Source organism: Bombiscardovia apis (genome assembly GCF_033095945.1).
Lineage (GTDB): Bacteria > Actinomycetota > Actinomycetes > Actinomycetales > Bifidobacteriaceae > Bombiscardovia > Bombiscardovia apis.
Genome location: NZ_AP026800.1, coordinates 1,268,774 through 1,499,459 on the forward strand (window position 1 = coordinate 1,268,774; position 230,686 = coordinate 1,499,459).

Below are 230,686 nucleotides of genomic sequence, written 5' to 3' on the forward strand. Positions count from 1 at the left end.
TAGAGCCAGTTACGGCACCGCCACCGGTGCGAGCGCGTTCAAAAGCCGCGAGAGCCTGGGCCATCATCTCGGAAATGGCGGAGTCTTGCTGAGCTTGGGCTTCTTCCAAACCCAAAGAGTCAATATGCAAAGAAACTTGCGAGACAGAGTCGTCTACGCCAAAAGCCAGGGCTGCCATCATCATGCCCACGCGCAGATTGTAGTCAGCACTCATCTGGGAGCGCTCAGATTCACTCAAGTCCACCCAACCGTTGCGGCTGCTTTCAAAACGAGAAGAAGGCATCATAGAGCGTCCGGCACTGGTAAAGGCGATAGCCACTTGGCCTTCACTCACATGAGATCGGAAATCCACATCGAAGCGGAAGGGCAGCCGCAAGCTGCGTAAAAGCGTAGAGAACGTCTTGCGGTAGAGCCATTCTGAACTGCCTTGGTTCTTGCTGGCAAAGCGACTCTGCGACTCTTCTACCGGATTGGGGTTCTCTGAGGCTACGGAAGTAGCCATTGTACGCGCTTTGTCGACGAGTAGCACGGCAGCTTGGCGGCCATCTCCTTCTACTGGATCAAAGTCGAGTGGGAAGTCCTCTTCCATCTGCAAAGCACTAATGGCAGGATTGTCGAGCAGGGCTTGGTCTAGCTGGGCGGCCTGCACACGGTTTACCGTATCTTCGGTTGGGTATGCGCCGAGGCGAGCGTTGCGCTCAAGCCAGCTGGAAACGGAGGCAAAGCGGTTGAGGTTGCCTTCAATGCGTAGGGCTCGCAGGGCTGCCGACATATCCATGCCGCTGTCCCAAGAAAAGACGTAAGCCCCTGAATAGGAGGAGGCGTACAAGTGCATGGGTTCGGCTCCGTGAACGGCTTCCAGCCCCGGAATAGGATCGAGCGCACCGGCCTCGCGCATAAGGTCGCCAAAGTAATCTTCGAGGCCAGAAGTGCGCATGCCCTCGGCGTGAGCTTGCAAACTGTCGCTAACCGAGCGGCGTATAGCACCCATAGGTGCTTCTCGGTTGAGACGCCGGAAGATGTTGCCAGCACCAAAGCCCATGAGCCTGCCCGCAATTCGGGGCAACATGTAAGCGCTAAAGAAAGCTATAGATATGGCATCTCGGTATTCCAAGTCATAACGCATATCTGATGGCAAATGAGGACGCATTTGCTCAAGCGTGTAGCGGTTGTCTCGTTTAAGCCAAGAAGCCAACCAAGACATGTGACCGGTATCGTCTTTCCCAATGATGCCGCCCTGGATAGCGTCAACTGCCGACGCCGCCTGCCCGTCGCTCTCCTTACCGAAGCGCCGACCATAGGGAATGTGAACGGTGCGTTCTTTGCCAAACATGAAAACCGGCTCAAGCCCCAAGGTGTCCATATCGGCTTTCTCACCTACGAATACTCGGCCTCGATCATCAGCCAAAGCAATCTGAGCAAAATGAGTTTTACTAGTAAAAATGCCCAGAGAGAAACAAGCTCCTCGCGAATCTGGATATTGAACCCAGCCGAGTTCTAAATCTTGAGGTACGCCCTCCATGTGATGCAAGACACGCCGTTTATCGAAGGGATGTAAGGGGCGAGCGCGCTGGGATAAGAAGGCGTGCACCTGCTCGGGACTGAGCATCTGACCGCTAGCGTTCATAGCCCGAGCAATGTCTTGGATCGCGCCTGCTAAAGGCTGCTCTTCACTGGGGTCGGGCCGCCCCTTAAAACCGGTTTGCACCGCGCCGCGCAACTCCCGGGCCAACTTGCGCCCGAAGTTCGCCATTCCGTCTGAAATCGACTTGCTACTCGCCATATTTTCATTCTCCCCGGTCTTCCAGACATCCAGCTTATAGAATAAAGATGTGCACATAGCTTTATCTCACCCCCGATCGGCGCCAAGCTGGGCCCGCAAGGCACTCCTTGCGCTGTTGATTATTCTCACTATCGAATGCGCGGTTTTCAACCTGCCCCACTGGCGTTCCTTGGCCTCTGCCAATGCCAATGCTTCGGCCAACTCAACTTCGGCCAGCCAGTCTCAAATAGCTTTGGGCAAGGGCTTGGTCCGTCTCAAAGATGGGGCCTTGCTCGTTTCCGACCCCACTCAGGCTTATATAGAGGCTCCGGGCGCTCAATCTTTGAACTATGTGCAAGTAGTTCCAGCCCAAACAGCAGACGGAGGTAGGCTCAAACTCACCGCAGACGAAAACAAACACGCCGTTTGGAAGGTCCATATTCGCCTCGATGTACAACCCAAGTCTTCTCAGCAATGGGAGCCAGCCGGTTCGAGCATGGTCAATCCCACCGTGCCCGGCTCGCTCTATGTAAAGAACCGCAGCCAGATTGACCAGGCTCAGCGGGTGCGTTTATGGATTAGTGAAGAATATAAGGCTGTGGTAGCCCTTGACTCACTCGAAGTCAACCCGCGCATTCCTTTCTCTTTCAATCTGGCTCGGGTAGTGCTTATGGCCTTGTTTGCAGCGCTTATCATTGCCCTGTCACCACGTTCCAAGCTCTGGCGGGTGCGTCTCAACACCGGCAGCCGAACCCAACGCTGGGCACTGTGGGTGCCGCTCCTAGCTATGGTTCTATGGTGCGCTTCCACCGTTGCCACTCAAGTAAACGGCTTTACGGTCAGGACCTACCATGATCCGGGCGCATACACTTACGATTTCAACCAGTATGGTCACTTGGCAGACGCTTTTATTTCCGGCCAATCTTGGCTCAACCTGCCCGTGCCCGACCATCTTTCCTCTATCAACCCTTACGACGTGTACGCCCGCGAACGCCTACTCGCAACTGGCGAAGAGCCCATTTTTTGGGATCACGTATTCTACGAAGGCCATTGGTATTCCTACTTTGGCCCCCTGCCAGCCCTGCTCATTTTCGCCCCCTACCGGCTAGTCACATCCCTCTTCGTGCCCGGTGGCCTCATGCTACCCACGCCCGCCGCCTGCGCCTTACTTATAGCTGGCTTCACAATCTTTTCTTCCCTGCTGGTGGTGCGACTGATTCGCCGCTTCCTACCCGAAGCCAGCCTAGCTGCCACTATTATGGCCCTGCTCACCTTTACTGCCGGCTCGCAAGTGGTCTACCTGTGGTTCCGCAACAACTTTTACACGGTTCCCTTCGACGCCTCCCTCCTGCTGGTAAGCTTGGGCCTCTGGTTCTGGCTGGGTGCCCGCCGAGTGCGCATCGCCAACTCGAAAACTTCCCGGGCCTGGACCGCTTCAGATTTGGACCACCAGCACCACAGCGCTTATGCCAATGCGCAGGTCTATCTTTCCTTGCCCCGCCTTGCTGCAGGCGCTGTAGCCATTAGTGCCACCCTAGGCTGCCGGCAGACTTTTATTCTTAGCGGTTTGCTCGCCTTCCCTATCTTCGCCGACGAGTTCAAAGCCATGTGGGCAGGCGTGCGTCCAGCCCGGCGTAAGGCCGCCAGCCAGCAGATTCGCCCTGCTTTTAGCCGCTCTCGTTCGGCAGCCATACTCACCACCGCTCTCCTGCCCGTAATGGCAGTCATAGCTCCGCTCTTGGCTTACAACGCCTGGCGTTTCGGTTCGGCATTCAACTTTGGTAACACCTACCAAATTACGGTCGTAGACCTAAACACATACAAACCGCCCATGCGCAATTTGGCTTGGCTCGTGGTCTACTATCTCGCTCTGCCGCTCACACCAACCTCAAGCTTCCCCTACTTGCAGCGCTCCCCTGCCCCGCTATCGGTTTGGCAATATACTGAGCCCGGCCTAGGTGGTCTCTTCGTCTTGGCACCCATCGTGGCCCTAGCCCTCCTCCTTCTGCTCCTACCTGCGGTACGGCGCAAGCTCAAAGCTGCGCAGAGTCTGCCCTTGATTGCCAGCATGCTCCTACTGGCCATCGGCCTCATGCTCTTCACTGCCTATATCGCAGGATACGATGCCCGCTACATGCTCGATTTCTCCTGGTTGCTCGCCTTGGTCGCTGCCCTGCCCATTGCGGCGAGCACCGGCAGCAGCTTCCAGCCCAGCAGCAAGGGAGTCTACATCATTCGAACCGTCCTCTTGCTGTGCTTACTAGCTACAGTCGTGTTGGCATGCGCGGCAGGTCTGGTCGAGCTGAAATCTAATCCACTCTTCGCGCAAGTGCAAGCCTGGTTCACTGCCCTCTAAGCTCTTGAACCCCACCGCAGATACCAAAGGAGCAAAGCTTACGACAGCAAAGCCTCAACCGCCTCCAGGAAGCTGCGCACCCCTTCCTCGAAAGCACTGGGCTCCGGCAATAGAGACAAGGCAATATAACCGTTGGCGCTCATATCAAAAAAGTAGCCAGGCTGACCGGTAAGACCATAACGCTCAATGAGATACAAGATGAGTTCATTTTCATCTATTACCGCAGGGAAGCGTAGGAGCACATTCCAACCCGCTTCCGGATGCAGGAGCGAAACAGGACATTGCGGAGCCGCCAATAAGGCTTGCAAGCGTCCTAGATTAGCCAAGCAGCGCTCCTGCACCAAGTGTGTTTGCGCAGGAACCTGACTGAGCAAGGCAGGAATCTGGTCTGCAACGATGGAACTCATAGGCAAATAGTCGTCGGCTATGAGGTCAAGCCGGCGCTTGGCCTCCTCCACCTCGTTGCTAAGCCCAGAAACTTGAATCCACCCGACCTTGGCCTGGGGCGCTGCCAGTATTTTTGAGAAGCCGTCAAGCGCAAAGGTGAGCACGCCCTGCTCGCCTGCCAAGCGCCCACGCCTAGGAAGGGGCTGGAGGCTGTAATCGTAAAAGACTTCGTCGGCAATAATGGCAATATCGTGCTCTCGGCAGAGCTCTACGATGCGCTCGCGCTCTGGACCATGCAAGTATGAACCGGTGGGATTGTTGGGATTTATGAGCACTATTGCCCGCACCCGAGAGCCGTCTGACCCCTCAATCAGCTGGGTGAGTCGAGCTAAATCTATGGTCCAAGAACCATCGTATTGCAAGAGATAGGAACGAGTTTCCAAGCCTTCAAGCTGGGCAATGGACTCAATAAGCGGATAGCCCGGCCTCGGCTCAAGCACTATATCGCCGGGATTGCATAGGAGTTTCATCAGCCAGGAGTAAGCCTGAGAGGTGGAGCTTAAGAGATACACGTCGCCCGGACTCACCGAACCGCCACGTTGGCTCAAAAAATCGGCGAGAGCTTGCCGCGCAGTTAATGGACCTCTCGGCTCAGCCCCGTACACCCCTAATTGCGGCAGGCCGAGCCCGTGTTTGGTGGGGTTTGAATCGTTGAGCGAGCGCAGGGCCCGCCCCTCTTGCGAAGCCCGAGCCTGGGCTTGGGCGATGGGGTTGAGCCGAGTCGAACCTGTTCGGTTAGAAAACTGCATGCACCCATCTCCTCAAGCCCGGCAACTTACCTAGCTTTCAGATTGCTCCCACCTAGCGACCGCAGTCCTTACGCTTGGGCTTCCTTCTCGTCGATGTAAGAGGCGTAGTAGGCCGCGCCCACAATTCCGGCCTGGTTGCGCAAGGCGGCCGGCACGATTGGCGTTTTCACATCGATGTAGGGCAGGAACTTCTCACTCATACGGCTCACACCACCGCCGACCACGAAGTAGTCAGGGGTGAAGTACTGCTCTAGCAAGGAGTAATACTTAGTGAGTCGGCCAGCCCACTTTTTGTAAGAGAGTTTCTTTTTGTCTTTGACCGACGAGGCCGCGTATTTCTCCGCGTCTTTCCCATCCAAAATCAGATGCCCCAGCTCGGAGTTCGGTACAAGCACACCGTTGTAAATAAGCGCAGAACCAATGCCAGTACCCAGCGTAGTAGCAATCACCAGACCGTCTTGACCCTTAGCAGCACCGTAACGCACTTCTGCCAAGCCAGCAGCATCGGCATCGTTGACCACGGAAACCGGGCGGCCGCAAGCCTCCGAGAAGACTTCCCATACGTCTTCGCCCACCCAGGCCTGATCCAAGTTGGCCATAAACTCAATCGGGTGGCCGGGGCGCACAGGAGCCGGGAAAGCAACTCCAACCGGGGCGCTCTCCGGCACTTCAAACATGTCTAGGAGCTGGCGGGCTACCTTACCCACTGCTTCAGGAGTGGAATGCTCAGGCGTCAAAATCTTTTTACGTGGTTCGGCAAAATCTCCCACGACGAGGTCTACCGGAGCAGCTTTTATGCCCGAGCCACCTATATCTATACCAAACGCTTGGGCCGTTTCAATCATCTACTGCTCCTTTGCTTTATTCAGGGTATCGAACCGGTACGATACGCAGTATAGCGCATTTTCGCCAGCTTGTGAATTCGTAAGTTGTGAAAGTGGTCTCGAAGGCGGGCCACAATAGGTCTTATGAGCGAACAAGAAGCAGTTTCACAGCAAGCAGTCACCATCTATCTCACCCGCCATGGCCAGACCACAGCCAACGTTATGCGCCTCATGCAGGGCTGGTCCGACTTCCCCTTAACCACGCCGGGAGTCGAAGGCACCAAGCAGCTGGGCCGAGGCTTAGCAGGAATTCGCTTTACTGCGGCCTACAGCGGCAACCTCACCCGCCAATATCGCACAGCCCGCAATGCGCTCGACAATTCGGGCAACGAGCAGGTTCAGGTGAGCATCGACCCCGATTTGCGCGAAGCCAATTTCGGCTCCTTTGAGGGCTACAGCTCCGCCAAGCTCATAGAACAAGTGTTGGGGCGTAAGGACTTAAACCGCCTTGCCGAAGTCCGCCGGCAGCTCGGTTGGGATGGCACTGCCAAGCTTCAAGACGAGATTCACCGGCTCGACCAAGACAACGCGCTCGGCACAAGTCTTGAGGCCGAAGAGCGGGCAGAAACCAGCCAGCAGGTGGCCCAGCGCATGGAGCAGGCCCTCACCCGCATTGGCCAAGATGCCCTCCAGCGCGGCGGCGGCAACGTCCTCGTCGTCAGCTCCGGCTCCTCCATTGAACTCTTTCTACTCACCCTCAAGCAGGACCGAGTGCCCATGCCCTCCTTCCACAACAACTCCGTCACCCGCCTCACATACAGCCCCACCGGTTTCAGTATCGACGGCGAAATAGCCTCCACCAAATACTTCGACCAAGGCTTGGCCTGATTCCATGAGTTTCAACACCTGCACGATAAAGCATTAAAAGGTTGACATAAATACATAGAAGAGAATCAAAAAAGCTGAGCGAATAGGCATAAGACACAACACATACCTATTCACTCAGTTTAGCCGTAATTATGGCGATGCAGGCGTTTAAACTACACTAAATATTATTAATATCTCCATTGGAGACCATGCCATCGCATACCCGGATGTCGGCGGGTAATTTGTGCAAGAGGTACATCGTGAGAATTATTGGTTTTCCCACACACAACAGGGCCCAGTTCCGAACCATAACCTATATAGCCCACGACAACCATAGCATGGTCAATTTGCCCATTATTATGCCAATCAGCATAAGCTAAACCACCACCGGCAGTGTACCGTATATCGCTTCTATAAAAAGATTTAGAATGATTTGCCATATACCGGTAATTCATTTCAGCATTATGCCACGTTCGCGTTGAAGCCTTCCATGAGCCCCAGATCCATCCGGTCCAACGATTTTCATCATTTTTATTGGCCATATTCGCGGACGTAGTCCCTAAACCACCATACTCTAGTGCTTGTGATACAAAATTGGCGCAATTTTGATCATATACAGGATACTTAGGATTCATAGTATTTGCATGTGCAGGATCGGTCCATAGTTCCGCATACTGAGCCATTTTAATATAATCCAACCCTACTGAATTAGCGCTTCCTCCATACGTTTGAAGACGCGGAGAAAATCCAAAAGAGTCGTTTTTCTGCCTATCCGGGAAGGATACCGCTTCGGCATCGGTCTCGTCGGTAGTGGGTTCTTCGATAACATCCTGAGTTATCGCTAATTCTTTCGCACCTGCCTCACTTTTTTGTTTCACAGTAAGTACATGCCGTTCGGTATAGCTCGACTCCAAACTGTCTCTGTTCTCTCCTGCGATATGAATTACAGCTCCAGGTTTAGGCACAGCCGTAATAGAAGTAGTAATATCAGCGACGATTGTTTTTGTTGAGCTGCTTACTGTTGACGAGACAACATTTGTAGACACACGAACATTGCTGTTATCCATACCTTGTTCAGCCGAGGTGTCTGACTCTATACCATTCTTCCGCGCCAACATTCCTTGACTGTCAGAAGGAAGCGATCTCGATTTAATCATGCTATAGCTATCTTGAATCTGTTGCCCATACAAAGCAACCACTTTGTTGATTTCGTCATCAAGAGGTACTGCAGTAGCTTTGGGTAAAAATCCACTGCTCAACACTATAAAAAGCGTACAAGCTATGACCAAGACACTTTTAACAATATTTGTTTTACATCTTTTTTTTATCATTTGAAGTTCTCTCTACGACATTGTTAGAACACTTTCATAAATCGGCCCCTCCTCCAGATTAACAGATATTGTTTCATGCTTTGACAAAACACCATTTAAGATAAAAGAATTCAGTAGAGACGACTCAACAAATTAAACTGTCGACATAGCTGTCTTCCAATATTCCTATGCACAAAAGTATTGAGTAAACTCATCACGGAACGCCACCTAGGGAGTTATCACGTATTCTTTCAGCCTATCTTTGGTCACTGTGAAGGTATCTGTATGAGTGCTTTCGCGTTCCATGGTGAGTACATGCTGCTCGGTGTAGCTTGAGTTCAACCTGTCTCTGTTTTCTCCGGCAATATGAATCTCAGCCCCGGGCAAGGGTACCAAGTGAATGTTAGTCGTGATGTCAGCAACTACCGTGTTTGCGAGGCCATCGCGCGCTATCGAAATAACTTTTGTCGATACATCGACACCGGCTCTAGTGAAACCTATCCGGCTCGAAACGTCAGTCTCGACTCCGTTTTTCCGAGCTAAGCGCCCCTGCACGTCGGTGGGCAGCATACGCTCTTGCTCTGGATCATAACTGGCTTGAATCTGCCTGCCATATCTTTCGACAGCCTTAATAATCGCTGCCGTCTCAGGCAGCATGGGCTCACTCTTAGCCAGAGGGCCACTATTGACCAGTACGAGCGCCGCGCAGCAAGCAAGCATCGCTCCCTTGAGCAGGTTCACTCTCAGATTGCTTACCATCTCGACACTCCTTGCACTGCACTGTGCCTGTGTTTGCAAGCCTTCGCGCTGACTAGCCGACTATGAGACAACAGCATAGCGCAGCGCGAAGGCGGTGCTCACCCTACTTAAGCGGGGGCATGGGCTTCCACTCGGGGTCGTGCATGAGTTTGCGCGAGTCTAGCCAGCCGTGGAAGAGCTGGGGTATGCCTGTCATGAGGCTCTTGCGGTCCACTGCGACTAGGCGGATAACTTCCTTGGCGGCGGTGGCCAGCGTGCCAGCTGCGAAGAGAACCGGCCTGTAGTCGCCGTGAGCCATAAAGTAGCGGGCCATGTAGCCGCGATTACGCATAATGTGATAGCGGTTCATGTCTGAGGTGGAGTTGAGCTGGCGCACTCCGGCAATATTCCAGTTGCCAATCTCGCGGGTGCGGCGCATTACCACGTCGGAAACCACGACCGGCTGCGTCACCTTCGAAGCCAAATAGCCATACAAAGTGTCATCCCAGTAGATGAAGAAGCGCGGATCGGGCAGGCCAATTTTCTCGACTATCTGCCGGGAGAAGAAGGCGCCCTCGAAGCACATGGTGTTCATAGTTTTAGTGCCTGAAGGCCCAAAAGCGGCCGGCGCGATGGGATCGGGAATGCCCAGCGAAGTCAGGAAGTGGTACTGCCAGTAGAAGGGGCCACCGTCGTAGTCCAGCCGCGAGCCCTGAATTACCTGATAGCGGTCAGTCCACTTAGTGAGCAGGTCGAGGCCCTTGGGCTCAACTGCCACGTCGTCGTCCATCACCCAGAACCAGTTGGCACCCAAATCGTAGGCCCTCTTCACTCCCGCCGAGAAGCCGCCCGCTCCCCCGCTGTTGTGGTCCTGAGGGAAGTACACGACGCGCTCTTGGTTGCCGGAGCTGTCGATAATGGTCTTGCCCCAACGCCCGGTCACACGCTCGGCAAACTGGCGAACCATCGCCTCAGTTTCGGGCGAATTCTCGTTGTCTACCACCACAATCCGCCAGGGAGCCTGGGTGAGTTGCAAGATAGAATCAAACAATCCCGCCAGCAGTTCTTGCCTCTTATAAGTCACGACCACCAGGGCCGCTTTATTCAACGTTTGTGCCATACCCCCATTGTGGCATTCCCCCGCAACTTTTGCGCTCCCGGCACCATTCCCATATCATTTGCTTACCAACGGTTAAGGGCGTGAGCGTTACGTTAGCTTATTCTAGCTTCCAAAACAGTGAGGTCTTTCTTCAGTAAATCTTCTTCGACCGCATGATTCAGTCCTCTGGTTTCATATATAAGAGTGTGAATGTCATTCCAGGTGGATTCTTGCTTTTCCTCGAAATCGCTGAGTCCAGGAATCATGGACTGTATTCTTGTTTGCACGAGAACCTGAATAGTTTTTTCGTCTGCTTTAATATCAACTTTTTCAATAGTTGACTCAACAGTTGCGTCCACTATGTTCATGCCATAATCAGTGAAACTTTTTTGTATCATGTCCGCTTGTGGTCTAACTGCGTTGATTTCACCAGCCGGATGTTTCGCAATTTCAGATTCATCTTGCAAATATATAGACTTGAGCAGTGCCGAATACGAGTCAACAGCTTTCTTTACATCGGAATCAACCCCTAATTCTTCACGCTGCACAGTAGTTCTCGCGCTATTTCTTTGGAAAAGCTTAAAGCTGAGAGTTCCAGCACAAACCAGTATGACCAATCGCGATACAGCGGTCTTTTTCATCGTTGATGCGTGCATGTTGAAGCTTTCCTTTCCATCATGCTATCAACTCTCACGCAAACCGAGCAAGGCCCCGATACCGTTTTAACCGCTGCTATCAAAACCAGAAACACTGTTTTCGAGCAGCACACACCAAAGATTACTCAGATTCCAGGCCTTGCTGCTAGACTGAATTTTAGATAGAGCTGGAATGCCTAGGTTGGGGGAACTGGAATAGGTAGCTCGCAGCTTGACATAATGACTAACCTGTTTAGATTAAACACGGGCCAGCCGCTTTTTCGCGCGGACTTGTAAGGCCCGCATGGAGGGGTAATGAGTAGTTTCCGTACTGCCAGCGTCGTTGCGTTCGCGCTAGCTTTAGCAAACCTGGGGGGGGGGGACTCGATTTAGTCCGCTCGGCCGCAGCTGAACCAGCCCAAAACAGTACGCAAAGCCAGCTTATACGTGGCAGCATTCCCCCTTCGGAAACAGTTCATGGATTCGCACTCTCCCCCTCTAAAGGTCCCTCCCTCAGGCCTGCCATTACCACTCTCACGCCGCCAGTACCGCCAAGTGGCGTCGCATTTTCTAAGGTCTCTTCAGCAGAGTTGTTTTCCGTTGGTCTCGGCCAGGATGGCAACATATATACATGGGGTTTGAACTACCAAGGCGCAATGGGCGATACCCGCTTCGATGCCAGCACCCTACCTATCCAAGCGCAAACCCCACCTGACGTACAATTTGTTGATGTGGCCGCAGGCCTTGCCCACATTGCCGCTGTCGGCGATGACGGTAACATCTACTCATGGGGTGACAACTCATATGGGCATCTAGGCACCGGAAGTCGAGGGGGCTATTTGGATACGCCTACAAAAACTGTGCAAGGCGATTTGCCCCCGGGCGAATACTACATCAAAGTCCAAGCAGGTGCTAACCACACCGTCGCTCTTACCAACCGCCATAATGTATATGCTTGGGGTTGGAACGAATTTGGACAGCTAGGCAAAGGGCATCTAAGAGATGCTTATGAGCCCACCAGAGTGTTACTAGAAAACCTTCCTGCAGGCGAATACTACTCCGACATCGTTGCAGCAAATGTCACATCCGCAGCCTTAACCAACAAAGGCAACATGTATGCATGGGGAGGAAATTCATCTGGCCAACTTGGCGATGGCACCGTAAACTCCGTAGAACCGTGGGGTAAAACTCGACCTGTTAAAGTTTTACAAGGCGACATTCCTGCAGACGAACATGTCACTGCTATGGGTATGGGTGCAGCTTCCCTCTTAGCAGTTACAGATAAAGGCAACCTTTACACATGGGGAGAAAACGCTCACGGACAGCTAGGAGACGGAACTCACAACAATCGCAGAACGCCTGGCAAAATAGCACCGAACGTTTTACCCCCAGATGAACACTTCATCTACGCCAGTTCAGAATATGAAACCTCCGCAGCAATTACAGATAAAGGCAACCTTTACACATGGGGAGACAACAATCGCGGACAGCTAGGAGACGGAACTCACAACGATCGCAGTATACCAGGCAAAATCGAAACTGGAGACTTGCCAGCAGGCGAGCACTATATCAGCTCTGTATTTGGAGTTGCTCAAGGTCTTGCTGTAACCAACCGAGGTACAGTTATGAGTTGGGGTAGAAACGATATAGGCCAACTCGGTGCCGGAGATACAGTTGATCACAGCACGCCGGTGCGAACGCGAAAACCCAAATATATAATTGACTCCGTTACATTCGACGGCAGCACAGTCGGGCATAAAGATTTCGATCAAGATACAGGTGTCATGACCTTCGACGTGCCAGAACGCGGACCAGGAACGATCGAAGTCATCGTTTCCTATCACACAGCAGGAGTTATTATTAATGGAACCATACTAGAAGGCCCCACACGAACCGCTACTCTTCACTACACTTATGCGCCCATATATGACGTTAACTTCGAGTTAGGAGAGGCAACCGGCTCCACCAACAGCCCCTCACCCGACGCTCAATACGTATTTTCAGACGACCCGCAGCCTATTCTTTACCCTAGTTTCAACCCAACTTGGAGCGGCCACTGGTTCATTGGATGGACCGCACCCGACGGCAAACTCTGGGATTTCCATACCCCAGTAACCAGTAACATGACCCTCACCGCTAAATGGGAGTCCTACCAGTTTAAGCTTGACCCCAACTCTGGCCCAACTATCGGCGGCAATACGGTGTCAGTAATTGCGCCAAACTCTCCTCAAAGCATCGTATATACTTCGGTAAGCGCGGGATATGAACACAGCGTTGCCATTGGATCCGATGGCAACACCTATGCTTGGGGTAGTAACACTTCCGGTCAGCTGGGCGACGGCAGCACCAGCAGCCACAGCGCGTTACCAGTGCGAGTAGCTACACCCTCGGGAGTACGATTTGTAAGCGTTAGCGCGGGCAAGAATCACACCCTCGCGCTCGGAACAGACAACAACCTTTACGCTTGGGGAGACAACACCTACGGCCAGCTCGGCGACGGCAGCAACACCAGCCGCAATACGCCAATTCAGGTCAACCGTATAACCCTGCCCGCAGGACACTTCTATATGGATATCAGCGCGGGCTGGAATCACAATATTGCCATTAGCTCCAACCGCAAGACATTCACGTGGGGCAACAATGACCACGGCCAGCTCGGCGACGGCAGCAATACCAACCGCAACAAACCAGTAAGAGTCAGCCAAGGCGCACTGCCTATGGGCCAGTATTTCGCCAGTGTAAGCGCCGGAGGATCCCATACAGCTGCTATCGACTCTGATAATCTCGCCTACGCTTGGGGAGACAACGCACAAGGCCAGATCGGCAACGGCACCACAAATGACAGCAATGCACCAGTTCAGGTGAGCCAAGGAGACTTACCGGCAGGAGAACGCCATACTGCAATCAGTGCAGGAACCAACCACACCCTGACCCTTGCCAGCAACAACGAAGCATACGCATGGGGCAACAACGACCACGGACAACTCGGCGACGGCAGCAACACTGACCGCAACGCACCAGTTCAGGTAAGTCGAGGAACCCTACCCGCCGGCGAGCACTTCACCAGTATCAGCGCGGGAGGCTGGCACAGCGTAGCTTTAAGCAGCAATAACGCTATATACGCGTGGGGTCGCAACGATTTTGGTCAGCTCGGCGACGGCGCAAATGCTGACCGCAACGCGCCTGATGCTATTGCGCAGGGTGCACTACCTGCTGGGCAGCACTATACCAACGTAAGCGCAGGAGGCACGCACACCGTCGCAAACGTCAGCAACAAGCACACTGGCGCTTGGGGCCACAACAATACAGGCCAGCTGGGCAACGACTCTGACCTTGACCACAACGTATCGGTACAGGTTGGGCTGCAAAAACTCGTTGTCACCGCTGTTGAGTTTGACCAGGTTGAAGTTTCACCCGCTCCCGTTTGGGATGGTGACAATCAGGCTTGGAATGTAAAACCTCAAGCTCACCTCCCCGGCCGAGTCGACGTCAGCATCCACTGGACTTTGGGGGGTGTAGCCTACGACAACTACCCACTGTCGTATACCTATCTGATGCCCATTCCCAGTGCAGGCTCTATTCCCCTATACCGACTGGGCGGCGGAGTCATGATAGGCCTCACTATCTTTTCTTCCCTCACCATCGCCGGCTACCAGTTGAGCCGCAAACACAAGCGTGCAGGCAAACACGGCACAATCGCCGTCTAGTCCTGAACGGGGGGGGGGGGCAATCCCCTTCCCCCTTCCTCCCCCCTATAGTTCGGCCCGGCACCAATATTGCTGGGCCGAACTTGTATGCTCACACTCCCCCAGAACGCTACGAGTTGCAGCTTTTCTGGGATTGGGTGTTAGACTGAGCGTATATATGACTGGAGCTAGCCTGCGGTTGGGGAACTGGTTGGGCAGCTTACAGTTTGAAGGTTGAACGTTTCATTTTTTAGTATTACACGGACTGGCTGCTTTTAAGCGGCCGTGTTTGGTCCGTTTTTGGAGGAGTTATGCGTGGTTTCCGAACTGCTAGCGCTGCAACTTTGGCACTAGCTCTCACCATCCTTGGGGGGGGGGTTACTCTAACTGCACGCTCAGCCGCAGCTAACCCAGCCCAAAACACCACACCAAGCCAACTCACACGTGGAAGCAACACAGCTTCCGAAACCGTAGACGGTTTCACCCTCTCCACTGCCAAAGGCCCGGCCAACGCTGATGCCACAGCCACACTCACCCCGCCAGTGCCGCCCAGTGGTGTACACTTCACCCAAATCAGCGCAGGTAGCAACCATACAGTTGCTCTCGGCAGCGACGGCAATGCTTACACATGGGGAAAAAATAATAACGGTCAGCTCGGCGACGGCACCAATACCGACCGCTGGACACCAGTTAAAGTGCAACAAGGCGCACTACCAGCCGGAGCACACTACGCTAGCATCAGCGCAGGCAGCAACCATACCGTTGCTCTCGGCAGCGACGGCAAGGCTTACACATGGGGACACAATCTTTACGGCCAACTGGGCGACGGCAGTACCACAGACCGTTGGACACCGGTAAAAGTACAACAAGGCGCACTACCAGCCGGAATACGCTACAGCCGTATTAGCTCAGGATACAACCATACGGCTGCAATCGGCAGCGACGGCAAGGTTTACACGTGGGGATGGAACACTGCCGGCCAACTGGGCGACGGCAGCAACACAGACCGCTGGACACCAGTTAAAGTGCAGCAGGGTGCACTACCAGCCGGAACATACTACACCAGCATTGACGCAGGAGGCTGGCATACGGTTGCGCTCGGCAGCAACAACAAGGCTTACGCATGGGGCTGGAATACTGCCGGCCAGCTCGGCGACGGCAGCAACACAGACCGCTGGACACCGGTTACAGTGCAGCAAGGCGCCCTACCAGCCGGAATACGCTACAGCCGTATTAGTACAGGATACAACCATACAGTTGCAGTCGGCAGCGATGGCAATGCTTACGCATGGGGAGACAATCAGTACGGTCAGCTCGGCGACGGCAGTACTTCAAACCGTAATCTGCCAGTTGCAGGACAACAGGGTGCACTACCAGCCGGAACATACTACACCAGCATTGACGCAGGAGGCTGGCATACGGTTGCAGCTGGCAGCGACAATAACACCTACACATGGGGCTGGAATACTGCCGGCCAGCTCGGCGACGGCACCAGCACACAACGTAGTCTGCCAGTTAAAGCGCAACAAGGCGCACTACCAGCCGGAGCACGATACACCAGTATCAGCGCGGGATGGGAGCATGCGGCTGCTCTCGGCAGCGACAGCACCGCATACACATGGGGACGCAATATTGACGGTCAGCTCGGCGACGGCACCAACACACAACGTGATACTCCAGTACAGTTGCTCTGGGGTAAGTATGTGATTAACTCTGTTTCGTTTGAGGGTGTTAGCGTTAGCCAGAAAAGCGTTGACGCCAATACCGGCGTATGGACTATGCAAGTGCCACAGCACAATCCGGGAGCAATCAATGTAACAGTCGATTACCGTATCGATGCTATCGATAATAATGGCACTGTCATCAACCCCGGTAGTCAAACCGGCAACGTGACGTTACGCTACGAATACAAGACTGCCTACATCGTGCATTTTAATCTAGGTGGGGCAAGCGGTACCGAGCCAGCAGACCAATGTGTGTATTTGGATGATCCTCAGCCGATTCAGTACCCCACTCCTACGCCTAGTCGAAGCCATCACTGGCTCAACGGGTGGGCCGACTCCGCCGGCAAGCTCTGGGACTTCAATACACCAGTCACTGCCAACATGACCCTCACAGCCAAATGGGAAGCCTACGAGTTCAAACTCAAACCAACCGGCGGACCCACCACCGGCGGCAACAACGTATCCATCACTGCCCCAGAACCACCCAAAGGCATCCGCTACACGCAAATCAGCGCAGGAGGTGCACATGCTGTTGCCCTCGGCAGTGACGGTAACGCGTACACATGGGGATGGAACGCCTACGGCCAACTCGGCGACGGCACCACCACCAGCAGCAGCCTGCCAGTTAAGGTACTGCAAGGCGCACTCCCGGCAGGCAAACACTTCACCAGCATCAACGCCGCCGACCGGTTTACTGTTGCTCTCGACAGCGACGGTAACGCGTACACATGGGGATGGAACGCCTACGGCCAACTCGGCGACGGCACCACCACCAGCAGGAATCAGCCGGTTAAGGTACAGCAAGGCGCCTTACCAGCAGGCGAGCACTACACCAGCATTAGCGCTGCCGACGGGTTTACCGTTGCTCTCGGCAGTGACGGTAACGCATACGCATGGGGCAACAATGATTCCGGCCGCCTCGGTATCGGCAGTATCGCCGACCGTACTCTACCGGTTCAGGTACAACCGGGCGCATTACCAGTAGGCGAACATTTCACCAGCATCAGCGCAGGATACGCACACACAGCAGCTCTCGCCAGCGACGGCAACGCCTACACTTGGGGCAACAATGATTCCGGCCGCCTCGGCGACGGCAGCACCACCGACCGCTGGACACCAGTTAAGGTACAGCCGGGCGCTTTACCGGCAGGAGCACACTACACCAGCATCAGCGCAGGATACGCACACACAGCAGCTCTCGCCAGCGACAACAACGCCTACGGATGGGGCAATAACGAGAATGGTCGACTCGGCGACGGCAGCATCCTCGACCGCACTCTACCGGTTCGGGTACAGCCGGGTGCCCTACCAGCAGGAGAACACTACACCAGTATCAGCGCAGGATACGCGCACACAGCAGCTCTCGCCAGCGACAACAACGCCTACGGATGGGGAAGAAATGATTTCGGTCGGCTCGGCGACGGCAGCGACACCGACCGTTGGACACCGGTTAAGGTACAGCAAGGCGCCCTACCAGCAGGAGAACACTTCACCAGCATCAACGCAGGCGGCGCGCGTACCGTTGCTCTCGGCAGCGACAGCAACGCGTACACATCTGGAATGAATAGCGACGGCTGGCTCGGTGACGGCACCTACATTAGCCGCAACCGACCCGTCCAAGTAGGCTACCAAAAACTCGTCGTCAGCGGAGTCAAGTTCGACCAAACCGAAGCCAGCCCCGCACCATCTTGGGACAGCGGTAATAGCACTTGGAACACCACAGCCCCGGCCCACACCCCAGGTAAAATCACCGCCAACATCCACTGGACCTTAGGCAGCCAGCCCCAAGACGACTATCCGCTGTCATATACCTACCTGATGGACATGCCGCAGGCCGGCGAGATTCCAGGGCAACGACTGGGCGGAGTTACGATACTGGGCCTTTCGCTCGTGGCCGGGCTTACTGCGGCCGGGCATCGGTTGAGCTGGAAGCAAACGAAGGAAGCTCGGCACTCGGCTCTTGTAGGGTAAGCGGCAGTCATCCTCTGTATTGTGCCGGTTCAGCCCATCACGGTAGCAGAGCGCAGCAGAAACAAGCCGGTACTGTCAGCCAGGCAGTTTTCAATCGCGAGTATCGCCTTCCAACTGGTAGCTCAATCGCCGCCGCTGAACTTGATAATCTGCTTCGCTCAGAATCTCTTGTAGGATGGGCTGTTCCTCGCCCCATCGAGCGTCGTTGAGCTGAGCTCCAGTCAAATCTGCGGGCCCGCTTTCCCGGTCCAATGGCTGCGCAATCCTAGCAAACATCGCCTCTAACAGGGAGTAATCTACCCGCTCGTGAGCCAAAATAGAAGCCCGATCATTCTCACTTTTGCTCACAGCAGGCCAGTCCAATCCCCAGCCAGCGTCACGGGCTACCAGCGTCCAAAACACCCTCTGCGTTCGGCCGTTACCCTCGCGAAAAGGGTGAAGCATGTTGAAGTTGTCATAGTGAACGCTCAAGCGCTTAACGAACTCGTCTCGCTTCAATCCCACCAGCATGCAATCGGCGCGCAAAGTCCGTTCAGCATACTCAGCGCCATTATTGAAGAGCCGCAGGGGTTGGAAGACGGTTCCGCCGCCCTTACTCATGTCGATAGTGCGCACTTGCCCGGCCAAGTCATACACATCTTGAAAGAGATAATGGTGAATCCAGCGCAATTGTTCAAGCGTACCTTGCGCGGTGAGATGCTCCTCGTTGAGCTCTTGGAAACGCGCTGTGACTAAGTCATTCTCGGCCAGCAGCAGCTGCTCAGCAGTACGCGCTCCCACCCGGTTTCGCAGTACTTGACTGCCGGGAATGAGATACGGGTCTTCGGCCGCAGGCATGCCCCGCCTACTCCAGACCGTAGCGGGCGCGAGTAGTGCTGACTAAAGCGTGGGAATCGATGCGGCCTTCGATGAAGTCTTGGGCATCGCGGCAGAACTGCGGGCTCACATCCCCGCCTTCCATACGCGCAGAATGAATAGCCCCAGCCACGCTCATTAAACGCCGCCTGCGCTCCCCACTCTCCATAGCATCCTCCTACACCATCGCCCGCCAAGCTCTTACCTTCTATCATACCAATCTCGCCTCCGCACCCCGAGTGTGAAGTTTTTGGGGATGGGTGTTAGACTGGGCTTAGATATGGCTGGTGCTGGCCTGCGGTTGGGGAACTGGTTGGGCGGCTCACAGTTTAATGATTGAACGTTTCATTTTTTAGCATTACGCGGACTGGCTGCTTTTAAGCGGCCGTGTTTGGTCCGTTTTTGGAGGAATAATGCGTGGTTTCCGCACCGCCAGCGCCGCTACTCTAGCGCTAGCCCTGATTGTCCTTGGGGGGGGGGCAATCGGTCTCACGACCTCAGCCCACGCTGAACCAACCCCAAACACCACCCCAAGCCAGCACACACGCGGCAACAACGCCAATTCCGAAACCGTAGACGGATTCACCCTCACCCCCACCAAAGGCCCCACCAACGCCGACGCCACAGCGGCGCTCACCCCTCCAGGAATCAATGGCCTGCGCCTCACCCAAATCAGCACCGCGTATACACACTCCGTTGCCATCGGCGACGACGGCAACACCTACGCATGGGGATTGAACTCCAGCAACCAGCTGGGCGACGGTACAAGCACCGATCGCGCCTTGCCGGTGCGGGTGCGCGCACCCGCCGGGGTGCGGTTCGTCAGTGTCGCTACAGGCTATTACCACTCCGTCGCCCTAGGCGACGACGGCAATGCCTACGCATGGGGATTGAACATTAGTGGTCAACTCGGCGACGGCACCACTACCAGCAGAGCGCTGCCGGTCAAGGTCAATGCGGGAGCACTGCCCGCAGGGAAGCGCTTCACCGCCATCAGCGCAGGACAGGCCCATACCGTAGCTCTTACCGACAAAGGAAACATCTACTCCTGGGGATGGAACAATTACGGTCAACTCGGCAACTACAGCTTGGTTAGCAGCAACACGCCCGTCAAGGCAGACGCGGGAGAACGACCTTACAACGAACGCTACATAGCCGTCAGCGCAGGACAGGCCTATACCGCCGCCGTCACCGACCAAGGCAACGCCTACTGCTGGGGAGACAACAGATGGGCACAGCTGGGAAACACCACCATCCCCACAAGCAACGGAAATCCCAATGCTCTCAGCCGCCGCCCCGTCAAAGTCGGCCAAGGAGCGCTGCCCGCAGGCGAACGCTACACCAGCATCAGCGCCGGAGTCGCGCACACCGCGGCCATCACCGACCAAGGCAACGCCTACTGCTGGGGATACAACTATGATGGCGAACTCGGGGATGGAAGCACAAGCCCCGGTCCGACCAAATGGAAGAACCAACCCGTCAAGGTCCTGCCCGGAGCGCTGCCCGCAGGAGAGCGCTTCACCGCCATCGGCGTAGGACATAGCCATACCGCAGCCCTGGCCAGCGACGGCAACGTCTACACATGGGGAACAAGAAGCGAAGGCCGGCTCGGCGACGGCACCACCACCGGTGTATCCGCCCGGCCCGTCAAGGTCCTGCCCGGAGAGCTACCGGCCGGCGAGCGCTACACCAGCATCAGCGCAGGCTATTTCCATACCGCAGCACTGAGCAGTCAAGGCAAAGTCTACACATGGGGATACAACAATTACGGCCAGCTGGGCGACGGCACCACCACCAGCCGCAGCACACCTGTCCGAACTCTTTCTCCCAAGTACGTGATCGATTCGGTCAAGTTCGACGGCGTGGAGGTCAGCCGCAAAACGATCGACCCCATCACCGGCGTGTGGGACATGCACGTGCCCCAACGCGCTCCAGGAGCAGTCGATGTCACCGTCACCTACCACGTCAGCGGCGCACTCAGCGGAGCAGGCGGCACAGTCAGCAACGGGTCCAGCGAAACCGCCACCCTCCACTACATTTACGCCAGCGCATACACTGTCAAGTTCACGCTAGGTGACGCGGTCGGACACACCAGCAGCCCCACACCCGCCAACCAGACCGTATGGTCCGACGATCCTCAGCCTATCGAGTGGCCCAGTCCTGACCCCGCTTGGGAACACCACTGGTTCACTGGGTGGGCCGACTCCACAACCGGTACCGCCTGGGACTTCACCCAACCCGTCACCCGCAACCTGACACTCAAAGCAACCTGGCAAGCATGGAAGTTCAAGCTCTCCCCCACCTCCGGCCCCGACACCGGCGGCAACCCCATCCACATCACCCCACCCGACACCACCATCGGCATCACCTTCACCCAGGTCAGCGCGGGCGGCGGTCACAGCCTGGCAATCGGCACGGACGGCAACACCTACGCGTGGGGCGAGAACAATTACGGCCAACTCGGCGACGGCACCACCACCAGCCGCAGCCAGCCCGTGCTAGTGCACGCGCCCGCAGGTGTACACTTCACCCAAATCAGCGCAAGCGACGCTCACAGCCTGGCCATCGGTGACGACGGCCGCGCCTACAGCTGGGGATACAACGAGCGAGGCCAGCTCGGCAACGGCAGCAGCGACAACAACCCCCACAGCACGCCCACGCCCGTCAACGACCCGGCAGGAAAGCCCAACACTACTTGGACCAGCATCAGCGCAGGCAGCAGGCACAGCCTGGCCGTCAGCAGCGACCACCACGCCTACAGCTGGGGACAGAACGACTCCGGTCAGCTTGGCAACGGAACCACCACCGACCAGAGCACGCCCATGCCCGTCAATGACCCGGTAGGAAAGCCCAACACTACTTGGACCAGCATCAGCGCAGGCTACGCTCACAACCTCGCCATTAGCAGCGACGGTCACGCCTACAGCTGGGGATACAACGAGCGAGGCCAGCTCGGCAACGGCACCAGCGACACCAATGCCCACAACATGCCCGCACCCGTCAACGACCCCACCGGCAAACCCAACACTACTTGGACCAGCATCAGTGCAGGCTGGGCTCACAGCTTGGCCATTAGCAGCGACCACCACGCCTACAGCTGGGGATACAACGGCACCGGCCAACTCGGCAACGGCGGCAACGGCAGCCAGCAGAGCACGCCCGTACCCGTGAACGACCCAGTCAACAAACCTGGTATCACCTGGACCAGTATCAGCGCAGGCACCTATCACAGCCTGGCCCTCAGCAGCGACCACCACGCCTACAGCTGGGGCAACGAACAGTTTGGCCAGCTCGGCAACGGCAGCAATGGCACATACCAGAGCAAGCCCGTACCCGTCAACGACCCCACTGGCAAACCCAACACTACTTGGACCAGCATCAGCGCAGGCTGGGCTCACAGCCTCGCCATCAGCGGCGACCACCACGCCTACAGCTGGGGACAAAACGACTCCGGCCAACTCGGCGACGGCAGCACCAATCAACGCAACACGCCCGCACCCGTGGACATTCCCGATATCAAGGTCACCGGAGTCAAGTTCGACCAGACCGAAGCCAGCCCAACCCCCATCTGGAACGACCCCACCTGGGACACCACAGCACCGGCCCACACCGAGGGCAGGGTCACCGCCAACATTCACTGGACCCTAGGAGGCATCGCTCAACCGGACTACCCCCTGCCCTACGACTACCAGCACATCTTCACCCTGCCCGAAGCCGGAGCAATTCCAGGGCAGCGACTGGGCGGAGTTACGCTACTAGGACTTTCGCTCGTGGCCGGGCTCACCCTGGCCGGGCATCAGCTGAGTCTTAAGCACTCCCCTGCTGTGCGACGCAGCCAAGTCAGCGCAAGGTAACAGCTCACAACAGTGTGTGCCCCTAAGCCTATAACGGGTTTAGGGGCACACACTGTTGTGAGCTAGGCTGTGGCGAGCTGCTGGTGTTTGACCTTGCGACTGCCGACGATGCATAGAGCAGCCCCGAGAGCCAAGACGGCTAGGCAGATGTAGCCTTCGATGCCTACTAGCGGCAGGAGTCTGTTTATCTCGTTGCCAATAATGAAGGGGCCTACCATGAGCCATTGTGCTTCTACGAAGAAGGCGATGACGGCGAAGGGTACCAAGACCAACAGGAGCGAGATGTAGGTGCTCATGTGGGAGGAGAACCAAACCATGAGTAGGGCGCAGCCGAGGTTGAGGGCGAAGCTGGCTGCTAGGAAGACTGCAATATATGTGCCAACGCTCCAGTTGAACCAGGGCAGGTCTGCGCCGTCGAAAACCGGCGTGGGCAGGTAGGCTTTGATTTTGGGCAGCCACAGGGCCAGGGCGAGAGCGTAAGACACTGCGGCAACGAGGAAGGCGACGGTAGCGGCGGCAGCCATCTCAATGCCTTGAATACTGCGGCCCACGCGGGTTGACCACTGAGTTTGCCGCATTCTACGCATACGATTGCGGGTGAGTAAGGGAGCACATAGGCCCAGAGTGGCTAGTAAAACTACGAGGAATACCATACGCAAGTAGGATTGAGACAGCTGAATCGTGTCGTCGGGGTGGGTAAGGCCCATGCCCGACTGGCATTCCTGAGCTAAAGCGTTCACTCGCTGGTCTACTGCTTTCGGCAGTTCCACTCGCTTACTGGAGGCAGCACTCGCATCTCCCAAATACTGGTAAAGGTCTGAGTGCTCGCTCGCAGATAGGAGCCCCAGCTGGGAGGCCGCGCGCTGGGCCAGTCCTTGCTTTCCGCAACCGCGATAGTTGTCGACAACACGATGCCCCACGAGGAGCTGCTGGTAGCTGTTGAGACCTTCAATCTGGTCGTACAACTGGCCCGTTGGGCCGTCGGCTACCGAAGCGTCTTGCCAGATCTGCTCCTGAATCTTGTCTATGAAACTGCGAGCGCTGCGGTAGTCATTCACCCCTTCCTTGCTGGCTTGCGGCTGAAGTTGAGCTAAATCAGCCTGGAACTTGCGCTCCAATTCGGCATTGTGCGCTTCGCTGCCAGATATGAGAGCAGGCGTGGCAGTTGGGCCGTATTGGGCGATTACAGGAGCTGTGGAGGGCTGCATAGTCGCACCAATGAGCGAGGAGAGCAAGCCAATAAAGCCTAGGGCCAAGACGGCGGTGATGAGCGTGGGCCGAGGGCGCAAGATAGCTTTAATCTCGGCGGTGAATACATTCCATTTCATAGCAAATCCTTCTTCTGGTAGTAGTGCAATCCCAGCCCTAAGACGATGGCTCCGATGCCGAGCGCAACTAGGCTGGAGATGGTTTCTTGCATGGGTACGAGCGCTTGCAGGCCCATTCCGGTAAACCATGAGCCTTGGGTGAGTATGAGATAGCCCGGAGTCAGGCTCAAGACTTGGAAGAGTCCCCAGGCACCGCGGGAGGCGGCGAAGAACTCAACAAAGTAGCCAGCGATGACGATGAGGAAGCTCAAGCCTGCCGCGGCCATAGTGGAGGAAACTACCGTATGGATAGCGGCGGTGAGGAGGGCGAGTCCTGCGATGGCTAGCAGTTCGAGGCCTAGGTTGGCCAGCCAGTAGCCGCCGACCGTGCAGTCGAACCAGGTAATGAAGGGCTCACTGCCGAAGGCCGTGGTCAGCTGGTTGAAGCTAGACGAAACTGAGGAGCCCCACACCCCTCTCGTGTCTAGGAAGAGAGCAAACATACCGGTGGTAGCTATGTTGAGCAGGCAGCAGGCGGCGAGAGAAATCAGGAGTCCGGCTAGGACCTTCCAGCGCATGAGATGGCGGCCTGTGCGGGTCGAAGCGAGGACCGGCTCGACCCCCTGCTGGCGCTCGTAGCCCAGCAATACCACCATAATGAGCAGGGTCACAATAATGGACTCCCACAGCACTGCCCGGCCCTCCACCTCGAAGAGCTCATGGTGGGCATCGACCGTAGCAGTGCCAGCATATAAGTCTTGGCCAGCAGCGGTGGAAGCTAAATGCTGGGCGCGCTCCCCTAGGCGCTCGTATTTTGCTTCCATATCAGCGTCCATACTGCGTTGGAAAGCTCCTACCTGCTCGTGCTTATCGCCTTGCAGGGCGTAGACTGCGTTGCGCCCCAAACGCTTGGCCTCGTAGGACTGGTAAGGATCTTGCTCCTCGCCAAGTAGCTGGCTCAAGCGCTGCCGCTGGTTGCTGGCGGGCTGCGAGGCCACTTCCTGCTTGAGAGTAGCGTTGATTCGGTGGCCGGCGGACTGCTGCACCTGCGAGGCCAGATTGTAGGGAGCGCGCAGGTCGCTGGTCGTTAAGGCTGCGATTCCCGCATTCACCACGACCATGCCCAGTAGGATGACCCACAGGAGCGGAGAGCCGAGCAGCTTGCGCAGTTCGTGGTTGAGGAGCAGGCTGGGCCGGGCATGGGTGCGGCGGGCTGCTTTACTATGCTGAGTTGCCATCGTTAGCCTCCGTAAACCATGAGGAAGACGTCTTCGAGGTTGGCCTGAACAGGCTCAAAACCACTGAGCGGCTCTTGGCAGTAGATGCGCTGGAGGGTTTGCGCGCCCTCTTGCACTTCGTCGAGCACCCGCTGCCCCTCGCTCATGGGCATATCCATCGGCACCTCGTAAATATGGCCCTGATACTGCGCGCACAATCCGGCCGGGCTATCTTGCTGGTAGAGGCTCCCGTCTTTGACCATGACCACTTGCGAGGCAATCGTCTCAATATCTGAGACAATATGGGTCGAAAGTATAACGGTGCGGTCGGCTGCTAGGGCGTGAATAATATTGCGAAAACGCACGCGCTCCTTGGGGTCGAGCCCGGCGGTGGGCTCGTCTAAAATCAAGAGCTGCGGATCGTTCAACAGACTCTGGGCAATGCCCACGCGCTGGACCATACCGCCCGAAAGTGCCTTCATCTTCTTATTCGCAGCATCTTCCAATCCCACCATCGATAACAGGTGCATAACCCGCTCTTTGCTCTCCTTGTCGCTCAGCCCTTGCAAGGCGGCGATATAGCTCAAGAACTGGCGGGGCGTATAATTGGGATAATAGCCGAAATCTTGGGGCAGGTAGCCCAAGAGGCCGCGGTATTGCTCATCCATGCCGATGATATCTTCGCCATCCCAAGTAATGCTGCCCTTGTCGGGGCGCAAAAGCGTGGTCATCATTTTCATCAGCGTGGACTTGCCTGCACCGTTGGGAGCCAGGAGCCCGTACACGCCGCGCTCAAAAGTAATATTCATATCGCGGGTGACTTGCTTGGAGCCGAAGCTCTTATAGACGTGTTCGAGTTGTAACATGGTTTCCTTCAATCGTGGTTGGGCGCACTGAACTCAGCCCTAGGGCGGGCTTGGCGCGGTGTACAAAGCAGTATGAGGTTTGTTTTATAAGGCCACCCCCCAAGGTTGAGCCTTGCGCTTGCCCAGCGAAGAGCGCAGCCACACCCCTACTCCCGGCTCAAGCAAGCACTTACAGGCCAGAGCAAACAGGAAGAGGACAGCAGTCAGCAAGCCAGCCGCTAGACTCACAGCGGTGGGCAGGGCAAGAAGCCAGGAAACCACGCGGGTGCGGCCCAGCCACAGACCCAAGCCTGCCGCCAACCACAGAAGCGATGGAAGAACCATAGCTAGGTCGGCACTCGCCATGCTGTCGATGCCCAACTGCACGAGCGCATATAAGAAGAGGGAGGCGAAGGAAATGCCCATCACCTTGAGCCAGGGCAGAGCTCCCCCGGTCATGACCTCTAGAGCAGCGCTGGTTAGGGCCGAAGCCACCGTAGAGAGTAGGCCGAAGCAGAGCATGCGTACGCTGGAAATCTGCCGAAGAGACCAGCGGCAGGTTTGCAAGAGGTAAGCCGTGTTGAAGGAGCGCTCTTTCCAAACCACCAAGAGCTGCATGGCTTGGTAAGACAACGGCGAAAGCGTAAACACAAGAACGCTTAAGGCCGGCATATACCAGCTACTCCCCCGCCCTGCGGACTGCTGAAGTAGCCCTAGGAGGGCCGACCAAATCAGCAGCCCCAAGAGCAAGCCCAAAAATGCGCAATCCCAGACACCGAAAAGTAGGTTTTTGAAGCCTAGGGTGTGAGACATCTCCAACACGGTACCCATGAGTCCTCGCCGGCGAGGTAGGCCTTTACGCACGATGCCAGAGATTGCCTCTCGACGCTCAGCTTCGGTAAGCAATACCTCGCCCTGAGATGCGCTTTGCGAGCGCCCTGCGGCCTGGGTAGAGCGCGAGCTGGGCTCAAAATCCTGCCCTTGAATTGCTGCGAGGATTGGCGTTATGTCAAAGTCATGCTCTTTCATCGCTAAAGTCCTTTCTCAGTTGCCCTAGTAAGCGGTAGTAGCGGGCTTTCACCGTGCTCTCCGAATCGCCAGACATGGCGCTGATTTGTGCGAAGTTGTAGCCCCCGTAGAGGTGGAGGCGGAAGACTTCTTGCGCTTCGGGAGCGGCGGCGGCCACTTGCTGGAGGATGCGCCGCAGTAAATCACGCTCTACCTCGCCTTGCGCTATGTCTACCTGCCGAAGGTCGGCCAGCTCAAGCGAATCGGCCCAGCCCTGCACATCGCCTGACTCGCCTAGATGCCGAGGAGCATCAAGTGAGATGGCCTGCACCGGGGTTCGCCGCCAGTAGTCGATAATCTTGTTGGTCGCTATCCGGTAGAGCCAAGTGCGGAAGGCCGCCTTGCGAGGATCGTAGGAGGCCAGCGAGTGCAGGGCTGCGATGAAGCTTTCTTGCGCCAAGTTTTTAGCCTCCTCTCTATCGGACATTTGGGAGCAGATATAAGCTAGGAGGCCGTCGTAATAACAGCTCACCAGCTCGTCTGCTGCGCGATCGGAATGCCACAGGAGGATATGGCGTATCCACCGTGCATCCCGGGTCTCGTTTGTCTTAGTCACAGGTATATATTCGCATTCGCCAACCAAATAGTTGCAGCTACAATCCAAATTATTTTTGTTCACTGCACATTGCGCCCTACCCAGACCGGCGATTCCCTACTCATCATTGACTCTCTATATAGGCGATGGTAAGTTGTAAGTGTCTATGTTTCAGGGAAGGTGCAATTCCTTACTGGCGGTATCTGGCGCGTCCAGGAGCCCGCGACCCGCGCAAGCGGCTGATTTCGGTGAGAGGCCGAAGCCAACGGTAGAGTCCGGATGGAAGAAACGAGGCTCGCTTGAGCATGTCTTCGCATACGCAAAATCAGCCGCAGCGGCAGAACTCACCCTCTGCACATTTGAGCAACTCTCATTCAACCGGAGCCGCAAATTACGGCCGCTGGTCCACCCAACGCATCGCAGTCTACGCGCTATTTGTGGCCCTTACTATGGTGGTGAGCTTTTTCTCCTTCCCCATCATCCCGGGAACCAACTTCTTAAAATATGACCCTTCCGGCATCGTGGTCTTAGTCGCCGGTTTTGCTTTCGGCCCCGCTGCGGCAGCCATTATCTCAGTCTTGGGCTTCTTGCCCCACTTATTTACTGACCCCTTTGGCGCGCTTATTGCCATTTTGGTAGCCCTATCATTGAGCCTGCCGGCCGCGCTTATCTACCGTAAAGTTCACACGCGCAAGGGCGCTCTCCTAGGGATTGTGGTGGGCGCTGTAGCTGCTTTGGCCATGGCTATCTTGTGTAATATCCTCATCACGCCCTTTTATGCGCACATGTCAGTGCAGGCGGTAATGGGGATGATTGTGCCGATTCTGCTGCCCTTTAACGTGCTCAAGTTCACCATTCACGGCGTGGTCACCTTCCTCGTATACAAGCCCATCTCCCAGCTGGTCAACCGGTGAGCAAGCAGCAGACTCCCTCCCCCCTAGTTCAATCCGCTCCCGGCTTTGCCCCTGCGAGCACATTCGAGGCCTTGGCTCAACTTGAACACGTGTCATTTTCTTATGACGGCGGGCGCAGCTGGGCTTTGGACGATATTTCGCTCAGCATCGCTCCCGGCGAACAGGTCTGCATCTTGGGTGCCAACGGTTCGGGCAAGTCGACCTTGGGCAAGATTCTAGCGGGCTCGGTAGCCCCTGATTTGGGCCGGGTAGAACTCTTGGGCAAGCAAGTTTTTGACGCTAGCCTGCCTGCGGATGCTGGGCGGGTGCAGCCCGAACACTACCGGCAGGCCCGCCACAATATCGGTATCGTCTTGCAAAATCCCGAAGACCAAATAGTAACGACCGTGGCCCGAGACGATGTGGCTTTCGGGCCCGAAAACTTGAGTTTCCCCACCCCTCGGATTGTGCAAGCGGTCGACGATGCGCTGGCTCAAGTGGGCATGTCGCAACGGGCAGACCACGACCCAACCCGCATGTCTGGCGGCCAACAGCAGCGGCTGGCAGTGGCCGGAAACCTTGCTATGGAGCCCCAGCTCATCATCATGGACGAACCCGGAGCCATGCTCGATGCAGCTGGCAGGCAAGACATTCTAGCGATTATGGGCCGCCTACGCAGGCAAGGCAAAGCAGTAGTTCACATAACCCACTTGCTCGACGAAGCCCGCCAGGCCGACCGCTTGCTCGTGCTCGACCGGGGTCGAATCGTAGCAGCTGGCAGGCCGGAGCAGGTGCTGGGTCAGCGCAATATAGCCATACTTGCAGCCCAGAAGGAGCAAACAGCCCCCGAGCTCGACCCTACTGCTGACCGACAACTCTCAGCTCTTGAAGAGCATCAACCAGCAGTTCTACCCCGCGAGCAAACCCTAGATTTGCCAGCAAATTCCCCCGCTGTAGTGATACACAATCTCTCCTTCGCTTTTCCAGATAGCCAACACAATACGCTCAGCCAGATTTCCTTCGAAGTTGAGCCGGGCCAAACGCTCGCAATTATGGGCCGCAACGGCTCTGGAAAATCTACGCTTTCTAAGCTTTTGTGCGCCCTGCTCGCTCCAACTGATGGCTCCATCGCCCTCGCAGGACTCCCTTTAGCTGGCAAGGAAGCTTCCAAGCGGGGTCGAAAGCGCCGCCAGATAATGCGGCTCCTGCGCCAGCGGGTGGGCTACGTGATGCAGTATCCAGAACACCAGCTCTTTGCCGACACTGTGGCGCAAGATGTGGCATACGGGCCCAGCAATCTCGGATTGAGTCCTGCCCAAGTAAGTGAGAGCGTCGACGATGCACTTGAGCTGCTCGGCATCACCGCCCTAGCTGACCGCTCCCCCTTCGAGCTTTCCGGCGGCCAGCAGCGGCTTGTTGCTATTGCAGGGATTGTGGCCTGCAACCCGCAAGTGCTGGTACTCGACGAAGTTACCGCTAGCTTAGATCCGGCAGCCAGCCAGCGCATTACCGCCCTCTTACGTGAGCTCCACCGCCGCGGTGTCACTATTGTTATGAACACCCACTCCGACCAGGAGGCTCTGGCTCTAGCAGACCAAGCTCTCCTCTTAGAGCAGGGGCGAATCCTAGCAAGCGGACCCGTGCAGCAAGTATTGGAACGCTACCATCAGCTGCTGGCAGATAGCCCCCAGGAAGAAGTGACGCAGGCCAGTCAAGAGAACGATTTGCCTCGCTCGCAAGCCGCAGGCACTAAGGATTTAGCAAAACCCACAGTTTCCCGCACCTCTCCCCCCACCTCTCTCGTGAATCAGCTGGACCCAAGGGCCAAAATTGTAAGCTTCTTACTGATGATGTTTGCCTCATTCTTTATCAGCACACCCGCCCAACTGCTCGCAGGAGCCGCTGTAACGGCAGCCCTTTTCACAGCGGCGCGCGCGCCCATGAAAAGCATGCTCAAATCAGTACGAGTCTTCCTCGCCTTGATACTACTTGTAGTGCCCATCAACCTGTGCTTTACGCAAACCGGTAGGGCTCTCGCCCGCTGGGGGCCACTGCGCGTCACCGACCAAGGCCTATGGATAGCCCTCCTCTACGCCAGCCGCTTCCTACTCATCATCCTTATGGGCGCTCTGCTGGTTGAATCTACAACTCCCACCCAGATGACCGATGCCTTTGAATCCTTACTCAAGCCACTCTCCCGCTGGGGCGTTCACACTGGTGAGATTGCGCTTGTACTGTCGCTAGCCCTGCGCTTCATTCCTACCCTCAGCCAAGAGGTGCACTCAGTGGTCGACGCGCAAGCAGCCCGAGGCGGCTCCATCGAGTCCGGCAGACCCGGGCAACGACTGCGAGCGGCTATAGCCATAGCAGTTCCCGTCTTCGCTGGAGCCCTACGCCATGCCAATAATCTGGGCCAGGCCCTCGATGCTCGCTCATACGAGGGTGGGCGAGGGCGCACCCACTACCGCCGGCTTCAACTACACAGCCGAGACTGGGCGTTTATGGGCCTCGTTGCTGTATATTTGGCCGCTCTGATTGCATTGGGCATCTGGCGGTAAGTCAGCAACGTCGGCAGGCTTATCAGGGCGCTACTGCCGCTTGACGCATATAAGTTGAGGGCCAGAACGAATACCCGTTCTGGCCCTCACTCGTATCTAGCGAACGCTAGTCAATGCTTACTCGCCCGCTGGAGAATCCTCGCTAGGCTGTGCTTCTTCACCTGCAACGCGCTCAGCTTCGGCCTGGTTAGCAGCCAAGTCAGCGTCGGGCGTAGCCACCGCAGCGCCGACCAGTTCAGGCTCCTTAGCCTCAGGTTCTGCAGCGTGCTTGGGGCCGTCATAGGGCTTGCTGGTAAAGGTGAACTCACCCAAGATGCCCTCGCCCTCGGCGTCAACCTCGATAGACTGATTGTCTTCCAAATCGCCCATCAAAATCTTCTCCGAAACTGCATCCTCGATGTCGCGCTGAATCACGCGTCGCAAGGGGCGGGCACCCAGCAGCGGGTCGAAGCCCTTCTGAGCCAGCAAATCCTTGGCCTTATCGGTAAGGTCAAGAGACATGTGACGCTCGAACAGGCGGTCATTGAGATCGGCCACATCCAAGTCCACAATCTGGCGCACCTGAGGCTCGGTCAACTGCTGGAAGACGATAATGTCGTCCAAGCGGTTGAGGAACTCGGGCCTGAACTGCTGCTTGAGCTCGCTCGTGACCTGATCCTTCATACGCTGGTAGGAGGTTTCCGTGTTGTTACTCAGGTTGAAGCCAGTGTTGGCGGCCTTAGCAATGTCGCGGGTACCCAAGTTAGTGGTCAAGATGATAATCGTGTTCTTGAAGTCCACCGTACGGCCCTGACCGTCAGTCAAGTGGCCATCGTCTAGAACCTGCAAGAGGGTGTTGAAGATGTCGGGGTGAGCCTTCTCAATTTCGTCGAAGAGCACAACAGAGAAGGGCTTGCGACGTACCTTCTCGGTAAGCTCGCCACCCTCTTCGTAGCCCACATAGCCCGGAGGCGCACCGAAGAGCCTGGAAGCTGCGTACTTCTCGGAGAACTCAGACATGTCTACACGAATGAGCGCATCGTCATCGTCGAAGAGGAACTGCGCCAAAGCCTTCGCAAGCTCAGTCTTACCCACGCCTGTGGGACCAGCAAAGATGAAGGAGCCAGCCGGACGCTTGGGGTCTTTGAGCCCCACGCGAGTACGACGGATCGAGCGAGACAGGGCAGAAACAGCCTCATCCTGGCCAATAATGCGCTTGTGGAGTTCGCCTTCCATACTCAAAAGCTTCTTAGACTCAGCCTGAGTCAGCTTGAAGACTGGAATGCCGGTTGTAGAAGAGACTACCTGAGCGATAACATCTTCATCCACTACCATCTTGACATCGGATTCGCCCTCGTGCCAAGCCTTTTCTTTCTCCTTGCGCTCAGCCTCCATCTTCTCCTGACTGTCGCGAAGCTCGGCGGCCTTTTCAAAGTCTTGATCCTTGATGGCAGCTTCCTTCTGGTCGTTGACCTTGGAAATCTTGCCATCCAGTTCTTTGAGCTCAGGAGGCGCAGTCAGTCGCTTAATGCGTAACTGAGCACCAGCTTCGTCGACCAAGTCGATAGCCTTGTCTGGGAGGTTACGATCCTGAATGTAACGGTCAGAAAGCTCAGCAGCAGACTGGAGAGCCCCATTGGTGATAGTCACATGATGGTGGTTCTCGTAGCGCTCTTTCAAGCCCTTCAAGATTTCGATAGTCTCCGCAATGGTCGGCTCCGGCACTTGAATGGGCTGGAAGCGCCGTTCAAGGGCTGCATCCTTCTCGATGTACTTGCGGTACTCGTCGGTCGTGGTAGCACCAATGGTCTGCAGCTCACCGCGGGCCAAGAGTGGCTTGAGCATGTCGGAAGCACCCAGAGCACCGTCGGCAGAACCGGCACCCACAATCGTGTGAATCTCGTCTATAAAGAGGATGACATCGCCGCGGGTCTTAATCTCCTTCAAGACCTTCTTCAAGCGCTCCTCGAAATCGCCGCGGTAGCGAGAACCAGCTACCATAGAACCCAAGTCGAGCGAATAGACCTGCTTGTCTTTCAGGGTCTCAGGCACATCTCCCGCATGAATCTTTTCAGCCAAGCCTTCGACGACGGCAGTCTTGCCAACGCCAGGCTCGCCGATGAGAACGGGGTTGTTCTTGGTGCGCCTTGAAAGCACTACCATAACTCGCTCGATCTCTTTAGAACGCCCGATAACAGGGTCGAGCTTACCTTCGGCAGCTTCCTTCGTAAGATTGCGGCCGAACTGGTCGAGAATAGCGGAACCGGTCTGACTCTGCTTGCTCTGTACGCCGCCCGCATTGGCTAAATCACCTTTGCCATCTTCTGAACCCTCGTGATTGCCGCGAATCATATCGATAGTGGCAGTCCTGAGTTCACCCAAATCCACACCCATCTTAATGAGCACCTGCGTGCCCACGCCCTCGCCCTCACGAATGAGACCTAAGAGAATGTGCTCAGTGCCAATATACGAGTGCCCCAGCTGCAAGGCCTCACGTAAGGAAAGCTCAAGCACCTGCTTGGCATGAGGAGTGAAGGGAATGTGCCCCGTTGGAGCTGCATTACCCTTACCAATCATCTCCTCAACCTGCTTGCGCGTGGCATCGAGTTCGACACCCTTGGCTGCAAGAGCCTTAGCCGCTACCCCATCACCTTCACGAATCAGGCCAAGCAGGAGATGCTCGGTACCGATATAGTTGTGCTGAAGGGCTCGGGCCTCTTCCTGCGCCAGCACGATAACGCGCCGCGCACGGTCAGTAAACCGCTCAAACATATATGTCCTTCCCTATAAAACTGCTACTAACTCTACCGATTTAAGTTGACGAATATTCACCGAAAACAGCTATTGCGCTCTTAACGCAAATTCAGCGGTCTTTTCGGATACTGCGGGTTCTACGCCGTGTGCGTAGGGGTTGACTCTCTTGCGATACCGGATCACTGCTCTCATTCGTAATCTGTTCTATGAGTTCCACCCCCGGTACCTCTTCTCGGGCACTCTGTTGAACCACGTCGATATGCAAGTCGTCGAAAGCGGGCTTGGACTGCACCCACAAGTTACTCAGTTGAGGCGGTTCAATTTCGGAATGCTCACCGCAGCCATGGTCAAGGGAGACAACACGACCATCGTCTGGACTCCAGCGGTTGGCACACACGGCAAACATTGTGCCCAACTCGCCTTGGAGAGGAATCATAAAGCCGCAGCTTTCACATGTTTTACCGTCCGCAGTACGGGTAGAGAGAGACTTAGGCCCGTGCTGGCCTTCATACCAGCGCTTGGCTGTCTCTGCCCTACCGAGCGGGCTCAGCACGTGACGCCGACTGAGAGCATATTCTTCTACCGTTGACTCGAGGTCATCTTGAGAAGTGTGAATCCAAGCATCGTCGGCTTCCGAGTTGTTCTCAGCTTCATCTGCTTGACTTTGGTCCGCCAGCTTGAATATAGCCCCGTCTTGGTTTTCTGGGGATTCATCGCTGCTGCCTGACGCTTCAGAATCTTCTCGACTGACGTTCGTTTCCAGCACCTTGTCAGTCGATTCTGGACTCCTATAGCCCACTTCCAAGCGAGAATCGTCTGATTCAGTGCCCATGGCATCGGTGACGGACAAATCAGAGGGCAGCAAGCGATCTTTCCACGACACCCACTTGGGTGGCAAGAGCGAATCAGATCCCGGAATGAGCGATGATTCGTCGACCGTCCATCGATTCTCTTGCGTGTCATGGAAGAGCGTAACTGACCAGAGCCAGCCCTCGTAACCTTTAATTTTAGAGGCAAAGCGGAACTCACTGACCGAGCCTTCCAACGGACTCTGACCTAGGAACTCGCCCACTTCGCTGGGTTCTGAGGCTACAGACAGGGCAACCTGCCGGGCCAGTTCCTCGGGTGTTAGCTGTTCTTGGGGCATTACCTCACCTTAACATCTTGGCCCTGCTTATAGCTTATAGGGCACATATTCATCGTCTACTAGTGCTTTTACACCGAATAAAACTCGGAACTCTACTGCACGTCAAAGTCGTCTGCCACAGCTCTCAGTAGCGTTGCAAGTTTGCTGGCATCCGAATCGGAAGGATAGCGATGCCGACGCAGGTGGCCTCCCGCCGAGTCAAGAAGCTTAATCAGGTCTTCAACGATGGCTGCCATATCATCGGGTTCAGGCCGCGTAGCTTTCACAATGGAAGGCGCTGGGCCCACGAGTTGCACATCTAAAGCTTGAGGCCCCTTACGCCCGGCTGCAACTGAAAACTCAACCTTGCTACCCTTGCGCAGGGTCGAGGCTCCAGCAGGCAGCGCAGATGCAGGCAGGAACACATCCTCCCCATCATCACTGGTGATGAAACCGAAGCCACGATTCGCATCGAACCAACGCACTTTTCCGCTAGGCATGATAACACTCCCTCATCTGCACCTACTATTGTTGGGTAGGCTCAGGCCCACCCAATTCATTCACTTATAACAGTCTATCCCAAGCCAGTACCCTGACAGATGAAGGCCTTGCGACTTTTAGACTATTGGCGCACATTAAGGCTCGGTAGAGGACATCTACCTCTGCCTCTAGCTTATATACCAACTTCATCAGCTTAAACCAGCAAAGCGCTATGTTCACTGGTTTAAAGCCCTTTGGCTACTCATTTCCTGTTTGGGCGCTCGGCTGATTGGGATGGCCTTGGGGAATAACAACCGTGAACGTGAGTCCATTGCCTTCCGTTTCGCTGGCGCAAATCAAGCCGTGGTGGGCTTTCACAATCGACTGCACAATCGCTAGCCCCAGACCCGTGCCGCCCTTCTCGCGAGCGCGGGAAGGATCAGCTGTATAGAAACGCTCAAATAAACGCTGGAGTGCCTCTGGCTGAGCTCCTGGACCATGGTCCACGAACTGCATCACCACAAAGTCTTGCGGAGCCTCCCCCGGTTCCCCGACCCGCTTTTTGACTGGCACAGCCTTAGTTTGCGCCTCCCGAATGAAGGTGTCTAAGGAAGCCCGAGTAGAAGGCATGGCAGCCAAACGATTGGGATCGAATGGTGCCTGTACCACTCCCAGACCTATTTGAACGGGAGTGTCAGCAGGCGTATAGCGATGGATATTGCCAACTATATTGGTCACTACCTGGCGCAAGCGGGTCGGGTCGGCCACCATCTCAATCAAGGGCCAGGATGCGTCTTCAAAGGTGAAACTGCTGGAGAGTTCCTGCCCCTTCTTGGCAACCGGAAGACTCAAGAGGGCGCGTTTGATTGCCCGCTCTGGGTCGAGAGCATGCAAGTCGTCGACCGCATCATTGACAAGCGTTGTCACATCCACATCGAGGGTGGTGTTGATGCCCCGACCCTCGTCAAGCCTAGCCAGAGACAGTAAGTCTTCTACTAAATCGGTCATACGAGCACTTGACGATTCGATGTGGGCAATGGATTCGTCAGCGCGCTCCAACGCACCAGGATAGCTGCGCTGCATACGATAAAGCTCAGCATAGCCGTGGATTGCAGCCAAAGGCGTGCGCAACTCATGACTGGCATCAGAGACGAACTGCTTCATCTTACGCGTAGTCTCTTCTTGCTCATGGAAGCTGCGTTCAATGCGCGAAAGCATCAAGTTCAAAGAGGCAGCCAAAGAACCCACTTCGGTGTTAACTGGAGCCGTGGGAATACGCCGTGAAAGATCGCCGGCAGCAATCTTGGCTGCAGTCTTTTCGATGCGTTTTAAGGGCGCCAAGGTACTTTGAATCAGCAGGGCCGCTATTACTGCACCAAGCAAAACGATAAGAATACCAACTACCCAACAGTACTGAGTGAGAGCATGAATAGTGTCCATCTGATCACTGAGCGACAGGCCCATAAACAACACACCCGAAGTGCTGCTCTGCCCATCAGACGAGGTCATACTCCACTGCATTGCCACAACTCTCCAAGGCGCCTGCGCTCGACTCTGTGTATCCCGATCAGCCTTAGAGCTTTTCGGCATACTCACCTGCGACGAGGTGGTGAAAGGCACGCCGAGTTCAATATCGGCGTTCTGCCCGTTAGCAGGCAAACTGGGAACAGATAAAACGCCATTGACAGTAGCAGGGGTCAAATTCTGACTGATAATGCGCATTTTAGAATCACGCACCTGCAGAAAGTAATCAGTAGGGCCTAAACCACGTTGGTTGAGGTCCTCCTGGCTGAGCAGCGTAGCGTTACGGATACCTAGCTTGGCCTGACGAATCAGTTGCGTATCAGTTTTTTGTTGGAGGTAGGTTCCTGCCATCTGACGAATCGCCAACGAAATGCCCAACGTTCCAATGATCAGCAAAACCAGCATGCAAGAGATAAGTTTAGTGGTCAGTGGAATGGTATCAAAAACACCCAGCCTTTGGCGTTGGGCCACCTGAGCGCCTTGATACATAAAGGGATTGGAACCCTGAGCTGGTTGTTGACTCTGTTGGCCCGAATCGCTGCTAAGTGCCGCAGCTGGCTGTCCTTGTGGAGAACTCATTGATCGTCCGCAACACTCTTAGGGCCGCGAATCATATAGCCAATACCTCGCTTGGTTTGAATTAGAGGTTCCACCTTGTGGGATTCGCCGTCTTCATCGGTGACGGTAACACCATCAACTTTTTTGCGCAAATAGGAAATGTATGACTCAACGATAGCGGCATCCCCGCCCCAGTCGTACTGCCACACATGGTCGAGAATCTGCGCTTTGGACAATACCCGGCCCTCGTTATCCATGAGATAACGCAGAAGTTTGTATTCAGTAGGGCTCAGGTCGATGGGTTGACCAGCGCGGGTCACATCGTGCGAATCCTCGTTAATGTTCAAATCACCAACGCTAATGACGGGATTGTCTTCCATCTGCTCGTGTGTACGGCGCAAAATAGCGCGAATTCGGGCCACCACTTCTTCCAAGCTGAAGGGTTTAGTCACGTAGTCATCCCCGCCGACAGTAAGGCCCATAATTTTGTCTTGGGTGTCGTCGCGGGCCGTCAAAAACAGCACGGGAGCAACAACTCCGGCCTGGCGAATCCTACTGGTCACCGTAAAACCGTCAATGTCTGGCAGCATGACATCTAAGACTATGAGGTCTGGCTGAGTTTGTTCAATGACCTCAATCGCTTCCGATCCCGAGGCAGCAGTAGCCACCTCAAAACCGGCAAAGTGGAGGGATGCCACCAACAAATCGCGGATGGAGGGCTCGTCGTCAACTACGACGATAGATGCTTCAATCGGCTTACTCATGTCTCTAGGATGCCGCCTCTGTCTGAATATTTCCTGAATGTTTACTGTGACGTTGGTGAGCGCCACGTTTCCTTTGCCTGAGCCAGTATGTCAGAGCACCCAAAACCACCAGCAATATTGCGAAGATTGCAACAATCCCGTAGGAGATATATGTCCGTCTATCGGCCTGCTCCTTGCTTTTACTTACTTGCTCCATTAGAGCTTGAGCAGAGCCTACCCAATCGGGGTTGTCCTTACCAGAAATAGGGTCAAGGGCAGCATTGGAGAGGTCATCTACCGTGGACTGTTGCTTGAGCCAGGAGTCAGAATTGGCCGAGACTGCGACCACAAGATTACCGTCTTTAGAAGCCACAGCCAGCAAGAGCGTGTTCTCCTTGGGCTTGGAAGATTCTAAGACCTGACTGGCCCAGGTATCGGGGTTGGTGCCTTGGTAAAATGTTGGTAAATAGAGCAAGCGCACATGCACCCCGGTAGTTTGCTCCGTCTGGGCAATAGCATCCGAAACTGCTCCTACATTAGAGCCCAGTAAATTCTGCGTGTCGGTAATCTGATCGCTTAACATGCCCACAGAACCCTGGCTGCTGGTGAGATCAGACGAGGGGCTGGCAGCATCTGCACGGGCCGAATCAGCCGGCACTAAGAGCAATAGTAAAAGGCAGAGGGCACTTACCAGGGCTAATACAGAAGCAACCCTGCCTGTTCCACTTTTTATTGTCAAGCAATCGCCGTTATCCACATTGCCCTTTCTGAGGCCACATTCGACCACATTGACTCTACAACTATGCTCAGCATCTGTTCGCGTCATAAGCTCCACTGTAGCGACTGGCCAAAACAGCTGGCCGCCACAAGAAACACCCAAATCGGGTCTTATTAAGGAGGGCTTATGCCTCAGTATCAAGTTGATTCAGAACGAATCCAATCAGCCAGCGGTGCTGTCTCGAATTCCATCTCTTCAATTCGCCAAGCAGTCAACGGCATGTTTGCTAATTTAACCAATCTGCAGTCAGTGTGGAGGGGCGGCGCGGCTACGCAATTCAACGGTGTAGCTGACCAGTGGCGCGGCGCCCAACAACAGATGGAGCAGGCCTTGGAAGGCATGCAAAACGCCCTGACTCAAGCTTCAAACGTGTACTCAGATGCAGAAGCTCAGGCCACCCGACTGTTCGCCAGCTCCTAAGAGTACAGGTGCCAATTATGGAGAGTCCAATCACCCCATTCACCATCTGGCTTTCAGCTCGAAGCAAACCGCCTTAGTGTGCGCCCGGTCCGTAATATATGATTCGGCCGGATGCTCCCCGGCTGTACGCTGCATGCGCACGAGCGGAAAGCATCCGGCCGAATATCTATAGCCGTTTAATCGTTATGAACGATTAGTAACCCATCTCAGGGCTGGGCTGAGAAGCTGCTGCTGGCTCTGGCTTGTTGGCCACAACAGCTTCAGTCGTCAGGAAGAGGCCAGCTATAGAAGCGGCATTCTGTAGAGCAGAACGGGTTACCTTCACAGGATCGGCCACGCCAGCTTCCAGCAGGTCTTCGTATGTGTTGGTTGCGGCGTTGAAGCCTTGGCCGGTTGGCAGTGAGCGAACCTTGTCAATCACTACATCGCCGGACAGACCGCAGTTCTGAGCAATCTGCTTGATAGGAGCTTCGATAGCGCGGAAGACAATGGCTGCGCCAGTTGCTTCGTCACCCTCGAGCTGAACCTCAGACTCAACCTTATTAGCAGCCTGAATCAGGGCTACACCACCGCCAGGCAGCAAGCCTTCTTCGATAGCAGCCTTGGCGTTTCGCACGGCATCTTCAATGCGGTGCTTGCGCTCCTTGGCCTCAACCTCGGTAGCAGCACCAACCTTGATGACAGCAACGCCGCCAGCGAGCTTAGCCAAGCGCTCCTGCAGCTTCTCGCGGTCGTAATCAGAATCCGTGTTCTCAATCTCAGTACGAATCTGAGCAACGCGGGCCTGAACTTCTTCCTTGGAACCTGCGCCGGAAACGATGGTGGTTTCGTCTTTGGAAACGATAACCTTCTTGGCAGTACCGAGCACAGAAGTGTCGATAGAGTCAATCTTCAAACCAAGTTCCTCAGAGACAACTTGAGCACCGGTGAGGATAGCCATATCTTGCAGCATGGCCTTACGGCGATCGCCGAAGCCTGGAGCCTTGACAGCGCAAGAGTTGAAAGTACCACGAATCTTGTTGAGAATCAGGGTGGGCAGAGCCTCGCCATCAACATCCTCAGCGATAATCAGCAAGGGCTTACCGGTCTTCATGACAAGCTCGGCAATGTGCACGACATCCTGCTGGCTGGAGACCTTGCCGGAAGTGAGCAAGATATAAGGATCATCTAATACAGCGGTCTGATCATCATTGTTGGTCACGAAGTAAGGTGCAATGTAGCCCTTGTCGAAGCGCATACCCTCGGTGAATTCCAAGTCCAAGCCGAAACGGTTGTTGTCTTCGACGGTCACTACACCATCCTGACCGACCTTATCGAGAGCTTCTGCAATCTGCTCCCCCACCTCGGGATCAGCGGCAGAAATTGTAGCAGTAGCAGCAATCTGGTCTTTGGTCTCAACGTCCTTGGACTCAGCAATCAGCTCCTTAACAATGGCGTCAGAAGCCTTCTCAATGCCGCGGCGCAGGGCAATGGGGTTGGAACCTGCAACGACGTTCTTCAGACCTTCATGGACCAAAGACTGAGCCAGAACCGTAGCGGTGGTAGTACCGTCGCCAGCCACATCGTCGGTCTTCTTAGCAACTTCCTTGACCAGTTCGGCACCAATGCGCTCGTAAGGATCTTCGAGGTCGATTTCCTTAGCAATGGAAACACCATCGTTCGTGATGGTTGGTGCACCGTAAGACTTGTCCAAGACTACGTTGCGGCCCTTTGGCCCAAGAGTAACCTTGACAGTGTCTGCCAGCTTGTCGAGTCCGGCAAGCATTCCTTGGCGAGCTTCCTCGTCGTATGCAATAATTTTTGCCATCTGTGTCCTCCAACATGGCTTGAGTCTATAATCTCACTCTTAGCACAGGAGCCTAGTCAGCCGTCAGCTGCCGACTTATCACTCTCGAACCTCGAGTGCTAATGTACGAGATTAGCACTCTAAGCCTCCGAGTGCCAACCTGCAACACTACGAATATGCTCGAGGCTTGAAAAACGTAATCGGGTCTACTCGCGGATACGAAAAAGGGACCCCGGTCGTACCGGAATCCCTCTTAAAAGTGCAATAAAAGCTTGCTACAAATCAGACGGCGCGGGCAGAAGTTGCCTGCAGCCCCTTTGCGCTACGCTCTACTTCGTACTCAACCTTGTCGCCCTCATGAAGAAGCTTGTGATTGTCATTCGAATCAATTGCAGAATAATGGACGAAAATTTCCTCGCTGCCATCATCTGGGGTAATGAAACCATAACCCTTTTGATCGCTGAAGAATTTCACAGTTCCTTGTGCCATAACTAACTTCCTTAATATCAAACGCCGTGTCACGGCAGATATGAAACTGACCACATCTACCAGGTCGGCACTTTCATTTTAGACTAAGGGCTGGAAGAAACGCCGAGGCCCTCAGCCTTTACACTCTTTCAGCACCAAGTCCAATGAAACTAATTCAGCAAAACTGCGACAATTCCAGTTCCAGCATCAGCACTTTGCTCAACACTGGCAATGCCTAAAGTCTTAGCAACCTCTTCAGCGGTAACTTTGTCACTCTCGCTCTGATACCAGACCACACTCGCCTGTGGCAATTGCCCCGCTGGATTTGCTGCAGTCACGTTGGTATACCCAGCACTTTCCAAAACCTGCTTCTTACTAGCTGCGTAACCTGCAGTGGAAGTACCGTTCACAACCTTGACAGCTGCAGCCTTGTTGGCAGCCGGTGCTGGAGCAGCCTGCTCGCTTTCGCCAGCTGAAGTTGAAGGCTGAGCAGTCTGGGACTCTTTGGGCTTACTTGAGTCTGTATTGTTACTTGTAGAAGACTTCTGATGAGCTGTCTGCTGCTGACTCGCCTGCGAAGTGCTCGTCTGCGAATGCTGCCAAGGCAATTTACTACCAGATAAGACAGTCCAAGCGCCAATACCGCACAAAATAGCCAGAATGATAATAGCGACAAAAGGCACGGTGCGAACGGCAAGCGAGCGCGGACCACGGTGAACACCAACTGGTCCTTCCGGCGGATCATCAAACGCGTCCGGCGTATACGGCTGGTAGCCGTTCTCGTCTCGATTGCTTGCCATAGATCAACCTTCCTCTGCCCTCTAGCCCGCTGCACGGCAAGTGAGCTCTCGCAATGTAAGCAATAGTGTAATCGTTAGCCAGGTCATGACGATACCTGCATACGAAATTTGCACGACTTATCAACTTTTCCTAATCCGTCAACATCGCATTATAGTTATATCGTATGGATTTATTTGAACTAGACGACAGCAATCCCAATGCTAACGCTTCCGGAACTGCCGCTCCGCCAGCACAATCCGCTGATTCGACCGGCAACCGCAAACCCTTGGCAGAACTCATCGAGCCAGGTTGGGCGCGAGCCCTCACTCCAGTCGAACCGCAAATCCACCAGATGGGCGATTTTCTACGTTCGGAACTGGCACAAGGCAACCGCTATCTACCTGCCAACAAGCATATATTGCGAGCTTTTACGATCCCCTTCGATTCAGTAAAGGTGCTCATTGTAGGCCAAGACCCCTATCCGACACCAGGCAATCCAGTGGGCTTGAGCTTTTGTGTGGAGCCCGACGTAAACCCCATTCCCGGCAGCTTGCGCAATATATATAAAGAAATGGTTACCGATTTAGGCGTTACTCAACCCTCCAACGGTGATTTGACACCCTGGACCCAACGAGGTGTGCTCTTACTCAACCGCTGTTTAACAGTTCAGGTAGGTAAGCCAGCCAGTCATCGGGGCAAGGGCTGGGAAGAGATTACCGATGCAGCTATTAAGGCACTCAACACCCGCACCGACGAAAACGGCCAACCAAAGCCGCTTGTCGCCATTTTGTGGGGACGGCAGGCGCAGAGTTTGGAACCTCTGCTCACCAATGCTTTCATCATCAAATCTCCACATCCCTCTCCCCTATCCGCCCGCTACGGCTTCTTTGGCTCAAAACCCTTCTCGCAGGCCAATAGCGCTTTAGAATCAATGGGTACCGGCCCTGTTGATTGGCGACTGCCTTAAACTGCTAGCAGAAAAGCCAGGCAGCTTTCGTCATGAAATGCCGCTAGAGTACTGACTATGGCTTTATTCCCTCCAAGACAGACTCCAAGTACTTCAGCTCCTATGCAGGCGCCTACACAAACAGGGGCGCCTATCTCCGGGCTGAGCCCCCTGACCCGCGATGAAGTACAGCGCGCAGACTTACTAGCGGACCGGATTCGTTCTCGTTTCGCTGCCACCCTAGTGGGCCAAGAGCAACTGCGCGAATCCCTACTCGTCACGATGGTAGCTTCGGGCCATATCCTTATTGAATCAGTGCCTGGCTTGGCAAAAACAACTGCCGCACAGACCCTCGCTTCCTGCGTGTCTGGTTCCTTCAAGCGCGTCCAGTGCACCCCAGATTTGATGCCTTCTGACTTGGTGGGCACCCAAGTTTTTGACTTCTCCCGTCAGCAGTTCAGCACCCAGTTGGGCCCTATTCATGCCAATTTTGTGCTGCTCGACGAGATTAACCGCTCCAATGCCAAAACCCAGTCAGCCATGCTCGAAGCTATGGCCGAGGGGGCCACTACCATTGGCGGCCAGCGCCTGGCGCTTCCTCAGCCATTTATGGTGATTGCTACGCAGAACCCCATCGAGGAAGAAGGCACTTACAACCTGCCTGAGGCCCAGATGGACCGTTTTATGATGAAAGCGGTGATGACCTATCCATCGGCAGGTCAAGAAATTCAGATGCTCCAGCTACTCACCAGCCGCGGAAGCGATATGCCAGCTACCAGCAGCCAAGGTCAGCTGAGCTTGGAAGATGTGCAATTCCTGCGCATGGCCTCCCGCAGAATCCATGTAGCCGAGCCGATTATGCGCTACGCCGTCGATATAGCCGCCACCAGCCGTGGAGCTGGAAGTCACCCCATCCAAGGCTTGGCCAGCAAGGTGCGCCTAGGTGCCAGCCCCCGCGCTTCAATCGCTTTAATCCGCATCGGGCAGGCCCACGCCCTCCTCAGCGGCCGCGACTACGTAATCCCCGAAGACATCAAGGGATTTGCTCACGACATTTTGCGCCACCGCATCTTGCTCACCTTCGAGGCATTAGCCGACGGAGTTACAAGCGATAGCATTATTGACACTATTGTGAACACGGTGCCTACTCCATGATGTTTCCTGCCTCAGGACATGACCCCATACGCCACAAAATCGAGGCGCTCAGCTCTCAATTGAGTTTGCCCACCGTCCGCAAGGCTCTGGGCATATTGGAGGGCGAGCACCCCTCTGGCAAGCGTGGCAGCGGATACGATTATGAGGGTATTCGCACCTATGAAGCCGGGGACGAGGCCCGTCTCATCGATTGGGCTTCGAGCGCTCGCATGGGTCGACCGATGGTAGCCGAACATGAGCGGCTAGTAACCAGCAAGGCTTGGCTCTTTATCGATATGGGCCGTGAAATGCAGGCTACTACAGCCAGTTCAGAGAGCGCTGCCGCCGTAGCTGCTAACGCCCTTCGCATGTTTGCTTCATTGTCGCTACGTCGTTCCGACGAAGTGTCGCTCGTCACTGCCAATAAACAGGCCATTACCCGCATACCCAGCCAAGGCGGATTTGCAGCTTTTGATCAAACGCTCGACAAGGCTCTCGACCGCTCATGGTCCCAGCCGCGCAATATTACAGCCATGCTTGAATATGCGCTTCGCATCCCCGACCGGCAGTCGCTGATTGTGATTGCAACCGATGAAACAGCCATCGGTGAGCAACACTTGGCTGCTATCAAAAAAATCGCGCAGACACATCCGCTTATCGTGGTCTCGGTTGCTACACTCAACCCGCTTTCACCCACCAATGGCTTTGCGCATATCCTTGACGGCGTCAGCAAACGGCAAGTGCCTGCATTCATGCGCCAAGAGATGGCTGCCCAAGAAGTCGATACCCACAGGCACTACCAAAACTCGGCCCTCAAACGCGATTTAGTTAGAACCGGTGCCACTCTTATCCACGCGCATTCCAGCCAGAGCATGTTTAACGAGTTCGTCCGCATTCTCTCAGCAGCATCACTCATCTCAACTAGCGGGAGCTCTCTCATGGGAGGCTTGCGATGACCAATACGGCAATCATGAATACAGCATTCACCCTCCATGTACAGCTTCACCAGGCACTCACTGTGCCCAAGGGCTCCGTCTTGCCCCCGCTCTCCTCAGCCAACCTCTTCGTGGTGGTAGCATTGGGCGCTGTGCTGCTGGCCGTCGCCTTGATTGTTGTGGTTGTAGTATTGTCCAAGCCACGCAAGGCAGCTCCGGCCCCTCAGGCCCGCCACATCCCTTCTGCCAACAGAAGCAAATGGTATAAGCGTATTGACGGCGTAGTCAAACAGCATCAAGCTGGGCAGGTCTCACAGGCTGAGGCAATGAGCCAACTGGCTGAAATTGTCCGACAGTTTGCCTCTCAAGCTACCGGCACCGATTTAAGCACTCACACGCTCGCCGAGCTCAGCCAGCAGACCAGAACTGCGAGCAACCGTGAGCAGCTTGACCTGCTACGGCAAACTATTAGTGCTCTCTATCCTCCTGAATTCGCTGACCCGGCAGTGAACCGGCAAGCCTACGAAGCGCAGGTTTCCGAGGCAGCTCAGTGGGTTTCCACCCTGGTTGAAAGGTGGAAATAATGAATCCCACTAGTTTGAGTTGGCGCTGGCCGTGGCTCATAGCTTTTCTAGGCCTAGCGCTCATTGCCTTAGCTCTCGCAACCACGGTGCTGTCCAAGCGCGCCCAGAGCCGCCAAAAGGTTGATACTGACCAGGGTCAAGCCATCGTTTTTAGCTTGGTAGAAGACTTACAAGGCGAATCTGCCAGCAAGACTTATCGCATGTGGCGCAGGCTCAAACGAGTGGGCGCTATCCTACTCGCCCTGTGCTTAATAGTAGGAACCCTCCTGGCAGCGCGACCTTCTAATGTCGATAAAAGCCAGGTAAGTGGCCGCTCTCGAGATATAGTGCTCTGCCTCGATGTCTCAGGCTCTGCCCTGCCCTACGACCGAGAAGTGCTCAACAGCTATCTGAAGTTAGTGCGCAATTTTGAGGGCGAGCGCATCGCACTCAGCATTTTCAACTCCACCTCTCGCACCGTCTTCCCCCTTACTGACGATTACGATTTAGTCATCAAGCAGTTGAGCCAAGCCAGCACCATCTTGGAAGGTGTGCAGTCACAAGACAATATCGACAAAATGAGCGATAAACAATACCAAGCTATCTCGGACTGGCTCGAAGGCACACAAAATCGCAAGGACACCACTTCCCTTATCGGCGATGGTTTGGTCTCCTGCGCGGCCCTGCTGCCCAATTTTTCAACAGATCCGCAAGCGCATACCGTTTCATCAGCCAACAGAAGCTCCTCAATCGTGCTCGCCACCGACAACGTAGCTTCAGGCCAGCCCACCTACACGCTTGAAGAGGGTTTGAACCTCACCAAAGCGGCCGGCATTAGTGTCGACGGACTCTATTCGGGCCCCAAACAAAGTGAGCAAGACCCTGAAACCCTGCAAATGCGCCAACTTATCGAAGGCCAGGGTGGCATCTTCCTCTTGCAGTCCGGTAATGATTCCATTAACTCGCTCGTCACCAACATTGAGCGGCGACATGGTGGCGATCTTAAGCACGCCAAAGAGTCAAGCCTCATAGACCAGCCTGGTTGGTGGGCTCTAGCATTGAGTTTGCTGGTGGGCGCTTACCTACTCGTGGTTTGGAGATTGAAGCGATGAAGGGATGGACGCTCGCCCCCTCGCTGGGCTGGATTGTAGGCGGACTGTTGGCCGCGATTTTAGTAGTGCTCACTATCGCAGGCCCGATTATGTACCGACGTTCTAGGGGTACGACCGACGCCAGCAAGATGACGGTAGCTAGGCGCAGTTTGATAACCGCACTCTTAGCGATGATCGTTCTCACGCCTAGCCAGGTACAGCAAGTCGCCAACCGTGCTGTGAATGCCACAGACGTGTTTATTGCCGTCGATGTCACCGGCTCAATGGCCGTCGATGACGCTCACTATGGTTCTAATGAGACCATTACTCGTTTGACCGCTGCCAAGCAGGCTGTACAAGACATCGTCAACATCTACCCCGATGCCTCATTTGCAGCCGTACACTTTGGAGCCAGCGCCAGCGTAGATTTGCCCATAACTCCTGATACTCGGGCCGTTAACAACTGGGCCAGCAATCTGAGCACGGAGCCAACGTCTCTTTCTGCAGGATCCAGTTTGGACGCACCTATCAACGCTCTCACCTTGAGCTTGAAAGAGCGCAAAGACCAGCATCCAGACCATGCTGTCTTGCTCTATATCATTAGCGATGGAGAGCAGACAAGCGCCAAGAATCGTCAGTCCTTCTCAACCCTGCGAGCATACGTTGATAGTGCTTTCACCATAGGAGTTGGCTCAACTGCTGGCGGCAAGATACCGGTAAGTGCAGACGGTATAACGAAGCCCGGCAGCGCCCAGCAAGACTGGGTGATTGACCCACAAACTGGCCAGCCCGGTATTTCCGTAATGGACGAAAGCCAGCTCAAGGCAATTGCTGACGAACTCAGCGGGTACTATATTGGAACCGACAGCACTCATACTGCTGTCAATGGCCCGTCTGCCCAGATTTCTAAGCGCTATCAAGTGAGCGTAAGCAATAGCAAACGCCAGCGCGTAGTACCGGTAGTATGGCCCTTCGCCTTCGCTGTCTTGGCCTTACTCGCTTGGGAAATGGCCAATTGGATTCGCATGTCGAGGAGGCTCCTATGACAGCCAAACGACCCCATAGCTCTCGCCAACCTCGAGCAAAACTGTGGTTGCGGATCGTGATTGCGCTCTTCGCTCTCATATTGCTGCTCTTGGGAGCGGTAAGTTTGCTCAACGCCCGCGCGGTGAACGTTTACAACGAGGCGAGTGCAAGCTTGTCAAACAACCTGAAAGCCGCAGCGCAACCTCAGGCAGACATCGATAAGCTCTTAGCCTCCCAGCAACAGGTTGATGCGCTCTTCACCGACGCTGAGCAGAGCGCACGGCTGCTCCTACCAGCAACCAAAGATTCCATAGCTCATAACGCCCAGCTTTCTAGGCAACTCAGCAAAGCCCTGACTCAGCAGCAGCAAATTGACAATCCGGGCGCCCAGCAAAATGGAGCAAATGCTGACAAGCTCAACCGCCACTCTAGTCAGCAGCAGCAAGGCCTGAGCCAAGAGCAGCGTCAGCAGGTTGAAGAGATGCTCAAACGCAACCAAGAATTGCAAAACGCTAATCCACAGCCTTCCGCTCGGCCTTCTACACAGCCCAGTCCGGGTCAGGTAAAGCCTTGGTAGAGTAAGTCTGGCTCACATTCGACCACAGTGGTTTTTGCCAGCGCTGCCACATCCGACCACATAGTTCTCTCTGGCTGGATTGCCGCTGGGTTCTGCGGTGAAATAGGGCTATGACAACTTCACTAACTTTAGCTGAGCAATTCTTAACACCAGAGCAAGCCCCAACCTGCAGCTGCCATCATCATATAGGCAGTTTGCATGATACCCTCACTCGCACTATGAGCAAGAGCACCCAAATACTGGGCCAATCACAGGAGATTATAGGGCGTAGTCAAAGCTTGGATTGGGCAGGTGCTGCCGCTGAGCAATACCAGAATCGACTAGCTCGTTCTCAGGCTTTAGCTGAGCAGATGCGGCTAGCACAGAGCGCTACTGAACAGATTGCCTTTCAGGTGCAGCTATGAGTAAACGCGTCTCAAGCTCACTGAGCGATCAAGGTTTCAGCCAAGCAGATTTACAAGCCTTCTCTGGCGCTGCCGATGCCCTCAACCAAGCTGGCGCAGACTTAGCAAACTTAGGAAACGATTATGCACGTTTGGGCATGCATATGACAGACACGAGAGTTCGCCTCACCCTTGCCCCTTGCAGGGTCTATAGTCAACAGCCGCCACAAGGACATGCCCGCATAGCTTTCGAACAGCTCATCTCTTCTAGCGATGAGTGCCGTGATCTCAGCAATCGCCTCAGCCGAGACTTGCAAGACACCGCCAAAGCTCTCATCACCGCGTATTCCAGCTATTCCGGCGCAGAAAACCGCATGCTGATAATCTTGTCTGGCTTGAAAAAAGCTGGTTTTAGGGCCTCTCCCGTCTTAGCGGGCGGTGCCAGCCTAGGTATCGCTACGGTTTCATCGGCCTTCGACAGCATCCGGCAAGGCCGAGGCGGCGTAATTGACCCCTACGATGTGATTCACAAAACCCGCGGCACCCACCAAGATTTTATGGATGGGTTAGCGCATAAAGTCGCTGCCAACAAACATATTGGCTCAATACTGGGCCAAGGTGGAGCTCCTACTAGGGGCAGCAAAGTCAATGACATTTCCTCGCAAATTGCAGCCCTCACCGCTCCCCGGACTCGCCTTAAGCAAGGCAATCAACTTGAGGTGAAGCGTGTAGAGCCTCAGGGCACTTTTTTGGGAAGCGCTCACTCAATTGATCAGGCGCTGGGCAATCTCAGTAAGCTGGGGCAAGGCGGGCAAGGTATCGAATACTCGACGGTCGCGGTACAAAAATACCGGCATACAGACGGCAGTATTGGCTGGGTCGTTACCATTCCTGGTACGAATAACTACCCCGACTCCCCTATTGGCTGGGAGCAGAATCTCGAGCTCATGAGCAACAGCAAAGACCAGCGCATGCAGGCTGCCAGCGCACGATTAGTTGCGCAAGCCATGCGCGAGGCAGGGATAAAGCCCCAAGATTCCGTAGCCTTGGTGGGGCATTCGCAGGGTGGTATCGTTGCAGCAACCGTAGCTGCCGACTGTGTTAACCAATATCGCATCGACCATGTCGTGAGTGCGGGCTCACCTATTGGCAACCATCCAGTGCCGAGTAGGACTTGGGTCACGTCTGTCGAAATGGACGATGAAATAGTCTCCAGCCTAGAGGGAAACAAGAATCCCCGCCGCGATAATTGGCTCACGGTGCGAGGTAATGTTTCAACCGTTCCCAAGTCGCTACCAACACCTGGACACACACCCGTGCCGGGCGCTGCCGATACTGGGGAGCTTTCTCACGGTATGAATTACCAGCGCGCTGCCTGGCAGAATGCAGCCAGCCAGGGCAAGCCTTCTCAGGTAAGACATGACCGGCATTTTGCGCAGATTAGTGAGGGCGAACTGGAAGAAACCGACTATTATCAAGGCCGCATGAAGCATTAACTGTTTCAAAAGCTAGTGCCTGTACAGATGAAAATGGTACTGGCTGTTGAGGCTCTCGCGTAGTCTAGAAGTATGGAGTTGAGCACTATAGAACCAGCAATCGCTTTGAGCCCCTTAGACGGGCGTTACCGACCGCAGACCGCGCCACTAGTGGACTTTCTCAGTGAAGCCGGTCTCAACCGTGAGCGCGTCGCTATAGAGGTTGAGTGGATGATCCTCTTGACCAACGGCTATGAGAGCAATGGATTCCGGCCGGTTTTGCCCGGATTGGAACCTCTGCGTGAGCCCCAGATAGACTACTTACGCTCTCTGGTGTCTGATTTTGACAATACGTCAATCGCACAACTCGCTGAGTTCGAAGCTCATACACACCATGATGTTAAGGCCGTGGAATATTTCATTGACCGACGTATGGAAGAGGCAGATGAACAGCTGTCTCGAGACCCATCGTTGACTCATCTCGAAGCCCTCGTTCACTTTGGCTGCACCAGCGAAGACATTAACAATATCGCTTACGCTCGGGCAGTCAAGGCAGCGATAGAACGCGTGTGGATTCCCCGCTTGCAGGAGCTAGTAAACGAGCTCACTACAATGTCTCAGGAGTTCCGCTCCATTCCCATGCTCGCCATGACCCACGGTCAGCCAGCTACGCCCACCACACTCGGCAAAGAATTAGCCGTCTACGTGTACCGCCTGAACCGCCAGCTCAAGCACTTGGAGCAGCAGGAATACCTCGGTAAGTGGAACGGCGCAACCGGTACTTTTGGAGCCAGTCTTGCCGCTAACGATCAGGTGAATTGGATTGAGCTTTCTCGCTTGTTTGTGAGCGAGCGCATGGGATTGGACTGGAACCCCTTAACCACACAGATTGAATCTCACGATTGGCAGGCCGAGCTCTACTCCACTATCGCTCACACCAACCGGATTCTTCATAATCTAGCCGTTGACATGTGGATGTATATTTCTCGCGGTGTCTTTGCCCAAGTACCGGTGACGGGTGCCACTGGCTCTTCGACGATGCCCCACAAGGTCAACCCGATCCGTTTTGAAAATGCGGAAGCTAACTTGGAAATGTCGTGCGCCATTTTGGAAAGCCTAGCCTCAACTCTCGTGGAAAGCCGCTGGCAGCGAGACTTGACCGACTCTTCTACCCAGCGCAACATCGGTTCTGGCATAGGCCACAGCCTGCTCGCTATCGACAATCTCCTGACCGGTTTGAGGGGCATCCATCCCAACACGCTAGCCATGTCCCAAGAGTTGGAAGGTAACTGGGAAGTCTTAGGAGAGCCCATCCAAACCGCCATGCGCGCCGCTGCTTTGGAAAACCGCCCCGGAATGGAACACCCCTACGAGCAAGTGAAAGAGCTGATGCGCGGTAAAGCCATCAGCAAGGAGCAGGTTGAGGAGTTCATTCGTTCGCTTGCGCTCGATCCCGAAGTTAAGGAACGACTTGCCCAGCTCACTCCCGCCACATACACGGGCTTGGCCGACAAGTTGGTAGATTTCGAGGCCTAATGAGCGAGAACAAAGGCACTAGCGGGAAGCAGTCCGCCCACATTGTTGACACCCCTCCCCAAAGGGTGCACGACCTCAACGATTTAATCCGTGCAGTCGTTAGCATCCTCGTTGTGGTGGCGGTGACCTTAATAGCAGTGTATTTACGCGGAGTCGCCTCCGGTGTGGAGTCAGACGTTCACAATGCCGGGCGCAAGATGGATTGGCTGGCCGACGTACCTACAGCCTTCCTTCAGCAGGTGGTCACCGTCACGGTGGTCATTGCGGTACTGGCTCATTTACTCTTCAGCAAAGAGTGGCTCCAGTCCATCACCGCTCCCCTAGCTATGTTTTGCGGATATAGCGCCCTGTGGCTCACCTCTACCTTGGTGATCCGCTCCCAATCAGCGGCACTAATTAGTGCTTTTAGCTCGCAGTCAACTATCGGCACTTCTGTACTGCTGCCGGACATATACGCCGGCATGGCCGCTTTCCTGACCGCAGCGGGGCCTAGAAGGGTGCGTTCAACCGTCAAATGGGGCTGGAATGCCCTGTACGTAGTAGCGCTCATTATGGTGGTCATCTCGGCCAATTCCATCAGCGCGGTATTAGTTTCTTTCTTCATCGGGCGAGCTATCGGCATGCTCATCCGCTTCGCTGCAGGCACCCAAAATAAGGGAGTCTGGGGCGCTGCACTAGCCCACGCTCTAGAATCGATAGGCATTGATCCTATTCGCCTGAACCGGGTCGAAACAGCTACTAGCAATAGCAACTCCTTCGCACCCACCCTTGATGACGATTTAATCGAGTCATCTCGCATCTACCAGGCTCAGAGCCGAACGGGCGCCTCCTACACTGTTTCCGTGCTCGACGGCCAGCTGCATACTGCCGGCTATCTCATGCAACTATGGCAGTGGATTAAGCTTTCGGGCGTTTCCATGCGCCACGACCGCTCTGTGCGCGATTCAGCCCAGCATCACATGGCTATGCTGCTTGAGCTCAAAGAGCTCGGTTTACCCGCCATGCACCCTTATGGCTTGGCTGAAAATGGTGAATCCTTAATCTTCGTGCTCTGCAACGACGAACACTTAGAGGCAGTCGGTTCAGAAGATATGAGCACGCAAGATGCTCAAGAACTCATGCACTACTTGAGCGTGGCCCACGAGCGCGGCTACACCCACCGTCGCATCACTCCCGACACCATTGCCCGCAACCAAAAAGGGCACATGGTCATTGCTGGATGGCACAACGGAGACAGCGCTTCATCCTCGGCCAATATTGCCTTAGACAAGGTCCAGCTTTTGGCCCTGTGCGCCTCCCGCCTTGGAGTTGCACCGACTATCGAAGTTGCCCAACAAGCATGGGGCAAGGAAAGTCTCGTTGCATTAATTCCCTTTATCCAAATGGTCGCTGTCCCTAAAACTACCCGTTTAGAGCCGCAGTGGACCAAGCAAACACTCAGCGACTTACGCGAGCAGGTCCGCGCTCTAGCGCCACCCGAGACGGCAGCGGTCTCCGCACAAGTGCCCCTCTCCCGTTTTAGTCTGCGCTCTTTCCTCGCCATTGCACTGCTTGTGGTTGCGGTTATCGTCGTCTTTACCCAGCTCAACATTCAGCAAGTCATCGAAGCGGTACGCAGCGCCAATCCTTGGATGGCTGCCTTGGCCTTCTTCTTTGGCTGCTTGGCCTGGGTCGGTTGTGCTATCACGCTTGGCATTTTCATCGACAAAGACAAGCGCCACCCGCTTTCCATTTTCATCTCCCAGGTAGCCTCTTCTTTCACATCCGTCTCCATGCCTGCTGGAGTAGGCCCCGCCTTTGTGAACCTGCAATACTTGCGTCGAACTGGCTATAACACTACGCTCGCGACAGCTATTATGAGCGCAGTGGTAGCTGTCCAGTTTGCTACCACGTTCCTCCTCCTCATCGTGATTGGGCTCTTTACCGGGCGCAATACGCTCTCTGGCATGATTCCTACTAATACGCTCGTAATTGTTATAGGAGTAGTAGCAATTGTGGCAGCACTGGCCATGGCCATTCCCTACACCCGCCACCTTCTCGTCGACAAGTTCCTGCCCATCGTCGCTTCCTACGCCCGGCAGCTGGCCGACATTCTGACCCAGCCCAAAAAACTACTGCTAGCAGCATTGGGCGCAGTGCTCCAATCCGTCGCCCTGGGCCTGAGCTTCTGGGCATCCCTAATGGCGTTTGGCTGGCATACAAACGTCTTCGAGACCACCTTCGTGTTCCTGCTAGCCAATACTTTAGGTTCAGCTGTGCCTACCCCCGGCGGTTTGGGAGCCATCGAAGCAGTGTTGTTCTCAGCTTTCCGCCTCGCAGGCGTACCTTCTGGTATCGCAATTTCGGGCACCCTCGTCTTCCGCGTGGTCACCTACTGGCTGCGTATTCCCCTGGGCGCTCTCGCTATGCGATGGCTAGGTAAACGCAATCTGGTGTAAGCCTATAGCGGCCTAAAGCGTCTGTATCTCTCCAATATTGGCCTAATAATGCCCATTTCTAGGTCATTTTTGCCGAAATTAGCGGATTTCGAGGAAAAAAGTCGGTAAAATCCGCATAAACACAGTATTCTTCGTCAATCTGCGCTAATATCAGACATGAACGTTGGGTTTCCCGGACTAAGCATGGGGAGCCCCATGAACAAGAAGGATACTTCTATGGCATACAACAAATCTGATCTGGTCTCGAAGATTGCTCAGAAGTCGAACCTGACCAAGGCTCAGGCTGAAGCAGCTGTCAACGCCTTCCAAGACGTCTTCGTCGAGGCCATGAAGTCCGGCGAGGGCCTCAAGCTCACCGGTCTGTTCTCTGCCGAGCGCGTCAAGCGTGCTGCCCGCACTGGCCGCAATCCCCGCACCGGTGAGACCATCAAGATTCCAGCATCCTACGGTGTCCGTATCTCCGCAGGCTCACTGCTGAAGAAGGCTGTGTCCAACAAGTAAGCTCTTTGTTTACTCACAAAAGCGCCCGGAACTCATGTACGAGTCCGGGCGCTTTTGTATGCCACTACCTGTTCAGTAGTGCACAGCTTAGCGTAAGTATTGAAAGAGATCCTCAGTGATGAGACCATTAGAAGCTACGAGGTCGTTGTTATGCTCCCAACTGACTGGCTCGCCGTTCCACTGGCTCAGTCTGCCTTGAGCCTCCCGGACCACGATAGCCCCAGCAGAGACCGCAGGAATATCCCAAGAGTGTAGCATGGGCTCGAAGTAGGCGTCGTAAGACCCGTCAGCCACCCTACACAGGTCGAGAGAGGTGGGCCCTACCCTTTTTATGTCTGCTGGCCTACCGGCCAACTGAGCAACCGTTTTGAGGGCCCGCTCCGATTCGCGTGGAAAGTATGACATGCCAAAGCTGACTACTGAGCCTTTGAGACTACTGGTAGTAGAAGGCATAATCTTCTCGCGCTTATCACCTACTGTTGTTCGTCGCACGCGAATAGCACCCTGGCCTTCCGCTGCCATGTAAGTCAGCCCCAGAACTGGAGAGTGAACTATGCCCAGAATGGGGCGCGGTTTGCCTGCTTGATCGACTTCGAAGAGAGATATGGTAATAGTCCACTCAGCCATGTTACGCACATAATTGATCGAACCGTCGATATGTCCCAAGCACCAATAGTGCCCGCCAGGTTTGCGGTCTGAACCTTCTTCTTCCCAGAAACCGTCACAGGGATCAGCTGCTTCGATTTTGGTACGACAGTAGCGAATAAGTCTATCGTCTATCTCAGACACAAAACGCGCATCACTATCGGCTTGCATCTGGTTTCGCAAGTCGTGAGGATTGATTTGATCTTGCAAGGCATGGCGGCCAGCCTCGACAGCGATATGGGCCGTCTGTATGGTCAAATCGCGCAACTCCATCTCGTCTACGACCTCTCTTATGGCTCGAGAATCTATACTCACAAGTTTCAGTACGAATACTATAGACGTGCTCGTATCAATATGAATCTATCTATATTACTCGCTCAACTAAAAATCGGCACTCAGCGTAAGACCTTACAACGTATACTACTCACTGCCCCCACAAACACAAGCGCTTTCGGGTTTATGCCTTTGCTTAGGGACTCTCATAGCAGAACCCAGCTTGCTAGTCGCAGTATGCTTGGTCGCTCAGCCGCGCGCCCCGTGCCCAATCAGCAGCTTTCATGGCTTTCTTACCGGCAGCCTTAACTTCCAAGAGTTCCAGAGGCTCAGTTTGCGTGCCCAGCCACACAGCCTTTTTGGTGGCCATCAGCTTTCCCGCTGCCAGCGATTGAGGAGGTTCATGCTCGGAGCTCGCAGCGCTTTGGGCCCGTAAAACATGCAAGAGAAGGCCTTCGCTGTCTGCTTGTTCGTGCAAGTAGCACCAAGCTCCAGGCTCTGGCGTGCAGGCGCGAATGTGACGGTCGGCCGCAAAAGCAGGCACGTCAAAACGAATATGAGCATCGCTACTGGTAATTTTTTGCGCAACCTCATACGCGCCTTGAGGCTGCGGCTGCGGATTTGCTCTGCCCTCAGCGACTGCTTCTAAGGCTGCGGCCAGCAGGTGAGAACCATCATGAGCCAACCTGTCGAGCAATTCTCCCGAGGTCTCATGCTCCCCTATTTCAACCGTTGATTGCGCCACGATAGGGCCTTCATCCATGCCCCGAGTCAGTTGGAAGACCGTAGCACCGCTCACTTGCTCACCCGACCAGATGGCCCGCTGAACCGGTGCGGCACCTCGCCACTGGGGCAGGAGTGAAAAATGCAGATTAAACCAACCCTGGTCGAGAGCGTCCAAAACAGGCTGTTTGAGAATGCGCCCGTAGGCCACCACGGCACCACAAGTGGCACCCGTAGCGCGAATCACCTCAGGAAAGTCATGCTCTGCTGGATTTGATTCTAAGACAGCAATGCCGCGTTCCTGAGCGAACTGTTTAACCGGGCTGGGCGTAAGCTTACGTCCCCTCCCCTGCGGCGCATCCGGGCGCGTGAGAACGGCCACCACTTGGAAGTGTTCAGGGTCTGAGGCCAAGAGCTCCAAAGCAGGTACGGCAGTGATTGGGGTGCCTGCAAATACAATCTTCAAAGGCTGGTTCATACTGCTCCTTAAATGTAACTCTTGCCCACTTCAGGCAAGCACTGATTATTCGGCTTCCGCTCCAGCTACTGCACTTGAGGTATGTCGATACCTGATTCGATAAGGGCGGTGCGCAAGCCGTACGGATCCTCATAGCGAATACCTCGGATACCTGCCGAGTTGGCGCCTAATATATTGACTCCTAAGTCATCCACGAATACCGCGCCATCCGCCTCAATATTGAACTCTTCTAAGGCTAGTTCATAGATGTCAGTATGCGGCTTGAGCTTGTGTGCGTAACCTGAAACTACCTTGCCTTGGAGCATGTGAAGAATCTCATAACGCTCCCAAACTAGCGGGAAAGTCTCGGCTGACCAGTTGGATAGGCCCCAAACGCCTATGCCGGCAGCTTTCAGGTCTTCAACTAGCTTGCGAGCGCCCACCATCGGCCCCGTCAGTGCATCGACCATATTGTCGCAGTAATACTGGAACATACTGGCCCAAGGTTCGCCGCGATGCTCACTCACCCAAGCAACCGCTTCTTCGCCACTATAGCCCTCGTTCATCATGTCGTTGGCGTTATAGAAGCCCGAAATATCGTTGTCCATCATCTGCTCGATGCTTTCAGACGAATACCGAGCCACAAAAACGGCGCGCGGATCCCAATCCACCAACACATTGCCGAAGTCGAAAATCACGTTGTATATGGGCTTGCCTTGGGCCGTCTCAGCTAGGTCTGTGGCCACTATTGTGTCGGCTGGAAGCTCGACTTCACCGGGGTAACCGTTCATACTACCTTCATTTCTATGTCTGGCAGACGGGTGCGCAGGCCGGCTTCATATCAAGGCTGGCGCAGCGCTTCTCTCTACTGCTCTATGCAAGCACGCTGCCTCGACGCTGCCTGCGACCATTAAGCTTGTATTTAACAAAATCAAGTGCGACAACAATAGTGCAAGCTGAGAAATTAAGTCAGGTCTTTGGGGTCCATGCAGAAACGCAACTCTCCTCGCCCTCGAGCCGCTACATAAGCTGATACTGCGCTCTGAAGTCTCGAAGCGAGCTCATCTCGTCGACCTAGTGGCACGCGCACGAGGGCCCGAACACGGTCACCAGTACCATCTAAGGGGCGGGCAGAGAGCGTGGATTCTGGAGCTATAGGTACCGGGCCTAACAAGCTGGGAATCTCATCATCAGCTAGAGCGATAGTGCCCATATCTCCACTCAGCCCAGCGCCTATCCGCTCCACGGTCCAATCCACAGCCTGTCTACTGCCCCAAATGCTTGCCAAAGCAGTGGAGGGAGGCAAACCAGTCTCGCTGCGGTCAGCTAATTCGTCGGCCGCCAGCAGATTAGCATGCCAAGTCATCACAGCCTGCACTAGGGCCGGATCGCTCTCACCTACAATCAGCGCTTGCCCGCCAGCTACGCGGGGCTTGCATAAAGCTACCACACGCATCCAGGCAGTAGCCATATCGAGCCGAGCATCCACTCCCTGGGCGTACAGAGAGGTCCATGCATCCAAGATAGCTACTGCCTGATAGGCACCATTTGAAGCTCCCTGAGGCTCTGCTTTGCTCGCGCTGGGCTGAATTTTTGGCTCAGCACCAAGCGTTGCAATCACCAATCGCGGTCGGTCGTCGATTCGTTCCACCACTCCCCTAGGTTGGAAAGGTGTAGAAATCATAATCGGCACACCCCTAAAGAGCATTTGCAACTCTTGGGCAGTGCCGGCAGCTCCAACTCGAATAGCCCGCATCCGCTCGCAACTACAGGAGGGACACTTCCAACCTACAGCTGCCCTGCCGCACCAAGAGCAGCGGGGAGCATGGCCCGGAGCAGCTGCGAGCAGAGGCCCTGTGCAACGCGGGCAACGGGCCTGACGGTGGCAGGAAGCACACGACAGAGATTGCGTCTGACCATCTTGGGGAATGGAGAGTAGCACGGGTCCTTCTTGCAGGGCCTTAGCAATGACGCTCACTGCAGTATGCGGCACTCGAGCGCCGATGGCGGGATCGACCAAACGAGCTAGTTCCTCGCGATTGAGCCAGCGCACCCAAGGCAGGCTCTTTGACACTGCACCGGCAGCTGGTTCGAGAGCAAGGGCAGGCCCAGTCACGCCCGAAGCCACTTCGAGCGCTTGCGGCGTGCACTCCCATTGGGAACGGGCCGAGCGAGCGTGGCCGAAAGTCACAAAGCAGCCTTGATGGAGCTTGGCCCGCAGGCGCAAGACCGCACGAGCATTGGCGTAGGGCATCATGCCGTCTGCATATTGGTATGCGGCATCATCCATAATGGCAAAGAGGGCTGGCCCTTCGACCGGCGCATACATAGCCGCTCGCAATCCCAGCACGCAGCGGACTTGACCGGAGGCTAAGGCTAGATAAGAGCGATAGCGTTCTGCCGGCGGCATCGAGGAGCCAAGCACCACAAAATCACCAGTCCAACCAGCTTCACCGTTACCCACCGGCGCAAAGGGGTGCAGGCCTAGCTCTTGCAGTTTGCTTGCTAACGACATCATGTGCCGGGTATCTGGCAGGACTACCACTGCCGGTCGCTCAGCTTTCAAGCTATGCACAATCATCCAGGCAGCGGCTTGTTCGCGCGCGTCTGGTCCGGGCAGAGCGTCGAGCACAAAGGAGGCGAAGCCCTGCCTTACAAGCGCATCTTGTAAGGATGAGGATTGCCCATAACCAGCCTCAACTTGGGCATCTAAGGCGGCAAGCTGAGGCGCGTGCGCTTGTTGCCAAGCAGGATCGCACACGGGTAAGTATTCGCTTGATACGCTAGCCTGCTCACGGTCGATGCGAGCCACCCGCGGCGGCAATGCTAGACGCACAATGTTGGCACGAGTACCGCCAAAAGCCTGGGCTATAGCACTTATGTCTCGCCGGGTTGTATCGGAGATGAGCCGCTGGGGTGTTACGACGCGTTCGATATATTTAAGAGCAGTCTGCGGGGCTTGGCTCATTTCGGTCCGAGACCAGATGATGCCATTAACCTTCTGGTTACCGAAACGTACACGGACCAAAACTCCAGGCTGGGCAACTTTGTCGTCTTTGGAATCAACTAGGTAATCGAAGGTCTGCCCTAAATGGCTGGCCTGCACATCTAACACTACTTGGGCAATAGGTAGCTGCTCGCACTGCTCATGAGGGCGTTTACGGGAGACACGGCGGCGTGGTGGCGCTAGCCCGTCTAGCGCCAACTGCTCCGCTTCTGGTTGACTCAAAGCCCTCCTTCAGCGCTACTTATGCTTGGCTGATTGCTGCTTTCAATTCGTCTAATTTATTGGTCTGTTCCCAAGTGAAATCGGGATCTTTGCGGCCAAAGTGCCCGTATGCAGCAGTCTTGGCGTAAATAGGCCTCAGCAAATCGAGTTCATCGATAATAGCAGCTGGACGCAGGTCGAAGACTTGACGCACTGCCTCTTGAATCTGCTCGCGAGTCACGCCTTCTTCGCTACCGAATGTTTCTACGTTGACCGAGACTGGCTCTGCCACACCAATAGCGTAAGCTACCTGTACCTCGACCTTATGGGCCAAACCAGCGGCCACAATATTCTTAGCTACCCAACGGGCAGCATAAGCAGCAGAACGGTCGACCTTTGTGGGGTCTTTACCCGAGAAGGCACCGCCGCCATGATGGGCTGCACCGCCGTAAGTATCGACAATAATCTTGCGCCCAGTTAGGCCAGCATCTGCTGCAGGACCACCCAAAACGAATGAACCCGTGGGATTAACAAGTAGTCGATATTCGCTGTGTTCCACAGCTGAACCGCATACCTCGTCGAGAACCGGGTTAATCACTTCGCGGGCCAGCTGCTCTTCTAACCATTCACGGGTCACGTCTGGATCATGCTGGGTAGAAACAAGGACTGTGTCTACACGGCGAGGTTTATCGTTCTCGTCGTATTCAATAGTGACCTGAGTCTTGCCATCAGGACGCAGGTGAGGCACAATGCCCTCCTTGCGCACCTGAGCCAGACGATACGACAAGCGGTGTGCCAAATAAATAGGCAGAGGCATAAAGACATCAGTCTCGTCGCAGGCATAGCCAAACATAACGCCCTGGTCACCGGCTCCTTGAGCCTCATAGCGCTCTTCACGAGTGGCTGCACTCTCCTGTGCTCCCGAAAGTCTATCCACGCCTTGGTTAATCTCTGAAGACTGTTCACTTATGGCAACGGTGACGCCACAGGAGTCAGCATCCAAACCGATTTGCGAGCTGGTGTAGCCAATGCGCCTCAAGACTGAGCGCACCTGATGCTGGATGTCGGTATAACCCTGAGAACTCACCTCACCGAATACAAAGAAAATGCCAGTGGCAGCCGATGTTTCAACTGCTACGTGCGAGCGCGAATCTTGGGCAATTAAATCGTCCAAAATAGCGTCTGATATTTGATCGCAAACCTTGTCTGGATGGCCTTCGGTCACCGATTCAGCTGTAATTAACCGCCGTTCTGCCATATCTACCCCTACCGCTTCAAAGTGCGACCAGCTCGAGCTGGATTTCTTTACTTCCTATAGGAAATTTGCGCGCAGGCTTAGTTGCCTTCGCTCAAATCATCCTCACCCAAGGTCTCTTCCAAGAGCCCTTCGTTAATCTCGCGGAAGGCAATAGAAAGAGGCTTTTCTTGGTTTTGATACTCGACCAAAGGGCCAACGTTTTGCAGCAAGCCTTCGTTGAGCTGGGTAAAGTATGAGTTAATCTGACGAGCCCTCTTAGCTGCAAAAATAGAGAGCGCATACTGAGAATCTGCATGCTCCATAAGTTCGTCGACAGAGGGATTCGCGAATCCCTGCGGCTGCGGGTCAGTACCAAAAGATGCCATGAAACATTCTCTCCAAATCCGTGGAAGACTCTATCATTCAATCTACCCGATTCTACCGCCCTGCCTCGATTTTGCCAGTAGCTTGAGCCAATAAGCGTAAGCCAGAGCAAGACTAGAGCGCAATCTGGATCGCAGACACATGTGAGCTCAGCTTTGAAAACGTAGAGCGAGCAGCTTCACCTCAGTGTTTCAGTGAGTAGCTTGGCCGTCGGCATCGATACCGTATTCTTGGCATATAACCTGCCACAGCGCATCGGCCGCTGTATCGACCGTGTCGTTTACGATAACCACGTCAAACTCCGATTGGCTATCCATTTCGACTTTGGCAGTAGCCAAGCGCTTGAGTTTCTCGTCTTCACTTTCAGTTCCGCGGCCGTTAAGACGGTTGATTAAATCACCGAAACTCGGCGGCGCTAAAAAGACGTATACTACGTCTAGACCCATGCTGGGCGCGCACTGGCGGACCCGGTGAGCCCCCTGAAGGTCGATCTCTAAAATAGTAGGAATGCCCTGCTCCATGTGGTCCAAAACTGGCTGGAGAGGCGTACCGTAATGCGACATGCCATGAACCAGAGCAGTTTCTAAGAACTCGCCCTTTGATTCCTTTGCAGCAAATTCTTCCTCGCTCATAAACCAATAAGTCACGCCATCTCGCTCCCCCGGGCGTGCAGCCCTAGTGGTAGCTGAAACGGAAACCCATACTTGAGGGTGCAACTGACGCAAACGGGCTTCTACCGTGCCCTTCCCGACTGCTGTGGGGCCGGTAAGTACGATGAGCCTGCGCTTGCCCGAGGTAAGATCGTGAGCTGACTCGCAGACCCGCGATTGACTGGCAGATAGGGCACTGCCCGCGGTGCGCTCTTCCGCCGTCTGTTCTTGCCTGCTCATGCGCTCTGCTTCCCTCACTCTTCGTTTGCTCTTCTCGATTGTCGGCAGTAGATTCGTACTACCATCCGTCATCTCTTAAAGATATACAGTAACCCCACCCGTGGCTATTGTGCTGTTTGGCCCGTCGAACTGACTTAACAGTTATGGAAGGAACTTCTTCGTACGCTTCCCATATCTGAGTCTGAGGTTCTCTGATGAATCAACTAGCACTCCTCTGGCTTACTCGAAGAAGGCATCCAAGAGCAAGCCAGATGTGCTAGTTGCTACTGCTCGTCGTGCTGTGCTTGCGTATGCACTGCTTCCGCTTCCAAAGCCGAAAGTGGCTCAAAAGTCATACTATCTAGGGAGTTTTCTTCACTCTCTAGAGCAGTTGTGTCACCAGATGAGGAGGCAGCCTGCACGCCGTCTGCAGCTTGCACAGTATCGACTTCAGCAATGTCGCCCGTCTCTCCACTTGCTTCACGCTCAACTAAGTCAGCGATACGCTCTGCGGAGTCAGCGCGGGCAGCAACTTCTTGAGCTTCCTGCTCCCGTACTTGCAGGTCACTGTCAATTGCGCTCAGCAGACCGTGGATAAATGCAGGCGAATCAGATTCGCTGAGAACCTTGGCTAAGCTCAAGGCTTCGTCAATGGCGACCTTATTGGGCACCTCAGCGTTATCAAGCATTTCCCATACGGCAATACGCAAAATGTTACGATCGACTACAGCCATCCGATATACGGGCCAGCTGGTCGAATGCTCGTTGAGCAAGCCGTCAATCTCTTTGCGATGCTCGGCTACGCCTTTGACGATATCAATGGCATACTCTGGTAGCGGGGTTTGAGCACCGGGGTGCGCAATGCGCTCATCGAGCAGCGAAAGAAAATCTTGGCTCTTCTCGTCTGCCTCATAGAGGGTATTTAGCGCCCGCTTGCGAGCTGTGGAACGTGCCATCGAGTTGGGTTCACCCTACTTTCTTAGTTCTCGCGGCCCAGGTAGGAACCATCGCGCGTGTCGACCTTCACCTTTTCGCCTTCGCCCACGAAGAGCGGTACCTGAATCTCAGCACCAGTTTCGACAGTGGCTGGCTTGGTGCCGGCATTGGAACGGTTGCCTTGCAGACCAGGCTCAGTGTGGGTAATCTCGAGAACAACCGAAGCGGGCAGCTCAATCGAAAGTGGGGTGCCATCGTGGAAGGATATTATGCAGTCGGTGCCCTCAAGCAGGAAGTTTTCCTGAGATCCAACCAACGACTCAGGAATGTTTACCTGCTCGTAAGTTGACATATCCATGAAGACGAAGTTGTCGCCATCGCGGTAAGTGTATTGCATGGAACGGTTGTCGACGGTCTCGAATTCCATCTTCATGCCGGCATTGAAGGTACGCTCTACAATCTTGCCTGAGAGCACATCCTTAATGGTGGTGCGCACGAAAGCCGGTCCCTTACCGGGCTTCACATGCTGGAACTTAATTACGCTCCACAGCTTGCCGTCAATATTGATGACGGATCCGTTCTTAATATCGTTTGAAGTCTGCGCCACGGTTACCACCTTATTCTTCTGTACTTACGCAACTCTTATATCGGATTGCCTGTGCGAAACCCGATCGGGTCGCTGACACGTTTCTATCCTTGCTTATTATGCCACGGTAGGTGAACACCCGAGTAATACAACAGTGAAATACAATAAGGCCCCGGAGCGTATAGACACTCCGGGGCCTTATGCAAGCCTTACCGGCTATAGCACATAAGTGCTAGTGAACTACTCGATCACCTTGGTGACTCGACCTGAGCCGACCGTGTGGCCGCCTTCACGAACTGCGAAGGTCAGGCCTTCCTCCATTGCGACGGGCTGAATCAGCTCGACAGAGAAGGTGGCGTGGTCGCCAGGCTGAACCATCTCGACACCTTCCGGCAGGGTGATAACGCCGGTGACATCGGTGGTACGGAAGTAGAACTGAGGACGGTAGTTGGAGAAGAACGGCGAGTGGCGTCCACCCTCATCCTTAGTCAACACGTAGACTTCGCCCTCGAACTTGTGGTGAGGGGTCACGGAGCCGGGAGCAGCCACAACCTGGCCACGCTCAACGTCTTCACGGCCGATACCACGCATCAACAGACCAGTGTTATCGCCAGCCTCTGCCTCGTCCATCTGCTTGTGGAAAGTCTCGATGGAGGTGCAGGTGGTGGACTGGGTGTCACGGATACCAACGATTTCGACGCTGGAGTTGACGGCGAGCTTGCCGCGCTCCACACGACCGGTAACCACGGTGCCACGGCCGGAGATGGTGAAAACATCCTCGACAGGCATCAGGAAGGGCTTGTCCAGATCGTGGACAGGAGTAGGAATGTACTCGTCGACCTGGTTCATCAGTTCCTTGACGGTCTCGACCCACTTGTCGTGATCGGGAGCATCGTCGTGCAGTGCACCGTAAGCAGAAGTACGAATGACTGGGCACTCGCGGTCGAAACCGTTCTCGTCCAGCAAATCGCGAACTTCTTCTTCAACGAGCTCGATGAGCTCGTCGTCCTCGACCATGTCGCACTTGTTCAGGGCAACGAGGATCTTCGGCACGCCTACCTGGCGAGCGAGCAGAACGTGCTCGCGAGTCTGAGCCATAGGGCCATCGGTTGCAGCTACCACGAGGATAGCGCCGTCCATCTGGGCAGCACCGGTGATCATGTTCTTCACGAAGTCGGCGTGGCCTGGGCAATCGACGTGAGCATAGTGACGCTTCTCAGTCTGATACTCAATGTGAGCGATGTTGATCGTGATACCACGATCCTTCTCCTCAGGAGCAGCATCAATCTGGTCGAAATCGTACTCGGGGTTGATGTCCGGGTACTCATCGTGCAGCACCTTGGAGATGGCGGCGGTCAGGGTGGTCTTACCGTGATCGACGTGGCCGATGGTGCCAATGTTAACGTGCGGCTTAGTCCGCTCGTACTTTTCCTTTGCCATTGTGTTTGTCCTCCTGGACGTCTCGTAGTTTGTTTGTGCGAACCACGCACAAGACACTCGCTACATATTACTGGGTAATTGGGATCTTCGCCACTTATGCCCTCCGCCCAGTCAGCGTTAGAAAGTCTAACGCTGACTTGAGACAGAAAGCTAGCTCAGATTCCGCTGACGGCATGTCAAGCGAAACTTACTCGCCGCGCTGTGCCTTGATGATCTCTTCACTGACGCTGTTAGGAACCTCAGCATAAGAGTCCATCTGCATGGTGAACATGGCGCGACCCTGAGTCTTGGAACGCAAGTCGCCAATGTAACCAAACATCTCTGACAGTGGCACCTTGGCATCAATTACCTTGACACCGGTTGCATCAGTCATAGACTGGATGTTGCCACGACGAGAGTTAATATCTCCCATGACATCACCCATGTACTCTTCAGGCGTACGTACTTCTACGGCCATGATGGGCTCGAGAATGACGGGCTTGGCCTTAGGAGCAGCCTCCTTGAAGCACATAGAGCCTGCAATCTTGAAGGCCATTTCCGAGGAGTCGACATCGTGGATCTGACCGTCAACGACGGTAGCCTTAACGCCTACTACAGGGAAGCCTGCAAGAATACCGGACTCCATAGCTTCCTGGACACCAGCATCAATCGAAGGAATGAATTCCTTGGTGATGTGGCCGCCAGTGACCTTGTTCTCGAACTCGTAGGTCTCGCCCTCGGTGGTATCCAAAGGCTCGAAGTTCATCTGCACCTTTGCAAACTGGCCAGAACCACCGGTCTGCTTCTTGTGCGTGTAATCCTGGTTCATGACCGCCTTGCGGATGGTCTCGCGGTATGCCACCTGAGGCTTACCAACGTTGCATTCCACATGGAATTCGCGGCGCATACGATCGACCAGAATGTCGAGCTGGAGCTCGCCCATACCGGAAATCAGCGTCTGGCCGGACTCTTCGTCGGTCTTGACCTGGAAGGTGGGGTCCTCTTCGGAAAGCTTCTGAAGAGCAATACCCATCTTCTCCTGATCAGCCTTGGTCTTGGGCTCTACAGCCAACTGAATCACAGGCTCAGGGAAGGTCATGGACTCCAGAGTTACAGGCTCCTTCTCGTCGCACAGAGTATCACCGGTGGTGACGTTCTTGAGACCAACGAAGGCGTAAATGTTGCCTGCAATAGCATCCTCAACCGGGTTCTCCTTGTTAGAAGACATCTGGAAGAGCTTACCAATGCGCTCCTTCTTACCCTTGGTGGAATCCAAGACGGTGTCGCCCTGGGTTACCTTACCGGAGTAGACACGCACATAAATGAGCTTGCCGTAGAAGGGGTGAGTAGCAACCTTGAAAGCCAGAGCAGAGAAGGGCTCTTCTGGGCTGGGCTTACGATCGACTTCAACAGTCTCGTCGCCAACCTTGTAACCCTTGATAGCAGGCACATCCTCAGGGCTGGGCAGGTAATCTACCACAGCGTCGAGCATGGGCTGCACGCCCTTATCCTTGAAAGCGGAACCGCAGAAGACGGGGAAAGCTTCCTGAGCAATCGTCATCTTACGCACTGCTGCGCGAATCTCAGGCTCAGAAATTTCTTCGCCGCCCAAGTACTTTTCAATCAAGGACTCGTCGGATTCGGCTACTGCCTCAATCAGCTGAGTGTGATATTCCTCAGCCTTTTCCTTCAGGTCTTCCGGAATCTCGATGGTGTCATAGTGAGCACCGAGATCCTGGCCGTCCTTCCAGTAGTAGGCAACCATGCGGACCAAGTCGACTACGCCGCGGAAGTCGTTCTCAGAGCCAATAGGCAGCTGCATAACGAGCGGCTTAACGCCGAGCTTCTCCTTGATGGTGTCGACAGAGTAGTAGAAGTTGGCACCCAACTTGTCCATCTTGTTGATGAAGCAAATACGGGGCACTCCATACTTGTCTGCCTGACGCCACACGGTCTCGGACTGAGGCTCAACGCCTTCCTTACCGTCGAAGACTGCTACAGCGCCATCGAGCACGCGCAAGGAGCGCTCCACCTCGGCCGTGAAGTCCACGTGGCCGGGGGTGTCGATGATGTTGACCTGATAGCGGTCACCGGTGTCGTGAGATTGACGGTTCCAGAAAGCAGTGATTGCGGCAGACGTAATGGTGATGCCGCGCTCTTTCTCCTGGTCCATCCAATCCATGGTCGAAGCGCCGTCGTGGGTTTCGCCAATCTTGTAGTTAACGCCCGTGTAGTACAGAATACGCTCGGTCGTCGTTGTCTTGCCGGCATCGATGTGGGCCATGATGCCGATGTTACGGACCTTCGTGAGGTCGGTAAGCACGTCTTGTGCCATAATTCCTTGTTCTCGCTCTCTTGATTACCAGCGATAATGAGCGAAGGCCTTGTTGGCCTCTGCCATCTTGTGGGTATCTTCGCGACGCTTCACAGATGCGCCCAGACCGTTCGAGGCATCGAGAATCTCGTTTGCCAAACGCTCGGCCATAGTCTTCTCACGGCGTGCACGGCTGAAATCAGTCAGCCAGCGCAGGGAGAGCGTGTTTGCACGGTTTGGCTTAACTTCCACAGGCACCTGGTAAGTAGCGCCACCGACACGGCGGGAGCGAACTTCGAGAGATGGGCGGATGTTGTCCAAAGCGCGCTTCAAGACAGCAACCGGCTCCTGGTCGGTCTTGGTCTTGACCTGCTCTAAGGCCGTGTAGACGATGTCTTCTGCGATGGACTTCTTACCATCGAGCAGAATCTTGTTAATCAGCTGGGCAACGACCGTCGAACCATAAATCGGGTCTGGCAGCAGCTGATGCTTCTTAGCTGGTCCTTTGCGTGACATGCTTACTTAGCCCTCTTTGCTCCGTACAGGGAACGACCCTGCTTGCGATCCTTGACACCCTGCGTATCGAGCGCGCCGCGCACGATGTGGTAACGTACGCCTGGCAAATCCTTGACACGACCACCGCGCACAAGCACGATGGAGTGCTCCTGCAGGTTGTGGCCCTCGCCAGGAATGTAGGCGCTGACCTCAACGCCGGAGCTCAAACGCACACGAGCAACCTTACGCAATGCCGAGTTCGGCTTCTTTGGGGTTGTGGTGTACACACGGGTGCAGACGCCGCGACGAAGCGGGCTGCCCTTCAAGGCCAGAGTCTTAGACTTACGAGTCTTGGCCTTGCGTCCTTTACGGACGAGCTGTTCAATTGTTGGCAACTGATTCTCTCCGATTCTTATCCAACTTGTTCTGTCGGTAGTGAAGCCGCCTCACTGCAGCCCCAACTCGACTTATCGAAGAGTAAAGCAGCCACAGTCCACCGGCCCGATGGCCCGCAATCCTCCTGCTGACGCATTACTGCGCGCAATCTAACGGATTGTCAGGATACCCCAGCGCTCATTCCTATTACATAAGGCATGCCGCTGGCACACACATTCTTTAAGATTAACACACACCCTAGCCAGACAAATACAACTACTCAGCCACCCCGCGCATATACTGAACGTATGGAACATGTAGAACACGGTTTCGGACCGGTTTGGAACCGTGAGAGCCGAGTATTGATACTAGGATCTATGCCCAGCCCCAAGTCTCGCGAGGTCGGATTCTACTTTATGCATCCACGCAACCGCTTCTGGCCCCTGATGGCACAGCTTCTGAAGACGGAAATTGGAGAAAGTATTGAAGAGCGCACAAACTTTCTTCTCAGCAATCACGTAGCCTTGTGGGATGTTATCGCTTCCTGTGACATAACAGGGGCTCAAGATTCCACCATTACTAACGCTGTCGCGAACGACTTGAAGCCGATCCTTAGCCAAGCTCCAATAACCAGCGTTTTTACCTCCGGCAGTAAGGCCACTCAGCTCTACCGCAAACTCGTACTGCCCCAACTCAACGAAAACAACATATCTCTGCCGCTGACATCCTTACCCTCCACCAGTCCAGCCAATGCTGCAATGGTTTTGGACACCTTGTGTAGTGCATACAGTCCACTCCTGCTAGCCTTAGGGTTGCGAAAGTAGTACGAGTCTGAACAACATGCGTAGTAAAGAGATGTAACTATGAGGAGCGAATGCATGAGTAAAGATGCAAATTGGCAAGACCTACCTAAGGCCGAGTTCGGTTTTCCTGGCCCACTTCGTAACGCACTCGTAGAGGCCATTCTCACTGGCCGAAAAACTGCAACTACCAGTCTGCTGGCACAATATCAACTATCCGGAGAGCCCATCGAATCCGTGGGCGATCGCAGCGTACTTGTTGATTCGCATGAACAACCACTTGCTATCTTAGAAACCACACAAATCAAGGTTGTTTCACTCAGCTCAGTAGACCTGCGTCATGCTATTGACGAGGGCGAGGGAGATAAAACTATAGAAAGCTGGCGCATCAAGCACACAGCTTTTTGGCAGTGCCCAGAAATGCGTTCTAAACTACGGGATCCGGAATTTGCTGTAGATGACGACACGGAAGTAGTATTAGAGCGTTTCCTCGTCGTTTCAAGGATTCATACCAACTCCTAAGCATGTCAGCAAAGAAATTAGCCTTTATCGGCGTGCTATGTCAGGGCATAGTGTAGAGTAGTCATCTGTTGCAGGAAGGTGAAATACCTTGACTGCACATGGTGGCTATAGCTCAGTCGGTAGAGCACCTGATTGTGGTTCAGGAGGTCGCGCGTTCGAGCCGCGTTAGCCACCCCACATCAAACCCCTACTCCCCAACGGATTAGGGGTTTAACTTTACCCAAAACCAGACCATAACCAAGCAAGACTTGTGCCCCATTTGTGTGCCATAATTCGCAAAACCAAATCCGCGAGCGCGTCCTACATTTTTGGCTTTTAACCCCAACGCGTGATTCCAAACGCTGTATGTTTAAACCGGCACTCGAGTTAGGAACTCGCGCCGGCTTGCTAGGATTGGGGTTAAAAAAATGAATGCGCAGGAATGCACGAATGGGGGAATTGTTTACGATGAGTCAGAGCGAAAAGCAGTCAGAGGCGACTGAAGAGGCCAACAGCACAAGCAAAGGACCGAACTGGAAGCCTATCTTGGCAGCCTTGCTCATTCTTATTATTGGATTTGCAGCTGGGTTTACTATTAGCTCTTCGCAACAAGTTCGAGCGAAAGATACGCACGAATACCGCCAGCTAGAACGGCAGTACAACCAAGTCAAGAGCGACTTGCATGCCAGTCAAGAAGAGCTAGATTCCACTAAGGACCGGCTTAAAGACGCTCAAGATGATTTGAAAGATGAGCGTAAAGACAACGCGAAGGCCACGAAAGAGCAAACCGAGGCTGAACAGGATGCTGCGCGCGATGCCGCCAAGCAAGCTGAAAAAACCGCTAAGGAAGAACGCAAAGCAGCTGAGAAAGCAGCCAAAGAAAAGCAAAAAGCTGCAGAGAAAGCAGCTAAAGAGGAGCGCAAGGCTGCAGAACGAGCAGAGCGTGAGAATCGCAGAGCGCAAGCTCCCTCTGACGCTCAGCTTAATGAGCTAGATGTTGTCAGTGGCGGCACCTTCTGCACCAACGAAGGCGCGCAAGGCGTATCAGACCGCAGCAGTAGGCGCATTCTCACCTGCAAAATGGCCTCCGACGGCAACCTACGCTGGAAGGACTGATACTGCCAACGCTTTTGCAGGTGTAACTCAACACAAGCATGAGTTGCGAATACTGATATCGCGCTCCTTGTATAAAGGGTTCACCCAAGCTGATATGGTGGATTGGTTAAAAATTGACATGCGGACTCCGGGGAGCCGCACTTGGGGAGAGGTTAGCCGATGACGGCTTTTGGCAAGAAATTCAAACGCTCACAAGCACAGGATGGGCAGTTTGCGGCATCTTTTGGTCTCGAACAGGATCAGACTCAGATGTTGCCGCAGACGCAGGGAATGCAAGGCAATCCTAGCGATGTGGATGCAACTATAAGCGGCACCCAACCTCAAGAACTTCCCACGCAAACTATGCCACCGGTGCCGGGCAATGTCGGCACGCAAGCCGGGCAGCCTCCCCTAGCAGCAATGCCGCCAAGCGTTCCCACGCAAGGAGCAGGTAAGACTTCTGGACCTACTGGGCCAAATCATCAGAATAGCAAGGGCCAGAAACAGCTGCCTTGGAAGTCGATTCTGGCAGTTCTCGTCGCGCTTTTTATTGGTTTCAATATAGGAAACAGTGGTTCCGACGATCCCAAAGATTCTAGTGCTTACAAGAAGCTCGACGGGCAGTATTCGCAGGTGCGAGATGAGCTCAAGTCCACGCAAAAAGACTTGAAGTCCACTAAGTCAAAACTCAACGACTCTGAGAAAGACTTGAAGAAGGCCAAGGAGAAAGCTGAGAAGTGGGATAAGGAACAAGCCGACAAGAAGGCCGCAGAAGACAAGGCTGCACAAGAGGCCGCAGACAAGAAGAAAGCCGAAGAAGAGCAGAAACAAAAAGAGGCCCAAGCCCAGCAGGAAGCAGCTCAGCAGGCGCAAAAGGCTCAAGAGACAGCAACCCAGCCAGCAGCTCCGAACGCCAATACACCAGCTGCTCCTGCACCGGCAGCCCCGGCCCCTGCTGCACCAGCTCCGGCACCAGCACCCGCTCAGCCACAAGTACAACCCCGATCCGGTGGCAGCGCTCACGGAGGCGCTTTCTGCTCTCCCGAGGGAGCACAAGCTCAGTCCGACCGCAGCAGCAATATTCTCACCTGCCGAGTGGCCTCGGATGGTCGCTTGCGCTGGAAGAACTAAGTAATGAATGCACTGGTGAGCTAATCAGCATTACCAGCTCGTAAGCGGGACGAGGGTCAGCAGGTGAGACACTCGCCCCGCTTGCGCTATCTCAGCCAGTACAATTGCAGGAATACACTGGCCGGTCGATACGCGAGGAGCTACGATGCTGAACTTTGTCAATGATTATTCTGAGGGCGCTTGCCCCGAAGTCTTGCAGCGATTGGTCGATACCAATATGGAGCAGGAGCCCGGTTACGGAGCTGATAGCTACACGCGCTCGGCTCAAGCGAAGATTGCTCAAGCTTGTGGCAAACCCGACGCCCAGGTCTTCTTCATCTCCGGCGGCACGCAGACCAACCAGATTGTCATCTCCTCAGTCCTTGAGCAGTATCAGGGCGTAGTGGCCGTCGACACCGGACATGTGAGCGTACACGAAGCCGGTGCCATCGAAGCTAGCGACCATAAAGTGCTTACCATTCCCGGAGTTGACGGTAAGATGCCAGCCGCTGCCCTGCGCGAGTATTTGGAGACCTTCTGGGCGGACGCAAACCACGCGCAAATGGTCTTCCCCGGCATGGTCTACATTTCTTGGTCAACCGAGTACGGCACGCTCTACTCAAAGGCTGAGCTGGAGGAGCTGCACGACATTTGCCGCGCGTATGGGATTCCGCTCTACATTGACGGCGCTCGCTTGGGCTACGGCTTGGTGGCTCCTGGCGCTGATGTGACCTTGCAAGATATCGCCAACTTGGCTGACATATTCTATATTGGCGGAACCAAGGTCGGAGCGCTGTGCGGCGAGGCCGTGGTCTTCCCCAAGGGCGATGCTCCCAAGTACTTCTCCACGCTCATTAAGCGCAGGGGCGGACTGCTGGCCAAGGGGCGTTTGCTAGGAGTGCAGTTCGATACCTTATTTACCGATGATCTTTATACCCGCATTAGCCACAACGCTATCGAAACCGCTCAGGTTATCCGGAAGGCCTTGCAAGACAAGGGTTACGAGTTCTTTATCGAATCCCCCACCAACTTGACCTTCGTGGTGCTCGAAAACACTAAGATGACTGAGCTCAAACAGAAGGTCAACTTCGACTTCTGGGAGCGCAAGGACGCCAACCACACCGTTATCCGCTTCGCCACATCTTGGGCCACCAGAATGGAAGACGCACAGGCCCTAGCTGAGCTGCTCTAAGCCATAACGGACCCGCAAAGGCCGCTTTCTCAAGATTGTAGTCCTGAGGGAGCGGCTTTTCGTTTGCCCTGAAACTCGGGCAAACGAATGTGAACTGCAAACCTACCGGGGTTCGCCTCCAAATTCATGCTGCCCCCAAGCGTGGCTACCAACTCTTGAACAATGCTCAGCCCTAGCCCCGAACTTTCCATGCCCTCAGAATTCGTGGCGAGCGCCGGAGAAGCCTCAAATCGCTCAAGAAGCCGCTGGGCGCTCACAAACGGCTGATCAGTTTCGTTGCTGAGGCTTAGCTCCACCTGCCCATTCGACACCCGCCGCAGGTGAACTTGGGCACTGCGAGAGGCATATTTAAGCCAATTACCAATGAGGTTTTGCACGATTCGATGCAGTAGGGTTTCGTCACTCGTGAGCATAATGCCGCTCTCGATATAGGGCTCAATCGCCACTGCCCGAGCACTTAATTGGTCAAAAACATTGAACAAGTCTTCCTGCACCAGCTTAGAGAAGTCAACCTGACTAAGGGCGAGCGACTGGCTCTTTTCTTGCACCAGCGTGTAGTCCATCAAATATCGCAGGTAGTAGTCCACCGAATCTAAGCTCGACGCGGCCTTACTACTGGCAAGCGCTAGTTCACCTTGGCTTCCCTCCCCCATGAGCTGCACGTAGCCACGGGCAACCGTGAGCGGCGTTTTGATGTCGTGCGTGAGGTTAGTAAGCATCTGCCTCACCCGTAGTTCTTGACTGAATTGCTGCTGTTGCAGCCACTTAGCTTGGTTCAGGTTTGTGTTAATGGCCGCCGCGAGCCGTCGGGTATCGCTTAGGGAAGTGTTGGCTGTGACGCTGGCATTGGTGTCTTTGCGGTTAATGTAGTCCAGATCTCGGGTCATGCGCCGCAGGTCGGCGATGAGCAAGCCCAGCCATCCCGCCAGTAGAATCAGTGCAATAATGAGAATAACTATCAGTATGACTGCCTCAAACAAGTCGAACCCCAATTCCCCAGACCGATACAATGTATCTCTGCTGTCCTGCCGCCTCGTTGAGCTTGGTACGCAAGTTGCTTAAGTGCACATTGAGCGTATTTTCAGCATTCATATAGGACTGCTCCCAAACCGCTTCGTAGAGACTGGCCTTGTCGAACACTTGCTGGGGGCGCTTGAGCATAAGCGTCAGTAGGGCAAACTCCTTTTTCGGCAGACTCAGCTCCTCCTCCCCTACCCATACCCTACGTGAGGTGGGATCTACACGCAGGCCCTCGCATTCCATCAGCTCAGCACTGCTGCTTTGTGATTCTTGCCCCGCCCGCAACTGAACTTGGATGCGAGCGCGCAGTTCGTCGATATCGAAAGGCTTAGTCAGATAGTCGTTGGCACCCTTGTTGAGCAGGGCAACGGTCCGACTCTTGTCTTGCACGGCTGTAAGGACGATGACAGGCACAGCCGAAAACTTGCGAATCCAACTCAAGACGCTCTCTCCGGTCACTCCCGGCAACATGAGATCAAGGAGCACTAGGTCTGGCTCGGCCTCGTTAAAGCGCGCGATGGCTTCAGAGCCGCTCAAGGCTTGAATGAGCTGGTAGTCCGGACTTAACACGTCTCGTAAAAGGTCTTGTATATCTTGGTGGTCTTCCACGACTAGGATTGTTGCCATCGGCTTCCCTTCCACGCTCGGCCTCCATAGGCATTCTATCTTGCGAGCAGCGCCCGGCCGGCAGAGGGCGGGAAAACTTTAGCTTTTCTTAAGATTTTCTTGAAGGTTTGCTTTATAGCTATCCCATAGGCTAGAGCTATCGACAACAGAAAGGAAGCTCGCATGGACAGCATAGCGCTCGATATTCGCGACGTGAGCAAACGCTTTGGGAAGTTCCAAGCGCTAAACCACGTGAACCTTGCAGTACGCAAGGGCGATATTTATGGCCTCATTGGGGAAAACGGAGCCGGCAAGACCACACTCATGAGGCTGATTACTGGACTCTCTCCCATGCAGTCAGGCACCATCAGCCTGCTGGGCGAGCAGGTAGGTTCCAGTCAGCACTCGCTCAGCCGCATTGGTGCTGTGATTGAGAGCCCGGCAGCTTTTGAAAAGTTGAGCGTGGAAGAAAACCTCAAGCTCGCTGCTATTCAGCACGGTCTCACCGGGTCTTCGGACATCGAAGAAGCCATTGAGTTTGTGGGTCTGAGTCAGAAGCGCAAAGACAAGGCCAAGCATCTCTCCCTGGGCCAACGCCAGAGGCTGGGCTTAGCTATGGCCATCCTTCACCACCCAGATTTTCTGATTTTGGACGAGCCCATAAACGGTTTGGATCCTTCTGGCATTAAGGAATTTAGGCAGCTTTTGAAGCAGCTCAACGAGCGCCAGCAGACTACTATTCTCATTTCTAGCCATATTTTGAGCGAGCTCTACCAGGTTTCCGCCCGCTTCGGCATCATCCACAAGGGCCAAGTTGTGCAGGAACTCACCCGGGCAGAACTGGATGCAGCCAATCGTTCGGGCATCATGGTTGAAGTGGACCAAGCGCCATTAGCCGCACAAATCCTGGAACAAGCCGGCATAGGACCTTTCGATGTAAGCGATAACCACCATTTGCTGATTCGTTCGCAGGAGGCTGACCCTGGGCAGATTAACATATTGCTGGTTCAGGGCGGCGTCAGAGTCACGAATGTTAGCAAGCAAGAGGGCTCACTTGAGCAGTATTATTTGAACCTCATGGCCCAGCAGCAGCGCAAGGATGAGGAGGGGCAACGATGATTAACCAGATGAGAGCCGACTTGTACCGGCAGTCGCGCACGAAGGGTCTGTATATACTGCTTGCCCTGACCATCGCCTTGAGCGTCTTGATTACCGCGTCTAAGCAGGTGGGCGGCGTTATGGTCACAGACGAAGACTTAGGTAAACAAATGACCGAGATGACACAGATGTCTTGGTCTGCCTTGACTGGCGTTAAGGCCATGACCATGTCATCTAGCCTGTTAATGTACTTCTATATAGGCTTGTTTGTTATCGTTGTTGGCTACGAATTCTCGCAGAAAACATACAAAAATACGCTCATTTCAGGCATCTCCCGCCTACAATTTATCGCAGCTAAGTATGTCGTGCTCCTAGTAGATTTATTAGTCTTATCCGCTATCTACTACGCGGCTTCCATTATTACCAGTCTCATTGCGGGGCGCGGCATAGGCGAGAGTTGGGGCACGCTGCTGAGCGACACAGCAGTGATGACTATAGCTATTGCCTTCTTTATGTCGGTGATTTTCAGCCTTGCTATCATCCTGCTGATGGCAACCGGCTCAACAATCATACCGGCGGTATTTGTCATTATCTGGCCTATTGCAGTGGCCATGCTTACCTTCTTCGCACACTGGTCTTGGCTCAAGTATGTGGACTTCGTAACTGTGGCACAGAACGTGTCGCTTTCCATCATTACCAGCAGCCAGCTCTGGCCCTACATCGGCGTGTCTCTGGGCATACTCGCACTCACTATCGTCGGTTCAGCCCTCATCATCCGCAACAAGGAACTGTAGAGTACAAGCTGCTTACACAGACGAAGGGCCTAGGAAGCAAACGCAACCTAGGCCCTTTTTTATATGTCAACCGCTTTGCTACTGAGCTTGGCGCTGGGCTGTATACTCCCCCAAGCGCTCAGGAGTCAGTCCAAGGTAAGTATCAATTGACGTAAACTGCGGACCAGCGCTTGTATCCGTAGGATTGGCACCGGTAAAAGCCAGCGTCGTAATACCAGAGGCGGCAGCCGAAGTGATGCCGGTGATAGTGTCTTCAAGCGCTATGCACGAGGCCAAGTCGCCCGTCTCAATGCCTATCATCTTGGCAGCATGCAGGTAGGGCGCTGGATCTGGCTTCATAGGTAGACCGTCATCGCCGCAGACAAAACCTACGAAGGCACCTTCGGGAGCCTGCTCTACCACCACCTGCGCAATGTGACGGGGCGAAGAAGTGACCAAAACCGAAGGAACACCGGCCTCTTTAAGAGCTTGCAATAGCTCGGAAACACCCTCAATCCAAGGCATTTGTTCCTGCTCACGGCGGGCAACACCCTCGATAATCTCCTGCTTCACCTGCTCGGCCGGAGCGTCTGCGCCGCGCTCACAGATAGCTGTAGCCACACGGATAACTGGAGAACCGGAGTACTCCCAGCCCAACTCTTGGCTCCACTGGCCGCCATGACTACGGGCGACCTCTACCTCGCTGGCATGCCAGTAGGGCTCAGAATCGATAAGGGTGCCATCCATATCCCAAAAGACTGCTTTGGGTAGGGTAAGTGCTGTCTGCTGCTGATTTGTCATGCTATTCATGGTAAGGGCAGCTATGGTCCTGAGCCTTGCTGCGCCTTAGACTGCGTTGTTGAAGATTTGGTCCTGCAAGTCTTTACGAGCAGCCTCAAACTTCGTAATCTGCCCCAGCAGTGCGAACTTTTCTTCGCCGTCGGGCAAGCGGTTCATCTGGTGCTTAGTTGCTGCAATCTTGCGCATATAACCGGCATCAAGCAGGCGCACCAAGAGTTCGGTAGCATACTGCTTTTCATCGTCGGTAGCTGGCCGCAACTGCACGGCTGCCGCGTTTGCTGCCGGCCGATTAGCTTCTTGTCCGCGCCCCTGGCCGCCTGCCAAGCCGAACTGAGGACCAACCCCGGGAGCATCCTGCTCTTGCTGAGGTAAGGGCAGCGGCATGACTGCCAACTCGTTGATAGCTGACTCCAATAGAGGCCCTGCTGCTTTAGTGAGATTGTGCATCCACAAGCCCTGGGGCACATCGTCGCTAGGGATACCGCCGGCAGCTTGAATAGCTTGGAAGAGCGAGCGGAAGACAGGCACTTCAAAGTTGTCATCGCTCAGCTGGGCGAAGGAAGTCTTGTCAATTGCGCGCGGGATCTGAATCAAAAGCCCCATAAACTGCTGCTCACAGATGAAGACTGCATCCTCAATGTGGTAGTAGCCCTGCTGCTCAGCATCTTGGCCTTGCAGGCGCTTACGCTCTCCCGGATCCGCATACGGATTGGCTGCTTTTGCCTTGTTTTGTGGCTCATAAGCGTGGTGACGGGGGGCGTAGGCATCTTCACCGTGGACGTTGAGCTCACGCCGAGCCTGCCGTACCTGTTCTGTCAAGACATCGAGTTCTACACCGATGCGTCTGGCAGTCTTGCGAGTGTAAAGCCCCACCAAGGAGCGGTCGCGAATCTGTGCAATCACCGGTGCCACAGCCTTGACCGCGCCCATCTGACCAGTCGTGTACTGGGTATCAAACATGTTTACCGCGGTGTCGATTACGAAATCGTAGAGCGGAGTGGCGTTGGTAACCAGCGATTGCACGGCCTCATCTCCATGCTGAATACGCAAATCGCAAGGGTCCAGGCCGTCTTGTGCCACCGCCACGAAGGTCTGGGTTAGGAAGCTGCCGTCGAGTCCGAATGCGTGGAGGGCAGCCTTTTGACCGGCTGCATCCCCGTCGAAAGTGAAGACTACGCGTGAGCCCTGAGCAGGCCCAACCAGCTGAATACCGCCCAAGGCATCGTCTGAAATGAGGCGGCGCACAATCTTGGCGTGCTCCTCGCCGAAAGCGGTTCCACAGGTCGCAACTGCCGTGTCAACGCCTGCTAAATGGCAGGCCATCACGTCGGTATAGCCCTCAACGATGACCACTTGCCGCTTCTTGACGATCGACTTCTTCGCTAAGTCAATGCCATAAAGCACCTGATTCTTGCGATAGAGAGGGGTGTCAGGCGTGTTTAAGTACTTGGCGGGGATGTTGTCATCTTCGTAGAGCCTGCGAGCGCCAAAGCCCAGAGTGCGCCCTGCCGAGTCGCGGATAGGCCAAGTGGCCCGGCCCCGCAAGTAATCGTAGACACCGCGAGGGCCGCGACGAGCTAGGCCTGCGTCCATCATCTCTTGGTGGGTAAAGCCCTTGGAAGCCAAGTAGCGCACGAGATTGTCCCAGCCGCGAGGGGCGTAACCGCAGCCAAAGTAAGCGCAGTCCTCTTGGGAAAAATTGCGGCCGCCGAGGAGCTTTCTGGCAGCCAAGGCTTCTTTGGTAGTGATTTGGGAGACATAGAACTTTTGAGCCTCTTCGTTGGCTTCAATGAGCCGAGCGCGGTTGGAACCCTGCCGGTTTGAGGGGCGCTTGGAATCGTAGTGGAGCTCAATGTGGTAGCGGTCTGCCAAGATTTCAATGGCATCGCCAAACTCAACGTTTTCAGTCTTTTTGACGTAGTCAAAGACATCACCACCGAGGCCGCAGCCGAAGCAGTGCCAGGCCCCTAAGGCTGGGCGCACAGAAAAGGAAGGCGATTTTTCGTCGTGAAAGGGGCACAAACCCATGTATGTGCCCGATCCTGAGGGCTTTAGGGTCACGGTTGCCGACACAATGTCGTAGAGGTCCGCTGTCGCGCGCACCTTCTCGATGTCTTCCTTCTTAATCATGCCCTGCATAAGGTATAAGACTACCTGCGGGCAGGGAAGTTGACGACATGCCTCAGCCTAGGACGAACGAGTAGCGAGTCAGGCGCACACCAATGAGTGCAGGGCCAGCGCAGAGCCATCGGTTAGGCTAGCCACCTGATCGATGGCCACCCGCAGGCGTTCGCTGTCGTTGGTGGCCTGTGCCCAGTCCTCCAAGAAGACGTTTTCCAAAGCAGCGTAAGGCCTAGGAGAGTCGGACATCATCACATCAACCAAATCGGTAATAATCTTCAATTGCCGGTCATGGAAGGGGTCGCGCTCGCGCGGTTCCATCACGAAATAAGCGGAAATGCCCTTCAAAGCCACTATCTCGTATGAAGTCTCTTCAGGGATGATTACCGAAGCTGAGTAGCGGGTTAGCGGTCCCTGTCCATAGTGGGCGCGCGTAGCTCGCTCAACAGAATTTGCGAATCGGCCTATGAGAGCGCTAGTCAGATTCTTCAGCTGAGCCAAAGCCCGGCGAGAACCGTTAAAGTGAACCGGCAGTAAGGGCTTGAGCCGTTCTAGCGCTTCAAGTAACAAGTCAGCATTCCACTGGTTGCCGTACCAAGAGCGAGCCGAAGCAACCACCGCATCCATAATGCGCGGGTCCGTAAGAGCAATCGAATTGAAGGATCCGCCCACAATAGCATCCTCGACATCGTGCACCGAGTAGGCGATGTCGTCGGAGAGGTCCATCACCTGGCATTCCATAGGAGTAGAGCCGACGGGCGCATCTTGCTTGAGCCAGCGGAAAACCGTCTCATCGTCTGGGTAGACGCAATATTTGAGACTGCGCTCCCCCTTGGTATGCTCAGCCGCATCGGCCAGCGTCCAGGGATACTTTACGGCAGCGTCGAGGGCGGCACGGGTCAAATTCACGCCCGCCGAGCGGCCGTCGTCATGAAATACTTTGGGCTCAAGCCGGGTCAAGAGACGCATCGTTTGCGCATTGCCCTCAAAACCGCCAATGCCCGAGGCAATATCTGACAAAGCCCGCTCGCCGTTGTGCCCAAAAGGCGGATGACCTAGGTCGTGGGCCAAGCAGGCGCAGTCCACCACATCGGGATCGCAGCCTAGCATCACACCAATCTGGCGGCCAATCTGGGCCACTTCGAGCGTGTGAGTCAGTCGGGTTCGAGCAAAGTCGTCAGAGCCAGCCACTAAAACTTGAGTCTTAGCTCCCAGCCTGCGCAGGGCCGAGGAATGCACTAAGCGGGCACGATCGCGCTCAAAAGCGGTGCGAGACTGCGATTTGGGGGGCTCCGGAGCCCATCGCTCCTCATCTGCCTCTTGATAGCCTTCTGCACTCAAGATGAGTTCACCGTCCGTCGTGGTTACCATCGGTTTCCCCTTTGCAACCCGGCTGGGCATATAGGCACTGACCAGCCGCCCCAAGCCGTTGTGAAGCAAGTGGAGCGGCCGCCAGCGGATTAGTCGAGAGAGTCTACAATTACCAATTCAGTAGGCACATTGCCCTGAGTGGCCTTGGAGTAAGGGCAGAGCTCTTGAGTACGGTCTACCAACTTCTGGGCAGTTTCCTTGTCAACGTCGGGCAAGTAGACCTCAATCTTGGCCTTGATACCGAAGGATTCTCCTTCGTCTCCCAAAGAAATGTGGGTACGCACCTTGCTCTTAGCCAGCTTGGTAGCGGCCACACGCAGTTCTTTACCAGCCAGGCCCATAGCTCCCTGGAAGCAGGCGCCCCAGCCAATAGCGAAGAGCTGCTCGGGGTTGGTTCCCTCGCCCTTGCCACCCATTACGACAGGCGTATCTAGATCGAGCGATAGGTCTGGCTCGTGGCTTTCAGCGTGCCCATTGCGGCCACCGGTCACCTCGGCCACAGCAGTGTAAGAGATGGTACTTGGTTCTTTTCCTTGATATGTGCTCATAGCTTCATCTCAGCACGAACTGAGCGCAAATGCAAGGCGCTTGACCCAAAGAGTAATGTGAAGGTGAGCAAATCAACATTATGCCCCCACCTAAGCAGGCCCAAGTATGCTAGATAGCGAATCTTATAAGATGCTGGCTGGGTCGAGCAATAGCAAATCTTCTTCTGACAAGACCTGCGGCGCATGCAAGTACAAGCGTGGAATGCGATTGCGTAGGCAGACGAATATTTCATAGCTAATCGTCTGCGCACTCAGGGCCCAATCGTCGGCAGTGGGCTCTGCGTAATCCACTCCCCTGCCCGGCCCAAAGAGTACGACGGTATCGCCTTCAGCCACGCCCATCTCGCTAGCCATGCCTTGCAGATCGAGCACGCATTGGTCCATGCAGACTCGCCCCGAAACATGCACCAACTTAGGGCCTTTCTTGGTCATCACCCTAACCGGACCGCCCAAGTGATCGTGACCAGTAAAGCCGGCCGCATCGCAGCCCGAAGCCGAGCGGTGGATGCCGTCAGCATAGCCCAGAGGCATAATCGCAGTTGAGGTTGGACGCTCAGTTACGTATGTGCGCCCATAAGAGATGCCGTGCCCTGCTGGTAGGTCCTTAATGGTGCCTAGCTGGGCCTGCACTGTCATAGCAGGATGCAGATGATAGTTGGCCGGAGTGCCCATAGAGGGGTCCGGCTCGTAGCCGTAGAGACCTATTCCAGGCCGGGTGAGGTCGTAGTGAATCTCTGGTCGGGTCAGAGTCGCTGCAGTATTGGCCAAGTGACGCACCCGCGGCTCAAGCCCCGCTGCCTGCATACGCTCGGAAAATGCTTCAAAATTACTGATTTGCTCGTCCGTTGACGTCACAAATTCACTCACCTGAGGCATGTCTGCTACGGCCAGATGGCTCCACAAGCCCACCACGTCGAAGAGACCGCGCTGGGCTCCATCTTTCAAATCAGCCAACGCTCGATCGAAGCAATCTGCGGTGAAACCGTTGCGGCCAAAGCCGGTTTCGACCTCTACATGGACTCGGGCCTGCCGACCCAGCGCCTGAGCTGCTTGGGCAACCTGCGCAATGCCTATGAGCGAGCCCACCGAAATATCAATGTCGTGTTCAATAAGCTCTTGCAAGGGTGCCGCTGCGCTGTTGTACATCCACACCAGAATGCGGCAGCGATCAGGACCAATGCCCGCCTGCCGCAAAAGAAGCGCCTCCCTAGGCTGAGCTGAACCCAACCAAGTAGCTCCTCCAGCGAGCGCTGCCAGAGCGGTCGGGATGAGGCCATGCCCGTAAGCATCGGCTTTAATAACGCCCATAACCTGAGCGTCTGAGCCCGAAACTGCCACCGTTTGTGTCAGCTGCTTCATATTGGAGGCAAGGGCTGCTAGGTCTACGATGACCTGCCCTGGGTAAACTTTTAGGGCGCGCTCGTAGTTTTCTCGGCCCGTGTCCGATGAAAAATCCCATTGAGGAGCTGCGTTCAAACTCATGTTGCTATTGTGCTCCACTCTAGGTCCAAACATGCCGATTCCGCAGATACTATAACGGAACCGGCACGAATGTCACTTAGTGTTTGTCAACGGTCGTGGCGCTGGTAGGCCAGGCGAATAGGCTCCATATTGGGGTCGCGGTCGTCGTGCACTCCGATAATGCCGCAGCGGGTAAAGCCGTTGGCTTCCAAAATGTGCTGCATGGCGTAATTCTTGGGGCCGGTGTCTACGCGGACGTTGGCGTGGTGACGCATGCACCAGGAGAGCATATCTGCCGCGGCTTTCTTGCCCAAGCCAGAGGCTGCCATCCGGTGAATGGTCATATACGGGTCGTCATCTAACCAGGCGCCGTCAATCTCTACGTAGGTGGGGTCGATGCCGTCGAAGAAGGAGAAGATACCAATAATGCGCTCGTGCTCGCCGTGGACTTCTTCCAATTCTGGAGGTTCGTAGGTAGATGCTGCAGCTGCCTCTGAATCGAGCGCCGCATCGTCTACTAACAGATAGGTGTTGCCGTTACGAATATCGGCTTCAATCATCTCTGGGAAGGGGTATTTGGTGCCCCACTGCTCGGGATTGCCTGCCTCAGCCATGACCTGCCGGGCGCGAGCATATATCTCTTCAATCGCAGGCACGTCTTCTAACGTGGCATGGCGCAGCCAACGCTGTCCGGGGTTTGAACGCTGCAAAGGACACCTCAATTCTTGGGTGAGTTCGTATCCGTTGGACCTTGTGGGTCCGATGGATTTGCCGAAGCACGAGTTTAACGGTTGCCGCAGGACAGCCATAGCTCGTCCGCACAGAGCGAAGCAGTCAATAGCGCGGTCCACCCTTCCCTATCTTTGCGCAAAACACAAGTATTGCAGTCGCTGAAGGCACAAAAATGGGCAAACCCCGGAGAGCCTGCCCATAGAGAAAAACTACTGTTTGCGCTCACACTACTTTGCGCTCGAAGGGGTCAGAAGAGATACCAGCATCGACGATGTCTCGGCTCCACTGCTTAGCCGAGAAGAGCGAGTGGTCGCGGTAGTTGCCACAGGAAGTGATTTCAGTGCCTGGCACATCTTCCCAAGTTGCTTCGCTGGCGATGAACTCTAGGGATTCCTTGAGTGCTTTGGCAACCTCTTCGGTGGAGTGGCGGCCCCATGCCAGCAGGTGGAAGCCGGTGCGGCAGCCGAAGGGTGAGCAGTCAATATAACCGTCTAAGCGCTCGCGCATCAACACAGCTATCGTATGCTCAATGGTGTGCAAGCCAGCGGTAGGAATGGCGTTCTCGTTGGGCTGAACTAAGCGCAGGTCGTAGTTGGAGATGACGTCTCCATTGGGGCCTTCCTGCTCGTCAATTAAGCGCACGTAAGGGGCCTTCACCTTAGTGTGGTCAAGCTGAAAACTCTCAACTAAGGGCTTATCTGCCATAGTACGTCCTTTCATACACTTACCAATGCGTCCTTGATTCCATTCTAGGCGGCCGAAGGCAACTTGCCAATACTCGTTACCTACTTGAACGCCCGAATAGCGTCTATAAACTGCTTGCCGTAGAGCTCCAGCTTGTGCTCGCCAACGCCAGAAACCTCAAGGAAAGTTTCATCGCTAGTGGGCTTGACCCGGCACATATCGCGCAGGGACTTATCCGAGAAGACGATATAGGGCGGTTTGCCAATTTCGCGGGCAATCTTAGTGCGCACCTCGCGCAGGACTTGGAAGAGGCGCTCTTGCTCTTCGCTGACAATTTCTTCCCCACCGCTGGCCGCGCTGGTAGAACCGTAGGCCTTGCCCGAGGCTTTAGACGAGGCCACGGTGAGCCGCTTGCGCTGGGCCTGCTTCATCTCATAGTGGAAGTCGGGTTGCACGGTCTGAGCGGCTTTGGGGCCAAACTGTACTAGGGGCAAGCGCCCTTCGGTAATGGCAAGGTAGCCGTCGGAAGCCATCTGGTTTAAGACATCGCGCACTCGAGCAACGCTCACACCTTCCAAAGCTCCATAGGATGGGCAGCGGTCTAATCGTCGGCTCAAGAGGTCTAGCGACTTGGACCCCACCAGCACCTGTACAATTTTGCCCGAGCCGAAGCCCTGGTGCACATCGTGAACGCAGCGCGATATGGCCCGGGCCATGTCTGACACGTCGATCGTAGAGAAGGTCGAGAGGCAGTTGGAGCAATTCGCACAGCCTTGCTGATTCTTGTCCGAGCCTGGCACACCTTCTTCACTCCCCTCAACCGCTGCTGGAGAAGGAGCAGCGACAGACTGGGCTGCCTCCTCTCCAAAGTAGTTGAGCATGTATTGGTGAAGGCAGGCGGTGGTGCGGCAATAGCCAATCATCGTGTTGAGCAGCCGCCGGTGCCCAGCGCGCACTGCCTCGGCTTCCTCGCCCGTCAGCCGTTCGTTGCCCGAATCCAAATCAAGTAAACGCCTGCGGGTCACGATATCTGACTCATTCCAAAGCAAGGTACAGCGGGCAGGTTCTCCATCTCGCCCAGCGCGACCCGCCTCCTGATAGTATGCCTCTATTGACTCAGGCATGTTGTGGTGAATCACATAGCGCACGTTGGACTTGTCGATGCCCATACCGAAAGCGTTAGTAGCTACAACGACTTGTACTTCGTCATTAACGAAGTCAGCCTGAGCCGTATCTCTCTGGTCCGGACTTAAACCACCGTGGTAGTTGGTTGCAGGAATACCGTGGCGCTCTAGCATGTCTGCCAGCGCTTCGGTCTCCTTGCGGGTGGCGCAGTAGACAATACCCGATTCGTCTTTGTGGTCTTTGGCATAGCGGCAGACCCAAGCGTTTTTCTCCTTGGTTTCCAGCTTGACCACATCGAAAAACAAGTTGGGCCGGTCGAAACCAGTAACGGCCAAGTAAGGGTTTTCTAAGCGGAGCATCTTGACGATATCTCGGCGCACCTGTTCCGTAGCGGTTGCGGTAAAAGCAGCCACTCGCGGCCGATTCGGCAGACTCTCGATGAAGTCACCAATGCCCATATAAGCCGGCCGGAAATCCTGGCCCCACTGGGAGACACAGTGGGCCTCGTCTACCGCAAGCAGGCCAATCGGTGTGCGCTGGGCAAACTCCATAAACCGCGGCGCCCCCAATCGCTCGGGCGCCACATAGAGCAGTTTGCACTCACCCCGAGCTGCCTGAGATAAGACCAAGGCTTGCTCGTCTGGACTCTGAGTAGAGTTGACAAAACCGGCGTGAATGCCCGCATCCTCAAGACTATCAACCTGATCGCGCATGAGCGAAACCAGCGGCGAAATCACAATAGTTACGCCCTCTACCAGGGTGGCAGGAATCTGATAACAGATGGACTTTCCAGCTCCCGTAGGCATCACGCCGAGGCAGTCGCGGCCCTCTAATATCGCCGAAACCAAACCTTCTTGGCCCGGGCGAAAGGATTCGTAGCCGAAGTACTGCTTGAGTGAGGCGCGCGCCTGATCCATTCCTGTCATAGTCTCCCAGTCTATGGCCCACGCTCCCCCAGCGCACCCCTTCTACGCAATGTGCATAAACTCAAGCCCCCAGCAGCCTTGTGGATAAGCGCTATATTTAGCCCAAAACTGGTAAACGCTGAATGCTGGGCAGCTCCCTACGACGGGTGAGCCAGAGGTTGAGCCCAAAGCAGACGGAGCAAATCAGCGCAGCCATACCCAGTTGCGGCCAGATAGAAAAGGTAGTCTGGTAATCCCAGAGCTCAAAACCAGGCCCATCCGTGTACATACGACGGCTCACTCTTCCTCTCATGAGTCCAATTGCTAAAGCGCGAGTATCTGCAAAGGCAAAGTTATAAGACGAATTCCAGGCCCACAACAGTAAACCTGCAAATGCCAGCGCAATACCTTGCCTCAACTTCAACCTAGTAAATACAGCCGAAAGCAATTGGCTCAAAGCCATGCAGATCAGCAAGGTTAAGAAGATATTGCAGAAGAGGGCAAAGTAATTAGTGTAGGGAGAGAGTTCTACAGGAATTTTCGGGTCGCTGGGAAACTGTATTGGTCCAAAGACATTAGACCGGCTCCAGGCGAAAGCCATGCTTCCCAAAGAAGGGCGTATATTATTAATCCCAAATGGCCCTGGCGGAACTAACGCAACCAGCAGCGTAGCCAAGAGCGATAAACAAGCTGCGAGGATGGAATCACCAAGGGTTTGTGTGATGACTATAACCCTCCTAGGTATTGCATTGCTTACTAGGCTGCGGAAAGTTAAGACCGAGAAAACTGCACAAGCAACGAGCACTATGCAATCCTCAACATAGCCAAGATGAAACATCGGAGTTGAGTTGAGACCGACACTTCCTTTAGTGAGTACATTGCTAACAAAGCTAAACACAAGCGGCACGAGTGCAGCGACTAACCAGCAGAGGAAGGGGACCATGCGTGGCAGCATTTGCACCCGCAAGGCGGCCCATGTTTGCGATTGGCGCACGGTTTGGAGGCGCTCGCTCATTGGCCCGAATGGTTTCAGACGCGGTTTCATAGCTGGCCGCCTTCCGTGAGATAGATACAGTACGTTTGCAAATCTAAGGCTTGGGAGAGCACACCCTGCGGCAGATCGCTCGGCAGGTCACCGGCCACGCCCACTTGAATCATCTGCCCAAGTTTCTGCCGACTCAAGACCCTTGACCCGCGCGAGCGCAAGTAGGGGTCAATCTGTTCGGGCCGCCCAATAAGCCCGTAGCCCATGCCCGGAAGGCCTTCAAGGTCGAATGATGAAACCAAGCGCCCCTGATCAAGCACGTAGGCCTGGTTGATGAGGCCTTCTATTTCGCTAATGATATGGGTCGATATGAGGATTGCACGCTCGCGCTGCTCGTAGGCTTCTAAAATGAAGCGGTATATGAGCTTGCGCCCTGCTGCATCAACACCGTTGGTGGACTCATCCAAGAGCACGTAGTCTGCTGGCAAGCTCAGGGCCAGCGTCGCTTTAACTTCCTGCCGCTGGCCAAGAGACAGGGAGGAAAAACGCCGGGTGGACTCTATGCCAAAAGCATTGAGCATACGATCTGCGAAGGCCCAATCGAAATCACCATACAAGGTCTGTGCCAAGCGCAGGCAGCGGCGAACAGTTGCATAAGCTGGGTAGGGCCAGGTGCCATCTACCAAGGCGATGCGCCGCTGCAAGGACCCGCAATCTTCCAAACGTTTGCCATCTACCAGCATCATGCCGCTATCGGCTTTGAGTCGGTCGGCAATCACGTTGAGCAGGGTCGTTTTACCGGCGCCGTTGCGGCCAAAAAGCCCATAGATGAGGCCGGTCTGCAGGTCGAGACTCACCCGATCCAAGGCGCTCTTGCCCCGGTAGCTTTTCGTTACATTTGTAAGCGTCAAACTCATTGGTATTCCCTCTCGATAGCTGCCTTGAGCTGGCTGGAGCTAATGCCCAAAGCCTTAGCTTGAGCAACGAGCTGCCCGAGCTGGTGCTCCATAAGGTCGTCTCGCTGGGCCTTGCGCGCCCGTTCTTGCGCTCCGGTGGTGACGAACATTCCCAGACCCCGCCGCTTTTCGATGAACCCCTGACTTACGAGCAGGTTCATTCCCTTCAAAACGGTGGCCGGGTTGATGTTGTAGGCCACAGAAATCTCAGTAGTGCTGGGCACCTGATCCCCCTCGCCAATGCGGCCGGCGGCTATGGATTCACTCAGTTCGTGTGCCACCTGCCGAAAGAGGGGGGTCGTACTGGAAAAATCAAACTGCATAGTCTCTTGCCTTGCCGCTGCTGAGAGCCGATGACCCCAATCCCGCCATTGGGTGAACCATTCAACTCAGTTAGTTAATTACTTGTGTACCTAACCATATAGCCTATGAGTCTACAACGCAAGTCGAAAGTTATTATTTACAAGCTCGCTGCTGCTATAAGCGAGCGAGTATAAGGGCTGCGGGGCTGAGTAAGTACCTGCCGAGTGGGGCCTTCCTCGGTCATGTGGCCTTCTTCGAGGACTAGGATGCGCTCTGCCATGTGTTGGACTATTCCTAGGTCGTGGGAAACGATGATAATAGCGGTTTCGGGGCGGGCCTGACGGATAGTGTTGAAGGTTTCTAGTACAGACAGTCGGGCCGATACGTCGAGCGAAGACATGGGTTCGTCGGCAACTAGCAGGCGGGGGCTAGTTACGAGTGCTCGGGCTATCGCAATGCGCTGGGCCTGACCGCCTGAGCAGTCAGCTGGGAAGCGGTCCGCAAATTGGGCAGGGTCTAAGCCCACCGCCTCCAAGGCATCGAGCGAACGCTGGCGAATACTTTCGCTGCCCAATCCCAGCTGTTTGGCCTGAATACGCAAGGGCTCCCCTACCGAGCGAAGAGCTGGCCAGCGGGGGTCGAGGGAGGCGAAAGGATTTTGAAAAACTAAGCTCGCCTGCCTGCGCAAAGCCCGGTATCCAGCACTTGTGGGGCCTTCTAGAGGCAAACCGTCGTAGCACACCGAGCCCGCGTCCAAGCTTTCAAGGCCCAATAGGATCCGAATGAGCGTGGACTTACCCGAGCCAGACCCGCCCACGACAGCAAGACAGCTGCCCTGATTCACAGCAACCGAGACGCGGTCCAACACCAAGCGCGACTGCCTACCGTGTCCAAACGATTTGCAAATATCCTGGCCTTCAATCAGTGCTACTGCTGGCTCTTTCATCGTTTGCTCTCCTCATCAATGGTGGAGTCGCGCTCCGAATTGGCGCTCAGGCTTGCCTGCAAAGTCAACTGCCGGGCCGCCGAAACCAATCGCTGAGTTGAAGCTACCTGCGGCTGGTCAAGCAGCTGGGAAGTGGCACCGTGCTCCACTACCCGCCCCTGGCTGAGCACATACGAGACTTGGCAGGCCCTCGCCAAAACAGTGAAATCATGAGTCACAAAAAGCAAAGAGGCACCGGAGCCGTCCACCAGTCGCGTTAGCAGGTCGAGAATCGAACGCTGGGTAATAGAATCCAAGGCAGTAGTGGGTTCGTCAGCAATAATGAGCCTAGGCGCGGTTACCAGAGCCGTCGCAATGGCCACACGCTGCTGCTGGCCGCCCGAAAGCTGGCTGGGATACGCACTGGCAAGTTCCTTCCCTAAGCCCACCCGTTCCAGCATGCCCATAACCCGGTCCTGAAGTTCTTGCCGGTTGAGTTGATAATGCATACGCAGAGGCAAGCCGACCTGCTGAGATACCGTCAACACCGGATTGAGCGACATGCCAGGATTTTGAAAGACAGTGCCGATATAGGAACCGCGAATATCTGCCATTGCATTTTCCCCGATACCCAGAATCTCCTGACCAAAGAGGCGAATAGAACCCGAGGCCTTGGCTCCTACGGGCAGCAAGCCGAGCACAGCCTTCGTAATCATTGACTTTCCGGAACCAGAAGGACCGATAAGCCCCACTCGCTGGCCGTCTGCAACTTCTAGGCTGGCATCTTTCACGATGTGGCTGCCGCCTGCTTCCACGTTCAAATCCTCAATAACTAGGCTCATGCTGCCACCTTTCGTAGGGCCGCATTGGAGGCCGGATCAATAGCGTCGCGCAAGGCATCTCCGAAGAGATTGAGTGCCACGACCACTACTGTCACTACGAGGCCCGGCCACAAAACCGTGAGCGGATAGACGGCAATGAACTTGACCGAAGTAGCTAGCGAGTGCCCCCAAGACGGCAGACCCGAGGGCACGCCCACCCCCAGATAAGTGAGCCCAGACTCTGCCAAAATGGAAGTGCCCGCGGAGAGAGAAAGCTGAACCGCCATAGGCTGGGCAATGTTGGGCAAAATGTGACTGATGAGAATCTGCCAGCCCGAGGCACCCGAAGACAGGGCTGAATACGTGTAGTCCGCGTTGGCTGCCAGCAGGGCTTGAGGCCGAACCACGCGGGCCAGATTGAGACCGTAGCCCAAGCCGCAGGCCAGTACGATGACCGCCACCGAAGCACCCATCGGAACCGCTAAAATCAGCGCAATCAATACGGTTGGAATTGAAATTAAGGCGTCAACGAGCACGATAGAGGTGTTCGATAAGGCAGTAGAGCGCGAGACCGTAGCCGCTACCAGCAGCGTGCCCAGTGCGGCCGCAAAAGATACCGTCAGTATGCAGATCGCCAAGTTCGTAGATGATCCTGCTAGCAGCCAACTCAAGAGGTCCGCACCTGTACCATCAGTGCCTAAAAGGTGGATGCGAGAGGGAGTCTGCCAAGCTTCATAACCGTTGGTGGCCAGCAGCGGTTGTGGTGTCCAAACCAGTGAAACGAGCGCAGCAAGCACCCATAACCCCAAGATAAGCACTGCGAATTTGCCCTCTGGCTTAGCCCATACGCTCGATGTAACAATACGCGTGCGCCTCCAGAACCGGGACAGTTTGCCGGATTGTTGGGCTTTACTTGCACTTACAGGCTTGGCAGTTGAAATTGGCTCTCTCATGCGTTCACCTCCCCTACGGCACTAGACGCTTTCAGCCTCGGGTCGAGCGCCCGGTGCAGGAGGTCGACGATAAGTCCGACACCCAAGAAGAAGGCCGCCAGCATGAAGAGCTCGCTTTGCACCGCTATCAAATCGCGATTGCCCAAGTCAGTGACCAAGCCAGAGCCCAAGCCCGGAAGTGCGAAGAGATTCTCCACCACCATCGCTCCAGTAATCATTTCGGCAAAAGTGAGCCCTACTACCGAGACTAGCTGGGGAAGAGCCAAACGCAGGCCAACGCGCACTAAGGCCTGATTGTGGGTCATACCGCAGGCCCGAGCCATGTCAATCCAGCCGGAATCAGCCAACTCGCCTAGGGCCGAGCGCGTGTATCGCATGAGACTGGCACCCACCAAAATGCCCAAGGTAAGGGCCGGTAAAGTCAATGATTCCAAGGCTTGCCCAAAGTCTGCCCAGCCAGATTCAGGGAAGCCTTGTGAGGGAAGAAGACCTACGAGACCAACTCCGCGAGAGAACAGCAAAATCAGGAGGAGACCACCCCAGAGGGCCGGAATTGAGCCGCCCACGATGGAGAGTATGTGGTAAAAAGAACGCAGGCGGGAGCTAGATGCCATCAATGAGAGACAGCCCAGAGGAATGCCGACTATCAGCGCAATGGCTAAGCCCAGCGTTATCAGGGGAAACGTTAGGGCTGCGCGAGACCCGACTTGGGCCGCTATGGGGCGCCCGGTGAGCATAGAGAGACCGAAATCACCGTGAAGGAGGCCCAGCATCCAATCCCCGTATTGCTGAGGCAGGGAGCGGTTAAGCCCCAACTGGGCGCGCAGGGCCTCAACTCGGTCGGGAGGCGCATTAAGGCCAGCCATAATCGTGGCCACATCGCCCGGCAGAATGCGCAGGGCAGCAAAAATGACCAGCGAAATAGCAAGCAGGGCCAGGGCGAACAGCAGGAGTCGGCGGAGAAGGAAGCGCATAGTCAGCTCCTAGCTGCGAGGCTGGGCAGGTCGAGCAAGCTGTGCAGACAGCCCGCTAGGCATCACAGACACATTCGGCTGCCGCCCTGCATTTGCGCTAGTTGCACCGGTAACTGAGCACCCGCCTGGGCTCGGTTGACTTGCGCCCGGCTGGTAGCTAACTCCCCACAAGGGCATCAAGGTCTGGTTCAGCGAGAGCGGGAAGCCCGAAACGCCAGCCAGCATAGCTGTGGTGATTTGATAGTTAAAGAGCCAGTCGGCGGGCGCATCTTGGCTCACCTGACGGGCGGCTTGTGCTAGCAGTTTAGCGCTCTCCTGACTACTGCGAGCGCTCATGGCCTGTTGATAGAGTTCCTGCACTTGAGGACTATCGTAGCCGTAGTAATACTTGGGATTGGCCCACTGGGCAAAATCGTGGCTCTCCGAATGGTCCACCAGCGACAAATCGTAGTCGCGGTTGGTATACACGTTCTGCATCCAAGTGGAGAACTCCACCACCTGCACTTGTAGGTCAATGCCTATGGGTTTCAGCTGCGAGCGCAACTGTTCGCCGAGCTCACTGCCGTACGTGTTGGCGTAGGTGAGTCTGAGCTTGAGTGGATGTTCGCTGCTATATCCAGCCTGCGCCATCAGTTCCGTGGCCTTGGCCAGGTCGTGCGGATACAGCCCGCTCAAGTCTTCGTAGCCCGGATCCAGCTTGGGAATAGGGCCACCTAGGCGCAGGTCTGAACCGCCGCGCGAGGCGATAAGCTGCTGGTGGTCGATAGCGTAACGGATGGCCTGTCGCACGGCCGGATTGCTGGTTTTCTCACCTTTGCCATTGAAAGCCAAGACATACTTGTCGGTTCCCTCCCCCACTTGCAGCTTGTAGCGGTCCTTGTCTTGCTCGAAGGGAGCCGTGAGGTTGGCACTAATCGGGGCCAGCACTTGCACATCGCCCGACTGCAAGGCGTTGACAGCCGCATTGTCGTCTGCAAAGTAGCGCAGGCGAAGCGTAGGAGTTAGGGCCTTGTGCTGCCCCCAGTAGTTGGGATTAGCCTTGAGCGTTAGGGAGTCGTTGGGCACGAATTGGGAGACCGTATAAGGCCCAGAGCCTAGCGCCTGGGTTTTTGAATCATACCGGGCGTTTTTTTTGAATACTAAGCCCGGCCGCCCGGAAAGCACCCACAGTAGGTCGGCGTATGGGGCACTGAGCTTAAGCTCCACGGTCTGCGGATTGAGGGCCCGTATAGAGTGGAAGTTGCGCAGCTGCTCTGCGTCGTGATATTTGCGCGTCACAAGTTCGGAGATAGACCAAGCCACATCGTCAGCGTCGAGCTTATCTCCGTTGGAAAAAGTAATACCCCGGTTGAGCTGGAAGGTGTAAGTAGTGGCATCTTCGCTGACAGTCCAGTTGCTTGCCAAGGAGGGCTGGACTTTATTGTTGCTATCTCGCAAAACTAGACTTTCGTACACGTTGCCAACTAGGGCCTGATCGAGGGCCGAACCTGACTGGTTGCGAATGTCGAGATTGGTGGGAGCCAGCTTAAGCCCAACGCTCACCGATTCGGCGAGTTGACTGCCGCTGCTCGCTCCTAACTTACGAACGTTCTGCCCAGCCCACAAAGAGCAGATAAGCGCCAGTGCCAAGCACAAGCTCAACAGCTTCCACGGTAAGGTATTGCCCCCTCGCGGAGCGTTCAACCGCTGATTTAAGAAGGCATCCGTGCTGGGCCCATCTTCTTGCGATAGGCTCGATTCGGCAGCCCCGCTCTCAGGCCCGGGCTCGCCTTGTGCAGTTGGGGTCGTGCTGCCTGTCGTGTGCACGCCTTCGCTACCATAGCTCATAAAACCACCTCAAAGTTGGTTGGCCGCCTTAAGGGTCGACCACCTCCTCTCAGTGTAAACCCCGGACTGGTCGCTTGCAGGCCAAGGCCGTAGAATGAACCAGTAAGGCAGTGCCCGCGCGAAATTCAAGGAGACTGGGATGCTTGTCGCCGTCGATATTGGCAATACCAACACCGTCATCGGTTTTATGGAGGGCGAGAAAGTTCGCGGCTCCTATCGCATCGCTACGCGCTCAGACCAGACGGCTGACGAATATGGCATGCTGCTTACCGACTTTTTGCGCGCCAGCAGCTACCGACCATCAGACGTTGAAGGCGTTATCATCGCATCCGTCGTGCCCAAGGTTATGCATTCCTTCCGCGCCGCTATCGTGCGCTATTTCGACCGCGAGCCAATGGTGGTGGGGCCCGGCATTAAAACGGGGTTGAACATTCGCTTAGACGATCCCAAATCGCTCGGGGCTGACTGCCTAGCTGACTGTGTGGGCGCTTTCGCCACTTACGGCGGCCCCGCACTCGTTGCCGACTTTGGCACAGCCACGACCTTCAACTACGTGGACGCGCAGGGCTCCATCCGCTCCGGGCTCATTACCGTGGGTATCAATTCGGGAGCTAAGGCCCTGTGGTCGCAAACTGCCCAGCTGCCCGAGGTGGAAATTACCAAACCCGGCACCATTATGACAACCAGCACGAAAGATGCCATGCAGGCCGGACTCTACTACAACTTCCTCGGCGGATTAGAACGCATTATCTTACAATTCCGCCAAGAGATAGATGAAGACTTCCGCGTGATTGCTACGGGCGGTTTAGGGCGCATTTTCGCTTCAGAAACGCAACTCATCGACTGCTACGACCCCGACCTCATATTTAAGGGCATGGCGTATATGTATGAGCGCACCTTGCAGCAGGCCCTGAAAAGCAGGCGCAACTAGGCCTACACCCAGAACAGTTGCTCAACTAAGTCAGGAGCTTAAAGGTATGCGTGAAGCAAATCGCATGGGCTGGCCGCTGTAAGGGTCTACGAAGCTGAGCTCTCGGGCAACCAACTGGAGGGGTTGACTGAAATCATCGTATGGCCGGTTGATGACTTCCGGGTAGAGGTCGTCTCCCAAGATGGGCAACCCTAGCGAATTCATGTGTACCCGAAGCTGATGGGTTTTGCCGGTGTGCGGATGGAGGCGGTAGGTGCGATGGCTGCTCCCCCGGCCGCCATTCTTGGCGAGGAGCAGTAAAGGACTAGTATCGTCTATCTCGATTGTTGTTAAGGTATTGGGATTGCCAATCACTTCGCGCGCCTGCATGCGGCCGGGTTGCTTGTCGATGCGCGAGCGGCGCTGCAGGGGGAACACAGCGGGCGGGTTCAGCGCGGTCAGAGTGCCGGTTGAGGGGCGCACGATAGGTCGAGCGGGTGCCAGACATTCGTAGACTTTTTCAACAGTTCGACTCTGGAAGAGCATTTGATAAGCCCCGCGAGCTTTGGGCTCCCGCACAAACACCAAGACCCCAGCAGTGGCCCTGTCCAAGCGGTGGGCAGGAATGATGTCGGGCTCACCAAAGCGCTGACGTAAGCGCATAAGAGCAGAGCTCAAGTACCACATCCCCCGCGGCGTGGTGGGCAAAAAGTGAGGCTTATCGATAACGATGATGCGTTCGTCTTCGTATAAGACGCTCAGCTCAAAGGGAATATCGGGCTCACTCGTGACCCACCGGTGCCGCTTAGAGGCCATTGCAGACCTATTCGACCGTTACTGACTTGGCCAGATTCCTAGGCTTATCTACGTCTAGACCCTTATCCTTAGCCATATCGAGCGCAAAGAGCTGGAGGGGCACAACATCGACCAAGGGGCTCATGAGCGTGGGGCAAGCAGGCCGCCAGAAAACCACGTCTGCATAGCGCTCAGCATCAGGATCACCCTCTTCTGCCACGGCAATCACAAAAGCACCGCGCGCCTTGACCTCTTCGATAGCTGAGATGACCTTGTTGTGGAGTAAGTCACGCCCGCGTGAAGACGGCACGATTACCACAATCGGTTCACCGGGCTCCACCAGAGCGATAGGCCCATGCTTGAGCTCGCCCGCAGCAAAGCCTTCAGTGAAGGTGTAGGCAATCTCTTTGAGCTTCAAAGCGCCTTCCATAGCTACCGGATAGCCCACATGGCGACCTAAGAAGAGGAAGGACTTAGCGTTAACCAAACTCTTAGCGGCGCGCGCGACAGTCTCAGTTTGCGTGTCGAGCACCTGCTGAATCTTCTGGGGCATGGCCTTCAATGAGTCCACATGCTGGTGAATCTCATCACGGAACATGGTGCCTTTGACCTGAGCCAAGTAGAGGCCAAGCAGATAAGATGCCACAATCTGAGCCACGAAGGCCTTGGTAGAAGCCACGGCAATCTCGGGGCCTGCGTGAGTATAGAGCACCGCATCAGACTCGCGCGGGATAGTCGAGCCCTGCGTATTGCAGATAGCCAATACCTGAGAGCCTTGCTCGCGAGCGTGGCGGAGGGCCATCAGCGTATCCATGGTTTCGCCCGACTGCGAGATAGCAACGATAAGCGTGCGCGGGGTCAAAATCGGGTCGCGGTAGCGGAACTCGTGGGCTAGCTCCACCTCGACCGGAATGCGCACCCAGTGCTCAATCGCATATTTCGCCACCAAACCAGCGTAGGAAGCGGTACCGCAAGCCACAATAATGATCTTGTCAATCTGACGGAAGGTCTCGGGAGCGATGCGCACTTCGTCGAGGTTCAAATCGCCGTTGGCATCAAAACGTCCGAGCAGAGTGTCGGCTACAGCCGTGGGCTCTTCGTGAATTTCCTTGTCCATGTATGAATCCCAGCCGCCTTTTTGTGCAGCCGAAGCATCCCAAGTGACCGTAAATCGCTTAGAATCAGTGACCTGATTGCCGTCAAAGTCAGTAACTTCGACCTGGCTACCACTAATGCATACAGCTTCGTCTTGGCCCAGTTCCATAGCTTCCTTGGTGTAAGCCACGAAGGCAGCCACATCGGAGCCGAGGAAGTTTTCACCCTCGCCCAAGCCAACGACGAGCGGCGAATCGTGGCGAGCACCAACGACGATACCAGGCTGGCGCACGTCCACTGCCAGAATGGTGAAAGCACCGGTCAGCATGCGAGCAGTGCGCCGTACTGCCTTAAAAAGATCGGGCGAACCGGTAGATTCAACAATTTCGTTGGCAATCTTGCCTAAGAGCTTGGCCACCACTTCGGTGTCAGTGCTCGAAGCGAAGGTATATCCCTCTGCTTGCAGGTCGAACTTCAGCTGGGCAGCATTCTCAATAATGCCGTTGTGAATCAGACCAATATTGCCATCTTGGCTAATATGGGGGTGAGCGTTCACATCGTTGGGCTCGCCGTTAGTAGCCCAACGGGTGTGACCTATGCCCGCCGTAGCGTCAGGCATAGGCTGAGCTTCTATATCTTGCACGAGATTGCTCAACCGGCCAGATTTTTTCCGCCAGGCCACGCTCTTCATTCCGGGTGCTACTAAAGCAACGCCCGCCGAGTCATAGCCACGGTATTCTAGGCGGCCTAAGCCCTGTAAGCACACCTCAAGGGGCTTACCGCAAACGGTCTGAGTACTTGATGCATATCCTACGATTCCACACATGACTCACTAGTCTATGCTGCGGCCTACCGTACTTACGCTAACAGCGGGTCTTCTTGCCGGAATGTCTACAAGACGGTCTGCAAGAAGGCCTGGAAGCGCGGGCTTTGCGGATGGTCAATAATGGCAGGGCCGCCCTGTTCCACTACCACGCCTTCGTCCATAAAGACAATCTGTTGGGCCACTTCGCGCGCAAACCCCATCTCGTGAGTCACGACCACCATCGTCATCCCCTGGGCCGCCACCTGCTTCATCACACCCAGCACCTCGCCCACCAACTCAGGGTCGAGCGCGGAAGTGGGCTCGTCAAAGAGCATGATTTGCGGGTGCATGGCTAAGGCTCGGGCTATGGCCACTCGCTGCTGCTGGCCGCCCGAAAGCTGAGCCGGGTAGTAATCGAGCCGGTCTCCCAACCCCACACGCTCCAGCTGCTGGATAGCCTCTGCCCTGGCCTGGGCCTTTGAAACCCCGGCTACATGCACCGGCGCTTCCATAACGTTGCCTAGGGCGGTCATGTGTGGGAAGAGGTTAAACCGTTGAAAAACCATTCCTATCTTAGAGCGCTGGCGGGCAATTTCCTTGTCATCCAAGCGCTGCAAGCCCTGAGCGCCGTTGATGCGCTTGTAACCAGTCAATTCGCCACCCACGATAATGTCGCCGGCAGTGCGCTCCTCCAGCTGGTTCATGAGTCGCAGCAGAGTGGACTTTCCTGAGCCCGAGGGGCCAAGAATCGCTGTAACTGTGCCAGGCATCACATCCAAGTCGATACCGCGCAAGACGTGGAGACCACCAAAAGCCTTGTGCACCCCGCGAACAACGATGGCTGGCTGCTCGCTGCCCTGTTCCGTTTGCTGCTGCTTCATCATACTGCCCTCCTGCATCTGCTCTAGCGTCATGCGTTCAACCCTGCCATCATCACTTGATTGACTTTGTCCACTTTTTGCTTGGTCTCAGGATCAGCAGACGTGTGGCCCTTATCTCCAGAAGGCCTCTTCCCCACAAGCGGTCGTGAGTCAAAGCCCTTACCGTAGTGCTTCTCCAATCGAGCTTGGATGACCATAAGCACGGAAGTAATCAGCAAGTACCAAATGCAGGCCACTATAAGCAGCGGTATGGTCTTGTAAATGCGGTTGGCGATAGCGTTGGTAGCAAATTGCAGCTCAAGAGTGAAGGGCACGGCCAGGGCCAGCGAAGTAGTCTTGAGCATACCGATGGTTTCATTGCCGGTAGGCGGCACGATAATACGCATAGCTTGTGGCAAAATTACCCGTCGCATAATCATGGACCGGGGCATACCAAGGGCTTGCGCCGCCTCACTTTGACCCGGGTCAACTGCTTCAATACCAGCGCGCACAATCTCAGACAAGTAGGCAGCTTCGTTGAGTCCCAGCCCTAAGACCGTAGCAAGCGTAGCATTGAGCACATCTTGCGTATTGATCGAGAAGAATTCAGGACCAAAGGGGATGCCTAGTGCCAACTTGGGCACCAGCACTGCGAAAAGCCCCCAAAAGACCAGCTGCGTATAGACAGGCGTGCCGCGGAAAAACCAGATAAAGAACCAAGAAACCCAGCGCAATACAGGATTGGCAGACTTGCGCATGACCGCTAAAACGATCGCCAGCGCCGTAGCCAAGACCATCGCGTACACCGTGAGCAGCAAGGTCCATTTGATGCCTTCGAGCACATGCTCATTAAAGAGATACTTCCAAACGGTAGGCCAGTCAAAGTTCGGGTTCGTTACCATGCCGTGCGCCAACATAGCAACAAAAATAGCCACTATAACAGCAGCTACAATGGGCCCGGGCTTCCTTACCGGCCGAGCATGAATCCTGCCCGGTATATCGAGTCCGTCGTCTTTTTTGCGCCCAAACATGTCGCTCCCTGCTTCCCTACGCACACTTACGATTGCCAACCATACTGCTAGCTCCACACAGCAGCGAGCGGACCTCGTATTGAGACCCGCTCACCTGCCGCTGAGAGCTTCGTTTAATCTGCCACTTCCGGGTTGATTTCAGCCTTATCAATGGCGCCCGACTGCACGCCCCAGTGCTCCATAATCTTGCTGTAAGTGCCGTCGTCAATCAACTTCTGCATGGCCTTCTGCATAGTCTCAACCATCTGCTTGTCGCCCTTCTTAATGGCGATGCCTTGCAACACCACGTCAGAATCCTTGCCCAGCTGCTCAAGCTTGCCGTCGGTCTGCTTAATGGCATAGCCCGTCACCTGCGAATCAGCATAGAACACGTCAATCTTGCCTGTCATTACGGCGGTCGCAGCGTCAGTTTGCAGCTTGTAAGACTGCACTTCGATGTCTTTCTTGCCCTGCGCCTTGCAATCCTTGGCAAGCTTGTCTGCTGCCTGCTCCTCCATTGTGCCCGTCTGCACACCAATCTTGGATCCACACAAATCACTGTCGTTCAGATTCTTAGGATTGCCTTTTTGCACAGCGAAGGCAGTCCCAGCCTTGAAAGCGGATACGAAGTCGACAGCCTGTTCGCGCTCCTTGGTAATGGTAAACGACGAAATACCAGCGTCGTATTTGCTGCCAATAGCCGGAATAATAGCATCAAAAGAAGCTGAAGCCATCTTAGGCTTGAGACCAATGACTTGAGCCAAAGCGTTGGAAAGATCCACATCGTAGCCAATCGGAGTCTTGCCGTCTTTACCCACAAACTCACCGGGCGCATAGGTGGTTTCCATACCCACAGTGAACATGCCATCGTCAGAGACCGACTTGGGCACGAGTGCTGCAATAGCATCGTCTTTTTTGATACCAGAAACATCGAAGGGGGCCGGATGCGAGCTTGCAGCGCTGTCCTTGCCCGATTCCTGAGATGCTGGCTCGTCTGTAGTGCCACAAGCCCCCAAACCCGCGAGCAAGACAACGCTGATTACCGCTGCACCTAACGCTTTATACGACTTCATGACCCTGTCCTCTCTCCTATTTACAACAAGCCCGGCACCGTCAATTCCGTCGATATTTTGCCGACCAGCTCCCGTTGCCTGAAGACTATTATGCGCTGCTTTGCATGGTTATGCAAATGTATGAATATTCACTACTTTTATGCAGTTCAGCTTCGAAGAGTTTGCTTGGAAAAACAGCGAAACTGCCCTTCACCTGCGCTTGTGAGCGGTGCTAAAGCTCGGCGTGTCGCACTGAAGGCACTAAACACAAAAAGCTGCCCCCCCCCCAAGACAGCAAAAAGCCCCTACCTGTTCCCAGATAGGGGCTTGAGCACAATCACTTAGCCATGCAGATTCTTATAGCGCATAGCCCTGAGAGCCTCGCGCTTGTCTTGCTCTTCTCGAAGGGTCTGGCGCTTGTCATATTCCTTCTTACCGCGAGCCAGAGCAATGCTGACCTTGACTCTGCCGTCTTTAAAATACAAGCTCAGCGGCACGATGGTGTAGCCCTTAGCCTGCGTCTGCCGAGTCAACTTCTCAATCTGCTGGGCATGCAACAAGAGCTTGCGCTTGCGCTTGGGAGCGTGATTATTCCAAGTGCCATTTAAATACTCGGGTATGTTGGCCCCTTCTAACCAGACTTCACCAGAGCGGTCAATCGAAATGAAAGCCTCCACCAGCGAGGCTCTGCCCTCCCTGAGCGACTTTACCTCGGTGCCAGTCAAGGCAATACCTGCCTCATACTGGTCTTCAATCAAATAGTCATGCTTAGCCCGGCGGTTTTGGGCGATCAGCTTGGTACCTTGCTCCTTGGCCATAGCAATCCCCCTTCCTACAGAGCTTCGGCAGCCCTCCCAGCGAGAGCTAGCCACTATGTGACAAACTGGCTACGACAATAGCACGAGGGTGCCACTGTAGCACAAGTGACACCCTCACGTGTTGAACATATACCCTAGCAACTGAAAGTGCCGGAGACTCAGCTCATGAATCAGTAATGCACGTATTCGTAAGCGCTAGCATTGTAAACAATCGCAGAATGCGGGAAGGTGGCAAAACCAGTTCCACCCTCAGAAATGAGCACAGAACCGTCTGAGTTAACGCGTTCAACCACAGCCACATGCCCATACATGGGGTCGGCGGTCCAGTTGGTTACACGCTGGCCACGAGCAAATACCATAGCCGCGCCTACGTGCGGCGTATTGTTAACCAGATAGCCATACCTTCGACCACTGTTAGCCCAATCAGCGCCGTTGCCCATATAAGAGCCGACGGGCAGCCCAAGTTCAGAGCGGCGAATATAAGCCCAGAGTGTGCACTGTCTTGCAGGGTAAGCACTACCACCGACGGTGTTCCCAGTTGCGTGTCCGTAGCAGAAACCCGAACCGGAAGGGCACGAACCAGGTACAGCATAGTCCATACCTGAAGCTGCACCGCCGCCAGCTACAGGGGCAGGAGCCGGAGCTGGGGCAGCTGCAATAGGCGCAGTAGGAGTTCCACTGACTTGCTGAGCTCCGCCTGTGGCAGGATTCGCCGTCGCAGCAGCAGCCGACTGTTGTGCCGCCATAGCATCGATCTCAGATTTCATAGCCACAATGTCAGCGGCTTCTTGGGCGCTCTGAGACGTTAAGTTACCCTTCTGAGATTCCAAGGCTTCGCGTGCTTTCGAGCCTTGGTCACGCAAGGATTTCAGCTGTTCTTGCTTATCTTGCGCATCTTGCGCCGCCTTCTGGGCAGCAGCCTCTTCAGTATCGGCCTGCTTTTTCAGGGTTGCAATCTGCTGCTCAATAGCCTCTAAGCGATCCTTGCGATTCTTAGAAGTGCTGATGGTGCCAGCAGCATCATTTGCAGCATTGGCCTGACTACGCGTAAGAGCAGCGTCCGACTGCATTTTGTCTACGAACTGCTGGGTAGAAGTAGACTTCGTAACCAATTCCATCACTGTCGAAGCGTCGGAACCATGGAAGCTTTTGCGCGCCATCTGCGCTACCGAATCCTTGGCATCATCGTATTCGATGCCCGTCTGCTCAATCTTGTCTTCCAAAGCTTGCTTGTCTTTGCGCGCTGCATCAAGTCGGTCGTTAGTAGCTTTTGCCTGACTCTTCGCTTGGTCAAGCCGCTGCTGAGACTCGGTCAAAGCCTGCTGAGCCGCGGGAATCTGATTGCTGTTGAGATCGTCTAGAGCTTCGATCTGCTGAGCAAGTTCCGAATCAACTCCAGCTAATTTACTCTTCAAAGCTGCATGCTCGTTGACTTTTTGCTGGTATTCACCCTGCGTTACAGCATGAGCTGGTTCAGTGCTGACGACAATACTAGTTACCGTGGCAGTCAGCAGCGCACAGCAGGCTAGTGAGAACCCTAAGCCGGCTCGTAATCGCTTCATCTGCTTCAAGATGGTTTACCTTTCCTTAACACCTGTACTGCCATATTCTAGATGGCAAAGCTCATAAATTGCTGAGTGTGTCGCTTTCTTCGCCTGACCAACACCTTTTTAGCCAAGCCAGAAAAACGCCCAGATTACACCTGCAAGTAGCGGCGCAGAGAAACCGTAGAGGCGAGCGCAGAAAGCAGCATGGCCCCAAGAATCAATGCGGGGGCTAAGAGCCAAACCGTCGTTTGATTAATATAAGGCATCCACTGCACCGTTTGGGCTAGCCAATCGGTAATAAATACCTTCACGATGGCGCTCAGAGCCGCTACGGACAGAACCGACCCCAGTAGCGAGGCCACCACGCCTTCCAAGATGAAAGGTAGACGAATAGTCCAGTTTGAAGCGCCCACCAACCTCATAATCTCAGTCTCGTTTCGTCGTGAGGCAGCACTTAACCGAATAGTGGTACCCGTGAGCAGGATGGCCACCAAAACCATAACAGCAGCCAATACGATGGTAACTACTGTTGCCCTGTTCAAAATGTTAAAGACTGGGTCGAATATTTGGCGCTGATCTTGGACTTCTTCCACCCCATCACGGCCAGTCAAAACTTCGTTGACGACCTGATACTTGGTAGGATCGCTGAGTTTTAAGCGCAAAGAATCCTGCATATCAGCAGCCGTGAGCGTACGGCCCTGATATGAACCATTGGGATACTGCTTGAGGAAGGTGTTCTTGTAGAAGTCTTCCCGACTCTCATAGCTAATCTTTGATACAGAATTACCCAATTCGCTGTGAATAATATTTTCCAAATCAGCAATCTGGGCCTGCGAAGGTGCCTTGCCCGTAGAGCATGAAGCCGCTTGGCTTGCGCCGTCAGGACACATCCACACTACTACCTCGACCTGTGTGTACCAGTCGCCCTTGGCTTTGGCAATCTGCGCCTGCATGAGCCCGGAAGCACCTATAAAGAGGAAAGAGATGAAAGTAACGAGCATCACCGAGAGAATCATAGAGCCGTTGTGTTTGAGGCTATCCCAGGTGCCAGAAAGAATAAACCGCAATCTCATTGTGCACGCTCCTCTACTTCATCATCAACAGACTCTTGCTCTTGAGCGTCCTGAGCTGCGCTTTCACGAAAATCCGATTCTTCTTGCTCTGCGACAGCCGACGGAGGCGTAGGAGGCACCGGCTCAGCAACTTCAACGCGCTCTTCCTGCTCCTGCTCGTCCAAACGCAATCCCTTACCCCATGTGAGCGTTTGTTCAACTGGCGCAAAGACTTCACCGTAGCGGCCCGTCCTGCCGGAATGCACAGAGGATGCCAAGCGAGCGATTCCTTCATCACTGAATTGACCATCGGCGGCCGGAAGAGCGGCAGCTGGGTCGATAGAAAGCGTCTCTGGGCCTAAAGCCTGCTGAGCTTTGGCTTCTACATCGGCGTCGGGGAAGAACTTAGCAGAATCGTAAGAACCGTGGCGTTCGTCGCGCATAATTTTACCGCCGTGCAGCTCAACTACACGCTTGCGCATAGAGTTCACGATTTCTTCGTTGTGGGTAGCCATTACAATTGTGGTTCCCGTGCGGTTAATGGCATCCAACACTTCCATAATGCCCAGCGAAGTAGTCGGATCCAAGTTTCCGGTAGGCTCATCAGCCAGCAGAATGCCAGGGTGATTCACATAAGCGCGAGCCAGAGCCACACGTTGAGCCTCACCACCGGAAAGCTCGTGGGGGTAGTTGCGCTCTTTGCCAGTCAAGCCAACAGTCTTGAGTACCTGTGGCACCAAGGTTTTGATAGTCGAACGGCGAGCACCAATCACTTCGAGGGTAAAGGCCACATTCTGCCAAACAGTCTTATTTGTTAGCAGCTTGTAATCCTGAAACACGAATCCGATAGAACGCCTGTAGAGCGGAATTTGGCGGCTCTTGAGCCTGCGCAAATCATTACCGGCTACCCGAATCTCGCCTTCAGTAGCTTCCTCTTCTCGCAAGAGCATACGCAAGAGAGACGTTTTACCAGAGCCGGATGCACCCACAAGAAAGACAAAATCGCCGCGTTCAACCTCAAGATTGATGCCATCTAAGGCTGGACGTGTCCCCCTAGGGTAAATCTTGGTCACGTCTTTAAGTGAGATCAGTGCCATACCCTCTCCATTCCATTGCGGTTCAATGCCTAAGACTACATGAGCTCTCTGAGAAGTGCGCTGGCTCCTAGAAGTATTCGCTCGAAAGTATCACGCACTCCAAATTCCCTTGCGATGCCGTCGCTAGGCTACCTACCCTCTTGTTCAGCTTGTTCCTGCCTGCGCTGCTGATGACGCCAGCGAATCCCCGCCTCAATGAAGGCATCGATATCGCCGTCAAACACAGACTGAGTCTGCGAAGTCTCGTAGCCAGTTCGCAAGTCTTTCACCATCTGATAAGGATGAAGCACATAAGAGCGCATCTGGTCTCCCCAAGAGGCTTTAATGTCTCCGGCAAGTTCCTTCTTCTTCTTGGCCTCTTCCTCATGGCGCAAGACCAAAAGTCGAGACTGCAAGACCGCCATAGCAGCAGCGCGGTTTTGAATCTGACTGCGCTCATCTTGCATGGTCACCACAATGTTGGTGGGCAAGTGGGTAATACGCACGGCCGAGTAAGTCGTATTCACACCCTGACCGCCAGGGCCAGAAGAACAGTAGGTATCCACCCGAATGTCGGAATCAGGCACATCAATATGGTCGGTAGGCTCCACTAGAGGAATGACCTCGACAGCCGCGAAGGAAGTCTGCCGGCGCCCCTGATTATCGAAGGGCGAGATGCGCACCAAACGGTGGGTTCCACCCTCTACAGAGAGACGCCCGTATGCGTAAGGCGCATCCACTTGGAAGGTAGCAGACTTGATGCCCGCTTCTTCAGCGTAAGAAGTGTCTAACACCTTCGTCTTGTATCCATGACGTTCGGACCAGCGCAGATACATGCGCAGGAGCATTTGTGCCCAATCAGCAGCATCCACACCGCCTGCACCAGAGCGGATAGTCACCACCGCGGGGCGCTCATCATATTCGCCGTCGAGTAAGGTCTGAATCTCCATATCGGCCAAATCTTTGCCAATGGATTCCACTTCGGTCTGCGCTTCGTTGAGCGTATCCTGGTCGTTTTCTTCGCGCCCCATCTGCTCAAGCGTTTGTACATCTTCGAGGCGGCTGTGGGCCGATTCGAGCTTGCGAAGCTGAGATTGGAGAGCGGAAAGTTTGCTGGTTACCTGCTGAGCGTGCTCCTGGTTATCCCACAATCCGGGAGCACTCGCCTCTTGTTCGAGTTCATCTATCCGCGAGCGCAGGGCATCTACATCAAGCGCTTTCGCAATCATCGTATATTTGGCCTGAGCTGCATTCAGGGCCTGAGAAAAATCAAATTCTGCCATCTGTTGTGTTTCTTTTCACTGGAAAATGTGCGCTGGTTTTGGGTTCGCTCCAGCGGTCAAAGGTCGTGATTGACGGCAGTGGCGCCTTGCTCGCTATAGATATTCATAGTTCTTCTAGTCTAACGAGAGCCGGCCCCAAATGTGGGTACCGGCTCTGCCCGTCGAGCTATTACTCGTCGCGCGCGGTGAGAATAATCGGATCACCCTCAGTAATGGCAATCGTATGTTCAGTGTGAGCGCCGCGAGAACCGTCTTCAGAGCGAATAGTCCAACCGTCATCTGGATCCTGGAAGATTTCGTCGGTCGTTGCCATAAACCAAGGCTCAATGGCAATCACCAAACCCGGACGCAGCTTGAAACCATGATGGGCCACACCATCGTTGGGAACTAGCGGGTCACCATGCATAGCATGCCCCACGCCATGACCGCCAAACTCCACGTTCACACTATAGCCCTGTTCATGAGCCACGGCACCAATAGCTGCCGAAATATCGCCTAGACGATTGCCAGAGCGAGCTTGATCAATACCAGCTTGCAGAGCATCTTCTGTAGCCTTAATCAAACGAAGGTCCTCGGGGTCTGCATGCTCGCCGACCACTAGGCTAATGGCAGAATCGCCCACCCAGCCGTCTACGTTAATTGCCAAATCCATCGATAGCAGATCGCCATCTTTCAAAACATAGTCAAAGGGCACACCGTGCAATACAGCGTCGTTGACCGACAGGCAGATGTAATGGCTAAAGGGACCAGTGCCGAAGTCTGGAGCATAGTCCACGTAGCAGGAAGTAGCGCCCTTGCGCGACTCAATCTGGCGCTTCACATAATCGTCGAGTTCAAGCAGGTTGACTCCTGGCTTAGCCATGCCTCTCAGGTTTTTTAGGATAGAGCCAACAAACTTGCCCGCAGGCTTCATTTGTTCTACTTCTTGCTTTGTTTTAATCTCAATCACTGCTCGTCGGTCCTTTCACGCGCAACTACTGCTTTACACTCTAAGCCCAAGGCTGCCCTATGCCAAGACTCAGCGCTGCTTACCGAAGGTAAAAGCGCGGATAAGAGAAGAAATTCCCAAAATTACTAGAGCACATCCACCGAAAATGACCAGCAGAACGGTAGAGCTTAAGGGGCTGATTAGGATGAAAATACCAGCGACAATAGAGATAACCGCACTGAAGATAGCCCAACCGTTGTGTGACACGGCCCAAGTTTCAGCCAGGGTTACCACACCTTCCATAATCCAGCCAATGCCCACAATAAGCGTGACCATAACGAGCAGAGTAGAGGCAGATAAGGCTGTGTTCTTAATGACAACTACGCCACCGATTGATAGCAATAGACCTACCAGAATGCCCAGTACTCGCCAGCCTCCAGGCATGCCCTGGGCCACCAGTGACGTTACCAAGCGCACGAGGCCCGAGATGATGAAGTATATGCCTAGGGCCACAGTGAATACAATCAACGTCTTACCGGGCACAATAAGGAGCGCTAGGCCAATAATCAGCGCCACAGCACCGACTATGCCGGTTACCATGCGCACCATATTGATAGACTTTTGAGACAACTCCTCTACAATAAGCTTGAAGGGATCGCGCGGCGGCATGTAATATCCTTGATTAGGCCGGTATCCCTCCTGATTGGAATCCTGCTTCTGGCCGTTGTACTGCTCCTGATATTGGTCTGAACTCTGATATTGACCGTTGTACTGGCCGTTGTTTGGATCGCTCATAAGCGCTTCCTTTCATTCGTTCATACTCCAACTCGTCTTCAGTCTATTCCTTTTGATGGCAGTGTATGTGCAGTTACGCACTCAGCCTTTACTCCTTTTGAACATGTACATTTTTGTGTGCCTCCTCCTTGCAGCAGACTGGAGCGAGGGTTAGGCTTGAACAGTATGGATAATATACAGCTCAAGTCCGGCCTCGATCCGGCATCGTTCTCCTCCGTCATCGAACCCAAGAATGACCTCTTCCGCTACGTGAATGGCCCTTGGATTGATACCTATACCCTGCCAGCAGACCGCTCCCGGTTTGGTTCCTTCGACCAGCTAGCGGAGAATGCCGAGGCACAGATTCGCGATATTCTCGAAGATCCCGACTCCCCCGCTACCAAGTCTGCCGCGATTTACCGCAGTTTCCTCAACACGGAAGCTATCGAACAGGCTGGCCTCAACGCCATTCGCCCCCAGTTAGAGCGGATTGACCAAGTCTCCAGCAAGCATGACTTCGCGCAACTGCTGGGCAGCATGAGCCCCCGCGGCGGCTCCGACTTCTTCGGCATGGGAGTCTATGGAGACCCCGGCAATCCCGAGTTCAACGTCATCCATATAGCCCAAGCTGGTATTGGCCTGCCCGACGAAGCTTACTACCGCGAGGATCGGTATGAAAGCATCCGCCAAGCATACGTAGTCATGATTGCTCAGATGCTGCAACTGGCTGGATATGCCAGCAACGAAGCCGAGGGGCAAGAACAGGCTCAACGTTTCATGGCTTTTGAAACGAAGCTTGCGGCCCAGCATTGGGATAACGTGGCCACTCGAAACGAAGACAAGACCTATAACCCCACCTCCTTTGATGAACTCAAGTCTGCCTTGAGCAATTTCGATATCCAAGCCTGGGTTCATGCCTGGCAGGAGTCCTATGACGCCAGCGAGAGTGCAAAAACTCAGCCAGTTAACTTGCAGCAGGCTTTGGAACACACGATCGTCCATGAGCCTAGCTTCTTGCAAGGTTTAGACGCGCTCTGGCAGGCTAGCGACTTGGAAGACTTGCAGCTTTGGGCTCGGGTTCATGCCATTGTGGGCCAGGCTTCATACTTGAGCCGCGACTTTGACCAGACGAGTTTTGACTTTTACGGCAAGGTCCTTTCCGGCTCCACGCAGATGCGAGACCGCTGGAAGCGAGCAGTTTCCTTGGTCAACGGCATCTGCGGCGAAGAGGTCGGCTTAGAATACGTCAAGCGTCACTTCCCCGAATCCTCCAAGGAACGCATGGAAGAACTGGTAGCCAACTTGATTGACGCCTACCGCGCTTCTATTTCGACTTCCGACTGGCTGAGCAGCGCCACCAAAGACAAGGCTCTCGACAAGCTGAGCAAGTTCGAGCCCAAGATTGGCTACACCAAGCAGTGGCGAGATTACAGTGCGCTCATGGTCTCTTCCGATCAGAGCTTGGTTGAGAACATGCTCCAGGCCTCTCTATATGAGAATGGTTATCAGTTCGCCAAGGTTGGACAGAAGGTCAACAAAGACGAGTGGCTGATGAACCCGCAAACTGTCAACGCTTACTACGAGCCTTCGCTCAACGTAATCGTCTTCCCTGCTGCCATCTTGCAGCCTCCTTTCTTTAACTCACAAGCAGACGATGCCGCTAACTACGGTGGTATCGGTGCTGTAATTGGTCACGAAATCGGTCACGGCTTCGACGACCAAGGCAGTAAGTACGACGGCGATGGTCGCCTCAACGACTGGTGGACTGAGCAAGACCGCCAGAACTTTGAAGAGCGCGCCGGCAAGCTGATTGCACAATACAACGGGTTTGTGCCCCAGCAGTTGGCCGACAAGTATGCTGACACCCCCGGTCAAGCTCCTCACGTCAACGGTGCTCTCACCATTGGCGAGAACATCGGAGACTTAGGCGGCGTAAACATCGCGCTCAAAGCCTACGCTTTCGCCATTCAAGAGCAAGCCGGCCAAGAGCAAGATGCTTCCCCTGAGGGTATCGCCCAAGCCCTTGCATCTGCACCGGTTATGGATGGATTCACCGGCCTACAGCGATTCTTCCTCTCTTACGCCTCCATTTGGCGCTCTACCCAGCGCGATGAACTGGCCGAGCAGTACTTGCAAATCGACCCGCACTCGCCCGCTGAGTTCCGCACCAACGGCATCGTCTCGAACGTCGACAAGTTCTATGAGGCCTTCGACGTAACCGAAAACGATCAGATGTGGCGGGCACCGCAGGAGCGTGTCAGCATCTGGTAATCCGATTTAGAGCGCCAATTCACCTCGCACCGCTCAGCTTTAGAAGGCATCTGGGACCATCTCAGGTGTCTTCTTTTCATTCACCAGGCTTTCGCTACTGGTATGAGCATCCTCGAATGGGTCATCTGGCAAGGGCGGGCAAGCAGCAGCAGGTTGAAGGCGAGGAGATTCTTGGAGCCAAGGCGCTTGTGCGGGCGCTTGTATAGGAAGCTGCGAAGATTCTCTGCCCACACGTTCTTGTTGACTTCCCGCCTGCCCATTTGCCCCTGAGCCTGCGCCGGCGTAGCCCTGCTCGTCTGGTCCTCCACCGCTTTTCACCCGTTGAAAAGTCGAAACACCCATCGCCATGTCGTGCCCGATACCATCTGCTTCAAGCACCAAAGCAGAACGCTTCTGCCCTTCCTTGGTCCACTCTTCGGTTGAAAGCGAACCGGTTACCAAGACTGGGTCGCCCTTATGTAGTGACTGTAAGACATTGTTTGCCAGCGTTTTGAAGGCCTTTACTGTCATCCAAGTGGTGGGAAACTCGCGCCAGGCCTTGGTTTTAGCATCGTAATACCCGTCCGTTGACGCTAGGCGGAAGGTGCACACTGCCGTACTACCTTCTTGCCCAATGCGTACTGGGTCTTTGCCCACAAATCCGGCAATCGTTATTCTCGCTTGGTGCATGGCCATCTTGTGCCTACCTTTTCTTCATTCATACTCGCGTCTATTGATTCCACACTTAAGTCTTCTCAGTGTGGACCGCTCGGGCTCAGGTCGGTCGGCTGCTCGTGTCTGCGAGGGGAGAGAAAAGCATAACGCCAACAACCCCTTGCGACCCGAAGCCCTGCGGTAGGAACCATCATGCTCTAGTCTGACCAGCCAGTGCCAGCCCAAATAAGAATGTGGTCGAATGTGACCCTCATTCAGCAATTGTGGATAAGTTCACTCTTCACACTCTTTCGCCAGTCAGATGCGGAGCATAAACTAAAAGCACAAGCACTTGTACGAGAGGACGGGCATGGCTTACACTTTCATCTCTTGGAATATCGATTCCCTCAACGCCGCCTTGGCTGGTTCCAGTGACCGCAGTGCCCTGTCTTTAGCTGTCGTTGAGCGCATCGCCCAAGCCGCGCCAGACGTGCTCGCCATTCAAGAGACCAAGCTCAACTCGTCCGTTCCCAAAAAGACGGCAGCGCTCACCGGCATCCTCGCCCAGCGCTTCCCCGACTATGAGATTGCCTACAACACTTCCGAACCCCCAGCGCGCAAGGGCTACGCCGGTACGATGATGCTCTACAAAAAGTCTCTACCCTCCCCCAAGGTCTCTTATCCCTCCATTGGGGCGCCCGAGCCTATGGATAGCGAAGGCCGCGTCATCACCTTAGAATTCCCCGACTTTTACGTCGTAACGGTCTACACTCCCAATGCAGGCTCTGGCTTGGCTCGCTTGGGTGAGCGCGGCCTCTGGGATGACTGCTTCCGCCAATATTTGCAGGGCCTCGACCAGTCCAAGCCCGTGTTTGCGGGCGGCGATTTCAATGTGGCCCATGAGGAAATCGACCTCGCCAACCCGCAGTCCAATCATCATTCTGCCGGTTTCACCGACGAGGAGCGCGGCAAGTTCAGCGAGCTCTTGGCCGCCGGTTTCACGGATTCCTTCCGCAAGCTCCACGGCAGCGCCGCGCCCACTTTTAGCGAGGGCAGCAGCGAGCGCAGCATCTACACTTGGTTTGCCCAGCGAGTTCCAACCTCCAAAGCCAACAATTCAGGCTGGAGAATCGACTACTGGCTGGCCTCCAACCGAGCCGCCAGTGCTATCACCGCCTGCCGCCCTCTGGATACCGGCGCCCGCCTAGACCACCTACCCCTAGAACTCCAGTTCAGCCTCTGAGTTTTACTAGGCACGCCGTAACAACACTGCAAGCGCAGCCATTTAGCTTATTACAGATTCAGCAGCAGGCTTCCCAGCTGCCCTGACCGGTCGAAGCAACTCAAAACACACCCCAAGCGCTACAAGAATCGTTAGCACTACTAAGGTCCAGCCAGCGCCCTTGGCTTGTAAGAGAGCCGCGAAAGCAAGGCTAGCCAAGCCATCTGCCAAGTTGTAGGTTGATCCGAGAGCTGCGTTCATCGAAGATTGGAGACTTCCCGCAAATGCAGGCCCCACAAGCACATACGAACTCACAAACAACGGTGTCATAGCAGCACCAAATAGTAGCGCAGCACAGAAAGCCAACAGCAATGCAAGTATTGCAGGCAGGAAAGTCGAAACAGCAAATAGTCCTACGGCAGCAAGTAAGAGCAAAGATTCAAACTGATACTGGCGCGAATCACTGGCTTTTAAGCGCATACGCCCGAAGATAAACCCTGCCAGCGTACCCGACCAGCTTATAAGGCTCAGCAAGACTCCAGACAGGGGTTGACTACCAGTCACCCTCTGCGACCAAGCTGGCAGAACGATAGTCAAAGCGCTCATAGCCAACCCCAAGCAAGCAATAGGCAGCAGCAGTGATAGAGCGTTGGGAATCACATCTGGAGCCAACCTCAACTTGAAACGATGCCGCTCAGCCCTTGTATCACCTGCCAGCGCGGAGTTGGGCTCAGCAGCAATCGGAGTTCTCAGAAGATGCCGAGTCGCCGTTCCTTGTCTCGAACCCACAGCAATAATCAGTGCATTCCCCACAACCGCAAGCACTACTCCCAGCACTATAGCCCAATAAGGGTCGCTCAGAGCCCAAATGAGAGAGGTAAGCAAGGGAGTCAGCGCGAACGTTAGCTCTTCCAAGACGGAGTCGAGCGCATGCAAGGTCCGGCTAGCTGCTTCACTCGGAGTCAGCTGAGTCCACAGTTCTCGTATGACAGCCGGAGTGGGAGGCAGAACAGCAAATCCCATCGCCAGCAGAAGAGCACTGACCCCAAAAAGCGCACCACCAAGAGCTACAGTCTGCGCGGCGATGATGAGAGCACCGCCAGCAACCGCTAGGGGCAAGAGCAAACGAGCAGGACTCATTCTTGTTAGCAGCCGAGCCTTATAGGGTGCAGTTACGGCTCCCGCCAGCATGCTCACGGTTGAGACAATGCCAGCCTCCATAAATTGCGAGCGCGATGTATAAAAGGCCACCAGACCAAACGGAATCAGCCCCGAAGCTGCCCTACTGATGTTCGCCGCCAGAAGCATAGGTCCGATACTCCGGTCAGCAAGGAGACTCCGGTATGTTGGGAGATTGCTGTTTATCGTCATGCCGGTCTGCTTTCTTGGTGAAGCACCGGTCTTGATCACATCTCCACGGTGCCACGCAAGTTCTCGCACCTGCGCATTCCAGCTATTCCAACCCAACTGGCTTCTAGTTATCTGCTATTGTAGCCCCACTTACGTTACTGATTTCCACCAGTTACTAATTACACCGCCAGTGCTCTTACTTCCAGTTGCCGTAGCGGCGGAGGTTGTTTTCTAAGACGTCGGAGCCGGCGAACTCGCTCCAGTCGTATTGGGTCATTTTGACGTTGGCTTTGGGGGCGGTCACGAAGAAGCTGCTCTGCCCACGGCCGTCGCTGAGAGTGATGTCGGGATAATCCGCGTATGCGCTTTGCTCTTGCGAGCCCTTGTCGCGCTTCACAAACTCGATACCCGTGTCGTACACGCGCAGCTCGTTAAAGGTGTGCTTCTGCAAACTGGTCACGATTGTGCCAATGACCAAAAATATCGGCACAATCCACAAGAGCCCCTGAATAAGAAAATCAGCCATCGACGCGCTGAGATATTCGCGAATATAGTGCTGGACCTGCGGAACTCGGGTAACACCGAGGATAGCGATGCCTGCCACCCAGTATTCGATGATTCCTTTGAGCTTGCCCTTGAATCCATAGTCAGAAGTGAGCTTATGCTCTGAAACTAACGTGCGCTCCATAACTTACATCCTTTCCAAGTAGGCCACGAATACCTTGTCGAGCACCATGCCAGCTACGTCGTGGTCTTGTATCTGAACGATGCGATAGTTCTGGCCCTCATGTTCAACGACCATGCCCACCTGGTACTGCTCGTGAAAGCGCTTGATTCGCTTCTCTTGAAAAGCTCCACCAAAACCAGAAAACTCCATCTGCACCGAGCCGTCAGAGAGCGTTTTGAAAGTAGGCGTAAAGTTGTCTTGTTTCGGATGCAACTTAGCATAAATAAACAAGAAGATTACAGCGATTACAAAGAGGGCAATAACCGCAAAAGCGATAACGATTTCGGGGTCTTCAGACCACATAGTACTCATGGGCTCATAGTCCTTGTGACTCAAGTTTATATGCAGACACCCCCCGTGAATACGTTCGAGTATACACAAAACTGCCCACCCCGCAAAGAAGATGCTACACTGGCTGGTAAGTCTTGGGCCAAGCGGTCCTGCGCGCTCTCGGTTGGGGAACCGCAAGCGCAAAACACTAGCAAGTGCGAACAATCGGAACCAGTGCAAGATACGTGCAATTCCAACCGATAAGGGGTACACAATGCGTCGGGTACGCAACATCAGCGCCACAGTACTAGCGCTAGCCTTAACTATCCTGGGGGGGGGGGTCCGCTAGTTTAACGCGGCCCACGCTAGCACACGCTGACCAATCAGCACTCATAACCCCACCAACACCACCCGCCTGCAACGTCGCAACCGACCCCATCAGCCAATGCTTCAGCCCCAGCCTCGGCCAAGCCCTCGCTAACCAATACACCAGCGGTAACACCAACACACCACTACCCAATACCGCCCACACCCCCTACCTGTATCTTCGGAACGCTGGCATCACCGACCTCAACGGCATTCAACACTTGAGTTGGCTTACTGACATCATCTTAGATAATGACGAAACACCCGGTATTAGCCCAAATATATTGTCAGACCTAACCCCGCTAAGTGCACTAACCAACCTCAGACAATTGCAGACAAGAAATTGTGGCATTCGTAATCTCAACGGTATACAAAACCTCACCAACCTCAACATTTTAGACTTAAGAACGCTCTATTCAGGCAACACAGGCTCGCTTACTTACGACAATTTCAATGACATTGCTGACCTCAGCCCACTCACACCACTCACACACTTGCAAAACCTATATCTTTCGCGCGAAATCTATGACCCATCAGGGCAAAATAGGCCAGGCAGCATCACCGATATTCAGCCACTCACTCACCTCACCGACCTCACAAGGCTAGAACTGCAAGGCAACCAAATCAGTAACATCCAGCCGCTCAGCACTCTCACCAACTTAAGCATTCTCTACCTCGGTACCTTGTGGACAGCTGGAGCTGGCAATACAATCAGCGACATCACCCCTTTAAGCGCTCTAACCAACCTGACCCAGCTCGATCTCACCAACAATCGCGTCACCGACCTCAGCCCGCTATCGGGACTCACCAACCTCACCAGCCTCATTGTCGGTAATGTATCTGGAGATGCCTCCGTCAATCCTGTCACTTGCAACAAACCAGACAATCGCATCACTAGCCTCGCACCGATAGCGAACCTCACCAACCTCACCTCTATAACAATTGCCAATATGGGCATCGGATATGATAAAGCAATTCCAGGATATGATTCCAACAAGCCCGGCAACCGAGTCACCGACCTCAGCCCACTCACCGGACCCACCAATCTCGTAACCGTTTTTCTCGACGGACAACAAACCCTCACCGACCTCAGCCCACTCGCCAACCTACCCAACCTCAAAGACCTACATGCAACATCAAATAGCGTCAGCAGCATCACATCTCTCGAGCACCTCACTAACCTCAAATCGCTCTACTTAGACAGTAACCATCTGGGAGATACCGTTTTCACTACCATCCAAAACATGCCCAACATCAAACACCTAGGCTTAGGCGACCAAATCACCGACATCAGCGCTATCACCAACCTCAACCTCGAAAGCCTTTCCCTTAGCGGCAACCACAACATCAGCGACTGGGGCCTACTCGCCCAAAATATCGGACAATTCCCCAACCTTACATGGCTCACACTAGCGGATGACAACATCGACACCACAGCATTCAACACCATCATTCAAAACGGCAACTTCAGCAACCTACAGTCCTTATCCATGCCTAACAATCAAATAGACGACGTCACAGCAGTACGCCAAAACACAACCAAATTCAGCAACCTCGTTGTGTTCGATGTAAGTAGTCAAAACTTTCAATTGCCTGACAAGCCCGACTACGACGAACATAACCCCATGAGCCTCGGAGCCGCCACCATCAACAGCTCAGCCAGCCCAGCCCAGTACGCCCAACCCAACCCCGACATAGCCTCCACACCCAGCAAAGACCAAAACTACAATGCCAACACAGGCACCATGACATGGGACAAAACCATGCCCGGAGATTACAAATTCAACTTCTATCATTCCAGCCCAATGGCATTCGGCAATTTCATATACTCCGGCACATTCTCGCAACACGTACCCGGACATATCGTCAGCTTCGACCCCAACGGAGGAAGCCCAGCACCAGACGACCAAGCCCACCACACCGGCGAACTCGTCGCACCACCAAACCGACCCACCAACGCAGACCAACTCATTGAAGGCTGGTACAACACAGCCACCGGAACCAAATGGAACTTCGACACCGACACCGTCACAGCTGACATCACCCTACAAGCACACTGGATACCAGCCATGACACTACCCACCGCGGGCAGTAGACCACGGTTACGTATGACTGGGGTTGCTTTGCTTCTCAGCTCGGCGGTTACTGGTATTGAGCTAGCCCGTCGTAAGTGGAGATGTCAGCTCTTGCGATAAAGGTTTGCGGTAAAACTTTGCTGGCTAGGCTAAGGTTGTTCACTTACTGTACTCGCGGGGAATTAGCCTAGTGCATTGTGCTTTCGTAAGCTAGCTATCTTTCAGAGAAAATGCTCTGTTCCACCACACTACATTGGCAGCATCGTCAGTTTCATAGGCAAGTATGTAGCGCACAAGTCACGCTTTACCGAAGGACAATGCACAACTGCGGCAGGGCCTGTAAGTAAGACCTGCCGCAGTTTGATAGGGAATCGTTGGTACCGTCAGCTTATTGGAGGCCAGCAATCCTATCTGCGATTGTTTGCGCTGCTTCGGATTCGGAAACTGAGACCGAGTCGGAGCCGTCGCGGTTGCGGATTTCGATAGTGCCGTCGGACATGGTGTCACGGCCTACAATGGCAACCAGGGGAACGCCGATGAGCTCGGAGTCCTTGAACTTCACGCCCGGGGAAACCTTGGGGCGGTCGTCGTAGATGACCTCAATGCCGCGCTCTTCCAAAGCAGCAACCAGCTGCTCGGCCTTCTCGAAGACCTCTGCCTGCTTACCGGTAGCCAAGACGTGAACCTGAGCCGGGGCCACAACTGCGGGCCAGGCCAAGCCCTTGTCGTCGTGGTGAGACTCGGCAATGCAAGCCAGCACACGGGAGACGCCAATGCCGTAGCAGCCCATCCACACGGGCACGGCCTTACCGTTTTGGTCAAGGACCTTCAAGTCCAGGGCCTTCGAGTATTTGAGACCCAGCTGGAAGACCTGGCCGATTTCCACGCCGCGCTCGAAGCTCAGGGGGCCGGAGCCATCGGGGCTCATATCGCCCTGACGCACTTCGACAGCCTCAACCATGCCGTCGGCCTTGAAATCGCGCCCGTAGACCGCATGGAATACGTGCATACCTTCTTGATCGGCGCCGGTAATCCACTCAGAGCCTTCGGCCACGTGGGCATCCACCAAGTAGCGCACGGGCTCTTCGATGCCGTCTGCATCCTTGGCCTGAGGACCCAGCACCATCGGCCCAATATAGCCCTTCACGAACTCGGGGTGAGCCTTCAAATCTTCTTCGTTAGCCTCTTCAATCTCGGCAGGCGCAAATTGGGCTTCCAAACGCTTCATATTAACTTGGCGATCGCCCGGTAGCCCAATGGCCACAATTTCGCGCCAGGGCTTGTCGTGCTCGTCATCTTCAGCATGCTTGACGGCAATAATCAAGTTCTTCAAAGTGTCAGCGGCAGTCCACTCTCGCCCGTTCTCGCGGGGGTGGAGAGCGTTGGCCTGAGCCACCAGAGACTCAATGGTCTTGGAATCTGGCGTATCCAGTGCCTTCATCGCCGGCGTGCTCGTGCAGTCAATGCGCTCGACCGCAGGAGTCGTCAGCGCTTCCACATTCCAAGCCTTGCCCGAAGGAGCCAGCGCAAAGGTATCTTCACCAATGGCCAGTGGAGCCAGGAACTCCTCGGATTCAGAGCCGCCCATAGGCCCGGAAACCGCGTGAACAATCACATAGTTCAAGTCCAGCTTCTTGAAGATGCGCTCGTAAGCACCGCGCTCGTCTTGGTAAGCCTTCTGGAGCCCCTCCTCGTCGACGGTAAAGGAATAAGCATCCTTCATCACGAACTCGCGGCCGCGCACCAGTCCTGCCCGCGGGCGGAATTCGTCGCGGTACTTGGTCTGAATCTGGTACAAAGTTACCGGCAGGTCTTTGTAAGACGAGTACATGTCTTTGACCAGCAGGGTAAACATTTCCTCATGCGTAGGTGCCAGCAGGTAGTCAGCCCCGTGGCGGTCTTTCAAGCGGAAGATGTTGTCACCATACTCCTCCCAGCGGTGGGTGGCCTCGAAAGGTTCGCGCGGCAGCAGGGCCGGGAAGTGCACTTCCTGAGCGCCAATGCCGTTAATCTCTTCACGAACAACGGCCTCTACCTTGCTCAGAACGCGAAGGCCGAGCGGCAGCCAAGTCCAAATGCCAGGCGCAGCCTTGCGGATATAGCCCGCGCGCTGCAAGAGCCGAGCCGAGTCGACATCAGCATCGGCTGGGTCCTCACGCAGGGTGCGCAAAAAGAGTGTTGACATACGTAATGCAGTGGATTTCATACCCCAAGAATATGCGCTTTCAGCGACAAGCGCAGGCCTCGGCAGCGCAAAGCACGCAAACTCGCTGTGCGGCGCAAACGAGGCAAATACTACTTCCGCACAGCAGCATGCTACCGTAATATCAACGAAAGGCAAGGATATGGTAGATTACAGCCACAGCATGAGTTCTCGGACAGACCAGGAAAGCATGCAGCTCCTGCTCAGCGCAGACCCTTCGCAAGCCGCTATCGAAGCGTATATCGGCAAGTGCGAACTGCATCAATTCCGCGCCGATAACCAGCTGACCGGAGTGCTGGCGCTGCTGCCAACTCGGCCAGAAACGATGGAGATTGTCAACATTGCGGTAGCGCAAGATTACCAGCAGCAGGGCTTAGGAACCCACATGGTGCGTTTTGCCCAACAACGAGCCGCGCAATTAGGCATGAAACGGTTAGAAGTCGGCACAGGCTCAACCAGCTTCGCCGCCCTAGCCCTCTACCAAAAGTGCGGTTTAAGAATGAGCTGGATAGACCGCGACTATTTCGTAGACCGCTACCCAGAGCCGCTCACAGAAAACGGCATCCCCCTACGCGACATGGTCCGTCTCTCCTGCCCTATCCCCTGTGCCACCTTAAACGAATAAACTTGCTGAGCATTTTCCTTGTTTACTCCCTTTTGAAAAGTTCAAGGCGACGATGACCGCAAAACTCACTCAGTAGTTTTGTTCAACAATTGCTTATAGCCACCTTTTAGAGATATAATAGATATATCATAGATACAAAGGGGGTGATATGGATTCGAGTACGACCCTAAGAAAAGCATGACGAATCTCGCCAAGCATGGCATAGATTTTGAGCAAGCCCAAGAGTTGTGGGACAACGACATCGTTACGTTCGCAACAAAGCCCATGAATGACGAGGCGCAGTACCTTAACCTTGGAATAATTGCTGGCAAACATTGGACTGCCATTACTACCCTACGCGGTAATCGTATACGTATTATCTCTGTACGACGTTCCAGAAAAAAAGGAGGAAAGTATTTATGAGAGCACACAAGCAAGCCATAACAGCGGCTGAAATCGATCGCAGATTCGACGATGGTGAAGATGTTACCGAGTTCTTCGACATGGAACACCCCATACTTACCGCAGGCCGCAGCACTAAAAAGGTCAATATGACTATGCCCACATGGATGATACGCGAGCTCGATGCGCAGGCTTCCTCGCTTGCGGTCAGCCGCAATGCGGTCATCAACTTGTGGCTATCCGAGAGACTTCAGAGGGAACAAGAGCGCAGGCGCGAGCTCGTAGCCCACTCGTAACCCGTTAGAAGAGCATGTCTTGGTTGAATTCTTCTGGTGTTTGGCTTAGGGATTGCTTGGTGAAGGAGTCGGGGCCTTCGTCGGATAGGCGGGAGCAGGCGGTTTGGGAGTTGGTTCGCAGTTCGGAGTCTAGGAGGACTGCGTCGGGCGAGACTAGGAAGGCATGCTCGTTGATGCCGTTGAGGTAGAGGCCTTCTAGGGCTTCAACTCGGGAGAGGGCTACGTAGCCCATGCCGGGGGCGAAAGTGCGGCGCAGGTCCATTACAGCGCGATCTAAAGTCATGCCCTGAGACTTGTGAATCGTTATAGCCCAGGCACAGCGCAGGGGAACCTGATTTACTGCTGCCAGCACCGCGTCGCCGTCCATCATCTCCCAAGCTGCGGGCTTCATAGTAACGATATTGCCGTTCTCAAAGGCTACGATGGGCCAGCCGCCCTTGGACTGCGGAGCGAAACCCTGCACAGTGCCGATAGAGCCGTTCACATACTGGTGGTCTTGATCGTTGCGCAGAGCCATCACCGCAGCCCCGGTTTTCAACTCTAAGCGCTCAGGAGCCAGCATATTCTTCTTGAGCCGGTCTACCAGCTGCGGGTCGCCGGACTGGGTGGCCGCATACCGGTGGGGTTCCTCCCCTATCTGTGAAAGGCGCAGGTCGTTCAAAGAATCGGCCTGTTTGTTGACTGGAAAGAGGTGCACAGCTACTTGCCCCGGGTCTGGCTGCTGGCCCATGCGACCCGCTAGAACGTCGTGGTCTTCTTGACTGACGGAACCCTCGCGAATATCGGTCAGCACGGTCAAGAGCTGACCGTCGTCTTGACGGTGCTGCTCAGTCAAATAGCAGACTACCGGATTGAGCTCTTCCCAAACCAAGGACTCGGTCACGAATCCTTCTGGGTCTTTTCCAGCTTGGGCGTAGCGTTCCCGAGACTCTTGGAACTGCGCGCTGGCAGCAATCATGTCGTTGTTGCGCCCCGAGCGGGAGACCGGTGGCAGCTGGAAGAAGTCGCCAGAGAGCACCACTTGGATGCCACCGAAGGGCTCGGGGCTGTGGCGAATCGAGCGACACACTTGGTCTACCATGTCGAAGAGCCAAGCGTGGAGCATGGAAACTTCGTCGATAATCAAGATGTCGGTTGCACTAATTTGGCGCTTGCGGCGGGTCTTGATGCGCTTCAAAATGCTGTCGGTCAAAACAGTGGTAATGCCCACGCCAGACCACGAGTGGATAGTCTGACCGTTGATGTGGGTGGAAGCTATGCCAGTTGAAGCAGTGAGAGCCACCTTGGCTCCGCGCTGGCGGGCCTCTTCGACGAACTTGTTCAAGACGAAGGTCTTACCCGCACCGGGCGCACCAGTGATGAAGGCGTTGGCGCCGGCGTTCAAAATGGTCAAGGCTTCGGTTTGCTTCATACTCTCATGCTCCCACCCGAAAGTGACGTGCGATTGCTCAAGCTTTAGTAATCGCTCTTGCTCGGCGTGGACGGGTCTTCAACAGGATTGCCCTCAGCCTCGTAGGAGCGCAGGAGGGAGGTCTGCTCAACCTCTTGAGCACCAGCCTTAGCAGCGGCTTCATCTGGTCCGGGAGCCGGAGCGAAGAACATATTGCGGTAGTAGCGCAGCTCGTCGGCGGACTCGATGATGTCTGCCAGCGCCCGGTGACCGCCATGCTTGGCAGGCTTGTTTTGATACACTGCGGGATACCAGCGGCGAGATAGCTCTTTCAGGGTCGAAACATCGATAACGCGGTAGTGCAGGAGGTCCATCAGATCAGGCATATAGCGGTCTAAGAACTTCTTATCGGAACCGACCGAATTACCAGCCAAGTGCGCTTTACCATGCTCCGGCAGGAATTGCTTGACATAGTCCACTACTTGGCGCTGGGCCTCTTCCAGCGGCAGACCGGACTCGTTCCATTCGTCGATCAGCCCCGAAGAGGTGTGCATGTTGCGCACAAAATCATTCATCTGGGACACAGCAGCGTCTGTTGGCTTAATCACTAAGTCGATGCCCTTATCGAGCACCTTCATATTAAAGTCAGTCGGCACTACAGAGACTTCGCACAACTCGTCGTGGAAAATATCCAGGCCCGTCATCTCGCAGTCAATCCAAATCATCCGCGACTCTTCGGGAGTGAACACTGCTTCGCTGGTATCGCTCATCTGCTTATTTCCTTCCACTCGTTACAACCCATAAGGGGCCCGACCCTCACACAATGCAAGCCGAACCCCTCAATCTACCGCTGACAGGCGACGATGCAGCAATGCTCCACCGTCAGCTGCCTTTAATCATGGAAACCGGAGTAGTTGGGGGCTTCCTTGGTCATGACTATGTCGTGAGGGTGGGATTCGCGCAGAGCTGCGTCCGTGATGCGAATGAAGCGGCCCTTTTCTTGGAGTTCAGCAATTGTGCGAGCGCCCGTGTAGAACATGGTCTGGTGGAGGCCACCGACCAGCTCGTAAAGGACGTAGTTGAGGGGGCCACGGAAGGGCACTTCGCCTTCCACACCCTCGGGCACAACCTTGTCGGAAGCGGTGACATCTGCTTGGAAGTAGCGATCCTTAGAATACGACTTCTTGCCGCGCGGGGCCATAGCGCCTAGGGAGCCCATGCCGCGATAGACCTTGTATTGCTTGCCGTGTAGGAGGACCTTCTCCCCGGGAGCTTCGGCAGTACCAGCCAAGAGCCCGCCGAGCATAACGGTATCGCCGCCAGCTACGAGAGCCTTAGCAATGTCTCCCGAATAGTGAATACCACCGTCGGCCACTAGGGGCACACCGGCGGGCTTGCAGGCCAAGGAAGCCTCATATACGGCCGTGAGCTGAGGCACGCCAACGCCTGCCACCACGCGAGTCGTGCAGATAGAGCCGGGGCCCACGCCCACCTTAACGGCATCCACGCCAGCGTCAATCAAAGCTTGAGCGCCCTCACGAGTGGCGACATTGCCGCCGATAATATCTACGCCTTCGAAGGCATGGTCGGCCTTGATGCGCTTAATCATATCGAGCATGAGCTTGGCATGACCGTGGGCCGTATCTACGACCAGCACATCCACACCAGCATCCCTCAAGGCGCAGATACGCTCCCAAGAGTCACCAAAGAAGCCCACAGCAGCAGCCACCCGCAGGCGGCCCCGCTCATCTTTAGTGGCGTCGGGATACTGCTCAGTCTTGACGAAGTCTTTAACCGTAATCAAACCAGCCAAGCGGCCTTCAGCATCAACCAGCGGCAGCTTCTCGACCTTGTTTTGCGCCAAAATCTCGTGGGCGTCTTCCTTAGTGATGTTGGCAGGGCCGGTAATGAGGTGGTCCTTCGTCATCACGTCGCTCACCTTGAGCTTGTCGTAATCGGCAGGCTCAACGAAGCGCATATCCCTATTGGTTATGATTCCCACTAAATGCTGGTTACCATCCACTACTGGCAGACCTGAAACCTTGTAGGTAGCGCAGAGCTTGTCGAGCTCGGCCAGCGTAGCATCTGGTGTGACGGTGAGGGGATCGGAAATCATACCGGACTCGGACCGCTTCACGATATCGACCTGGTTGGCCTGGTCTTCGATGCTTAAGTTGCGGTGTAAGACACCAATGCCACCATTGCGCGCCATAGCAATCGCCATCGGTGCCTCAGTTACCGTATCCATAGCAGCAGAGAGGATGGGCGACTTCATGGTGATGTTGCGAGTCAAACGAGTAGTGGTGTCGACTTGCGAGGGGATGACGTCTGATTCATTGGGAAGCAGCAGAACGTCATCATAAGCCAGGCCTAAGCGCTGGAACTTATCTGGAAGAGGCTGGTAGGAAGATGGATTATGAACGGTATTCTCTTGAGCCATAACGACAGCCTACTAGGGAGCTACGACGACGCTTACCACTTCTCAGCCCGGCTCTACACTACTCTGGCTCAGTCTTCCTTGCTGGCAATACGCCCCGAACAATGCTCGGCAGGTGCCTTCTTTGAAGCTGCCAAAGCGGCGTTTTCCTGGCGAATTTCCGGCATCCGCCTGCGGTAATAGGGGTAGAGAGTGGCCACCGTCAGCAGGCATGTCGCCACGATGAAACCCATCAGGGCGTAAGACGCTGGCACGAAGAGAATCGTCAACGACCCGAAGGAGAAGAGCGCCGCCCAACCCCACAGAATCAAGACAGCAGAAGGCACCGAGTGGCCAATACGCAGCATGCGATGGTGTAGGTGCATACGGTCCGGATGCATAGGCGATTGGCCGCGGCTCAAGCGGCGCACAATAGCCAAACACATATCGAGCACCGGCAGGAAAAGCACCAAAATCGGCAGCAGAATCGGCATAAATGCAGGCAGGTAAATACTGGTGTGAATGGTTGCCGGATCCAAACGGCCGGTCACCACAATAGAGGCACAGGTAATTAAATAACCCAGCAGCATAGAGCCCGAGTCTCCCATAAAGAGCTTAGCCGGGTGCCAATTATGTAGTAAAAAGCCCACGCACATGCCTACTAGCGCCACATCAATCAGCGTAGCCATAGAGGCGTAGGAAGGCGAGATGCGGGCAATGATATAGGAGTAAGCACCGAAGGCGATACCACCGATAGCTACAATGCCAGCAGCCAAGCCGTCGAGCCCGTCGACGAAATTCACCGCGTTAATAGAAGCCACAATCAGGAAGGCCGTAATGGCCATAGACAGGGAAGGCGAGGCGGTAACGAGCGAGCCCAAGGGCAGCGAAATAATCTGAATGCCGCCCCAAGACACGAATACCGATATGAGGAGTTGACCAGCCAGCTTGAGCATCCAGTCCAAATCCCACAAGTCGTCGGCCATGCCCAGCAGGCACACGGCAATAGCTCCTGCCAAAATGACCCAGGCCTGGTGACCCGACTCAAATAGCCCGGAAATGAAGGGAATACGCGAGGCGAAGAGCATGGAAGCTGCGAAGCCAATCAGCATAGCCAGGCCACCCATGCGCGGCGTAGGAACCGTGTGCACGTCGCGAGCGCGCACCTGCCCCACTGCGCCAATGCGGATAGCCAAGTGGCGTATAAGTGGAGTAACCAGCCAGGTAACACCGCCCGCTATTGCTGCTATCAGTATGTAAATTCTCATTGGCGGGCACCCTGCTCACGCTGGCCAGTCAAAGCAGCACGTATGCGCTCACTGCTGATAGCGCCCTCCCGCAGCACGGCAATACCCTCGCTCTGGCCGGCTGCTGCGGCCACAACTGTTGACGGAATCGGCCCGGCAGTAGGGCCTGCATCCAAATATAGGTCTACACTCTCGCCCAATTGTTCGTATGCTTCTTGAGCACTCTGCACGCTGGGCTGGCCTGAGCGGTTGGCGGAGGAAGCAGCCAGAGGCCCTACAGCCGATAAGATTTGCAGGCAGGCAGCGCAATCGGGCACGCGCACAGCCTGAGTTGCGCCGTTCTCTTCTTGCCGGAGCGTTTGCAGCTGGCAAGAGTCTAGCGCTTGGCAGATGGGCGAAAAAGCGCCGGGCAGGAAGGCTTCTGCTAGGCGACCTAGGGGCTCGGGCAGGCTCAGCCCCACTTGCTCGACGGCAGACACAGAGGGCAGCAAGACTTGCAAGGACTTAGACCTTGGCCGCTGCTTAGCCGCAAATAAGGCTTCGATAGCGGCGTTGTTGAAGGGGTCACAGACGATGCCATATACGGTGTCGGTAGGGATAACCACCAAACCGCCGGCGCTTATCACCTGTTTGAGCTGCGCCAAGGAATCTTGGTCTATCGCAAGCATCCGACCTGTCATCTTCCACCCGTCTCAATACATCCGTCGCCAGCCCTGCCAGCTTAGCATCTCTCCCCTATTGTGCCTCAGGCTAAGGAAGAAGCTGGCAAAACTAGTGTCAGTATGAGAAAGCGGGCACCGAAGCACCTTTGTAGATGCGGTTGATGGTATCGGCTACAGCCTTGCTATGGTAGGCATCCACAATTTTGCGATAAGTCTCATTGTTGCGCTGATCTTCGTTGGCCACGATGATGTTGACGTAAGGATGGTTGGCTGGATCTTTCAGGTCAAAAGGCACCTGGAAAATGGCGTCGGACACCTTCATGCCTGCGTCAATCACAAAGTTGGCGTTGACCACACCTGCCGCATAGTCGGGCAGAAGGTTAATAATGCCCGCCGGATCAGTCTGCTCAATAATCAAATGCTTGGGATTACCGATTACGTCTTCAGGCACCGGCGTGGTGGTTTTAGGATCGCGCAAGGTAATCAAACCAGCCCGCTCAAGCACTTTGAGAGCGCGGCCCAAGTTCGTAGCATTGTTGGGAATGGCAATCTTACTGCCCTCTGGAATGTCTTCGACCTTCTTGTAACGCTGAGAATACAGATTCATGGGCGAAATGTATGTATCGCCTATTGCACTCAGTTTATAGTGGTTGGTGGCGGAGTCATTTTCTAGGAATGCGTAGTGTTCGCCCGCATTTAAGTCGACTTCGCGATTGCTGAGAACTTGGTTCAAGTAAATGGCATCTTGGAAGGGCTTCATAACCACGTGAATGTTGTCTCCGCGCCGGTCGAGTTCAGCTTGCACTTCCTGCCAAATTTGATCGTCTGAAGAACCGATGACTGCGATTTTCACCTCAGTTTTACCCTGCTGCCCCCCATGGAGCTTGTAGGAAGTGCCACAAATTGCAATAAGAGCCACGATAATCGCTACTGATAAAGCGATAAGTTCTATCTTGGCCTTGCGTTTTCTACCTGCCTTGTTTGAACCAGCCATAAATTTCCTTCCTTACCTACTCCCCCACGAATAACGAACCTACGACTACCAAAGTTAGTGCTCCACCACTTCGGCTAGCAGGCGGCCAAATAGCTCAATTACTGCTATTAAGAGAACCAACACGATAATCGTGGCCCAAGTCACGTCGTACATATAGCGCTGATAGCCCAAGCGGATAGCGAAGTCGCCCAAACCTCCGCCTCCCACGATGCCGACCGTGGCAGTTTCGCCGATAAGCGAGATAACAGTGATAGTGCTCACGCGGATAATGGCAGGAATGCCCTCTCGCAAGTAGACGTGCCACACAATTTGCCAGTTGGTCATACCCATCGATTCAGCAGCCTCCACAAGCCCGGCATCTACCGAAGCTAGAGCCGACTCAATCTGTCGGGAGAAGAAGGGCGTAATACCTACAACCAGTGGGAAAATCGCTCCTCTGGGACCTATTGAAGTGCCCATCATTAAACGGGTGACCGGCACAAGGGCTGCCGCCAAAATTATGAAGGGAATCGAGCGGAAGAGGTCAATGAGCTTGTCCAAGACGTTGAAGAAGAAGCCATTGCGCTTGATGCCTTCACGACCGGTTACTACCAGCCCCACGCCAATTGCGAGCGCAAGCACGAAGGAGATAGCGCCCGAGACCGCAACCATAACCAAGGTCTGTACGAAGGAGTCGAAGAACTCCGGTAGGCGCGACGCTACGTTGGGGAACCAAGAACTCAAGAGATTAGCCACGGTTCAACACCTCAATTCCTACTTCGTGTTCACTCATATAAGCCAAAGCCTGCTCAACGTGCTCGGCCGAGCCTTCCAAACGCACAACCAAGCCACCCAGTTGGGAGCCTTCGACCACATCGACATCACCGAAAATAATGTTGACATCCACATCGAAGAGCCGAGAAATAGTGGAAACCATAGCCTGATTGACTGCCTTCGACAGGAAGCTCATCTTGAGGAGCACCTGCCCAGGCTCCAGCTGGACGATAGGCGACTCTTGCTCTATTAAGTCGCCAACCTTGTCGAGATTGGAGGTGGTTGCGACGAAAGAGCGAGTCAGCGGAGCCTTTGGCTTGGCGAAGATATCGAAGACCCTGCCCTCTTCCACGATGCGTCCTTGGTCAATGACGGCTAATCTGTTGCATATTTGGCGCACGACGGCCATCTCGTGGGTAATCATTACAACGGTAATGCCCAGTTGGTCGTGCAAATCGCGTAGCAGGGCAAGAATTGATTTGGTGGTGTTGGGGTCGAGAGCCGAAGTCGCTTCATCGCTTAATAGAATGTCTGGTTTGTTAGCCAAAGATCGGGCGATAGCTACTCGCTGCTGCTGACCGCCCGAGAGCTCGCCTGGATAGGACTGAGCCAAGTCAGACAAGCCAACCAGTTCAAGCAGCTCCTGCGCCCGGGAAGCGCGCTGGAGGCGGGTGAGATTGGAGTTGTGCAGGGGTAACTCCACATTGCCTAGCAGAGTGCGAGACGGCATGAGGTTAAAGTGTTGAAAAATCATGCCCGTCCGCTGGCGGAGCTCGCGCAGACCTTGACTATTGAGGCTGGCTACTTCCTGCCCGCGCACCTTAAGTGAGCCGCCTTGGTAGCTTTCCAAACCGTTGATGCAGCGTACCAGTGTTGACTTACCTGCGCCGCTGAGGCCGATGATGCCGAAGATGTCGCCCTTGTCAATATCTAAGCTGATATCGGCTAAGGCAGTGCGGTCGCCCTCTTCGTCGGAATGGTAGACCTTGTTGAGGTGCGACATGGCAATAACCGAGTTGCCTGCTTGCGTCTCTTGATTGACCACGCTTCCTCCCTCTTGTTCGATACCAGCGAATTGCTGGGCATCGAACAGCTTAAGCAGGGCCCTTACTGGTGGGCAAGCTAGGGGCTATAGAAGAAATCTATGGGAGCCTATCAGCGCGCATCACTAGAGCCCTGTCCTCGTATGCATGTCGGAGCCAATGTCCACTATGTGGACATTTATTGCTCACTGTGCGGACGACTGGCTGGGCGCCACCGGTGCAGGCGTAGTCCCCTGCTCCTTGCTCGCATTCTGCTCAGGCTGAGCCGGCTGCTGCTGCTTCTTAGCGGCAGCCCGGCTCGCAGCCAGGTCGGAAGCGCGAGTAGGTGCCTTCATAAAGGAAGTATCTTTCACATACTGCTTGCCGGCCATGATGTCGTATTGCACCAGCCTGTAATCCTCAAGAAGCTGCTTAGTCTGCTTGTCGAAGTTGCGAGCATCCATAGGCTTGCCCTGCGCATCCAAGTAGATGTTCTGCCCCTCAGGAATACGCTCCCAGCCCTGAATTTGATTCACCACCGGAGGCTCGATCGCTGAAACCTTGCTCTTGAGCTCGGTAAGGAAAGCCAGATAGGGCGAGACCTTAGCATTCATGTGCTGGGCCGCTTGAGTGGTGAAGAAGTTGGGCGAGCTATAGGCTGAGTCCGACAGGTTGGTATCGCGCGAGCCGGAAGCCTTGTTCGACCAGATGAAGTAATCCGTTAAATGCAAGGCTAGCGAATTGTTTTGATCTGCAGAAGCAGTGTTGTAGATACCAGGCAGATGATCGCCGTAGAAAACAACCGTAACTGGCTTCTTCAGCTGGTCAATCGAATCCAAGAAGCCGCGGGTTGCCTGATCCGTAAGATTCACGCCCTTGGCGTAGGTGCGAATGGAAGTCAGCTCGTCGTCGCCCAAAGGTTGGGCTCCCTCAGCAGCAGAGACTTGGAAGGGATTATCTTGATACCAGTCATTGTAGGGCATGTGGTTTTGCATGGTAATGACTTCCACAAACTGGTTGGTCTGCGTGGACTGCATCTCGTCCAAAGCCGACTGGTAGGCCGCTTGGTCCGAGACGTATGGCGAAGAATCAATATGGTCCTGGTGCGCAATAATATCTTTTCCGGCCAGCGAATAGAAGTGGGAGAAACCGAATGTCTTGTAGTTTTGGGCCCTAGAATACATGGAAGGCTCATAGGGGTGGAAAGCCTGAGAATTCTTGGGGTCTCCCCAGTTTTGATTGACCATAGGCATCCACTTCAAGTCAGGAATCACCTGCTGATATGGACTGGTGAGCGAGGGGTCGAAGTTCGACATAGACAGGCCAGAGAGCGCCTGGAACTCCATGTTTGCAGTGCCACCGCCGTAGCCGGACGATAGCATGAGCCCGCTCGTAGTATTGCGCTTAATAGAGCGGATGTTGGGCATAGGGTCCATATTGAGCTGCACGCCGGGCACACGAGTTGGGTCCGAATATGACTCCGAAAGAATGTATACAACCGTGTTCTCATTGAGGTAAGTAGCGCGCTCAGCATTAATCTTGTCTGCCTGTTTTTGGTAGCGCTTGACCAAATCCTTCATGGTTGCCTGGTTGTAGTTGCTGGGCTCGTCCATCACTTTAGGATTGAGCTGACGCGAGAAGGAAACGAAGGTACCGTTACGTTGGGAATCATAGACTGAATCCCACATAGACGGCAGGTCACCCATCCAGCGGGAGAAGGAATTAGCCCAAGTTCCATAGGTGCCTACAGCAGACATAAAGAGCGCTAGAACTACTGCGGGCACCACTACGCCGGTAAGACGAATCGAAGTACCCATACGCTTATTGCCAGTGCGCACTATCCGCCCCCGCCAGCGGTCCATGCGACCAAGCAAAACACTAGCCAAAATCAGGACTACAATGAGCACAATCGTAAGCACTATTAAGAAGAATGAACCCGTGGGAAGGAAAGACATGATATTGCCTGCGTCTGATTGCAAAAAGTTCAAGTCAGAAGGCAAAATGGTCTCGTAGCGCGAAGCCACCTTGAAGTGCTCGATAACGGCAATCACTCCCGCCGCAGTCAGCAAAATCGGTGTGGCTACCCAAAAACGGTTGGTAAGGAAGAGCAAGAGGAGATATACCAAACCAATTGCAAGCAGGTTCAAAACAAATACAAACCTGTGGTCCGTCCACATAGCTGAGACGAATCCCCAAAAGCCGATGAGCGGATTAGACAGCGCAACTCTGGAAGCACTGAGCGTGACTCCCCATTGCAAGAGAGCAACAGCGACAATGTCGAAAACCACAAAGAGTAGAGCATAGAGCCATACTGGAGGCGCGAACTTGCCTCGCAAACCAGCCACACGTGCGCTGCCGTCGTTCTTTGCCAGCCCGCTGCATTCTTTCTGCTCCGCCCCAGCTTGCTCCTGCATATTGTGTTCTGTCCCCGCCGATGGCTCAGTCACGCTCGAACCTCTACCTTCCTTTTCTACCGACACCTTTGATGATTCACGCATAAAGGCTCATTCTTCCCAATATGTGAGACATCTTTACTCTCATCTGAATTAGTGCACCTGCACAGGTTCAACGTCTACTTGAAGCGCTCGAGCAAAAGAGTTAGCCAAATCACCAATCCAATCGGCAAGATCTTGGTAACGAGCAGGCATTTGTTCGCTAACTTTCACTATGGGCACCGAAGAGCGCTCAGCTGCAGCTACCAGCTGGTCACTAACCGCACTAGCCTCTTGATCATTGAACACCAGCAGTTTGGCCTCTCCTGAACTCAGCAGGAGCTCGAACTGGTGAATGTCGGCCGGCGAAGGCTCACTCTCATTGGCAATGGCTTGGCTGAAACCGGTGGGCGTAGCGTCGACCAGTTGTAAGTCTTGAGCCAAATAGTCAGCCGCCGATTCTGTAGCCACAAACCGGGTCGCTTTCACTTGTTGACCTATGCGATGAAGCTGATCGTTGAGTTTCTCCTCCTGCTGATGCCACTCGTCGTACCGCTGGGCAAAATAGTCCGCTTCATCAGGACGCAAATCTTGGTATGTTTTCGTAATAGCTTTGGCTGCTTGAACGCGCGCCTGTTGGGAAAACCATAGATGAGGATTGTCTCCCGACTTGTGTTTGGACAGCGAGGCCACGTTAATCATGTATCTGTCGTTGTCTTCGGCAGCCTTACTGGCCCAAGCGTCATAGTCTGCTCCATTCACGACCACCATCTCAGCTCGACCAATCAATCCAATATCTGAGGTAGTGGGTTCGTAGTCGTGCGCTTCTGCATTGGGGTTAGAAATGACCGCCTGTGATTTGACCTTGTCACCGCCCAGCTGCCGAGACAGAGAGGCCCACTGCCCAATACTAGAAACTACCGTAATAGGGCCATTCGCTTTTTCTTGCCCAAAGTCGGCACCGGAGCATGCGCTTAGAGCCAGTATGCTAACGAAAGCAAGCGCCCCTGCCGTAGCTGCCCGTACTCGCGTGGTCAGTTTATGGGTTTTTTTAGTTTGCTGTCGCGAAGACATTGCACACAACTTTCTAGGCTCCGGTTTCCGCCCGGTATATAAAAAATCCCCTTAATGAGATTCATTATCATTAACTATAGCACGGACACCGACGATCCTTCAGGTTGTCATGCTATCCTTCTCCTGCTCCGTGAAAGATTAGCTAGCTTCCTTCACCTTCGATTCGAACCATAGCCCGATATACACTAGTTACAGAGAAAGGTTTCCATGCTCAAGAGTTTTTCACACATTCACTTGCTCATCGGCTGGCTACCAATTACGGTTTTCACCATCGCCGGACTGGGCATAACTGCGCTTATCGTAACTCAATGTTGGAAGCGCCAGTGGAAAACTGTGGGCCGAGAACTCATTATTACGCTCGTTGCCGCGGCTTGTGGACTCCTAGCTACTTGGCTCGTCTCTGACGTATTCATGCTTTTTGAAGTGAGCCTAGGCTGGATGGTAATTTTTGCTGTCACTGCTGGTTTTGCAGCCTTGGGCTTCGTTATCTCTAGCATCGTCTTCACCCACGGTTGGAAGCGCATCCTTGCATCAGCCATGATTATTGTAGTCCTCATCGCCACCGCTCTGCGCATCGACATGATTTACGGCGAATACACCACAGTTGGTTCCCTCTTCGCCGTACCCACATATCAACGCTTCGATGGGCGTAAAGTCAGCAGACCGGTAATGAGCGTGCAAGCATGGAGAAAACTTGCTGAAGACAATACGCTTCACACGTACCCCGAAAAGGGCCAATCCTTCTCCGTGGATATCGACAACCGTAACTCGCAATTTGAAGCACGCACCGCTGACATATACCTACCTCCGGCAGCCTTAAGCGAAAAGCCTCCGGCACTGCCTGTCTTCGTCTTATTAGCTGGCCAGCCCGGCTCACCAGACCGCCTCTTTACAGCAGGAGGCATCGAATCCATGATGAATACCTACGCAGCCAAGCACAACGGTCTAGCTCCCATCGTAGTCTCTCCAGATCAAAACGGCGCCTCCAACCGCAACAGCTTGTGCGTGGATTCTCCCATTCACGGCAAGGCCGAAACCTACCTTACGCAAGATGTGCCCAATTGGATTTCTCACAATTTGCCCGTGTCTACCAACCCTGACATGTGGGCCATCGGAGGCTTTTCGCAAGGCGGCACCTGCTCTACCCAGCTGGGAGCTCGCCACCCCAATATTTACGGCAACATGATGCCGGCGGACGGAGAGATCGGGCCCACTCAGGGTTCCAAAGAGTCCATGATTGCTAACTACTTTGGAGGTAATGCCCAAGCTTTCCAAGACCAAGAACCGGTCACAGCTATAGCCCAACACGCTCCCTCCAATCAGACTATTTTTGCCGGAGCAGGGGCCAGCGACCCCACTTCTGTCAAAAATATGACCACTATTGCCCAAGCCGGAAAACGGGCAGGAATGGAGGTAGTAGTTGTAGAAGCCAAGGGAACAGGCCACGACTGGCATGCTGTGCGTGCCTCTTGGGAACCAGCCCTAAACTGGTTAGGGGAACGCATGGGCTTGGGGGATATGAGTAAACCCTTGAGCGAATACAAGAATATTTCTGAAGTCAAGATAGAGCGTTAAACAAGGAAAGCGAACACTATGAGTGCAGCGCATGTAGGACCAAGCACTATGGAGAAGTCAGCCATATCGGTGTTGGTAGATGATTTAAAACACTGGCTGCGCTCTCACATGCTGGCAGTATCCACCACACTCACCCTTATAGTGGTCAATCTTATAGTGTGGCTTGTCTACGCCCTCCTGAGAGTGCCTAAGGCACGCAGGACAGGCCAGCCACTCTCTGACTTTCTCAGCCATTCGAGCTCTACCCTACAGCACGGCGGGGCTCGCCAGCCGGGATTAATTGAGCAGTTTATCAAACTCCTCATATCGCTTTTCATCACTGTTGGCCCCTTACAGCTCATCGCAGATTCTGCTCTGGTTCTGCTCATTTTGTGCATTGCCGAACCTCGCTTGGGCCGCAGGCGTACGATTGAGGCCTCGCTCATCTCTGCTATTGGTGGCGCGGCAGCAGGCCTACTCATTTGCTTTGGCATCCACCAATTACAGTCACATTGGACTTGGTTCATGCGTGTACCCATGTCATTGAACCCTGTCGTCTTAGTCGTGGGTGCTTTGACGGCGGCAGGATCTTTCAGTAATCTCTTGTGGCGTCGGCGCATCAATTTAATCGGCTACACTTCGCTGATTTTACTGGTGCTCTACACCGGAAATCCGGGCAACTACTGCGCATTGGCGGCGGCCCTGATCGGCCAGCTTGTAGGACGCATCTGGCATGGCCCCATAACCGACCGCGCTCTAGCAGGGCGACGCTCCTCTTACGAAACTCGCCACCTGCTCGGAGCTATCTCAACTGTGCTTGCACTGGGGCCGCTCGTCACCGCCTCGTCTAAGGTTAAGGCCGGCGTTTTCACACCTCTGGGCATGTTTATGGGACCTGGCCCTGCTGGCACAGACCACCTCTCATCCTGCCTCAAAACGAACACAGCAGCCTCTTGCTACGCCCAATACGGTCTCACCCGACCAGTATCTGCCACAACCTTCATTAGCCTGCTAGTACCCACCGCGGTAATGCTTGCCGTTTCTTGGGGCATTTACCACGGCCGCCGAGTAGCAGCTATGACCAGCATGGTCCTCAACGGCTTAACCGTAGTGCTCGCTCTGGTTTACTACCTGCTCGTGCCTATCACTCTAGGCGAAGGATTGGCGAAAGCAGTGCGCCACGGAGCTATCCCCTCCTTGCTCGTCATCGCCCTACCACCGCTCATTTTTGCCTACTGCATTGGCCACTACCTACGCTACTTCCCAGTTCGCACGAAGCCCAGCCGTCTACGCATCGGTTCACTGGTCATCGTGATTGGCTGGTTTGCCACAGCGGCTTTCTATCTTTTCTGCGTCACACTCTCCCCCGGTTCTTTCAAACCGCAGCCTACCTTTAACATGGCACTTGCTGAGCTACCCACCCGCTATCTGACCAACGGTGTAGCCAACCGCTTTAGGCCTCGTTTTAGCGCCCGTACTTTTACCGGCTTGGTCATCAATAATTCGGTTGGTTTCATTTTCTGGTTCATAGTTCTCATAGTGCTCCTGTCATGGATGCGCAGCTCGGTCTTACAAAACGAAGACGAGCGTCTCAAGGCCAACGCTTTGGTCGAAACCGGCGGCGAATCCATGACCTTCATGACTACTTGGGAAGGCAACAACTACTGGTTCTCTTCCACCGGCCACTCCGCCATCGCTTACCGGGTTCTCCACGGCATTGCACTAACGACTACAGGCCCCTTCGGCGATCCAGACGAATACATATCTGACCTCCACGAATTCTGGCACTACTGCACCGAGCATTCCTGGTCGCCAGTCTTCTATTCCGTACATAAGCCCCAGCGAGACGAATTGGTAGCCCACGGTTGGACTTCACTCGAAGTGGGCTCCGAAATGGTGGTAACCCCCTCAACTTGGGAGACGCGCGGCAAGAAGTGGCAAGACATTCGCACAGCCATCAACAAGGCCAAGAAGAGCAACTACCACGACGAGCTCTCCACCTTTAACGATGCCCCTTGGGATGTGCAATCCCAGATTGTGGCTATCTCTGAGCAGTGGGCCGAGCTAAAGGCCCTGCCTGAGATGAAGTTCACCTTAGGTGGCTTAGATGAGCTGCGCGACCCGCGTGTGGCCCTCTTATATGCCATTGATGCCGAGGGCACAGTCTTGGGTGTTACCTCTTGGATGCCCACCTATCGCGAAGGCAAAGTCGTGGGGTGGACCCTCGACTTTATGCGTCATCGCACCGACGCTCCAAACGGCATTATGGAATTCCTTATTGCCCGTATGGCCGAGCGCTTACGCGACGAGGGCGAGGTTGAATTCATGAGTCTATCTGCCGCTCCCCTAGCAGGCATGAACCCAGAGCGCGACAACCAGGGCGAAACCACTCCGCAAATCTTGCAGCACGCCCTCCAGCTAGTGGCTGATTTGATGGAACCCGCTTACGGTTTCAAGTCGCTCTTCTTCTTCAAAAAGAAGTTCCAGCCCAGCGAGCACCCGGTCTATATCTGCTATCCAGACCCTGCCCAACTAGTCCAGATTGGTTTGGCCGTAGTCCAGGCCTACTTGCCTGATTTGAAGGCTTCTCAAGCCTTAGATGCCCTCAAATCACTGCGCCCCGCCAAGAGTGAGAAAGATAATGCTGACAGCACAAACCACACCAGTGAAAAGAACAAAGCAAAAGAAGCCAGCGCTGACAAGGCAAATGGCAGCACTGCCACAGCCGAGCCCAGCCCAATGATCGCTGCAGCAGATGCTCAGAAGCAGCCTGCGGACTTGCCCGCAGCACAGGCAGCAGCTAGCACTGAAACGAGCGAAACGAACTAGGACTTAGGCTGAGCAGCTTGAGATCGCTCAGCTGCTCAGCAGGTTAGGCAACTAGGAAAAGGCCTTAACGGGCATCTTGCTGACAGTCAGGGCACAGTCCGTATACTTCAAGCGTATGAGAAGATACGGTGAACCCTTGCGCTGCTGCTACAGAGCGCAGCCAATCCTCGTGAGGTGGTTGAATTTCAACGGTTTTACCACATGCTTCACATACTAAATGGTGGTGATGGCGACGCTGGGCCGCGCACAGCCGATACAGCTGGGTGCCCTTGTGCTCGATAGTGTCAACGGACCCGCTTTGTGAAAGCGAGCTGAGCTGGCGATACACGGTTGCCAAACCCACATGCTCGCCTGCTTGATCAAGTAATTCGTGTAATTCTTGGGCGGAGACGAATTCACGCTGGCCGCGTAAGACGCGACGCACGGCCTCTTTCTGTCTGGTCTGGCGCAAGCTTCGATCTGTCATGGTCTCCTCCGCGAAGTCGCTAGTATATGTTTGAGCAGTAGAACTGCCTTTGCAAGCTTAGCGTACACACCGGTCGCCTCGCTAGAGCTCTCCCACACTGTGCCCTCAGCACAGCAGAGCAGCATGATTCTTGAGCCTATTTTATGGAGATGACGCGCCACCGGCCATCATGTACCCGCATTGGTTAGAATATAAGAGTTCGGCCCCGTAGCTCAGCTGGATAGAGCGACTGACTTCTAATCTGTAGGTCGCCGGTTCGAGTCCGGCCGGGGTCACCAACAAGCCCCCTACTCCCATACCGAGAGTAGGGGTTTCTTGTAAGCGCCCGGTGTTCCCTAAAACCGGAGCTTGTGTGGCATTTGTGTGCCATAGGGCTTCAAAATCCAATATTGCAAATGAGGTTCCGTAGCACATGCACGGATGCTTGCACTAACTCGATAGTTACCGGTACTTCTCTTGCATTCTCCAATAGTCAAGCTCGCTACCTCCCACCCGAATAGACGCAATGTCAGCCTTTACTTCGTCTTTCTGTGCTTGCAGCTGACGGCGTTCTGCCCTAGTCAAGGTTGGGTCTTGCAGTTGGTCTATGAGGGCGTTCTTGCGCTGTTCGAGCAGGGTCTTAATGCGTAAATGCCGCTCAGTGGTTTGGTCATATTGCTCAGCGGATGAGTGACGCATCACTACATCGGTTGGATCATCGTAGTTGGTCATTGGGGCGAGAATAGCAAGCCAAAGCCGCGCCCAAACTCCTATCCGCTGGCGGCAGACCTGCCCTCAGCGAACACCTCTGCCCAAGGCAGAAAACCACTCACCCCGAGCTCTCACAAAGCAACATCCAAAGCTTTACGAAAATTCAAGAAACGGCTTTCCTACGCTTTACACTGCCCCTACTGGGCCACGTACCGCGCCTCCACCCAAGGCTGAAATCGCAAGACAATCAAGAGCACCGCAGTCACTACAGCAATAGCTGCCATTCCACCAAAGCTCACTAGCAGAGGGCTACTGTTTGTTATGCCAGCCACTAATTGGAAAACCCAAGTTGAAGCAGTGAATCCTAAGCTGGTCATGGCCGAGAAGATGCCCATGACCAACGGGTAGTGTTTACGCTCGGCCAAGTTTGAGAGCAAGTATGGGCAGGTCGCCATATTGATGGCACTGCCCGAGCCCACTAAGAAAGCAGCTAAGCACACCAGCGGGAAAGCCTTGGTGAAGAGGAAGATGCACGCGCCAGCCGCCATCAGTATGAAAGCGAAGGGAATAGTGAAGGAGCGCAGACTCGAACGCAGGCGGTTAATAGAAAACCCAATCACCACCGACGATCCCGTGTTAAACATCAGAGCAAAGCCCGCAGCATCGGTGCCTCCCAAGCGATATTGGGAGATATAAACTGAAAGCTTGTTGTAAAGAATGGCAATCAGAAAAATACTGAAAAAGCCAAGGAGAATGCACACTACGATAGCGGCATTGCTCTGACGGGCTCTCCCCTGCTCTGACGGAGACTGCCCATCTTGAGCACTGACCTGCTTGCTGGGCTCCTCGCTAAAGACCTCGTCTGGGTCAGCCGCCTTGACATAAGGCACAAAGCAGGCCACGAGGATCACGCCCAGTAGAGCTAGAGCATAGAGCCAGTAGTTGCGCACCCAACCGCCGGTTGCCAACATGCCGCCCGCAGCCAAAATGACCATCGCCGAGCCGTCTTGCATAGCCAAGACCTTGCCCATGAGCCCCGAGAGCTGAGGACCGCGGAAAAAGCGAGCCGACAGACTGGGCAGAACCGTGGTCAGCATACCAGCGCCAAAGCCAGTAATGACAGCAAAAACAAGCAGCTGGTGGACGCTGGAATGGAAAGCTATGGGCATAAGGCCACCAAAGGCAATGCAGCAGCACGAAACAAGCCCCACAACTTTGAAGGTGAGCCATTCCATGAGCTTGCCCACAAGCAGAGCAGAAACTACTGCTGCCGTGGCTCCAATCGTGGCAATCGACTCTACCGTTGCTGGATTGTCGTGAGGAAAAGCGGCTTGAATAGCCGCGACTGAAGGCGAAATAATCGAATCAAACCGCGAAAGCATGGCCAAGGTGAAAATGCCTACCAAAATGCCCGCATTGCGCTTAGTAAACACCGAAGCTGCCATCTCTTAACTCCCGTCATAGCCTTGCGGACACGCACCACCTACTATGTGAAGTATAGGAAGTTTTGAAAGCGAAACCCAGGCAACATTGCACGAAAAGCGAACGATGTGCGAAAGCTCACATCTGCCGCAAACCGGCCGGGATTATTCAATTACAAAGGCCAGAATCAACAAGACAGCCAAGAAAATCACATTCCAGAGCGTATAGACCTTCAGGTAGTGGCCCTTGCTCTCGGGATACTTCTTGACCACCGCCTTGTAGGAAATAAGCGAAGCCATAGAAGCGATAAGCGTGCCCAGTCCGCCCAGGTTAGTGCCCACAATAATCTGGCGCCAAGAGCTCGAAAAGCCCGAAACCAGTAAGGAAGTGGGCACATTGCTAATGACCTGACTAGTAATGACTGAAGTAAGCAAAGGATAGGAGCCAACCAGGCCGGAAACGAGATGGTAGAACTGAGGAATGCGGCGGGCATTGCCAATGAAAATGAAGAAGGCCACGAAGGTAAGGAGGAGACCCCAATCTACTTGGCTGAAAACGTGGCGGTCGCACAGGAGGAAACCTATAGCCACAATCGCAATCATAAGCCACTGCGGTAAGAGGCCGCCCACGCCTAGCAGACAAACCACGAACAGGGCGCTATAAACTGCTATACGCCAGCCCTCACACGGCCCCATCTGCACTTGCGGGTGAATCTTATCGGGCTGAGGAGAGAACACGGACTCTTCGATGGCGTTCGCCTGCAAATCACCTAAACCGGCGGCCCCATCCTTGCCAAACGCCAGCCAGATTACCGCTATCAGCATGAGGGCCGAAGCTAGCGTATAGGGCCCCATGATGGCCATGAATTCGCCAGTTGACATGAGCGAACAGGCTTTGAGATAGAGGTTGTGGGCGTTGCCGACGGGAGTGAGCATAGAGCCGAGATTGGCGCCCAAAGTCATGAGTGTGGCAACTAAAAAGGTGCGCTCTTGCAAGCCAGCCATAATTAAGACGGCGATAGCGAAGGGGATAAAGGTTACGAGAGCTACATCATTGGTGATGAGCATGCTTGAAAAGAAGGGCAGGGCAGTCAACACCAGGACGAGGCCACGCACCGTGTGGACGCGCGAAAGCAGGCTAGAGCCGATTTTATGGAAGACGCCGATGCGTTGGAAACCGCAGACCACCACCATGAGTGAGCCCAGCTGAGCCAAGGTGTTGTAGTGAATATAACTAAGATAAGCCTTATCTGGGTGCACGAAAAAGCAAGAGATGAGGGCAATAGCTGAAGCGATTACGAGTACGGTTTCGCTCTTGAGAACCCTCAAGGCCCACTGTTTCATTCCCGCCTCCGAACCGTAATACCGCACTCAAGTTTACGCTTACTGCGGAGTTCGCCCCGCCAGAAGGAGCAGGAAATTGTGAAAGAAGCCGGATTTGCATAGTTGACTAAGTCAATTTTATTCGGTCAGACCGCGCTGCAACAAATACGCATCAAGAAAAGGCTTTCGAAACGGCAGTTAACCGCTTCGAAAGCCTCTATTTACAACGCATTCGTAGTATTTACGACTCTCGCAATTCGCAGACTCAGTTATCTTCGTGCTGAGGAATCAGCAGAGAAGCTAAGTAGGCCAAAGCTAGCAGGACCACAGCGCCAATCATAGTTGCCATATAGCCGCTGCTGCCGTTGCTGTCAGACGTGAAGGCGTTCATGAAAGCGTATAGCACTGCGTATGACAGGCCAGCGCCAAGGTTGAAAGCGCCAGCGTTAAGTCCGGGCAGGTAGCCGGTGTTGTCAGCCGGAGAAAGCACGATACCCAAGCCGTTGAGCATGATATTAACCGTGCCCGCGTAAGAAATGCCCAACACTACGGAGAGCACCACAAGGGCCCACACGCTCGGTGCCTTGCTCACATAAATGCCAAACAAGAGGCCAATGACGGTCACCACTAAGCCAGCACGTAAGACCGCACGATAACCGAACTTGGAAGCCAGCATGCCGGCGACGGGGCCGAAAGCTAGACCGACTAGAGCGTACGGGGTCAGCGTTGCGAAAGAGACCACGCTGGCAGACATGCCCGCGCCAAACTTCGCATCTTGAGCAATCGCCGGGACGATGCCGTTCATGATGGCAAACACGCCGGTCATGGTGAGCAGGGTCGTAAGGAGCAGGCCCCAAGTGCGGCGCTGCTTCAAATAGTGGGTCGTCACCATAGGCGCCTTGGAGCGGTTCTCAATTTGCCAGAAGGCCACAAAGAAGGCCGCTGCTACGGCGATTTCGATAATAACCATCAGCCAGTTCGCCTCGGCTAGCTTTTCAATCTCGTTGATAGCTAGGTAAGCCAGGAGGAAGGCGACGCAGAGAGTGACCACGCCGGGCCAATCCATGCGCGGAGTCTCGATAGCATGACTCTCGTCGGCGTACAAGGCCACCAAGATGACTGCGATAACGGCGATAACGACCATGAACCAGAAGACCGCACGGAAGCCGAAGGTGCCTGCAAGCCAGCCGCCCAAAATGGCGTCCACTCCCCCGATGCCGCCGTTGACCGCGGTCAGGATAGACATGAGCTTGGCATAGCGCGCTTCGTCCGTTACGCGATTGTGGAGCATAATCAGCGTCATAGGTACAACTGGTCCCGCGACGCCCTGGACCACGCGGCCTATCATCAGCATAGGCACGTTTACCGCGAGCGCGGAAATGACGCAGCCGATAGCCGTGAGCGAAAGCATGCCCAAGAGGACCTTCTTGCGTCCAGCCAAGTCGCCTAAGCGCGGCAGGAAGAGGGAGAAAACGGCGCAGGCTGTGAAGAAGACGGTCTGAGTTAGGCCGATTTGAGCACTGTCTGTTTTGAGCTCATTTTGCATGGTCGTCAGGGCTGGCGAGAGCATGGAAGCGTTGAGCTGGAAGGCGAAGACGGCAGCCATGAGAGCTGTCATCAGAGCCGCGATGGACTTGCCGCCCTTGTCGAGCATGGGTTTGTTAGTGCTTTCCGTCATGATTTCAGCCAATCCTCTCAATAGCATCGGTGACCAAGTTCCAGAACTTGTCAAAGTCGAGCTTGGTGGCCACTTGCGTGTGGCACTCTTGCTCGCTAGGTTCGGGGCCGCGCAAATCGGCGACCGTCATGCCGAGCGTTAAATCGCCGTGGAGCTCCACGTTGACCGGGCAGCGGCGGGTCTGCACCACGCTGGGGTCGATGAGGTAGGCCACAGTGCAAGGGTCGTGCACGGGCGGATCGTCGAAGTCTTGGTTGTCTTGGTAGGACTTGCGGAAGAAGTCCATGAGCTCGGAAACGAAGTGGGCCAAGTCTGTATCCAAGCCGTCGATGCGAGATTGCACTTGCGGGGTGCACAGGGCCTGATGGGTCAGGTCGAGGCCCACCATCGTGACCGGCCATGCCTCATTGAAAACGATGTAGGCCGCTTCTGGGTCGACTTTGATATTGAACTCGGCCACTGCGCTCCAGTTGCCCACGTGGTAGCCGCCGCCCATGAGCACGACTTCCTTGACGCGGTCGACGATGCGCGGCTCTAGGCGCACGGCCATCGCGATGTTGGTCAGGGGGCCGGTGGGAACGAGCGTTATGGACTTAGGCTCGGCCGCCATAATGGTGTCAATGAGCCAGTTGACCGCGTGCCCTTCGTCGAGCGGACGCGAGGGCTGAGGCAGTTCCACACCGTCTAGTCCAGTCTCGCCATGGATGGCGGCTGCAACTTCTTGCTTGCGCACCAGAGGCCTATCGCAGCCGGCATGCACCTCAATATCAGTGGCATGAGCTGCTTCTAGCACGGCTCGAGCGTTATATGTCACCTTCTCCAAGCTCTGATTGCCGCCTACCGTAGTCACGCCCAACAAGTCAATGTCGGGGTTCCCAACGGCTAACAAGATGGCAACAGCGTCATCATGTCCCGGGTCCGAATCCAATATAATCTTCCTAGCCATTCCGGCTCACTCTCCTTAGAGATCCCGGAGCCCACCAAGCCCAACACCCGCCCAGCAAGCCCCAAACCGCCAGCAGCTGTCCGCAGCCACCCTCTCCATTGTAGTCACCCAAACAAACTAAGCCAACCGCCAATACTCTTGCTTGGGAGCAGCATAAAGCTCGTGATCTGTTTACCTCACGTTCAATCAAGAATCATTCAGAATTGCCAGTGTTATCCGTTACTCAAGATTCAGGAGTAGTTTATAGAGACGATTTAGCAATTGATATTAAGTATGAGCCTACCAGTTTGAATACGTATAAAGTTGTGTCACCCGGAGACTACATTATAAGTTTAAGGTCTTTCCAAGGAGGCTTCGAAAGATCTGACTTAGAAGGCATTGTCAGCCCTGCCTATACAGTTTTTAACTTTGTCTCCAGCGAGGATCAAGATGGTGGTTATTGGAGCACATACTTTAAGACCTATCGGTTCATAGAGTCATTGAAGCAAATCATCTTTGGTATTCGTGACGGCAAGGCTATATCATTTGGCGAGTTCGGCTCCCTTCTACTCAATAATCCATCTTTGCTAGAACAGCAGACAATTGCTAAGTTCTTCTCAATACTCGATAATCTCATCGCAGCCCACGAGCGTAAGTGCGAGCTTCTCAAGAAGAAGAAAGCCTACTACCTACAACAAATCTTCAGCCAAAAACTCCGTTTCAAAGGCTTCACCCAACCCTGGCAACAGCGTAAGTTAGGCGAAATAGCGAAGCATCAGTACGGTGGAGGAACTCCCAAAACTAGCGTTCCCCAAAATTGGAACGGTCGTCTACCGTGGATTCAAAGTTCTGATTTATCAGAAGAGTCACCATTGTGGGTACAGGCACATAAGAAAATTACTCAAACTGGTTTAAATAGTTCTGCGGCGCAGATCGTACCGGCTCATTCTATTGCCATTGTTAATCGAGTAGGCGTCGGGAAAGTGGCACTGTTACCTTTTTCATATTCCAGCAGCCAAGATTTTGTGAACCTAGCGGATTTCTCAGTGGATATTGAATATGCCGCATACGCTGTTTCGGCCATCATGAAACAGAAAGCAAAGCAAACGCAAGGCACATCTATAAAAGGTGTGCCCCAATCCGAGATTCTTAGAAGCAATATTGCAATCCCGCAATCATCAGACGAACAAAAAGCAATTGCTGCATTATGCAAAACAGTTGACATTCTGATAGCCGCTGAAACGGAATGCGAATCTCTTTTAAAGAAGAATAAACAATTTTACCTTCAAAAGATGTTCGTTTAGGCCACCAACTTATTTGATTAGTGGCCATTGCCTTATAACTCGCACATCACTTGAATGACTTTATCGTTGTCTTTGTTTTCGAGCTCACGGATAATGTGCAGATAGGTTGATTGAGTGGTGGTCATATTTGAATGACCCAAGCGTTTTGCAACTGATGCTACGGAGACACCTGCATATAGAAGTAGTGAAGCGTGAGTATGCCTGAGACCGTGAACTGATATTGCTGGAATATTGTTCTCTTTGCAGAGGCGTTCCAAACGGTCATTGACTGTAGCGTTGTACACTTTTTTGCCTTGTACAAAAATGGGCTGTTTGGGGTCTATATTTTGAACAAGTTGGTTGAACTGCATAGCCAACTGCCAGTCTAAACGGACTTTTCTGACTGACGACTCGTTCTTAGTAGGCCCGAAACAGCTTTCTTCTGCTTTGTAGTTCCAGGTTTTTGAGACAGAGAGCGTCTGCTTGCTGAAGTCGAAATCCTGAGGAGTAAGGCCAAGGGCTTCAGCAAACCGCAATCCTGTTTTTGCAATAAGTAAAATCATCCAATCCCAGTTGATGTCGTTGCCTAAATCAAGATGCTCGATAAGAGTTTTAAGCTCAGATTGGTCCAAAAACTTTGGTTTGTGCTTACGCGTCTGAGTTCCTTTTACTACTACTTTTCGAGTCGGATCTTTCTTTAAGACTCCCTCATCAACCGCATCTAGTACGGCACCTTTCAGTAAATGGTGGAAGTCCATGACCGTTTGCTTCTCATGAGTTTGTGCATACTCGTTAAGTAATTGCTGATAGCGAATTCGGCTTAGGCTCCCCAGCCGCAACTTAGGCACCAACTCTTTCAGAGTGCGGTAGGCCAACTCATACTTCTGATAAGTAACAGGTCTAACAGCCCCCTTCTTATACATTTCCATCCACTCATGAAAGTAAGCCGGTAATGTCTGATTTTTATTCACGATGCTCCGTTCTGTAGTTGTTAATACAACAGAACGGAGACTACGCAAGGGCCTCTAAATAAACATCTTTTGAAGATATGCTTTTTTAAGCTGTTTCAGTAGCTCAATACGTTGAGACAACAACCTTTCCAATTCATCTATACTCGAAAAAAATACTCCAACATATTCTTGTTCTTTCAGTGCTGGATAACGGACAAAATACAGATTACGTATAACTGATGGGTGAGCCTTTGTAGTGTAATCAAAGTGGATACCTTTATGAAGATACGAAAGTTCAGTCGATAGAAATGAATATGCAAACTCACTTTTTATCCTGATATAACCGCAAACGTTCGTTACAGAAAATTTATGTCTTGGACGATAGAAGACCTCTCCGCCACCGTCGATTGACCACGTTATAAGTTCCTCATCAAACATGTATTTCGAGTATTGACCCATCAAGCCATTTGAAGAAGCACTTGCAGAATATATTGGATATGAACCTGGAGCATTCTGAATATCTCGCTCAGATATGACATTGCCTCTATGAAGCGACAGATAGCCATTTTCTTCTAACTCGCCCAACTTACGCTGTTGCCACGGTTGGGTGAAGCCTTTGAAACGGAATTTTTGGCTGAAAATTTGTTGTAGGTAGTAGGTTTTCTTCTTCTTGAGGAGCTCGCACTTACGCTCGTGGGCTGCGATGAGATTATCGAGAATTTCAAAAATGGCTCCAATTGCATGCCATTCAGTTCTGTTAGAGGGCAGCATAATCTGTGTGCTAAAGAAATCCTTTGGGGCGATATTCAGTAAACCGTGGTTTCGAGCGCCCTCAGCAGCTATAAGATCAATTTGTTTATGCCAACTTCGGGATTCAAAATAGTAAACTAGCCCCAACGAAAGAGATTTTTCGGCTGAAAAGACAATATACAGGGTCGATAACGCGCCATTCTCATACTTGTCTAAGCGCTTTATTGCTCCATAAGGATAATCTTTAGAAGTACTTTTGTTGTATGCGAATTCACCGTTATTAATTAAGAAATAACCACTTAAAGTTGAACTAGCAACTCTTCTGTCAAAGTATGCACTTTGATCCACCAAACCATATTGAGCGGAGATAGTTAAGGGATTGATATTGGTTCGCTCTTCAACTTTTCTAGTCACCCGAACTGTAATATCTTTTAACTTATACTGCTCCCAAGGGTCAGTAAAGCCTTTGAAACGTAACTGGGGCACTAGCTTTTGATTGTTGTCTTTTCGCATTTGTCCTCCATCACTTACGCTCTAAGCAAGAGTAAGCGATGGAGGCGACCAGACAGTTCTTTACTCACCAGTTTGTTTATCAGTTGGCACCAGGTCCGCAACCATTGCGTCGAACTTGGCCTGTAGGTCAGCAATCTGAGCATCTACCTCGGCGAGCTCCTTGTTCACTTGGTCAATGTCGATAGGCTCTTCTTCTTCGAACGTATCTACGTAGCGAGGAATGTTGAGGTTGTACTCATTTTCGACGATTTCTTCCCTCGTCGCTACATGAGCATACTTTTCAACATCCTCGTGGGCAGCATAAGTGGAAATAATCTTGTCGATATCTTCTTCTCGTAAGTGGTTCTGGTTCTTGCCCTTCTCGAAGTCTTTTGAAGCATCAATGAAGAGAATATCGTTGTTGCTCCGGTTCTTGCGGAAGACCAAGACCACGGTCGGTATAGAAGTGGAATAGAACAAATTAGCAGGCAGTCCAATCACTGCGTCCAAATAGTTCTTCTCAATGAGAGCTTTACGAATCATACCCTCAGCCGCACCACGGAAGAGCACACCGTGGGGCAGGACAATTGCCATACGGCCGGTATCCTTCAGGTGGTAAACACAGTGCTCCACGAAAGCAAAGTCAGCCTTGGACTTGGGCGCTAACTTTCCGTAATCCTTGAAGCGAGGGTCCTTCATCTTAGATACTTCATTATCCCAGTGCTGTGAATAAGGCGGGTTAGCAACAACAGCATCGAAGAAAAGCGGGTGGTCTACTCCATTCGCATCCGTTCCATTAGGCCAGTCAGACTCAAGGGTGTCAGCATTACGCAAACGCATGGCGCGATATTCCACACCGTGCATCATGAGATTCATTCGTGCCAAGTTATAGGTAGTCCTATTGAGCTCCTGCCCGTAGAAGCGAGTCTGAGCAGGTGAAGTACGCTCAGGCAACTCCTGTTGCACTGTCAGCAGTAAGGAGCCAGAACCCATCGTAGGGTCATATAAACTAAAGTCTCGGCTCGTATCCCAAAGCACACCTTTACCTGCATCGGGAGCCTGCGGATCCTTGTAAGTCACTAATTTCGCTAGGACTCGTGAGACCTCATGTGGAGTATAAAACTCCCCTGCCTTTTTACCTGAATTACTAGCGAATTCGGAGATCAAATACTCGTAGACATCACCTAAAATATCGTGTCCGGCTTCATCAACAAATTCAATAGAATCGATCTTTTCGGCAATATTTGCCAGACTCTTGGCACGGGCTGAAGTCGAATTGCCCAAGCTCGAATCAGACAGATTCATATCAGAAAACACTTCACGAAAATCGCGCTCTGACTCGGAGTTGCCTTCCCGCGCTGCCAACTCCGCATTATATTTAAACCTGTCTAGCATAGATTGGAAAAACTCTGGCTTCAGAGTCTGATTATGGAGCTGTTCCATTAAGGATGCCCATGTGTATTCAGGATCTATCGCATACCCGAGTCTACGTGAGATCGCTGTACGCCAATCTTCAATACCATCTGCTGCAACGTTTCGGGCATATGCAACATTTATACTTTCACCCTCTTTACGATCCATAATTCCGGACTCATTGAGGTACTCCTCTTGCTTTTGCGACAGATACCTATAGAAAATGAATCCTAGAATATAGTCTCGGAATTCATCGGCAGACATCTTTCCTCGTAGATCATTGGCCATCGACCATAGCTGCGAAGTAAGTTGCTTAGCCGTGTTTTGTGACTGTGCCATTGCTAAATCTTCTTTCTATCTATTGCTTCCTGCCGTTGACCTGAAGCAAAACTGTTTCCTTTTTATAAGTGCTTAGTAGTGTTCAACCACATAGTCAGCAAATTTGCTGAATTCCTTGTAGAACTGGTTATGGTACTTCACAGGGGAAAGACTACGAACAAACTCATCTTCCGCATCTTGTTGGTATATGCGATCCGCTACGGCATCTGCAAGCAACTGTTCGAGCTCACTACCGTCTCGAATATCATCGCTATGCAAAATATGGCGCTGCAACATATGCTCAATTAACGAATTAGCCGATGGAATATCAACCAGACCCCATTTTCGTTTAAACGCCAAAATAGCTTGACGCTTATTCTTTGCCGTATATTCTTGGACGATGCTTGCTATCGCGTCAGCTTGGACAGGATAGACTTCTGCAACCGTACTCCCTTGCATGGCAGCATCGGCAGTAGTCCGCATCTGATCTGCTAGGTGTCGGTCATCCATCTGGTCCGTTGCACGAACGAAAGTATCGTAGGTTTCAGCCGCTGCCTCATCTTGACCTTCGTGAACCTCATTAAGCAGCTGGGCTAAAAGCTCTTGGATATAATCGTAGTTAATGCGAATTTCCGCGACACGCTCGATCGAGAAATCAAGCATAGAAAGATCAAGTGGCTCGCTTTGCTCTTCCGCCCAGCGCTTGAGCTCATTTTTAGCAACAGTGGTCACCCACTCTTCATCATCTGCAGAAATACCGATCTCTTTCAAAAGTACTTCCGGCTGATCATAATCGTATTCTGTGCATTGCTTGAGCTGAGAAATCTTACTGCCGTACTTACTAATGAGATCAGCAAGCTCCTGCTTAGCGCTTTCACTAGGAGGAAGAATCATAAAACCATCGGATATTTGCTTAATATCTTGTACGATTTCTTGGGCTTCACCCACCATTTTTTTATAAGGCTTCGCCAAAACACCGTCAAGACCCTCAACACCAATGGGTCCTTGGACCAAAGCTGAATCCTTGTTAGCATATACGCTTAAAGCAGCATCCATAAGCCGTTTAGAGGTCTCCGGCCAACGGAAGTTAACAATACGTCCCCAAGGCTTATCGCGGTTATTCTCAATTCGGTTCGTACGTGAATACGCCTGAATAAGATTTGCTCCTGCCAAAGTCCGATCCACATAGAGAGTATTGACTTTGGGTGCATCGTACCCCGTCAGTAGCTGATCAACCACAATCGCAATGTCAAGCTTAGGCCCTTCACTCTCACCCCGCAGTCGAGTCATCACATCTTCGAAATAGCCATCGACGGTCTGATCATTGAATGACATCCCGAACGTCTTGTTGTAAACTTCCATCGCAGCACGCAAACCTTTATTGTTATCCAACTGCTGAGCGGAGTTGTCTGTTGCGTAGGAGAAGGTCACAGCAACGTTGAGTGGATATTTGCCTATTGCTTTCAACTCCTCATTCTTCTTCTGGAACTGGTCAAAGTACTGTAATGCCATAGGAATAGAGGGTTTCATACCGCCCACATGCGTAGTCAGAATTGCACTATACTTGCCTTCTTTTGACCTATTGCGCCAATTCTTGACAATGTCATCGACCACTTGCTCTACATGCTTGGGATTGCAATCGTAGATGCCGGAGTCGATGTACGTATCCACTTCATCAGGATCCATACGCGCAATCTTGCTTTCAATAGCATCTTCGTCCCAAGATGGATACTTTTGATGAAGAAGCTCGGGCAATAATTGCTCTTTAATCTCTGACTTTTCAAGCGTATTCTGAAAGTCAACTTTAAAGCCCAGAACATTCTTGTCCGCTATAGCCTCGCGTATGGTATAGGCATGGAGCAAATTGCCGAATGCTTGGTGAGTTAAATCTCCTTCAAATGCCGGAGTACCTGTATAACCAACCCAAGCAGACAGTGGGAAGCTCTTTTTTACCCGCTTAAGCATGTCTCCATTCGTCGAGCGATGAGCCTCGTCCACAATAAAAACAATTTTCTGATTCGGTGCCGAGAATGAATCTCGCTTGCACAGACGATCCAGCTTTTGAATAGAAGTTACAATAATCGAATTACTCTGCTGTCGACTACGCAGCTTTCGCGCCAAAACACCAGTATTAGCTGTGTCTGACACAACACCATTCAGGGTTTCGTCACTGGCATCAGGATCGTAAGCCCGGTACTTATCAAATGTCTGGCTGGTCAGTGCCACTCGGTCTACAAGGAACACGACTTTATCTATCCCCGGCAAGCGTGATGCTAGCCAGGCAGTTTTGAAGCTGCTAATCGTCTTCCCTGAGCCGGTAGTGTGCCAAATATAGCCAATTTCTTGCTTATCAGTGCCAAACATGTGACTCTTCAAGCTATTGATAACTTTGCGCGTGGCATATACCTGATAAGGCCGCATCACCATCAAGTTCTTATGCTTAGGATCGCCGTCAAGAATCATATAATTGGTGGACATCTGATGAGCCATAGGAATTGAGAGCATCAGATTACAGAATTCACGCCAATCCCAAACTGGATAACTATCCGATTCTCTCTGCCAGCGGAAGGCGAAATCAGTATTGAATGACTGAGAATCAGTGTTCGCCATGTACAACGCTTCGTGAGGCGTCATACCTATCAAAATCTGCACTGTGGAGTAGATGTCAGTAAACGCATACTCATCAATATATTGGTGCATCTGCTCCAGTGCCTCTAGTGCCTTATGATGATCGGATTTCTCCTCTATCTGCAAAATCGGGAGACCATTAATTAGCAAAGTGGTGTCAAACCGACGATTTTTTCGCCCAGGCAAAGCATGAGGTCTTTCCACCTGATTCACGATCTGATAGATAGTATTTCCAGCACCGACATTTGATTGGTCAAAAACTGTCAGGTAGACATGCCCTCCACTGCGACCGTCAATCCTATCATCTCTTTCCACCTCAACTTGAGTTACCCCATTCATGCCGTATATCCAACGGCCTGCTTCATAAGGAGATTTAAGATCACAAATCACCTTCTTCACCTGAGCAAACTCGCTATCAGTCAAAAGCTGACCGTTGAGTTTATCGGCGTTGTTACGGTTGAGAATCTCTCTAAAATTCTCCCATAATCCATCAATTGTCTTGATGTTCTTCATATACTCCCATTGCTTTGCCCCTCCCAAAGTTTCAAGGTAGTTGATGAGTTCTTTCTCAAAGTCCAACTCGTTGTCCACTACAAACTCCTTTGTCTTGTTTTCATGTCTAGTTACGTCTAATAAGTTCTTACTTCAACAGCTCAAGCACTACACACATCTCTGTAACGTAGTATGTACTTTCTGCTCCCAGAGATCCAACCTTCTCTTTTGCAAACTCACTATCTGCCGAGACAATATACATAAGTTTCCTATTTTCTCCTGCTGCTCTGTAGGAATCAGATCAACCTTAATATTTCCTATATTTTGAGAAGTCAATCGCTTTTGCACCGTTGAAGATCCGGCTCGGAGGATTCTTATTTGAGACAGAACTTCTGGATCTTCGTTAAGCAGATAGACAAAATATGCCGCAAGAATTCTTTTATCTGCTGAGTCGTTTTCCTGATTCGGGAACAATATTTTGGCAAAATTCTGCCCGATAATCTTTCCTGACGAAAAGTTCGACGCTATTACGACTTCTCCTCTAACGAGACTCACTAGGATATCGCCCGTTTCAACAACTGGCCCGCTCCAGCTTGAGCGCGTCGGCTCTGCAAGACTATAACGGTCTCTGTCAAAATCAGCCATCGAATACTCTTTTATCACAGATCCACTTATATTTGCTCGCGAAGAATTCACACCCCCCTGCACCACTACAAGCTCATCGAGTCTCATGATCGTCTCCTTATCGATTAACCCAAGCATACCACAGAGAACGGTACAGTGCGCAATATGCAGTAATCTACTTAGATTACTGCATATTGTTCCTAATGCCGCCTGATGCTTTTATAGCCATGCCAATACATTGAACCAAGCCGATGTCTTCCCCGCGCCGCATAACAGCACCGCCGACTGCACTCGGCACCCGTAGACCAAGAACCTCTTTGCGGCGCCCTCCCCAGCAACAATTGCGGTGGCATACCGGAGTTAGTACCCACTAGGAGTTAACCGCCACAAAAGTATTCCAAATAGAAGTGTGGTTGGAATTCGAGGCTTGCAAGTCACTGTTCTCATGCATCCAAATCTCTTGTCCAATACAGCATGTTCGGAATTAAGCAGACAGCCCAAGTTCTCTAAGACAATTCTCGTAACTCCACTCGGGAGATTGGAGTATTTGATAATTTGTTCTTTTCCTATCAGCAACGAATGTAGTAATCAGCTTTCCCTGGATCTCATTTAAATCTTTTATGCTTTTTACAGAGAATTCTATTACTACAGCAAATTGATCACTCTCGTCATAAATAACCACTCTTCTATGACTATTTTCTTTTAGTCTAGAGATATATCCACACTTCTGTTTGTAGGACGAATTACCTGAAGAAGCTGAAACCATAGACCGAATTTTCCCCATTTTTTCAGCACGCTTCAAGGAAAATACCCGCTTCTTGGAATTCCCTTTGTCCGAATGTTCAGAACAACAATGATAAAAAGACTCTTCAGAAATGTTAACCGTAATCGGTTGCCCATTTACTAAAAAATGAAGGCTACCAGTACAATTACTGCCGGCAGCAACATATGTGTTCCAATATGCCCTTGCTTCCTCCTTTCCAGAAAACTTTAGCGACTTGCAATGAGTGCATACAGCGAGTTCTTCCATACATAGCTCTATGCGTCACGCATGAGGAAGGCCACAACAAACAGTGACAAGCATTTATAAGTATGCAAAGATGCTTGTCAACTCACATTTGTTGACTTACTTATAAAGATCGATTTGTTGGATAAACTCGCTAGTAAACTTACATCAGATGACACTCTGCCGAACGGCCGGAAGGATAGATATGCAGAAAGAACTATTTTTATAGCGGACGCGGACTAGCTTCATTGATAAGTTGAGTTTGTCACGGTTGTCAAATATTCGTTTTAGTTTGAAGCAGCTTTCCCAAACCTTGACCCAGAATTTGCAGAAAAGCGAAGTACTGAAAGCCCACTCTTATAGGGTAAACGAATCTTGCTGTCCAGGAGGGCTAATATCTTTCCTAGGGCTCCTCCCGTACTCACCGACTCGCGACTAGGTAGCGGTCTCGGGCAGTGAGGTCTTGGGATGTGGTGGCGGTGGCGAAGCCGGCGGCGCGGGCGGCAACTTGGAGAGCTTGAGACTGAGAGGGGTCGTGTTCTAGGACTAGGTGGCCGGCGGGGCGCAGTAGGGCGGCGACGCGGGTTATGATGCGGCTGGGAATGGCTAGTCCGTCGGCTGAGCCTCCGTAGAGAGCTAGGGACGGGTCGTGCTCGACCACTTCGGGTTGGGTGGGCACTTGCGACTCGGGAACATAGGGCGGGTTGGTGATAACCAAATCGACTTTGCCGTCTAGGTCGCGCAAGGTCTCAGGCGCGGTGGCATCCGCCTCGATGAGTTGGTAGGAAGATCCGGCGGCGGCAATCACGTCTCGATAGCGCTCCAAATTACGGCGGGTCCACACAGCGGCCTCAGCAGAAAGCTCTACTGCCCAAACTTGGGCGCCCTTGACTTCCGTCGCCACCGACAAACCGATAGCACCAGATCCGGCGCACAAATCAACTACCAGCGGCCGCTCAACCCCTTCGGCCGCAAGCCAATCAAGCCCGTCTTGAACGACGCTCTCAGTCTCGGGCCTGGGTATGAAAACCCCCGGTCCGACTGCCAAGCTCATAAAGCGAAAAGGCGCGTGCCCCACAATGTATTGCAAGGGCTCACGCTCAGCCCGGCGCTCCACAAACTGGCGAAAGCTGGTGAGAGCGACCTGCTCGGCAAGCTCAGCTTCGAGAGCGCTCTCGCTAGATTCCCCGCTGAATCTTCCAAGAGCCGCCAATTGCGCAAAGCTCTCCCCCATCAGCACAGCCCTACTCAGCTCATGCAAGTCCACCTGGCAGGCCTCAGCAAGCAGTAAGCGGGCATCATTGTCTGGCGTATCGATCCCAGCATGCGCGAGCACACCGGAAGCAAGCGCGAGCGCCTGGCGAACCGGCATACTTAAGCTAAGAGAGAGCAGATCTTGGTTCTCGAACCCCATATCAACCTCCACCTGCTTCTCAAAGGCAATCGCACAAACGCAGCTACGACAAGAAGAACTTACTCCCGCCCAGCCAAGCGCTCAGCTTCGTCGGCTTGCACATCCGAGTCAATTACGGCCTGAATGTCGCCGTCTAGCACTTGGTCAAGGTTATACGCCTTGTAGTTAGTGCGGTGGTCAACGATGCGGTTTTCAGGGAAGTTGTAAGTACGAATGCGCTCAGAGCGGTCCATCGAGCGCACCTGTGAGTGGCGCATATCGGCGGCTTCTGCGGCCTCCTGCTCGTGCTTCATGGCTAGCAGTCGTGATTTCAGCACGCGCAGAGCGGCCGCACGATTCTGAATCTGCGACTTCTCGTCTTGCATGGAGACCACAATCCCGGTAGGAATATGGGTCATGCGCACTGCGGAATACGTGGTGTTGACCGACTGACCGCCAGGGCCAGAGCTCATGAAGATGTCAATCTTCAAATCCTTCTGGTCAATCTCAATCTCGTCGTCGTCCTCGTCTGCTTCCGGGAACACAATCACGCCAGCAGCCGAGGTCTGAATACGCCCCTGCGATTCGGTTACTGGAATGCGCTGCACCCGGTGCACGCCGCCCTCATACTTAAGCGAGGCCCATACGCCGTCTTCCGGCCCCACGGTGCCGCGCGAACGGAAGGCAATCTGCACATCTTTTATACCGCCCAGCTCGGTAGAGTTCTCGCTCATGACTTCAATCGCCCAGCCACGTTTTTCCGCATACCGGGTATACATTCGCATCAAATCGCCTGCGAATAGGGCAGCCTCATCGCCGCCAGTGCCGGCTTTAATCTCCATAATGGTGTCACGCGCATCGTCGGGATCACGCGGAATCAGAGCAGTACGCAGCTTCTCTTCGGCTGCGGGCAGCTGAGCTTGCAGACTCTTGGCTTCCTCCGCAAAGTCCGGATCTTCTGAGGCCATGCTTTGGGCTGCCTCATAGTTTTCGGCGAGCTCTTGCCAGGCTTGATACGCCTGGACGATTGAGCCCAGTTCGGCATGGCGACGACCAAGCTTGCGAATCTGCGCTGGGTCGGAAGCCACCTCAGGCTGGCTCATTTGCTGCTCCAGCTTGTGATACTCATCTAACGCTGTCTGCGCCGCTGGGAACCGCTCGCTCTCCATACCTTCTCGCCTTCTCTTAACTCAGCTGTGACTACTTAGATCTAGCGCTGGTGCGCCGTTTCAACATGAGCTTCGCGGCTGAGCGCTCCACACATACAAAAACGCCAGCTGATGCGGGCCGGGTACAAAAGAGCGACCCGGCGCAAAAGCTGGCGTTAAAAAAGCTACTTGTTCTTCTTGCCGTAGCGGGCTTCGAAGCGAGCCACACGACCACCGGTGTCGAGAATCTTCTGCTTGCCGGTGTAGAAGGGATGGCAGGCCGAGCATACGTCAACGGTCATATGATCCTTGGACGAAGTCGAACGAGTAACGAAAGTATTACCGCAAGAGCAGGTAACCTGCACTGCTTGATATTCAGGATGTATACCCTGCTTCATGGTGTCTCCTAGGGTTAGAAGTGACCCGGGTCGCCAACCCCGATGGCGGGCGTGAACCGGAACCAAATGTTGAGTATATCGTAAGGCCAAGAGATTCAGACCGAAGGAGCTAGGTTTGCACTCCCTCGCCCACCTCAATCATAGACTCTCTATTGAGGTCTTACTCTGTACTCATACGCATCAAGTCAGTGGCCCCTTCTTTTATTCCCGGCTACTTTCGCGACACTCCCGAAATGCTCTACAGCTTTGTATCGAGTTCCTGCGACACGCGAATGATTAAGTTTTTTGTGAGTCCAAATTGCTGTAATTCGGCGAATTATGTCAATCAGTCTGAACCGCAGTGCCCCTCCAGGTTTGACATTGACCCTCTCGATACCCTAATATTTCTTACTAGAGAGAAATCTCGCGTGCGTTGGGGGATGCATGTATGGTTAGCTGTAAGGGGATTGGCTTTAACCTTCCTTCTTATACCTAGTCACAAAGATAAATATTTGTTGTAAGCGTTAGCTATATGAATATAAGCATAGGGATAGGCAATTGTTCATGTAGGTAACTGGTTGGGGTTTATCTTTGTACTGCATGCTTAACCAATAATTGAACTACAGTTATGGGGATTCGTACAGAATCCGGACCCGGGTCGGTACTACAGGTAGCGAGGCATCCGGATGAAGAGCTCAATAGGTTGGGACTCATCATTTTGCCTTGCGACTCAGCTGACGTTGAGTTTCCGGTCCGAAGGGGAAGACAGACGCGATCTGGCTCTATTCCCCCGGCTGAAGTAAGTGGTTTTCCACTTGCGGAAGCGAGAGCCAGACTGCGGTAAGAGCGGGTTTCAACGCAAGTTGGAGCCCGCTTTTTCAATACCTAGTGCACCAATCACGTATAAGCTATTGCTACTAAAGCTATAAAAGAAGCCCTTCCAACCGCTAGGCTGCAAGGGCTAAGTAGTGGGGCCTCAGGGGCTTGAACCCTGGACCGAACGATTATGAGTCGTTTGCTCTAACCGACTGAGCTAAGGCCCCACGTTAGCTCGAAGCCAACAGTCATACTTTAGCAAAAGCACCCGCCAAGCGACCAGCACTAAAGCAACTGCATCCACTCCCCTTATCTTCAGCACCACACTACTGCGCGCTCTTCACTAACTCGGAGTATGCCGGTAAGCCCATATAGCTGAAACGCACTGTTTGCATACGTTGACTAGCAGCAGCACTCACTTTCGTATACCACAGTGGCAGGGCCGGCAAATCATGCAACAGCCGCTCTTGAGCCCGATGATAGTACTCCCCTGCCTCACTCGAATCAGTTTGCTCCGCTGCCCGCCGCAGGAAAGCATCGAAATCTGAACTCTTGTAATCGCCATGATTTAGCCCTTTACCGTCAGCAAACCAAGAAGCGTACCCCTGTACCAGATAACCCTCAGGATGCGGATAGTCCGACTGTATTCCAGAACTGAAAGCCGCATGAACCTGTCGCTTATTAATAGAGGTACGGAACTCTTTTGCGGTAGGGAATACAGTACTGTGAGCATGAATGCCAAGCGTGCCTTCTATATAGTGTGTAACCGCGTCAACCCAGTCTTTATCGCCACTATCAGCAGCATAGGCAATTTCAAAACTTCCCGTCCAAGGTGAGATAGTATTGGCTTCTTGCCAAAGCTTTCGTGCTTGAGCTGGGTGGTGAGCCAAGACCTGCTCACCCGCCAGCGAGTCAGTGTGGCCCTCAATCGTGGGCGCAGTGAAATCAGAGGCCACAACCACCGATCCACGAAATATTTTTTCTCTAATCTTGGCCCTATCGATAGTCGCAGAAAGAGCTTGTCTACGCAAAACTCCTTCTCGCCCTTCAAAATGAGGCAGATCGCTGGGAATAGTCATCGTCTTTAAGGCAGGTCCGGTGCTCGAATATGCTTGCACCGTCTTATCGCTACGGTACGTACCTAATGAGGAGACAGGCACCGAGTCAAGCACATCTAAATTGCCTGCTTCCACGTCAGCATATGCCGTATCCAAGCTCTCATAATTGCGGAATATTATTCCGAGATTATGCGCTTTACGAGGGCCGGAATACGTGGGATTCTTAACCAAACTGATACTCTGGTTTGGAATCCAAGATTGGAACAGGTAGGGTCCGTTACCAATAGGGTGCTTCCCAAAAGCCACCGGGTCTGCGTAGGCCGCGCTCGGCAGGGGCATAAAAGCCACGTCTCCCACTTTATAAGGAAAAGACGAGTCCGGTCCAGCCAACTGCACACGCAAGGTAGCATCATCTACTACTCTAAGCCCCGGTAAAAGAGCGTCTTTAGGACCACGACTATCCTGCAACTGGTCGTAGCCAGCAATCGTTGAGAAAATCGCAGATCCCAATTGCCCATTGGCAGCATTCGCAGCAAACGACCAGGAACGAGCGTAGGTGCTGGCAGTTATCGATTCGCCATTGCTGAACTTCAAGCCAGGTTTGAGCGTAATCGTATAGCTGCTGGCATCTTGGTTTGGAGTTATGGAATCAGCGTTGGCATAAACCAAGTCACCCTTGGGGCTAAAGGTCACCAAACCTTCGAAAAGTTGGGTAGCCACTTTCCAACCTGCCGTATCGCCTATGTTACCGGGCAAAAGATAGGAGACAGGTTCCACATTGTTCACGGAAATAAAAGCCGAAGAATCCGGTTCGGAAGATCGCTGGAAAGTTGATGCTAAAGCCGTTCCACACCAAGCTAATCCCAGACCCAGCACGGCAAGAAAGCTTATGAAACGGGTCTGTCTGCTTGATATCACCGGCAGCCACCTTCCTTATTCGGCGCGCACCGCACGCCCTGAAGCGAAACGGTCCAATGCGCCTGTTTTAGCGATTGCTTTAAACATTATCCAACTCAAGACCCCGGCTAAAACTATTGCGCTGATAGCTTCACAGACGGTGCCGATGATACCGCGCGGGCTCAAGAACGAAACTCCCTGGTAGAAGAAGGCCAGCAGGAAGGCATTGTAAACCATGCCCACCAACAGTCCGGCGGCACAAGTAACTCCCAAGGTCCAACGCCGATAGCGGAAGATAGCGAACACAATCTCAGCGCATAGGCCCTGCACAAGAGCTTCAATCACAATCAGCCCCGAGCCGTAAGCGTTGCCGAAGAGAATCTCTACGAAGACGGCTACGAGATTGGCGTAGATTGCGGCCCCGGGCTTGCGAATAATGAGCAGGTCGAGCGTGACCGGAAAGTAAAACAATCCATGCAGAAGACCAGCTAAGCCAGGTAGCAGAGCCGTCATGAGAGGGAAAACCCAAGAGGAAAGTGCGGAAGCAGCCCAATAGATGAGGCCGGAAACCACGCCGAGCGCAGCACCGACCGCAATGTCGACCGGCCGCCAGCGCAGCGATAGAGCCGTTGCGGGGGTAGGGGTCTTGCCCGAGGATTGAGGAGTATGAGTAGAGGGAGTTATTGGTGTTTGCATAGCGCTCCTAACAAGCCCTATCCGCAGCGGGGCCACGGTTCGTGCGCATGGTAAACGGTAGGTCTGGTGACGTACTCGTATCTCTTATCCGAGACGCATCGCCGGTCGAGCACCCCTTGACCTGCGCACGTCGGGCGGAGATGCTCTTGGGCTACTCTAGCTGCTTGAGGCACTTATGAACAGTGCGAGTCCACATTGAGGCTCCACCCGAACTCGTTCATTCTCACTGGCCGCTAGGAAAAAGCTTGAAGATGCAAGCAAATCGGCCCTTATCAGTGTGAGAATAAAGCATGAGTGGAGCTTGTTCGCAGAGCGCAAGCTCCCCCGCCCACGTCGCAAGTTTCCTCTACCATAGAAGCAGAGTAATATATGCCCGAATTTCAACAGTTTCAGTGAGGTTTGTACTTGGCTGAGTTTATTTATCAAATGATCAAGGCGCGCAAGTCCTTTGGGGATCGCGCAATCTTGGACGACGTGACCTTGAGCTTCCTGCCCGGCGCCAAAATTGGCGTTGTGGGCCCCAACGGCATGGGCAAATCGACACTTTTGCGCATCATGGCTGGGCTAGACACCGTTACAAACGGTGAGGCCCAGCTCACACCTGGCTTTACGGTCGGCATTTTGCAACAGGAACCGCCTCTAGACGAGGATAAGACCGTCGGTGAGAACATCAAGCTAGCTTTTGGCGACATCATCGACAAAGTTAATCGTTTCAATCAAATTGGCGAAGAAATGGCCAATCCTGATGCCGATTATGACTCGCTAATGGCCGAGATGGGCAAGCTGCAAGAAGAGATTGACGCTGCTGACGGCTGGGATTTAGATTCTCAGTTGGAGCAGGCAATGGACGCCCTCCAGTGCCCTGACCCTGATACTCCAGTTTCGGTTATTTCCGGTGGCGAGCGCCGCCGTGTAGCCTTGTGCAAGCTCCTCTTGGAAGCTCCAGACCTACTCTTGCTCGACGAGCCCACTAACCATTTGGACGCTGAGTCGATTCTGTGGTTAGAGCAGTATCTGCACACCTACAAGGGCGCTGTCTTGGCCGTGACCCACGACCGCTACTTCCTCGACAACGTAGCAGAATGGATCTGCGAGGTCGACCGTGGTCACCTCTACCCCTACCAAGGCAATTACACCACGTATTTGGAGACCAAGGCTAAGCGTCTTGAAGTCCAGGGCCAGAAGGATGCCCGACTTGCCAAGCGCCTCACCTCGGAATTGGAGTGGGTTCGCTCCTCCCCTAAGGCTCGTCAGGCCAAGAACAAGGCCCGCTTGGAACGCTATGAGCAGATGGAAGATGAAGCGCGGCGTAATCAAAAGCTGGACTTCTCTGAGATTCAGATTCCACCGGGGCCCCGCCTGGGCTCTAAGGTCTTGGAAGCTGAGCATATCCACAAGGCCTTTGGCGAGCGCGTTCTCATCGACGACCTCTCCTTTACCCTGCCCCGCAACGGTATTGTGGGCGTTATCGGCCCCAACGGCGTTGGTAAGTCCACACTTTTCAAGACCATCGTGGGCATGGAGCCAGTCACTTCCGGCGATTTGGAAGTCGGCGACACGGTCAAGATTTCTTATGTGGATCAGAACCGCGAAGGTATTGACCCCAATAAGAACCTGTGGGAAGTGGTCTCGGATGGCAACGATTTCATGGAAGTTGGCGGCATTGAGGTTCCTACCCGCGCCTACGTTGCCTCCTTCGGCTTCAAGGGGTCTGACCAGCAGAAACCAGCCGGAGTCCTCTCCGGTGGTGAGCGCAACAGGCTCAATCTGGCTTTGACCTTGAAGCAGGGCGGCAATTTGCTCCTGCTCGATGAGCCTACCAATGATTTAGACGTGGAGACCTTGGAGTCGCTGGAGAATGCCCTGCTGGCCTTCCCTGGCTGCGCTGTGGTCATTTCCCACGACCGCTGGTTCCTCGACCGCGTAGCCACCCATATCTTGGCTTGGGAGGGCACGGACGACAATCCTGCTAACTGGTACTGGTATGAGGGCAACTTCCAGGCCTATCAGGAAAACAAGGTCCAGCGCCTGGGCGAGGAAGCTTCGCGCCCCCACCGCATCCACCGCAAGCTCACCCGTTAAGTGTGAACTCGCTCACTCTTAAAGCCTACAAGTTCAGTTCTCGCAGCTGCTTGTAGGCTTTTGCATTGCGGTCTGCTTATGCTACTCACAATCGGGGAGTAGAATACTGATTCATCTTCATTTCACAGCCTCGACGGTTGGGAGCAATACCTATGGCAGAAGCAGTAACACCTTTAGCAGAAGCAATCCGCGCTCTGAGCGTACAACCCGGAGAGACGCAAGACGGAAGCTTGAGTGGAAGTAATCTACCCTTCCCTACTGGGCGCATTTACGGCGGACAGATTATGGCTCAGTCCATCATGGCCGCAGCCCAGAGTGTGCCTGAGGATCGCACTCCGAACTCAGTGCACGGCTATTACATTCGCACTGGACTCCTCGATCAAGATGTGCGATTCGACGTAACTAACCTGCGCGACGGCCGCTCCTACTCAACCCGTATGGTAGACGCATCCCAACCAGAGCGCCCCATTCTTAAGACAATGGTTTCCTTCCAAGTTAGCGGTCAAGACGGCATGGAATATGCTGACCCCATGTCCGCTGATCTCCCCGCTCCGGAAAGCCTAAAGTCTGCCAAAGATTTGATGATGCCCTTTGCAGACAAGTCACCTTTTGCGGCTTATTATGCCAAGCAGTCCCCCTTCGACATTCGCCATATTACGCCCACGATTATGCTCGGACCAGATAACCAGGCTCGGGCTAAGGACAGCGGCCGCCAGCTCGTTTGGATGCGTGCCGACGGCCAGGCTACCATGTCTCAAACCCTTCAACGGGCCATGATGGCACTGGGCTGCGATCAGATTATGATGGAGCCGGCCCTGCGCCGCACCGGGCTTTCAATCGCTACTCCCGGAATTTCTTACGCTTCTATTGACCACTCTATGTGGTGGTATAAGGATGTAGATGTGTGCTCATGGATGCTTTTTGAGCAAGACACGACGGTTGCTGCGCACGGTCGCGCCCTATGCACGGCCCGAGTTTACGACCAAGAGGGCGATCTACTGGCAGCCATGACCCAAGAGGCCATGATTCGGATACCGCAGGCCTGAGCCGAACTTTTTATACCTTCATATCTCCAGCCTGCTGGCGCGATTACTGGCGGCTTGGAGGCTGGGTGTCGGCGGTCTTGGGCAACTGCTTTTCAGCAGTCGTAGCTAGGCGCCGGCGCTCGCTCTGCTGACGTTTCTTGGGGCTTTCAGGGCCATCATTTGGAGGCAACTGGCAAAACCACTCCCCTACTGCTCCTAGAATGATGTCAATAAAGCACACCACGACGGCAATGGCACACTCGATGATGATGTGCTTGTAGAAGGGTGCTTCCCAGTGGCTGAGCGACATGAGCGCTTGCCCGCCATACCAGCCTAAAAGAGCCGAACAAGCGATTCCCAAAGCTTTTGACAGCAGGAGTGCGTTGACCGCGAATTGCGGGTCCATCTCCTTGCGTTCGCCCTTGGCATATTTGTGGACCTGCCGTGCCATTAAAACGATGATAATGCCAGCGATGAGCAGGAGGGCAGAAACTAACCAAGGAGCCCCCAGCATATTGAGCTGCCAACGCTCGCTCGCCTGAGCTAGGCAAACACCGCCAATGAGTCCTAGACCAACAGCCAGGAGGTAGTAGGTGGCCGGGGTACGTTTCATGTTCATGCCGAACCTCCTAAAATCCACGAATCAGAGCATAGTGTGACTTCATCTGCATTGGGCGCCAGTTGAGCCAGTTGAGCTACAGAGCCAGCATGCGTGCCACTCAGATGAGCTTCGGGGTCGATACTGGCCCAAGGTTGTAGAATCTCAGCCCGCTGCCAAGCCTGCGGATATGGAAGACTTAACTTATCGTCCGCAATCCCGGTCGCCCACTGTAGAGCCTGCTCGCGGTCGCTCAGCATATCTTCTATACCCCATGCTTTATCGTCTACGTCGACGAGCAGCAGGTCAAGCGGGTAAGAAGGTAATTGCAAGTCATGAGAGCGACCGTGGGCCGACTCTATCATATTAAGAGCTGAAAGCATGTCTACTGGCCCTAGGGCAGTCTCAATAATGACTACCGCGCACAAATAGTCTGGCTGACCGTGCCCTTCGCGGGTATAGAGCGGAGAGATGCCCAAGATTTGGCTGCCGGGCACTCCATCGAGCGAGACTATCGCCGTACGCATGGCATCTTGTACCCGGCCGACATTGCCGCTCATAGCAATCACTGCCCGGTGGCTTGCATCATCTGAGTCCGCAGTTGCCTGCAGTTGAGCATAGTCTTGCTCACCATTGAAGCCTGCGCTGGAACCGTCTAACGGGAACGACGAATAACGGCCGTATTCGCTTGCCTGGCCGGATGCAAGGGCGGCTGGCGAGACGGGCTGCTGCGAGCTGGCTTCGCGTTCAATCGTCACGCTGACATCGTCTATATCGAGGCCAGCAGCTTGAGTAGCATTCAGCCGATGCACACACACTTGAACCCGGCGCACTTGGTGGGATAGCAAAATGGAATCGGCAACGCGCACTGCAACGGTCTCGAGTAAGACTACTTCTAAGCTTCCAATTAAAGATACGATACGCCTGACCACTTGCGCGTAATCGACCGTCTTGGTCAAATCGTCGTGAGCGGCAGCATCGTTGACATCAAGATAGAGCGTTGCATCTACCAAGTACGTACAGTTTGACTGGCCTACAAGCTGGCGAGGAGTGGCGCGGATACCGGTCAACCGTATGGAATCCACGCTTCACCTCCTCCTTCATCGCTTACTTACCTGAGCACAGACCCGCTCAGGTAAGTTTGAATAACTCTTTGCCGTAAAGCCTGAGCTCAGTTTTGCCCGCCAACACTGCGCTTGAGAGACTCTGGAATCTCAACAGGAGGCAGGTCTGAGTCAGGGCGGTTGGGGTCTGATAGCCACAGCTTACGCTCAGGAGACATACGAACGGCAGAGAAGATCTGAGCTAGCTCGTTCTTGTCGAGGGTTTCCTTGACCAAGAGCTGGCGAACGAGCTCATCGAGGACCGCACGGTTCTCGGAAATGACCTTCCAAGCCTCGTTATGCGCATTCTCGACCAATTCGTGAACTTCACGGTCGATGGTCTGGGCCGTTTCGTCTGAATACGGACGCGGCTTCAGCGCTTCCATGCCTTGATCCTGACTATTCTCTTCAGCCCACTTGATAGCGCCAAGCTTGGAGGAGAAGCCATATTCCAAGACCATCTGGCGGGCAATCTGAGTTGCCTTCTCGATATCGTTGGAAGCACCGGTAGTGGGATCGTGGAAGACTACTTCCTCGGCCACACGTCCACCCATTGCATAGGCCATCTGGTCCAGCAGTTCGTTGCGAGACTGGGAGTAGCGGTCCTCGGTAGGCATAACTGCGGTGTAGCCCAGAGCACGGCCTCGGGGCAAAATAGTCACCTTAGTAACTGGGTCAGTGTGGTGCATGGCAGCCGCCACCAATGCGTGACCACCCTCGTGGTAAGCAGTGTTGCGCAGCTCGTCGAGAGCCATGCCGCGGGTGCGGCGGCGCGGACCGGAAAGCACACGGTCGATAGCTTCGTCGATAGCACGGTTGTCAATCAACTGAGCATTCGAGCGAGCGGTCAGCAAAGCAGCTTCATTGAGCACATTCGCAAGGTCTGCACCAGTGAAGCCGGGCGTACGCACAGCTACGGTGTGGAGGTCAACGTCTGGAACGAAGGGCTTACCCTTGGCGTGGACCTTCAAAATAGCCTCGCGGCCTTCCAAATCGGGAGCTTCCACTGCCACCTGACGGTCGAAACGGCCCGGACGCAGCAGAGCAGAATCCAAGATATCAGGGCGGTTAGTTGCCGCGATGATAATCAAGTTAGTGTCGTTGTCGAAACCATCCATCTCAACCAAGAGCTGGTTCAAGGTCTGCTCACGCTCATCGTGGCCGCCCATGCCGCCACCACCGCGCTTGCCACCTACGGCGTCAATCTCGTCAATAAAGATGATGGCTGGGGCATTCTTCTTAGCTTCGTCGAAGAGCTCACGCACACGAGAAGCACCCAAGCCTACGAACATCTCTACGAAGTCCGAGCCGGCCATAGAGTAGAAGGGCACACCAGCTTCGCCTGCGATAGCGCGAGCCAGCAAGGTCTTACCGGTTCCGGGAGGGCCATACAGCAAGACACCGCGGGGAATGCGAGCACCCAAAGCCTTGTATTTAGAAGGATCTTGGAGGAATTCCTTAATCTCCTCGACCTCTTGCACAGCAGCCTCTTCGCCGGCCACATCGCCAAACTTCGTCTTGGGAGTCTTGCCCTCGAGCAGCTTGCCGTTGTTCTTCTTGCCCATGCCCAGCATGCCGTTGCCGCCCATGCGTGAGAAGAAGTACCAGAAGACCACCAGCAGAAGAATGATGGGCAGGAAGGAGGAAATCAGATAGCTCACCATGCTGGTTTGCGGAACTACCGAGTTATAGCCCTCGTCAAGGTGAGCCTTTTCTACAGCTCGTGTAACCTGAGGTCCTTGGTCCTTCACGTAGTAGAACTGTACGTCCTTACCGTAGTTCTTTTGACTGCGCTTGCCATTGACACCGTTATTTTTCTTAACGAAATCGTCTTTGAGCTTGAGCTCAACTACCTGCTTGCCTTCTGTAATCTCAGCAGACTTCACCATCGTGTTCGATGCTTTGTCGTCTTTTTGGTTGAAGGACGCCAGCAGTTGGAAGCCATCTCGCGTGTCGATGGTTTGCACACCAGTTTGAGCTGTAAAGAAGCCAAAAAGGCTCAAGGCAAGCAATAAGACGACTGTGCCCCATAGCCAAGGAGATTGCCAGAACTTACCGTTGCCCGGCCCTTTGCCATCTCCTCCAATATTGAAGTTGAAGGGGTTATTGCCACCTTGCTTGCCGCCCTTGCCTGGGCCGCCATCGCCCATAGGTGGGCGTCCTGGTCCTTGCGGATAGGTCATGACTGCTCTCCTTGATCCTCATGCTCGTATTCCTGCGGCTTCAAAACAGCGATAGAGTCCAAATTCCGGTATTGCTCATCGTAGTCAAGGCCAAATCCGACTACAAACTCATCAGGAATGACATATCCTGGGTACTTTACATCTACCTGAACTTCATGCCTAGACACTTTGTCGAGTAAGGCGAATACCTCCACAGAGGCCGCCCCCCTCCCCTTAAGCTCGTCGATCAACCACCGCAGTGTTTGGCCTGAGTCAATAATATCTTCAACGATAAGAATGTGCCTGCCGCGAACGCTGCAATCCAAATCCTTACGTACGGTAATGGTGCCAGACGATTGAGTGCCCGATCCATAGCTCGATAAACTCATGAAATCAATCTGGGCAGGAATAGAAATTTCCTGAGACAAGGCAGCCAGCGTATTGACAGCCCCTTTCAAGACTGCTAGCAAAAGCAGATCCTTACCTTCGTAATCTCGGCTCACCTGAGCAGCAACCTTGCTAATAAGCTCAGCAATTTGCGTTTTGGACACTAATTCGTGGTCAATATGTGATTCAATATCGGCGATGCGCATAGTTCCTATCTTTACATAAGAGAATGACGTGATGCTTACGAACAGCTGAGTAATTGCTGGGAAGAGCGAGCGCCGCCTGCCCATGCCAAGAAGAAACCAGCGCATCGAGCTGAGCAATTTGCCGGCTCACTGGTGCAATACCGAACTGGTTGCACAGGCACACCCATAATTGAGATCGCAAGGCCGGGTGAGCGTCAGCCAGCTGTTCGACGCGCAGGCAGGCCACCGCCCCCATCTCCAGTTGCGTTTGAGAAGGCTCAAGACGGGCTTTGGCCAGCAACTTGAGCGCTTCTTCGTTCAGATAGTCGAGAGCTCCCCGAGTCAGCTGTGCCGTCTGGGCCAGTTGAGCTGTCATGTCTTTATCTGCGAACTCACTGAGAGCTGGCAGAAGGTCATGGCGTACCCGTGATCGCAAGGGATAGCTGGAAGGAAGCTCTTGCCCGGATGCAATATCATCACCATTGGTAGGGTCATCCCACCAACACAGATTGAGCTGCTGACAGATTTGCGTGGTCTCAGACCGGCTCACATCCAAAATGGGCCGCAGGAAGCACACGCCTTCGCGCTCGACTTGGCTTTCCATGCCGGCTACAGCTCCTAAACCACTAGATCGAATAAGACCAATGAGCACACCCTCAGCTTGGTCGTCGGCAGTGTGGGCCAACAGCACAGCCGATGCCTTCAACTCCTGTGCTTGCTCAATGAAGACCTTATATCGGGCTTGGCGAGCATCGGCCTCCAAACCAGCTCGGGTGCGAGTCACCGCAATTCGCTGACTTGCCAACGGTGCTAAGCCCAGCTGCGAGCAGCTTTCCAAGGCTTGGGCAGTGATACGTTCCGAATTCTCCAGCAAGCCATGATCGACTACAAGAGCACCGCATCTCAGCCCCAAAGTCGGGCATACAATGCTAGCTAAAGCCGCCAAGGCTATAGAATCTCGCCCCCCGGAACACGCCACGAGCACGAGCGGAGCATCAGGCTGGGGCGTGTGAGCACCGTGCTCGCGAAACTGAGGATCTTGTAAACCCAAGTTGGCCTGCGTTAGGGCCGTTCGCACGGCTCCTATCCCCTTTTTTAAGACTGCTGAATAAACCATAGTTGCCCAATCTCAGCTAGAGCCGGGGCAGGGCCGACACGAAGGTGTTAACCGCCTGCGCTGCCGCCCCCATATCTGAAGGGTTGTTGACAATTACTGCGAATTCCAAAATGCCGCCCTTAAGGCGCGAGACATTGCCAGACATGGAAGTCACCTGGTCGAGCGTGCCAGTTTTCACACGAACTAAACCGTTGGGCTCACTGCCTTCTCCACGCTCAGCAGCAGTACCAATCAAGCCAACTACCGATAGACCTTCTACTAGCGGAGCCAGCTGTCCGTGTTTACCATCGCAGGCCAAGCGCTGTACGGCAGTCAGCATAGCTGCGCTCACCGCGGACCCGGGAGTCAGTCCTGAGCAGTCAGCCAAGTGGGCACCATCAAGGGTTACACCTTCACGTGTCAGCACTCTAGTAATTGCTTCAACTGCCCCTTTAGGCGAGTTTTCAGTACCTTCATGCACAGCAGTTAGTCTGCCGAACAGTTCAGCGATAGTGTTATCTGAGTTGCGCAACATATAGGCCATGATTTCACTCAAAGCCGCGGACTCTACGCTAGCCACAGGCTGCAAGTCTGTAGGGATGGTTTCTTGGCTCAGCTCGCCTTCGACGGTAATTCCCTGCCCTTGTAAACAGTCCATAAAGGTGCGAGCGGATTCAGCCTCGGGACTCTCGTCGTGAGGCACGTACACGCCCTTACCATCAGGATTGGCATCTCTGTCTTGGTTGCTACGCACACGCCCCTCGTCGACGGCCATCGTAGAAGTTGGTGTGAAATAAATACCATCAGGATTGCTCTGCTCAATGCCTTGGGGCGAACGCGCTTCTCCGAAAAAGCTGGAATCATAGGCAAGTCTTACCTTGGTTACCGAGCGTTTTTTAAGCTCTTGGGCGCTATGCTGGGCTAGAGAGCTCAGGCCTGCCCTACCGTTGACATGGTTGAGATCGTTGAAGCCTGCGCCCAACAGCATGTCTCCGTGCCCTTTGAGCACCAACTGCGGTGTAGGATCCTCTGATTGTATGAGGTAGGTCGAAGTTTGCAGACTCGAACCCATGTCGATACTTAAGGCAGCGGCAGCAGCGGTAAGAGTTTTCAAGGTCGATGCTGGTTGGCGAAGCGTATCTTGTTCTCTCTCAGCCGCGACGCTACCCTTAGCTCCCATGACCACAACCGACACGTCGCTACCCACACCAGGAGAAGACACCAAGGAATCAATGAGCTCTTGAGCTGCAGCAACATCGATGGGCTCTCCCCCTTCAAGTTTTCCCTCGACCGCGGCAGGAGGCACGACCTTCCGAACCGGTTGGGAATCGCTCCAATACTGCTTCTGGTGCACGGTCAGCGGACCGGGAATAATATCGTAAGCGTCAGCAAAAATATAGCCTACAAAGACGGCAAGGACCGCAAGAACGCTCAGTACTATCTGCCAGAGCGGATGCTGGATTCTGCGCGCATGTGTTCCCACTCTTCCTCCAACTCCTCTAGTGCTCACCATGTACCAGGCTCGAGTAAGGGAAGGTGCACACACCTCAACCCCTGCATATAGCCCTAACCATTAGCTTACTTGCAGGCCGCACCAGTTAGCTATGAGAGAGCGCAGTTTTACAGAGAAGCGTATCGATCAAGCGTGTTGACAATACGCAACTGCCGCCGGTCGAAAATCTTGCCACCCCACTTTATCCCGACAAAGTACGCTGCTGCGCCATTCGCCAAGCCAATAGGGCCCAATACCCACATAAGCGCATCGGCAGACGATACAACAGACACCGCAATTAAAGCGATAAGAGTGGGAAGCATGGCGAGCAAGTTGCATAGCATTTGTATGAAGGGGAAAAATGCCTGTGACATTGGGCGACCCTGCGGCGATGAGAAAGGCTTATCGATAGGAGCAACCGGATATATGAGCGAGCCAGACAGCAGTTGTGCAACGCCGATGCCAGCCATCACACTACCTTCGACCGCAAGTGCAATAATCCCAGCGTTCATGAGCTGGTGACCGTCGCGCCAAGAACCCGAAATCACCGTAACTATCAAACATTCTATGAGTAGATACACTGAAGTGATCCACAAGTAGACGCGAGAACGACCACGCCGGTCCTCTTCCCCACTGACCGCAGCCATTACTTGCATATGAATACCAGGGCCGTCGTAAGCCAGCGAGTTAGCAAAGAGCATGCCAAAGAAGAGTGCGCCCAAGAAACAAGCGAACCAACCCATTCCTGGGAACTCACGAGATTGTAATCCCAAAGCAATCAAGAAAATGAGCGGCAGAAGGAAGAACACCAGCTGGCGGGGATCGCGACGCAAATACAGGGCCACGCGAGCTGAAATAGCACCTGAAATCGAATCAGGCATGCGCTCAAAGATACCTAAGCCGTGGGCCTTGGCCTGCGTTTCGCTAGGCGTTTGATGCAGGCGGGTGTATCGCAGGCACCAAGTCGAAAGAGCAAAACACAAGACAACAGTAAGAGCCAAGACCACTACACGCACCAACAGCAAAAGCCAGGCACCCTCATAAGCGTCGAAAGGCAGCTGGAAGGCGGCAGCCAGCGGGGTGAAAGCCAAGACCTGAGCGAGAGGTGCTAGCTGAGTAGTGTCGAATGTCGTATCCGCAGGAACTATGGCTTGAGGCAGGTAGCAGATAGACATAAAGAGAACAAACACCACTAAGTAGAGCGCATTCTGCGCCCGTTGAGAAGTGGCCAAAGTAGTAGCGAGCGAGAGCACTGCCTTTGACAGGCTCATCATCGTTAGCACCGCTATGGGTGCGGCCACAACGGCAACGACAACTACCAGCGGGCCTAAACTGCGATAGAAAGCAGCCAAGGCGAGGAAACTCACCAGAGCGCATACGGCCGGTAGCCCTTCCAAACCCGCAAGCAGTAAACCAGCTTGCAAGCGGCGGTCAGGTATGCCGAAGAAGGCGAACCGCTGAGGATTGAGTGTAGAGCCTTCGCCCAAAATCATCAGCTGAATGAGAATAACAGCGACCGTAAGCGCTGCCGATGCGCAAACCGCTGTAATCGAGACGGTCATGAGCTTTTCTCGGGAAGGCGTGGGGTCGAGGTTGTAGTTCATCGCAAAAGACCAAGAGCTGACCATGACAGCAACAACCAGTATCAAGGCAAGAAGAGCCCCAACCGTCTGCCAAGAAGACCTCTTGATAGTTGAAATAGTCAGTGCCCAGCGCAGGCGGGCAATAGTTACGATTTCACTCATTGCTGGCCTGACCCGGAATTGGCAGGAAATTCAGAGCTTGGAGGCATGGTGATACCGGACTGAGGACCTGCCGCTATGGGCTGCACAGGTTGAGCAGATGGTGCAGGGCCGCCGTTGAGCCAGCTGATTTGCGCCGCAGCATGGCGGCCGCCCACCAATTGCAGGAAGCGGTCTTCCAAATCTTCACCAGCCGCCACCTGAGTAATAGTGCCGTCTGCGCGTACTTGCCCTTGATTGATGACAGCAACGTGAGTGCACATCTTCTCAACCAAGGCCATCACATGAGAGGAGACAATGACCGTGCCGCCGGTGGACACGTACTCGGCCAGAATGTCTTTCAAATTAGCAGAGGAAACCGGGTCAACCGATTCAAAAGGCTCATCTAAAACCAGCAGACGCGGGCTATGAATCATGGCAGTAGCTAGGCAAATCTTCTTATTCATACCTGCGGAATAACCCGACACCATTGTGTCTGCCGCGGATGCCAAGTCGAAGGCAGAGAGCAAATCCTTGGCCCTAGCCGAGGCTTCCTGCCGCTTCATGCCACGCAGCATACCCGAATACACTAAGAGCTGCAAACCAGTCAGGCGGTCGAAAATTTGATTGGACTGCGGCATGACACCGATAGAACGCTTGGCTTGATTCACGTCTGACCACACATCGCGCCCCAAAATCATCACCGAACCGGAATCAGGCACCAGCAGGCCGGTCGCCATATTCAAGGTGGTAGTTTTGCCGGCACCGTTGGGACCCACCAAGCCATAGAAAGAGCCGACCGGAATGTCGAGAGAGAGGCCGTTGACAGCAATTTTGGCCTCATAACGCTTGACTAGGGCACGGATTGAGAGCGCAGCTTGAGGATTTGGTCCGGTAGCCACTGGCGCAGGATCAAAACCTGCTGGGGCGGTTTGATAAGTGCTCATGATTAGAGCATACTTCATCAGTGTTGGAATGGCACGAATCATCTCAAGTAGTGATATACCAGACCTGAACTAACGGATAATTACCCCTCAGAATCCGACTAGTTTTACTTCCCTTGATGCTCGATAGGTTTCCAACCAGGGTTGGAGAAGATAGCCTGGAAGGAGATTGGCACATAAGACAACATGAAAATAGGGAAGCTCAGACAATAGGCAAGCAGTTCTTTGTTGGAAGCACCAATCTTGTCGCGCTCTGCAACCACAGTCAGCGCTGCCAGGCCCATCAAAGTCAGGATGCCGATACTACCTAGCACAGTCATATTAGTTAAAGAGCCAATCTGACTTGACCAAGTAACAAAGCCAAACGTTGAGAACAAGATACCGAACACGAAACGTATGAGGCTCAAGACGGTAAGCGGGCAAATCAGAATCGTTAAATCTACTGCCGAAAAATCACGTTCCTGCACAGCTCGCCGAATGAGCGAGGGCCCATAATAACGGAATACTTGTAGAAAGCCTTTGCTCCATCGCAGACGTTGCCGCCAAGACTGCTGGAAGGTTACTGGTTGCTCGTCGTACAGGATGGCAGTACCACAGTAGCCGATGCGATCACCGTGAAGGATGGAATCCATAGTGAATTCCAAATCCTCTGTGAGCAAGTGGAATTTCCAGCCATTATTGCGTTCCATGACTTCGCGCGAGAACATGAAACCAGTGCCGCCCACATGGCAAGAAGAACCGAAAACCATGCGTGAAGAATTCAAGAATCGAGATTCGCGGATGAACCACAGGGCCGAGCCGGAAGAAACCCAATTATCCGAGAAGTTGATGGAATTGCGATAAGAAGTCAAAATCTTGAAACCGGACTGGAAGGCCTTGTTCATCTCTCCGATATAGTGCTTATCGAGACGGTTATCAGCATCAAAAACGAAGAAAGCATCGTAGTTGGTTGAAGCTCCAGAAGAGATGATGTTGTCAAGTAAGTAAGTCAGGGCATAGCCCTTGCCTATTTGTGTTGTATTCGTGCGCTCAACCACATGGCAGCCCATAGACCGAGCTACCTGGGCCGTATTATCTGTACAATTGTCGGCCACTATCCAGATGTCGACCAGCTGGCTGGGATAGGTCTGCGACTGAATGGACTCAATCAGCCCGCCGATAACGCTTTCCTCGTTGCGGGCAGAAATGAGCACCGCGAAGTGCTTATTAAGTGGCACTTCTGGGAAGACCACCGGCTTAGCCACAAAAGAAGTGACAATGCAGACAGCCTGATAAATAATACCGACTGCAGTCAAAATAATAGTGACTACATCGAGCAGATTAAGGAAGGCCATTTACTGCCACTCCTTGCGGGGATTGGCGCTGGGAATCTCTTTGGTGCCACGAGACTTCTTGTTATGCTCGTGTTGAGCGCCTTCGAGCTGAGCCTTGCCCTTGCTGTCATTCACCACATGCTTTGGAATCGCAACAGTTTCAGAGGTATCCAGTGCGTCTGAAGTGGGGATACGAGCGAATTCCTCTCGAATTTGCTGCTCGTCCTTGTCGGCAATCACTACCCGCTTACTGGAACCTTGCGCAGAGCGTGGGATATGCTCAGTCACTGGCTTAATCACATGCTCGTTAATGGCCTCAGCACCTTCAACCACCTTGGACTTCTTCGTTGGCTTAGGATCTTGCATAAGCGGCGAATCAATCAAATCGTAGCGTTTGGTGGAAGCCTTGAAAATTATTTGGAAGGAGGCAGCTACCGGCAAAGCTAGGAAGGCTCCCAACGCCCCAAACACCGCACCCAAAGCCAAAACCGCCAAGAAGGCGATAGCAGCGTTCAAATCCATCGTACGCTGAGAAATCTTAGGTGCCAAAATCAGGTTCTCAACCTGCTGGTAGAGGGTAATATAAATCAGAACTGCCAAAGCAATGACGAGCCCGTTTGCTCCCCAAGCCACTACGACCGGCAGAGCGCCGCCGATATAGGTACCAATGGTGGGCACAAATTGCGATACCAGACCGCAGAAGAGCGCCAATGGCAACCAGTAAGGCACATTGATAACCACCAAGAAGACAGACATGCAGGCCGCTGAAATCAGAGCCAGAATAGTGCGGCTAAAGAGGAAGGACGAAATCTGATCCTGAGCAACCGTCCAAACGAGTACGAAACGACGCTGGCTAGAAGGGCTCATCCACTGGCACAGGCTTCTACGCAGCTTCGGTCCGGCCGCGGAAATGTAATACGTAACCAATAACACGGTCATAATGTTCAACACCGAACCCAAAACGCCCACAGTTGTGGTGAACGCTTGACCTGCAAAGTCAGTAACCCAAGATGTTTGAATATTCTTAGCAATCTCATTTCCCAAGTCTTGCATTGCTGGCAATTGCTGGTGGGTCTTGGACTGTACAAAATCCACCACCTGCTCATAAAAAGCGGGAGCACCCTTAACCATGCCAATGACCTGCTGTACAAACATGTTGCCAAAGAGACCCATGAGCGCAATAACGACAATGACAAGGCCTATGAGCGTAACACCAGAAGCCGCCCCGCGCTTCCATCCATGTTTGACGAAAGTAACCACCAAGGGCTCCATTGCCAAGGCCACGAACATAGAGATAACAACGTCGAGAACTACGAACTCGACCTTTGACCAGGAAGTATATGCGAACCAAGCCAGAAATACAGTGATTACGGCATAGAAAAGAGCCCGGCCATACCATTCAGGTGGGCGGCGGGGGTCGCCTTTGGAGGGGAAGAGAGATCCCAAATCGAGCTGCTGCTTATTACTTGCGTCCATGACTCTATTATCCCGGCAATGCTGACAAGAAACAAGCCGAGAGCTTGAAGACTGTATAACGGGCCAAGTATTCTGAAACCTATGCTGACCGTATCCGTAGTTATTCCGGCTTGGAATGAAGAAGATCGTATCGCTGACTGCATCTTGAACGCGACCACACAGTCGGTCGCACCCTTAGAGGTGCTCGTTGTCGACAATCACTCCACCGACCGCACTGCACAGATAGTCCAAGATTTCATTGCAGCCCACCCCGACACGCCTGTACAGCTGCTCCACCAAGACGAGGAGCAGGGGCTGATTCCCACCCGAAACTATGGGCTAGATCGGGCTCGTGGCGATATTTTGGGACGCATCGATGCTGATTGCATGCTGCGCCCCAACTGGGTTGAAGTAGTGAGTAGACTCTTTGAAAACGATTCAGATGCCATGGGAGCCACCGGCCCGGTCGCCTATTACGACATGCCCGGCAAAGAAATCGGTCTCAAGAGCGACAACAAGGTGCGCAGAAGCGTCTACCGTGCTGATGATGGCCAATACTTACTTTTCGGTTCCAATATGGCGCTGAGAGCGAGCGCTTGGAAAACGATTCGCGGCGAAGTATGCCGAGACGAGGCAGACATTTTCCACGAAGATGTTGACGTCTCCCTCCACCTGATAGACCATGATTTTAAGATGGTCTATTGCAAGGATATGAACGCGGCAATCTCTGCTCGGCGCATGGATACCTCATTCAATTCTTTCCACCACTACATGCAGCGATTCAAAAATACTTTCGATGCTCATCCCTCCCACACGCGCGAGCAGAAACCTGAGCACACGCTTTACGCCATCTATCCTATTTTGCGCACGTTCTACCCGGTCTACCAGAAGTACTTAGAGTCTGCTGACATCAACCCGGCCGAGCGTATTTGGATTAAGGAGCAGATGGAGCTTTTCCACCGCCGAGATCAAGAGATGGAACCCATCCCGGCAAACTCCAAAAACTAGAACTCTCCACATTAACACTTAGTCCCAAAAGGTCAGGCCGTGTCAGTAGCGTCGCTGCTTGTGCACGGCCTTATCCTATAGTAATTCTCTAGCAAACAGCAAGAAGCAGACACATTCTTGCATTCTTGTTTTTCTTACTTATTGGCACTGCTTATTTTCTCATTACACGCTTTGTCTGTTTTAAACTTGTCCGTTCTTAAACCCTCAAATAGTGTGACATAGCTCACATTCCCTTTTAGCCTCATCATAAAACCTAAACGCAAGAGCCGTCTGACGACGCGGCCGACAAACCGCCGGCTTGCCTAGTCTAGGGGTGGAAGGTAATATAGTCACGTTCGCCCCCGTCGTCTAACGGTTAGGACACCAGACTTTCAATCTGACAACGAGAGTTCGACTCTCTCCGGGGGTACTTAGGGCAGCAGCGCCACGAATACTTTCTTCAACTTTTCTCCTTCTTTGCTTCTATTTATCATTGCGCTGATTTCAATTCATCCATTTCTTGAGACAAATCAAGCAAACACAGCTCCGATGCATTAGGCTGTATTACCAATCAGGGTAAAACACAACAGCCTTTAAGGAGCAAGATGAGCACTACCGCATCGAATTGTGAAGAAAACACACCATCCTCCAGCTCAAAGACCGACCAGATTTTGCCTGACGAGCGCCAGCACAGGACTCGGCATGAGGTTACTATTGGGGGCCGGTCTTGGGAGTATGAGGCAACTGTTGGGACTATTAATATTGATACGGAGAAGGTGAAGCCCGCAGCTTCCATCTTCTATTCGGCTTTTACAGCCCTCGGTGCAGACGGCGAAGCAGACAAGAGTCGCCCGGTCACCTTCGTCTTTAATGGCGGCCCCGGCGCTTCCTCAACCTTCCTCATGATGGGCTCCATAGGCCCCAAACACATCGTCATCCCCGACGCCGCTCCAGTTCCGGGCGCTCCTTATGAGCTGGCCGACAACCCCTACTCCATCCTGCCTTACTCCGATATTGTTTTTATCGATGCAGCCGGCGCAGGTTTCTCACAAATCGCTGAAGAAGCTAAGAAGGAACTGTGGTCAGTAGATGGCGATGTGAAGGGCTTCTCTGCCTTTATTCGCGCTTACTTAAGCAAGTATCACCGATGGAACTCCCCCAAGTATGTGCTCGGCGAATCCTACGGCACCACCCGCGGCGCAGCTCTGGCATACCGACTGCAAGAAGATGGCGTAGCGCTCAACGGCCTCACCTTGCTCTCAAACATCCTCAATTACGCCTTTACTTTCGCCACTTCAGACCAGTTCCACATCGGCAACTTCCCCACCTACGCAGCCATTGCCAAATACCAGGGCAAGGCGGGAGCTGGCATCACGATGGACCAGCATCTACAAGCGGCCCGCGCCTTCGCCAATGGCCCTCTGCGCTTAGCTATGTGGCAGGGAGATCAGCTTGATCCAGCTCGCAAAGACCGAATTGCACAGCGCTTCGCCGAACTGACGGGCTTAAGCAAGGAATATGTCATCGCCTCTGATCTGCGCGTGCTTGACCACCGCTTCCGTAAGGAACTCCTGCGTTCTGAAGGCAAGATTGTGGGCCGCTACGACGCTCGCACCACCGGTTACGACATGGACCAGGTGAGCGACGACGAAACCTTCGTAGTCGACGATTCCTTCCTAGATCCCGCTTACTCTTCACTCTCATCCGCTTACTTGCGCGACGAGCTGGGCTGGGACGGTAAGAGCGAGCGTAAGGGCTTCGCCAACTTCGATTGGAACTCCATGGAGCCCGGTAAGGGTTGGACTTGGTGGCACCAGCTACCCCGACATACCGCTTCCTCGTGGGGAGAGAAGGTTCCCTTCCCCCTAGTAACACCCGACTTGGCTACTGCTATCGTACGTCAACCCACACTCAAAGTGCTGGTCTGCAACGGCATCTTCGATCTAGCTACGCCCTTCGGCCAGACCGAATACGATATTGACCACATGGGTCTACCCAAGCCCCTGCATAACAACATCGCCTTCACCTACTATCCAGCCGGCCACATGGTCTACTCTAATCCGGAAAGTCTGGAGAAGTTCTCGGGCGATTTGGCACGCTTCTACGCCGCAAACGCGGATGAGATGGTCACTATCGATGAGCGCCCCGACCTGCCCGAAGTTGCAGGCATGGAGTAGTTTCTAACAGCCAACTATAAGAGGCCTAGGCAGGTCATCTCCTTGCCTAGGCCTCTTCTTGTACGACTTTCCGTTCACTGACTGACTCAACTCACAAGCACTTGATTCTTGCGCTTTTCAACCAGCCTTGATTCGACTCACAAACCCGCAAAAACGCCGTCTGGGCGGCGCAGTAGACCTAAGCGGTTGAGGGGCCAATACGTGCAGTTGGCGATGGCATCTACCTTGCTCAGTGGCACCTGACCACCATTTTTGTCTCCCAAGTGGAAGCGAGAATCAGCAGAGTTTGAGCGATTGTCTCCCATTACAAAAATATAGCCTTCCCGCACGGTCAGATTGAAGGGTATCTGGGAGCTGACCGCTCCGGGCATGATATACGATTTTTCATTCAAGATGGTGCCGTTCACACTGACCGGACCCGTACCATCTGCTTTAATCCGATCACCAGCTACACCAACGACGCGCTTAATTAAAAAGTCGTCGTCAGGACCAGTATGAAGCCAATTATCTGGGTCGTGAAAAATGACGATATCACCCCGCTGCACACCCGAAATTTTGGGTTGCACTTTGGAAGCAATGACCCGGTCCCCACATTAAGCGTAGGCTCCATTGACTCAGAAGGGATTTCGTAGGCTCCAAAGACAAAGGCGCGCATGAGTACTACCACTAAGACGCAGGCGATAAGCCAGCCCACCTCTTGGAGTACTCGCATCCACAGGGGGCGTGCCTGCCTAGCCCGAATCCGCTGACGCTTGCGCTCATCTTGCAGGCGGCGTGGAGGTGTTTGCGGCATCTGTCCTGTTTGCACAGTGTAACCCTTCTTCAGTAGCGGCATCTGACAGCCAATCCAGCTCACACGAGCATTTGCCAGTTACACACTGCTTCGCTTAGCCTCATTCTAGTAGCCACCTCCTACTAGCAAGGCCAGTTCTGCAAAGCGATTACCTCATGCACAAACTTAGAGCCACACACCCGCCACCAGCAGGAGCGTATACCCTACGAAGAAGAGCGAGGCTGCCTTAATCAACGGAAAGTAGGTAGTCTGCTTGTCTGGCTTGGCATAGAAGGGCTGCATGCCCCGCCACATGAAGGGCAGAATCAGTACGCTGAGAGCCGCCGGCCAAGGCACGAGTCCGGTAGCCCAGTTCAGCAGTGGCCACAGCGCTCCTAGGGCCTGCATAATCCGCATTAGCACAAGCGACCTCTTGGATCCTAAGAAATAGGCCAAGGTATGGCGACCGTTGGCAATGTCTTCATCGCGGTCGGCTACATTGTTGGCCAGCTGGACGGTGAAGAAAATCAGAGTCACCGGCAGGCAAACCATCAAGGTTTTACCAACCAAGGCCCAATCGAAGGGATAATGCCCGTATACGCAAATATATACACACACCAGCTGCACCATATAGGTGATGGTAAGCGCCACTACCGTCTCGCACAAGGGCGTGGCGTTAATGGGAAAACGCCCGGCCGTATAGAAAATGCCAGCAGCGTAGCCAATGATGCCCAAGATCACAAGCGGCCAGCCGGTGCGAGCCACCAGAATAAAGCCCGGCACCAACGAAATCAAGTAGAGACTCAACCCCAACCACCACACACCGCGCAGGGGCAGATTGCGCTTGCCAATCACATTCGTATGCTTCGCATAGCCTTCGCGGTCGCGTGCGTGCACATAATCGTAGTAATTGTCGGTAATATTCACAGCCAAGTCAAAGAAAATAATCGCTACAAAACACAGCAGCATATTCGCCCAATTGACCACACCGTACAGGTAGTGGGCAATCGAAGCGCCCATAGCAAACCAAGCAATATTTAGGGGGGCGGTAAAAATCTCGGTCAGTTCTACAAAAGTGGGCCAGTCTAACCAGCGGCGATTCATATCGTGCCTCTTCTTTCGGTAGAGCTTGCTGCACACCAGTTCAAATATAGGAGTTGAACAACAAGTTCAGTTATGGGTCACTTGGTAGGTGAAGTCATGAATGGTATGGCCCGCAGCGAGGCCTTTTCGCTCAAAGTTGGTGAGCACACGCCCCGAGAAACGTTCCGATTCAGTGAAGTCAGCATGAGGCAGTAGGGCAGCTTGGTCAGCCGTGCCCTTACCCACATGTGCAGTTGCCAAACTCACGCAGTGCTCGCCCAAGTTGCGGAAATGAGCATCGTTATCCATCACTTCGTGCACATGCAGAGCGTAGTCATCGATGTCTGTTGCTATACGCCACAAGCCTTGCGACGGGAGCGCCCGGGCTATGTCGGCAGCCAAGGCAGACTGCACTAAACGCCGCTTGTGGTGCTTCATCTTGGGCCAAGGATCGGGGAAGAAGGTCCACACTTCGCCCACGCTCCCTTGGTCGGCAGCTGCAAAGAACTCGGGAGCGTTGGTTTGCGCGACTTTTAAATTCGTCAACCCTTGCTTACCCGCCAACAGCATGGTGTGTGCCAAGCCGGGCTCGTATACTTCTAGAGCTAAGAAATTGCGGTCTGGATGTGCAGCGGCAGCAGCTACGATATTTTCGCCTTGCCCGCTACCAATTTCTACGGTTACAGGAGCCGGCTGAGCGTACGAGCGCTCCAAGAAGTCCTGATCGATGCGCACATGCTGCCCAACTCCCAAAGAAGACGCGTCGTCGTCGAGTTGGAGCAAAAGCTGAGGGGCATACTCCTGCCAAGCCCGCGCTAGCCTGTCGTCAAGCTTGCCTGAACGCCGGGTGAAGGAGACGATGGTGCGCCTGCCTGCCTGCCCGGACTGTTCCTCGCGGGCGCTTTGCACCCCGAAAGAGTCTTGCTCAACTGCTTGTTCATCTGTTTGTTTCGTAGTCATCAGTATTATTTATATCTGAGGGAAGGTATAAGCGAGTCCCCCACTTGCTGGGTGCGCTCATGCTATACTCAATAAGGAACAAAAATAAACAAAACTGCGCAGAATCGAACATTCTTTCCTGAATAGCTCGACGGCGGCAGAAAGGTGAACGAAATGTCCGTTCTCGTCACAGGCGGTTGTGGTTACATTGGAGCCCACGTGGTGCACGCCCTGCATCAAGCAGGCCAAGAAGTAATAGTCATCGACGACTTAAGCTACGGCAAACCCACCCGCATCGAAGGTGCCCGCCTCTACGGAGCCGACATCTCCGCCCCCGGTGCCGACCAGCGTATGGCAGAGATTATGCGCGAGCACAAGGTCGACTCGGTCATTCATTTCGCAGCCCGCAAGCAGGTGGGCGAATCGGTTGAAAAGCCGCTCTGGTACTACCAGCAGAACTTGGGCTCCATGCTCAACGTACTGAAAGCTATGGCCGCTACCGATGCCAAGAAGCTCGTCTTCTCCTCTTCCGCTGCCACCTACGGCGAGCCCCCAGTAAGCGTGGTGCCCGAAGATGTAGTGCCCATGCTCCCCATCAATCCTTACGGACAGACCAAGCTCATTGGAGAGTGGATGGCCCGCGCCTGCGAAGAGCCCCACGGCATCCGATTCTGCGGCCTGCGCTACTTCAACGTAGCTGGCTGCGGCCCGGTTGAGCTCGAAGACCCAGCCATTTTGAACCTGATTCCTATGATTTTCGACCGCCTCAAGCAAGGTAAAGCTCCCGCAATTTTTGGCGCCGACTACCCCACCGAAGACGGCACCTGCATACGCGACTACATTCACGTCTCCGACTTGGCAGATGCCCACATCGCCGCACTCAACTACCTGGACCGCGACGAGCGCCAATACGACGCATTCAACGTTGGCACCGGCGAAGGCACTTCGGTTCGCCAGATTGTAGACGAGGTCAAGAAGGTTACCGGCCTGCCCTTCACCGAGGCCGTCAAGCCCCGCCGCGCCGGCGACCCCGCCAAACTCATTGGCTCCCCCAAGCGCATCAACGAAGAAATGGGCTGGCACGCTCAATACGACGTGGCAGACATCGTTGAGTCAGCTTGGCAGGCATGGCAGGCCAATCCCAACCACCACATTGATACCGAATCGTGGAAGCAGAGCGACTGAGGTCACAAGCTCAAAGCCCCGAAATGGTCGAAGTACTGGCCTTTTCGGGGCTTTTTCTATAAACGCGACGCGCCGAGTTTGCATCATAGAAAAGTTCGGGTAAGCTTTAGTTCTGGCTGTTTTACACAGCCACGGCTCCGTAGCTCAGTTGGTTAGAGCGCCGCCCTGTCACGGCGGAGGTCACCGGTTCAAGTCCGGCCGGAGTCGCTCGGATGTCACTGATAGTTTTGACTATCCGACAATAAACAAGGCTCTGTAGCTCAGTTGGTAGAGCGAGCGACTGAAAATCGCTAGGTCAACGGTTCGATCCCGCTCGGAGCCACCAGATACACCAAGATTGCAATCGCATTCTTGGTTTTCCTTTATCTCCACTCCCCCTTGATTGCGCCAATGTTGCAAGCTCCTCCTTCTCGGTCAAGGTAGCCGCAGCAAACATCCGCTAAGATGGCAGCAAGATTCATACTTATCAGCACTGAGCAAAAGAGGCTCCCATGGGAACACAGTGGTCCAAAATGAGTACGAGAGCGTTAGCGCAGCATGCTGTAGAGTCCAACTTGCTGTCTACCACAGCCTTAGCAGCAATTGTGGGATGCTCAGCAGAAAAGATGAGCAACTTTATCAGAGGAAATGACTCCGCACTCACGTATGACGAAATCAGCAGTCTTGGGCATCTCATTATCTTGCTGGTTATGTCTGTGCACGAATGCAGCGCGGCAGAAATTCTACAGACACACATTGAGATGTTAGAGCAGTCTTTTCACATGACTCAAAAAGAAATTGCGGACATAGTAGGTGCTTCAGCTGGAGATATTCAAGCCGTCCAAGACGGGCAGCTGGCAACGATTGGCCTCGGTGGAGCCGTGAAAATCATACACCTAGCAGATACGATTTTCACTCACGTCAAAGCGCAGAATCCTTCTCGATTCATCTCGTAACGACTGAAATCTCAATTCCATATTCGCACGTCTTTGAGCGAGACCTTTGCACGCATACCTCAAATCGTGACATTAGGGCCGGTTTGCGGGCGGCTTTTGAATAAGGAAAGCCCAAGCCACATTTGGGGGCTTGGGCCTTTTAAGGAGGCTTAGAGCTGCTCTAGGACCCAGTCTACGACGTAGGGAGCGGTGTGCTCGATTTGGTCGATGGCCACTTCAAACTCTGCTGGGCCGCCATACCAAGGATCCGCTAGGTCGATGTCGCTCTCATGGCCCGGCTGCGGCTTGGGTAGGTCAGGGTCGAAAGAACGATAGAGATGGACTGCTGGGCGCTTGTCTGCTGGCAAAATACGCAGGAGGGAGCGCATATGGTCGGCAGTCATCGGCAGCAGCAAATCAGATTCCTCTGCCTCGTCCTTGCTGATGCGGTGGGCGAAATGGTCTTGCGGCAGCTCATAGCCCCGCTCTTTCAAAACCTTCTGCGCCCTGCGGTCGATAGGATTACCAAACTCCTCATCGCTGACTCCACTGGACTCTACCCGCACCTGGCTGGCATCGATACCGCGGTCCTCAAAGAACTTACGCAAGATAATCTCAGCCATAGGTGAGCGGCAAATATTGCCAGTGCAGACCGTCATAACAACGTAAGGTGTATGTTCATCGCCTTGCTTACTCATGTTCTCCCCTTCAGCTGACTCGCTCATAGGTCACGTAGCGATAACGATTCACGCCTCGATCCTTGGGATCTTGGGCAGGCTGCCACGGCTCCTCTTGGCCCACTCGCCACAGGTGATGGCTGACCAAGTCGTCAATGTCTGGCGCAAAGGTATCTGCGTCCACTTGCGCGTCCAAGTCGGTTACGTATGCTCGCGAAGCCAGCGGCAGAGCTTCCTCAAAGATTTGCGAGCCACCAATGACCCAAATCTCCGAACGGTCGATGCCGTCTGCCGGTATGGCTTCCTGCCGCGCCAGCTCGACGGCATCTTGCAGGCTCGCCACTACCGTTGCACCAGCAGCCCTAAATTGAGGGTTGCGGCTAACGACAATATTGTCGCGCCCTTGCAGAGGTTTGGATCCCATCGATTCCCAGGTGCGGCGCCCCATAATGACAGGGTGGGAGATGGTCAGTTCCTTGAAGCGACGCATGTCTGCGCTCACATGCCAAGGCATACCCCCCTCGAAACCAATGGCACCCTTCCTGCCATCCTTGGCACAGGCTTGGGCCCAAATTAAGTTCACAGACCAAGGCTCAGCAAGCTCGTCATCGCTTACGAGCTCCTTGCCTTGGTCTCCTAAAAGCCCGGCGCGACCGGGCGTGGGTTCGTGATAGCCGCTGCGGCTACTACTGTCATGCTCCATAGTTTGTGGTGCTCCTCAATAACGGATTTGCAACAGTATAATACCTACAAGTTTAGACCGCCACCGGGGCCTTAATCGCAGGATGGTGTTCATAGCCCACGATTTCGAAGTCGTCGTAAGAGTAGTCGAAGATAGAATCGGCCTTACGAATCTTAATCTGCGGGTAAGGATAAGGCTTGCGCGAAAGCTGCTCTAAGATTTGCTCCATGTGATTATCGTAAATATGGCAATCGCCGCCAGTCCACACGAACTCACCCGGCTCCAAGCCTGCCTGCTGGGCCATCATCATAGTCAGCAGAGAGTAAGAAGCGATATTGAAGGGCACGCCCAAGAACATGTCGCAAGAGCGCTGGTACAGCTGGCAGGAAAGCTTGCCGTCGGCCACGTAGAACTGGAAGAGAGAGTGGCATGGAGGCAGGGCCATCTGCTCAATCTCGGCAGGATTCCAAGCCGTAACGATAATTCGTCGCGAGTCAGGATGGTTACGAATCAGGTCGAGAGCACGCTCAATCTGGTCAATAGTGCGGCCCGGGTCTTCTGGGGTGGGCGCAGGCCATGAACGCCACTGCACGCCGTATACAGGCCCTAATTCGCCGGTTTCTGGATCGGCCCACTCATCCCAAATATGCACGTTGTTCTCTTGGAGCCAGCGCACATTGCTCGACCCCTTGAGGAACCAGAGCAGCTCATAAGCAATGCCTTTGAAAAAGACAGTCTTGGTGGTCAAAAGAGGAAAACTGGAGCTTAAATCGAAGCGAATCTGCTGGCCGAAGAGCGAAACGGTGCCGGTGCCGGTTCGATCCGACTTCAAAGTGCCCTCGGTCAAAATCTTACGAACCAAATCCTCGTAAGGCATGGGAATATCGGTGTCTGGACGCTCGGGAATGCGGGTACGAATATCTGCTAACTGCTGAGGTGTCAAAGCCATAAGCACAGTGTAGCAAGCTGCGCGAATCTCAACTAGAGCCAGTGATCAGCCTTGCAATACCAACAAAAACCGACTTGTCGTTCGTCTGGAGGCGCAAAAGTAAAACCGGCGGGCATAATTAGGCGCGGCTTTGGGTTAGATTGTAGGTATAGGACAATTACACCAATGGGAGGTTCCTATGGCAAAGAGACTATGGGTCGAGCGTGGCGAAGATGGCACCTGGGAAGGTCACTCGGACGAAGGCGCAGTGATTAAGTTTGGTCGCGGCGAGGGTCTGTTTACCCCCGGCGACCTGCTGCAGCTAGCTCTGGCAGGCTGTGCTGGCATGTCTTCACAGTTCGCTGTCGAGCATGCTCTGGGCGAGGGCAAGGGCGCAAAAGTTGTAGTCAATGCCCAATACAGCGATGATGATGACGCATTCCTAAGCTTCGACGAGCAGGTCAGCATTGACGGCACCGATGCCCACTTGAGCGAGGAAGACGCTGCCAAGTTGGAAGAGCGGATGCGCCGCCACATTGACAAGTCTTGCACTATCAAGCACACGCTGGTGCGCGAGACTCCAGTGCGTATGAACATAAAAATACGCCACTAAACTCACAGAGTTGGGATCTCACTCCCCTACTAACCAAGAAGCGGCTGCTGCCCCAGATTCATTGAGGCAGCAGCCGCTTCTTCGATATCAGCGCTGGGTGCCAGTTGCATGAGGCACCCAGTTGGGCCGTTTAGTTGGGCCGTTTAGTGATTTTCGTGGAGAGGGTCGATGGTTGATTCGATGTCTTCCACGTGCTCGGCCCTATCGACAGACACTTTCTGAACTCCGGTAATGTCTTCCAGAGCCATGACCTGGTCTTGGTTGCCGGAAGCCGCCTGCTTGAGACCGGACTCGGCAGCTTCAACATACTTGCGAGGAACCACGTAAACCGGGGTCACAGCGTGCTGGAGCAAGCCTTGGCTAGTGGAACCCAGCAGCAAGCCCGTAAAGCCACCACGGCCGCGAGAACCTACAACTACAACATCATGATCCTTGGAAGCCTGGGGCAGCGCCTCAACTGCCGAACCGGGTACGACCTTCTTATCAATCTCCAAATCAGGATATTGCTCCTGCAGGGGCTTAATACGGTCGCCCAAGTCTTCCAGGTACGAGTCCATCACGCTCTGCTCTTCAGCAGAATCGGTGCCCGTTAAACCAGAGATATTCGGCACGGCCGAAATGACATCGAGGGTTGCGCCCCAAGTGTGGGCAAATTCAGCAGCGATTTCAAGCGCCTTGAGACCCCAGCGAGACTCGTCAGAACCGACAGCCACCTTGCTGATGGTGTTGTTCAGATGCATCATGTTACCGTCATCATCGGTGTAAGGCACCACAACGATGGGGCAATAAGCGTAAGCGGGCAGACTCGAAGAAGTAGTGCCCAGCAAACGCTCAGCCAAACCTCCCTTGCCACGGTTGCCAATCACAATCAGATTGTAATTGCGTGAGAGCTCCACAAATACCGAAGACGGGTCGCCGGTCACAATGAGCGTGACAGCTTCAACACCTTGCTCATCGGCGATGGCCTTAGCCTTAGAAAGGATCTCTTGAGCATCCGAATGAGCAGCAACGTCGTCGCCCATGGTGCTGTAGGTAGCATCGAAAGACACTGCTGCGTATGAAGGCAACGAGTATGCACACACAATCTGCAGTGTTAAGCCTGCATGCTTGGCATAATTTGCGGCCCACCAAGTGGCCTTGTAGCTGGCATCAGAGCCATCAACGCCGACTAGAATCGCCTTGTCGTTGATCATAACGACCTCCTCGTGATCGTGGGCGAAGCCGGAAAGCTCCACCGATCTACTTCCAAGAATAGCTCACCTAGGAAGCGAACATAAGCCAGTGTCTTTTTAAGCGTTTCGCCAAAACCAAGTCAGAGTAAGAAAAGAGTGCCCCCACAAAGGGAGCGCTCTTTTAGAGAACTAGTTTAGAGGATTCTACGAATCGCATACGAGCCAGTGAAAGCCACCGAAATAGGAGTAATCTGCGTGCCCTGCCCCGGTGAAAGCGCATTGACGACTAAGCCATTGCCCACATAAATACCAGCATGCGCGCCGTTGGCAATGATGTCGCCGGGCATAGCCTGGTCGATACTTGGCACGGCTCGGCCTAGAGTGGCTTGGGTTCCAGAAGGTGCTGGGGCGGAAATACCGAATTGGCCATATACATATTGTACGAAACCAGAACAGTCCCAGCCGGAAGGCGACTTGCCACCCGACACATAAGGAACCTGATTTACAAACTGCACGGCATACTGCACCACAGCCGAGGATGAGGCACCGTTGGGAGGTGCAACCGTTGTAGCTTGAGGCGATGTACGCTCAGCACTGCGGCTAGCGGCCTGAGCAGCAGCTTGGGTCTGAGCCTGACGCTGAGCCTGCGCTGCCTGAGCAGCCGCCCTCTCTTCGGCTTCCTTACGAGCCTTTGCCTCAGCTTGGGCGCGAGCTTCGCTATCTTTTTCCGCTTGAGACTTAGTCTGCGGTACGCTCAAGCTCTCAACGCCGCCCCAGTTGCTGTCTGAATCGACAGTGGTTGCGGTGGACTCCGCGAGCAAGTCCTTACGAGGCCTGTTCGAGGGGGTAAAACTGCGGGAAGAAGTCACAGCACGTTCGCTCTGACTGCCAGCATAAGCCAGCGCTGGAACCGTGGCCAAAAAGGCCGAACCAGCACACAAGGTTACGAGAGCAACTTTCCAATGTTTTGCTTGTTTTTTCATTAGTACCTCACACTAGCACAAGGTCAGAACGCATCAGCGACTTTGCTGACAAGAGCGTATTAATAATGGATAAATTGGAAACTATGAACATTTTGATAAGTATGCGAATAGGTTTTGCCATTAAGAGCGACACCACACTCCGAGGTTGTTACCGAACCATCTGCATTGATTCGTTCGACAATACCCACATGCCCATATTGAGCATCGGTTCCTTCCTGACCAGGTTGGAAAACGATAATATCACCAACATTTCGCGGAGTATTATCGACCCAATACCCCAACTTCTTAGCTGATGCGGCCCACTGACTACCGTTGCCCAAATATGAGCCGACAGGTAACCCCAACTGGTGACGGCGAGTGTAAGCCCACCAAGTACACTGACTAAACTCATACGCATTGCCTGTATCGCCAGTGGCATGATTGGGATTAAAGCTATCGGGAAGCTGGCCCTGATTCGCATCCATAAGAGCCGCTACAACGGGATTGTCGGCCAAAGACTTAAACATGCTGTCGATATCAAGGCCAGCTTCGTCTAATTCCCACTTACCCTGATTGCTAGTCTGCTGCTCTTGGACCTGCGAGCGGACCTCAGAACGTGAAACCTCAGCATTCGTAGATGTAGATGCCTGCCTGCCAGTATAAGAAGCAGGGGTAATCTGCGAAGTATCAGCCCGGCTTGCAAGCGGTGCCTTGACCGGAGTCTTGGGGGCCACAACTGCCACAGCGCCGGCGGCAGCACCCACGAGGGCAGCCATTGCAGAGCCGGTCACGATGTGGTTCTTGCGGGTCGCAGCCTTAGCAGCCAATCGACGAGAACGACGGGTAGCAGGCGCAACCTGATTGAGGCGCTGAGCCAGAGCCTCTTCCACAGCGGCCTGCTGGCGCATCTGCGAAGACTGGGCAGCGAATACGGCAGAGACGTTTATGACTCGACCGCCACGGGGGGTAGAGACTGAACTATTCGACACACGCTCTCTTGCGATATGCGCGCCCCGGACAGCTCTCGCCTGATCCGCAGCAAATATCATAAACAACCACTCCTGCATCTCTTCGTTACGGCTTGGACACTACAGCGTCACACAACTATCACGTATTGCACTTTACAACATTAGAGGCAAAATTGCACAACTGACCTTCTTGTCCATAGCACTTTACTCAACTTCGAACTCAGCACTTGTACGCCGTCGTCAGCCCCTGAATCTTCTAGTATTGTACGGGCAGCGAGCGACGGGCGCTTAAGCTTGGCACTTGCGTCATGTTCGGCGTGTCATACACGCTCACAGCGAGGGAACTTTAAGAAAATGTAAAGACAGATCACACAGGAGTAGAAGCCAGTAAAAAAGAGCCATGATCGGCCCTATTACGCCCCTGAACGCTATCAACATCGACTCGTACGATGTCTATCTGTCCATCGCTGGAAGGAATAAACAAGCTCTGTCCTTGGTCCACAACCGCTTCCTGAGCCTGACTTCGTACCAGCAAACTGCCTTCGGTACACACCAAGACGCGCGGGCCAGATTGGGGCATGAGCAAGCGCCGCGGACCCAAGCGTTGCACCAAATCGCCGTAGCGCTGAGCGATCTTACCCATGAGCGGCCAAGCGTCCAAACCAGGCTCCACACGACCGTAGACCAGCATATATTCGCTGATATGCGGTCGGTAGGTGACCATATTTTGCATAGCCAAAGTCGCAATCATCGAGCTTGAGGGGTCGATAGGTGAAGCTGGCTGGCAGTCTACGCTGTGCAAAAGATTGGCAATATCCTTGTGCTTTGGTGTCATGCCTGCACGTAGAACGTTGTCTGAATTGGTCATAATCTCCGCTGCTGTACCACTAATATATGCGTGCGGAGTGCCGGCTGGGATATAGACCGACTCGCCCTCTTCTAGGCACACAGCGTTCATCATGAGCAAACACAGGGCCGCAGGATCTCCGGGGAAGGCTTGAGCCGCTTGGAGGGCGTTGGCCATAGCCGCCCGAGCCTTGCGCGAAGACAAGCGTCGATTGGCATCGAGCAGGGCAGGAGTAAGCGCATCCGAATCGGTTGGCTTGGCAGTAATGGCTGTGTAGAAGGCGCGGAACACCCTCCTGCGCGAGTCTGGCCAAGCTAGAGCCGAAACCGGCATCATCTGGTCGGCAGCAGCGAACTCCTCCGGGGGCACACCCGGGCGGAAAGTGCGAGCCAGCAAGGCATCAACCATGCGCTGTGCAATAGGATGGTCAACCACTCGCAAAATTTGCAGCTGAGTGGAAATAGGTGCGAAACCCACAGAGGCAGTAAAAGTTTCTAAAGCCACCACCATCTCGTTTTTCGCCAACGTATCTTTGAAGGAACGCTCGGGAGAGGCTAAGGGCACTCCCGCTGCATTTTCACGGTTGAAACCGGCTCGAGCTTCAAAGTCAAGCGGATGAACTTGCAAAGAAAGTGGAATTCGCGCAGAAATCACCTTAAACAAATAGGGCAGAACTGGCCCAAAAGTCTGCGAATCCTCCTCCCCTACCATCGCTAAAGGATTGCGCTGAATAGCTTGAGTGAGCGCAAGCTGACTGCCGTCACTCAATACAATATTTGAAGGAGATTGGCTGTGGCCCGAAAACCACATCTCAGCCAGCGTGTCGGATACGACCCCGTCCCCATCTTGCGCAGGCCCCTCAGGCAGATGGAACATAGCTTGCAAGCGGGAATGTGAGCCCCAAGCATACCGCTTCTGAACAGGCTCTATAGGGTACACGCGCGCTCCCTCCGCTGCACTAACTTCGATTCAACCGATACCCGACTTGGGTCTATATCAATAGTATGTCAGGCTGTGTAATAAAGTATGTAGCATGAAGCTCGCACCTATTTTTGACCCAGACGCGCGACGGCCCTCGCCCAAGCCCGTTCAGGTGGACTTGCGACTCGTTTTTTGGTCCGGCACAGGCTTATGGACGTTGGCACTAGCGATTTGCACAGTGTGCTACTTGTGCGGTGTCGATGCGCTTAAGCCTATGATTGTATGCGCTTCAGGCGTTGCAGTTGGGCTGCTCCTGCTACTTTGGGAACACTTCAACCGCTGGGATTACCGGCGTTTAGCTCAATAACTGCACCGAGCCAAGTAGCAGGCGGGCGAGTCAGACCCTATCGCCGCTCACGAAATCAGTCTTGCCTTTTCTTATATACAGCCATCTACACTTCGCTATTGATGGTCGTTTCTTTTGTCTCTTCTTCGGCCAGCGGCAGTATCAGTGTAAAGGTCGAACCCTGCCCGGGCGCGCTCCACAAACTTAAGGATCCATGATGGGTGAGGGCCACATGCTTAGCAATAGCAAGCCCCAAACCAACACCCACCTCGCTAGAATCGGTCTGCAGCGAGCCACGGTAGAAACGCTCAAAGACGTGTTCCTGCTCATCTTTTGCTATGCCCTCTCCCCGATCAATGACTTGAACCATACCGTAATTGGCATCTTTTGAGCGTTTCGCCACTAAGGTCACATTCCCCCGGGCAGGCGAATACCTGATGGCGTTTTCCACCAATTTGCGCATTGCCGCTTGAATTTGCTCTTGGTCGCCATGCAAGTACAGTCCCGGCTGTCCCGAATAATTCAATTGCACATGAGCTTGCTCGGCTTTACCCTCGGCCGCCTCAATTACAGCTTCTACCTGCTCGCCCAAGTCCAGCTCGTTATCAGCGTTCGGCTCTACTTGTTCCTGGGCGCGCATCAGGAGAAGCAAATCGTTCAGGGTGTGCTCAAGATAGGCAGAATACCCACTGAGTTCCTGGGCATCTTGGGCGATGGCCTCCATCCGCTCGCGCTGTTGAGAGAGGTTATCAATAGGCTCGCTAGCGATAGTATCGAGGCCGAAGGCTAATTGCTTCAAGGCCGCGACAGGCTGGAGCAACTGTTGGGATACATGCTCCACAAAACCCTGGCGGGTCTGCTCAAAACGCTTGCTCTCACTCTCGTCGTCGATGAGCACCAGAACTAGGTCCTCACTTATTCGCCCTACGGTCAGCTTGAGCCAGTTTGGCCTCGATACGCCGCTGCTGCTGCCCTCCGCATCGATAAGGTCCTGGTTCTGCTCGCCGTCAACGTTTACGCGAGAGCCGCCTATGGTCAGCTCGTCCGCAATATCTGTGGGAGTATGCGTTACTAGCGAAAATCGAGCAACCTCATCACTCAGCCAGGCCTTCCGCACTGCCTCTTGCACCGTAGGGTTGTCAATCCGGTCTTGGTTGACGATAGCCAGCCGGTATGCGTCCGGGCTCGAACGCACCACCTGCCCGTCCGCGTCGACCACCACCACGGACGACGACAACATGGAGAGAAGAAACTGGCTCTTCTGGTCCAAATCGTGAGTTCCGCCTTCTGCCTCGGCCCGCGAGTGCCCGCGCAAGAACATTTTGATTCGTGCGATCCACCTTGCCATTGTTCTTCCTCGCCTTCACCATTGAGAGCGCCGCAGCTGCTGCAACGTTAACGCCACCCCGTACACTACAAGTTATACCTTTATTATGGCAGCTAGAAAGGGGCCACGCTTATGCGCGTAATCTTCAATGAAGAAATGCGTCAGGTAGCTGACGATATGGAGCAGATGGCCGGAGCCGTGAGCCACGCCATTAAGACCGCTGGCGTTGCCCTCTTAGGACCGGATTTAGAGGCAGCACAAGAGGTTATCGACGGCGACCAAGCCATAGACGAACTCGAATCAACGGTAATTGACCAGTGCGTGCAGCTGCTAGCTAAGCAGAGCCCAGTGGCAACTGACCTGCGTGTCGTCGTTTCTACCTTGCGCCTCGCCGCCACTTTTGAACGCATGGGCGATTTGTCACGCCACGTTGCCGAAGCTGTGCGCCGCTCATACCCCGACGCTCCCCTGCCGCCGGAAGCGCGCGAACTCTTCGCACAGATGCAGGCTTTCCTCGATACACTTGCCGACCGTCTAGTCGACATGATGTCTGAGCGCGACACGAAGGTGGCCGAACGCATCATTGTGGAAGACGACCAGCTTGATAAGCTTCACCAGCAGACCTTCGATTTGGCGCTCTCCGACAAGTGGCAGGGTTCCAAGCAGCAGATGATTGACTTGGTGCTCTTGGCCCGCTTCATGGAACGCATCGGCGACCACGGTGTCTCCGCCGCCCGCCGCGTCGTCTACATCGTCTCCGGTTTCGACCCCTCCAAGGACCCCAAAGACTTAGAAGACATCGACTAGGATTGCCATTCTCGCAGATTTATGTGTGAGTTGAGTCTGAACGGGCTGATACTGAGCGCGTGCTATCCACTGCGTTCATGCTGCTGTGACCAACAACGGCTAAGACCATAGCGAGCAGCAACGCACATCCCATATAGAGCCAGAGCGTAATCTTTCCCGGCAAAATGTTGGCTAGGGCCAAGAATGCGAACTGCCCAAGGGGTGCTCCCACAATCATTGCAGTCTGTATGGCACCCATAGTCGCGGCAAGTTGCTCCTCAGGAATAGTTTCCATCAGCAGGGCCATGAACCGGGGATTAATTTTACCTAAGAGGTAGTTCATTGCAAAAACCGCCGCAAACAGTGCGAACGGGGTCGCTCCCCAAGCCAGCGATCCAGCAGCAAGAGCCGCACAAGTCATGGTGAGGGCCAGCAGCGGGGCCATAGACAGTTTGCGTAGGGGGTCAGCAGACAAAAGCGCCCCAGCAACTAAGCCCACTGACCCGAACCCGGTAACTCCGGCCACGGTACTACCGTAGGAGTGCCACCAGAAAGCGGTCTGGTCTACGAGCTCCACACTGAGGAGCGGCCCCAAAGCGCCGCCAATCATGTTGACAAACACGCCAAAGCATAAGGTCAAAGTTAAGAAACGCGAAGAACGAAATTGCTCTCGAACTGAGTTCCAACTGCCCACCAAGCCCTGTTGCCTTTCCTTCGTCGGTACAGACTCAGACATCTCAAGTGGCATATCTGAGTCACTTTCAGCTGATATCGGACGAATCTCGGACTTCGAGAACTGCCCTATACCAGCATCCTGTCCGGCGCGCTCTGCTTTGGCGAATTCCCGCCGCCTTGCAGCAATAATGAGCCCGGCGACCAAGAATGTAGCAGCATTGATGAGTGAGAACAGGGAGAAATCATTGCCAAGCACAGCAAGCAGGGTGGCCCCAAGACTGGCCGAAACGACTGCTGCCAAACTGTTGACCGCACTCGTCAGCGAGGTGGCTTCGCGCAGACTCGAAGCAGGCACTAAGTGTTTCAGCACCGGCATCCACAGGGATGAGGCATAACCCTCCATCACTGATGAAACCAAATCGAGCCCCATCAGCAAGAGGAAGATTCCGAACCCCTGTAAACGGCCTATCAGCATGGCAATACTGAGGTAGATGCAAGTCTGAACAGCCTTCACCCAGAGTTGAGCGCGCGTCTTTCGAGCTGTGCAATCGGCCAAATAACCCATAGCAAACGAAGTAAGGGCCGGCGCCACCCAAGCCGCAGAAGCTATGGAAACCGCGAGCTGCCGCTGAGGCAAAGTCTGAGCATAAACAATAAACACGAGGTTGAAAAACTCGCCGCCCAAGGCGTTGAGCAGGTTGGAGAGCAGGAGTGACCTGAAAGCTGGGTTTCGTTTGAATTCAAGCATGGTGAGCCTTTTCTACGTGTTGACCACTTGCCTCTTGCCGAGAGTCGATAGCGGTCAGCGCACGGTGAGGGTTAGGGCACTTGGATGTGAGTAATGGTGCGGCTGAGAGCCCCGATAGCAGGCAGCGAAAGCAGGAAAACAGCAGCGAGAAACACACTTGCTAGCTGCATAGAAGCCGAGAAGGTGTTGCCAATGAGGGAGTCCAAAACGATAAGCACGCCAATCATGACCGGCACGGACCGCCAACGAAAGCCTAGCGCGAGTGAAATGCCCATAATACCCAGCAAACCCAAGGCAGAGAGGGCAAGGAGAAGCAGGCAGCGCGAGAGCGTGTGGAGCCAATGCCCGGCCGAAAGAGCTCCCAACATTTGGTTGGCTCCTATAAATATGGCAAGCGTGTAGATCGAGCTGGTAAGAAAGAGCCGTATTGTTACTGAGCTGACAGCCAACATTTTAGCTATCAACAAGCGCGAGCGCCTCACCGGATAGGAGAGAGTCAGCACCAGTGATCTACCCGAATAGGGCTTGAGTATGACCACTCCGCATAGGGCCGCTCCCAGAATCGAGAACCCGACCAGCAAGAAGACCATGACCATAAGGACGGCAAAGTCGAGGCTCGAAAGTTTGCCTGCTTGGCTGCCCATCTGATCAAGTTCAGAACCAAAGCCTCCCTGGAAGTGCCCTATCGCCATAAACATGCCGCCAAACGCCAAAGCCACTAAACAGACCGCTAATGACCCAAAATAGTAGGATTTAAGGTTGATTTTGCGCATTTCTAAGCGCATAAGCTCTAGCATATTATGCCTCCATTGCTTGAATCAGTGCCGCTTCCGCAGCTTGGTCTCCGTCTTGTTTAAGCTGGCTTACACTCCGATTGAGGCAGATTCGCCCGCTATTAAGCACCAACACCCGGTCGGCAACGCGCAAGACTTCGGAGAGGATATGGCTGGAGAAGAGCACAGCTTTACCCGCCGCTGCTTGATCACGGATGATGGAGCGCAGCTCGATAATGCCCTTAGGATCAAGGCCATTGAGAGGTTCGTCCAGTAACAAGATTCTTGGTTGGTGAATTATGCAGCGAGCCAGTGCTAGGCGCTGGCGCATGCCCATCGAATAGCGCTTCACAGCGGTCGGGTTGTTAGCTTTGAGACCAAGCAATCCTAGAGTTTTCGAGATAGCGTCGCCACTCAGTTCTAGCCGCATGTAAGCACAGTGGATTTCGAGATTAGCTAGTCCTGATAGCTCCTCGTAGAAGACGGGCTGGTCGATTGATACGCCCATCTCGCGCAAGGATGCCGGATATGTCGCACTCATCGGTTGAGCATTGATACTCACCTCGCCGCTGACAGGAGTTTGTAGGCCGGACAAGATTTTGAACAGGGTGGATTTGCCTGCACCGTTCGTTCCTAAGAGTCCCACCACCTCCCCTGATCTGAGGTCTAGGTTCGCATCCTCTAACACGGTGCCGCCGGCAAATGTTTGTGCTATGCCGCGCGCTTCTAGTAGTGTCATTCAATTTCCTTTCACAAAATACCGCCGGTATGTTTGGGGGACGATGCTGCCTAAATAGAAAGATTCACTCATTAGCACATCAGATACAGCAACAAGCTCAGATCAATAAGATTATGCTACTCGTGCATGGGAACGCGAGGATTATCACGCAAGTGGGAGTGGAGACTGACTGCGGCTTGGATAACCCTGTCATCAACTACTGGGACTCCAATACCCTCAAACATCTCCTTGAGCAGGGTGAATTTGCTAACTACTTCTTCTTTGCTAAAGGTAGTGAGCTTGAGCCCAATCCACATGTTAAGCAAAATGAACATAATTTGCGCCACATCTGTAGGGTCGTGCGGGGCAATCGAACCATCATCTATGCCCTCTTGCACGTAAGGCGTAATCACGCGCACGATGTCGTCCATGCTGGTTAAATACATCTCCCCCACCATGCGCGGACTCTTGAGCAAGGTCTGAGCCGAATAAGAGACATCGTGGCGGGCGTAGGCAGTAAGCGAGATAACCAGCTCATTGCGCAGTTTTTCTAGGCCCGTCTCACCCGGCCAGTCCTTTTCCCAGTCATCTTGAGGCGAGGCAGAAGAAGCCATGCGCTCGGTCACCGCATCAAAAATCGCAGATTTAGAGGAAAAATGATAGTACACAGCGCCCTTAGTCATGCCTCCGAGACCATCGACAATGTCTTGAATACTGGTGTCGTCGTAGCCTTTTTCAAGGAAGAGCCGTTGAGCTACATCGAGGATGCGCTGCCTGTGACCCTCTGGGTCTTTCTGCGTTCCCATACAGCTCCCCTATCTAGTCTTTCTCTAATCATCATCGAAAATACCATTGGTATGTTCTTTGCTAAGAGTAACAGATACGAGTAGCAGTCGTCTACCTGAGCAGTGCAACCAAAGTTCACAGATGCAAAAAGCCGGCTTACCAGAGCCCACGAGGAGCTTGGTAAACCGGCTTTGCCAGCAAAAATGCTAGTGTTTTACAATCACTTCTGGCCCTGAGCTGCCACGGCTGCGGCACCGGCAGCAGCTGCCTCCGGATCCAGGTATTCGCCGCGAGGCTTGATGGGCTTGAAGTTGTCATCCAGCTCATAAAGCAGAGGAATAGCCGTAGGAATGTTGACCTTGGCAATCTCTTCTTCGCTGAGATTGTCGAGCATCTTCACGATAGCGCGCAGGGAGTTACCGTGAGCAGCAATCATGACAGTCTTGCCGGACTTGAGCTCGGGAACAATGTCAGACTCCCAGTAAGGGGTCACGCGGTCAACCACGTTGGCTAGAGCCTCATTGCGAGGTACCTCAATGCCTGCGTAGCGAGGATCGTGGGTCTGAGAATACTTGTCGTCTACGTCGATCTCTGGCGGAGGAGTGGCGTAAGAGCGGCGCCAGAGCATGAACTTTTCGTCGCCGTACTCATCACGAATCTCAGCCTTGTTCTTGCCCTGCAAAGCGCCATAGTGACGCTCGTTGAGCCTCCAGTCGCGCTTGACCGGAATCCACAGGCGGTCTGCCGCATCCAAGGAGATGTTGGCCGTGTTGATGGCGCGGCGCAGCAAAGAAGTAAAGACGATGTCAGGTAGAACGCCCTTGTCTTTGAGCAGCTGGCCGCCCTTCTTAGCTTCGGACTCGCCCTGTTCGGTCAGCGGCACGTCCACCCAGCCGGTGAACTGATTGGTGTTATTCCATGCGCTCTGGCCATGCCGGAGCAAAACTAGTTTGTATGTCATAGCCCCTAGTCTAAACGCCCACGCAGACGGAAAGACGACACTGCAAGCAGCACGAAAGAGCCCTGCCTAAACAGCCATTCCAGACTACCCAAGCAGGGCCATATAAGCGTTCGCTAGCTGCTAGTTCAGCGGCTTGACCAGTGGGAAGGTAATCGTCTCGCGAATCGTGGCACCAGTCAGTGCAATGAGCAGGCGGTCAATGCCCATGCCCATGCCGCCGGTGGGAGGCATGCCCACACCCAAAGCTTCGAGGAAGTCTTCGTCGATATCGGTAGCTTCCGCATCTCCGGCAGCTGCGTCTTTGGCTTGCTGAATAAAGCGCTCACGCTGCACTACCGGATCGTTGAGCTCGGAGTAGCCAGTGGCCAGCTCGAAGCCGCGCACATACAAATCCCACTTCTCAACCATGCCAGGCTTTGAGCGATGCCCCTTAACCAGCGGAGAAGTTTCTACGGGGAAGTCGCGCACAAAAGTAGGCTCATATAGCTTATCTTCGTAGAAGTGCTCCCACAGATGCTCGACTAGCTTGCCGTGGTTTTCTACGTCGTCTCGCTCCACGCCTAGCTTGTTAGCAATGGCGCCCAAGTGCTCCACACTGCTCTCGGGAGTAATCTCTTCACCCAAGGCTTCGGACAGCGAGCCATACATGGTCATGGTCTTCCACTCGCCACCAAAGTCATACTCTTCGCCGTTGAGCAAAGTCACCTTGGTGGAACCGAAAGCGTCGATAGCAGACTGCTGAATGAGCTGCTTGGTCAGCTCGCCAATCGTATCGTAGGTTCCGTAAGCCTGGTAGGCCTCAAGCATGGTGAACTCAGGAGCGTGAGTGCCGTCGACGCCCTCGTTGCGGAAGTCGCGGTTTATCTCGAAAACGCGCTCGATGCCGCCAACTAGGCAACGCTTGAGGAAGAGCTCAGGAGCGATGCGCAGGAAGAGGTCAATATCGAAAGCGTTCATGTGCGTAGTGAAGGGGCGGGCTGCCGCGCCTCCGTGCACCGTCTGAAGCATGGGGGTCTCAACCTCAAGGAAGTCCTGCTGCTCAAAGGTGCGACGCAGGGAGGAAACTACCTTGGAGCGCTGGCGAACCATGTTGCGAGTAGACTCGTCGGCAATCATTGCCAAATAAGGCTTACGGGTACGCTGCTCGTCGGAGAGCTCCTTGTGGAGAGCTGGCAAGGGCTGCAAGGCCTTGGCGGCAATGGCCCATTCTGTAGCGAACACGGAGAGCTCACCGGTCTTGGAAGCAATGACCCGGCCACGCAGATAGAGGTGGTCACCCAAATCTACGAGCTGCTTGAAGAGCTTGAGAGAGTCGGCGCCAACTTCTTTTTTGGAAACCATACCTTGGATAGCGGTACCGTCACCGGCAGAAAGCTGCACGAAGCACAGACCGCCCGAGTTGCGCACAAAGAGCACGCGGCCGGCAATACCTACTACGTCTTCGGTTTCCTCCCCTGCTTCCAGCTTGCCCTCATACTTGGCCCGCACATGCTCGATGCGATCAGTCACGTCTAGGTGAACCGGATAGGCAGGAATACCTTCTTTGAGCATGAGAGCGCGCTTAGCTACGCGCATCTGCACCTGCTCAGGGCTGGCGTGGGGGCCGAATTCGCGATTGCTGGGATCAATGGCATCGTCCAAGCCGGCACCCTGATTAACCCGGTCAGTAATGGCCTGGTCTTGGTCGAAGAGGAGCTGTGCCCGCTCTAGGGTTGTCATCTGGGTCTCTTGCTCGGGCGTGTCTTCGCTGCGCTCGTTGCGTTCTACAAAGTCAGTCATAAAGGTTTAGTGTACGCAAATGCCAGTACTTCCGGCCGCTCCCCTACTGCGACTCTTAGCCGCAAGAAGCAGGAGCGCGAGCAATCCCTGCAAACGCCCGCCACAAGGGCAGCGAGCAGGCCAGTAAGCTCGCGCCCGCCGCGCGCCCGCCTAGCGTTTGGCTGACGGTGCGTGTACTATATAGAACGTTGTCGCGGGGTATAGCGCAGCTTGGTAGCGCGCTTCGTTCGGGACGAAGAGGCCGGGGGTTCAAATCCCCCTACCCCGACAATCATGCAGGCCCCCTCGGGAAACCGAAGGGGCCTGGATTTTATCTCAAACTCCATTCAGCATCGGCGAACGCAGAGACACACGCCTTACTCACTTTTCGCAGGTAATCTGTAGGAGCACGCCGAAGGGGTCGGTAATTACGGCGTAGAAGTCTGCAAATTCGTTGCTTCTTGGTGCGCGGAGCACTTGAGTTCCTTCATAGGCACAGGCCTTGTCGAAAATCTCTTGAGCTTCTTGAACCGAGTCAAGCATGATATCTAGCGAGAGAGCATTCCCTTGAGTCATGGGAATATCGTCGTCGACCGGATTGTCGGCAATTTGTAGCTGAAAATCGCCGATTTGAGTTACCGAATGAGAAATATAATGCTCATGCCCAGCAGGAATAACTAGGCTCGGATTGTACTGCTCTTTGAACTCTTGATTGCTGATAGAAAAGACTGTTTGACCCCCTAAAACGTCTTGATACCAAGCAATCGCGGCCTGAGCCTGACCCTTAAGCGATAGGAATACTGCTACTTTGGCTGATGATACGGGCATATTACATCTCCTTATGTTGGGTATACTCAGCATAAACAATAAAGGTGCCATTTTATGGCACTATTAGAAGAAGCATAGGTACTCATGAGCAAGTCTGAACGTATCAATCAAGAGCTGCTCTTCGTACACGAGCGCCGAGTCTTCCAATTGTCTGACCTCATCACTGAATTCCACATTTCCAGACGCACGGCCCTGCGAGACTTGAGCGAACTGAGCAGGCTGGGAGTGCCCATCACAGCTTTCCCTGGGCGATACGGTGGCTATCAGGTTGAGGATTCCACTCCCCTGCCGCCCGTCAGCTTTAGCGAAAATGAGCAACTGACCATTTTCTTTGCGCTGCAACTCCTCAAGACCGTCAGCAACTCACCCTTCGGCCACACCTACCGACACATCCAAGACAAGCTATTGCAGGTGTTCCCCGAAAGTCGTAGGGAGCTCATTAGCAACGCTATGGCAGGTATCCGTTACGAAGGCCCCTCGCAGCAAGCGCCGACGGAAGGGCTGGCGATCATTTTTGAAACCATAATGCGCCAGCACACCCTCGTCTTTCTCTACCCCAGCCAAGCGGACTCGCCACGCTCAGCCAACCCTATCCTGCTCACTCTCAACGGCGGATTCTGGTATTGCACCGCCTTCGACAACAGCAAACAGCAATGGCGCACCTACCGCTGTGACCGCATGCGCATCATCGGAACGCACCCGCGAGCGCAAGGCCTACCTTCCCCCAGTGAGGAACGGCGCAAGTATGAAAGCGCGCAAACGCAGGCGAGAACCATCAATTTCAAGGTCGACCTCACCAGCCAAGGCAAAGACCGCTTCACTAGAGAGCACTTCCCCAACATGCGGTTGGAAGAAGAAGCTGGGCAAGCGCGCATTGTCGGAGCAATTCGACCCGACGAACTCGATTTCCTCGTACGCTACCTCCTAGGTTTTGGCGACCAAGCCACCATCGCAGAGCCAGCTAGCCTGCGCAAACGCTACAGACACGTATTAGAAGAACTCCTTAAAAAGTTAGGAGCTCGGGCATACGTCACTCAGCTTGAAGTTGAATCACAGCGATAGACGGTGTGCGCAGGGCACGGGCAGAGGCGATAAAGAAGATAGCTGAGCCCAGGATTGCAACTCCTAGAGCTATCCAACCCCATAACGCCCACGGAACTGAAAGCACACCAGTGCCCAACATGATACGAATACCTACGTAAGCACTGGCCGTAGCTGGAATAGTAATAAGGAAAGCTGCCAAAATAGCAGTAAACATGATGATAGAGCCTTCCAAGACGGCCATGCTCCGCAGCTGACGTGGCTCAGCGCCCGCTATGTCTAGCAGAGACTGGTCAAAGCTGCGCTCACGCGAAATCATGCAAAAACCAGCCAAGGCACCGCCCAAAGCGATGAGGGCAGCTGGGCCGACCGCCCCCAAAATCCCTGCCAAACCAGTACTCGTAGTGCCGGGAGGTGTGGAGTAACCAGCAACTTTCATCAAAGAAGCCGAATATATTTGCATAGGCGTTCCCATCCCCATAATGAGACCCAAGCAGGCCATGAGCGGTGCTAGTACTGAGCTGGAACGCTCAATACGAGAGACAGTTTGACGCTTGGCCAGAACCCAAGGCGAAGCTGGAATCGGCAGCAACTGAGTCCACAGCCGCACCAAGCCGCCGTATAGCAGCGGAGCTAAGAAGGCGAAGGCAATCATCAGCAGCATTAGGCCGCCCATGGCACAGGTCAGCACCATTGACGTGTCCGTGTTGAAAGCATCCATTGCAGCCTTACCGCCCGAAAGCGAGGCCCGACGCACCTTCCACACAGGCAAAACGAACACATATATCGCACCCACGAATGACGATAAGGACAGGAGGGTACGCACCCATCCGGGGTTCTTGGGGCTCACTGCTTGCGGCCGGTAGGCCTCCACTGGATCCACCTTGGCGGCAGCGCGAACGGTCAGAGCAGTACCTACCGCTGCCGTAGCAAGACCTACTCCTGCGCCCAGTAGCCATGCTGTGACATCTGGCTGATAGTAGTAGGAGTCCGCAAAATCACTGTAGGTACTGGTCATATATCGGAAAAATGGCGGCACGGCAAAGCCATCCACCACAGCCGAAAGCACAGTAGCAGCAATCCCCAAAATCAGGACTTGGGCTTCAGTAAGCAGAGTCAGCTGCGAAGGCGTGGCGCCCTGCATAGAAAGGAGAGCCAACTGCTTGCGCTGGTTCCTAACGGCAGCCGAAACTACCCAAAGAGTAATAAAAACACCAATAATAACAGTCAACGGTAGTTCAAGATACTCCATCATATGCACCATATTTTCAGCGTCTTGGTGCAAGTCCCCTTGAACGCTCGCATACGTTCGCTGGTACGAAGAAGCCACCATAGTGATAGCTCCCATCACGCTTTGAACCACACTTAGGTAGAGGAAAACACCAATCCACACGCCCGGTGCCGAGCGCAGACTCTTTGCAATCGCTCTCATTGCGCGCCTCCAAAACCAAAGGTCTGAGCCTGAGACTGCGCTGGCATAAAACTCGCGCCCTCGCGCATGCGCCCGTCTACCATTGTCACTACGCGGTCGCAGCGGGCAGCTACCTCGTCAGCATGCGTCACCACAATCACAGCCCGGTTCGGGTCAGATGCCACCCGATGGAGCTCGTCAATCACAATGCGCCCGGTAGCTTGGTCGAGCGCGCCCGTAGGTTCGTCTGCGAAGACAATGTCTGGCCGAGAAACCAGCACACGAGCTAGGGCCACCCGCTGCTGCTCGCCGCCCGACAGTGAACCCACATCGGCCTTACGACGCTTGCCCATACCAAAACGTTCCAAAAGCTCACTGATTTCGTTCTTCGGCGGCCGCTTACCCCGCAGCATGAAGGGCAAGGCAATATTTTCTTCCACATTGAGCGTGGGCACTAAATTATAAGATTGAAAGACGAAGCCTAAGTGCTCGCGGCGGAAACGAGCCATTTTGGCCCTACTCATGCGCCCGATCTGCTTACCCAAGATGCAAGACTGGCCTCCCGTAGCCGATTCCAAACCTGCTAGGCAATAGAGAAGGGTGGACTTACCAGAGCCAGAAGGCCCCACAATTCCTGTCATCTGCCCCCAAGATGCTTGAAAATCCACCCCTTGCAAGATTCGTATGGTCTCATCGTTGCGTACTTGTACATCCTTCGACAGATTGCGCGCCTCCACTGGAGCGAATCCGTGAATTTTCACCGTTTGAGCTGACATGCTCATTCCCTTCTCCTGCAATGAGTGATACTTGTATCCAATCACCCGCAAGAGTAGAAAATAGCTGTTTTCGGGGGCAGTTCAGGGGCAAGTTCAGGGTTGAGGGAGCGTGTATCAGGGGAAACCCTGAGCTCGGATTGCAGTTGCACCACTGTGCTTATACGAAAAGCCCCCCTGCCAGTCTCACAAAGATAGTGAGCGGCAGGAGGTCAGTAAGGTTTCGGCTGGGCTTAACTAAGCCCTAGCATCGGGATAGGTGCGAATGCTGGGTGGGGTGTAGCTAGCGATTAAGCGGTCAATCTCTTCGAAGGAATCAGTGAAATAGAGCTTGTCACGGTCTTCTTGAGTCAGAAATCCCTTGGCAACCATGCGGTCAAACATGTCGCGAATCGGATCCCAGTATCCGTCGAGATTGAAGAAAATGCTGGGCTTGTTGTTGAGCCCTAAACGCGCCCAAGAGAACGCTTCAGCCATTTCTTCCAAGGTGCCGGGGCCGCCGGGAATGGCAATCAGCGCATCTCCCAGCTCCATCATGCGCTTCTTGCGCACGTCCATGTCGTCCACAACTTCCATGTGAGTCAGGCCTTCGAAGTTGGCGCCGCGCTCCACCAGCATGCGGGGCATAATACCGTAAGCTTGACCACCGTTAGACAAAGTGGACTCGGCAACGATGCCCATTAAGCCTACTCCGCCGCCGCCGTAAACCAGCTCCCGGCCCGTGCTCGCAATCCAACGACCGGTTTCTTCCGCCAACTCTACGTATCGTTCGTCATTGCCCTTCGCAGCGCCGCAGTAAACCGTAATCCTAGTATTCATCTACTTGCCTGCCCCTTTTCCTCTATACTCCTCAACACCGGAAGTAACATACTATACAACGCCACAAGTCTTAGTGCGAAAGCTAGTGAATCAGGCCTCGTAGGAATGCCCGGAAAACAGACAAATTCCGCGATTCACGGCGCTACAACGGAGCGAAACAAGACAGTATTTACTAGGACTACGAGGTAAAACGATATATCACTACTCATTTTATTGACTCGCGTTACGCAATAATGTCGAAGGTAATGGTATTATCTGGAAAGAACTTTTTTGCAGGGTCTTGGGTCAACTATGACTTCAGCAGAAAACCGCAGCGTTACCCGGGCAAGGGGGTGCAGGTTGGTACCACAGACGAGAGGCTTGTTGGTTACTAACTATTCCCGTTTCTTCCCGGCCTCGCCCAATCGAAATCGATTACCACTGTTCACACCGCAAAGGAGCGGATATGAACGCAGATAGCACACTTAGCATAAGTCAGGGCTTGGAGCACGTGTTAGAGCCTCGCAGCAAGGATCAACCACTCTTCCACTGGTCCCCTACTTGTTTCAGTGAGCTATCGAATTATTCCATTGCTTGTACTGCCGAAGCTGCGAACGCTGGCAGTATTTACCAACTTTTGAGCAAGCCCTTAGCGCAGCGGCAGGCAGTATCGAAGACTGCGGTAAGCCAAGCCCCAGAACTCAGGTACTGCTCATGACGCACACAGACCACAATCAGAAGGAAGGAGCCGGAACCTTGTCGACCAATCAGCAAGCCTCGGCAGATCCGCCAGCTCGCGATAATCGAGCCAGCAAGAAGAACCGATCGTCGGCTGCCACACGAAACCGCGCAATTGGCGCTCTCATGTTGGTTCCGGGCTTGGGATTACTCACTATATTCTCCTTCATCCCGCTCGTGAGCGTCATTATTATGAGCATGCAGGGCACCGACCTCTTCGGCTCGCCCTCAGGATTCATCGGCCTCGAAAACTACGTGACCGTATTTACTGACCCCTCCTTCTACAGCGTGCTCGTGCGCACAGTTGTGTACGCAGTGGCGGTGGTGTTTGGCAGGTTGGTTATCGGCATCTTGCTGGCTATTTTCCTCACCCGTCAGTTTGGCGGCAACAAAATCTTCCGCACACTCATGACCTCCACCGTAAGCGTCTCCGTGGCGGCAGCTTCCCTCGGCTTCCTCGCAATCTTCAGCCCCACCGGCATTATGAACGAGGCACTTGGCAAGTTCGGACTCAAGCCCATCGGCTGGCTGACAGACCCCCGCTGGGCCTTCCCCACGATTACGATGGTCACCATTTGGACCGGGCTTGGCTTCACGCTCATTCTCTTGTGCGCAGCCATCGAGGCTGTTGATCCCGAAATCATTGAGGCAGCCCGCTTAGACGGCGCCAACGAGGCCCGCATTCAGTGGTCTATGGTGCTTCCGCTGATTAGCCCCACCCTCTTCTACATCGCAGTCACCGCTTGCATTGAGACCTTGCAGGCCTTCGCCCAAATCAACATCATGACCAAGGGCGGCCCTGGTCAAGCGACTACGACCATCACTTACAACATTTATACGGCAGCATTCGGCGCGGGCTCAGCCAACTTCGGCATTGCCTCCGCGCTGGGCATCGTGCTCTTCGTGTTCGTGTTCATCCTCACCCTCATACAGTTCAAGTTCATGGATAAGAAGGTGAGCTACTGATGTTCCGCCGTTCTAAAGCTTCTCAAGTTTTCATGGTTGCCTTGGGCATCATCTTGGCCGCCATAGTACTCCTGCCGGTGCTCTACATTTTCATCGGCGCCTTTACTTTCAACGCCAGCGGAGTGGTCAGTAGACCTACTCTAGGCAACTTCACGGCCGCCGCCAGCTCTATGCCTTTGGTACGGCAGGTGGGCAACAGCATTATCGTCACCGTCTGCCAGACCGTGGGCCAAATCGTGACTGCCATCTTGGCTGCTTACGCTATCGTGTTCTGCAATTTCAAGCGCCCTCAGCTGTGGATGATGATCTTCTTGCTCAGCCTAATGATTCCGGGCGAGACCACGATTCTCTCCAACTATTTGAACGTGACCAACTGGGGCCTGATTGACACCATCCCCGCCATTTTCCTGCCCTACTTGGTGCAGGGATTCACCGTCTTCCTCTTCCGCCAAGCCTTCCGCTCCTTCCCTAGCGAGCTGCGCGATGCCTGTGCAATCGACGGCGCGGGTCACTTCCGCTTCATGTTCCACATTCTTCTGCCCATCACCAAGTCCACCATCATCGCAGCTACTATTAACTCGGCTGTCTCGGCTTGGAATGGCTACTTTTGGCCCCTGTTGGTCACCAATTCCCCCGAGACGCGCACCATTCAGGTGGGCATTACCCAGCTTTCGGGCGCGGAATCCTCCCACATGGGTGTGGTTTTGGCCGGTTCAGCCATCGCTATTATCCCCACCTTGATCCTCACGCTGACCTTCAACAAGTCTCTGCGCGGCATGACCGTTGCTGGAGGTCTCAAGTGATGCACGCTTACCCGGGCACTCAAAGCCACCAAGATTTGCCCCTACGGTAGGGGCGGAAATGAAAGGAAGAATCATGCGTAAGCATCGACTCATTACTCTCGCCACCGCGGCACTTATCCCGGTTTTGGCACTGTCAGGATGCGGCAGCGCCAAAACCGAAAGCGCCTCCGACCCCCAAGGTGAACAAACCATCACCTTCTGGTACTCCAGCGCCGGCCATGCCGTGCAGACCATCAACGACCTTGTCTCCCAGTTCAACAAAGAGCACAAGGGCAAGATTCAGGTCAAGGCCTCCTACCAGGGCAGCTATACGGACGCACAGCAGAAGTTCTCTGCAGCTGTGCAGTCCAAGTCCACTCCTTCGATCATGCAGACCGATGAAACCTCTACTGCTTTCATGATTGACAGCAAGCAGACCACGCCTGTATACGAACTAGCCAAGGGCGACAAGTCCTTCGACGACTCGGTCATCCCCGAGATTGCCCGCAAGTATTACTCAGATTCCAAGGGTATGCTCTCCCTGCCCATGTCCATCTCGGTTCCCACGATGTATATCAACAAGCAGCTGGCAACTGAAGCCGGACTCGACCCAGCTAATCCTCCCAAGACCTTCGACGAAGTTGTGGAGTGGGCCAACGCCATTCACGAGAAGACGGGCGCTTACGGCTACGGCCAGTATATGTCTGATTCTTGGATGCTCGAGGTGCTCTCCGCTACCGGCGGTCTCAACATTTGCACTCCTGACAACGGTCAGTCCGACAAGCCAGTCACCGGCATCAGCATGAGCTCCGACCTTCAGGTCAAGACCTTCCAGAAGATTGCCGACATGTTCAAATCGGGCGTCGGTCTCAACACCGGTACCCGCAACACGGACGTGGCCGCCAACTTCTCTGCCAACAAGCTCGGCATCGCCCTCAGCTCCTCTGCCGCATACACGGTTATGGGGTTCTGCTGACAACGTTGCAGTCGCTCAGTTCCCTTCAACCTCCGACTCCAAGAAGGCCGGCCCGCTCCTCGGCGGCAACTCCCTCTGGGTCATCAAGGGCAACCACAGTGAAGCAGAGCAAAAGGCCGCTTTCGAGTTCGGTAAGTACCTCATGAGCCCCCACGCTCAGGCCCTCTTCTCCAAGTCGACCGGCTACCTCTTCGCCAACAAGGACGCCGCTAATGAGCCCGAAGGCAAGGAAATTCTGACCGACAAGAACATCGACGTCTTCTACAAGCAGCTCAACAGCACCCCGCTCTCCAGCGTCTCCCTGGGCTGCCGTACCGGTGCCTTCCCGCTGATTCGTAAGGACGTTATCGCTTCCTTCAACGATGCCCTCAACGGCAAGGACATGAAGGACGCTATGAAGGCCGCGGAAGACAAGGCCGCAACCGACATCGCTTCTTACAACAAGGCTGCAGCCAAGCAGTAAGTGAAGCAAGTGCTGTAAGCAGCTTCGGCTGTTAGTAAGCACAAAAAGAGAGGCTCCCCACCAACGGGGAGCCTCTCTCGTATATTCGTAAGTATTCGCTCGCAAAGCTGCTCAGCGAAGGGCTGTCAGTCCAAAGCGCCCATCTGCCTGAGCTGGTTGCGAACCTTGTGGAGCTTAGAATATATCTCATTGCGCTGGGCGGGATCTTTGGCCCGAGAATGGTCTTTAGCCAGCTTAGCTTCTTGAACCACAAGCCCCGCTATCTCAGACCTGCGAGCAATGCGCGCATCGAGGTCAGCGCCGTCGCTACTATCGAGAATAACTTGGGCGTTGAGCGAATCCCAAGCCTCATCCATATTCTGCCCTTTGAGCTCAAGTGTAGTCTGTGCAACTGGACGCCAAGGGCCCACATACACGCGGAAACGCTTTTCATAACCGGGCTTAGTAGGCAGTGGACGACGAACAGCCAGCGCGCACTCCTCAACCCTGCCGCCTTCCTCGGTGGCCCGAGTCCGGCAGCACACAAAGATGATGCCGCAATTACGCATGTGAGAAATGTAATCCACTAGCTCAACTGGCACTTCTTCGCAGCTGACCTTCAAGCCCATGAGCAAAATCTCGTGAGTTGCTGCGCCATCTGCGAGCCCAGTATTGGCAGCGCGCAGGAGGGCCAGCATTGTAACCGATTCCAGATCGTTGGTAAAACGCTGCTTCAGCTTGGAAGAGATAGGCCGCTTGGCATAAAACATCTGCTTGGGCAGCGTGCCCTTTTCTTCAGCAATCGCTGTGCCGGCAGGCAATCCCAAGGTAAGTGCTGTTAGAGTACCGCAACTTGCAGCCGTCATCGTAGCCCTTTCAACAGTGTAGGCCGCCCCTAATCCCCGGTCCTCGGCCCAACGCTAGCTTATTCGCTCCCCTATTATGCCACTGCCTGCTGAATGCCGCCTGACAACGGCTTTACACCTGCTCGCATTAGACATGCCCGCGATTACATTCGGGCTAAGAGCGATGCCGAAACTTGGTTGAGGAAGTTATCGACTTCAGATATGTCGTAGCCAGCTTTATAGCGTACAAACTCAAATTCCATTCCCATAATCGTTTGCACCACAAATGCTGGCCTCATGGAACCCGCCTCCACTGCTTCCAGCATCCCCTGCAACTTATCGATAGCATCATCCACGTCTTCAACCTTGTATCCGTCGATGAAACGCACTTGCCTAAAGAGCTGCTTGCCAACCCATTCAGGTGTGACCTCAGCTAACTCCTGAGCCGAAAAGCGCGAAAGGTCAGAGTCGGAAAACTGAGCTAGAGCGTCAATTTCACTCTTGTTAAGTTCACTGCCCAGCTTTGTTGGGTTGTAATCCTGGGCCGTCACTTGGTTCATAGCAAGATTATTAGCGGAGACTTGCTCATTAGGGCTTTGACCGTCTTGCGGGGTTCTGCCATCGCTGCTTGAGACGGATTCGCTCGCCGCATCGAAAGGCACTTGGTCGCGATCGCGCGACTGGCCCAATACTGACTGATACCCGTCTTGTGTCTTCTTCTTCCTACCGAACATGCCCAACCTCCGTTGTTGCTGCTGCTTTCTGCTTCCTACAGCCTATCGTGTTTGCGGGCAGAACACGACGATTTGACCTTGACATCTTGTCAGGGTTTAGGGTCTGAAGTATGAGCAAAGATGATGATATGCAAAACGCCGAAAGCGAGACGGTTCTTACCATCGGAAAGGTATCGCAGCTGCTGGGGGTCAGCGAGCGAATGTTGCGCCATTGGGAAGAGGCTGGGCTCGTCTCACCGCCGCGCTCTTGGTCGGATTACCGCGAATACGGGCCGGACGATATTGCGCGACTGAAGCGAGTGGTGCTCTACCGCGAACTGGGGCTGAACGCTAGGCAGATTAGGGAAGTATTGGCTTCGCCTGGCTCACTGGCAGTAAGCGAACTCAATCATCACCGCGCTCATTTAGTTGACAAAATCAAGTATCTCACGGCGGCACTGGGCACGCTCGACTCGCTCATCGCCACTGCCGAGGGGAAAGCAACACAAGGAGACAATATGACAGATACAAATACAACTGCAACAAGCGCGGTCCGGGATATGCAGGCCGAGCAGGAAGAAGCGCACGAACGCTGGGGTCAGAGCCAGCAGTGGATGGAGTACGCCGAGCGCATGGCCTCGCGCAGCAAAGCCCAGAAAAAGGAAGACCTCAACCTCCTGCAGGCCATAGAAACCCAGCTAGGACAGGCCAAACGCGAGGGCATGGACCCCACCTGCCCTGAGGCGCTTGACCTGATCGAGCAACACCGCCACTCGCTCTCTTGGTTCCAGGTCTCGCCCTCCATGCACGTCATGCTGGGCCGCATGTACGCCTGCGACCCCCGCTTCAAGAGCCACTACGAAGCAATCGAACCCGGCCTAGCCGAGTGGATGCAAGCAGCCATAGAAGCCAACGCCCAAACCCACGGCATCGACCCAGCAACCGCCAAGTGGGAGTAATCCTCTCCTCGCCTACCAAGCCCCAGCGGCCAAAAGCTCGCGAATAAGCCTCATCGTTCGCGAAATTTGTGCCATTTTTTGACGAAAAAACGGCCAAAAGCTCGCGAATCCAGAAACCTCGCGCGAGCTTTTGGCCATTAACCCTCAATTAAACGGTTAATGGCCAATTCACGGTTGAACGGGTTCGGTGAGCAACACCGGCAGTTTCTTCCAGCTTGTGTAGTTCAACATCGCGTGAGCTCCGAAAGAGATGCTAGAGTAGGTAGAGATATGTTGGGGCTTAACGCGGTTGGGGAATTGCGGCGGGCCGAGGTTCGTCTATTGATAAGCGCTGCTGGGTGCGGCGCTGGTGGAGGGGTTTATTATGCGTATGGGGCGCTCATTGCAGGCTATGGCTCTGGCCCTAGTCTTAACGGTCCTGGGGGGGGGGGTCCGCTAATTTAGCGCGACCGACCGCAGCTCACGCAGACCCCATAACCGACGCGCAAGGCTTCTCCCTCTCCCCCACCGAAGGCCCAGTAGAAGGCGGCAACGACGTCGCCATCACACCGCCGTTCAAGACCACAATTAAGTTTAAAGAAATACAAACCGGCAGTTGGTTTATCCTTGGCATTGACAGCGCCGGAAATCCATGGACATGGGGCTGGAATATCTACGGAAGTCTTGGCAATGGCAGCTCAGCTTCTTCTTACAATCTTCCTGTACGAGTAAGAGTTCCTACAAATGTAAAGTTTACTTCTTTCAGTGCAGGTGCATGGCATACCCTAGCTATCGACACAGACGGCAATCTCTGGACATGGGGACGCAATACATACGGTCAACTGGGAAACGGAAATAAAATAAATAGTAATGTACCAGTTCAGGTTCAAACACCCCCTGGCGTGAAATTTTCCAAAGTTAGTGCCGGTTGGTGGCATTCTATCGCTACAGATACGGATGGCAATCTCTGGACATGGGGACACAATACATACGGTCAATTGGGAAACGGCACACAAACCGATAGCTTGACTCCTCAAAAGCTCTCAACTTCAGTACGTTTTTCTTCGGTCAGTGCCGGAGGCCAATTGTCAGTGGCTTTAGACCAAAATGGCAACGCATATGCATGGGGAAACAATAGAAACCAAGCTTTGGGTACTGGCAGTTTAAGCGCTTATGTAACAACTCCGCAGCTCGTTACAGGTGGATTACAGTTTAGCCAGATTAGCCCCAGTAAAGAGAGATACCCGTTTATCACAGCACTCACCAAAACAGGCAATAAAGCATATGCATGGGGAAACAATGATTATGGTCAGCTTGGTGACGGCACTGTTACTACACGCACCGCACCATTCCCAGTGAATTCATCTCAGAGTTTCTCATCCATCAGCGCGGGCATGTGGCATGTGATGGCAATTGACACAACTAACCACGCATGGGCTTGGGGAGCTAACAGTAGCTTCAGCACAAGCACGCCTAGCGCTGGTCTAGTCGGAGATGGCACTGCCATAGACCGCCGAACACCTGTCCGAATTGCACCTCCCGCGGGTGCCTCTAGCGATTTCGCTACCACCAGTGTTAGTTCAGGTATGACTATGTCAGCTTGCACCGGGAGCGATGGATTTGCGTATGCTTGGGGAAATAATTCACAAGGCCAGTTGGGAGATGGCACTACAGCTTGGCGTTTAACTCCTACGCGCATCGCCAACCCTGTAATTGCAGTTACGAGCGTCAGCTTCGACGGGATTGGGGCGGGGACGGTTACTCATGACACGGCTACTGATTTGTGGCATGTTAATGCGCCTCGGCATATGGTGCCAGGGAAGGTTAAGGTGCGGATTACTTGGACGCTGAATGGGCAGGCGCAGACTACGGTTTTGCTGGATTATGAGTATACGGTTTCGTATTCGGTGAGCTTTGATATGGCTGGGGCACCGGTCACACCGCCGGGGCAGCAGCATGTGTTGAATGGACATAAAGCCTCGTGGCCTGCGGACGATCCCAAGTGGAACGGGTACTGGTTTGGGGGCTGGGAGCTCAACGGGAGCGCGTATGACTTTACTCAGCCAGTGAACGGGAACATTACACTCAAAGCCCGGTGGAATTCGTATGCCTTTACCATTTCACCGACCAAGGGCGTCAGCCTGGGCGGCACGCACGTTACCGTAACACCGCCAGCTTTTGACGCGACGCTCACGCAGGTGAGCGCGGGCTGGTACCACTCGCTGGGCTTGGGGCGCGACGGGAAGGTCTACGCCTGGGGGCGCAACGATGCTGGGCAGTTGGGCGACGGTTCGGCCAGCAACCGCACTTCGCCGGTTGCGGTGCACACGCCGGGCGGCATGACGTTCACACAGGTGGTGGCGGGGCCGAACGACTCCTTTGCCCTAGCCACCAACGGCTCCCTCTACGCCTGGGGCTGGAACAGCAAGGGGCAGCTGGGCAACGGGAATACAGTAAACCAATCCACGCCGGTGCTGGTGCCGGTGCCGGACGGGTCAACCAAGTACACAAAGATTATTCCAGGCCGCCAGCACACCCTGGCTGTGACCGACACCGGAGCACTCTACGCTTGGGGCGGCAACGATATGGGGCAGCTGGGCGAAGGCACGACTTTCGACTCGCTCACACCAGTCAAGGTCAAGCTGCCAACCGGCGTGACGGGCTTTACGCAAATCAGCGCGGGCTCCTCCCACACGGTGGCTCTCGGCTCGGATGGGCGGGCCTACAGCTGGGGTTGGAACGGCTACGGGCAGCTGGGCTCGGCAGCCGTGGCGGTCGGCGGGCAGAGTTCCACGCCGGTTGCTGTTGACCTGCCGGGCGGGGTGTCGAGCTTCAAGCAGGTGGTGGCTAGCAACGATTGGAGCCTAGGCATCAGTTCAAGCGGCCACATCTACACCTGGGGCTACAACGGTGACAACCAGCTCGGCGACGGCACCACCACCAACCGAAGCACCCCAGTCGCGCCCGCTCTGCCGGGCGGTCTCAGCTTCGACCAGGTGAGTGTAGAAGGAGACGGCACGGTGGCACTCGCCAGCTCCGGCGCAGCTTACGCTTGGGGCTGGAACGGCTACGGGCAGCTGGGAACCGGCAACCAGAACAGCCAAGCCAATCCTGCACAAATCACCCCTCCCGGCGGCGTAACCTACGCTAAAGTCATGGTCGGCAGACAACACAGCTTAGCCATCGACACCACCGGCAAAGTCTGGACTTGGGGAGACAACCAATACGGACAGTTGGGCAACGGTACTGGCGGATCAGCCGGAAACCTGAGTCTGAGCGCCGTGGGAGTCACGAATCCCAAGCTGGTCATCAGCAAGGTTCGCTTCGACTCCACCGATGGAACCGGCCTAACCCCTAACTCCGACGGCACCTGGGGTGTAATCACCCCAGCCCACGCGGACGGCCCAGTCACCGTCACCATCTCCTGGAGCCTAGTAGGCACGCCGCAAACCGACTACCCCATCAACTCCTACACCTACTTCACGGTCTTCAACCTGCCCAATGCCGGTTCAATCCCCCTAAACCGCCTAACCGGCGGCAGCCTCCTAGGCCTAAGCGCCCTAACCGGCCTCGCCTACGCCGGCTACACCTTGTCACGCAAACGCCGCCACCCAGGCCGCAACCGCAGACGCCGCCACCCAGGCCGCAACCGCAGACGCCGCGCACACGCACCACAAGCGAGCTAAGGGCTCGCTCCCCTCCCCTGCCCGACCCAACGTCGCGCACTCCTTTATCCACAAAGCGAGCCGACTACCCACATTCGACCACATTGGCCGCCCAGGTAGCCGGCTCGCTCGCTTTCGCTCTAGTGTTGTGCCCACAGCCAGTGTTTATGAGCGGAAAGCGACATGATATGGAAGAACATGCAGATACAAGGAAAACGAGAATTAGCCGGTGTACTCGTGGAAAACCAGCGATATACCAGTGGATTGGCCAACCTATCAAAAGCGAAAATGAATTTCCAACACCGCTGGAAATCGGCAACCACTTTGCCAATATCATCGCCAAAGACAAATTCATCTCCGGAGCGTTGACCTACTACTCCTATGAAGCCTTCAGAATGCGAATAGCAACGGCTATCGCAGCGAAAATTAAGCACGCCTCACTCGGCATGCTCGCAGCCGGGTCTGACGTTGTTCCATTAGCCAGTGCAGGGCACCGCCCGCTCTTTGAGATTCGATGGGAAGCACGCTACGCCTACCTGCGCGGGGGCGCTACTGTGCATATCCGGCAGTATGTAGGCGAGCCCAGCACTAAACCAAACTTAATTTTGGGATTGCACACCCATGAGAAACAGGTGGCGGGTAGCCCAGCAGAAATCCGCATCTTACAAAATGCGCAAATATCCATTGCAATACAACTCTTTGAACAGTGGCAAGGAGCGCAAACATGCAAACAGTAGACCAGAATATTACAAATGCTAATATTAGTATTGTTAATATCCCGACACCGGAAGGATTAACAATGCCGAACGAGCAGCCCCGCGAATTTGACCCACGCTACGACTACGAAGAACTGTCGCTTGACTTATATTGGCAGGCCGACGAATTGCTCAACCAGCTCGTAGGCATGAGGCAGGAGCGCGGACTGACTCAGGCAGAGCTCGCTAAACGTATGGGTGTCACGCAGTCTTACGTGTCGCAAATTGAGACTGGGCGGAAGGACTTAGTAGAGCTGCTCGGTGCCTATGCGGTAGAAGTTGGCGCTCGCGTTACGTATGTAGTAGAACCCGCAGAAGAGAGCCACGCGCACGAAGCTGAGGAATTCACGGCCCGCCCGATTCGCGCACGCCCGGAAAATATTTTGGCTTACGACCCCGATGAACTCGACCAGCAAGAGCGGGAAGAGTACCAGATTGCTAAACGAGTGCGAGAAGAACTGAAAAGCAGAAAAAACAGCACGAAGAAGCCGGGCGAGAGACCTGACACGCAGCACAAGAATCTAGACGAGTGAGCTTTTTTACGAGGGGTTGGGGTCTGTTAAGCTTTCTCTTAGGGGACAGACAACTTACCTGTGGGGTAGCTCAACTGACCGGGAGTGAAGGCTATGGCTTCCATATTTAAACAGATGAAGGATTTCATCCGCGACAGCTGGAATGAGGCCGACGAGGACTCCGCGGCCGAGCAGCAGGCTACAGCGAGCGCCGGTACGGCAACGAACTCAAGCAGCCAACCGAGCCCAGCCACAGAAGCAAACGCCGGGCAGCCAGAGTCTGAAGAAGCACAGGCAGCTCAGCAGACGCTAGAACGCATTGCCAGGCTCCACCAGGCAGAGATTTTCGCATGCTCGCTAGCTGCACCCTTTAGGGCTTCTGCCTGCTACGACTGGTTCTCCCTCTTTAAGTCCAGCCGCCAAGACCCCGACCCGAACGTGGTGCCCTTCCACCTCTATAGTTTTGGCGACAGCAGCGCTCTCAAGCAGGATCAGATTGACATGCTCCGCCAGCAGCAGGAGCGCAGTTTCGGCATTGAACACAATGAAGACGTGCTCAAAATTGGCAAAAACTTCCTGTCTTTAACCGGCATTTCCCTGCCTTCTTTGTCCAACGTTGAGGAAATGCCGTCGCCCTTGGACGGTTTCACCTTTGACCGCGAAGACGACGGGGTAAACGCTTGGCTGGTGAGCGCTTTCGCTTCCCTGCTGGTCACCGGCACCGAGTGCAACGGGCTACCTAAAGAGCAGGCCGTGCAGATACTGTCTGAGCTGGCGCCTGTGGTCCTGCGCAACTACCAGGACTGGGAGCAGTACGCCTTCGACTTCCTCAAAACTGACCAACTGCTAGGCATTAACAAGGGCCGCGGGGCCAAGCTCCTGCACAACACTGTCGAGAGTCTTGGCTTCAAGTCTGGCAGCCCCTGGGTGCGCTACCCTTTGAGCACCTACCGCGATATGGCTGCCTAAGTAGCGGCTACAATCCTTAGAAAGGCCTCCCTCTATGGGTAAGACCAGCAGTTCGGGCGGATTCCCCTGGAATCGCGGTTCCAAGCAACCCTCCTACCGCTCGCCTTTTGACCAAGACGACCAGGTTTCGTTTGACAGCTCAGACGACAGTCTTCTCGAACTCGATTCCGAAATCAAGCCGGGCAGCGCAAGTCAGCTCAACAACCCCACCGAACGCTGGTCACAGGCAGAGGGAACGCCGCTACATGAGCCGCAGGCCAGCGAAACACCCTACTATGCAGCAGCTAGTACCAGCAAAGATTCTTCCTACGATAATGATGATGACTACGACTTTGACGACAGCGATGACGAGGAAGACGGAGATGTAGACGGGGAAAACTCAGAGCAACCAGCACTCTATGCTTATCAAGGTTCGCCTCTTGCCATTATCTTAGCCCAGCGTGAGAAAAAGCATTTGGTCCATCTCATGGCCATTACCATCGTTATGGTGCTCTTGGCAGATGCCATCTTCACCCTAGTAAGGGTCCAGCAACCCCGCTGGCTGTTCGGCAACCTGAGCGACAACGGCGTAACGGAATTCCAACACCACCCAAACCTCGTCGTGTTCGGCATTTACCTGCTAGCGCTCACCCTCAGCATTGTCAGCTTCTTTATGGCGGTCCACATCAAATGGCGTAGCAAGCACCACGGTTCAACCCTGCGCTCATTCGCCATCTGGACTCGTCGCTTTTGCGCTGTAACTGCACTGTCTTGCGCCATTATGGTTGGTGCCGGAGGACCAGCCTTCTTCGACCAACTCGGCCAGGGCACACTCCCTCTGCTGCCTACTAACAGCCGCGTTTTAGGCTCCGAATACAAGACTATCGAAGGCTGGCTGGCAGAGGGCAACCATAAGCGCGAACTCAAAGCTGCCTTTGAAGCACCAAACGAACGCATCATAGCCGATATTAGGGCTGAGGGTTTCAACCTCTCAGTGCATATCAGCGCCCCCGATAACTCTTATGAAGAGCTGAAACCAGCGATCGAGCAAGTCTCAAGGCGAGCTATGGAAGAACTTAACGCTTATGGCGTTAGCAATTGCCAAGTCAGCATTCAAGGAGTTGCTAAAAATGCCCAACTCCTTCCTGATTTGACCTTGACCAAAGACCAACTTATGCCGGGAAATCTGGCATAAACCAACAACAAGAAAGAAGAACATGGCAGAATTCGCAGAAAAGCTCGGCCAAGCTATGATTGACAACGCCCAGCTGAACTTCTACCCAGAAGGCAAAAGCGGTAAAGGCGACTTCGGCGAGAGCACGCCCGAAGCCTATACCAGCGAGCACTACAACTTTGACCAGCAGTGGCTGCTAGCCTTGGGCTCCTTCATGTGCGCCTACACCGGCGATTATATTAACGCTTTCAAGTCCACCGGCAATGATTCCTACATCAAGATGAACTTGGAAGACGCTTGGGGCATTGTGGATGCCGATAGCTTCCGCAAAACCGCTCAAGAGCTGATTGATACCGGGCACCGAACCAAGTTCCAGCCTCACATGGAGCTCATCTCCAGCTACCGCGAGACACTCAACAACTCGGGTGTCCTCATGAAATGTGCTGTCAACGTGATCCCCAACACCGCTATCCCCTACTTCCAAAAGAAGCACGATATGGACTTTAGGCAGGTAGCGCCCGCACTTGGCCTAGAGAATGCAGAACTAGTCAGAATGCTCGAAATTGGCCACGGGAAAGCCACGATGGAGCATGACGAACTTCTGGGCGATATGCGCAACGTTGACAACATCTTGGCTTGGGATGCCGTCCGCCTCGCCAACATCAGCCGCCTAGCGATGCTCGCAGGATACATCTCACAAGAAGAGGCCGAGCAGTACGCCAGCCAGCTCAAGAAGCAGGTGCAGGATACCTACAATAGCTGGCAAGAAGTCGGGGCCGCTTACACCTTAGGTGCCATTATCTGGCACCCTTCGCAAACCCGCGCCGAGGCCATGAATCGCACAGTCGATATGCTTCTGCAAGATCCACGAGCTTTGGTGAACAAGATAGCCTTCAAGTAATCCGGCGTTTCTCAAGCTTTCCGCGCTTTTGCTCACCCACTAGGCGCGCTGCTGCCCAACTTGCACTTCAAGCGACTTGAAGGATTAGTCTGGCAGCAGCGCGCAGTAGCGGGCGCGGAAAGGTTGATTCACATGACTATTGCAAACAAAACAGTACTGATTACAGGCGCTTCCTCGGGCATCGGCGAAGCGAGCGCCAAACTCTTAGCCCAGCAGGGCGCAAATGTAGTCTTGGGGGCCCGCCGCGAGGGCAAGCTCAAGCAGATTGCGGACGACATTTCGGCAGCAGGCGGACATGCAGCATACCGTCAGTTGGATGTGACCGATCCGCAGCAAAACAAGGATTTCGTAGCCTTCGCCAAGGAACAATTCGGCAGCGTAGACGTGATGTTTTTGAACGCTGGTCTCATGCCCTCTTCCCCACTTTCGGCGCTCAAAACCGACGAGTGGAATCAGATGATAGACGTGAATTTGAAGGGCGTATTGAACGGCATCGCCGCAGCCCTGCCTGAATTTACCAGCCAAAAGTCGGGCCAATTCATTACCACCTCTTCGGTTGCCGGCTTGAAAGCCTACCCAAATGGCGCGGTCTACGGCGCGACCAAGTGGGCAGTGCGCGACCTAATGGAAGTACTGCGAATGGAGTCAGCCATCGAAGGCACCCATATTCGCACGGCAACAATCTACCCGGCAGCCATCCAAACCGAGCTCTTGAGCACTATTACCGACCCGGGCGCTTTGGAAGCCATGAACCAGACCTACGACACCTATCAGATTGCGCCCGAGCGCGTGGCCTCCGTCGTATCCTTCGCTATCGACCAGCCCGAAGACACCAACGTCTGCGAGTTCACGATTGGCCCCACCACCCAGCCTTGGTAAAGCTCGCGCCACTTGCTTAGAGCCTGGCAAAGCTTCAGGTCAACCTGCTTTGGCTTGGCGCTCGCCCTGCTGTATAGTCAGCTGTATCGGGCGAGCAGCCAGTCAAAGTCGGCTGGCTGCGAAACAAGGGATTAAGCATGGACGAGCACAGCACACCAGCGGAGCAGCAGGAGCAATCGCAACCTCCGAGCATGACGGTAGCTTTCGACATGCTAGACATGCAACTGCATGTGAACAGCGGCGAGAGCTTGGGCCTAGAAATCAATAATTGCAAACGTGACCCCAATGAACTCCTCGATATTGACGCTGGCAGCAACTTACTCGCTATCCGCCAAATTGAACCGGCCCGAGACATGAGCCACCCGCTGGGCTCGGGGCAAAAGCCATGGCAGCAGCCCACAGTGGTTGTGACCATCCCCTCCCAGCAGCACATCGACATGCTAGTGCTCACTACGAACGGCGGCTCAGCGCAGTTGGACGCTATTCACGCAGACCGGTTCATGTTTACCGCCCAAGGTGCTTCCATCCGCGCTACTGACTTGGTATGCGACGCGCTGGGTATCGACTGCCAGGCAGCCAGCGTCGAAGCTAGCAATGTGCAAGTAAGACAGCATAGCGTGGTCACGGCAGAGGGCGGACGCGTAAGCATCACTATCCAAGAGGGCACGCGCACCAAAGCTGATTTTGGATACCAGGCAAACTGCGTCAACGGTAGCATCCACCTACCCGACCGCACACTAACAGGCATGAGCCAAGCCCAACGCACCGGCTCACCCAGTTTTGAGCTCACCTCTACGAACTCGCGTATCACTTTGGCTTAAAACAACAGATACCGCCAGCAGCTGTCGGTTCTCGCAGCCAGCCCAAAAGCCAAGCACGCGACTAGCGAACCCAAAGCTCTGAGTCTAGGGGCCATTCGTTGGGAGCACAGCCGAGAAGCCCCATGGATTGCTCCTGCATAAGGGGCGCAGGCTGACCCGGTCCGGCACAAGTCTGCTCATTGTCAAGATGACCTAAACGGTGGCCGACCTCGTGGTTAATGACCATTACTTTATAGCGAGCCATGTTGCCACCGGCCCCGAGCCAGTACTCCGTGCCTCCATCCCAGCGGTCTTTATTAATGATGACCTGATTGCCTACTCGGCAGCTGTACATATTAGAACAGCCACCCGAAAACGTAGTCATATATTGAGATTGCGAGAGCACAACCGTCATATCGCAAGTGCCTTCGCTCCCCTGGGTAAACGTGGCCCCAGCGCGAGGCCAGCCGTGTACATCGTTGAGCGTGCGGAACACTTCTTGTTCAAATTCAGTGGTATCGCCCACATCGCCCTTGCCCGCGATGCAATAAGTGAACTGGTGCTGCTCCTTGCCCGACGCGGCAGCCGTGGACTGAGCTTGAGTAAGGATATTATCCCGATCTTGAGCGCTCAAAACTACTGGCTGAGGCTGAGCCGCTTGCGGGGGCGCAGTAACAGACCGGTCTGCGCTCGGCCGCGGTGAAGGTCGAGCAGTCGCAGAAGTTGTCGCCGTTTCGCTGGCTTGTGAAGAAGCCTCTTTGCGTGCCTTACTTACTCCCATAACGATTAAGCAGACTACAATTATGACAGTTAAGAAGGCCAAGAACCAACGCCGAATACGATAAATAGCACTCACCTGAGTTTCACTAGCTTGAGCAGTACTTCCGGGAGCAAGCGCCGTCAATACAGCTTTACCTAGGCGCAGGGCAGTTCCACATTTGCTCGATGCCTTCGACTTGCCTGAGTGCTGGTTGGGGGGAGAGCTCTGAGGGCTGCCTTGTGTTGTCCCCATGCTACCCCTTCCGTGCGCTGCTTCTAGAGTGCACAAACCCTTTTGGGCGAGTCGCACCGCTCCCGTAGACAAGATTACTGTAATGCCTTCTCAATTCAAATAGCACAACATGTTGCGCTTATCGGCTACTGACCACCGGCGAACCTGCTGTCAAACCCTCGGTTCCCGGGGCGTGCGTATGATGAGCAGCTGGTGGCAAGTGGGCCACAGCGGGAGATTGCGGAGAGTAGGGGCATGAAAAAGAGTCTGGTTGCATTGGCTTCTGGAGCGTTTGCCTTGGGGGCTGCCGAGTTCATTATGATGGGCATTTTGCCGCAGACTGCGAGAGCTATGCAGGTCTCGATTCCCCAAGCCGGGCACTTCATTTCCGCTTACGCCATTGGCGTGTGCATGGGCACTCTCATCCTCGTTTTTGGGCGCAAAGTGCCTCCGAAACGCCTCATCTTGCTCTTTCTAGCTCTTATTGTGATGGGCAACACCTTCTCTGCTCTCTCAACCAGCGCTGGCATGCTCATCGCGGCCCGGTTTATCGCAGGCCTACCCCACGGCGCTTTCTTTGGCACTGCTGCTTATATAGCGAAGCTCAGCGCCGAACCAGGTAAGGAAGCTCAGGCGATGGCGGTCACCATCACCGGGCAAACGCTGGCTAACATGCTGGGAGTGCCCGGCGGCACCATGCTGGCCCAATACTTGTCTTGGCGGGCAGCGTTCGCCTTCTTGGCACTGTGGGGAGCAGCTACGATTGTGCTGACCTTGCGCTGGATTCCCAACCTGCCTGCAGTGCCAGATACCGGTTTACGCGGCCAGTTCCACTTTCTCAAACGCCGAGGGCCTTGGGCCATACTCCTCGCCGTGTTTACCGGCAATGCGGGCATTTTCTGCTGGTGGTCGTACGTCTCTCCCTGGCTGAGTCACGTGGGCGAATGGTCAAGCGGGGCCGTTTCCTTGCTGATGATGCTAGCAGGCTTCGGTATGGTAGTCGGCGGTATCGCAGGCGGCGCTTTATCGGACCGCTGGCGGCATGCGGGCTCGGCAGCTTTGGGCCAGTTCATAGCGTTTGTTGGTCTGCTGATGGTCTTCGCTATCCCCGGCTCCAAGCTCTCGACCGCCATTCTCACCTTCTGGGTAGCTTTTGGTCTCTTTTTCGTCTCAACGCCCCAGCAGATGTTGATGGTCGAAGCTGGCCAAGGAGGCGGCGAACTCATTGGCGGCGCAACCATACAAATAGCCTTCAATTTCGGCAATGCGGTGGGCTCCTCTATCGGTGGCGCAGCTCTGAGCGCATCGGCTATGAATTACCACTATCCCGCCCTCGCTGGCGCTCCCCTAGCCCTGATTGCGGTGCTCCTGCTGGTCTGGTATTCTCACCGTTTGGAGACTGAAACCGACGCTATCCACCGCTTGGAAGAGGTCAAGGTTTGAGACTAAGCTTGCCGTATGGCAGACTTGGGCAATGACGACATTCAAGAGCGCACACCAACGCAGGTAAGCGGCGCGCATTCAGCTCCTTCTTACCTTGGCGCAGACGGCTCGTTTGATTCCAAAGCATTTTTACAGGGATTAGACGCAATTTTTGACTCCTCCCAGTCCAATGACAATGCCGAAGATTACCTGCTGCAAGCCTTGGCAGACGCAGAAAATGCTGGAGATGACGCTGGCTTGTTGACCGTGCTCAACGAGGTTATCGGCTACTATCGCTCCCGGGGCCGCCACCAAGACAACATGTGGATGATTCAGCGCTCCTTGGAGCTCGCTGCCAAAATGCAGTTGCAGGGCACCGACGCTTGGACCACTACCCTGATTAACGCGGCTACCGGCATGCGGGCGGCAGGCCAGTATGACCAAGCTGAGGACTTGTATAAGCAGGCTTTACGCTCAGCCAAGCAGACCCTCGAACCGGGCGACCGACGCCTGGCAGCCCTCCACAACAACCTTTCCATGCTCTACTCGGAAACCGGCCGCGACCAGCAGGGCGTAGATGAACTCCGGCATGCTTTGGAGATACTGACTGCCTCCTCCCCCGACCCTGAGCGCGACTTGGATGTGGCATCTACGCATACAAACTTGGCTTTGGCGCTACTGGCTTTGGCTGGCGGCAAGAGCCCGGAAAAGCAGAGCACGCTTGCAAACGAGGCAGGTGAGCACGCCGCTCAGACCTTGCGCATCTACCAAGCAGGGCATTTGCAGTCCAACCCCCACTATGCTTCTGCGCTGGCGGGCTACGGGCAGGTTTGCTTTGCGGGCGGCCAATTCGGCAAGGCAGCGGGAGCTTACCAGGAGGCGCTTGGCATCATCGCCCGCGATTACGGAAGCGCCAGCGACTCGTATGCCGTCACCAAGGAGAACTTGGACCAAGCATTGCAGGCCGCACAGCAGGCAGGGCAAAGCGTAGAGCTGGTAGATGCGAGCGTTGACAATAGCGCAGGACAGTCCAATGTCGGCGCAAACACTTCGCCCGCACCCTCCACTCCCGGGGCCGAAAGCAAGTCAGAGCGCCCCAAAATGACGGGATTGCAACTGTCGCGCGCCTACTGGGAACAGTACGGCAAGCCTATGCTTGAGAAAAAATACCCCGAATATGTAACTCGTATTGCAGCTGGATTAGTGGGCCACGGCTCCGAATGCTACGGTTTCGACGATGAAATCTCCCAAGACCACGACTTCGGCCCCAGTTTCTGCCTGTGGTTGACTAGCGAGGATTATGCGGCCATCGGCAGCCAGCTTCAAGCCGATTATGAGGCACTTCCTCAAGAGTTTATGGGCTACGGACCCCGCGAAAACTCCGTGCGCGCCCAGGGAGCCAGCAAACGAGTGGGAGTCTTCGAGATAGGTGACTTCTTCCAATCCATCACCGGCTACCGGCAAGCCCCCGCCCAAGATAAGCCCCACGAATGGCTCCTTTTGCCCGAAGCAACGCTGGCAGCTGCCACTAATGGCGAGGTTTTTGCCGACCCTCTAGGCCGCTTCCTCCAAGCTAGACAAGACTTCCGAACCATGCCCGACGACGTACGCTTTGCCCTGATTTCTCAACGCTTAGGCATGATTAGTCAGGCAGGGCAATACAATCTCGGCCGTAGCTTGCAGCGCGGCGACGGAGCTGCGGCCTGGCTTTCTATCGACGAATTTACCAAAGCCGTAACCTCGCTAGTCTTCCTAGTCAACAATCCGCTAACGGTGGGCTATACGCCTTACTACAAGTGGACTTTTGCCGGGCTTCGCACCATCAGCGGTTGGATGGCAACCCGCTTGAGTCAGGTGTGTGGCAAGCTCGAAACTATATTGCAGCTCTCCTCGGCAGCTTGCTTTGGTAGCGCTGGTTTTGGCGAAGGAGGTAAGGGCGCGGGCCCCACCGTTGAGCGGCTTGAAGCCGAGGTTGAAGAGGTCTGCCAGCTCATTCTTGCCGAGCTCCAAGCCGAGGGGCTCACCACTTCCAACGAAAACTTCTTGGAATGGCAGAGACCCTACATCGAAGCGCATATTTCCAGCGATGATCCCAGTCTGCACAGCATTTGAGGGAAAACTAGAGCAGACACATACTAGGCAAGAAAGCGAGGCCCTTCGATGAGCCAGACCAATCAAGCAGCCATGAGTGACGACGAGCTGCGCGAACACATCGTGCGCCACGAATGGGAGCAATTCCAGCAGGTCGACAACGAGGGAGGCCGCGCCAACTGCCAGGGCAACTGGCCCACCTTCCACCAGATGCGCTACAGTCAGTTCGCCCTGTGGCCTCGCGAGCTACTCGACAGCTATGCCCAAGATTTAGACATCGCAGACAAAGAGAGACGTAACCTCCTCACCGAAAAGTACGCTCGGATGATGGAGTCGACAGCACCCGAGGAATACCGGCGGGATATTGCTCCCTACCTGCCCAAGCTCGGGCTCGAACGCCAAAGCCAGCAGGAGCGCATCATTAAACAGCAGGTGGCCTGGGCTGCTGATTTCCGCAGCCACTACCCCAAGCTGGGCCAAGAGATGAGGATCCTGCGCACAGCCGACGATACTGTGCAAGATACTTCTTTTGAAACCTACCTGCGCGGCGAACTCTCAACTTATTCGGCGAATACACTCAGGCTCTATTTGAAAATGGTGCTCATGCTGGCAGCCCAGCGGCGCAATCTGACCGAGGAAACCTTGCTGGCTACCGTGCAAGCAGCCGGGTATGAGAACTTAGACCAAGCCGAAGCCGCCCAGCAAGAACCTTTGCAAGCCTGAGCTCAGCAGTAAGCGCAGTGTTTTTGCCGATACCGGGCACCCCTTGTGCCAGAGTTGAACTGTGCGAATTTTGAAACGTCTGTCAGCCCTGCTCCTCTCCTTTGCGGTGCTTTTTGGCCTAGTCAGTGGCCTGAATGCTCTTATGAATCCGGGCTGGCAAGTGGAGCCATACAAGGACCATATCCGCCCTGCAACTGCCGACACTGCTATTGCTTCCAATCGCGGAGCTACTACGCCCGAAGGCCACTACCAGACCAAGGAAACATGGGTCAGCGTGAAGCTGGCGCCCGAGGTCTCGATTCAGGCGATTGTGCGCGAGCCCGTTGGCGCTCCAGCTGGCCACCCAGCCTGTCTCTTCATCCACGGCGCAGGCACCGGCAAAGCTGCTGACGTCTACGGCGACTTGGCCTCAGCCCTCGCCTCGGCAGGCATTACCACGCTCGTTCCAGACAAGCGGCTCGACACTTACACCACCTTCCACCGCGACTACGCGGACATGGCAGCCGACTACGGCAAATCCTTGGACATCTTGCGTTCTTGGCCCGGAGTTGATTCCGCTAAGACTGGCCTCTACGCTGAGTCCGAAGGTACGTGGATTTCCTCGATTATGACCGCGCAAGACCCCACTCTTGCATACTCTATCTTGACTTCTCCGCCAGTCTATCCTGGCCGCAGTCAGATGTCGATGGCCGTGAGCTCTTACTTAGATTTGATTGGCGCGCCTGCGGGCATTCAAGCTCAGATTCCTAAGCTTATGGGCATGAACTTCTCGCCCCTCGGTTTGGAATATGCTGATTTTAATACCCTACCCAACTGGGATAAGCTCACTCAGCCCACGTTAATCAACTTCGGCACCAGCGACGACTCCATGCCCGTTGAGCAAGGAGCACAGGAAATCACCCGCCGCGCTGCCAAGGCAGGCAACACGAATGTGACCCTGCGATATTATCCGGCCAACCACCAAATGCGTATGGGAAGCCTACTCGCCAAGGCCGGCCTGCCACTCGAACCCCACTACACCCACAACTTAGAGGATTGGATTAACGCAATTTCCTTGGGCACCAAGTCCAACGAATGGGCCACTCCCATGATTGCAGGTGTTCAGCCCCGCCAGCTGTTCACAGCGCCCCGTACCACTCACCACGGGCTCATCGGGTCAGTTGGTGCACTGATAGCGGTCTTGGTAGCCAGCTTTGTTCTGCCGGCCTTAGCCCTAGTTGGTGCACTCTTCCTAGTTATTGCTGGCTCTTCCCGCCGCAGGCGTTCGACATCGAATACGCCGGCTTTTGGCCCTAAGATTGTAGGCCTCTTGTGGGCAGGCAGCTTGGCCAGTCTTGCTAGTTTGGGCATATCGCTGGCTTACATTGGTGTCACCGCAACTCACGCCCTCCAGCTTGAGCCCTTGACCGCCAACATGATTCGTGGGTGGACCGAGCTCAAACTGCTGGCCCTACTCGTGCTCGTAGTATTAGCCTTCCTCCCAGCCCGAGCTCTCCACAACCGGATGGCAGCCAAGCGCTCGGGAGATCAGCCCAATTCGTATACAATTATGGCCTGCCATGCCCGCAAGCTGCCCGCTCAATCCGCAACTCCACGCCCGGCCATTGCCCAAGGTTGGGGCCACTGGATGGTCTTGATTCTCGCCCTTGCAGGAATCGTCTGCTGCCTAGTTTCCCTATCATTCTGGGGATTGTTCGCCTGGTAAAACACATACAATAAGGGCCTCAGATGAACCGTACCGCTCACCTGAGGCCCTTATTGACACAGCGTCAATATTGCATATAATCGACGCTTACCCGACAGTTCTCTTTACTTATCTTGCACAGCCGCATTGTCAGCATGCCGAGTCCGCACCCATGAGACCAGTCCCCACATGAGACCAGCCAGCACTAAAGCTCCTCCCAAGAAGGCGAAAACCACAGTCGCAATTACTCCCCCATTGACGCTCACACCCACCCAGTCGTACCAAGAGAAGAAGATACCACCGGAGAGGCAGGCTAGGCCAACGAGCGCCAGCAAGAGCCCGAACACGATGGTTGCAGCACTGGGTCCGGTTGGCCGCTCCTCAACAACTTGGGGCTGACTGCGCGCATACACATAGGGCGGCGTCGACACGTAAGTTGGCGGTACATTCCCCGAAGATGCCCGCCAAGAGCTCTCGTGCGCCGGAGCTTCCTGCTCACTCTGACGCTCAGCCCCTACCTGCTCCGCAGCTTCCGCGCTTTCCTCATCACCTTGTCTACTGGCTCTCTCACCAGCGTCGCCCTCCGATTGGGTCATCGGCTGCGTTTCATCTGCCATATTTTCGCGGATTTTATCCATCACTTCTGTGGGCTCCGAATCTCGGCTCGTATCTAACTCTTGCTTGCGCTCGTTCTCAGTCATCGTAACCATTCCCGTCTTCATCGTCGTAGTCGTGCCGCTCATTATTGTGTCGAGAAAGAGGCTTATTCTGACCATCTTCTGGCAAAGTGGCCGAACCGTTTCGGTGCACAGTCAGTCGCGCATTATTGCCGCATGTATACTTCACCGTTAGCTCAGGAGAGTGGAGCCTATGGTCGGCCGATCCAACAGAGACGAGACTTGTGCCATTGTGGTATTCAACATCAAAACCCCAGCGATCTAAACGCCCCTTCCAAGTGCCTGAGTTTGACCAACTCTCCTCCACGTAAGGCAGACTTCCTACCGCATACTGCTTAAATACTTCGTAGGAACAGCCCTTGGGCAGCTGCAAGTCGACGTCAGCTCCAGACGATGCAATTCGCATTTGTCCAGTAGGACATCCTGAGTCCTGCTGACTAGCATCGTCGAGCCAGACCTTATGAAGACCGTTGTCGGCTTGATAGTTAGACAAATCAATACTCACCTTCGCAGGAGCAGAGGTCGAACCAGAGAAGTAGATACCACTTTGATAGCGCTGGATTTGCTCGGGCCGAGAATCAAGATTCAGCTTCTCATTCTTGCCAAGGGTAACCACTTCGTAGCTCTTAATCTCTTGCCGCAATTCGTTGCGATTCCATCCGCTTGCGACAGATCCCAGCACCACAACGGCCATCACCATGAGTGTGATTATAGCCACTGGAATCAATCCACCCGCACGGCGACCCATCGTGCCCAAAATCATGATGAGAATACCCAAGACTAGGGTGAGCGCACCTATCCAAATCATGCCCACCTGCACGGTATACGAGGCCGACAGATCAGAGTTAAAGCCCAAGTTACCCACGATTACAGCCGAAAGCACTACAAGCCCTAAGCTCAACAAAACAAAAGCGGGGCCAGCGGGCTTACGGCGGAGTTTGCGTACCCGCAGGGCCGGAGCCGCCATAGCTGGCTGCACAGGCTCAGCGTAAGGCGAGCGAGGGGCAGCCGAAGCGTAAGGCGCTGACTGGGCGTAGTTGCGTGATTCACCAGCAGCTGCGGGCTGAGTATACGTCGAATCCTGCTCAGACGCGCTCACAGGAGGCTGCTCCCATGTATCAGTAGGGCAATGCGACTCTTGCCTTGACTCTTTACCGCCATTGTGCGCACCGGTTTCTGGGCTTGCTGCCCAAGCTGCGCCTGCACTTGGAGGCACCGGGCCAGCTCCTTGCCGCCCGGAACCATCAAAAGGGTATTGACCGCCTGCTGAACCGTTGGGACCAGTGGGGCCGTAGCCCCAGCCGTAGCGCTTTGCCTGACTACCGCCCCAAGCTAGGAATGCCCAAAGTGCCAAGATTGCGATTAGCGAGGAGGAGAAAAGACTCAACGCGCCCG

Annotated in this window: 198 protein-coding genes, 7 tRNA genes, 1 pseudogene and 1 riboswitch (2 of these 207 cut by a window edge); of the genes and pseudogenes, 71 read left to right on the top strand and 135 right to left on the bottom strand. The window is 54.2% G+C overall.

Annotation, left to right across the window (positions count from 1 at the left end; translation table 11 throughout):
• On the bottom strand, positions 1–1,783 hold the 5' portion of the coding sequence (locus R8377_RS05010; RefSeq protein WP_317642399.1) for a tetratricopeptide repeat protein. 1,706 nt of this gene lie to the left of the window's left edge; 1,783 of the gene's 3,489 nt are visible here — the first part of the coding sequence; the start codon lies at positions 1,781–1,783; its stop codon lies beyond the left edge, outside the window.
• Positions 1,784–1,898: 115 nt separating this feature from the next.
• On the opposite strand from R8377_RS05010, the gene R8377_RS05015 reads away from it, so the two are divergent.
• A complete protein-coding gene (locus R8377_RS05015; protein WP_317642400.1) occupies positions 1,899–4,118 on the top strand; it encodes a hypothetical protein in 2,220 nt (739 codons plus the stop codon).
• 38 nt (positions 4,119–4,156) lie between these two features.
• On the opposite strand, the gene R8377_RS05020 is transcribed toward R8377_RS05015, so the two are convergent.
• Positions 4,157–5,314, bottom strand: a complete 1,158-nt coding sequence (locus tag R8377_RS05020; protein WP_317642401.1) for a pyridoxal phosphate-dependent aminotransferase — start codon at positions 5,312–5,314, stop codon at positions 4,157–4,159.
• Between the two features lie 68 nt (positions 5,315–5,382).
• The gene (gene ppgK, locus R8377_RS05025; protein WP_317642402.1) at positions 5,383–6,159 is read right to left on the bottom strand and encodes a polyphosphate--glucose phosphotransferase; all 777 of its coding nucleotides are present in this window, start codon (positions 6,157–6,159) and stop codon (positions 5,383–5,385) included.
• A gap of 123 nt (positions 6,160–6,282) precedes the next feature.
• Between ppgK and R8377_RS05030 the strand changes: the two genes are divergently transcribed.
• Entirely contained in the window at positions 6,283–7,026 is a 744-nt protein-coding gene (locus R8377_RS05030) for a histidine phosphatase family protein (RefSeq protein ID WP_317642404.1), read from the top strand.
• Between the two features lie 167 nt (positions 7,027–7,193).
• Here R8377_RS05030 and R8377_RS05035 read toward each other — a convergent pair whose 3' ends face one another.
• The 4 genes from R8377_RS05035 to R8377_RS05050 form a co-directional block, all read right to left on the bottom strand.
• Positions 7,194–8,336 (bottom strand): amidase domain-containing protein, encoded by a 1,143-nt coding sequence (locus tag R8377_RS05035; RefSeq protein WP_317642406.1) that lies wholly within the window; start codon positions 8,334–8,336, stop codon positions 7,194–7,196.
• A gap of 207 nt (positions 8,337–8,543) precedes the next feature.
• A complete protein-coding gene (locus R8377_RS05040) occupies positions 8,544–9,074 on the bottom strand; it encodes a hypothetical protein (protein ID WP_317642407.1) in 531 nt (176 codons plus the stop codon).
• 103 nt (positions 9,075–9,177) lie between these two features.
• Complete coding sequence (locus tag R8377_RS05045) at positions 9,178–10,173, bottom strand: glycosyltransferase (protein WP_317642408.1); 996 nt, start codon at positions 10,171–10,173, stop codon at positions 9,178–9,180.
• A 92-nt stretch (positions 10,174–10,265) separates the two neighbouring features.
• Positions 10,266–10,808, bottom strand: coding sequence for a hypothetical protein (locus R8377_RS05050; protein WP_317642410.1), 543 nt, complete (start codon positions 10,806–10,808; stop codon positions 10,266–10,268).
• Between the two features lie 569 nt (positions 10,809–11,377).
• On the opposite strand from R8377_RS05050, the gene R8377_RS05055 reads away from it, so the two are divergent.
• Together R8377_RS05055 and R8377_RS05060 are read left to right on the top strand one after the other, a co-directional pair.
• On the top strand, positions 11,378–14,494 hold the full coding sequence (locus R8377_RS05055) for an RCC1 domain-containing protein (protein ID WP_317642411.1): 3,117 nt from the start codon (positions 11,378–11,380) through the stop codon (positions 14,492–14,494).
• A gap of 290 nt (positions 14,495–14,784) precedes the next feature.
• Positions 14,785–18,168, top strand: a complete 3,384-nt coding sequence (locus R8377_RS05060; RefSeq protein WP_317642412.1) for an RCC1 domain-containing protein — start codon at positions 14,785–14,787, stop codon at positions 18,166–18,168.
• A gap of 90 nt (positions 18,169–18,258) precedes the next feature.
• Here R8377_RS05060 and R8377_RS05065 read toward each other — a convergent pair whose 3' ends face one another.
• A complete protein-coding gene (locus R8377_RS05065) occupies positions 18,259–19,005 on the bottom strand; it encodes a Fic/DOC family protein (RefSeq protein WP_317642413.1) in 747 nt (248 codons plus the stop codon).
• Between the two features lie 7 nt (positions 19,006–19,012).
• Positions 19,013–19,192, bottom strand: coding sequence for an antitoxin VbhA family protein (locus R8377_RS05070; protein WP_317642414.1), 180 nt, complete (start codon positions 19,190–19,192; stop codon positions 19,013–19,015).
• A gap of 244 nt (positions 19,193–19,436) precedes the next feature.
• Between R8377_RS05070 and R8377_RS05075 the strand changes: the two genes are divergently transcribed.
• Positions 19,437–22,877, top strand: a complete 3,441-nt coding sequence (locus R8377_RS05075) for an RCC1 domain-containing protein (RefSeq protein WP_317642415.1) — start codon at positions 19,437–19,439, stop codon at positions 22,875–22,877.
• A 62-nt stretch (positions 22,878–22,939) separates the two neighbouring features.
• Here the strand turns inward: R8377_RS05075 and R8377_RS05080 are convergent, their stop codons facing one another.
• From R8377_RS05080 to R8377_RS05100, 5 genes are all read right to left on the bottom strand, one after another.
• Complete coding sequence (locus R8377_RS05080) at positions 22,940–24,205, bottom strand: hypothetical protein (protein ID WP_317642416.1); 1,266 nt, start codon at positions 24,203–24,205, stop codon at positions 22,940–22,942.
• Entirely contained in the window at positions 24,202–25,422 is a 1,221-nt protein-coding gene (locus R8377_RS05085; RefSeq protein WP_317642417.1) for a hypothetical protein, read from the bottom strand. The genes R8377_RS05080 and R8377_RS05085 overlap by 4 nt, the downstream gene beginning before the upstream one ends.
• Before the next feature lie 2 nt (positions 25,423–25,424).
• Positions 25,425–26,267 carry an ABC transporter ATP-binding protein gene (locus tag R8377_RS05090; protein ID WP_317642418.1) on the bottom strand — a complete coding sequence of 281 codons (843 nt, stop codon included), beginning with the start codon at positions 26,265–26,267 and terminating at the stop codon, positions 25,425–25,427.
• An 84-nt stretch (positions 26,268–26,351) separates the two neighbouring features.
• Positions 26,352–27,275 (bottom strand): hypothetical protein, encoded by a 924-nt coding sequence (locus R8377_RS05095; RefSeq protein WP_317642419.1) that lies wholly within the window; start codon positions 27,273–27,275, stop codon positions 26,352–26,354.
• Complete coding sequence (locus R8377_RS05100; protein WP_317642420.1) at positions 27,262–27,933, bottom strand: RNA polymerase sigma factor; 672 nt, start codon at positions 27,931–27,933, stop codon at positions 27,262–27,264. The genes R8377_RS05095 and R8377_RS05100 overlap by 14 nt, the downstream gene beginning before the upstream one ends.
• Before the next feature lie 79 nt (positions 27,934–28,012).
• A riboswitch (FMN riboswitch) is annotated at positions 28,013–28,144 on the top strand.
• 4 nt (positions 28,145–28,148) lie between these two features.
• Between R8377_RS05100 and R8377_RS05105 the strand changes: the two genes are divergently transcribed.
• Both R8377_RS05105 and R8377_RS05110 read left to right on the top strand, forming a co-directional pair.
• Entirely contained in the window at positions 28,149–28,763 is a 615-nt protein-coding gene (locus tag R8377_RS05105) for an ECF transporter S component (RefSeq protein ID WP_425604988.1), read from the top strand.
• Positions 28,760–31,300, top strand: a complete 2,541-nt coding sequence (locus R8377_RS05110; RefSeq protein WP_317642421.1) for an energy-coupling factor transporter ATPase — start codon at positions 28,760–28,762, stop codon at positions 31,298–31,300. The genes R8377_RS05105 and R8377_RS05110 overlap by 4 nt, the downstream gene beginning before the upstream one ends.
• A 117-nt stretch (positions 31,301–31,417) precedes the next feature.
• On the opposite strand, the gene R8377_RS05115 is transcribed toward R8377_RS05110, so the two are convergent.
• The 6 genes from R8377_RS05115 to R8377_RS05140 form a co-directional block, all read right to left on the bottom strand.
• Complete coding sequence (locus R8377_RS05115) at positions 31,418–34,051, bottom strand: ATP-dependent Clp protease ATP-binding subunit (RefSeq protein WP_317642422.1); 2,634 nt, start codon at positions 34,049–34,051, stop codon at positions 31,418–31,420.
• Between the two features lie 91 nt (positions 34,052–34,142).
• Complete coding sequence (locus R8377_RS05120; RefSeq protein ID WP_317642423.1) at positions 34,143–35,180, bottom strand: DUF3027 domain-containing protein; 1,038 nt, start codon at positions 35,178–35,180, stop codon at positions 34,143–34,145.
• A gap of 92 nt (positions 35,181–35,272) precedes the next feature.
• The gene (locus R8377_RS05125) at positions 35,273–35,659 is read right to left on the bottom strand and encodes a cold-shock protein (protein ID WP_317642424.1); all 387 of its coding nucleotides are present in this window, start codon (positions 35,657–35,659) and stop codon (positions 35,273–35,275) included.
• A gap of 238 nt (positions 35,660–35,897) precedes the next feature.
• A complete protein-coding gene (locus R8377_RS05130) occupies positions 35,898–37,742 on the bottom strand; it encodes a HAMP domain-containing sensor histidine kinase (RefSeq protein WP_317642425.1) in 1,845 nt (614 codons plus the stop codon).
• Positions 37,739–38,485, bottom strand: a complete 747-nt coding sequence (locus R8377_RS05135; protein ID WP_317642426.1) for a response regulator transcription factor — start codon at positions 38,483–38,485, stop codon at positions 37,739–37,741. The genes R8377_RS05130 and R8377_RS05135 overlap by 4 nt, the downstream gene beginning before the upstream one ends.
• A 4-nt stretch (positions 38,486–38,489) precedes the next feature.
• Positions 38,490–39,221 carry a TPM domain-containing protein gene (locus R8377_RS05140; RefSeq protein ID WP_317642427.1) on the bottom strand — a complete coding sequence of 244 codons (732 nt, stop codon included), beginning with the start codon at positions 39,219–39,221 and terminating at the stop codon, positions 38,490–38,492.
• 147 nt (positions 39,222–39,368) lie between these two features.
• On the opposite strand from R8377_RS05140, the gene R8377_RS05145 reads away from it, so the two are divergent.
• Positions 39,369–39,662 (top strand): WXG100 family type VII secretion target, encoded by a 294-nt coding sequence (locus R8377_RS05145; protein WP_317642428.1) that lies wholly within the window; start codon positions 39,369–39,371, stop codon positions 39,660–39,662.
• A 193-nt stretch (positions 39,663–39,855) separates the two neighbouring features.
• Here R8377_RS05145 and groL read toward each other — a convergent pair whose 3' ends face one another.
• From groL to R8377_RS05160, 3 genes are all read right to left on the bottom strand, one after another.
• On the bottom strand, positions 39,856–41,469 hold the full coding sequence (gene groL / locus R8377_RS05150; RefSeq protein ID WP_317642429.1) for a chaperonin GroEL: 1,614 nt from the start codon (positions 41,467–41,469) through the stop codon (positions 39,856–39,858).
• A gap of 261 nt (positions 41,470–41,730) precedes the next feature.
• A complete protein-coding gene (locus tag R8377_RS05155) occupies positions 41,731–41,937 on the bottom strand; it encodes a cold-shock protein (protein WP_317642430.1) in 207 nt (68 codons plus the stop codon).
• Between the two features lie 149 nt (positions 41,938–42,086).
• Positions 42,087–42,716, bottom strand: a complete 630-nt coding sequence (locus tag R8377_RS05160) for a LytR C-terminal domain-containing protein (RefSeq protein ID WP_317642431.1) — start codon at positions 42,714–42,716, stop codon at positions 42,087–42,089.
• Positions 42,717–42,880: 164 nt separating this feature from the next.
• Here R8377_RS05160 and R8377_RS05165 point away from each other — a divergent pair, with 164 nt between their 5' ends.
• The 12 genes from R8377_RS05165 (at position 42,881) to R8377_RS05220 (ending at position 55,301) form a co-directional block, all read left to right on the top strand.
• Positions 42,881–43,663 carry a uracil-DNA glycosylase gene (locus tag R8377_RS05165; RefSeq protein ID WP_317642432.1) on the top strand — a complete coding sequence of 261 codons (783 nt, stop codon included), beginning with the start codon at positions 42,881–42,883 and terminating at the stop codon, positions 43,661–43,663.
• Between the two features lie 57 nt (positions 43,664–43,720).
• The gene (locus tag R8377_RS05170; RefSeq protein ID WP_425604989.1) at positions 43,721–44,797 is read left to right on the top strand and encodes an AAA family ATPase; all 1,077 of its coding nucleotides are present in this window, start codon (positions 43,721–43,723) and stop codon (positions 44,795–44,797) included.
• Positions 44,794–45,732: a DUF58 domain-containing protein gene (locus tag R8377_RS05175; protein ID WP_317642434.1), complete on the top strand. Its 939-nt coding sequence runs from the start codon at positions 44,794–44,796 to the stop codon at positions 45,730–45,732. The genes R8377_RS05170 and R8377_RS05175 overlap by 4 nt, the downstream gene beginning before the upstream one ends.
• The gene (locus R8377_RS05180; protein WP_317642436.1) at positions 45,729–46,295 is read left to right on the top strand and encodes a hypothetical protein; all 567 of its coding nucleotides are present in this window, start codon (positions 45,729–45,731) and stop codon (positions 46,293–46,295) included. Before R8377_RS05175 ends, R8377_RS05180 begins: the two co-directional genes overlap by 4 nt.
• Complete coding sequence (locus tag R8377_RS05185) at positions 46,295–47,386, top strand: vWA domain-containing protein (protein WP_317642437.1); 1,092 nt, start codon at positions 46,295–46,297, stop codon at positions 47,384–47,386. The genes R8377_RS05180 and R8377_RS05185 overlap by 1 nt, the downstream gene beginning before the upstream one ends.
• Complete coding sequence (locus R8377_RS05190) at positions 47,383–48,411, top strand: vWA domain-containing protein (protein ID WP_317642438.1); 1,029 nt, start codon at positions 47,383–47,385, stop codon at positions 48,409–48,411. The genes R8377_RS05185 and R8377_RS05190 overlap by 4 nt, the downstream gene beginning before the upstream one ends.
• Complete coding sequence (locus R8377_RS05195) at positions 48,408–48,968, top strand: DUF6466 family protein (RefSeq protein WP_317642439.1); 561 nt, start codon at positions 48,408–48,410, stop codon at positions 48,966–48,968. Before R8377_RS05190 ends, R8377_RS05195 begins: the two co-directional genes overlap by 4 nt.
• Positions 48,969–49,186: 218 nt before the next feature.
• On the top strand, positions 49,187–49,372 hold the full coding sequence (locus R8377_RS05200) for a hypothetical protein (protein ID WP_317642440.1): 186 nt from the start codon (positions 49,187–49,189) through the stop codon (positions 49,370–49,372).
• Complete coding sequence (locus R8377_RS05205) at positions 49,369–50,847, top strand: lipase family alpha/beta hydrolase (RefSeq protein ID WP_317642441.1); 1,479 nt, start codon at positions 49,369–49,371, stop codon at positions 50,845–50,847. The genes R8377_RS05200 and R8377_RS05205 overlap by 4 nt, the downstream gene beginning before the upstream one ends.
• A gap of 72 nt (positions 50,848–50,919) precedes the next feature.
• Positions 50,920–52,362: an adenylosuccinate lyase gene (purB, locus tag R8377_RS05210; protein ID WP_317642442.1), complete on the top strand. Its 1,443-nt coding sequence runs from the start codon at positions 50,920–50,922 to the stop codon at positions 52,360–52,362.
• Positions 52,362–54,800, top strand: coding sequence for a lysylphosphatidylglycerol synthase transmembrane domain-containing protein (locus R8377_RS05215; protein WP_317642443.1), 2,439 nt, complete (start codon positions 52,362–52,364; stop codon positions 54,798–54,800). The genes purB and R8377_RS05215 overlap by 1 nt, the downstream gene beginning before the upstream one ends.
• 216 nt (positions 54,801–55,016) lie before the next feature.
• Positions 55,017–55,301 (top strand): HU family DNA-binding protein, encoded by a 285-nt coding sequence (locus R8377_RS05220; protein ID WP_033503744.1) that lies wholly within the window; start codon positions 55,017–55,019, stop codon positions 55,299–55,301.
• A gap of 87 nt (positions 55,302–55,388) precedes the next feature.
• Here the strand turns inward: R8377_RS05220 and R8377_RS05225 are convergent, their stop codons facing one another.
• The 13 genes from R8377_RS05225 to rpsL form a co-directional block, all read right to left on the bottom strand.
• Positions 55,389–56,219, bottom strand: coding sequence for an inositol monophosphatase family protein (locus tag R8377_RS05225; RefSeq protein ID WP_317643718.1), 831 nt, complete (start codon positions 56,217–56,219; stop codon positions 55,389–55,391).
• Between the two features lie 226 nt (positions 56,220–56,445).
• A complete protein-coding gene (gene fmt / locus R8377_RS05230) occupies positions 56,446–57,420 on the bottom strand; it encodes a methionyl-tRNA formyltransferase (protein ID WP_317642444.1) in 975 nt (324 codons plus the stop codon).
• A 65-nt stretch (positions 57,421–57,485) separates the two neighbouring features.
• Positions 57,486–58,190 (bottom strand): HAD family hydrolase, encoded by a 705-nt coding sequence (locus R8377_RS05235; protein ID WP_317642445.1) that lies wholly within the window; start codon positions 58,188–58,190, stop codon positions 57,486–57,488.
• Positions 58,191–58,363: 173 nt separating this feature from the next.
• Positions 58,364–60,628: a primosomal protein N' family DNA-binding protein gene (locus R8377_RS05240; RefSeq protein ID WP_317642446.1), complete on the bottom strand. Its 2,265-nt coding sequence runs from the start codon at positions 60,626–60,628 to the stop codon at positions 58,364–58,366.
• Between the two features lie 19 nt (positions 60,629–60,647).
• On the bottom strand, positions 60,648–61,865 hold the full coding sequence (gene metK, locus R8377_RS05245) for a methionine adenosyltransferase (protein ID WP_317642447.1): 1,218 nt from the start codon (positions 61,863–61,865) through the stop codon (positions 60,648–60,650).
• Positions 61,866–61,942: 77 nt separating this feature from the next.
• A complete protein-coding gene (gene rpoZ / locus R8377_RS05250) occupies positions 61,943–62,230 on the bottom strand; it encodes a DNA-directed RNA polymerase subunit omega (protein ID WP_317642448.1) in 288 nt (95 codons plus the stop codon).
• A gap of 189 nt (positions 62,231–62,419) precedes the next feature.
• Positions 62,420–63,118: a guanylate kinase gene (gene gmk / locus R8377_RS05255; protein WP_317642449.1), complete on the bottom strand. Its 699-nt coding sequence runs from the start codon at positions 63,116–63,118 to the stop codon at positions 62,420–62,422.
• A gap of 263 nt (positions 63,119–63,381) precedes the next feature.
• The gene (nusB, locus tag R8377_RS05260; RefSeq protein ID WP_317642450.1) at positions 63,382–64,053 is read right to left on the bottom strand and encodes a transcription antitermination factor NusB; all 672 of its coding nucleotides are present in this window, start codon (positions 64,051–64,053) and stop codon (positions 63,382–63,384) included.
• Positions 64,054–64,076: 23 nt separating this feature from the next.
• Complete coding sequence (efp, locus tag R8377_RS05265; protein WP_317642451.1) at positions 64,077–64,640, bottom strand: elongation factor P; 564 nt, start codon at positions 64,638–64,640, stop codon at positions 64,077–64,079.
• Positions 64,641–64,859: 219 nt separating this feature from the next.
• The gene (tuf, locus tag R8377_RS05270; protein ID WP_317642452.1) at positions 64,860–66,059 is read right to left on the bottom strand and encodes an elongation factor Tu; all 1,200 of its coding nucleotides are present in this window, start codon (positions 66,057–66,059) and stop codon (positions 64,860–64,862) included.
• Positions 66,060–66,246: 187 nt separating this feature from the next.
• Complete coding sequence (gene fusA / locus R8377_RS05275) at positions 66,247–68,373, bottom strand: elongation factor G (protein ID WP_317642453.1); 2,127 nt, start codon at positions 68,371–68,373, stop codon at positions 66,247–66,249.
• 24 nt (positions 68,374–68,397) lie between these two features.
• Complete coding sequence (rpsG, locus tag R8377_RS05280) at positions 68,398–68,868, bottom strand: 30S ribosomal protein S7 (protein WP_317642454.1); 471 nt, start codon at positions 68,866–68,868, stop codon at positions 68,398–68,400.
• A gap of 2 nt (positions 68,869–68,870) precedes the next feature.
• Positions 68,871–69,242 (bottom strand): 30S ribosomal protein S12, encoded by a 372-nt coding sequence (gene rpsL / locus R8377_RS05285; protein WP_317642455.1) that lies wholly within the window; start codon positions 69,240–69,242, stop codon positions 68,871–68,873.
• Between the two features lie 288 nt (positions 69,243–69,530).
• Between rpsL and R8377_RS05290 the strand changes: the two genes are divergently transcribed.
• The 6 genes from R8377_RS05290 to R8377_RS05315 all read left to right on the top strand — a co-directional run bounded on the left by R8377_RS05290 (position 69,531) and on the right by R8377_RS05315 (position 73,920).
• On the top strand, positions 69,531–70,046 hold the full coding sequence (locus tag R8377_RS05290) for a DNA-deoxyinosine glycosylase (RefSeq protein WP_317642456.1): 516 nt from the start codon (positions 69,531–69,533) through the stop codon (positions 70,044–70,046).
• A 54-nt stretch (positions 70,047–70,100) separates the two neighbouring features.
• Positions 70,101–70,544: an ASCH domain-containing protein gene (locus R8377_RS05295; protein WP_317642457.1), complete on the top strand. Its 444-nt coding sequence runs from the start codon at positions 70,101–70,103 to the stop codon at positions 70,542–70,544.
• A 101-nt stretch (positions 70,545–70,645) separates the two neighbouring features.
• Positions 70,646–70,721 (top strand) — tRNA-His (locus R8377_RS05300).
• Between the two features lie 270 nt (positions 70,722–70,991).
• Positions 70,992–71,639 (top strand): hypothetical protein, encoded by a 648-nt coding sequence (locus R8377_RS05305; protein WP_317642458.1) that lies wholly within the window; start codon positions 70,992–70,994, stop codon positions 71,637–71,639.
• A 159-nt stretch (positions 71,640–71,798) separates the two neighbouring features.
• Positions 71,799–72,749 (top strand): hypothetical protein, encoded by a 951-nt coding sequence (locus R8377_RS05310; RefSeq protein ID WP_317642459.1) that lies wholly within the window; start codon positions 71,799–71,801, stop codon positions 72,747–72,749.
• A 145-nt stretch (positions 72,750–72,894) separates the two neighbouring features.
• Positions 72,895–73,920 (top strand): threonine aldolase family protein, encoded by a 1,026-nt coding sequence (locus tag R8377_RS05315; RefSeq protein WP_317642460.1) that lies wholly within the window; start codon positions 72,895–72,897, stop codon positions 73,918–73,920.
• A gap of 29 nt (positions 73,921–73,949) precedes the next feature.
• Here R8377_RS05315 and R8377_RS05320 read toward each other — a convergent pair whose 3' ends face one another.
• Positions 73,950–74,900: a sensor histidine kinase gene (locus R8377_RS05320; RefSeq protein ID WP_317642461.1), complete on the bottom strand. Its 951-nt coding sequence runs from the start codon at positions 74,898–74,900 to the stop codon at positions 73,950–73,952.
• Positions 74,893–75,567 (bottom strand): response regulator transcription factor, encoded by a 675-nt coding sequence (locus R8377_RS05325; protein ID WP_317642462.1) that lies wholly within the window; start codon positions 75,565–75,567, stop codon positions 74,893–74,895. Before R8377_RS05325 ends, R8377_RS05320 begins: the two co-directional genes overlap by 8 nt.
• A 162-nt stretch (positions 75,568–75,729) precedes the next feature.
• Between R8377_RS05325 and R8377_RS05330 the strand changes: the two genes are divergently transcribed.
• Positions 75,730–76,665, top strand: coding sequence for an ABC transporter ATP-binding protein (locus R8377_RS05330; RefSeq protein ID WP_317642463.1), 936 nt, complete (start codon positions 75,730–75,732; stop codon positions 76,663–76,665).
• The gene (locus tag R8377_RS05335) at positions 76,662–77,438 is read left to right on the top strand and encodes an ABC transporter permease (RefSeq protein WP_317642464.1); all 777 of its coding nucleotides are present in this window, start codon (positions 76,662–76,664) and stop codon (positions 77,436–77,438) included. The genes R8377_RS05330 and R8377_RS05335 overlap by 4 nt, the downstream gene beginning before the upstream one ends.
• A gap of 78 nt (positions 77,439–77,516) precedes the next feature.
• Here the strand turns inward: R8377_RS05335 and R8377_RS05340 are convergent, their stop codons facing one another.
• From R8377_RS05340 to R8377_RS05415, 16 genes and pseudogenes are all read right to left on the bottom strand, one after another.
• A complete protein-coding gene (locus R8377_RS05340) occupies positions 77,517–78,227 on the bottom strand; it encodes an HAD family hydrolase (protein WP_317642465.1) in 711 nt (236 codons plus the stop codon).
• A gap of 36 nt (positions 78,228–78,263) precedes the next feature.
• Positions 78,264–80,357 (bottom strand): DNA primase, encoded by a 2,094-nt coding sequence (gene dnaG / locus R8377_RS05345; protein WP_317642466.1) that lies wholly within the window; start codon positions 80,355–80,357, stop codon positions 78,264–78,266.
• A 69-nt stretch (positions 80,358–80,426) separates the two neighbouring features.
• Positions 80,427–81,710, bottom strand: a complete 1,284-nt coding sequence (locus R8377_RS05350; RefSeq protein ID WP_317642467.1) for a deoxyguanosinetriphosphate triphosphohydrolase — start codon at positions 81,708–81,710, stop codon at positions 80,427–80,429.
• An 89-nt stretch (positions 81,711–81,799) separates the two neighbouring features.
• Positions 81,800–82,258 (bottom strand): Ohr family peroxiredoxin, encoded by a 459-nt coding sequence (locus R8377_RS05355; RefSeq protein WP_317642469.1) that lies wholly within the window; start codon positions 82,256–82,258, stop codon positions 81,800–81,802.
• 123 nt (positions 82,259–82,381) lie between these two features.
• A complete protein-coding gene (gene alr / locus R8377_RS05360) occupies positions 82,382–83,740 on the bottom strand; it encodes an alanine racemase (protein WP_317643719.1) in 1,359 nt (452 codons plus the stop codon).
• A gap of 86 nt (positions 83,741–83,826) precedes the next feature.
• The gene (locus tag R8377_RS05365; RefSeq protein ID WP_317642470.1) at positions 83,827–84,429 is read right to left on the bottom strand and encodes a GNAT family N-acetyltransferase; all 603 of its coding nucleotides are present in this window, start codon (positions 84,427–84,429) and stop codon (positions 83,827–83,829) included.
• A 244-nt stretch (positions 84,430–84,673) separates the two neighbouring features.
• Positions 84,674–85,171 carry an S-ribosylhomocysteine lyase gene (locus R8377_RS05370; RefSeq protein ID WP_425604990.1) on the bottom strand — a complete coding sequence of 166 codons (498 nt, stop codon included), beginning with the start codon at positions 85,169–85,171 and terminating at the stop codon, positions 84,674–84,676.
• Positions 85,172–85,236: 65 nt separating this feature from the next.
• On the bottom strand, positions 85,237–87,186 hold the full coding sequence (locus R8377_RS05375) for a RecQ family ATP-dependent DNA helicase (protein WP_317642471.1): 1,950 nt from the start codon (positions 87,184–87,186) through the stop codon (positions 85,237–85,239).
• A 97-nt stretch (positions 87,187–87,283) separates the two neighbouring features.
• Positions 87,284–88,210, bottom strand: coding sequence for a hypothetical protein (locus tag R8377_RS05380; protein ID WP_317642472.1), 927 nt, complete (start codon positions 88,208–88,210; stop codon positions 87,284–87,286).
• On the bottom strand, positions 88,207–89,067 hold the full coding sequence (locus R8377_RS05385; protein ID WP_317642473.1) for an ATP-binding cassette domain-containing protein: 861 nt from the start codon (positions 89,065–89,067) through the stop codon (positions 88,207–88,209). The genes R8377_RS05380 and R8377_RS05385 overlap by 4 nt, the downstream gene beginning before the upstream one ends.
• Positions 89,064–89,429 carry a GntR family transcriptional regulator gene (locus tag R8377_RS05390; RefSeq protein ID WP_317642474.1) on the bottom strand — a complete coding sequence of 122 codons (366 nt, stop codon included), beginning with the start codon at positions 89,427–89,429 and terminating at the stop codon, positions 89,064–89,066. The genes R8377_RS05385 and R8377_RS05390 overlap by 4 nt, the downstream gene beginning before the upstream one ends.
• Before the next feature lie 137 nt (positions 89,430–89,566).
• A complete protein-coding gene (locus R8377_RS05395; protein WP_317642475.1) occupies positions 89,567–90,355 on the bottom strand; it encodes an ABC transporter ATP-binding protein in 789 nt (262 codons plus the stop codon).
• Positions 90,352–91,176 (bottom strand): ATP-binding cassette domain-containing protein, encoded by an 825-nt coding sequence (locus R8377_RS05400; protein ID WP_317642476.1) that lies wholly within the window; start codon positions 91,174–91,176, stop codon positions 90,352–90,354. The genes R8377_RS05395 and R8377_RS05400 overlap by 4 nt, the downstream gene beginning before the upstream one ends.
• Positions 91,173–92,108 (bottom strand): ABC transporter permease, encoded by a 936-nt coding sequence (locus R8377_RS05405; RefSeq protein ID WP_317642477.1) that lies wholly within the window; start codon positions 92,106–92,108, stop codon positions 91,173–91,175. Before R8377_RS05405 ends, R8377_RS05400 begins: the two co-directional genes overlap by 4 nt.
• Entirely contained in the window at positions 92,105–93,082 is a 978-nt protein-coding gene (locus R8377_RS05410) for an ABC transporter permease (protein WP_317642479.1), read from the bottom strand. The genes R8377_RS05405 and R8377_RS05410 overlap by 4 nt, the downstream gene beginning before the upstream one ends.
• A 153-nt stretch (positions 93,083–93,235) precedes the next feature.
• A pseudogene (locus R8377_RS05415) lies at positions 93,236–94,909 on the bottom strand (ABC transporter substrate-binding protein); the annotation flags it as partial.
• Positions 94,910–95,048: 139 nt separating this feature from the next.
• Here R8377_RS05415 and R8377_RS05420 point away from each other — a divergent pair.
• Positions 95,049–95,840: a type III pantothenate kinase gene (locus R8377_RS05420; protein ID WP_317642481.1), complete on the top strand. Its 792-nt coding sequence runs from the start codon at positions 95,049–95,051 to the stop codon at positions 95,838–95,840.
• 30 nt (positions 95,841–95,870) lie between these two features.
• Here R8377_RS05420 and R8377_RS05425 read toward each other — a convergent pair whose 3' ends face one another.
• The 12 genes from R8377_RS05425 to R8377_RS05480 all read right to left on the bottom strand — a co-directional run bounded on the left by R8377_RS05425 (position 95,871) and on the right by R8377_RS05480 (position 108,935).
• Positions 95,871–96,635 carry a pseudouridine synthase gene (locus R8377_RS05425; RefSeq protein ID WP_317642482.1) on the bottom strand — a complete coding sequence of 255 codons (765 nt, stop codon included), beginning with the start codon at positions 96,633–96,635 and terminating at the stop codon, positions 95,871–95,873.
• Positions 96,636–96,642: 7 nt separating this feature from the next.
• Positions 96,643–98,535 (bottom strand): glutamine--fructose-6-phosphate transaminase (isomerizing), encoded by a 1,893-nt coding sequence (glmS, locus tag R8377_RS05430; RefSeq protein WP_317642483.1) that lies wholly within the window; start codon positions 98,533–98,535, stop codon positions 96,643–96,645.
• A 65-nt stretch (positions 98,536–98,600) separates the two neighbouring features.
• On the bottom strand, positions 98,601–99,398 hold the full coding sequence (locus R8377_RS05435; RefSeq protein WP_317643721.1) for an amino acid ABC transporter ATP-binding protein: 798 nt from the start codon (positions 99,396–99,398) through the stop codon (positions 98,601–98,603).
• Positions 99,399–99,424: 26 nt separating this feature from the next.
• Entirely contained in the window at positions 99,425–100,405 is a 981-nt protein-coding gene (locus R8377_RS05440) for an amino acid ABC transporter permease (protein ID WP_317643722.1), read from the bottom strand.
• A 113-nt stretch (positions 100,406–100,518) separates the two neighbouring features.
• On the bottom strand, positions 100,519–101,457 hold the full coding sequence (locus R8377_RS05445) for an ABC transporter substrate-binding protein (RefSeq protein ID WP_317642484.1): 939 nt from the start codon (positions 101,455–101,457) through the stop codon (positions 100,519–100,521).
• 320 nt (positions 101,458–101,777) lie between these two features.
• Positions 101,778–102,254: an SsrA-binding protein SmpB gene (gene smpB / locus R8377_RS05450; protein ID WP_317642485.1), complete on the bottom strand. Its 477-nt coding sequence runs from the start codon at positions 102,252–102,254 to the stop codon at positions 101,778–101,780.
• A gap of 170 nt (positions 102,255–102,424) precedes the next feature.
• Positions 102,425–103,816: a CHAP domain-containing protein gene (locus tag R8377_RS05455; RefSeq protein WP_317643723.1), complete on the bottom strand. Its 1,392-nt coding sequence runs from the start codon at positions 103,814–103,816 to the stop codon at positions 102,425–102,427.
• 134 nt (positions 103,817–103,950) lie between these two features.
• Positions 103,951–104,874: a permease-like cell division protein FtsX gene (gene ftsX, locus R8377_RS05460; protein WP_317642486.1), complete on the bottom strand. Its 924-nt coding sequence runs from the start codon at positions 104,872–104,874 to the stop codon at positions 103,951–103,953.
• Entirely contained in the window at positions 104,871–105,950 is a 1,080-nt protein-coding gene (gene ftsE, locus R8377_RS05465) for a cell division ATP-binding protein FtsE (RefSeq protein ID WP_317642487.1), read from the bottom strand. Before ftsE ends, ftsX begins: the two co-directional genes overlap by 4 nt.
• Positions 105,951–106,078: 128 nt before the next feature.
• Positions 106,079–107,212, bottom strand: a complete 1,134-nt coding sequence (prfB, locus tag R8377_RS05470) for a peptide chain release factor 2 (protein ID WP_317642488.1) — start codon at positions 107,210–107,212, stop codon at positions 106,079–106,081.
• Positions 107,213–107,381: 169 nt separating this feature from the next.
• Positions 107,382–108,161, bottom strand: a complete 780-nt coding sequence (map, locus tag R8377_RS05475) for a type I methionyl aminopeptidase (RefSeq protein WP_317642489.1) — start codon at positions 108,159–108,161, stop codon at positions 107,382–107,384.
• Positions 108,162–108,230: 69 nt separating this feature from the next.
• Positions 108,231–108,935, bottom strand: coding sequence for an HdeD family acid-resistance protein (locus R8377_RS05480; RefSeq protein WP_317642490.1), 705 nt, complete (start codon positions 108,933–108,935; stop codon positions 108,231–108,233).
• Between the two features lie 165 nt (positions 108,936–109,100).
• On the opposite strand from R8377_RS05480, the gene R8377_RS05485 reads away from it, so the two are divergent.
• Positions 109,101–111,185 (top strand): M13 family metallopeptidase, encoded by a 2,085-nt coding sequence (locus R8377_RS05485; RefSeq protein WP_317642491.1) that lies wholly within the window; start codon positions 109,101–109,103, stop codon positions 111,183–111,185.
• Positions 111,186–111,224: 39 nt separating this feature from the next.
• Here R8377_RS05485 and R8377_RS05490 read toward each other — a convergent pair whose 3' ends face one another.
• Positions 111,225–111,860: a single-stranded DNA-binding protein gene (locus tag R8377_RS05490; RefSeq protein ID WP_317642492.1), complete on the bottom strand. Its 636-nt coding sequence runs from the start codon at positions 111,858–111,860 to the stop codon at positions 111,225–111,227.
• Between the two features lie 328 nt (positions 111,861–112,188).
• On the opposite strand from R8377_RS05490, the gene R8377_RS05495 reads away from it, so the two are divergent.
• A complete protein-coding gene (locus R8377_RS05495) occupies positions 112,189–113,061 on the top strand; it encodes an exodeoxyribonuclease III (RefSeq protein WP_317642493.1) in 873 nt (290 codons plus the stop codon).
• Positions 113,062–113,103: 42 nt separating this feature from the next.
• Here R8377_RS05495 and R8377_RS05500 read toward each other — a convergent pair whose 3' ends face one another.
• From R8377_RS05500 to R8377_RS05510, 3 genes are all read right to left on the bottom strand, one after another.
• Positions 113,104–114,348: an MFS transporter gene (locus tag R8377_RS05500; RefSeq protein WP_317642494.1), complete on the bottom strand. Its 1,245-nt coding sequence runs from the start codon at positions 114,346–114,348 to the stop codon at positions 113,104–113,106.
• 238 nt (positions 114,349–114,586) lie between these two features.
• Positions 114,587–115,078 (bottom strand): hypothetical protein, encoded by a 492-nt coding sequence (locus tag R8377_RS05505; RefSeq protein WP_317642495.1) that lies wholly within the window; start codon positions 115,076–115,078, stop codon positions 114,587–114,589.
• Between the two features lie 3 nt (positions 115,079–115,081).
• Positions 115,082–115,429, bottom strand: coding sequence for a hypothetical protein (locus R8377_RS05510; RefSeq protein WP_317642496.1), 348 nt, complete (start codon positions 115,427–115,429; stop codon positions 115,082–115,084).
• Between the two features lie 653 nt (positions 115,430–116,082).
• Here R8377_RS05510 and R8377_RS05515 point away from each other — a divergent pair.
• Positions 116,083–117,948 (top strand): leucine-rich repeat domain-containing protein, encoded by a 1,866-nt coding sequence (locus R8377_RS05515; protein ID WP_317642497.1) that lies wholly within the window; start codon positions 116,083–116,085, stop codon positions 117,946–117,948.
• A gap of 268 nt (positions 117,949–118,216) precedes the next feature.
• On the opposite strand, the gene R8377_RS05520 is transcribed toward R8377_RS05515, so the two are convergent.
• On the bottom strand, positions 118,217–120,034 hold the full coding sequence (locus R8377_RS05520) for a proline--tRNA ligase (protein WP_317642498.1): 1,818 nt from the start codon (positions 120,032–120,034) through the stop codon (positions 118,217–118,219).
• Between the two features lie 139 nt (positions 120,035–120,173).
• On the opposite strand from R8377_RS05520, the gene R8377_RS05525 reads away from it, so the two are divergent.
• From R8377_RS05525 to brnA, 3 genes are all read left to right on the top strand, one after another.
• Complete coding sequence (locus R8377_RS05525; protein ID WP_317642500.1) at positions 120,174–120,656, top strand: GNAT family N-acetyltransferase; 483 nt, start codon at positions 120,174–120,176, stop codon at positions 120,654–120,656.
• A gap of 177 nt (positions 120,657–120,833) precedes the next feature.
• Positions 120,834–121,058, top strand: coding sequence for a BrnT family toxin (locus R8377_RS05530; RefSeq protein ID WP_317642501.1), 225 nt, complete (start codon positions 120,834–120,836; stop codon positions 121,056–121,058).
• Complete coding sequence (gene brnA, locus R8377_RS05535; RefSeq protein WP_317642502.1) at positions 121,055–121,333, top strand: type II toxin-antitoxin system BrnA family antitoxin; 279 nt, start codon at positions 121,055–121,057, stop codon at positions 121,331–121,333. Before R8377_RS05530 ends, brnA begins: the two co-directional genes overlap by 4 nt.
• Positions 121,334–121,337: 4 nt before the next feature.
• On the opposite strand, the gene R8377_RS05540 is transcribed toward brnA, so the two are convergent.
• The 10 genes from R8377_RS05540 to R8377_RS05585 all read right to left on the bottom strand — a co-directional run bounded on the left by R8377_RS05540 (position 121,338) and on the right by R8377_RS05585 (position 133,323).
• The gene (locus R8377_RS05540; RefSeq protein ID WP_317642503.1) at positions 121,338–122,744 is read right to left on the bottom strand and encodes an ATP-dependent DNA helicase; all 1,407 of its coding nucleotides are present in this window, start codon (positions 122,742–122,744) and stop codon (positions 121,338–121,340) included.
• Between the two features lie 44 nt (positions 122,745–122,788).
• Positions 122,789–123,493 (bottom strand): oligoribonuclease, encoded by a 705-nt coding sequence (gene orn / locus R8377_RS05545; protein ID WP_317642504.1) that lies wholly within the window; start codon positions 123,491–123,493, stop codon positions 122,789–122,791.
• 122 nt (positions 123,494–123,615) lie between these two features.
• Complete coding sequence (gene guaB, locus R8377_RS05550; protein ID WP_317642505.1) at positions 123,616–125,163, bottom strand: IMP dehydrogenase; 1,548 nt, start codon at positions 125,161–125,163, stop codon at positions 123,616–123,618.
• A gap of 68 nt (positions 125,164–125,231) precedes the next feature.
• Positions 125,232–126,407, bottom strand: coding sequence for an MraY family glycosyltransferase (locus R8377_RS05555; RefSeq protein ID WP_317642506.1), 1,176 nt, complete (start codon positions 126,405–126,407; stop codon positions 125,232–125,234).
• Positions 126,404–127,066: an L-threonylcarbamoyladenylate synthase gene (locus R8377_RS05560; RefSeq protein WP_317642507.1), complete on the bottom strand. Its 663-nt coding sequence runs from the start codon at positions 127,064–127,066 to the stop codon at positions 126,404–126,406. The genes R8377_RS05555 and R8377_RS05560 overlap by 4 nt, the downstream gene beginning before the upstream one ends.
• A 97-nt stretch (positions 127,067–127,163) precedes the next feature.
• Entirely contained in the window at positions 127,164–128,042 is an 879-nt protein-coding gene (locus tag R8377_RS05565; RefSeq protein WP_317642508.1) for a MetQ/NlpA family ABC transporter substrate-binding protein, read from the bottom strand.
• Between the two features lie 54 nt (positions 128,043–128,096).
• On the bottom strand, positions 128,097–128,777 hold the full coding sequence (locus R8377_RS05570) for a methionine ABC transporter permease (protein WP_317642509.1): 681 nt from the start codon (positions 128,775–128,777) through the stop codon (positions 128,097–128,099).
• On the bottom strand, positions 128,770–129,840 hold the full coding sequence (locus tag R8377_RS05575) for a methionine ABC transporter ATP-binding protein (RefSeq protein WP_317642510.1): 1,071 nt from the start codon (positions 129,838–129,840) through the stop codon (positions 128,770–128,772). Before R8377_RS05575 ends, R8377_RS05570 begins: the two co-directional genes overlap by 8 nt.
• A 183-nt stretch (positions 129,841–130,023) precedes the next feature.
• Positions 130,024–132,231 (bottom strand): LTA synthase family protein, encoded by a 2,208-nt coding sequence (locus tag R8377_RS05580; protein ID WP_425605042.1) that lies wholly within the window; start codon positions 132,229–132,231, stop codon positions 130,024–130,026.
• A gap of 132 nt (positions 132,232–132,363) precedes the next feature.
• Positions 132,364–133,323, bottom strand: coding sequence for a metal ABC transporter solute-binding protein, Zn/Mn family (locus R8377_RS05585; RefSeq protein ID WP_317642513.1), 960 nt, complete (start codon positions 133,321–133,323; stop codon positions 132,364–132,366).
• Positions 133,324–133,530: 207 nt separating this feature from the next.
• Here R8377_RS05585 and R8377_RS05590 point away from each other — a divergent pair, with 207 nt between their 5' ends.
• On the top strand, positions 133,531–134,898 hold the full coding sequence (locus tag R8377_RS05590) for an alpha/beta hydrolase (RefSeq protein WP_317642514.1): 1,368 nt from the start codon (positions 133,531–133,533) through the stop codon (positions 134,896–134,898).
• Positions 134,899–134,916: 18 nt separating this feature from the next.
• Positions 134,917–137,706, top strand: a complete 2,790-nt coding sequence (locus tag R8377_RS05595; protein ID WP_317642515.1) for a bifunctional lysylphosphatidylglycerol flippase/synthetase MprF — start codon at positions 134,917–134,919, stop codon at positions 137,704–137,706.
• Between the two features lie 64 nt (positions 137,707–137,770).
• Here the strand turns inward: R8377_RS05595 and R8377_RS05600 are convergent, their stop codons facing one another.
• Positions 137,771–138,172 (bottom strand): Fur family transcriptional regulator, encoded by a 402-nt coding sequence (locus R8377_RS05600; protein ID WP_317642516.1) that lies wholly within the window; start codon positions 138,170–138,172, stop codon positions 137,771–137,773.
• Between the two features lie 201 nt (positions 138,173–138,373).
• On the opposite strand from R8377_RS05600, the gene R8377_RS05605 reads away from it, so the two are divergent.
• Positions 138,374–138,450, top strand: a tRNA-Arg gene (locus tag R8377_RS05605).
• Positions 138,451–138,613: 163 nt separating this feature from the next.
• Here the strand turns inward: R8377_RS05605 and R8377_RS05610 are convergent.
• The 5 genes from R8377_RS05610 to uriH all read right to left on the bottom strand — a co-directional run bounded on the left by R8377_RS05610 (position 138,614) and on the right by uriH (position 144,230).
• Complete coding sequence (locus R8377_RS05610; RefSeq protein ID WP_317642517.1) at positions 138,614–138,883, bottom strand: hypothetical protein; 270 nt, start codon at positions 138,881–138,883, stop codon at positions 138,614–138,616.
• A gap of 176 nt (positions 138,884–139,059) precedes the next feature.
• Positions 139,060–140,307 (bottom strand): MFS transporter, encoded by a 1,248-nt coding sequence (locus R8377_RS05615; RefSeq protein ID WP_317642519.1) that lies wholly within the window; start codon positions 140,305–140,307, stop codon positions 139,060–139,062.
• Positions 140,308–140,448: 141 nt separating this feature from the next.
• Complete coding sequence (locus R8377_RS05620; RefSeq protein WP_317642520.1) at positions 140,449–141,627, bottom strand: SLC13 family permease; 1,179 nt, start codon at positions 141,625–141,627, stop codon at positions 140,449–140,451.
• Between the two features lie 244 nt (positions 141,628–141,871).
• A complete protein-coding gene (uriT, locus tag R8377_RS05625; protein ID WP_317642521.1) occupies positions 141,872–143,284 on the bottom strand; it encodes a uridine transporter UriT in 1,413 nt (470 codons plus the stop codon).
• A gap of 4 nt (positions 143,285–143,288) precedes the next feature.
• Positions 143,289–144,230: a uridine-preferring nucleoside hydrolase UriH gene (gene uriH, locus R8377_RS05630; protein WP_317642522.1), complete on the bottom strand. Its 942-nt coding sequence runs from the start codon at positions 144,228–144,230 to the stop codon at positions 143,289–143,291.
• A 287-nt stretch (positions 144,231–144,517) separates the two neighbouring features.
• On the opposite strand from uriH, the gene R8377_RS05635 reads away from it, so the two are divergent.
• A complete protein-coding gene (locus R8377_RS05635) occupies positions 144,518–145,513 on the top strand; it encodes a restriction endonuclease subunit S (protein WP_317642523.1) in 996 nt (331 codons plus the stop codon).
• 32 nt (positions 145,514–145,545) lie between these two features.
• On the opposite strand, the gene R8377_RS05640 is transcribed toward R8377_RS05635, so the two are convergent.
• From R8377_RS05640 to R8377_RS05695, 12 genes are all read right to left on the bottom strand, one after another.
• Positions 145,546–146,463 (bottom strand): site-specific integrase, encoded by a 918-nt coding sequence (locus R8377_RS05640; protein ID WP_317642524.1) that lies wholly within the window; start codon positions 146,461–146,463, stop codon positions 145,546–145,548.
• A gap of 54 nt (positions 146,464–146,517) precedes the next feature.
• Positions 146,518–147,705 carry a restriction endonuclease subunit S gene (locus R8377_RS05645; protein ID WP_317642525.1) on the bottom strand — a complete coding sequence of 396 codons (1,188 nt, stop codon included), beginning with the start codon at positions 147,703–147,705 and terminating at the stop codon, positions 146,518–146,520.
• A gap of 60 nt (positions 147,706–147,765) precedes the next feature.
• Positions 147,766–149,436, bottom strand: coding sequence for a type I restriction-modification system subunit M (locus R8377_RS05650; RefSeq protein WP_317642526.1), 1,671 nt, complete (start codon positions 149,434–149,436; stop codon positions 147,766–147,768).
• A 72-nt stretch (positions 149,437–149,508) separates the two neighbouring features.
• Positions 149,509–152,634, bottom strand: coding sequence for a type I restriction endonuclease subunit R (locus R8377_RS05655; RefSeq protein ID WP_317642527.1), 3,126 nt, complete (start codon positions 152,632–152,634; stop codon positions 149,509–149,511).
• A 69-nt stretch (positions 152,635–152,703) separates the two neighbouring features.
• On the bottom strand, positions 152,704–153,267 hold the full coding sequence (locus tag R8377_RS05660) for a restriction endonuclease subunit S domain-containing protein (RefSeq protein ID WP_317642528.1): 564 nt from the start codon (positions 153,265–153,267) through the stop codon (positions 152,704–152,706).
• 376 nt (positions 153,268–153,643) lie between these two features.
• Positions 153,644–154,189 carry a hypothetical protein gene (locus R8377_RS05665; protein ID WP_317642529.1) on the bottom strand — a complete coding sequence of 182 codons (546 nt, stop codon included), beginning with the start codon at positions 154,187–154,189 and terminating at the stop codon, positions 153,644–153,646.
• Positions 154,190–154,586: 397 nt separating this feature from the next.
• Positions 154,587–155,537 carry a peptide chain release factor N(5)-glutamine methyltransferase gene (gene prmC / locus R8377_RS05670; protein ID WP_317643724.1) on the bottom strand — a complete coding sequence of 317 codons (951 nt, stop codon included), beginning with the start codon at positions 155,535–155,537 and terminating at the stop codon, positions 154,587–154,589.
• 101 nt (positions 155,538–155,638) lie between these two features.
• Positions 155,639–156,727 (bottom strand): peptide chain release factor 1, encoded by a 1,089-nt coding sequence (prfA, locus tag R8377_RS05675; protein ID WP_317642530.1) that lies wholly within the window; start codon positions 156,725–156,727, stop codon positions 155,639–155,641.
• Between the two features lie 164 nt (positions 156,728–156,891).
• The gene (gene rpmE, locus R8377_RS05680) at positions 156,892–157,104 is read right to left on the bottom strand and encodes a 50S ribosomal protein L31 (RefSeq protein ID WP_317642531.1); all 213 of its coding nucleotides are present in this window, start codon (positions 157,102–157,104) and stop codon (positions 156,892–156,894) included.
• A 948-nt stretch (positions 157,105–158,052) separates the two neighbouring features.
• A tRNA-Ile gene (locus tag R8377_RS05685) sits at positions 158,053–158,126 on the bottom strand.
• A 99-nt stretch (positions 158,127–158,225) separates the two neighbouring features.
• Complete coding sequence (locus R8377_RS05690) at positions 158,226–159,875, bottom strand: peptide ABC transporter substrate-binding protein (protein ID WP_317642532.1); 1,650 nt, start codon at positions 159,873–159,875, stop codon at positions 158,226–158,228.
• Between the two features lie 15 nt (positions 159,876–159,890).
• On the bottom strand, positions 159,891–160,550 hold the full coding sequence (locus R8377_RS05695) for an ECF transporter S component (protein ID WP_317642533.1): 660 nt from the start codon (positions 160,548–160,550) through the stop codon (positions 159,891–159,893).
• A gap of 405 nt (positions 160,551–160,955) precedes the next feature.
• Here R8377_RS05695 and ettA point away from each other — a divergent pair, with 405 nt between their 5' ends.
• Positions 160,956–162,632, top strand: a complete 1,677-nt coding sequence (gene ettA / locus R8377_RS05700) for an energy-dependent translational throttle protein EttA (RefSeq protein WP_317642534.1) — start codon at positions 160,956–160,958, stop codon at positions 162,630–162,632.
• 146 nt (positions 162,633–162,778) lie between these two features.
• On the top strand, positions 162,779–163,678 hold the full coding sequence (locus tag R8377_RS05705) for an acyl-CoA thioesterase (RefSeq protein ID WP_425605043.1): 900 nt from the start codon (positions 162,779–162,781) through the stop codon (positions 163,676–163,678).
• A gap of 43 nt (positions 163,679–163,721) precedes the next feature.
• On the opposite strand, the gene R8377_RS05710 is transcribed toward R8377_RS05705, so the two are convergent.
• The 10 genes from R8377_RS05710 to R8377_RS05755 form a co-directional block, all read right to left on the bottom strand.
• A complete protein-coding gene (locus R8377_RS05710) occupies positions 163,722–164,276 on the bottom strand; it encodes a DUF3180 domain-containing protein (protein ID WP_317642536.1) in 555 nt (184 codons plus the stop codon).
• Positions 164,273–165,340, bottom strand: coding sequence for a dihydroneopterin aldolase (locus R8377_RS05715; RefSeq protein ID WP_317642537.1), 1,068 nt, complete (start codon positions 165,338–165,340; stop codon positions 164,273–164,275). The genes R8377_RS05710 and R8377_RS05715 overlap by 4 nt, the downstream gene beginning before the upstream one ends.
• 86 nt (positions 165,341–165,426) lie before the next feature.
• Positions 165,427–167,541 (bottom strand): ATP-dependent zinc metalloprotease FtsH, encoded by a 2,115-nt coding sequence (ftsH, locus tag R8377_RS05720; protein WP_317642538.1) that lies wholly within the window; start codon positions 167,539–167,541, stop codon positions 165,427–165,429.
• Positions 167,538–168,113 carry a hypoxanthine phosphoribosyltransferase gene (gene hpt, locus R8377_RS05725; protein WP_317642539.1) on the bottom strand — a complete coding sequence of 192 codons (576 nt, stop codon included), beginning with the start codon at positions 168,111–168,113 and terminating at the stop codon, positions 167,538–167,540. The genes ftsH and hpt overlap by 4 nt, the downstream gene beginning before the upstream one ends.
• A complete protein-coding gene (tilS, locus tag R8377_RS05730) occupies positions 168,094–169,209 on the bottom strand; it encodes a tRNA lysidine(34) synthetase TilS (protein ID WP_317642540.1) in 1,116 nt (371 codons plus the stop codon). The genes hpt and tilS overlap by 20 nt, the downstream gene beginning before the upstream one ends.
• Before the next feature lie 16 nt (positions 169,210–169,225).
• Positions 169,226–170,671, bottom strand: a complete 1,446-nt coding sequence (locus R8377_RS05735) for a D-alanyl-D-alanine carboxypeptidase (RefSeq protein WP_317642541.1) — start codon at positions 170,669–170,671, stop codon at positions 169,226–169,228.
• A 137-nt stretch (positions 170,672–170,808) separates the two neighbouring features.
• A complete protein-coding gene (locus R8377_RS05740; protein ID WP_317642542.1) occupies positions 170,809–172,425 on the bottom strand; it encodes an ABC transporter permease in 1,617 nt (538 codons plus the stop codon).
• Positions 172,422–173,348 (bottom strand): ABC transporter ATP-binding protein, encoded by a 927-nt coding sequence (locus tag R8377_RS05745; RefSeq protein ID WP_317642543.1) that lies wholly within the window; start codon positions 173,346–173,348, stop codon positions 172,422–172,424. The genes R8377_RS05740 and R8377_RS05745 overlap by 4 nt, the downstream gene beginning before the upstream one ends.
• Before the next feature lie 104 nt (positions 173,349–173,452).
• Complete coding sequence (locus R8377_RS05750; protein WP_317642544.1) at positions 173,453–174,679, bottom strand: glycosyltransferase family 2 protein; 1,227 nt, start codon at positions 174,677–174,679, stop codon at positions 173,453–173,455.
• Entirely contained in the window at positions 174,680–176,134 is a 1,455-nt protein-coding gene (locus tag R8377_RS05755; RefSeq protein ID WP_317642546.1) for an AI-2E family transporter, read from the bottom strand. It abuts the gene before it with no gap.
• A gap of 81 nt (positions 176,135–176,215) precedes the next feature.
• On the opposite strand from R8377_RS05755, the gene R8377_RS05760 reads away from it, so the two are divergent.
• The 3 genes from R8377_RS05760 to R8377_RS05770 all read left to right on the top strand — a co-directional run bounded on the left by R8377_RS05760 (position 176,216) and on the right by R8377_RS05770 (position 179,277).
• Positions 176,216–177,121, top strand: a complete 906-nt coding sequence (locus tag R8377_RS05760; protein WP_317642547.1) for a glycosyltransferase family 2 protein — start codon at positions 176,216–176,218, stop codon at positions 177,119–177,121.
• A 337-nt stretch (positions 177,122–177,458) separates the two neighbouring features.
• Positions 177,459–177,530 (top strand) — tRNA-Glu (locus R8377_RS05765).
• Between the two features lie 175 nt (positions 177,531–177,705).
• A complete protein-coding gene (locus R8377_RS05770) occupies positions 177,706–179,277 on the top strand; it encodes a S10 family peptidase (protein ID WP_317642548.1) in 1,572 nt (523 codons plus the stop codon).
• A 137-nt stretch (positions 179,278–179,414) separates the two neighbouring features.
• Here R8377_RS05770 and lepB read toward each other — a convergent pair whose 3' ends face one another.
• The 3 genes from lepB to trmB all read right to left on the bottom strand — a co-directional run bounded on the left by lepB (position 179,415) and on the right by trmB (position 182,092).
• A complete protein-coding gene (gene lepB, locus R8377_RS05775) occupies positions 179,415–179,855 on the bottom strand; it encodes a signal peptidase I (protein ID WP_317643725.1) in 441 nt (146 codons plus the stop codon).
• Positions 179,856–180,235: 380 nt separating this feature from the next.
• Positions 180,236–181,153, bottom strand: a complete 918-nt coding sequence (locus R8377_RS05780; RefSeq protein ID WP_317642549.1) for a prenyltransferase — start codon at positions 181,151–181,153, stop codon at positions 180,236–180,238.
• Between the two features lie 66 nt (positions 181,154–181,219).
• Positions 181,220–182,092 (bottom strand): tRNA (guanosine(46)-N7)-methyltransferase TrmB, encoded by an 873-nt coding sequence (trmB, locus tag R8377_RS05785; protein WP_317642550.1) that lies wholly within the window; start codon positions 182,090–182,092, stop codon positions 181,220–181,222.
• Between the two features lie 153 nt (positions 182,093–182,245).
• Between trmB and galE the strand changes: the two genes are divergently transcribed.
• The 4 genes from galE (at position 182,246) to R8377_RS05805 (ending at position 184,191) form a co-directional block, all read left to right on the top strand.
• Positions 182,246–183,256, top strand: a complete 1,011-nt coding sequence (gene galE, locus R8377_RS05790) for a UDP-glucose 4-epimerase GalE (RefSeq protein ID WP_317642551.1) — start codon at positions 182,246–182,248, stop codon at positions 183,254–183,256.
• A 133-nt stretch (positions 183,257–183,389) separates the two neighbouring features.
• Positions 183,390–183,463: transfer RNA gene (locus R8377_RS05795), tRNA-Asp, on the top strand.
• A gap of 42 nt (positions 183,464–183,505) precedes the next feature.
• Positions 183,506–183,581 (top strand) — tRNA-Phe (locus R8377_RS05800).
• A 166-nt stretch (positions 183,582–183,747) separates the two neighbouring features.
• Complete coding sequence (locus R8377_RS05805) at positions 183,748–184,191, top strand: HTH domain-containing protein (RefSeq protein ID WP_317642552.1); 444 nt, start codon at positions 183,748–183,750, stop codon at positions 184,189–184,191.
• A 149-nt stretch (positions 184,192–184,340) separates the two neighbouring features.
• Here R8377_RS05805 and R8377_RS05810 read toward each other — a convergent pair whose 3' ends face one another.
• From R8377_RS05810 to R8377_RS05820, 3 genes are read right to left on the bottom strand one after another with little or no spacing between them, the layout of a single operon-like run.
• Positions 184,341–184,868 (bottom strand): low molecular weight protein-tyrosine-phosphatase, encoded by a 528-nt coding sequence (locus tag R8377_RS05810; protein WP_317642554.1) that lies wholly within the window; start codon positions 184,866–184,868, stop codon positions 184,341–184,343.
• A 10-nt stretch (positions 184,869–184,878) separates the two neighbouring features.
• The gene (locus R8377_RS05815) at positions 184,879–185,550 is read right to left on the bottom strand and encodes a dihydrofolate reductase (protein ID WP_317642555.1); all 672 of its coding nucleotides are present in this window, start codon (positions 185,548–185,550) and stop codon (positions 184,879–184,881) included.
• Between the two features lie 52 nt (positions 185,551–185,602).
• Positions 185,603–186,478: a thymidylate synthase gene (locus tag R8377_RS05820; protein ID WP_317642556.1), complete on the bottom strand. Its 876-nt coding sequence runs from the start codon at positions 186,476–186,478 to the stop codon at positions 185,603–185,605.
• Positions 186,479–186,656: 178 nt separating this feature from the next.
• Between R8377_RS05820 and R8377_RS05825 the strand changes: the two genes are divergently transcribed.
• Positions 186,657–187,070, top strand: a complete 414-nt coding sequence (locus tag R8377_RS05825) for an OsmC family protein (RefSeq protein WP_317642557.1) — start codon at positions 186,657–186,659, stop codon at positions 187,068–187,070.
• Positions 187,071–187,213: 143 nt separating this feature from the next.
• Here R8377_RS05825 and R8377_RS05830 read toward each other — a convergent pair whose 3' ends face one another.
• From R8377_RS05830 to manA, 4 genes are all read right to left on the bottom strand, one after another.
• Complete coding sequence (locus R8377_RS05830; protein WP_317642558.1) at positions 187,214–188,263, bottom strand: universal stress protein; 1,050 nt, start codon at positions 188,261–188,263, stop codon at positions 187,214–187,216.
• Between the two features lie 173 nt (positions 188,264–188,436).
• The gene (locus R8377_RS05835; protein ID WP_317642559.1) at positions 188,437–189,225 is read right to left on the bottom strand and encodes a C40 family peptidase; all 789 of its coding nucleotides are present in this window, start codon (positions 189,223–189,225) and stop codon (positions 188,437–188,439) included.
• A gap of 59 nt (positions 189,226–189,284) precedes the next feature.
• A complete protein-coding gene (locus tag R8377_RS05840) occupies positions 189,285–190,193 on the bottom strand; it encodes a CHAP domain-containing protein (protein WP_317642560.1) in 909 nt (302 codons plus the stop codon).
• 346 nt (positions 190,194–190,539) lie between these two features.
• Positions 190,540–191,958, bottom strand: a complete 1,419-nt coding sequence (manA, locus tag R8377_RS05845) for a mannose-6-phosphate isomerase, class I (RefSeq protein ID WP_317642561.1) — start codon at positions 191,956–191,958, stop codon at positions 190,540–190,542.
• Between the two features lie 94 nt (positions 191,959–192,052).
• Here manA and R8377_RS05850 point away from each other — a divergent pair, with 94 nt between their 5' ends.
• On the top strand, positions 192,053–192,307 hold the full coding sequence (locus R8377_RS05850) for a DUF2530 domain-containing protein (protein WP_317642562.1): 255 nt from the start codon (positions 192,053–192,055) through the stop codon (positions 192,305–192,307).
• A gap of 85 nt (positions 192,308–192,392) precedes the next feature.
• Here the strand turns inward: R8377_RS05850 and R8377_RS05855 are convergent, their stop codons facing one another.
• The gene (locus tag R8377_RS05855; RefSeq protein WP_317642563.1) at positions 192,393–193,634 is read right to left on the bottom strand and encodes a sensor histidine kinase; all 1,242 of its coding nucleotides are present in this window, start codon (positions 193,632–193,634) and stop codon (positions 192,393–192,395) included.
• A gap of 111 nt (positions 193,635–193,745) precedes the next feature.
• On the opposite strand from R8377_RS05855, the gene phoU reads away from it, so the two are divergent.
• A complete protein-coding gene (gene phoU, locus R8377_RS05860; protein ID WP_317642564.1) occupies positions 193,746–194,420 on the top strand; it encodes a phosphate signaling complex protein PhoU in 675 nt (224 codons plus the stop codon).
• 19 nt (positions 194,421–194,439) lie between these two features.
• Here the strand turns inward: phoU and R8377_RS05865 are convergent, their stop codons facing one another.
• The 6 genes from R8377_RS05865 to lysS form a co-directional block, all read right to left on the bottom strand.
• Positions 194,440–195,822, bottom strand: coding sequence for an MFS transporter (locus tag R8377_RS05865; protein WP_317642565.1), 1,383 nt, complete (start codon positions 195,820–195,822; stop codon positions 194,440–194,442).
• Between the two features lie 71 nt (positions 195,823–195,893).
• Entirely contained in the window at positions 195,894–196,619 is a 726-nt protein-coding gene (locus R8377_RS05870) for a hypothetical protein (RefSeq protein WP_317642567.1), read from the bottom strand.
• A gap of 1 nt (position 196,620) precedes the next feature.
• Positions 196,621–197,334: an ABC transporter ATP-binding protein gene (locus R8377_RS05875; protein WP_317642568.1), complete on the bottom strand. Its 714-nt coding sequence runs from the start codon at positions 197,332–197,334 to the stop codon at positions 196,621–196,623.
• 116 nt (positions 197,335–197,450) lie between these two features.
• Positions 197,451–198,119, bottom strand: coding sequence for a TetR/AcrR family transcriptional regulator (locus tag R8377_RS05880; RefSeq protein ID WP_317642569.1), 669 nt, complete (start codon positions 198,117–198,119; stop codon positions 197,451–197,453).
• A 200-nt stretch (positions 198,120–198,319) separates the two neighbouring features.
• Positions 198,320–199,060 carry a phosphoglyceromutase gene (locus tag R8377_RS05885; protein WP_317642570.1) on the bottom strand — a complete coding sequence of 247 codons (741 nt, stop codon included), beginning with the start codon at positions 199,058–199,060 and terminating at the stop codon, positions 198,320–198,322.
• 120 nt (positions 199,061–199,180) lie between these two features.
• The gene (gene lysS / locus R8377_RS05890) at positions 199,181–200,779 is read right to left on the bottom strand and encodes a lysine--tRNA ligase (protein WP_425605044.1); all 1,599 of its coding nucleotides are present in this window, start codon (positions 200,777–200,779) and stop codon (positions 199,181–199,183) included.
• Between the two features lie 254 nt (positions 200,780–201,033).
• Between lysS and R8377_RS05895 the strand changes: the two genes are divergently transcribed.
• Positions 201,034–201,107 (top strand) — tRNA-Pro (locus tag R8377_RS05895).
• A 92-nt stretch (positions 201,108–201,199) separates the two neighbouring features.
• Here R8377_RS05895 and R8377_RS05900 read toward each other — a convergent pair.
• Positions 201,200–201,646, bottom strand: coding sequence for a VOC family protein (locus R8377_RS05900; RefSeq protein ID WP_317642572.1), 447 nt, complete (start codon positions 201,644–201,646; stop codon positions 201,200–201,202).
• An 84-nt stretch (positions 201,647–201,730) separates the two neighbouring features.
• Between R8377_RS05900 and R8377_RS05905 the strand changes: the two genes are divergently transcribed.
• The gene (locus R8377_RS05905) at positions 201,731–202,708 is read left to right on the top strand and encodes a helix-turn-helix transcriptional regulator (RefSeq protein WP_317642573.1); all 978 of its coding nucleotides are present in this window, start codon (positions 201,731–201,733) and stop codon (positions 202,706–202,708) included.
• On the opposite strand, the gene R8377_RS05910 is transcribed toward R8377_RS05905, so the two are convergent.
• The 3 genes from R8377_RS05910 to R8377_RS05920 all read right to left on the bottom strand — a co-directional run bounded on the left by R8377_RS05910 (position 202,677) and on the right by R8377_RS05920 (position 205,690).
• Entirely contained in the window at positions 202,677–204,119 is a 1,443-nt protein-coding gene (locus R8377_RS05910; protein WP_317642574.1) for an FtsX-like permease family protein, read from the bottom strand. The genes R8377_RS05905 and R8377_RS05910 overlap by 32 nt on opposite strands.
• Entirely contained in the window at positions 204,116–204,880 is a 765-nt protein-coding gene (locus R8377_RS05915) for an ABC transporter ATP-binding protein (RefSeq protein WP_317642575.1), read from the bottom strand. The genes R8377_RS05910 and R8377_RS05915 overlap by 4 nt, the downstream gene beginning before the upstream one ends.
• A gap of 228 nt (positions 204,881–205,108) precedes the next feature.
• Positions 205,109–205,690 carry an LOG family protein gene (locus tag R8377_RS05920; RefSeq protein WP_317642576.1) on the bottom strand — a complete coding sequence of 194 codons (582 nt, stop codon included), beginning with the start codon at positions 205,688–205,690 and terminating at the stop codon, positions 205,109–205,111.
• Between the two features lie 445 nt (positions 205,691–206,135).
• Here R8377_RS05920 and R8377_RS05925 point away from each other — a divergent pair, with 445 nt between their 5' ends.
• From R8377_RS05925 to R8377_RS05945, 5 genes are all read left to right on the top strand, one after another.
• Positions 206,136–206,387: a hypothetical protein gene (locus R8377_RS05925; RefSeq protein ID WP_317642577.1), complete on the top strand. Its 252-nt coding sequence runs from the start codon at positions 206,136–206,138 to the stop codon at positions 206,385–206,387.
• Positions 206,384–207,373, top strand: a complete 990-nt coding sequence (locus R8377_RS05930) for a carbohydrate ABC transporter permease (RefSeq protein ID WP_317642578.1) — start codon at positions 206,384–206,386, stop codon at positions 207,371–207,373. The genes R8377_RS05925 and R8377_RS05930 overlap by 4 nt, the downstream gene beginning before the upstream one ends.
• On the top strand, positions 207,373–208,176 hold the full coding sequence (locus tag R8377_RS05935; RefSeq protein ID WP_317642579.1) for a carbohydrate ABC transporter permease: 804 nt from the start codon (positions 207,373–207,375) through the stop codon (positions 208,174–208,176). The genes R8377_RS05930 and R8377_RS05935 overlap by 1 nt, the downstream gene beginning before the upstream one ends.
• A gap of 73 nt (positions 208,177–208,249) precedes the next feature.
• Positions 208,250–209,131 (top strand): extracellular solute-binding protein, encoded by an 882-nt coding sequence (locus R8377_RS05940; protein WP_317642580.1) that lies wholly within the window; start codon positions 208,250–208,252, stop codon positions 209,129–209,131.
• Positions 209,100–209,594: an extracellular solute-binding protein gene (locus R8377_RS05945; protein ID WP_317643726.1), complete on the top strand. Its 495-nt coding sequence runs from the start codon at positions 209,100–209,102 to the stop codon at positions 209,592–209,594. The genes R8377_RS05940 and R8377_RS05945 overlap by 32 nt, the downstream gene beginning before the upstream one ends.
• 125 nt (positions 209,595–209,719) lie before the next feature.
• Here R8377_RS05945 and R8377_RS05950 read toward each other — a convergent pair whose 3' ends face one another.
• Both R8377_RS05950 and R8377_RS05955 read right to left on the bottom strand, forming a co-directional pair.
• Positions 209,720–210,439, bottom strand: a complete 720-nt coding sequence (locus tag R8377_RS05950; protein WP_317642581.1) for a DUF4391 domain-containing protein — start codon at positions 210,437–210,439, stop codon at positions 209,720–209,722.
• A 143-nt stretch (positions 210,440–210,582) separates the two neighbouring features.
• Positions 210,583–211,152 carry a hypothetical protein gene (locus R8377_RS05955; protein ID WP_317642582.1) on the bottom strand — a complete coding sequence of 190 codons (570 nt, stop codon included), beginning with the start codon at positions 211,150–211,152 and terminating at the stop codon, positions 210,583–210,585.
• A 110-nt stretch (positions 211,153–211,262) separates the two neighbouring features.
• Here R8377_RS05955 and R8377_RS05960 point away from each other — a divergent pair, with 110 nt between their 5' ends.
• The 9 genes from R8377_RS05960 (at position 211,263) to R8377_RS06000 (ending at position 221,724) form a co-directional block, all read left to right on the top strand.
• Entirely contained in the window at positions 211,263–212,090 is an 828-nt protein-coding gene (locus R8377_RS05960) for a MerR family transcriptional regulator (RefSeq protein ID WP_317642583.1), read from the top strand.
• 566 nt (positions 212,091–212,656) lie between these two features.
• Positions 212,657–215,755 (top strand): RCC1 domain-containing protein, encoded by a 3,099-nt coding sequence (locus R8377_RS05965; RefSeq protein ID WP_486598977.1) that lies wholly within the window; start codon positions 212,657–212,659, stop codon positions 215,753–215,755.
• A gap of 167 nt (positions 215,756–215,922) precedes the next feature.
• A complete protein-coding gene (locus tag R8377_RS05970) occupies positions 215,923–216,471 on the top strand; it encodes a hypothetical protein (protein WP_317642584.1) in 549 nt (182 codons plus the stop codon).
• Positions 216,472–216,533: 62 nt separating this feature from the next.
• Positions 216,534–217,022, top strand: coding sequence for a helix-turn-helix domain-containing protein (locus tag R8377_RS05975; protein WP_317642585.1), 489 nt, complete (start codon positions 216,534–216,536; stop codon positions 217,020–217,022).
• Between the two features lie 93 nt (positions 217,023–217,115).
• Positions 217,116–217,970 (top strand): DUF1266 domain-containing protein, encoded by an 855-nt coding sequence (locus tag R8377_RS05980; RefSeq protein ID WP_317642586.1) that lies wholly within the window; start codon positions 217,116–217,118, stop codon positions 217,968–217,970.
• Between the two features lie 34 nt (positions 217,971–218,004).
• Positions 218,005–219,144, top strand: a complete 1,140-nt coding sequence (locus R8377_RS05985) for a hypothetical protein (protein WP_317642587.1) — start codon at positions 218,005–218,007, stop codon at positions 219,142–219,144.
• Positions 219,145–219,166: 22 nt separating this feature from the next.
• Entirely contained in the window at positions 219,167–220,024 is an 858-nt protein-coding gene (locus R8377_RS05990; RefSeq protein WP_317642588.1) for a DUF1266 domain-containing protein, read from the top strand.
• A 132-nt stretch (positions 220,025–220,156) separates the two neighbouring features.
• Positions 220,157–220,903 carry an SDR family oxidoreductase gene (locus R8377_RS05995; RefSeq protein ID WP_317642589.1) on the top strand — a complete coding sequence of 249 codons (747 nt, stop codon included), beginning with the start codon at positions 220,157–220,159 and terminating at the stop codon, positions 220,901–220,903.
• Between the two features lie 137 nt (positions 220,904–221,040).
• A complete protein-coding gene (locus R8377_RS06000) occupies positions 221,041–221,724 on the top strand; it encodes a DUF4097 family beta strand repeat-containing protein (RefSeq protein WP_317642590.1) in 684 nt (227 codons plus the stop codon).
• A 61-nt stretch (positions 221,725–221,785) separates the two neighbouring features.
• Here the strand turns inward: R8377_RS06000 and R8377_RS06005 are convergent, their stop codons facing one another.
• Positions 221,786–222,715 (bottom strand): DUF3152 domain-containing protein, encoded by a 930-nt coding sequence (locus tag R8377_RS06005; protein ID WP_317642591.1) that lies wholly within the window; start codon positions 222,713–222,715, stop codon positions 221,786–221,788.
• Positions 222,716–222,949: 234 nt separating this feature from the next.
• On the opposite strand from R8377_RS06005, the gene R8377_RS06010 reads away from it, so the two are divergent.
• The 4 genes from R8377_RS06010 to R8377_RS06025 all read left to right on the top strand — a co-directional run bounded on the left by R8377_RS06010 (position 222,950) and on the right by R8377_RS06025 (position 228,635).
• On the top strand, positions 222,950–224,137 hold the full coding sequence (locus R8377_RS06010) for an MFS transporter (RefSeq protein ID WP_317642592.1): 1,188 nt from the start codon (positions 222,950–222,952) through the stop codon (positions 224,135–224,137).
• Between the two features lie 15 nt (positions 224,138–224,152).
• Positions 224,153–226,228, top strand: coding sequence for a DUF4037 domain-containing protein (locus tag R8377_RS06015; RefSeq protein ID WP_317642593.1), 2,076 nt, complete (start codon positions 224,153–224,155; stop codon positions 226,226–226,228).
• 48 nt (positions 226,229–226,276) lie between these two features.
• Positions 226,277–226,930, top strand: coding sequence for a DUF4125 family protein (locus R8377_RS06020; RefSeq protein ID WP_425604992.1), 654 nt, complete (start codon positions 226,277–226,279; stop codon positions 226,928–226,930).
• A 61-nt stretch (positions 226,931–226,991) separates the two neighbouring features.
• Positions 226,992–228,635, top strand: a complete 1,644-nt coding sequence (locus R8377_RS06025; RefSeq protein WP_317642594.1) for an alpha/beta hydrolase family protein — start codon at positions 226,992–226,994, stop codon at positions 228,633–228,635.
• A gap of 104 nt (positions 228,636–228,739) precedes the next feature.
• Here the strand turns inward: R8377_RS06025 and R8377_RS06030 are convergent, their stop codons facing one another.
• Positions 228,740–229,324, bottom strand: a complete 585-nt coding sequence (locus R8377_RS06030) for a hypothetical protein (RefSeq protein WP_317642595.1) — start codon at positions 229,322–229,324, stop codon at positions 228,740–228,742.
• Positions 229,308–230,686: the 3' portion of a PspC domain-containing protein gene (locus tag R8377_RS06035; RefSeq protein WP_317642596.1), read on the bottom strand. It continues 499 nt past the right edge of the window; only the last 1,379 of its 1,878 coding nucleotides appear in the window; the start codon falls outside the window, past its right edge; it ends in the stop codon at positions 229,308–229,310. Before R8377_RS06035 ends, R8377_RS06030 begins: the two co-directional genes overlap by 17 nt.

Bases quoted from the DNA above. Each gene is read 5' to 3' on its own strand.
- R8377_RS05020 (WP_317642401.1), bottom strand. From the start codon at position 5,314: ATGCAGTTTTCTAACCGAACAGGTTCGACTCGGCTCAACCCCATCGCC.
- ppgK (WP_317642402.1), bottom strand. From the start codon at position 6,159: ATGATTGAAACGGCCCAAGCGTTTGGTATAGATATAGGTGGCTCGGGC.
- R8377_RS05030 (WP_317642404.1), top strand. From the start codon at position 6,283: ATGAGCGAACAAGAAGCAGTTTCACAGCAAGCAGTCACCATCTATCTC.
- R8377_RS05035 (WP_317642406.1), bottom strand. From the start codon at position 8,336: ATGATAAAAAAAAGATGTAAAACAAATATTGTTAAAAGTGTCTTGGTC.
- R8377_RS05040 (WP_317642407.1), bottom strand. From the start codon at position 9,074: ATGGTAAGCAATCTGAGAGTGAACCTGCTCAAGGGAGCGATGCTTGCT.
- R8377_RS05045 (WP_317642408.1), bottom strand. From the start codon at position 10,173: ATGGCACAAACGTTGAATAAAGCGGCCCTGGTGGTCGTGACTTATAAG.
- R8377_RS05050 (WP_317642410.1), bottom strand. From the start codon at position 10,808: ATGCACGCATCAACGATGAAAAAGACCGCTGTATCGCGATTGGTCATA.
- R8377_RS05060 (WP_317642412.1), top strand. From the start codon at position 14,785: ATGCGTGGTTTCCGAACTGCTAGCGCTGCAACTTTGGCACTAGCTCTC.
- R8377_RS05065 (WP_317642413.1), bottom strand. From the start codon at position 19,005: ATGCCTGCGGCCGAAGACCCGTATCTCATTCCCGGCAGTCAAGTACTG.
- R8377_RS05070 (WP_317642414.1), bottom strand. From the start codon at position 19,192: ATGGAGAGTGGGGAGCGCAGGCGGCGTTTAATGAGCGTGGCTGGGGCT.
- R8377_RS05075 (WP_317642415.1), top strand. From the start codon at position 19,437: ATGCGTGGTTTCCGCACCGCCAGCGCCGCTACTCTAGCGCTAGCCCTG.
- R8377_RS05080 (WP_317642416.1), bottom strand. From the start codon at position 24,205: ATGAAATGGAATGTATTCACCGCCGAGATTAAAGCTATCTTGCGCCCT.
- R8377_RS05085 (WP_317642417.1), bottom strand. From the start codon at position 25,422: ATGGCAACTCAGCATAGTAAAGCAGCCCGCCGCACCCATGCCCGGCCC.
- R8377_RS05090 (WP_317642418.1), bottom strand. From the start codon at position 26,267: ATGTTACAACTCGAACACGTCTATAAGAGCTTCGGCTCCAAGCAAGTC.
- R8377_RS05095 (WP_317642419.1), bottom strand. From the start codon at position 27,275: ATGAAAGAGCATGACTTTGACATAACGCCAATCCTCGCAGCAATTCAA.
- R8377_RS05115 (WP_317642422.1), bottom strand. From the start codon at position 34,051: ATGTTTGAGCGGTTTACTGACCGTGCGCGGCGCGTTATCGTGCTGGCG.
- R8377_RS05120 (WP_317642423.1), bottom strand. From the start codon at position 35,180: ATGCCCCAAGAACAGCTAACACCCGAGGAACTGGCCCGGCAGGTTGCC.
- R8377_RS05125 (WP_317642424.1), bottom strand. From the start codon at position 35,659: ATGCCTAGCGGAAAAGTGCGTTGGTTCGATGCGAATCGTGGCTTCGGT.
- R8377_RS05130 (WP_317642425.1), bottom strand. From the start codon at position 37,742: ATGAGTTCTCCACAAGGACAGCCAGCTGCGGCACTTAGCAGCGATTCG.
- R8377_RS05135 (WP_317642426.1), bottom strand. From the start codon at position 38,485: ATGAGTAAGCCGATTGAAGCATCTATCGTCGTAGTTGACGACGAGCCC.
- R8377_RS05145 (WP_317642428.1), top strand. From the start codon at position 39,369: ATGCCTCAGTATCAAGTTGATTCAGAACGAATCCAATCAGCCAGCGGT.
- groL (WP_317642429.1), bottom strand. From the start codon at position 41,469: ATGGCAAAAATTATTGCATACGACGAGGAAGCTCGCCAAGGAATGCTT.
- R8377_RS05155 (WP_317642430.1), bottom strand. From the start codon at position 41,937: ATGGCACAAGGAACTGTGAAATTCTTCAGCGATCAAAAGGGTTATGGT.
- R8377_RS05160 (WP_317642431.1), bottom strand. From the start codon at position 42,716: ATGGCAAGCAATCGAGACGAGAACGGCTACCAGCCGTATACGCCGGAC.
- R8377_RS05165 (WP_317642432.1), top strand. From the start codon at position 42,881: ATGGATTTATTTGAACTAGACGACAGCAATCCCAATGCTAACGCTTCC.
- R8377_RS05170 (WP_425604989.1), top strand. From the start codon at position 43,721: ATGGCTTTATTCCCTCCAAGACAGACTCCAAGTACTTCAGCTCCTATG.
- R8377_RS05175 (WP_317642434.1), top strand. From the start codon at position 44,794: ATGATGTTTCCTGCCTCAGGACATGACCCCATACGCCACAAAATCGAG.
- R8377_RS05180 (WP_317642436.1), top strand. From the start codon at position 45,729: ATGACCAATACGGCAATCATGAATACAGCATTCACCCTCCATGTACAG.
- R8377_RS05185 (WP_317642437.1), top strand. From the start codon at position 46,295: ATGAATCCCACTAGTTTGAGTTGGCGCTGGCCGTGGCTCATAGCTTTT.
- R8377_RS05190 (WP_317642438.1), top strand. From the start codon at position 47,383: ATGAAGGGATGGACGCTCGCCCCCTCGCTGGGCTGGATTGTAGGCGGA.
- R8377_RS05195 (WP_317642439.1), top strand. From the start codon at position 48,408: ATGACAGCCAAACGACCCCATAGCTCTCGCCAACCTCGAGCAAAACTG.
- R8377_RS05200 (WP_317642440.1), top strand. From the start codon at position 49,187: ATGAGCAAGAGCACCCAAATACTGGGCCAATCACAGGAGATTATAGGG.
- R8377_RS05205 (WP_317642441.1), top strand. From the start codon at position 49,369: ATGAGTAAACGCGTCTCAAGCTCACTGAGCGATCAAGGTTTCAGCCAA.
- purB (WP_317642442.1), top strand. From the start codon at position 50,920: ATGGAGTTGAGCACTATAGAACCAGCAATCGCTTTGAGCCCCTTAGAC.
- R8377_RS05215 (WP_317642443.1), top strand. From the start codon at position 52,362: ATGAGCGAGAACAAAGGCACTAGCGGGAAGCAGTCCGCCCACATTGTT.
- R8377_RS05220 (WP_033503744.1), top strand. From the start codon at position 55,017: ATGGCATACAACAAATCTGATCTGGTCTCGAAGATTGCTCAGAAGTCG.
- R8377_RS05225 (WP_317643718.1), bottom strand. From the start codon at position 56,219: ATGGAGTTGCGCGATTTGACCATACAGACGGCCCATATCGCTGTCGAG.
- fmt (WP_317642444.1), bottom strand. From the start codon at position 57,420: ATGAACCAGCCTTTGAAGATTGTATTTGCAGGCACCCCAATCACTGCC.
- R8377_RS05235 (WP_317642445.1), bottom strand. From the start codon at position 58,190: ATGAACGGTTACCCCGGTGAAGTCGAGCTTCCAGCCGACACAATAGTG.
- metK (WP_317642447.1), bottom strand. From the start codon at position 61,865: ATGGCAGAACGGCGGTTAATTACAGCTGAATCGGTGACCGAAGGCCAT.
- rpoZ (WP_317642448.1), bottom strand. From the start codon at position 62,230: ATGGCATCTTTTGGTACTGACCCGCAGCCGCAGGGATTCGCGAATCCC.
- gmk (WP_317642449.1), bottom strand. From the start codon at position 63,118: ATGAGCAGGCAAGAACAGACGGCGGAAGAGCGCACCGCGGGCAGTGCC.
- nusB (WP_317642450.1), bottom strand. From the start codon at position 64,053: ATGGCACGTTCCACAGCTCGCAAGCGGGCGCTAAATACCCTCTATGAG.
- tuf (WP_317642452.1), bottom strand. From the start codon at position 66,059: ATGGCAAAGGAAAAGTACGAGCGGACTAAGCCGCACGTTAACATTGGC.
- fusA (WP_317642453.1), bottom strand. From the start codon at position 68,373: ATGGCACAAGACGTGCTTACCGACCTCACGAAGGTCCGTAACATCGGC.
- rpsG (WP_317642454.1), bottom strand. From the start codon at position 68,868: ATGTCACGCAAAGGACCAGCTAAGAAGCATCAGCTGCTGCCAGACCCG.
- R8377_RS05290 (WP_317642456.1), top strand. From the start codon at position 69,531: ATGGAACATGTAGAACACGGTTTCGGACCGGTTTGGAACCGTGAGAGC.
- R8377_RS05295 (WP_317642457.1), top strand. From the start codon at position 70,101: ATGAGTAAAGATGCAAATTGGCAAGACCTACCTAAGGCCGAGTTCGGT.
- R8377_RS05305 (WP_317642458.1), top strand. From the start codon at position 70,992: ATGAGTCAGAGCGAAAAGCAGTCAGAGGCGACTGAAGAGGCCAACAGC.
- R8377_RS05310 (WP_317642459.1), top strand. From the start codon at position 71,799: ATGACGGCTTTTGGCAAGAAATTCAAACGCTCACAAGCACAGGATGGG.
- R8377_RS05315 (WP_317642460.1), top strand. From the start codon at position 72,895: ATGCTGAACTTTGTCAATGATTATTCTGAGGGCGCTTGCCCCGAAGTC.
- R8377_RS05325 (WP_317642462.1), bottom strand. From the start codon at position 75,567: ATGGCAACAATCCTAGTCGTGGAAGACCACCAAGATATACAAGACCTT.
- R8377_RS05330 (WP_317642463.1), top strand. From the start codon at position 75,730: ATGGACAGCATAGCGCTCGATATTCGCGACGTGAGCAAACGCTTTGGG.
- R8377_RS05335 (WP_317642464.1), top strand. From the start codon at position 76,662: ATGATTAACCAGATGAGAGCCGACTTGTACCGGCAGTCGCGCACGAAG.
- R8377_RS05340 (WP_317642465.1), bottom strand. From the start codon at position 78,227: ATGAATAGCATGACAAATCAGCAGCAGACAGCACTTACCCTACCCAAA.
- dnaG (WP_317642466.1), bottom strand. From the start codon at position 80,357: ATGCAGGGCATGATTAAGAAGGAAGACATCGAGAAGGTGCGCGCGACA.
- R8377_RS05350 (WP_317642467.1), bottom strand. From the start codon at position 81,710: ATGGTAACCACGACGGACGGTGAACTCATCTTGAGTGCAGAAGGCTAT.
- R8377_RS05355 (WP_317642469.1), bottom strand. From the start codon at position 82,258: ATGAGCACATATCAAGGAAAAGAACCAAGTACCATCTCTTACACTGCT.
- alr (WP_317643719.1), bottom strand. From the start codon at position 83,740: ATGAGTTTGAACGCAGCTCCTCAATGGGATTTTTCATCGGACACGGGC.
- R8377_RS05370 (WP_425604990.1), bottom strand. From the start codon at position 85,171: ATGAAAGGACGTACTATGGCAGATAAGCCCTTAGTTGAGAGTTTTCAG.
- R8377_RS05375 (WP_317642471.1), bottom strand. From the start codon at position 87,186: ATGACAGGAATGGATCAGGCGCGCGCCTCACTCAAGCAGTACTTCGGC.
- R8377_RS05380 (WP_317642472.1), bottom strand. From the start codon at position 88,210: ATGAAACCGCGTCTGAAACCATTCGGGCCAATGAGCGAGCGCCTCCAA.
- R8377_RS05385 (WP_317642473.1), bottom strand. From the start codon at position 89,067: ATGAGTTTGACGCTTACAAATGTAACGAAAAGCTACCGGGGCAAGAGC.
- R8377_RS05390 (WP_317642474.1), bottom strand. From the start codon at position 89,429: ATGCAGTTTGATTTTTCCAGTACGACCCCCCTCTTTCGGCAGGTGGCA.
- R8377_RS05395 (WP_317642475.1), bottom strand. From the start codon at position 90,355: ATGAAAGAGCCAGCAGTAGCACTGATTGAAGGCCAGGATATTTGCAAA.
- R8377_RS05400 (WP_317642476.1), bottom strand. From the start codon at position 91,176: ATGAGCCTAGTTATTGAGGATTTGAACGTGGAAGCAGGCGGCAGCCAC.
- R8377_RS05405 (WP_317642477.1), bottom strand. From the start codon at position 92,108: ATGAGAGAGCCAATTTCAACTGCCAAGCCTGTAAGTGCAAGTAAAGCC.
- R8377_RS05410 (WP_317642479.1), bottom strand. From the start codon at position 93,082: ATGCGCTTCCTTCTCCGCCGACTCCTGCTGTTCGCCCTGGCCCTGCTT.
- R8377_RS05420 (WP_317642481.1), top strand. From the start codon at position 95,049: ATGCTTGTCGCCGTCGATATTGGCAATACCAACACCGTCATCGGTTTT.
- R8377_RS05425 (WP_317642482.1), bottom strand. From the start codon at position 96,635: ATGGCCTCTAAGCGGCACCGGTGGGTCACGAGTGAGCCCGATATTCCC.
- glmS (WP_317642483.1), bottom strand. From the start codon at position 98,535: ATGTGTGGAATCGTAGGATATGCATCAAGTACTCAGACCGTTTGCGGT.
- R8377_RS05435 (WP_317643721.1), bottom strand. From the start codon at position 99,398: ATGATGAAGCAGCAGCAAACGGAACAGGGCAGCGAGCAGCCAGCCATC.
- R8377_RS05440 (WP_317643722.1), bottom strand. From the start codon at position 100,405: ATGTTTGGGCGCAAAAAAGACGACGGACTCGATATACCGGGCAGGATT.
- R8377_RS05445 (WP_317642484.1), bottom strand. From the start codon at position 101,457: ATGAAGTCGTATAAAGCGTTAGGTGCAGCGGTAATCAGCGTTGTCTTG.
- smpB (WP_317642485.1), bottom strand. From the start codon at position 102,254: ATGGCCAAGGAGCAAGGTACCAAGCTGATCGCCCAAAACCGCCGGGCT.
- R8377_RS05455 (WP_317643723.1), bottom strand. From the start codon at position 103,816: ATGAAGCGATTACGAGCCGGCTTAGGGTTCTCACTAGCCTGCTGTGCG.
- ftsX (WP_317642486.1), bottom strand. From the start codon at position 104,874: ATGAGATTGCGGTTTATTCTTTCTGGCACCTGGGATAGCCTCAAACAC.
- ftsE (WP_317642487.1), bottom strand. From the start codon at position 105,950: ATGGCACTGATCTCACTTAAAGACGTGACCAAGATTTACCCTAGGGGG.
- prfB (WP_317642488.1), bottom strand. From the start codon at position 107,212: ATGGCAGAATTTGATTTTTCTCAGGCCCTGAATGCAGCTCAGGCCAAA.
- R8377_RS05480 (WP_317642490.1), bottom strand. From the start codon at position 108,935: ATGAGCGATCCAAACAACGGCCAGTACAACGGTCAATATCAGAGTTCA.
- R8377_RS05485 (WP_317642491.1), top strand. From the start codon at position 109,101: ATGGATAATATACAGCTCAAGTCCGGCCTCGATCCGGCATCGTTCTCC.
- R8377_RS05490 (WP_317642492.1), bottom strand. From the start codon at position 111,860: ATGGCCATGCACCAAGCGAGAATAACGATTGCCGGATTTGTGGGCAAA.
- R8377_RS05495 (WP_317642493.1), top strand. From the start codon at position 112,189: ATGGCTTACACTTTCATCTCTTGGAATATCGATTCCCTCAACGCCGCC.
- R8377_RS05500 (WP_317642494.1), bottom strand. From the start codon at position 114,348: ATGCTTCTGGCGGCGAACATCAGTAGGGCAGCTTCGGGGCTGATTCCG.
- R8377_RS05505 (WP_317642495.1), bottom strand. From the start codon at position 115,078: ATGGAGCGCACGTTAGTTTCAGAGCATAAGCTCACTTCTGACTATGGA.
- R8377_RS05510 (WP_317642496.1), bottom strand. From the start codon at position 115,429: ATGAGTACTATGTGGTCTGAAGACCCCGAAATCGTTATCGCTTTTGCG.
- R8377_RS05520 (WP_317642498.1), bottom strand. From the start codon at position 120,034: ATGAAATCCACTGCATTACGTATGTCAACACTCTTTTTGCGCACCCTG.
- R8377_RS05525 (WP_317642500.1), top strand. From the start codon at position 120,174: ATGGTAGATTACAGCCACAGCATGAGTTCTCGGACAGACCAGGAAAGC.
- R8377_RS05530 (WP_317642501.1), top strand. From the start codon at position 120,834: ATGACGAATCTCGCCAAGCATGGCATAGATTTTGAGCAAGCCCAAGAG.
- brnA (WP_317642502.1), top strand. From the start codon at position 121,055: ATGAGAGCACACAAGCAAGCCATAACAGCGGCTGAAATCGATCGCAGA.
- R8377_RS05540 (WP_317642503.1), bottom strand. From the start codon at position 122,744: ATGAAGCAAACCGAAGCCTTGACCATTTTGAACGCCGGCGCCAACGCC.
- orn (WP_317642504.1), bottom strand. From the start codon at position 123,493: ATGAGCGATACCAGCGAAGCAGTGTTCACTCCCGAAGAGTCGCGGATG.
- guaB (WP_317642505.1), bottom strand. From the start codon at position 125,163: ATGGCTCAAGAGAATACCGTTCATAATCCATCTTCCTACCAGCCTCTT.
- R8377_RS05555 (WP_317642506.1), bottom strand. From the start codon at position 126,407: ATGAGAATTTACATACTGATAGCAGCAATAGCGGGCGGTGTTACCTGG.
- R8377_RS05560 (WP_317642507.1), bottom strand. From the start codon at position 127,066: ATGACAGGTCGGATGCTTGCGATAGACCAAGATTCCTTGGCGCAGCTC.
- R8377_RS05565 (WP_317642508.1), bottom strand. From the start codon at position 128,042: ATGGCTGGTTCAAACAAGGCAGGTAGAAAACGCAAGGCCAAGATAGAA.
- R8377_RS05580 (WP_425605042.1), bottom strand. From the start codon at position 132,231: ATGCAGGAGCAAGCTGGGGCGGAGCAGAAAGAATGCAGCGGGCTGGCA.
- R8377_RS05585 (WP_317642513.1), bottom strand. From the start codon at position 133,323: ATGTCTTCGCGACAGCAAACTAAAAAAACCCATAAACTGACCACGCGA.
- R8377_RS05590 (WP_317642514.1), top strand. From the start codon at position 133,531: ATGCTCAAGAGTTTTTCACACATTCACTTGCTCATCGGCTGGCTACCA.
- R8377_RS05595 (WP_317642515.1), top strand. From the start codon at position 134,917: ATGAGTGCAGCGCATGTAGGACCAAGCACTATGGAGAAGTCAGCCATA.
- R8377_RS05600 (WP_317642516.1), bottom strand. From the start codon at position 138,172: ATGACAGATCGAAGCTTGCGCCAGACCAGACAGAAAGAGGCCGTGCGT.
- R8377_RS05610 (WP_317642517.1), bottom strand. From the start codon at position 138,883: ATGACCAACTACGATGATCCAACCGATGTAGTGATGCGTCACTCATCC.
- R8377_RS05615 (WP_317642519.1), bottom strand. From the start codon at position 140,307: ATGGCAGCTTCGGTGTTTACTAAGCGCAATGCGGGCATTTTGGTAGGC.
- R8377_RS05620 (WP_317642520.1), bottom strand. From the start codon at position 141,627: ATGAAACAGTGGGCCTTGAGGGTTCTCAAGAGCGAAACCGTACTCGTA.
- uriT (WP_317642521.1), bottom strand. From the start codon at position 143,284: ATGACGGAAAGCACTAACAAACCCATGCTCGACAAGGGCGGCAAGTCC.
- uriH (WP_317642522.1), bottom strand. From the start codon at position 144,230: ATGGCTAGGAAGATTATATTGGATTCGGACCCGGGACATGATGACGCT.
- R8377_RS05645 (WP_317642525.1), bottom strand. From the start codon at position 147,705: ATGCGAAAAGACAACAATCAAAAGCTAGTGCCCCAGTTACGTTTCAAA.
- R8377_RS05650 (WP_317642526.1), bottom strand. From the start codon at position 149,436: ATGGCACAGTCACAAAACACGGCTAAGCAACTTACTTCGCAGCTATGG.
- R8377_RS05660 (WP_317642528.1), bottom strand. From the start codon at position 153,267: ATGAGACTCGATGAGCTTGTAGTGGTGCAGGGGGGTGTGAATTCTTCG.
- R8377_RS05665 (WP_317642529.1), bottom strand. From the start codon at position 154,189: ATGGAAGAACTCGCTGTATGCACTCATTGCAAGTCGCTAAAGTTTTCT.
- prmC (WP_317643724.1), bottom strand. From the start codon at position 155,537: ATGCCGGTTCGCCAGGCGCTCGCGCTTGCTTCCGGTGTGCTCGCGCAT.
- prfA (WP_317642530.1), bottom strand. From the start codon at position 156,727: ATGGAGAGCGAGCGGTTCCCAGCGGCGCAGACAGCGTTAGATGAGTAT.
- rpmE (WP_317642531.1), bottom strand. From the start codon at position 157,104: ATGAAGCAGGGTATACATCCTGAATATCAAGCAGTGCAGGTTACCTGC.
- R8377_RS05695 (WP_317642533.1), bottom strand. From the start codon at position 160,550: ATGCAAACACCAATAACTCCCTCTACTCATACTCCTCAATCCTCGGGC.
- R8377_RS05710 (WP_317642536.1), bottom strand. From the start codon at position 164,276: ATGAACATGAAACGTACCCCGGCCACCTACTACCTCCTGGCTGTTGGT.
- ftsH (WP_317642538.1), bottom strand. From the start codon at position 167,541: ATGACCTATCCGCAAGGACCAGGACGCCCACCTATGGGCGATGGCGGC.
- hpt (WP_317642539.1), bottom strand. From the start codon at position 168,113: ATGCGCATCGCCGATATTGAATCACATATTGACCACGAATTAGTGTCC.
- tilS (WP_317642540.1), bottom strand. From the start codon at position 169,209: ATGGTTTATTCAGCAGTCTTAAAAAAGGGGATAGGAGCCGTGCGAACG.
- R8377_RS05740 (WP_317642542.1), bottom strand. From the start codon at position 172,425: ATGAGTGAAATCGTAACTATTGCCCGCCTGCGCTGGGCACTGACTATT.
- R8377_RS05745 (WP_317642543.1), bottom strand. From the start codon at position 173,348: ATGAGCACTTATCAAACCGCCCCAGCAGGTTTTGATCCTGCGCCAGTG.
- R8377_RS05750 (WP_317642544.1), bottom strand. From the start codon at position 174,679: ATGGCCTTCCTTAATCTGCTCGATGTAGTCACTATTATTTTGACTGCA.
- R8377_RS05755 (WP_317642546.1), bottom strand. From the start codon at position 176,134: ATGGACGCAAGTAATAAGCAGCAGCTCGATTTGGGATCTCTCTTCCCC.
- R8377_RS05760 (WP_317642547.1), top strand. From the start codon at position 176,216: ATGCTGACCGTATCCGTAGTTATTCCGGCTTGGAATGAAGAAGATCGT.
- R8377_RS05770 (WP_317642548.1), top strand. From the start codon at position 177,706: ATGAGCACTACCGCATCGAATTGTGAAGAAAACACACCATCCTCCAGC.
- R8377_RS05780 (WP_317642549.1), bottom strand. From the start codon at position 181,153: ATGAATCGCCGCTGGTTAGACTGGCCCACTTTTGTAGAACTGACCGAG.
- trmB (WP_317642550.1), bottom strand. From the start codon at position 182,092: ATGACTACGAAACAAACAGATGAACAAGCAGTTGAGCAAGACTCTTTC.
- galE (WP_317642551.1), top strand. From the start codon at position 182,246: ATGTCCGTTCTCGTCACAGGCGGTTGTGGTTACATTGGAGCCCACGTG.
- R8377_RS05805 (WP_317642552.1), top strand. From the start codon at position 183,748: ATGGGAACACAGTGGTCCAAAATGAGTACGAGAGCGTTAGCGCAGCAT.
- R8377_RS05810 (WP_317642554.1), bottom strand. From the start codon at position 184,868: ATGAGTAAGCAAGGCGATGAACATACACCTTACGTTGTTATGACGGTC.
- R8377_RS05815 (WP_317642555.1), bottom strand. From the start codon at position 185,550: ATGGAGCATGACAGTAGTAGCCGCAGCGGCTATCACGAACCCACGCCC.
- R8377_RS05820 (WP_317642556.1), bottom strand. From the start codon at position 186,478: ATGGCTTTGACACCTCAGCAGTTAGCAGATATTCGTACCCGCATTCCC.
- R8377_RS05825 (WP_317642557.1), top strand. From the start codon at position 186,657: ATGGCAAAGAGACTATGGGTCGAGCGTGGCGAAGATGGCACCTGGGAA.
- R8377_RS05830 (WP_317642558.1), bottom strand. From the start codon at position 188,263: ATGATCAACGACAAGGCGATTCTAGTCGGCGTTGATGGCTCTGATGCC.
- R8377_RS05835 (WP_317642559.1), bottom strand. From the start codon at position 189,225: ATGAAAAAACAAGCAAAACATTGGAAAGTTGCTCTCGTAACCTTGTGT.
- R8377_RS05850 (WP_317642562.1), top strand. From the start codon at position 192,053: ATGAAGCTCGCACCTATTTTTGACCCAGACGCGCGACGGCCCTCGCCC.
- R8377_RS05855 (WP_317642563.1), bottom strand. From the start codon at position 193,634: ATGGCAAGGTGGATCGCACGAATCAAAATGTTCTTGCGCGGGCACTCG.
- phoU (WP_317642564.1), top strand. From the start codon at position 193,746: ATGCGCGTAATCTTCAATGAAGAAATGCGTCAGGTAGCTGACGATATG.
- R8377_RS05865 (WP_317642565.1), bottom strand. From the start codon at position 195,822: ATGCTTGAATTCAAACGAAACCCAGCTTTCAGGTCACTCCTGCTCTCC.
- R8377_RS05870 (WP_317642567.1), bottom strand. From the start codon at position 196,619: ATGCTAGAGCTTATGCGCTTAGAAATGCGCAAAATCAACCTTAAATCC.
- R8377_RS05875 (WP_317642568.1), bottom strand. From the start codon at position 197,334: ATGACACTACTAGAAGCGCGCGGCATAGCACAAACATTTGCCGGCGGC.
- R8377_RS05880 (WP_317642569.1), bottom strand. From the start codon at position 198,119: ATGGGAACGCAGAAAGACCCAGAGGGTCACAGGCAGCGCATCCTCGAT.
- R8377_RS05885 (WP_317642570.1), bottom strand. From the start codon at position 199,060: ATGACATACAAACTAGTTTTGCTCCGGCATGGCCAGAGCGCATGGAAT.
- lysS (WP_425605044.1), bottom strand. From the start codon at position 200,779: ATGACAACCCTAGAGCGGGCACAGCTCCTCTTCGACCAAGACCAGGCC.
- R8377_RS05900 (WP_317642572.1), bottom strand. From the start codon at position 201,646: ATGCCCGTATCATCAGCCAAAGTAGCAGTATTCCTATCGCTTAAGGGT.
- R8377_RS05905 (WP_317642573.1), top strand. From the start codon at position 201,731: ATGAGCAAGTCTGAACGTATCAATCAAGAGCTGCTCTTCGTACACGAG.
- R8377_RS05910 (WP_317642574.1), bottom strand. From the start codon at position 204,119: ATGAGAGCGATTGCAAAGAGTCTGCGCTCGGCACCGGGCGTGTGGATT.
- R8377_RS05915 (WP_317642575.1), bottom strand. From the start codon at position 204,880: ATGAGCATGTCAGCTCAAACGGTGAAAATTCACGGATTCGCTCCAGTG.
- R8377_RS05920 (WP_317642576.1), bottom strand. From the start codon at position 205,690: ATGAATACTAGGATTACGGTTTACTGCGGCGCTGCGAAGGGCAATGAC.
- R8377_RS05925 (WP_317642577.1), top strand. From the start codon at position 206,136: ATGAACGCAGATAGCACACTTAGCATAAGTCAGGGCTTGGAGCACGTG.
- R8377_RS05930 (WP_317642578.1), top strand. From the start codon at position 206,384: ATGACGCACACAGACCACAATCAGAAGGAAGGAGCCGGAACCTTGTCG.
- R8377_RS05935 (WP_317642579.1), top strand. From the start codon at position 207,373: ATGTTCCGCCGTTCTAAAGCTTCTCAAGTTTTCATGGTTGCCTTGGGC.
- R8377_RS05940 (WP_317642580.1), top strand. From the start codon at position 208,250: ATGCGTAAGCATCGACTCATTACTCTCGCCACCGCGGCACTTATCCCG.
- R8377_RS05950 (WP_317642581.1), bottom strand. From the start codon at position 210,439: ATGACGGCTGCAAGTTGCGGTACTCTAACAGCACTTACCTTGGGATTG.
- R8377_RS05955 (WP_317642582.1), bottom strand. From the start codon at position 211,152: ATGTTCGGTAGGAAGAAGAAGACACAAGACGGGTATCAGTCAGTATTG.
- R8377_RS05960 (WP_317642583.1), top strand. From the start codon at position 211,263: ATGAGCAAAGATGATGATATGCAAAACGCCGAAAGCGAGACGGTTCTT.
- R8377_RS05970 (WP_317642584.1), top strand. From the start codon at position 215,923: ATGGAAGAACATGCAGATACAAGGAAAACGAGAATTAGCCGGTGTACT.
- R8377_RS05975 (WP_317642585.1), top strand. From the start codon at position 216,534: ATGCCGAACGAGCAGCCCCGCGAATTTGACCCACGCTACGACTACGAA.
- R8377_RS05980 (WP_317642586.1), top strand. From the start codon at position 217,116: ATGGCTTCCATATTTAAACAGATGAAGGATTTCATCCGCGACAGCTGG.
- R8377_RS05985 (WP_317642587.1), top strand. From the start codon at position 218,005: ATGGGTAAGACCAGCAGTTCGGGCGGATTCCCCTGGAATCGCGGTTCC.
- R8377_RS05990 (WP_317642588.1), top strand. From the start codon at position 219,167: ATGGCAGAATTCGCAGAAAAGCTCGGCCAAGCTATGATTGACAACGCC.
- R8377_RS05995 (WP_317642589.1), top strand. From the start codon at position 220,157: ATGACTATTGCAAACAAAACAGTACTGATTACAGGCGCTTCCTCGGGC.
- R8377_RS06000 (WP_317642590.1), top strand. From the start codon at position 221,041: ATGGACGAGCACAGCACACCAGCGGAGCAGCAGGAGCAATCGCAACCT.
- R8377_RS06005 (WP_317642591.1), bottom strand. From the start codon at position 222,715: ATGGGGACAACACAAGGCAGCCCTCAGAGCTCTCCCCCCAACCAGCAC.
- R8377_RS06010 (WP_317642592.1), top strand. From the start codon at position 222,950: ATGAAAAAGAGTCTGGTTGCATTGGCTTCTGGAGCGTTTGCCTTGGGG.
- R8377_RS06015 (WP_317642593.1), top strand. From the start codon at position 224,153: ATGGCAGACTTGGGCAATGACGACATTCAAGAGCGCACACCAACGCAG.
- R8377_RS06020 (WP_425604992.1), top strand. From the start codon at position 226,277: ATGAGCCAGACCAATCAAGCAGCCATGAGTGACGACGAGCTGCGCGAA.
- R8377_RS06030 (WP_317642595.1), bottom strand. From the start codon at position 229,324: ATGGTTACGATGACTGAGAACGAGCGCAAGCAAGAGTTAGATACGAGC.